Annotated in this window: 223 protein-coding genes, 1 other RNA gene, 6 pseudogenes and 1 riboswitch (1 of these 231 cut by a window edge); of the genes and pseudogenes, 123 read left to right on the top strand and 107 right to left on the bottom strand. The window is 63.1% G+C overall.

The window, feature by feature from the left end; all coding sequences use genetic code 11:
- Positions 1-511, bottom strand: the 5' portion of a protein-coding gene (locus tag AC1D1L_RS10730) for a mechanosensitive ion channel family protein (protein WP_477341087.1). The gene continues 344 nt to the left of window position 1, outside the view; the window shows 511 of its 855 coding nt (coding positions 1-511); it begins with the start codon at positions 509-511; the stop codon falls past the left edge of the window.
- A gap of 241 nt (positions 512-752) precedes the next feature.
- Here AC1D1L_RS10730 and rsfS point away from each other — a divergent pair, with 241 nt between their 5' ends.
- From rsfS to AC1D1L_RS10690, 8 genes are all read left to right on the top strand, one after another.
- Complete coding sequence (rsfS, locus tag AC1D1L_RS10725; RefSeq protein WP_112559829.1) at positions 753-1,130, top strand: ribosome silencing factor; 378 nt, start codon at positions 753-755, stop codon at positions 1,128-1,130.
- A gap of 27 nt (positions 1,131-1,157) precedes the next feature.
- On the top strand, positions 1,158-1,640 hold the full coding sequence (gene rlmH / locus AC1D1L_RS10720) for a 23S rRNA (pseudouridine(1915)-N(3))-methyltransferase RlmH (protein ID WP_352592670.1): 483 nt from the start codon (positions 1,158-1,160) through the stop codon (positions 1,638-1,640).
- A gap of 123 nt (positions 1,641-1,763) precedes the next feature.
- Positions 1,764-3,107 carry a murein hydrolase activator EnvC family protein gene (locus AC1D1L_RS10715; RefSeq protein ID WP_477341085.1) on the top strand — a complete coding sequence of 448 codons (1,344 nt, stop codon included), beginning with the start codon at positions 1,764-1,766 and terminating at the stop codon, positions 3,105-3,107.
- A 1-nt stretch (position 3,108) separates the two neighbouring features.
- Complete coding sequence (locus tag AC1D1L_RS10710; protein WP_162712000.1) at positions 3,109-4,434, top strand: S41 family peptidase; 1,326 nt, start codon at positions 3,109-3,111, stop codon at positions 4,432-4,434.
- 188 nt (positions 4,435-4,622) lie between these two features.
- Complete coding sequence (locus tag AC1D1L_RS10705) at positions 4,623-5,801, top strand: divergent polysaccharide deacetylase family protein (protein WP_477341083.1); 1,179 nt, start codon at positions 4,623-4,625, stop codon at positions 5,799-5,801.
- A gap of 31 nt (positions 5,802-5,832) precedes the next feature.
- Positions 5,833-6,345 carry an RNA pyrophosphohydrolase gene (locus AC1D1L_RS10700; protein ID WP_352592661.1) on the top strand — a complete coding sequence of 171 codons (513 nt, stop codon included), beginning with the start codon at positions 5,833-5,835 and terminating at the stop codon, positions 6,343-6,345.
- Positions 6,346-6,656: 311 nt separating this feature from the next.
- A complete protein-coding gene (alr, locus tag AC1D1L_RS10695) occupies positions 6,657-7,766 on the top strand; it encodes an alanine racemase (RefSeq protein ID WP_477341080.1) in 1,110 nt (369 codons plus the stop codon).
- Between the two features lie 99 nt (positions 7,767-7,865).
- Complete coding sequence (locus AC1D1L_RS10690; protein WP_477341078.1) at positions 7,866-9,122, top strand: D-amino acid dehydrogenase; 1,257 nt, start codon at positions 7,866-7,868, stop codon at positions 9,120-9,122.
- Between the two features lie 3 nt (positions 9,123-9,125).
- Here AC1D1L_RS10690 and AC1D1L_RS10685 read toward each other — a convergent pair whose 3' ends face one another.
- The 3 genes from AC1D1L_RS10685 to AC1D1L_RS10675 form a co-directional block, all read right to left on the bottom strand.
- Complete coding sequence (locus AC1D1L_RS10685; RefSeq protein WP_477341076.1) at positions 9,126-11,279, bottom strand: phospholipase D-like domain-containing protein; 2,154 nt, start codon at positions 11,277-11,279, stop codon at positions 9,126-9,128.
- Positions 11,276-11,716, bottom strand: coding sequence for a hypothetical protein (locus AC1D1L_RS10680; protein ID WP_477341074.1), 441 nt, complete (start codon positions 11,714-11,716; stop codon positions 11,276-11,278). Before AC1D1L_RS10680 ends, AC1D1L_RS10685 begins: the two co-directional genes overlap by 4 nt.
- Before the next feature lie 137 nt (positions 11,717-11,853).
- Positions 11,854-12,735 carry a LysR family transcriptional regulator gene (locus AC1D1L_RS10675; protein ID WP_192252482.1) on the bottom strand — a complete coding sequence of 294 codons (882 nt, stop codon included), beginning with the start codon at positions 12,733-12,735 and terminating at the stop codon, positions 11,854-11,856.
- Positions 12,736-13,111: 376 nt separating this feature from the next.
- Here AC1D1L_RS10675 and AC1D1L_RS10670 point away from each other — a divergent pair, with 376 nt between their 5' ends.
- Positions 13,112-14,608 carry a CoA-acylating methylmalonate-semialdehyde dehydrogenase gene (locus tag AC1D1L_RS10670; RefSeq protein WP_477341072.1) on the top strand — a complete coding sequence of 499 codons (1,497 nt, stop codon included), beginning with the start codon at positions 13,112-13,114 and terminating at the stop codon, positions 14,606-14,608.
- Between the two features lie 64 nt (positions 14,609-14,672).
- On the opposite strand, the gene AC1D1L_RS10665 is transcribed toward AC1D1L_RS10670, so the two are convergent.
- The gene (locus AC1D1L_RS10665; RefSeq protein ID WP_477341070.1) at positions 14,673-15,473 is read right to left on the bottom strand and encodes an SDR family oxidoreductase; all 801 of its coding nucleotides are present in this window, start codon (positions 15,471-15,473) and stop codon (positions 14,673-14,675) included.
- On the bottom strand, positions 15,470-15,799 hold the full coding sequence (locus tag AC1D1L_RS10660) for a nuclear transport factor 2 family protein (protein ID WP_477341068.1): 330 nt from the start codon (positions 15,797-15,799) through the stop codon (positions 15,470-15,472). The genes AC1D1L_RS10665 and AC1D1L_RS10660 overlap by 4 nt, the downstream gene beginning before the upstream one ends.
- Before the next feature lie 158 nt (positions 15,800-15,957).
- Between AC1D1L_RS10660 and AC1D1L_RS10655 the strand changes: the two genes are divergently transcribed.
- Both AC1D1L_RS10655 and AC1D1L_RS10650 read left to right on the top strand, forming a co-directional pair.
- Positions 15,958-16,281, top strand: coding sequence for a winged helix-turn-helix transcriptional regulator (locus AC1D1L_RS10655; RefSeq protein ID WP_477341464.1), 324 nt, complete (start codon positions 15,958-15,960; stop codon positions 16,279-16,281).
- Positions 16,282-16,549: 268 nt separating this feature from the next.
- Complete coding sequence (locus AC1D1L_RS10650) at positions 16,550-16,822, top strand: hypothetical protein (protein WP_477341066.1); 273 nt, start codon at positions 16,550-16,552, stop codon at positions 16,820-16,822.
- Positions 16,823-16,830: 8 nt separating this feature from the next.
- Here the strand turns inward: AC1D1L_RS10650 and AC1D1L_RS10645 are convergent, their stop codons facing one another.
- Complete coding sequence (locus AC1D1L_RS10645) at positions 16,831-17,520, bottom strand: GntR family transcriptional regulator (RefSeq protein WP_477341064.1); 690 nt, start codon at positions 17,518-17,520, stop codon at positions 16,831-16,833.
- Positions 17,521-17,589: 69 nt separating this feature from the next.
- Between AC1D1L_RS10645 and AC1D1L_RS10640 the strand changes: the two genes are divergently transcribed.
- From AC1D1L_RS10640 to AC1D1L_RS10630, 3 genes are read left to right on the top strand one after another with little or no spacing between them, the layout of a single operon-like run.
- Positions 17,590-18,483 (top strand): dihydrodipicolinate synthase family protein, encoded by an 894-nt coding sequence (locus AC1D1L_RS10640; RefSeq protein WP_477341061.1) that lies wholly within the window; start codon positions 17,590-17,592, stop codon positions 18,481-18,483.
- A 45-nt stretch (positions 18,484-18,528) separates the two neighbouring features.
- The gene (locus tag AC1D1L_RS10635; RefSeq protein ID WP_477341059.1) at positions 18,529-19,947 is read left to right on the top strand and encodes an NAD(P)/FAD-dependent oxidoreductase; all 1,419 of its coding nucleotides are present in this window, start codon (positions 18,529-18,531) and stop codon (positions 19,945-19,947) included.
- Positions 19,948-19,960: 13 nt separating this feature from the next.
- Positions 19,961-20,962, top strand: a complete 1,002-nt coding sequence (locus tag AC1D1L_RS10630; RefSeq protein ID WP_477341057.1) for a 4-hydroxyproline epimerase — start codon at positions 19,961-19,963, stop codon at positions 20,960-20,962.
- Here AC1D1L_RS10630 and AC1D1L_RS10625 read toward each other — a convergent pair.
- Positions 20,955-21,854: a LysR substrate-binding domain-containing protein gene (locus AC1D1L_RS10625; RefSeq protein ID WP_477341055.1), complete on the bottom strand. Its 900-nt coding sequence runs from the start codon at positions 21,852-21,854 to the stop codon at positions 20,955-20,957. The genes AC1D1L_RS10630 and AC1D1L_RS10625 overlap by 8 nt on opposite strands.
- Before the next feature lie 133 nt (positions 21,855-21,987).
- Between AC1D1L_RS10625 and AC1D1L_RS10620 the strand changes: the two genes are divergently transcribed.
- From AC1D1L_RS10620 to AC1D1L_RS10575, 10 genes and pseudogenes are all read left to right on the top strand, one after another.
- Positions 21,988-22,374 carry an ectoine synthase gene (locus AC1D1L_RS10620; RefSeq protein WP_477341053.1) on the top strand — a complete coding sequence of 129 codons (387 nt, stop codon included), beginning with the start codon at positions 21,988-21,990 and terminating at the stop codon, positions 22,372-22,374.
- 447 nt (positions 22,375-22,821) lie between these two features.
- Positions 22,822-23,724 carry a branched-chain amino acid ABC transporter permease gene (locus tag AC1D1L_RS10615; protein ID WP_112559711.1) on the top strand — a complete coding sequence of 301 codons (903 nt, stop codon included), beginning with the start codon at positions 22,822-22,824 and terminating at the stop codon, positions 23,722-23,724.
- Between the two features lie 4 nt (positions 23,725-23,728).
- The gene (gene livM / locus AC1D1L_RS10610) at positions 23,729-25,324 is read left to right on the top strand and encodes a high-affinity branched-chain amino acid ABC transporter permease LivM (RefSeq protein WP_477341050.1); all 1,596 of its coding nucleotides are present in this window, start codon (positions 23,729-23,731) and stop codon (positions 25,322-25,324) included.
- A pseudogene (locus tag AC1D1L_RS10605) lies at positions 25,324-26,430 on the top strand (ABC transporter ATP-binding protein); the annotation flags it as partial. The gene livM and the pseudogene AC1D1L_RS10605, both read left to right, overlap by 1 nt.
- Positions 26,431-26,441: 11 nt before the next feature.
- Positions 26,442-27,170, top strand: a complete 729-nt coding sequence (locus AC1D1L_RS10600; protein WP_352592623.1) for an ABC transporter ATP-binding protein — start codon at positions 26,442-26,444, stop codon at positions 27,168-27,170.
- Positions 27,171-27,282: 112 nt separating this feature from the next.
- A complete protein-coding gene (locus AC1D1L_RS10595; RefSeq protein ID WP_477341048.1) occupies positions 27,283-27,630 on the top strand; it encodes a DUF6867 family protein in 348 nt (115 codons plus the stop codon).
- 137 nt (positions 27,631-27,767) lie between these two features.
- Positions 27,768-28,889: a branched-chain amino acid ABC transporter substrate-binding protein gene (locus tag AC1D1L_RS10590; protein WP_477341046.1), complete on the top strand. Its 1,122-nt coding sequence runs from the start codon at positions 27,768-27,770 to the stop codon at positions 28,887-28,889.
- A 299-nt stretch (positions 28,890-29,188) separates the two neighbouring features.
- Positions 29,189-32,647 carry a pyruvate carboxylase gene (gene pyc, locus AC1D1L_RS10585; protein WP_477341044.1) on the top strand — a complete coding sequence of 1,153 codons (3,459 nt, stop codon included), beginning with the start codon at positions 29,189-29,191 and terminating at the stop codon, positions 32,645-32,647.
- Between the two features lie 267 nt (positions 32,648-32,914).
- Positions 32,915-33,175, top strand: coding sequence for a DUF2312 domain-containing protein (locus AC1D1L_RS10580; RefSeq protein WP_023719653.1), 261 nt, complete (start codon positions 32,915-32,917; stop codon positions 33,173-33,175).
- Between the two features lie 52 nt (positions 33,176-33,227).
- Entirely contained in the window at positions 33,228-33,683 is a 456-nt protein-coding gene (locus tag AC1D1L_RS10575; protein WP_477341042.1) for a hypothetical protein, read from the top strand.
- Positions 33,684-33,804: 121 nt separating this feature from the next.
- On the opposite strand, the gene AC1D1L_RS10570 is transcribed toward AC1D1L_RS10575, so the two are convergent.
- Positions 33,805-34,314, bottom strand: coding sequence for an arsenate reductase ArsC (locus tag AC1D1L_RS10570; RefSeq protein ID WP_477341040.1), 510 nt, complete (start codon positions 34,312-34,314; stop codon positions 33,805-33,807).
- Between the two features lie 207 nt (positions 34,315-34,521).
- Between AC1D1L_RS10570 and AC1D1L_RS10565 the strand changes: the two genes are divergently transcribed.
- Complete coding sequence (locus AC1D1L_RS10565) at positions 34,522-34,860, top strand: hypothetical protein (protein WP_477341038.1); 339 nt, start codon at positions 34,522-34,524, stop codon at positions 34,858-34,860.
- 69 nt (positions 34,861-34,929) lie between these two features.
- On the opposite strand, the gene msrB is transcribed toward AC1D1L_RS10565, so the two are convergent.
- From msrB to AC1D1L_RS10545, 4 genes are all read right to left on the bottom strand, one after another.
- Complete coding sequence (msrB, locus tag AC1D1L_RS10560; RefSeq protein WP_027042054.1) at positions 34,930-35,334, bottom strand: peptide-methionine (R)-S-oxide reductase MsrB; 405 nt, start codon at positions 35,332-35,334, stop codon at positions 34,930-34,932.
- A 103-nt stretch (positions 35,335-35,437) separates the two neighbouring features.
- Positions 35,438-36,628, bottom strand: coding sequence for a vWA domain-containing protein (locus AC1D1L_RS10555; protein ID WP_477341035.1), 1,191 nt, complete (start codon positions 36,626-36,628; stop codon positions 35,438-35,440).
- 3 nt (positions 36,629-36,631) lie between these two features.
- Positions 36,632-37,078 (bottom strand): N-acetyltransferase family protein, encoded by a 447-nt coding sequence (locus tag AC1D1L_RS10550; protein ID WP_477341033.1) that lies wholly within the window; start codon positions 37,076-37,078, stop codon positions 36,632-36,634.
- 90 nt (positions 37,079-37,168) lie between these two features.
- Positions 37,169-38,008, bottom strand: coding sequence for an AAA family ATPase (locus AC1D1L_RS10545; protein WP_203280533.1), 840 nt, complete (start codon positions 38,006-38,008; stop codon positions 37,169-37,171).
- Between the two features lie 151 nt (positions 38,009-38,159).
- On the opposite strand from AC1D1L_RS10545, the gene ssrS reads away from it, so the two are divergent.
- The 7 genes from ssrS to AC1D1L_RS10510 all read left to right on the top strand — a co-directional run bounded on the left by ssrS (position 38,160) and on the right by AC1D1L_RS10510 (position 42,644).
- A non-coding RNA gene (gene ssrS / locus AC1D1L_RS10540) (6S RNA) lies at positions 38,160-38,315 on the top strand.
- Between the two features lie 95 nt (positions 38,316-38,410).
- Positions 38,411-38,989 carry a 5-formyltetrahydrofolate cyclo-ligase gene (locus AC1D1L_RS10535; protein WP_477341031.1) on the top strand — a complete coding sequence of 193 codons (579 nt, stop codon included), beginning with the start codon at positions 38,411-38,413 and terminating at the stop codon, positions 38,987-38,989.
- A 24-nt stretch (positions 38,990-39,013) separates the two neighbouring features.
- Positions 39,014-39,646 (top strand): hypothetical protein, encoded by a 633-nt coding sequence (locus tag AC1D1L_RS10530; protein ID WP_477341029.1) that lies wholly within the window; start codon positions 39,014-39,016, stop codon positions 39,644-39,646.
- A 56-nt stretch (positions 39,647-39,702) separates the two neighbouring features.
- The gene (locus AC1D1L_RS10525) at positions 39,703-40,527 is read left to right on the top strand and encodes a TIGR00282 family metallophosphoesterase (protein WP_477341027.1); all 825 of its coding nucleotides are present in this window, start codon (positions 39,703-39,705) and stop codon (positions 40,525-40,527) included.
- A gap of 70 nt (positions 40,528-40,597) precedes the next feature.
- Positions 40,598-41,359, top strand: a complete 762-nt coding sequence (locus AC1D1L_RS10520; protein ID WP_477341025.1) for a TerC family protein — start codon at positions 40,598-40,600, stop codon at positions 41,357-41,359.
- A 201-nt stretch (positions 41,360-41,560) separates the two neighbouring features.
- Positions 41,561-42,310, top strand: a complete 750-nt coding sequence (locus tag AC1D1L_RS10515; RefSeq protein WP_477341023.1) for a YebC/PmpR family DNA-binding transcriptional regulator — start codon at positions 41,561-41,563, stop codon at positions 42,308-42,310.
- A gap of 13 nt (positions 42,311-42,323) precedes the next feature.
- Entirely contained in the window at positions 42,324-42,644 is a 321-nt protein-coding gene (locus AC1D1L_RS10510; RefSeq protein WP_352592584.1) for an Rdx family protein, read from the top strand.
- Positions 42,645-42,676: 32 nt separating this feature from the next.
- Here the strand turns inward: AC1D1L_RS10510 and AC1D1L_RS10505 are convergent, their stop codons facing one another.
- Together AC1D1L_RS10505 and AC1D1L_RS10500 are read right to left on the bottom strand one after the other, a co-directional pair.
- Positions 42,677-43,153, bottom strand: coding sequence for an anthrone oxygenase family protein (locus AC1D1L_RS10505; protein WP_192258733.1), 477 nt, complete (start codon positions 43,151-43,153; stop codon positions 42,677-42,679).
- A 1-nt stretch (position 43,154) separates the two neighbouring features.
- Entirely contained in the window at positions 43,155-43,982 is an 828-nt protein-coding gene (locus tag AC1D1L_RS10500) for an NAD(P)H-binding protein (RefSeq protein WP_477341021.1), read from the bottom strand.
- Positions 43,983-44,099: 117 nt separating this feature from the next.
- Between AC1D1L_RS10500 and AC1D1L_RS10495 the strand changes: the two genes are divergently transcribed.
- A complete protein-coding gene (locus AC1D1L_RS10495; RefSeq protein WP_477341019.1) occupies positions 44,100-44,744 on the top strand; it encodes a TetR/AcrR family transcriptional regulator in 645 nt (214 codons plus the stop codon).
- A gap of 326 nt (positions 44,745-45,070) precedes the next feature.
- Here the strand turns inward: AC1D1L_RS10495 and rpmE are convergent, their stop codons facing one another.
- Positions 45,071-45,292 (bottom strand): 50S ribosomal protein L31, encoded by a 222-nt coding sequence (rpmE, locus tag AC1D1L_RS10490; protein WP_112559687.1) that lies wholly within the window; start codon positions 45,290-45,292, stop codon positions 45,071-45,073.
- A 205-nt stretch (positions 45,293-45,497) separates the two neighbouring features.
- Between rpmE and AC1D1L_RS10485 the strand changes: the two genes are divergently transcribed.
- Entirely contained in the window at positions 45,498-47,300 is a 1,803-nt protein-coding gene (locus AC1D1L_RS10485; protein ID WP_477341017.1) for an ABC transporter transmembrane domain-containing protein, read from the top strand.
- Between the two features lie 214 nt (positions 47,301-47,514).
- Here the strand turns inward: AC1D1L_RS10485 and AC1D1L_RS10480 are convergent, their stop codons facing one another.
- Positions 47,515-47,985 (bottom strand): ankyrin repeat domain-containing protein, encoded by a 471-nt coding sequence (locus AC1D1L_RS10480; RefSeq protein WP_477341462.1) that lies wholly within the window; start codon positions 47,983-47,985, stop codon positions 47,515-47,517.
- A gap of 386 nt (positions 47,986-48,371) precedes the next feature.
- Entirely contained in the window at positions 48,372-49,856 is a 1,485-nt protein-coding gene (locus tag AC1D1L_RS10475; protein WP_477341015.1) for a carboxypeptidase M32, read from the bottom strand.
- 165 nt (positions 49,857-50,021) lie between these two features.
- On the opposite strand from AC1D1L_RS10475, the gene AC1D1L_RS10470 reads away from it, so the two are divergent.
- Positions 50,022-50,375, top strand: a complete 354-nt coding sequence (locus AC1D1L_RS10470) for a DUF1304 domain-containing protein (protein ID WP_477341013.1) — start codon at positions 50,022-50,024, stop codon at positions 50,373-50,375.
- Positions 50,376-50,459: 84 nt separating this feature from the next.
- Here AC1D1L_RS10470 and AC1D1L_RS10465 read toward each other — a convergent pair whose 3' ends face one another.
- The 7 genes from AC1D1L_RS10465 to AC1D1L_RS10435 form a co-directional block, all read right to left on the bottom strand.
- Positions 50,460-50,888, bottom strand: a complete 429-nt coding sequence (locus AC1D1L_RS10465) for a hypothetical protein (RefSeq protein ID WP_477341011.1) — start codon at positions 50,886-50,888, stop codon at positions 50,460-50,462.
- Between the two features lie 240 nt (positions 50,889-51,128).
- A complete protein-coding gene (locus tag AC1D1L_RS10460; protein ID WP_112559682.1) occupies positions 51,129-52,160 on the bottom strand; it encodes a peptidoglycan -binding protein in 1,032 nt (343 codons plus the stop codon).
- A 1-nt stretch (position 52,161) separates the two neighbouring features.
- On the bottom strand, positions 52,162-53,187 hold the full coding sequence (locus AC1D1L_RS10455; protein ID WP_477341009.1) for a MotA/TolQ/ExbB proton channel family protein: 1,026 nt from the start codon (positions 53,185-53,187) through the stop codon (positions 52,162-52,164).
- A gap of 182 nt (positions 53,188-53,369) precedes the next feature.
- Positions 53,370-54,065, bottom strand: coding sequence for a PAQR family membrane homeostasis protein TrhA (gene trhA / locus AC1D1L_RS10450; protein WP_477341007.1), 696 nt, complete (start codon positions 54,063-54,065; stop codon positions 53,370-53,372).
- An 87-nt stretch (positions 54,066-54,152) separates the two neighbouring features.
- On the bottom strand, positions 54,153-54,953 hold the full coding sequence (locus tag AC1D1L_RS10445; protein WP_477341005.1) for an inositol monophosphatase family protein: 801 nt from the start codon (positions 54,951-54,953) through the stop codon (positions 54,153-54,155).
- 29 nt (positions 54,954-54,982) lie between these two features.
- A complete protein-coding gene (gene efp / locus AC1D1L_RS10440; RefSeq protein WP_112559678.1) occupies positions 54,983-55,549 on the bottom strand; it encodes an elongation factor P in 567 nt (188 codons plus the stop codon).
- A gap of 162 nt (positions 55,550-55,711) precedes the next feature.
- Positions 55,712-56,572 (bottom strand): LysR family transcriptional regulator, encoded by an 861-nt coding sequence (locus AC1D1L_RS10435; RefSeq protein ID WP_477341003.1) that lies wholly within the window; start codon positions 56,570-56,572, stop codon positions 55,712-55,714.
- A gap of 101 nt (positions 56,573-56,673) precedes the next feature.
- Here AC1D1L_RS10435 and AC1D1L_RS10430 point away from each other — a divergent pair, with 101 nt between their 5' ends.
- A complete protein-coding gene (locus AC1D1L_RS10430; RefSeq protein ID WP_477341001.1) occupies positions 56,674-57,690 on the top strand; it encodes a zinc-dependent alcohol dehydrogenase family protein in 1,017 nt (338 codons plus the stop codon).
- A gap of 9 nt (positions 57,691-57,699) precedes the next feature.
- Here the strand turns inward: AC1D1L_RS10430 and AC1D1L_RS10425 are convergent, their stop codons facing one another.
- The 3 genes from AC1D1L_RS10425 to AC1D1L_RS10415 all read right to left on the bottom strand — a co-directional run bounded on the left by AC1D1L_RS10425 (position 57,700) and on the right by AC1D1L_RS10415 (position 60,527).
- Positions 57,700-58,764 carry a tetratricopeptide repeat protein gene (locus AC1D1L_RS10425; protein WP_477340999.1) on the bottom strand — a complete coding sequence of 355 codons (1,065 nt, stop codon included), beginning with the start codon at positions 58,762-58,764 and terminating at the stop codon, positions 57,700-57,702.
- 61 nt (positions 58,765-58,825) lie between these two features.
- Complete coding sequence (locus AC1D1L_RS10420) at positions 58,826-59,473, bottom strand: thiamine phosphate synthase (protein WP_477340997.1); 648 nt, start codon at positions 59,471-59,473, stop codon at positions 58,826-58,828.
- 142 nt (positions 59,474-59,615) lie between these two features.
- Complete coding sequence (locus AC1D1L_RS10415; protein WP_477340995.1) at positions 59,616-60,527, bottom strand: DMT family transporter; 912 nt, start codon at positions 60,525-60,527, stop codon at positions 59,616-59,618.
- 133 nt (positions 60,528-60,660) lie between these two features.
- On the opposite strand from AC1D1L_RS10415, the gene AC1D1L_RS10410 reads away from it, so the two are divergent.
- Positions 60,661-61,104: an Lrp/AsnC family transcriptional regulator gene (locus AC1D1L_RS10410; RefSeq protein ID WP_112559821.1), complete on the top strand. Its 444-nt coding sequence runs from the start codon at positions 60,661-60,663 to the stop codon at positions 61,102-61,104.
- On the opposite strand, the gene AC1D1L_RS10405 is transcribed toward AC1D1L_RS10410, so the two are convergent.
- A complete protein-coding gene (locus AC1D1L_RS10405; RefSeq protein WP_477340993.1) occupies positions 61,101-61,559 on the bottom strand; it encodes an N-acetyltransferase family protein in 459 nt (152 codons plus the stop codon). The genes AC1D1L_RS10410 and AC1D1L_RS10405 overlap by 4 nt on opposite strands.
- Positions 61,560-61,731: 172 nt before the next feature.
- Here AC1D1L_RS10405 and AC1D1L_RS10400 point away from each other — a divergent pair, with 172 nt between their 5' ends.
- A complete protein-coding gene (locus AC1D1L_RS10400; protein ID WP_023668765.1) occupies positions 61,732-62,502 on the top strand; it encodes a sulfite exporter TauE/SafE family protein in 771 nt (256 codons plus the stop codon).
- Between the two features lie 43 nt (positions 62,503-62,545).
- Here the strand turns inward: AC1D1L_RS10400 and AC1D1L_RS10395 are convergent, their stop codons facing one another.
- The gene (locus AC1D1L_RS10395; RefSeq protein WP_477340991.1) at positions 62,546-63,097 is read right to left on the bottom strand and encodes a DUF2269 family protein; all 552 of its coding nucleotides are present in this window, start codon (positions 63,095-63,097) and stop codon (positions 62,546-62,548) included.
- Between the two features lie 306 nt (positions 63,098-63,403).
- On the opposite strand from AC1D1L_RS10395, the pseudogene AC1D1L_RS10390 reads away from it, so the two are divergent.
- The 6 genes and pseudogenes from AC1D1L_RS10390 to AC1D1L_RS10365 all read left to right on the top strand — a co-directional run.
- Positions 63,404-63,701: pseudogene (locus AC1D1L_RS10390) on the top strand (hypothetical protein); the annotation flags it as partial.
- 378 nt (positions 63,702-64,079) lie between these two features.
- Positions 64,080-64,610, top strand: coding sequence for a protease adaptor protein RcdA (gene rcdA, locus AC1D1L_RS10385; protein ID WP_181062223.1), 531 nt, complete (start codon positions 64,080-64,082; stop codon positions 64,608-64,610).
- Positions 64,611-64,678: 68 nt separating this feature from the next.
- On the top strand, positions 64,679-65,191 hold the full coding sequence (gene ruvC / locus AC1D1L_RS10380; RefSeq protein ID WP_112559670.1) for a crossover junction endodeoxyribonuclease RuvC: 513 nt from the start codon (positions 64,679-64,681) through the stop codon (positions 65,189-65,191).
- A 13-nt stretch (positions 65,192-65,204) separates the two neighbouring features.
- Complete coding sequence (ruvA, locus tag AC1D1L_RS10375; protein WP_203280180.1) at positions 65,205-65,825, top strand: Holliday junction branch migration protein RuvA; 621 nt, start codon at positions 65,205-65,207, stop codon at positions 65,823-65,825.
- Positions 65,826-65,868: 43 nt separating this feature from the next.
- The gene (gene ruvB, locus AC1D1L_RS10370; RefSeq protein WP_477340989.1) at positions 65,869-66,906 is read left to right on the top strand and encodes a Holliday junction branch migration DNA helicase RuvB; all 1,038 of its coding nucleotides are present in this window, start codon (positions 65,869-65,871) and stop codon (positions 66,904-66,906) included.
- A gap of 136 nt (positions 66,907-67,042) precedes the next feature.
- Complete coding sequence (locus AC1D1L_RS10365) at positions 67,043-67,945, top strand: metallophosphoesterase (RefSeq protein WP_477340987.1); 903 nt, start codon at positions 67,043-67,045, stop codon at positions 67,943-67,945.
- Between the two features lie 3 nt (positions 67,946-67,948).
- Here AC1D1L_RS10365 and AC1D1L_RS10360 read toward each other — a convergent pair whose 3' ends face one another.
- Positions 67,949-69,199, bottom strand: coding sequence for a glycoside hydrolase family 5 protein (locus AC1D1L_RS10360; protein WP_477340985.1), 1,251 nt, complete (start codon positions 69,197-69,199; stop codon positions 67,949-67,951).
- Positions 69,200-69,263: 64 nt separating this feature from the next.
- Between AC1D1L_RS10360 and ybgC the strand changes: the two genes are divergently transcribed.
- The 9 genes from ybgC to ftsH all read left to right on the top strand — a co-directional run bounded on the left by ybgC (position 69,264) and on the right by ftsH (position 79,279).
- A complete protein-coding gene (gene ybgC, locus AC1D1L_RS10355; protein ID WP_352590048.1) occupies positions 69,264-69,734 on the top strand; it encodes a tol-pal system-associated acyl-CoA thioesterase in 471 nt (156 codons plus the stop codon).
- Positions 69,735-70,047: 313 nt separating this feature from the next.
- Complete coding sequence (gene tolQ / locus AC1D1L_RS10350; protein ID WP_142869706.1) at positions 70,048-70,758, top strand: protein TolQ; 711 nt, start codon at positions 70,048-70,050, stop codon at positions 70,756-70,758.
- Positions 70,759-70,769: 11 nt separating this feature from the next.
- On the top strand, positions 70,770-71,222 hold the full coding sequence (tolR, locus tag AC1D1L_RS10345) for a protein TolR (RefSeq protein WP_181057782.1): 453 nt from the start codon (positions 70,770-70,772) through the stop codon (positions 71,220-71,222).
- A 7-nt stretch (positions 71,223-71,229) separates the two neighbouring features.
- Entirely contained in the window at positions 71,230-72,387 is a 1,158-nt protein-coding gene (locus AC1D1L_RS10340) for an energy transducer TonB family protein (protein WP_477340983.1), read from the top strand.
- A gap of 40 nt (positions 72,388-72,427) precedes the next feature.
- Positions 72,428-73,732: a Tol-Pal system beta propeller repeat protein TolB gene (gene tolB, locus AC1D1L_RS10335; protein ID WP_112559662.1), complete on the top strand. Its 1,305-nt coding sequence runs from the start codon at positions 72,428-72,430 to the stop codon at positions 73,730-73,732.
- Positions 73,733-73,996: 264 nt separating this feature from the next.
- Positions 73,997-74,503 (top strand): peptidoglycan-associated lipoprotein Pal, encoded by a 507-nt coding sequence (gene pal, locus AC1D1L_RS10330; protein ID WP_112559660.1) that lies wholly within the window; start codon positions 73,997-73,999, stop codon positions 74,501-74,503.
- A 211-nt stretch (positions 74,504-74,714) separates the two neighbouring features.
- The gene (gene ybgF / locus AC1D1L_RS10325; RefSeq protein WP_477340981.1) at positions 74,715-75,797 is read left to right on the top strand and encodes a tol-pal system protein YbgF; all 1,083 of its coding nucleotides are present in this window, start codon (positions 74,715-74,717) and stop codon (positions 75,795-75,797) included.
- Positions 75,798-75,849: 52 nt separating this feature from the next.
- Positions 75,850-77,232 (top strand): tRNA lysidine(34) synthetase TilS, encoded by a 1,383-nt coding sequence (gene tilS / locus AC1D1L_RS10320; RefSeq protein ID WP_477340980.1) that lies wholly within the window; start codon positions 75,850-75,852, stop codon positions 77,230-77,232.
- Between the two features lie 121 nt (positions 77,233-77,353).
- Positions 77,354-79,279, top strand: coding sequence for an ATP-dependent zinc metalloprotease FtsH (gene ftsH, locus AC1D1L_RS10315; protein ID WP_112559657.1), 1,926 nt, complete (start codon positions 77,354-77,356; stop codon positions 79,277-79,279).
- A 67-nt stretch (positions 79,280-79,346) separates the two neighbouring features.
- Here the strand turns inward: ftsH and AC1D1L_RS10310 are convergent, their stop codons facing one another.
- On the bottom strand, positions 79,347-79,715 hold the full coding sequence (locus AC1D1L_RS10310) for a winged helix-turn-helix transcriptional regulator (protein WP_112559656.1): 369 nt from the start codon (positions 79,713-79,715) through the stop codon (positions 79,347-79,349).
- 185 nt (positions 79,716-79,900) lie between these two features.
- On the opposite strand from AC1D1L_RS10310, the gene AC1D1L_RS10305 reads away from it, so the two are divergent.
- Together AC1D1L_RS10305 and AC1D1L_RS10300 are read left to right on the top strand one after the other, a co-directional pair.
- Complete coding sequence (locus tag AC1D1L_RS10305; protein ID WP_477340977.1) at positions 79,901-80,665, top strand: SDR family oxidoreductase; 765 nt, start codon at positions 79,901-79,903, stop codon at positions 80,663-80,665.
- Between the two features lie 19 nt (positions 80,666-80,684).
- Positions 80,685-81,569 (top strand): annotated as a pseudogene (locus AC1D1L_RS10300) (NAD(P)-dependent oxidoreductase); the annotation flags it as partial.
- Positions 81,570-81,645: 76 nt separating this feature from the next.
- Here the strand turns inward: AC1D1L_RS10300 and AC1D1L_RS10295 are convergent.
- On the bottom strand, positions 81,646-82,164 hold the full coding sequence (locus tag AC1D1L_RS10295; protein WP_477340975.1) for a hypothetical protein: 519 nt from the start codon (positions 82,162-82,164) through the stop codon (positions 81,646-81,648).
- Between the two features lie 176 nt (positions 82,165-82,340).
- Positions 82,341-82,997 carry a hypothetical protein gene (locus AC1D1L_RS10290; protein WP_477341460.1) on the bottom strand — a complete coding sequence of 219 codons (657 nt, stop codon included), beginning with the start codon at positions 82,995-82,997 and terminating at the stop codon, positions 82,341-82,343.
- Positions 82,998-83,711: 714 nt separating this feature from the next.
- On the opposite strand from AC1D1L_RS10290, the gene glmM reads away from it, so the two are divergent.
- The 5 genes from glmM (at position 83,712) to serA (ending at position 90,179) form a co-directional block, all read left to right on the top strand.
- The gene (glmM, locus tag AC1D1L_RS10285; RefSeq protein ID WP_477340973.1) at positions 83,712-85,064 is read left to right on the top strand and encodes a phosphoglucosamine mutase; all 1,353 of its coding nucleotides are present in this window, start codon (positions 83,712-83,714) and stop codon (positions 85,062-85,064) included.
- 252 nt (positions 85,065-85,316) lie between these two features.
- Positions 85,317-86,132 carry an outer membrane protein gene (locus tag AC1D1L_RS10280; protein WP_352590033.1) on the top strand — a complete coding sequence of 272 codons (816 nt, stop codon included), beginning with the start codon at positions 85,317-85,319 and terminating at the stop codon, positions 86,130-86,132.
- 228 nt (positions 86,133-86,360) lie between these two features.
- The gene (locus AC1D1L_RS10275; protein ID WP_477340971.1) at positions 86,361-87,134 is read left to right on the top strand and encodes an outer membrane protein; all 774 of its coding nucleotides are present in this window, start codon (positions 86,361-86,363) and stop codon (positions 87,132-87,134) included.
- Between the two features lie 201 nt (positions 87,135-87,335).
- Entirely contained in the window at positions 87,336-88,511 is a 1,176-nt protein-coding gene (locus AC1D1L_RS10270) for a phosphoserine transaminase (protein WP_352590028.1), read from the top strand.
- A 66-nt stretch (positions 88,512-88,577) separates the two neighbouring features.
- Positions 88,578-90,179 carry a phosphoglycerate dehydrogenase gene (serA, locus tag AC1D1L_RS10265; protein WP_112559818.1) on the top strand — a complete coding sequence of 534 codons (1,602 nt, stop codon included), beginning with the start codon at positions 88,578-88,580 and terminating at the stop codon, positions 90,177-90,179.
- A gap of 110 nt (positions 90,180-90,289) precedes the next feature.
- Here serA and AC1D1L_RS10260 read toward each other — a convergent pair whose 3' ends face one another.
- Positions 90,290-91,213, bottom strand: a complete 924-nt coding sequence (locus AC1D1L_RS10260) for a DMT family transporter (protein WP_477340968.1) — start codon at positions 91,211-91,213, stop codon at positions 90,290-90,292.
- A 212-nt stretch (positions 91,214-91,425) separates the two neighbouring features.
- Between AC1D1L_RS10260 and AC1D1L_RS10255 the strand changes: the two genes are divergently transcribed.
- Positions 91,426-92,724, top strand: a complete 1,299-nt coding sequence (locus AC1D1L_RS10255; RefSeq protein WP_023684197.1) for an adenylosuccinate synthase — start codon at positions 91,426-91,428, stop codon at positions 92,722-92,724.
- 76 nt (positions 92,725-92,800) lie between these two features.
- Positions 92,801-94,504, top strand: coding sequence for a hypothetical protein (locus tag AC1D1L_RS10250; protein ID WP_477340966.1), 1,704 nt, complete (start codon positions 92,801-92,803; stop codon positions 94,502-94,504).
- A gap of 53 nt (positions 94,505-94,557) precedes the next feature.
- Here AC1D1L_RS10250 and AC1D1L_RS10245 read toward each other — a convergent pair whose 3' ends face one another.
- The 3 genes from AC1D1L_RS10245 to AC1D1L_RS10235 all read right to left on the bottom strand — a co-directional run bounded on the left by AC1D1L_RS10245 (position 94,558) and on the right by AC1D1L_RS10235 (position 97,338).
- Positions 94,558-94,794, bottom strand: a complete 237-nt coding sequence (locus AC1D1L_RS10245; RefSeq protein WP_477340964.1) for a type II toxin-antitoxin system CcdA family antitoxin — start codon at positions 94,792-94,794, stop codon at positions 94,558-94,560.
- A gap of 62 nt (positions 94,795-94,856) precedes the next feature.
- On the bottom strand, positions 94,857-96,677 hold the full coding sequence (locus AC1D1L_RS10240; RefSeq protein ID WP_477340962.1) for an ABC-F family ATP-binding cassette domain-containing protein: 1,821 nt from the start codon (positions 96,675-96,677) through the stop codon (positions 94,857-94,859).
- Between the two features lies 1 nt (position 96,678).
- Positions 96,679-97,338 carry a thiamine diphosphokinase gene (locus AC1D1L_RS10235; protein ID WP_477340960.1) on the bottom strand — a complete coding sequence of 220 codons (660 nt, stop codon included), beginning with the start codon at positions 97,336-97,338 and terminating at the stop codon, positions 96,679-96,681.
- A 182-nt stretch (positions 97,339-97,520) separates the two neighbouring features.
- Positions 97,521-97,637, top strand: a riboswitch (TPP riboswitch).
- Between the two features lie 44 nt (positions 97,638-97,681).
- Between AC1D1L_RS10235 and thiB the strand changes: the two genes are divergently transcribed.
- The 4 genes from thiB to AC1D1L_RS10215 all read left to right on the top strand — a co-directional run bounded on the left by thiB (position 97,682) and on the right by AC1D1L_RS10215 (position 103,024).
- Positions 97,682-98,689 carry a thiamine ABC transporter substrate binding subunit gene (gene thiB, locus AC1D1L_RS10230; protein ID WP_477340958.1) on the top strand — a complete coding sequence of 336 codons (1,008 nt, stop codon included), beginning with the start codon at positions 97,682-97,684 and terminating at the stop codon, positions 98,687-98,689.
- 232 nt (positions 98,690-98,921) lie between these two features.
- Positions 98,922-100,520 (top strand): thiamine/thiamine pyrophosphate ABC transporter permease, encoded by a 1,599-nt coding sequence (thiP, locus tag AC1D1L_RS10225; protein ID WP_477340957.1) that lies wholly within the window; start codon positions 98,922-98,924, stop codon positions 100,518-100,520.
- Positions 100,521-100,528: 8 nt separating this feature from the next.
- Complete coding sequence (thiQ, locus tag AC1D1L_RS10220; protein WP_477341458.1) at positions 100,529-101,281, top strand: thiamine ABC transporter ATP-binding protein; 753 nt, start codon at positions 100,529-100,531, stop codon at positions 101,279-101,281.
- A 336-nt stretch (positions 101,282-101,617) separates the two neighbouring features.
- Positions 101,618-103,024, top strand: a complete 1,407-nt coding sequence (locus tag AC1D1L_RS10215) for a M48 family metalloprotease (RefSeq protein WP_246750080.1) — start codon at positions 101,618-101,620, stop codon at positions 103,022-103,024.
- Between the two features lie 60 nt (positions 103,025-103,084).
- On the opposite strand, the gene AC1D1L_RS10210 is transcribed toward AC1D1L_RS10215, so the two are convergent.
- A complete protein-coding gene (locus AC1D1L_RS10210; RefSeq protein ID WP_477340955.1) occupies positions 103,085-105,451 on the bottom strand; it encodes a caspase family protein in 2,367 nt (788 codons plus the stop codon).
- A gap of 166 nt (positions 105,452-105,617) precedes the next feature.
- Complete coding sequence (locus AC1D1L_RS10205) at positions 105,618-106,481, bottom strand: RNA polymerase factor sigma-32 (RefSeq protein ID WP_352589996.1); 864 nt, start codon at positions 106,479-106,481, stop codon at positions 105,618-105,620.
- A gap of 400 nt (positions 106,482-106,881) precedes the next feature.
- On the opposite strand from AC1D1L_RS10205, the gene AC1D1L_RS10200 reads away from it, so the two are divergent.
- From AC1D1L_RS10200 to AC1D1L_RS10190, 3 genes are all read left to right on the top strand, one after another.
- On the top strand, positions 106,882-107,655 hold the full coding sequence (locus tag AC1D1L_RS10200; protein WP_112559637.1) for an amino acid ABC transporter substrate-binding protein: 774 nt from the start codon (positions 106,882-106,884) through the stop codon (positions 107,653-107,655).
- A 145-nt stretch (positions 107,656-107,800) separates the two neighbouring features.
- Positions 107,801-108,481 (top strand): amino acid ABC transporter permease, encoded by a 681-nt coding sequence (locus AC1D1L_RS10195; RefSeq protein ID WP_477340952.1) that lies wholly within the window; start codon positions 107,801-107,803, stop codon positions 108,479-108,481.
- Positions 108,478-109,236 carry an amino acid ABC transporter ATP-binding protein gene (locus AC1D1L_RS10190; RefSeq protein ID WP_477340950.1) on the top strand — a complete coding sequence of 253 codons (759 nt, stop codon included), beginning with the start codon at positions 108,478-108,480 and terminating at the stop codon, positions 109,234-109,236. The genes AC1D1L_RS10195 and AC1D1L_RS10190 overlap by 4 nt, the downstream gene beginning before the upstream one ends.
- An 84-nt stretch (positions 109,237-109,320) precedes the next feature.
- Here AC1D1L_RS10190 and AC1D1L_RS10185 read toward each other — a convergent pair whose 3' ends face one another.
- From AC1D1L_RS10185 to AC1D1L_RS10160, 6 genes are all read right to left on the bottom strand, one after another.
- Positions 109,321-109,902 (bottom strand): CarD family transcriptional regulator, encoded by a 582-nt coding sequence (locus tag AC1D1L_RS10185; protein ID WP_112559634.1) that lies wholly within the window; start codon positions 109,900-109,902, stop codon positions 109,321-109,323.
- Between the two features lie 367 nt (positions 109,903-110,269).
- Positions 110,270-110,608: a ferredoxin FdxA gene (gene fdxA / locus AC1D1L_RS10180; RefSeq protein WP_027031582.1), complete on the bottom strand. Its 339-nt coding sequence runs from the start codon at positions 110,606-110,608 to the stop codon at positions 110,270-110,272.
- Between the two features lie 149 nt (positions 110,609-110,757).
- Positions 110,758-111,144, bottom strand: a complete 387-nt coding sequence (locus AC1D1L_RS10175) for an RNA-binding S4 domain-containing protein (protein WP_477340948.1) — start codon at positions 111,142-111,144, stop codon at positions 110,758-110,760.
- A 15-nt stretch (positions 111,145-111,159) separates the two neighbouring features.
- Positions 111,160-114,597, bottom strand: a complete 3,438-nt coding sequence (locus AC1D1L_RS10170; RefSeq protein ID WP_477340946.1) for a helicase-related protein — start codon at positions 114,595-114,597, stop codon at positions 111,160-111,162.
- Positions 114,598-115,305: 708 nt separating this feature from the next.
- Positions 115,306-116,031 carry an acetoacetyl-CoA reductase gene (gene phbB / locus AC1D1L_RS10165; RefSeq protein WP_203280765.1) on the bottom strand — a complete coding sequence of 242 codons (726 nt, stop codon included), beginning with the start codon at positions 116,029-116,031 and terminating at the stop codon, positions 115,306-115,308.
- A 126-nt stretch (positions 116,032-116,157) separates the two neighbouring features.
- Positions 116,158-117,342, bottom strand: a complete 1,185-nt coding sequence (locus AC1D1L_RS10160; RefSeq protein WP_477340944.1) for an acetyl-CoA C-acetyltransferase — start codon at positions 117,340-117,342, stop codon at positions 116,158-116,160.
- A 299-nt stretch (positions 117,343-117,641) separates the two neighbouring features.
- Between AC1D1L_RS10160 and phaR the strand changes: the two genes are divergently transcribed.
- Positions 117,642-118,256 (top strand): polyhydroxyalkanoate synthesis repressor PhaR, encoded by a 615-nt coding sequence (gene phaR, locus AC1D1L_RS10155; RefSeq protein WP_477340942.1) that lies wholly within the window; start codon positions 117,642-117,644, stop codon positions 118,254-118,256.
- Between the two features lie 162 nt (positions 118,257-118,418).
- Here the strand turns inward: phaR and AC1D1L_RS10150 are convergent.
- Positions 118,419-118,706, bottom strand: a pseudogene (locus tag AC1D1L_RS10150) (GNAT family N-acetyltransferase); the annotation flags it as partial.
- Positions 118,707-118,944: 238 nt separating this feature from the next.
- Entirely contained in the window at positions 118,945-119,364 is a 420-nt protein-coding gene (locus tag AC1D1L_RS10145; RefSeq protein WP_477340940.1) for a rhodanese-like domain-containing protein, read from the bottom strand.
- A gap of 88 nt (positions 119,365-119,452) precedes the next feature.
- On the opposite strand from AC1D1L_RS10145, the gene ftrA reads away from it, so the two are divergent.
- A complete protein-coding gene (gene ftrA, locus AC1D1L_RS10140; RefSeq protein WP_477340938.1) occupies positions 119,453-120,451 on the top strand; it encodes a transcriptional regulator FtrA in 999 nt (332 codons plus the stop codon).
- Between the two features lie 59 nt (positions 120,452-120,510).
- On the opposite strand, the gene AC1D1L_RS10135 is transcribed toward ftrA, so the two are convergent.
- Positions 120,511-121,650, bottom strand: coding sequence for a citrate synthase (locus tag AC1D1L_RS10135; RefSeq protein WP_477340936.1), 1,140 nt, complete (start codon positions 121,648-121,650; stop codon positions 120,511-120,513).
- Positions 121,651-121,742: 92 nt separating this feature from the next.
- On the opposite strand from AC1D1L_RS10135, the gene AC1D1L_RS10130 reads away from it, so the two are divergent.
- Together AC1D1L_RS10130 and AC1D1L_RS10125 are read left to right on the top strand one after the other, a co-directional pair.
- Positions 121,743-122,831 (top strand): citrate synthase/methylcitrate synthase, encoded by a 1,089-nt coding sequence (locus AC1D1L_RS10130; RefSeq protein ID WP_477340934.1) that lies wholly within the window; start codon positions 121,743-121,745, stop codon positions 122,829-122,831.
- Between the two features lie 217 nt (positions 122,832-123,048).
- Complete coding sequence (locus AC1D1L_RS10125; RefSeq protein ID WP_477340933.1) at positions 123,049-124,179, top strand: patatin-like phospholipase family protein; 1,131 nt, start codon at positions 123,049-123,051, stop codon at positions 124,177-124,179.
- Here the strand turns inward: AC1D1L_RS10125 and AC1D1L_RS10120 are convergent.
- Complete coding sequence (locus tag AC1D1L_RS10120; RefSeq protein WP_477340931.1) at positions 124,170-124,766, bottom strand: TetR/AcrR family transcriptional regulator; 597 nt, start codon at positions 124,764-124,766, stop codon at positions 124,170-124,172. The genes AC1D1L_RS10125 and AC1D1L_RS10120 overlap by 10 nt on opposite strands.
- A gap of 118 nt (positions 124,767-124,884) precedes the next feature.
- Between AC1D1L_RS10120 and AC1D1L_RS10115 the strand changes: the two genes are divergently transcribed.
- The 7 genes from AC1D1L_RS10115 (at position 124,885) to AC1D1L_RS10085 (ending at position 133,678) form a co-directional block, all read left to right on the top strand.
- Positions 124,885-125,346: a (2Fe-2S)-binding protein gene (locus AC1D1L_RS10115; RefSeq protein WP_477340929.1), complete on the top strand. Its 462-nt coding sequence runs from the start codon at positions 124,885-124,887 to the stop codon at positions 125,344-125,346.
- 2 nt (positions 125,347-125,348) lie between these two features.
- Positions 125,349-127,622, top strand: a complete 2,274-nt coding sequence (locus tag AC1D1L_RS10110; protein WP_477340927.1) for a xanthine dehydrogenase family protein molybdopterin-binding subunit — start codon at positions 125,349-125,351, stop codon at positions 127,620-127,622.
- Positions 127,619-128,218 (top strand): hypothetical protein, encoded by a 600-nt coding sequence (locus AC1D1L_RS10105; RefSeq protein ID WP_477340925.1) that lies wholly within the window; start codon positions 127,619-127,621, stop codon positions 128,216-128,218. Before AC1D1L_RS10110 ends, AC1D1L_RS10105 begins: the two co-directional genes overlap by 4 nt.
- A gap of 201 nt (positions 128,219-128,419) precedes the next feature.
- Positions 128,420-129,604: an efflux RND transporter periplasmic adaptor subunit gene (locus tag AC1D1L_RS10100; protein ID WP_477340923.1), complete on the top strand. Its 1,185-nt coding sequence runs from the start codon at positions 128,420-128,422 to the stop codon at positions 129,602-129,604.
- Positions 129,605-129,678: 74 nt separating this feature from the next.
- A complete protein-coding gene (locus AC1D1L_RS10095) occupies positions 129,679-132,849 on the top strand; it encodes an efflux RND transporter permease subunit (RefSeq protein WP_477340922.1) in 3,171 nt (1,056 codons plus the stop codon).
- A gap of 97 nt (positions 132,850-132,946) precedes the next feature.
- Entirely contained in the window at positions 132,947-133,105 is a 159-nt protein-coding gene (locus AC1D1L_RS10090) for a DUF3309 family protein (protein ID WP_477340920.1), read from the top strand.
- 150 nt (positions 133,106-133,255) lie between these two features.
- Positions 133,256-133,678, top strand: coding sequence for a DOPA 4,5-dioxygenase family protein (locus AC1D1L_RS10085; RefSeq protein WP_352589946.1), 423 nt, complete (start codon positions 133,256-133,258; stop codon positions 133,676-133,678).
- A 69-nt stretch (positions 133,679-133,747) separates the two neighbouring features.
- Here AC1D1L_RS10085 and AC1D1L_RS10080 read toward each other — a convergent pair whose 3' ends face one another.
- Positions 133,748-134,815, bottom strand: coding sequence for a cyclic nucleotide-gated potassium channel (locus AC1D1L_RS10080; RefSeq protein ID WP_477340918.1), 1,068 nt, complete (start codon positions 134,813-134,815; stop codon positions 133,748-133,750).
- Between the two features lie 179 nt (positions 134,816-134,994).
- On the opposite strand from AC1D1L_RS10080, the gene AC1D1L_RS10075 reads away from it, so the two are divergent.
- The 6 genes from AC1D1L_RS10075 to AC1D1L_RS10050 all read left to right on the top strand — a co-directional run bounded on the left by AC1D1L_RS10075 (position 134,995) and on the right by AC1D1L_RS10050 (position 141,981).
- Positions 134,995-135,876: a metal-dependent phosphohydrolase gene (locus AC1D1L_RS10075; protein ID WP_477340916.1), complete on the top strand. Its 882-nt coding sequence runs from the start codon at positions 134,995-134,997 to the stop codon at positions 135,874-135,876.
- A 396-nt stretch (positions 135,877-136,272) separates the two neighbouring features.
- The gene (locus tag AC1D1L_RS10070) at positions 136,273-137,199 is read left to right on the top strand and encodes an ArsR/SmtB family transcription factor (protein ID WP_477340914.1); all 927 of its coding nucleotides are present in this window, start codon (positions 136,273-136,275) and stop codon (positions 137,197-137,199) included.
- 104 nt (positions 137,200-137,303) lie between these two features.
- On the top strand, positions 137,304-138,809 hold the full coding sequence (gene arfA / locus AC1D1L_RS10065; RefSeq protein WP_477340912.1) for an arabinosylfuranosidase ArfA: 1,506 nt from the start codon (positions 137,304-137,306) through the stop codon (positions 138,807-138,809).
- Positions 138,810-138,923: 114 nt separating this feature from the next.
- Positions 138,924-140,198: an extracellular solute-binding protein gene (locus AC1D1L_RS10060; RefSeq protein WP_477340910.1), complete on the top strand. Its 1,275-nt coding sequence runs from the start codon at positions 138,924-138,926 to the stop codon at positions 140,196-140,198.
- A 59-nt stretch (positions 140,199-140,257) separates the two neighbouring features.
- Positions 140,258-141,142 (top strand): carbohydrate ABC transporter permease, encoded by an 885-nt coding sequence (locus AC1D1L_RS10055; RefSeq protein ID WP_477340908.1) that lies wholly within the window; start codon positions 140,258-140,260, stop codon positions 141,140-141,142.
- Complete coding sequence (locus tag AC1D1L_RS10050; RefSeq protein WP_477340906.1) at positions 141,139-141,981, top strand: carbohydrate ABC transporter permease; 843 nt, start codon at positions 141,139-141,141, stop codon at positions 141,979-141,981. Before AC1D1L_RS10055 ends, AC1D1L_RS10050 begins: the two co-directional genes overlap by 4 nt.
- A gap of 64 nt (positions 141,982-142,045) precedes the next feature.
- On the opposite strand, the gene AC1D1L_RS10045 is transcribed toward AC1D1L_RS10050, so the two are convergent.
- Together AC1D1L_RS10045 and AC1D1L_RS10040 are read right to left on the bottom strand one after the other, a co-directional pair.
- Positions 142,046-143,119, bottom strand: a complete 1,074-nt coding sequence (locus AC1D1L_RS10045; RefSeq protein WP_477340904.1) for an ABC transporter ATP-binding protein — start codon at positions 143,117-143,119, stop codon at positions 142,046-142,048.
- A 594-nt stretch (positions 143,120-143,713) separates the two neighbouring features.
- Positions 143,714-144,388, bottom strand: coding sequence for a peroxiredoxin-like family protein (locus AC1D1L_RS10040; RefSeq protein WP_477340902.1), 675 nt, complete (start codon positions 144,386-144,388; stop codon positions 143,714-143,716).
- A 650-nt stretch (positions 144,389-145,038) separates the two neighbouring features.
- Between AC1D1L_RS10040 and AC1D1L_RS10035 the strand changes: the two genes are divergently transcribed.
- Together AC1D1L_RS10035 and AC1D1L_RS10030 are read left to right on the top strand one after the other, a co-directional pair.
- Entirely contained in the window at positions 145,039-145,596 is a 558-nt protein-coding gene (locus AC1D1L_RS10035) for an OsmC family protein (protein ID WP_006201396.1), read from the top strand.
- A 56-nt stretch (positions 145,597-145,652) separates the two neighbouring features.
- The gene (locus AC1D1L_RS10030; RefSeq protein WP_477340900.1) at positions 145,653-146,882 is read left to right on the top strand and encodes an NAD(P)-binding domain-containing protein; all 1,230 of its coding nucleotides are present in this window, start codon (positions 145,653-145,655) and stop codon (positions 146,880-146,882) included.
- Positions 146,883-146,955: 73 nt separating this feature from the next.
- On the opposite strand, the gene AC1D1L_RS10025 is transcribed toward AC1D1L_RS10030, so the two are convergent.
- The 3 genes from AC1D1L_RS10025 to AC1D1L_RS10015 are packed head-to-tail and all read right to left on the bottom strand — an operon-like array spanning position 146,956 to position 149,134.
- Positions 146,956-147,405 (bottom strand): CoA-binding protein, encoded by a 450-nt coding sequence (locus AC1D1L_RS10025; RefSeq protein ID WP_352590102.1) that lies wholly within the window; start codon positions 147,403-147,405, stop codon positions 146,956-146,958.
- Positions 147,406-147,410: 5 nt separating this feature from the next.
- Complete coding sequence (locus AC1D1L_RS10020; protein ID WP_111543472.1) at positions 147,411-147,782, bottom strand: 2Fe-2S iron-sulfur cluster-binding protein; 372 nt, start codon at positions 147,780-147,782, stop codon at positions 147,411-147,413.
- Complete coding sequence (locus tag AC1D1L_RS10015) at positions 147,779-149,134, bottom strand: selenium-binding family protein (RefSeq protein ID WP_477340898.1); 1,356 nt, start codon at positions 149,132-149,134, stop codon at positions 147,779-147,781. The genes AC1D1L_RS10020 and AC1D1L_RS10015 overlap by 4 nt, the downstream gene beginning before the upstream one ends.
- Before the next feature lie 435 nt (positions 149,135-149,569).
- Here AC1D1L_RS10015 and AC1D1L_RS10010 point away from each other — a divergent pair, with 435 nt between their 5' ends.
- The gene (locus AC1D1L_RS10010) at positions 149,570-149,857 is read left to right on the top strand and encodes a hypothetical protein (protein WP_477340896.1); all 288 of its coding nucleotides are present in this window, start codon (positions 149,570-149,572) and stop codon (positions 149,855-149,857) included.
- A gap of 506 nt (positions 149,858-150,363) precedes the next feature.
- On the opposite strand, the gene AC1D1L_RS10005 is transcribed toward AC1D1L_RS10010, so the two are convergent.
- From AC1D1L_RS10005 to AC1D1L_RS09975, 7 genes and pseudogenes are all read right to left on the bottom strand, one after another.
- On the bottom strand, positions 150,364-151,977 hold the full coding sequence (locus AC1D1L_RS10005) for an LGFP repeat-containing protein (protein WP_477340894.1): 1,614 nt from the start codon (positions 151,975-151,977) through the stop codon (positions 150,364-150,366).
- Between the two features lie 369 nt (positions 151,978-152,346).
- Positions 152,347-152,569: pseudogene (locus tag AC1D1L_RS10000) on the bottom strand (IS630 family transposase); the annotation flags it as partial.
- A gap of 356 nt (positions 152,570-152,925) precedes the next feature.
- Positions 152,926-153,171 (bottom strand): MoaD/ThiS family protein, encoded by a 246-nt coding sequence (locus AC1D1L_RS09995; protein ID WP_023828363.1) that lies wholly within the window; start codon positions 153,169-153,171, stop codon positions 152,926-152,928.
- A gap of 14 nt (positions 153,172-153,185) precedes the next feature.
- Complete coding sequence (locus AC1D1L_RS09990; protein WP_477340892.1) at positions 153,186-155,450, bottom strand: xanthine dehydrogenase family protein molybdopterin-binding subunit; 2,265 nt, start codon at positions 155,448-155,450, stop codon at positions 153,186-153,188.
- Between the two features lie 3 nt (positions 155,451-155,453).
- Positions 155,454-155,930, bottom strand: a complete 477-nt coding sequence (locus tag AC1D1L_RS09985; RefSeq protein ID WP_477340890.1) for a (2Fe-2S)-binding protein — start codon at positions 155,928-155,930, stop codon at positions 155,454-155,456.
- Complete coding sequence (locus tag AC1D1L_RS09980) at positions 155,930-156,790, bottom strand: FAD binding domain-containing protein (protein WP_477340888.1); 861 nt, start codon at positions 156,788-156,790, stop codon at positions 155,930-155,932. The genes AC1D1L_RS09985 and AC1D1L_RS09980 overlap by 1 nt, the downstream gene beginning before the upstream one ends.
- A 140-nt stretch (positions 156,791-156,930) precedes the next feature.
- Positions 156,931-157,887: an SDR family oxidoreductase gene (locus AC1D1L_RS09975; RefSeq protein WP_477340886.1), complete on the bottom strand. Its 957-nt coding sequence runs from the start codon at positions 157,885-157,887 to the stop codon at positions 156,931-156,933.
- Positions 157,888-157,982: 95 nt separating this feature from the next.
- Here AC1D1L_RS09975 and AC1D1L_RS09970 point away from each other — a divergent pair, with 95 nt between their 5' ends.
- Positions 157,983-158,891, top strand: a complete 909-nt coding sequence (locus AC1D1L_RS09970; RefSeq protein ID WP_477340884.1) for a LysR family transcriptional regulator — start codon at positions 157,983-157,985, stop codon at positions 158,889-158,891.
- On the opposite strand, the gene AC1D1L_RS09965 is transcribed toward AC1D1L_RS09970, so the two are convergent.
- From AC1D1L_RS09965 to AC1D1L_RS09955, 3 genes are all read right to left on the bottom strand, one after another.
- Positions 158,855-160,030, bottom strand: coding sequence for an MFS transporter (locus AC1D1L_RS09965; RefSeq protein WP_477340882.1), 1,176 nt, complete (start codon positions 160,028-160,030; stop codon positions 158,855-158,857). The two genes, AC1D1L_RS09970 and AC1D1L_RS09965, sit on opposite strands and share 37 nt — an antisense overlap.
- A 435-nt stretch (positions 160,031-160,465) precedes the next feature.
- Positions 160,466-160,774: a DUF1244 domain-containing protein gene (locus AC1D1L_RS09960; RefSeq protein ID WP_142869311.1), complete on the bottom strand. Its 309-nt coding sequence runs from the start codon at positions 160,772-160,774 to the stop codon at positions 160,466-160,468.
- A 10-nt stretch (positions 160,775-160,784) separates the two neighbouring features.
- Positions 160,785-161,582, bottom strand: a complete 798-nt coding sequence (locus AC1D1L_RS09955; protein ID WP_477340880.1) for an N-formylglutamate amidohydrolase — start codon at positions 161,580-161,582, stop codon at positions 160,785-160,787.
- Between the two features lie 245 nt (positions 161,583-161,827).
- On the opposite strand from AC1D1L_RS09955, the gene AC1D1L_RS09950 reads away from it, so the two are divergent.
- Both AC1D1L_RS09950 and pyk read left to right on the top strand, forming a co-directional pair.
- On the top strand, positions 161,828-162,316 hold the full coding sequence (locus AC1D1L_RS09950; protein WP_112559583.1) for a DUF1036 domain-containing protein: 489 nt from the start codon (positions 161,828-161,830) through the stop codon (positions 162,314-162,316).
- On the top strand, positions 162,313-163,758 hold the full coding sequence (gene pyk, locus AC1D1L_RS09945) for a pyruvate kinase (RefSeq protein WP_112559582.1): 1,446 nt from the start codon (positions 162,313-162,315) through the stop codon (positions 163,756-163,758). Before AC1D1L_RS09950 ends, pyk begins: the two co-directional genes overlap by 4 nt.
- 8 nt (positions 163,759-163,766) lie before the next feature.
- On the opposite strand, the gene AC1D1L_RS09940 is transcribed toward pyk, so the two are convergent.
- From AC1D1L_RS09940 to ykgO, 4 genes are all read right to left on the bottom strand, one after another.
- Entirely contained in the window at positions 163,767-164,231 is a 465-nt protein-coding gene (locus tag AC1D1L_RS09940; protein WP_477340878.1) for a hypothetical protein, read from the bottom strand.
- A gap of 7 nt (positions 164,232-164,238) precedes the next feature.
- Positions 164,239-165,306 (bottom strand): alpha/beta fold hydrolase, encoded by a 1,068-nt coding sequence (locus AC1D1L_RS09935; RefSeq protein WP_477340876.1) that lies wholly within the window; start codon positions 165,304-165,306, stop codon positions 164,239-164,241.
- Positions 165,307-165,410: 104 nt separating this feature from the next.
- Positions 165,411-165,998: a tetratricopeptide repeat protein gene (locus tag AC1D1L_RS09930; protein ID WP_477340874.1), complete on the bottom strand. Its 588-nt coding sequence runs from the start codon at positions 165,996-165,998 to the stop codon at positions 165,411-165,413.
- A gap of 113 nt (positions 165,999-166,111) precedes the next feature.
- Positions 166,112-166,237 carry a type B 50S ribosomal protein L36 gene (gene ykgO / locus AC1D1L_RS09925; protein WP_006327841.1) on the bottom strand — a complete coding sequence of 42 codons (126 nt, stop codon included), beginning with the start codon at positions 166,235-166,237 and terminating at the stop codon, positions 166,112-166,114.
- Positions 166,238-166,477: 240 nt separating this feature from the next.
- Here ykgO and AC1D1L_RS09920 point away from each other — a divergent pair, with 240 nt between their 5' ends.
- Complete coding sequence (locus tag AC1D1L_RS09920) at positions 166,478-166,906, top strand: lysozyme inhibitor LprI family protein (RefSeq protein WP_477340872.1); 429 nt, start codon at positions 166,478-166,480, stop codon at positions 166,904-166,906.
- 45 nt (positions 166,907-166,951) lie between these two features.
- Here the strand turns inward: AC1D1L_RS09920 and AC1D1L_RS09915 are convergent, their stop codons facing one another.
- The 14 genes from AC1D1L_RS09915 to AC1D1L_RS09850 form a co-directional block, all read right to left on the bottom strand.
- Positions 166,952-168,028 (bottom strand): 5-(carboxyamino)imidazole ribonucleotide synthase, encoded by a 1,077-nt coding sequence (locus AC1D1L_RS09915; protein ID WP_477340870.1) that lies wholly within the window; start codon positions 168,026-168,028, stop codon positions 166,952-166,954.
- Positions 168,025-168,522, bottom strand: a complete 498-nt coding sequence (purE, locus tag AC1D1L_RS09910; protein WP_477340868.1) for a 5-(carboxyamino)imidazole ribonucleotide mutase — start codon at positions 168,520-168,522, stop codon at positions 168,025-168,027. Before purE ends, AC1D1L_RS09915 begins: the two co-directional genes overlap by 4 nt.
- A 100-nt stretch (positions 168,523-168,622) precedes the next feature.
- A complete protein-coding gene (locus AC1D1L_RS09905; RefSeq protein ID WP_477340866.1) occupies positions 168,623-169,516 on the bottom strand; it encodes a ribokinase in 894 nt (297 codons plus the stop codon).
- Complete coding sequence (locus AC1D1L_RS09900) at positions 169,513-170,388, bottom strand: MurR/RpiR family transcriptional regulator (RefSeq protein ID WP_477340864.1); 876 nt, start codon at positions 170,386-170,388, stop codon at positions 169,513-169,515. Before AC1D1L_RS09900 ends, AC1D1L_RS09905 begins: the two co-directional genes overlap by 4 nt.
- Positions 170,385-171,374 (bottom strand): TIM barrel protein, encoded by a 990-nt coding sequence (locus tag AC1D1L_RS09895; RefSeq protein ID WP_477340862.1) that lies wholly within the window; start codon positions 171,372-171,374, stop codon positions 170,385-170,387. Before AC1D1L_RS09895 ends, AC1D1L_RS09900 begins: the two co-directional genes overlap by 4 nt.
- Before the next feature lie 65 nt (positions 171,375-171,439).
- Positions 171,440-172,324, bottom strand: a complete 885-nt coding sequence (locus tag AC1D1L_RS09890; RefSeq protein WP_477340860.1) for an anti-sigma factor family protein — start codon at positions 172,322-172,324, stop codon at positions 171,440-171,442.
- Complete coding sequence (locus AC1D1L_RS09885) at positions 172,321-172,860, bottom strand: sigma-70 family RNA polymerase sigma factor (RefSeq protein ID WP_477340858.1); 540 nt, start codon at positions 172,858-172,860, stop codon at positions 172,321-172,323. Before AC1D1L_RS09885 ends, AC1D1L_RS09890 begins: the two co-directional genes overlap by 4 nt.
- A gap of 46 nt (positions 172,861-172,906) precedes the next feature.
- Positions 172,907-173,107, bottom strand: a complete 201-nt coding sequence (locus tag AC1D1L_RS09880) for a hypothetical protein (protein ID WP_477340856.1) — start codon at positions 173,105-173,107, stop codon at positions 172,907-172,909.
- A gap of 141 nt (positions 173,108-173,248) precedes the next feature.
- On the bottom strand, positions 173,249-174,454 hold the full coding sequence (locus tag AC1D1L_RS09875) for an aminotransferase class V-fold PLP-dependent enzyme (protein WP_477340854.1): 1,206 nt from the start codon (positions 174,452-174,454) through the stop codon (positions 173,249-173,251).
- Positions 174,455-174,475: 21 nt separating this feature from the next.
- Positions 174,476-174,937 carry a RidA family protein gene (locus AC1D1L_RS09870; protein ID WP_436261724.1) on the bottom strand — a complete coding sequence of 154 codons (462 nt, stop codon included), beginning with the start codon at positions 174,935-174,937 and terminating at the stop codon, positions 174,476-174,478.
- A 37-nt stretch (positions 174,938-174,974) separates the two neighbouring features.
- Positions 174,975-175,769, bottom strand: coding sequence for an amino acid ABC transporter ATP-binding protein (locus tag AC1D1L_RS09865; RefSeq protein WP_477340852.1), 795 nt, complete (start codon positions 175,767-175,769; stop codon positions 174,975-174,977).
- A 4-nt stretch (positions 175,770-175,773) separates the two neighbouring features.
- Positions 175,774-176,424 carry an amino acid ABC transporter permease gene (locus tag AC1D1L_RS09860; protein ID WP_477340850.1) on the bottom strand — a complete coding sequence of 217 codons (651 nt, stop codon included), beginning with the start codon at positions 176,422-176,424 and terminating at the stop codon, positions 175,774-175,776.
- A 1-nt stretch (position 176,425) separates the two neighbouring features.
- The gene (locus AC1D1L_RS09855) at positions 176,426-177,091 is read right to left on the bottom strand and encodes an amino acid ABC transporter permease (protein WP_436261721.1); all 666 of its coding nucleotides are present in this window, start codon (positions 177,089-177,091) and stop codon (positions 176,426-176,428) included.
- 71 nt (positions 177,092-177,162) lie between these two features.
- Positions 177,163-178,044, bottom strand: coding sequence for a transporter substrate-binding domain-containing protein (locus tag AC1D1L_RS09850; RefSeq protein WP_477340848.1), 882 nt, complete (start codon positions 178,042-178,044; stop codon positions 177,163-177,165).
- Positions 178,045-178,162: 118 nt separating this feature from the next.
- On the opposite strand from AC1D1L_RS09850, the gene AC1D1L_RS09845 reads away from it, so the two are divergent.
- Entirely contained in the window at positions 178,163-178,966 is an 804-nt protein-coding gene (locus tag AC1D1L_RS09845) for an IclR family transcriptional regulator (RefSeq protein WP_477340846.1), read from the top strand.
- 24 nt (positions 178,967-178,990) lie between these two features.
- Here AC1D1L_RS09845 and AC1D1L_RS09840 read toward each other — a convergent pair whose 3' ends face one another.
- A complete protein-coding gene (locus AC1D1L_RS09840; protein ID WP_112559568.1) occupies positions 178,991-179,194 on the bottom strand; it encodes a YdcH family protein in 204 nt (67 codons plus the stop codon).
- Positions 179,195-179,433: 239 nt separating this feature from the next.
- Between AC1D1L_RS09840 and AC1D1L_RS09835 the strand changes: the two genes are divergently transcribed.
- The 6 genes from AC1D1L_RS09835 to AC1D1L_RS09810 all read left to right on the top strand — a co-directional run bounded on the left by AC1D1L_RS09835 (position 179,434) and on the right by AC1D1L_RS09810 (position 184,133).
- Positions 179,434-179,613, top strand: coding sequence for a YdcH family protein (locus AC1D1L_RS09835; RefSeq protein ID WP_095487303.1), 180 nt, complete (start codon positions 179,434-179,436; stop codon positions 179,611-179,613).
- A 297-nt stretch (positions 179,614-179,910) separates the two neighbouring features.
- A complete protein-coding gene (ispG, locus tag AC1D1L_RS09830; protein ID WP_477340844.1) occupies positions 179,911-181,164 on the top strand; it encodes a flavodoxin-dependent (E)-4-hydroxy-3-methylbut-2-enyl-diphosphate synthase in 1,254 nt (417 codons plus the stop codon).
- A 4-nt stretch (positions 181,165-181,168) separates the two neighbouring features.
- A complete protein-coding gene (locus AC1D1L_RS09825) occupies positions 181,169-182,029 on the top strand; it encodes a transglycosylase SLT domain-containing protein (protein WP_477340842.1) in 861 nt (286 codons plus the stop codon).
- 15 nt (positions 182,030-182,044) lie between these two features.
- Complete coding sequence (locus tag AC1D1L_RS09820; protein WP_477340840.1) at positions 182,045-182,596, top strand: chloramphenicol phosphotransferase CPT family protein; 552 nt, start codon at positions 182,045-182,047, stop codon at positions 182,594-182,596.
- 56 nt (positions 182,597-182,652) lie between these two features.
- Positions 182,653-183,396, top strand: a complete 744-nt coding sequence (locus AC1D1L_RS09815) for a Stf0 family sulfotransferase (protein WP_477340838.1) — start codon at positions 182,653-182,655, stop codon at positions 183,394-183,396.
- Positions 183,393-184,133 (top strand): class I SAM-dependent methyltransferase, encoded by a 741-nt coding sequence (locus AC1D1L_RS09810; RefSeq protein ID WP_477340836.1) that lies wholly within the window; start codon positions 183,393-183,395, stop codon positions 184,131-184,133. Before AC1D1L_RS09815 ends, AC1D1L_RS09810 begins: the two co-directional genes overlap by 4 nt.
- Positions 184,134-184,137: 4 nt before the next feature.
- Here AC1D1L_RS09810 and AC1D1L_RS09805 read toward each other — a convergent pair whose 3' ends face one another.
- Together AC1D1L_RS09805 and AC1D1L_RS09800 are read right to left on the bottom strand one after the other, a co-directional pair.
- Positions 184,138-186,480 carry a response regulator gene (locus AC1D1L_RS09805; RefSeq protein ID WP_477340834.1) on the bottom strand — a complete coding sequence of 781 codons (2,343 nt, stop codon included), beginning with the start codon at positions 186,478-186,480 and terminating at the stop codon, positions 184,138-184,140.
- 128 nt (positions 186,481-186,608) lie between these two features.
- The gene (locus AC1D1L_RS09800; protein ID WP_112559562.1) at positions 186,609-186,824 is read right to left on the bottom strand and encodes a tautomerase family protein; all 216 of its coding nucleotides are present in this window, start codon (positions 186,822-186,824) and stop codon (positions 186,609-186,611) included.
- A 110-nt stretch (positions 186,825-186,934) separates the two neighbouring features.
- On the opposite strand from AC1D1L_RS09800, the gene AC1D1L_RS09795 reads away from it, so the two are divergent.
- From AC1D1L_RS09795 to AC1D1L_RS09780, 4 genes are all read left to right on the top strand, one after another.
- Positions 186,935-187,828 (top strand): LysR family transcriptional regulator, encoded by an 894-nt coding sequence (locus AC1D1L_RS09795; protein WP_477340832.1) that lies wholly within the window; start codon positions 186,935-186,937, stop codon positions 187,826-187,828.
- 122 nt (positions 187,829-187,950) lie between these two features.
- On the top strand, positions 187,951-188,427 hold the full coding sequence (locus tag AC1D1L_RS09790) for a carboxymuconolactone decarboxylase family protein (RefSeq protein WP_436261713.1): 477 nt from the start codon (positions 187,951-187,953) through the stop codon (positions 188,425-188,427).
- Complete coding sequence (locus AC1D1L_RS09785; protein ID WP_477340830.1) at positions 188,427-189,284, top strand: sigma-70 family RNA polymerase sigma factor; 858 nt, start codon at positions 188,427-188,429, stop codon at positions 189,282-189,284. The genes AC1D1L_RS09790 and AC1D1L_RS09785 overlap by 1 nt, the downstream gene beginning before the upstream one ends.
- Positions 189,285-189,445: 161 nt before the next feature.
- Positions 189,446-190,339 (top strand): aminoglycoside phosphotransferase family protein, encoded by an 894-nt coding sequence (locus AC1D1L_RS09780; RefSeq protein ID WP_477340828.1) that lies wholly within the window; start codon positions 189,446-189,448, stop codon positions 190,337-190,339.
- 107 nt (positions 190,340-190,446) lie between these two features.
- Here AC1D1L_RS09780 and AC1D1L_RS09775 read toward each other — a convergent pair whose 3' ends face one another.
- A complete protein-coding gene (locus AC1D1L_RS09775; protein WP_352591358.1) occupies positions 190,447-191,031 on the bottom strand; it encodes a TetR/AcrR family transcriptional regulator in 585 nt (194 codons plus the stop codon).
- 103 nt (positions 191,032-191,134) lie between these two features.
- Between AC1D1L_RS09775 and AC1D1L_RS09770 the strand changes: the two genes are divergently transcribed.
- Together AC1D1L_RS09770 and AC1D1L_RS09765 are read left to right on the top strand one after the other, a co-directional pair.
- The gene (locus AC1D1L_RS09770; RefSeq protein WP_477340826.1) at positions 191,135-191,950 is read left to right on the top strand and encodes an oxidoreductase; all 816 of its coding nucleotides are present in this window, start codon (positions 191,135-191,137) and stop codon (positions 191,948-191,950) included.
- A 68-nt stretch (positions 191,951-192,018) separates the two neighbouring features.
- Positions 192,019-193,020 carry an NADP-dependent oxidoreductase gene (locus AC1D1L_RS09765; RefSeq protein ID WP_477340824.1) on the top strand — a complete coding sequence of 334 codons (1,002 nt, stop codon included), beginning with the start codon at positions 192,019-192,021 and terminating at the stop codon, positions 193,018-193,020.
- Positions 193,021-193,059: 39 nt separating this feature from the next.
- On the opposite strand, the gene AC1D1L_RS09760 is transcribed toward AC1D1L_RS09765, so the two are convergent.
- A complete protein-coding gene (locus tag AC1D1L_RS09760; RefSeq protein ID WP_477340822.1) occupies positions 193,060-193,977 on the bottom strand; it encodes a polyprenyl synthetase family protein in 918 nt (305 codons plus the stop codon).
- 79 nt (positions 193,978-194,056) lie between these two features.
- On the opposite strand from AC1D1L_RS09760, the gene AC1D1L_RS09755 reads away from it, so the two are divergent.
- From AC1D1L_RS09755 to AC1D1L_RS09740, 4 genes are all read left to right on the top strand, one after another.
- A complete protein-coding gene (locus tag AC1D1L_RS09755) occupies positions 194,057-194,815 on the top strand; it encodes a biosynthetic peptidoglycan transglycosylase (protein ID WP_477340820.1) in 759 nt (252 codons plus the stop codon).
- 198 nt (positions 194,816-195,013) lie between these two features.
- On the top strand, positions 195,014-195,196 hold the full coding sequence (gene rpmF / locus AC1D1L_RS09750; RefSeq protein WP_008834724.1) for a 50S ribosomal protein L32: 183 nt from the start codon (positions 195,014-195,016) through the stop codon (positions 195,194-195,196).
- A gap of 217 nt (positions 195,197-195,413) precedes the next feature.
- The gene (locus AC1D1L_RS09745) at positions 195,414-196,361 is read left to right on the top strand and encodes an agmatinase (RefSeq protein WP_477340818.1); all 948 of its coding nucleotides are present in this window, start codon (positions 195,414-195,416) and stop codon (positions 196,359-196,361) included.
- Positions 196,362-196,523: 162 nt separating this feature from the next.
- Positions 196,524-196,925 (top strand): hypothetical protein, encoded by a 402-nt coding sequence (locus AC1D1L_RS09740; RefSeq protein ID WP_142869343.1) that lies wholly within the window; start codon positions 196,524-196,526, stop codon positions 196,923-196,925.
- A gap of 159 nt (positions 196,926-197,084) precedes the next feature.
- Here the strand turns inward: AC1D1L_RS09740 and AC1D1L_RS09735 are convergent, their stop codons facing one another.
- The 3 genes from AC1D1L_RS09735 to AC1D1L_RS09725 form a co-directional block, all read right to left on the bottom strand.
- Positions 197,085-197,516 (bottom strand): GlcG/HbpS family heme-binding protein, encoded by a 432-nt coding sequence (locus tag AC1D1L_RS09735; protein ID WP_192259297.1) that lies wholly within the window; start codon positions 197,514-197,516, stop codon positions 197,085-197,087.
- Between the two features lie 160 nt (positions 197,517-197,676).
- A complete protein-coding gene (locus AC1D1L_RS09730; RefSeq protein WP_352556605.1) occupies positions 197,677-197,916 on the bottom strand; it encodes a hypothetical protein in 240 nt (79 codons plus the stop codon).
- A 79-nt stretch (positions 197,917-197,995) separates the two neighbouring features.
- Complete coding sequence (locus AC1D1L_RS09725) at positions 197,996-198,523, bottom strand: winged helix-turn-helix transcriptional regulator (RefSeq protein WP_477340816.1); 528 nt, start codon at positions 198,521-198,523, stop codon at positions 197,996-197,998.
- A gap of 102 nt (positions 198,524-198,625) precedes the next feature.
- On the opposite strand from AC1D1L_RS09725, the gene AC1D1L_RS09720 reads away from it, so the two are divergent.
- From AC1D1L_RS09720 to AC1D1L_RS09705, 4 genes are all read left to right on the top strand, one after another.
- Positions 198,626-199,459 (top strand): alpha/beta fold hydrolase, encoded by an 834-nt coding sequence (locus tag AC1D1L_RS09720; RefSeq protein ID WP_477340814.1) that lies wholly within the window; start codon positions 198,626-198,628, stop codon positions 199,457-199,459.
- A 116-nt stretch (positions 199,460-199,575) separates the two neighbouring features.
- On the top strand, positions 199,576-200,232 hold the full coding sequence (locus AC1D1L_RS09715; protein WP_477340812.1) for a glutathione S-transferase family protein: 657 nt from the start codon (positions 199,576-199,578) through the stop codon (positions 200,230-200,232).
- 6 nt (positions 200,233-200,238) lie between these two features.
- On the top strand, positions 200,239-200,577 hold the full coding sequence (locus AC1D1L_RS09710; protein WP_477340810.1) for an ArsR/SmtB family transcription factor: 339 nt from the start codon (positions 200,239-200,241) through the stop codon (positions 200,575-200,577).
- A gap of 11 nt (positions 200,578-200,588) precedes the next feature.
- Positions 200,589-201,053, top strand: a complete 465-nt coding sequence (locus AC1D1L_RS09705) for an SRPBCC family protein (RefSeq protein WP_477340808.1) — start codon at positions 200,589-200,591, stop codon at positions 201,051-201,053.
- A gap of 15 nt (positions 201,054-201,068) precedes the next feature.
- Here AC1D1L_RS09705 and AC1D1L_RS09700 read toward each other — a convergent pair whose 3' ends face one another.
- From AC1D1L_RS09700 to AC1D1L_RS09685, 4 genes are all read right to left on the bottom strand, one after another.
- Complete coding sequence (locus AC1D1L_RS09700) at positions 201,069-201,458, bottom strand: hypothetical protein (RefSeq protein ID WP_477340806.1); 390 nt, start codon at positions 201,456-201,458, stop codon at positions 201,069-201,071.
- A gap of 64 nt (positions 201,459-201,522) precedes the next feature.
- Entirely contained in the window at positions 201,523-201,786 is a 264-nt protein-coding gene (locus tag AC1D1L_RS09695; protein ID WP_023706277.1) for an ArsR/SmtB family transcription factor, read from the bottom strand.
- Between the two features lie 32 nt (positions 201,787-201,818).
- Positions 201,819-203,162: an MFS transporter gene (locus AC1D1L_RS09690; RefSeq protein ID WP_477340804.1), complete on the bottom strand. Its 1,344-nt coding sequence runs from the start codon at positions 203,160-203,162 to the stop codon at positions 201,819-201,821.
- Positions 203,163-203,170: 8 nt separating this feature from the next.
- Entirely contained in the window at positions 203,171-203,365 is a 195-nt protein-coding gene (locus AC1D1L_RS09685; protein WP_477305955.1) for a DUF1192 domain-containing protein, read from the bottom strand.
- Between the two features lie 112 nt (positions 203,366-203,477).
- On the opposite strand from AC1D1L_RS09685, the gene AC1D1L_RS09680 reads away from it, so the two are divergent.
- The 3 genes from AC1D1L_RS09680 to AC1D1L_RS09670 all read left to right on the top strand — a co-directional run bounded on the left by AC1D1L_RS09680 (position 203,478) and on the right by AC1D1L_RS09670 (position 205,941).
- Positions 203,478-204,488, top strand: a complete 1,011-nt coding sequence (locus tag AC1D1L_RS09680) for an NAD(P)H-quinone oxidoreductase (protein WP_477340802.1) — start codon at positions 203,478-203,480, stop codon at positions 204,486-204,488.
- 297 nt (positions 204,489-204,785) lie between these two features.
- The gene (locus AC1D1L_RS09675; protein WP_023670143.1) at positions 204,786-204,926 is read left to right on the top strand and encodes a DUF1127 domain-containing protein; all 141 of its coding nucleotides are present in this window, start codon (positions 204,786-204,788) and stop codon (positions 204,924-204,926) included.
- 322 nt (positions 204,927-205,248) lie between these two features.
- The gene (locus AC1D1L_RS09670; protein ID WP_032931999.1) at positions 205,249-205,941 is read left to right on the top strand and encodes a DUF1013 domain-containing protein; all 693 of its coding nucleotides are present in this window, start codon (positions 205,249-205,251) and stop codon (positions 205,939-205,941) included.
- Between the two features lie 59 nt (positions 205,942-206,000).
- Here the strand turns inward: AC1D1L_RS09670 and AC1D1L_RS09665 are convergent, their stop codons facing one another.
- The 3 genes from AC1D1L_RS09665 to AC1D1L_RS09655 form a co-directional block, all read right to left on the bottom strand.
- Positions 206,001-206,720, bottom strand: coding sequence for a helix-turn-helix transcriptional regulator (locus AC1D1L_RS09665; protein ID WP_477340800.1), 720 nt, complete (start codon positions 206,718-206,720; stop codon positions 206,001-206,003).
- Positions 206,721-206,786: 66 nt separating this feature from the next.
- On the bottom strand, positions 206,787-207,197 hold the full coding sequence (locus tag AC1D1L_RS09660) for a hypothetical protein (protein WP_477340798.1): 411 nt from the start codon (positions 207,195-207,197) through the stop codon (positions 206,787-206,789).
- Positions 207,198-207,379: 182 nt separating this feature from the next.
- Positions 207,380-207,550: a hypothetical protein gene (locus AC1D1L_RS09655; protein ID WP_112559800.1), complete on the bottom strand. Its 171-nt coding sequence runs from the start codon at positions 207,548-207,550 to the stop codon at positions 207,380-207,382.
- 185 nt (positions 207,551-207,735) lie between these two features.
- On the opposite strand from AC1D1L_RS09655, the gene AC1D1L_RS09650 reads away from it, so the two are divergent.
- Positions 207,736-207,915 carry a hypothetical protein gene (locus AC1D1L_RS09650; protein ID WP_477341484.1) on the top strand — a complete coding sequence of 60 codons (180 nt, stop codon included), beginning with the start codon at positions 207,736-207,738 and terminating at the stop codon, positions 207,913-207,915.
- A gap of 31 nt (positions 207,916-207,946) precedes the next feature.
- On the opposite strand, the gene AC1D1L_RS09645 is transcribed toward AC1D1L_RS09650, so the two are convergent.
- The 8 genes from AC1D1L_RS09645 to tkt all read right to left on the bottom strand — a co-directional run bounded on the left by AC1D1L_RS09645 (position 207,947) and on the right by tkt (position 219,186).
- Positions 207,947-209,458, bottom strand: coding sequence for a Dyp-type peroxidase (locus tag AC1D1L_RS09645; protein ID WP_477340796.1), 1,512 nt, complete (start codon positions 209,456-209,458; stop codon positions 207,947-207,949).
- 110 nt (positions 209,459-209,568) lie between these two features.
- A complete protein-coding gene (locus AC1D1L_RS09640) occupies positions 209,569-210,282 on the bottom strand; it encodes an SGNH/GDSL hydrolase family protein (RefSeq protein WP_477340795.1) in 714 nt (237 codons plus the stop codon).
- Between the two features lie 57 nt (positions 210,283-210,339).
- A complete protein-coding gene (locus tag AC1D1L_RS09635; RefSeq protein WP_477340794.1) occupies positions 210,340-211,083 on the bottom strand; it encodes a DUF899 domain-containing protein in 744 nt (247 codons plus the stop codon).
- A 174-nt stretch (positions 211,084-211,257) separates the two neighbouring features.
- A complete protein-coding gene (locus AC1D1L_RS09630) occupies positions 211,258-212,283 on the bottom strand; it encodes a class I fructose-bisphosphate aldolase (protein WP_477340792.1) in 1,026 nt (341 codons plus the stop codon).
- Positions 212,284-212,403: 120 nt separating this feature from the next.
- Entirely contained in the window at positions 212,404-213,606 is a 1,203-nt protein-coding gene (locus tag AC1D1L_RS09625; RefSeq protein ID WP_477340791.1) for a phosphoglycerate kinase, read from the bottom strand.
- A gap of 337 nt (positions 213,607-213,943) precedes the next feature.
- The gene (locus AC1D1L_RS09620; protein WP_477340789.1) at positions 213,944-215,821 is read right to left on the bottom strand and encodes a potassium/proton antiporter; all 1,878 of its coding nucleotides are present in this window, start codon (positions 215,819-215,821) and stop codon (positions 213,944-213,946) included.
- A gap of 206 nt (positions 215,822-216,027) precedes the next feature.
- Positions 216,028-217,038 carry a type I glyceraldehyde-3-phosphate dehydrogenase gene (gap, locus tag AC1D1L_RS09615; protein ID WP_192259316.1) on the bottom strand — a complete coding sequence of 337 codons (1,011 nt, stop codon included), beginning with the start codon at positions 217,036-217,038 and terminating at the stop codon, positions 216,028-216,030.
- A 156-nt stretch (positions 217,039-217,194) separates the two neighbouring features.
- Positions 217,195-219,186: a transketolase gene (gene tkt / locus AC1D1L_RS09610; RefSeq protein ID WP_477340786.1), complete on the bottom strand. Its 1,992-nt coding sequence runs from the start codon at positions 219,184-219,186 to the stop codon at positions 217,195-217,197.
- Positions 219,187-219,447: 261 nt separating this feature from the next.
- Here tkt and AC1D1L_RS09605 point away from each other — a divergent pair, with 261 nt between their 5' ends.
- The 5 genes and pseudogenes from AC1D1L_RS09605 to AC1D1L_RS09585 all read left to right on the top strand — a co-directional run.
- Positions 219,448-219,720 carry a DUF4164 domain-containing protein gene (locus AC1D1L_RS09605; RefSeq protein WP_023670128.1) on the top strand — a complete coding sequence of 91 codons (273 nt, stop codon included), beginning with the start codon at positions 219,448-219,450 and terminating at the stop codon, positions 219,718-219,720.
- Positions 219,721-219,732: 12 nt separating this feature from the next.
- The gene (locus AC1D1L_RS09600) at positions 219,733-220,098 is read left to right on the top strand and encodes a cell division protein ZapA (RefSeq protein WP_023670127.1); all 366 of its coding nucleotides are present in this window, start codon (positions 219,733-219,735) and stop codon (positions 220,096-220,098) included.
- A 198-nt stretch (positions 220,099-220,296) separates the two neighbouring features.
- Positions 220,297-220,956, top strand: coding sequence for a peroxiredoxin (locus AC1D1L_RS09595; RefSeq protein ID WP_112559528.1), 660 nt, complete (start codon positions 220,297-220,299; stop codon positions 220,954-220,956).
- A gap of 144 nt (positions 220,957-221,100) precedes the next feature.
- Positions 221,101-221,973: an MBL fold metallo-hydrolase gene (locus AC1D1L_RS09590; RefSeq protein WP_477340784.1), complete on the top strand. Its 873-nt coding sequence runs from the start codon at positions 221,101-221,103 to the stop codon at positions 221,971-221,973.
- A gap of 129 nt (positions 221,974-222,102) precedes the next feature.
- Positions 222,103-222,238, top strand: a pseudogene (locus AC1D1L_RS09585) (integrase); the annotation flags it as partial.

Here is a 222,238-nt window from a genome sequence, read left to right as displayed (position 1 = left end):
ACAGCGTCGAATTGGGCGCCAGAACGTAGACGCCGTCCGTCGTGCGCAGCTTGGTGGCGAACAGGCCGATTTCCTCGATGGTGCCGGCAATGGCGCCGACCTCGGCATATTCGCCGATGCGGAATGGCCTGAGCGCCAGAAGCATGATGCCGGCGGCGATGTTCTGCAGCGTGCCTTGCAGCGCAAGACCAATCGCCAGGCCGATGGCGCCGATGGCGGCGATGATCGAGGCCGTCTGCACGCCGAACTGGCCGAGCACCATGATGACGACCAGGATCAGGATGGCGTATCGGACGATCTTCGAGAAGAAATGGCGCAGCGTCGCGTCGAAGCCATGGATATGGCCGAGCCCGGCTGAGATCGAGCGTTCGGCGAGACCGGCAACGAGGTAGCCGACAACCAGCAGGATGACGGCGCCGATGGCGGAGAAGGAATAGGAAACGATCAGGGTGCTCAGTTGCGCAAGGCCGGCCTGCACGGTGAGAAGCGTGTTTTGGGGGTCGATGGGCATCAGAGAATTCCGGTTGGGGGGTGCGTCGATAACCCCTGTGGACGCCATGGGTTCCGATTTTTTTGAAGCCCGGCGGAACCGCAAGGTGGGCGCCACGTTCGCGCCGGCAGAGCCTGCGTCTTGAAACTGCAACGGAACTCTGCCTATCTATGGGGTGTCACCTGATTTCATGGGTGATTTGGTTGTTCTTGCTGCGAAAGGAAATACACTGAGAACAGCACTGCGGAAGAAGGCCGACATCGTGCCTTCGCCGGCCAGGATCAGCGTAGATGACGCCGTATCCCGTGCCATCAAGACAGTCCTTGCCAGTCTGGAAGACTCCAAGGCCGAAAATATCGTCTCAATCGACATTCAGGGGAAATCGAGCCTCGGCGACTACATGGTTGTCGCATCGGGTCGATCGCACCGTCATGTCTCGGCTGTTGCCGACCATCTCCTCAAGGCGCTCAAGGATGCCGGGCTCGGCATGGCGCGCGTCGAGGGGCTGTCCGGCGCCGACTGGGTTCTGATCGATTCTGGTGATATCATCGTCCATGTCTTCCGCCCCGAAGTCCGCGAATTCTACAATCTTGAAAAGATGTGGCAGGCGCCGGATCTCGAGGAAGAGACCCTCCACTAAGCCGCTCGCGCGGCTTATAGAGGCGGGATGAAAGTATTCGTTCATGCCGTGGGCCGGATGAAGACCGGCCCCGAGAGAGAACTCGCCGACCGCTATTTCGAGCGTTTCGCCAAGAGCGGCCCGGCGATCGGGCTCGAATTCTCCGGTGTCGCCGAGATTGCCGAGGGACGCGCGCAGAACGCCAATGAGCGCCGCCGCGAGGAAAGCCAGAAGCTGCAGGCGCAGCTGCAGCCAGGCACGGCGCTATTCCTGCTCGACGAACGCGGCAAAAACCTGTCCTCAGACGATTTCGCCGGCCGCATCGGCCAGCTGCGCGATGGGGGCCGCAAGGCGCTGGTGATCGCCATTGGCGGTGCCGACGGACACGACCAGCCGCTGCGCGACCAGGCCGATCTGGTGCTGTCGTTCGGCGCGGCAACCTGGCCGCACCAGCTGGTGCGCGTCATGCTGGGCGAGCAGCTTTATCGCGCGGCGACAATTCTCTCGGGCCATCCGTACCATCGGTCGTAAACCGGTGGACGCAATCACCGTCATACCGATTTCCGCCCCAATGCGCGGCTGTCTTATGCTAGGCTTCGGTTTCGATCATGGTTGATGGTTCGTTAACGAAGCCACGCATAGAGTCGGGCTTCAATGGCTGACAACGGGAAATCAGGAACGGGCTTCTGGCACGCACGCTGCGGCATCGCTGCAGCCGTGGTTTTGCTGTCGCTCGGCCTTGCGCGGGCCGAAAACACGCTCGACGTGGCGCCCGATCCGGACCAGAGCCGGGCCGAATATGAGAAGGTGTCGGCCGAGATCACGCTGTCGTCCGAACGGCTGGCCAAGCTTGCCGCCGACATTGCGGCGGTCAAGAAGGACCATGCTTCGATCACCGCGGCGCTGATCCAGTCGGCGATGACCGAGCAGAAGCTCGGCCAGGACATCGAGGATATCGGCGCCAGGCTGGAAGGGCTGAAGGGCGAGGAACAGAAGATCCGCGTCTCGCTGGCGGCGCGGCGCGACGTGCTGGCCGAGGTGCTGGGAGCGTTGCAGCGCATGGGGCTCAATCCGCCGCCGGCGATCCTGGTCAAGCCGGAAGACGCGCTGTCGTCGGTGCGCAGCGCCATCCTGCTCGGCGCGGTGGTGCCGGAACTGCGCCAGCAGACCGACAAATTGCTGGCCGACCTCAAGGAACAGACGCGGGTAACGGCCTCGATCGAGGCCGAGCGGACCCGGCTGACGGCGGCGGTCGGCGAGCAGACGGCGGAAAAGAAACGCCTCTCCATGCTGCTCGAAGCCAAGCAGAAGCTCGAGGCGGACACCTGGACCGCAATGGTGGCGGAAAAGCAGCGCTCCCAGGCGCTTGCGGCCAAGGCCGGCAGCCTGAAGGAACTGATCGCTTCGCTCGAGGCCGACAAGAGCCGCAAGGCGGCGGATGCAGTCAAGGCAGGCGAGCAGAAGGCGGCTGACGGGGACAAGCCGGACGCGGATACCACCGCGTCGACGGAACTCGCCTCGCTGCCAGTGCCGGAACGCAATCGCCTCACCGCCTCGGCGCCGTTTTCGGCGCTTCAGGGCCAGGTCGCGCTGCCGGTCACCGGCAAGATCAAGCGCCGTTTCGGGGCCGATGACGGTAACGGCGCGGTGATGCTTGGCGACATGGTTGCGACACAATCGGGAGCCATCGTGACGGCACCGGCGGACGGAAATGTGCTTTATGCGGGGCCTTTTCGCTCCTATGGTCAACTCTTGATCCTCAATGCGGGAGACGGCTATCATGTCGTCCTGGCGGGGATGAGCAGAATCAGCGTCGCGTCTGGCCAGTCGGTGCTCGCAGGAGAGCCGGTCGGCGCGATGGGAGAGGCCCGGGTGGCAAGCACCTCGGCCTCGAAGAATGGAAATGCCACGCCGGAACTCTACGTCGAGTTCCGCAAGGATGGAAAACCCGTCGATCCGACCCCATGGTGGGCGGACCGCTTCTCTGGAAGGACGTGAAATGATGCGGAAACTGTCGCTTCTTATTGCCGGTGCGCTGATGGGCGCGTCAGCGATGAGCCTGGTCTATGGCGCGCCCGGCTCGACGGCGAACGCTGCAGGCTCCGAAACCTACAAGCAACTAGCGATCTTCGGCGACATCTTCGAGCGCGTGCGGGCGCAGTATGTGACGCCGCCGGACGACAAGTCGCTGGTCGAAAACGCCATCAACGGCATGCTCGCTTCTCTCGATCCGCACTCGTCCTACATGAATGCCGAGCAGGCGCAGGACATGCGCGTGCAGACCAAGGGTGAGTTCGGCGGCCTCGGCATCGAGGTCACCATGGAGAACGACCTGGTCAAGGTGATCACGCCGATCGACGACACACCGGCCGCCAAGGCAGGCGTGCTGGCCGGCGACTATATCGCCAAGATCGACGGCGAAGAGGTTCGCGGCCTGACGCTGAACGACGCGGTCGAAAAGATGCGCGGCCTGGTCAACACGCCGATCAAGCTCACCATCCTGCGCCAGGGCGCCGACAAGCCGATCGAGCTGACGGTTGTGCGCGACATCATCAAGGTCAAGGCGGTCAAGTTCCGGGTCGAGAACGACATCGGCTACATGAAGATCACCTCCTTCACCGAAAAGACCTATGACGACCTCGAGAACGCTATCGACACCATCAAGAAGCAGGTGCCGAACGACAAGCTCAAGGGCTATGTGCTCGATCTGCGCCTCAACCCGGGCGGCCTGCTCGACCAGGCGGTGAGCGTGTCCGACGCCTTCCTCGACCGTGGCGAGATTGTCTCGACCCGCGGCCGCGACCCGAAGGATGTCACCCGCTTCGACGCCAAGGCAGGCGACGACATCGGCGCCAAGCCGCTGATCGTGCTGGTCAATGGCGGTTCGGCCAGTGCTTCGGAAATCGTTGCCGGCGCGCTGCAGGACCTGCGCCGCGCCACCGTGGTCGGCACGCAGTCCTTCGGCAAGGGCTCGGTGCAGACCATCATCCCGCTTGGCGAGAACGGCGCGCTGCGTCTGACGACGGCGCTTTATTACACGCCGTCCGGCAAGTCGATCCAGGGCAAAGGCATTACGCCCGACATCAAGGTCGACCAGCCGCTGCCGCCCGAACTGCAGGGCAGGGACCTGACGCGTGGCGAATCGGACCTCAAGGGCCACATCAAGGGCGCCGACGAGGGTGAGACCGGTTCGGGCTCGGCAGCCTATGTGCCGCCGGATCCGAAGGACGATCTGCAACTGATCTACGCCGAGCAGTTGCTGCGCGGCCAGAAGACCGATCCGGCGTTCCCGCCGAATCCGGAGAAGGCCGTGCTCAACCAGTAAGTCGACCGGCAGCACTGGCTGCCTGATCGAAGCAATGCAATGCTGCCGGGACCGCAAGGTTCCGGCAGTTTGATTCGGAGGCAGTGGCTGGAGAGCGGTGCCTCAAAAAGGCGCGCCGAGGACGCGCCGTCAGTTTTGGATCTGCGCATGGCGAAAAGGTTCGCTGATCATGCGCCCGGGGATACGGCTTGGCTGACATCGGCAAGGACATAGAACGCCCGCTCGGACAGACCGTCCGGCCGCGCGCTGCGTCGCGCGGGTTGAGCACCGGTACTGTCGCGACGACGCTGGTCGTCCTGGCCGCGCTCGGCATCTCCGGCGCGATCGCGCTTCGCGAAAAGCCGTTCCGCAAGCCCGAACAGGCGGCGGTCTCGACGCCGAAGGTGACGGCGGCTGCGGAGCCTGCCGCGGCGGCACCGACTGCCGAGCCCGCCGCGCCGAAGGCGGAAACGCCGCCCAAGACAGCCGGGCCGCAGATCATCCATGTGCAGACCCCGGAGGGCGACGGTCCAGCGAATGCGGCCATCGTCATCCATGACCCGTCGACGATCGGTCAGAATCTGAAGATCGCGCATATTCCTGACAAGGCGCTGATCGAGGCCAGCGACACCGGCCCGCTGCCGGTACGCGCCGCCGACGGCAGGCGGCCGTTCGACGTCTATGCGCGGCCGTGGTCCGGGTCGCGCGGCGCCCGCGTGGCGATTGTCATCGGTGGGCTTGCCGTGTCGCAGACCGGAACCCAGGCAGCAATCGCCAAGCTTCCGGCGGAAGTGACGCTAGCCTTTGCGCCGCAAGGCAACAGCATCGGCCGCTGGATGCAGGCGGCACGGCAGAGCGGGCATGAGGTCGTCATGCAGGTGCCCCTCGAACCGTTCGACTACCCCAACGTCAATCCCGGCCGCAACACGCTGACGGTGGCGGCGAGCCCGGACGAGAACCTGAAGAGCCTGCGCTGGGCTCTGTCGCGGACCACCAATTATACCGGCGTCATGAACTATATGGGCGCGCGCTTTTCCGCCGACCCGACGGCGATGGGACCGTTCATGGCCGAGCTAGGCAAACGCGGCCTTGCCTATATCGACGACGGCTCGTCCGCGCGGAGCCTGGCGCCCGATCTCGCCTTGAAGGACGGCGTGCCGTTTGTCGCCGGCGATATGGCGATCGATGCCGTGCAGGACCGTGGCGCCATCCTGAAAAAGCTCGACGCGCTGGAAGCGACCGCACGCGCCAAAGGCTCCGCCGTCGGCATCGGCTCGGCCTTCGACCTCACCGTCGACACGGTTGCGGCGTGGGTGCTCGAGGCGAAAAAGCGCGGCATCGAGATCGTGCCGATCTCGGCGGTGGCCATCGACCCGGAAAAAAATTAGCGCGAACTCCCGAAACGGCTGGACCTGACTGATGGCTAAAAAGATCGATCCCGAGACGCTGCCCTACCGCCCCTGCGTCGGACTGATGATCCTCAATGGCGATGGGATGGTCTGGGTCGGCCATCGCATCGCCGAGCCGGACAGCGAATTTGCCGGCACGAAGCAGCTCTGGCAGATGCCGCAAGGCGGCATCGACAAGGGCGAAGAGCCGCTGCAGGCGGCCGGGCGCGAGCTCTATGAGGAGACCGGCATGCGCTCGGTCACGCTGCTGGCCGAGGCGCCGCACTGGATCAACTACGATCTGCCGGCCGATCTGGTCGGCATCGCCTTCAAGGGCCGCTATCGTGGCCAGACGCAGAAATGGTTCGCCTACCGCTTTCATGGCGAGACCAGCGAAATCCAGATCAATCCGCCGCCCGGCGGCCATACCGCCGAATTCGATGAATGGGCCTGGCGGCCGATGCAGGACCTGCCCGGCCTGATCGTGCCATTCAAACGCAAGGTCTATGAGGACGTGGTGGCGGCGTTCCGGCATCTCGCGTAGGCGGATGTGACGGTTCGCAAGGTGCCGGATACGTGCTTTATTGATCGGGATACCCCGCAGCTACGAGACACATATGAACGACGCCGGGCAATGGCCTCCTATCGCAGCGTTTGTGCTGTCCCTCACCTGCCTGCCGGCATCCTCTCCCCGTATAGGGACGGGGAGAGGGGCGCTGTCATCGCCGATTTCGCCAAGCGCCTACGCTGCAACAACTGCGCTGAGGGAGAGGCCAGCCCTTTCTCCCCGTCACTATACGGGGAGAAATGTCCGGCAGGACAATGAGGGGCAGCGCCGACTTCAGCGGATCTGCGATGTGTAAAGCCAAAGATACGATCAGCGAAGCGGCGGCCGGCGCGATCCTGACCATCGATCTCGGCGCTGTCCGAGAGAATTACCGGCGGCTGAAGGCGAAGCTCGGCGGCGTGCGCTGCGCCGGCGTCGTCAAGGCCGACGGTTACGGGCTCGGCGCGCGGCAAGTGGCGGCGGCACTGGTTGCAGAGGGCTGCGACATCTTCTTTGTCGCGCATCTCACTGAGGGTGTCGCGCTGCGCGAGGCACTCGGGCCGCAGCCAGCGATCCATGTGCTGAACGGGCTGCCGCCGGGCTCCGAGCCGGAAGCGATAGCGGCGGATCTTGTGCCCGTCATCAACAGCGCCGGGCAACTGAAGGCATGGAGCGAGGCCGGCCGAAAGGCCGGCCGCAAGCTCAAGGCGGCCATCCAGGTCGATAGCGGCATGTCACGGCTGGGGATGGCGCCTGCGGAGGTCGAGGCGCTTGCGGCCGATGCCTTCACCGGCGTCGACGTTGTCCTGGTCATGAGCCATCTGGCCCGGGCCGACGAACCCACCAATGCGGCCAATGATGCGCAACTCGGGGAATTCGAACGGTTGCGCAAAATGCTCCCCAAGGCGCCGGCGTCGCTCGACAATTCCTCCGGCATCTTTCTTGGGCCGCGCTATCGGTACGACCTCGCCCGCCCAGGTGCTGCGCTCTACGGCATCAACCCGACGCCGGACGAGGCGAACCCGATGCTGCCGGTGGTACGGCTCGAGGCAAAGATCATCCAGACGCGCAGCATTGAAAAGGGCGTGGGCGTCGGCTACGGCCATGCCTTTCTAGCCAGCCGTCCCTTGCGCGCAGCGACAATCTCGCTCGGTTATGCCGATGGCTGGCACCGGCGCGCCGCATCGGCCGCCTGGTTCGAAGGTGTCAGGCTGCCCTTTGTCGGACGCGTGTCGATGGATTCGATCATCCTCGACATCTCGGCGCTGCCGGCCGGCCGCTTGCGCGAGGGGGACCTTGTCGAGCTGCTGGGTCCCTCGCAGAGCGTCGACGATGCGGCCGGCCACGCCGGCACCATCGGCTATGAAATCCTGACCAGCCTCGGCCCGCGCTTTCATCGCTGCTACATCAACGAATAGAGGCGCGACACGCCGCCCCTTGGCGGACGCGGCAAAATCCGGCAGACAGGAGGCGACGGCTTCAGGCTCGGATAAGATGTCGTCGTGGAGAGTGATGCGATGAAGATCTTCGTGTTGGGCGGCGGCGTTATCGGGGTCACCACAGCCTATTATCTCGCCGAGGCCGGCCACGAGGTCACGGTGTTCGACCGCCAGAAAGGGCCGGCGCTGGAAACCAGCTTCGCCAATGCCGGCGAGGTGTCGCCCGGCTACGCCTCGCCCTGGGCCGGTCCCGGCATTCCGCTGAAAGCGATCAAATGGCTGTTGATGAAGCATGGCCCGCTGGTCGTGCGACCGGCCTTCGATCCTTACATGTGGACGTGGCTGCTCAAGATGCTGCGCAACTGCACTGCCGATCGCTACGCCATCAACAAGGCGCGCATGGTGCCGCTCGCCGAATACAGCCGCGACACGCTGAAGGCGCTGCGCGAGGCGACCGGCATCGCTTATGACGAGCGGACCAAGGGCACGCTGCAGCTGTTTCGCACGCAAAAGCAGCTCGACGGTACCGGCGGCGATGTCGAGGTGCTGAAGAAATATGGCGTGCCCTACGAGCTGCTCGATCCCAATGGCTGCATCGCCGCCGAGCCGGCTCTGGCCGGCGTGAGGGAAAAATTCGTCGGTGGGCTGAGATTGCCCGGCGACGAAACCGGCGACTGCAAGATGTTCACCGACCGGCTGGCCGAGCTCTGCGTGGCGCGTGGCGTCACCTTCGAATACGGCACGCAGATCAGGCGCTTCACCAAGAACCGCAATCGCATCGTCAGCTTCGGAACGGATCAGCGCTCGCGCGCAGCCGACGCCTATGTGCTGGCCTTGGGCAGCTATTCGGCACGCTTCATGCGACTGCTCAGGCGTCCGATCCCGGTCTATCCGGTCAAGGGTTACTCGATCACCGTGCCGATCAAGGATGCGGCGGCTGCACCGGTATCGACGGTGATGGACGAAACCTACAAGGTGGCGATCACCAGGCTAGGCGACCGCATCCGCGTCGGCGGCACGGCGGAGATTTCCGGCTTCGACCTTAGGCTGCACGAATCGCGTCGGCGCACGCTCGAACATTCGGTCGGCGACCTGTTCCCGGATGGCGGCGACCTCAAGGCCGCGTCGTTCTGGTGCGGACTGCGGCCGATGACGCCGGATGGGCCGCCGCTGATCGGCCGCACCGAGTTCTCCAACCTCTATCTCAACACGGGCCACGGCACGCTTGGCTGGACGATGGCCTGCGGCTCGGCCAAGGTGCTGTCCGACATCATCTCCAGCAAGGTGCCGGATATCGATGTGCGAGAGTTGGGGCCGGAGCGGTATTTGCGGTAGGGATCAGAACGCCTCCTTCACCCAGCCCTTCGAGAACAGCCATCGGTAGGCCCACGGGATCGTCACCTTGGTCGATACCGGGTTCGAATGGGCGACATAGTCGTCATAGACCGGCTGCATTCTGGCGTAGAAGGCGGGGTCGAGCACCATCATGCCGTTCTCCAGGTCGTGGAAGAAGCTGCGGTTGTTGAGGTTGACCGACGAGATCGTCACCAGCCTTTCGTCGATCATCATGATCTTGGAATGCAGCACGACATCGGGCGCCTTGAATTCGCGGATGTTGATGCGGTCGCCATGTTTCTCGACGAACAGCTTGTTGAGCGCGGTCAGCAACTTGCCGCCAATGTCGCCCTTGAGGTCGATGCGGCCGATAATGTCGATCCTGACGCCACGCGCCAGTGCCCGCTCGATGGCCAGGCTGAGCTTCGGTGTCAGATTGAGGTAGGGATTGACGATCTCGATATGGTGCTCTGCGGTGTCGATCAGCTCGACGAAATAGGTCTCCAGCGCGTGGTTGTCCTCATAAGGCACCGAGATGAAATGGCGCACCGTGCCTGGGGGGCGCCGGCCGTCGGTGCGCACCGGAATGGAAAAAGGCCTGATAATGTTGGTGTCGGCGTCGCGCAACCACAAGGTCGAGAGGTGCGCAGCCAATATCTCGACCGTTGCCGGGTCGGCGAACTCGATGTCGAAATCGCTCCAGTTCGAATAGTAGTTCAGCGAGAAGCCGTCTGTCTTGCCGTATTGCTCCAGGTTGGGATAGCGCGACAGGTCGATCGGCTTATGGAACAGGAAGCCATCATGGATGTTGCGGCCGCCGATGATGACGCGCGAGCGGGCGGGATTTTCGGCCAGCGTCGCCAGCATCTTGACGTGGTGGGTCTTGTGCAGTTGCGACAGCTGCTCGCCGATCGGCGCCCCTTGGTCGGCTCGCCAGCGGTATTCCTGCAACTCGACATTGGGGTAGTCGGCCGCCAGGCGGTGCAGTAGGGCGTCGTCCTTGTCGCGCTCCAGCACGTCGGTCACCATGATGCGCACCTTGGTGCCGAGGGCGGCGTGGTGGCGGATCAGCCGCTCGAGGACGCGGCCGGAAAAGTCAGCCTTGAATTCCAGTGACGACAGATAGACCAGCTTGAGTTTCGGCGCGCGCGAGAAGTCGAGCGGCAGTTCGGGATCGGCCTTGTCGAAGGCGCTGTCGGGTAGCGGCACGCCGAGCAGCGCCTCGACCTTGGCGTTGAAGCCGTCGCGCGACTTGCGGAGCAGGCGCGGTGACCCCAGCGGCAGTGAGCAGGTCTGCGACAGCCAGCGACCGGCATAGAAGACACGGTCGAGCTCCTCCAGCCCGGAGGGATCGGGCACCGGACAGCGCTCATAGCGGCTGTCGAGCGCGGCAATTGCCGGGTACGCGACCTCTTCGCGCAGGATGGTGAGTGGCGTCCCCGCCGGGGCCAGACTGGAACTGACCTTGAGACTGCAGCGGTTAAGACCATCGCTCGGGAACAGGCTGGCGGTTTGCCCGGCCGACAGGCGGAGCCGGAGTGCGGCGCCGCTCGCCACGGTGCGCGGACCGCCGACGGCGCGGATGGCCAGCGCGCCGTCGCAGGCGCCGGATATGTCGACAGGCAGCTTTCCCGACTGGCGCAGCAAGATCTCAACCGAGCGCGCCTGCAGGCCGGAGAAGCTGAACGTCTTGGGCGCGGAGGGCCGGGCAGCGGCGTCGATATAGAGCGTCTGCCGCGACACCCGCCAGCGGCCGCCAAAATGGCCTTCGCCAGCCGTGCCGCTCGCCGCTGGCATCTGCCCCGCGCCGACCGGCTTCGCCAGTCGTTCCAGCGTCAGGTAGGTGGCCTGGAAATCACGGTTGGCGATGGCATGGCGGTCATGGCCGAACGGACCGGTGCCGTTCGCCCTGTCCATGGCACCGATCTGGTTGTGGGCGAGCAGCGCCAGAAACTGCCTTTCGTAGTCGCTGGTGCCGGCATCGCCGAAAAACTGCGTGGCAGCGACTTGCGGTCCTGGCGCGTCGGCCGACAGCGAGGGCCGCGCGCAGTCCTCGTTACCAGGGAAGAAGTCGCAGCTATGTTTAAGCGGACCAGCGCATGCGGCCAGCGCCATAAGCGCCAGCCCGGCCAGGACCAGGCAAGTGGCGCGGTTCATCCCGCCGCCCCGTTCATGGTTTTCAGCTCGGCCGGGTCGCGGGGTGGCAGGAAGCCTTGCGGAAAGACCTTGCAGACGGGAAGCGCAAAGGTGGCGATCAAAAGCTCGGCCCCGCCGCGCATCTTTTTCGGCGCCGTCCTGTCGTCGCGGATTGCCTTTGCCGAGGCGACCAAAGCGCCGTCGCAGGCGCAATGGTTGCGCCGCGCGATGTAGCAGGCGTCATGGATCTGGCAGGCGCTGTCGAGACGGTCGACCGGCCGGGCCGAGAGGTCGCCGGTGCGGGTGCCCGGGCCGCAATAATTGCCGAAGACGAAAGGCGAGGGGCGAGCCATCGCGATGCGGATCGGCTTGGGCAGTTCGGCTTCCGGAACCTTGGTCCATGGGTTGGCGCAGGCCGAAAGCCAGGCCAGCAGGAGGATGGCAAGAACGGCTCGCATTGTTATTCGCGCCAGCTTTCCGAAAAATGTGCCACCCGGCGCTCCACCGTACCAGCGGCAAAATCCTGCGCCTGATGCCTCACTCACTGATTCCGTGGCAAGGGAAGGGGATTTTATGGCAAGGGAAAGGCGATAGCCTACACGAACAGCCCGCGCTCCCTCTCCACCGCCTTGGTGATGAAGTTGGCGACGATCTGCACGCGGCGGAGAGGGCGAACCGATTCATGATAGACCAGCCAGTAGGCGCGGCGGATCGGCGCGACGATGTCGACGGGGATCAGCTCCGGCATCGAGCGGGCGACGAAGGTGTGCAGGATGCCAATGCCGGCGCCGGAGCGCACCGCCTCGGCCTGGCCGAGGGCCGAGGAAATGGCAAAGCTGGTGCGCCAGTCCGGGCTGAATTCGGCCGCATAGTCGAGCGATGGGCTGACGATGAGGTCCGGCACATAGCCGATCAATGTATGCTGGCTAAGTTCCGCTGATGTCCGCGGCAGGCCATGTGCCTCAACATAGGCGCGCGAGGCAAACAGGCCGAGCGTGTAGTCGACCAGCTTTCCCGCCACCAGCCTGCCTTCGCTCGGCCGCTCGACGGTGATGGCGATGTCGGCCTCGCGCCGTGACAGCGAGAAGGAACGCGGCACCGGCACCAGCTGGATGGTCAGTTCGCGGTGCAGCGCCGTCAGCGCACCGAGACGCGTGGCGAGGAAGGCGACGCCGAACCCGTCGGGCGCGCCGATGCGCACCGTGCCGGAAATATCGTCGCCTTCGCCCGACACGGTTGAGCGCGCAGCGATCATGTCGCCCTCCATTCGCTCGGCAATGTCGAGAAAGCGCTCGCCGGCCGGCGTCAGCTCGCTGCCGGTGGTGAGCCGGCGAAAGAGTTTTGTGCGCAGCGCATCCTCGAGCGCCGCGATGCGGCGTGAGACGGTGGCGTGGTTGAGCTCGAGGCGCTTGGCGGCACCGAGGATCTGGCCAGCGCGGGCCACGGCGAGGAAGATGCGGACGTCATCCCAGTTCATGCGGATGGTCCGATTTAGTGGCGAGCGCCGCGTTCCCGCCCACCCCTCTCTGGCCTGCCGGCCATCTCCCCCGCAAGGGGGGAGATTGGATGTCACTCCGGCTTTCGCCAATCTTGACCGCTGAAAGAAAGGCACCGTCGCTGACGCTGCTGATCTCCCCCCTTGCGGGGGAGATGGCCGGCAGGCCAGAGGGGGGTGTGAAGGATCGCAACTCTCTATCCTTGCTGCCAATCAACAGAACATCGCTATTTGCGGCATTTAATGCACACTCATCGGCTGTTGTCTATTTGCCGCACAACGGTTGCGTTCTCCCTCGCGTTGCCTTCGCGCCTGCAAAGGCGTTGAATGCACCATCACAAACTCAGGGAGAGAAACCATGATCGAATACGGTCATTTCATCGGCGGCAAGCATGTCGCCGGGACCAGCGGGCGCAAGCAGGATGTCATGCAGCCGATGGACGGCACGGTGCGCGGCACGGTGGCGCTGGCTTCGCCGGCGGAACTGCGCGCGGCGGTCGAGAATGCCAAGGAGGCGCAGCCGAAATGGGCCGCCACCAACCCGCAGCGCCGCGTGCGCGTCTTGATGAAATTCCTCGAACTGGTCGCCCGCGACTATGACGAACTGGCCGACATACTGGCGCGCGAGCATGGCAAGACCATCGCCGACGCCAAGGGCGACATCCAGCGCGGCCTCGAAGTGGTTGAAGTCTGCATCGGCGCACCGCACATGATGAAGGGCGAATTCACCGACGGCGCCGGCCCCGGCATCGACGTCTATTCGATGCGCCAGCCGCTCGGCGTCGTCGCCGGCATCACGCCGTTCAATTTCCCGGCGATGATCCCGCTGTGGAAGATCGCGCCGGCAATCGCTTGCGGCAACGCGTTCATCCTGAAGCCTTCGGAGCGCGACCCGGGCGTTCCGATGCGCATCGCCGAACTGTTCATCGAGGCCGGCCTGCCGGCCGGCATCCTCAACGTCGTCAATGGCGACAAGGATGTCGTCGACGCCATTCTCGACGATGCCGATATCAAGGCCATCGGCTTTGTCGGCTCGACGCCGATCGCCCACTACATCTATTCGCGCGGCACGGCCGCCGGCAAACGTGTGCAGTGCTTCGGTGGCGCCAAGAACCACATGATCATCATGCCCGACGCCGACATGGACCAGACGGTCGATGCGTTGATCGGCGCCGGCTACGGCTCGGCCGGCGAGCGCTGCATGGCGATCTCGGTGGCGGTTCCGGTCGGTAACGACACCGCCAACCGGCTGATGGAAAAACTGGTCCCGCGTGTCGAAAGCCTAAAGGTTGGCCCATCGACCGATTCCTCCGCTGATTTCGGCCCGCTGGTGACGCGCCAAGCTCTGGAGCGGGTCAAGGGCTATGTCGACATCGGCGTCAAGGAAGGCGCCAAGCTGGTCGTCGACGGCCGCGGCTTCTCCATGCAGGGCTACGAGGACGGCTACTATATCGGCGGCTGCCTGTTCGACAACGTCACCGCCGACATGCGCATCTACAAGGAAGAGATTTTTGGGCCGGTGCTGTCGGTGGTGCGCGCGCCGACCTATGAGAACGCCATCAAGCTCGCCAACGACCACGAAATGGGCAATGGCGTCGCCATCTTCACCCGCGACGGCGATGCCGCGCGTGACTTTGCTTCCCGAGTTCAAGTCGGCATGGTCGGCGTCAACGTGCCGATCCCGGTTCCGATCGCCTATTACACGTTCGGTGGCTGGAAGGCGTCGTCCTTTGGCGACCTCAACCAGCACGGCCCGGACGCATTCCGCTTCTACACCAAGACCAAGACGGTGACGTCGCGCTGGCCGTCCGGCATCAAGGATGGCGCGGAATTCGTCATCCCGACGATGAACTGACGTCTGGTACTTGTTCCACGATCAGGGGCGCAACCTTGTTGCGCCCCTGATTTTTTGCATGACGTCACACCGTCGGAATCGTGCCGCCATCGATGACGTATTCGGCGCCGTGGATCGCCGAGGCGCGGTCGGAAACAAGGAAAGCCACCAGTTCCGCAACCTCTTGCGGCCATGCCGGCCGGCCGATCGGGATGCCGCCCAGCGCATCCATGATGCCCTGGCGGGCGGTTGCCTCGTCCGAACCCGAGTGGGATGCCAGCCGCCTCACCATGGCTTCTGAAGCCGGGGTGTGGACCCAGCCCGGCGCCACAGTGTTGACGCGAATCCCTTTCGGCCCGAGCTCCTTGGACAGCGCCTTGCTGTAGGTCGATAGGGCCGCCTTGGCTGCCGCATAGGCGATGGTGGATTCGTGTAGCGGCAGGCGGCGCTGGATCGACGATATATGGACGATGGCGCCGGAGCCTTGCTCGATCATATGCGGGACAAGCAGGCGATCGAGCCGCACCGCCGCCAGCAGGTTGAGGTTTAGTTCATCTTGCCAGGCCTGCTCCGACAGTCCGGCAAATCCTCCCCCTGGGCTCTTCGAACCGCCGACGCTGTGAACGATGATGTCGACGCCACCAAGCTGTTCCATGACATTTGCGGCCACTTTTTCGGTCCCTGCCAGAGTGCTGACGTCGGCCTGCACGAACAGCTTCGGCGATGATGCTTCGGTTGCCGAACGAGCGATGGTGACAACCAGCGCGCCCGCCGCCGAAAGCCTGGCAACGATGGCCTCGCCGGCACCCTTGGTGCCGCCGGTGACCAGAACGCGACTGCCGGCAAATTCCTGGGCGTCGACCGCAAATTTCTGGACGATGGTCATGCGCCGATCTCCAGCCGCGCGATCCGGTCGCCCGCCAGCGTGAAGTTGTAATGGAGCGTCGCAGGGCTGCCGGGGAAATTACCTGAGACGAGGCCGGCGACCCGCCATGCCTGACCATTGGCCGTCGCGTCGGCGACCTCGACAGTCACCCGGTATTTGCGTGTGGTTGCATCCATCCAGTCGCGGATGGCGTCCGACCCCTGATGGATTTCGCCTTCGTCGCGAACCGTCGCATCCGGTGCGAAGGGGGTGAGCATGGCGTCGATGTCGTGCCGGTTCTTGGCAGCAAAATAATCCGCCAGCAACTGGGGAAGTTTTACGGTCATGATCTCGTCTCCGGTTCCGGTTGTCGCTCCGCCGGCTTGACGTCGGCGGTGCTTGTCCGGCCCCTAAAGTGAGGTATGCTGCGGAAATGACAAGAACCGACGAAAAGGTAAGGTACTTACCCGAAAGTAAGGTTGAGCCTGAGAGCAAGGTCGAGCCGCTGACGCCCTCATCTGCTGCAAGCGGCGTAGAGAATGTGCTGCGAATCCTCGAAGGCCGCTGGAAACTGGTGATCCTGTTCCACCTGTTCGGCGGCAAGGTGCTACGCTTCTCCGATCTCGAACGGGCGATCCCGGCGATCTCGCAGAAGATGCTGATCCAGCAGCTGCGGCAGATGGAGTCCCATGGCATCGTTCGCCGTATCGTGCATCACCAGGTGCCGCCGAAGGTCGAGTATTGTCTGACCGACTGGGGTCAGGCCCTGTGCCCGGCGCTCGATGCCTTGCTGAAATGGGCAGCACTTCGCGAACCGGCGGAAGTCTGACGCCGATCGTTGTCCTGCAACGCGCCGCAGGCCTCGAAATGGTGCTTGTTTTCGGATCGGGGCCTCACCATATCGATTCAAGGGAATGATAAAATTCCCTGACGACAGACCGGAAAACCAGAAGGAGTGACGTGATGAAGACGTCGGAACCGGCCTGGAACGCTCCGGCATATTGAGGCTGCCCCATGTGCCTCCCTTTGCCGGAACGCCAAGGCGAAGGAGGTGCCCAATGGCACACAAATTTTCGTTTCGATGGACCAGGATAGCCGTGATCGGCACCGCGCTGGCGCTGTCGACGCTATCGGGGCAGGCGCAATTTATCTGCGGTGGCCACAGCGACCTCGTCGCGGGGCTGGCGCAGGCCTTTCAACAAAAGCAGATCGGCTACGGTGTGGTCGGCGAGGCCGCCATTGTCGAGATCTATGTTGCGGCAAATGGGACCTGGTCGATGCTGGTGACCGACGTGAAGGGCCGAAGCTGCATCTTCGCGACCGGTGACGGATGGGAGAATACCGCCATCGCCACCGCGCAAGGGATCTGATCGCCCGTTCAGCGCGTCGCCGCCGTCTCGGCATGGCCACGCAGCAGCGCCATCAGGCGCTTGGCGTCCTTGGCGGCGGCTTCCTCATCGCCGTCCAGGATCGAGCGGATCAGCGCGACATGGTGCTCGGCGGATTCGGCGAGCCCCGTATCGGCCTTGTAGCGAAACCAGAAGCGGCGGCTGTGGGTCTGCAAGGGCGCGGCCAGCCGCGCCGCGAACGGGTTGTCGGCGGCCAGCGCCAGCGCCTCGTCGAGCGCCTTGTCGGCCTGGATGAAGGCCAGCACGTTGCCCGAGATGACCGCCTTCTGCATGGCAAGTGCTGCGTCATGAAACATGTCGGCGGCCTCGCGGGTGACGAAACGGGCGGCTGAGCGTGCCAGCACCACCTCGACGCCGCGGCGCGCGTCAAGCACGCGCAGCCAGTCGCCGGGGTGCAGCGGGGCAATGGCGATGCCGGCGCGTGGCCTTATGTCGAGCAAGCCTTCCCAGGCCAGGCGCTGGATCGCCTCGCGCACTGGCGTGCGGCCGAGGCCGAGCCTTTCGATTAGGGCGCCCTCGGTGACAAAGCTCGCCGGCGCCAGTGCCAGCGTCACGATCATATGTTCGAGCGCGCGATAGGCCTTGGTGGCAGCCGGCTCTGGGGATGCAGTGTCGGTGGATATCAAAGGTTCGCTCCTGATATATTTTAGATATATCATAGCAGATTCCGCATTGACAGTGGATTTCTTAGCAGATATACGGCTGATATATCAGATGGAGAGACAGCTATGTGGACCGGAGTTTTCCCCGCCGTCACGACCAAATTCACTGCTGACGACCGCCTCGACCATGCCGAGATGGAGCGCTGCTTTGCCTTGCAGATGGAGGCCGGCTGCGACGGCATCATCGTCTGCGGCTCGCTCGGCGAAGGCCCGATGCTGTCGCATGACGAAAAGATCGAGGTGCTGAAGACGGCACAGAAAGTCGCCGGGAACAAGCCGGTGCTGCTGACGGTCAACGAGGCCGGCACCCGCGAGGCGGCAAGCATCGCCAAGCGCGCGAGCCGGGAAGGCGCCAACGGACTGATGGTGGTGCCGAGCCCGATCTATCACACCAACCCGGAAGAGACGGTCGCCGCCTTGCGCGCCGTCGCCCAGGCCGGCGACCTGCCGGTGATGATCTACTCCAACCGGCTCGCCTACCGCGTCGACGTCGCCGTCGACCAGATGGAGGAGCTGGCCGCCGACAAGCGCTTCGTCGCCATCAAGGAATCGTCCGACGATATCAGGCGTTCGACCGAGATCATCAACCGCTTCGGCGACCGCTACGACCTCTTCACCGGCGTCGACAATCTCGCTTTCGAGGCGCTGTCGGTCGGCGCCATCGGCTGGGTAGCGGGTCTGGTCACGGCCTTCCCGCGCGAGACGGTGGCCATCTTCCAGTTGATGAAGCGGGGCCGCCGCGAGGAGGCGCTTTCGATCTACCGCTGGTTCCGGCCGCTGCTCGATCTCGACGTGTCGACCTATCTGGTACAAAACATCAAGCTTGCCGAAGTGTTCGCCATCCAGACCAACGACCGCGTGCGCATGCCGCGCCAGCCGCTGTCAGGCGAGCGCCGCAAGACAGTCGAGAAGATTGTCAAGGACGCATTGGCGGCACGGCCGAAGCTGCCGACGTTGTGAAAGCTTTCTTCTCCCCGTTCACGGGGAGAAGATGGCGGCAGCCAGATGAGGGGCAGCGCCAGCGTGCAAGGAAATTCCAAATCGGCAGAGGCGGGGCGCCGCCCCTCATCCGCCCTTCGGGCACCGCAGCCCTTCGCTGGCGCTCCGGGCGTTCGTCGTTCGGAAAGCCAAGCAATTGGCTTTTCGTCCGCTGCGCGGACCACTCCTCACCCCCGTGAGCGGGGAGAAGGGGAAGACATCGCCATTGTCGGTGGCGGCATTGTCGGTATCTGCGCCGCAGCCCTGCTGGCTGAGGCCGGGCGCAGCGTCACCATCTTCGACCGGACTGGCATTTGCGAGGAAACCAGCTCCGGCAATGCCGCCGCCTTCGCCTTCTCCGATGTGCTACCGATGGCGCATAAGGGCATGATGCGGCAATTGCCGAAATGGCTTGCCGATCCGCTCGGACCGCTCAGCATCCCACCGGCCTATCTGCCGAAGCTCCTGCCATGGCTGTTCCGCTTCTGGCGCGCTGGCGCGCCGCGGCATTATGAGGCGAGCCTTGTGGCACAGGCGGGCATGATGAGGCTCGCCGAGGCCGAATGGATAGGGTTGCTCGAGCGGTCCCGCACGGGGCCGATGCTGCACGAGGATGGTTCGCTGGAACTTTACGAAAGCGAGGCAGAGTTCCAGGCCGGACTGTCCGGCTGGGTGGCGCGAGAGCGCTTCGGCATCGGCTTTCGCCATGTCGAAGGCGAGGAACTGGCGCGGCTGCAGCCTGGGTTGTCGCCGCGCTTCATCAAGGGCACGTTCGTGCCGGGATGGAAGACCGTCGCCGACCCGAAACTACTCGGCAAGGCGGTCTGGGCCTATGCCGAAGGTTTGGGCGCGCGTTTCGAAAAAGCACGCATCGAGCGCGTCGCGACCAATGATGGCGGCGCGATGCTGACACTGGCCGACGGTACGACCAGGCAGGCGAGGCACCTCGTCGTCGCGGCCGGGGCATGGTCGCATCTGCTGGCCAAGAACCTCGGCGACATTATCCCGCTGGAGACCGAGCGCGGCTACAACACGACATTGCCGAAGACCGCCTTCGCCGTGCAGCGGATGCTGATCTTCTCCGGCCACGGTTTCGTCATCACGCCGCTCGACACTGGCTTGCGCGTCGGCGGCGCCGTCGAGTTGGGCGGACTTGACCGGCCGCCGAATTTTGCACGCTCGAAGGCGATGCTGGAAAAAGCCCGACAATTCCTTCCGGGGCTGGACCCGTCAGGCGGCCGCGAATGGATGGGCTATCGTCCGTCGCTGCCGGATTCGCTGCCGGTCATCGGCACGGCGCGCACTGCGCCCAACGTTGTCTACGCCTTTGGCCATGGCCATCTCGGCCTGACCCAGGCGGCGGCCAGCGGCCGCTTGATCCGCGATCTCGTTCTCGGGCAGACTTCGCCGATCGATCTTACCCCCTTCAGCCCGCAACGGTTTTGAGTTCGAGGAAATCATGGCCAAAAAATCCTTCTTCTGCATCGACGGCCATACTTGCGGCAATCCGGTGCGGCTGGTCGCTGGCGGCGGACCCTTGCTCGAGGGGTCGACGATGATGGAACGGCGAGCGCATTTCCTGGCGGAGTATGACTGGATCCGCACCGGGCTGATGTTCGAGCCGCGCGGCCATGACGTGATGTCGGGCTCGATCCTTTATCCGCCGACGCGCGAGGATTGCGACATCGCCATCCTGTTCATCGAGACATCGGGCTGCCTGCCGATGTGCGGCCACGGCACGATCGGCACGGTGACGATGGCCATCGAACATGGGCTGATCAAGCCGAAAACGCCTGGTGTGCTCAGGCTCGACACGCCGGCCGGGCTGGTCATCGCCGAGTACAAACAGGTTGGTGATTATGTCGAAGAGGTGCGTATCACCAATGTGCCGTCCTTCCTTTATGCGGAAGGGCTGACGGTGGAGTGTCCGCAGCTTGGCGAGATTACCGTCGATGTCGCTTATGGCGGCAATTTCTACGCCATCGTCGAACCGCAGGCGAATTACCATGACATGGCTGACTATTCCGCCGGCGATTTCATCGCCTGGAGCCCGGTGGTGCGGCAGCGGCTCAACGAGAAGTATTCGTTCGTGCATCCGGAAAATCCTGAGATCAACCGGCTGTCGCACATGCTGTGGACGGGCAAGCCGACGGTGGCGGGCGCCGATGCGCGCAATGCCGTCTTCTATGGCGACAAGGCGATCGACCGCTCGCCCTGCGGCACAGGCACTTCGGCACGCATGGCGCAGCTTCACGCCAAGGGCAAGCTCAAGGCCGGCGACAGCTTCGTCCATGAATCGATCATCGGTTCGCTGTTCAAGGGTAAGGTCGAAAAGGACGTCACCGTTGCCGGTAAGCCGGCCATCATCCCTTCGATCGGCGGCTGGGCGCGGATGACCGGTCTGAACACTATCTTCATCGACGACCGCGATCCGTTCGCGCATGGGTTCGTCGTCAAGTAGCGGGCTGGTTGCCCTCGGCATCGACCGAGACTTCCCGACGAAACCAGTCGGCGAAGGTGAGTGCGGCGGGGGAGGCATTCGCCGCCATGGTCAGGAAATAAGCCTTGTCGCGGTTCGTCGATATGTCGGACAGGACCACCAGGTCGCCGCGCTTCAGTTCGTCGCGAAAGACATCGACCGGGCATAGCGCCACGCCATGCCCGGCGATGACCGCGGTGGCAAGGATGTTGAAGTCGGCAAAGACCGGCCCGTTGCCGACATCGACCTTGGCCAGTCCGGCCTCGGCAAACCAATCGCTCCAGCCCTGGCGGTTCTCGTCGTGCAGCAGGTCGGCGCCGGCGATCCCGGCAGGTGTCCTGAGATGCTCCCTGCCGGCCAGATAGTAGGGGCTGCACACTGGGCGGTTGAGGCGCGAAAACAGTTTCAGGCTGGTGACGCCGGGCGTCGGATCGGCGCCGAGCGTGATCAGCACATCATTGTCGCCATCGCCAAGCCTGTCCTCGGCTTTGGCATAGGCGACGCGCATGCCGATGTCGGGGTGACTGGCGGTGAAGGCTGGCAGGCGGGGCACAAGCCAGCGGCTGGCGATGGACGGGATGCAGCCGACAGAAATCGTCGCCGCCGCGGCATTGCGCCGGATGCGCCGGCAGGTGGCGCCGAGTTCGGCAAGGGCTGCGCTCGCTGACGCCTGCAGGATCACGCCGGCATCGGTCAGCCTTACCTTGCGCGCGTCGCGGTGGAACAGAGGCACGCCCAGCCACTCCTCCAGGCGCCTTATCTGGTGACTGATCGCCGGATGGGTCACATGCAACTCTTCGGCGGCAGCGGAAAAGCTCAAGCGGCGGGAGGCAGCCTCAAAGGCCCGGATGGCATTCAGCGGAATGTAGTCCATCTGTAAGATTTACTAACATGACCGGTGAGAAGCAATCATTTGAAAGTCCGCCCGGCATGCAGCATCTCTGCCGTGGATCACCAATCCATCCGCAACTTCCCGGTCCTTGGCCGGCATCCGCAGGGAAATCGTCATGTTCACCAGACAATTGGATGATGTAGAAAAATCTGACTTCTTCGTGAATTGGGGCAATGGCACCAGCCACCGGTTGCTGACCCAGCAGGACGGCATGGGCTTCACCGTCTGCCACACTGTCGTGCGCGCAGGCAGCGAATCGCGCCTCCACTATGTCAGGCATTTCGAGGCCTGTTATTGCATCGCCGGCGCCGGCGAGGTCGAGGACATGTCCGGCGCGGTGCATCGTATAGAGCCGGGTACGATCTATGTCCTCAATGAGCATGACGAGCATTATCTGCGGGCCGACGCCGCAGGCGACATGATCCTGGTCAGCGTTTTCAATCCGCCCTTGAAGGGCACGGAGCGGCATGCGCTGAGCGACGACGGTGGATCCGCCTACTGATCACAGACACGTAGTCGCTTCCGTGCCCGGCGGGCGGGCCTGGAAGCCCGGTTTCTTACACTGTCTTCTATCGACCATCACGATCCACTTGCGCACAGCCAAGGCCAAGCGGCAAGAATCTTGCCCCTAAGGAAAGGAATGTGGCTAAAAAACGAAGCATGCCGGCAACGCAACGAATCGTCTCATCACCTAATTTTGACGGCGATTTCTTCGAAATGAGGTGCATGGTCCGGCTGAATCGTCAAAGACATTGCGTTATGCCAATGATAGGGTCCGCGATAGTCCAGGGGTCGGGAGCAAAAAAACGGGCAAACGGAAGGCGTGCCGGCAAAACACGCACGACGTTTGAAAAATCACGTTGCAATCCGGGCTCGAAACTTTACGACTAGGGGAAATACGAAAAGGAATGCGTCTGCATGGGCGACATTCCAGGGGAGCCATGTACACATGCAGTACTTTGTCCAGCAGCTTATCAATGGGCTGACGCTGGGATCGATCTATGGGCTGATCGCAATCGGCTACACGATGGTCTACGGCATCATCGGCATGATCAACTTCGCCCACGGCGACATTTTCATGGTCGGGGCATTCGCCGCCCTCGTCGTCTTCCTCATCCTCGGCTCCTTGTTCTATTCGGTGCCGATCGTCCTGGCGCTGCTGATCATGATGATCGTGGCGATGCTGCTCACCAGCCTCTACAACTGGACGATCGAGAAGGTGGCCTACCGGCCGCTGCGCGGGTCGTTCCGGCTGGCGCCGCTGATCACCGCCATCGGCATGTCGATCGCGCTGTCGAACTTCATCCAGGTGACGCAGGGTCCGCGCAACAAGCCGATCCCGCCGATGGTCAGCCAGGTCTACAACATCAATGGCATCAGCGTGTCGCTGAAGCAGATCATTATCGTCATCGTCACCGCGCTGCTGCTGGCGCTGTTCTGGTACCTGGTCAACAGGACCTCGCTTGGCCGCGCCCAGCGCGCCTGCGAACAGGATCGCAAGATGGCCGCGCTGCTCGGCGTCGACGTCGACCGTACGATCTCGATCACCTTCATCATGGGCGCAGCGCTTGCGGCCGTCGCCGGCACGCTGTTCCTGATGTATTACGGCGTTATCGCCTTCTCCGACGGCTTCGTGCCGGGGGTCAAGGCCTTCACCGCGGCCGTTCTCGGCGGCATCGGGTCTCTGCCGGGCGCCGTGCTTGGCGGGCTGCTGATCGGCTTCATCGAAAGCATGTGGTCGGCCTATTTCTCGATCGACTACAAGGACGTCGCGGCGTTCTCCATCCTGGCGATCGTGCTGATCTTCCTGCCTTCCGGCATTTTGGGCCGGCCAGAAGTCGAAAAGGTCTGAGACAATGGCGGTTACCGTATCCTCGGAGCGCGACACCGTCGCCTCCCCCGTGCAGCGCGCATTTCGTGAGGCGCTCTATGCCGGTGCCATCTCGCTGGGCCTGTTCGTTCTGTTCATCGGCCTGAAGACCGACCAGAACATCAGCAACCAGTTGATCCTAGTGACGCGCTGGTGGCTGCTCATCACCGTGGTCGTGCTGACCATGCTTGGCCGCTTCTTCTACATTGCCTATGGCCAGCCCTTCATGGCCAATCAGAAGATCGCCAATGTCGCCACCGGTCTGTTGCCGGCCAGCGTGGCGTCGCGCTTCTTCCTGCTTCCGGCCTTCATCGTGGCCATCGTGCTGGCAGCGATACTGTTTGTGTTCGGCGGCGCCTTGCCGGGCCTGGTAGGCGATGGTCTGGCCGGCTATCTGCAGTTCCTGCGCGCGCTGGCCGTCATCTATGCGCTGGCCTGTGTGATCTTCTACTTCCGCGCCTACATCCATGACAATTTCACCAAGCTCGGGATCACCGCATTGGTGCTCTATCCGATCCTGGTCGTCGGCGTGTTGTCGCTGATGTCGTGGTCGTTCGTCGGCGGGCTGCAGGGCTCGCTGAAGTGGATCGACAATTTCGGCATACAGATCCTGATCTATGTGATGCTGGCCTGGGGGCTGAACATCGTCGTCGGCCTCGCCGGCCTGCTCGATCTCGGCTACGTCGCCTTCTACGCGGTCGGCGCCTACGCCTATGCGCTGCTCGGCTCTCACTACGGCCTGTCGTTCTGGATCCTGCTGCCGGCAGCCGGCGCCATGGCCGCCTTCTGGGGCGTGATGCTCGGCTTTCCTGTGCTCCGGCTGCGTGGCGACTACCTGGCGATCGTCACTCTGGCCTTCGGCGAGATCATCCGCCTGGTGCTGATCAACTGGCGTGAAGTCACCAACGGCTCGGCCGGCATCTCCGGTATCCCGAAGGTCACGTTCTTCGGCCTGATGACGTTCAATTCGACGGACCCGAACTATATCGGCAAGGTGCTGCACATCGCCCAGTCGAGCGCCTACTACAAGATCTTCCTCTACTATCTGATCCTGGCGCTGGCGCTGCTGACCGCGTTCGTCACGATCCGGCTCAGGCGCATGCCTGTCGGCCGCGCCTGGGAGGCACTGCGCGAGGACGAGATCGCCTGCCGCTCGCTCGGCATCAACACCACCACCACCAAGCTCACCGCCTTTGCCACCGGCGCCATGTTCGGCGGTTTTGCCGGCGCCTTCTTCTCCGCACGGCAGGGCTTCGTCAGCCCTGAATCCTTCGTCTTCCTGGAATCGGCGATCATCCTGGCCATCGTTGTGCTCGGTGGCATGGGCTCGCTGGTCGGTATCGCGGTCGCCGCAATGGTGATGATCGGCGGCACCGAGGCACTGCGGGAACTCGACTTTCTCAAGCAGGTCTTCGGCAAGGATTTCACGCCGGAGCTTTACCGCATGCTTCTGTTCGGCATGGCCATGGTCATCGTCATGCTGTGGAAGCCGCGCGGCTTCGTCGGTAGTCGTGAACCGACAGCCTTCCTCAAGGAGCGAAGAGCGGTCTCCAGTTCCTTCACCAAGGAAGGACACGGCTGATGAATGCGAGTTCGATTCAGAAGGCCAATCCGGGTATGAAAGACGCCATTCTCCAGGTCGAGCATCTGTCGATGAAGTTCGGCGGCCTGGTCGCCATCGGCGACCTGTCCTTCCAGGCCAAGCGCGGCGAGATCACCGCGCTGATCGGACCCAACGGCGCCGGCAAGACCACCGTGTTCAACTGCATCACCGGCTTCTACAAGCCGTCGGAAGGCATGATCACGCTCAACGGTGCCGACGGCTCGAGCTTCCTGCTCGAACGGCTGCCCAATCACGAGATCCCGGCGCGCGCCAAGGTGGCGCGCACCTTCCAGAACATCCGCCTGTTCTCGGGCATGACGCTGTTGGAGAACCTCTTGGTTGCCCAGCACAACAAGCTGATGAAGGCATCGGGCTATACGATCCTGGGCCTGTTCGGGATCGGCGGCTACCGCAGGGCCTCGGCCGAATCGGTTGAGCTTGCCAAGCACTGGCTGGAGAAGGCCGATCTTGTCGATCGCGCCGACGATCCGGCCGGCGATTTGCCCTATGGCGCGCAGCGGCGCCTCGAGATCGCGCGCGCCATGTGCACGGGGCCCGAGCTTCTGTGCCTCGACGAGCCGGCGGCCGGTCTCAATCCGAAGGAATCGGCCGCGCTCAATTCGCTGCTGATGGACATCAAGAGCAGCACCTCGATCCTGCTGATCGAGCACGACATGTCGGTGGTCATGCAGATTTCCGACCATGTCGTGGTGCTCGAATATGGCCGCAAGATTTCCGACGGCAGCCCGCAATCGGTGCGCACCGACCCACGCGTCATCGCCGCCTATCTCGGCGTCGACGACGAGGAGGTCGAGACGGTGCTGACCGAGGTCGGCGATGAAGACGTCATCGAGCAGTTGGACATAGGGCCTGACACAGCGCACGGACCAGGCACGTCGTCGTCTTATCTCGCCGGCCCGGTGAGCGACACGATCGGCCACAGCGAGGGCGAGCGGGTCACGGTGTCGAAGGGCGCCTCGAAGGCAGCTCAATTCGATGCAAAGGCCAACGTCGCGCCGAGAAAACCGACCGAGCGGGCCACGGCCAAGCCCGCCGGGAAATCCCCGACATCCAAGCCGCGCGGAGGGCGTAAGTGATGGCCGAGACAACGTTGCTCGACATCAAGGGCGTCGAGACCTACTACGGCAACATCAAGGCGCTGAACGGCGTCAATGTCCACGTCAACCAGGGCGAGATCGTCGCGCTGATCGGCGCCAACGGCGCCGGCAAGTCGACGCTGATGATGACCATCTTCGGGGCGCCGCGGGCCCGTTCCGGCACCATCACTTTCGCCGGCACCGACATCACCCAGATGCCGACGCACGAGATCGCGCGCATGCGCATCGCGCAGTCGCCGGAAGGCAGGCGCATTTTCCCGCGCATGACGGTGATGGAAAACCTGCAGATGGGCGCCGGTCTCGACAACCTCAAGCACTATGACGAGGATGCCGAGAAGGTGTTCACACTGTTCCCGCGCCTCAAGGAGCGCATTGCCCAGCGTGGCGGGACGCTGTCGGGCGGCGAGCAGCAGATGCTGTCGATCGGACGCGCGCTGATGGCGCGGCCGAAGCTGCTCCTGCTCGACGAGCCGTCGCTTGGCCTAGCGCCGCTGATCGTCAAGCAGATCTTCGACGCCATCCGCGAGCTGAACCGCACGCAAGGGCTGACTGTGTTCCTGGTCGAGCAGAACGCCTTCGGCGCGCTCAAGCTCGCCACGCGCGGCTATGTCATGGTCAACGGCAACGTGACCATGAGCGGCACCGGCAAGGAATTGCTCGCCAATCCGGAAGTGCGCGCGGCCTATCTCGAAGGCGGCCATCACTGAGTTTGGAGTGGAATGTATGCATACAGTACTCCGCTCCAGGTTGTTTGTTTGTCGCATGACCTTTGTCCGAAAAGTCTGCAACTTTTCGGGGTCATGTTAGGGAGTCTTCACCATGCAAGGCATTCTCTACGAGGAATCGTCAATCTGGCAGTTCTTCTTCGTCACTTGCCTGCTCGGCGGTTGGGCGGCATGGATGACCGGCAAGGCAAGCGCCCAGACATGGCGCAGCCTGCCGGCGCTGTTCGCCTACCTGCTGGGGCTCGGCATCGGCATAAGGTTCATTCATCATGCCCTGTTCGGCGGCACGATGTTTTCGCTGCAATACTATGTCGTGGACACAATCGTGCTCATGATATTGGGATTTGTCGGCTATCAATACACGCGCACCAACCAGATGGTGACGCAGTATAATTGGCTTTACGAACGTGCTTCGATCTTAAGCTGGAAGCCGAAAGGTTGACGTTCACCATTAACGCCGTTTCGGGGATGAATCGGCGTGACAAGGGCCTGAAAATCGGCAAAGTACGCTTTCTGCGATAAGGGTGGGCATCGCATGAAAGTATCATCCACGCCCACCTCGTAAATGGGAGCGTTTAAATGAAGAAATCACTTTTGTCCGCCGTTGCCCTGACCGCGCTTGTCGCGTTCGGCGGTAACGCATGGGCTGATGTCCTCGTCGGCGTCGCCGGTCCGATCACCGGCCCGAATGCGGCCTTCGGTGCGCAGCTGCAGAAGGGTGCGGAAGCGGCTGTCGCCGATATCAACGCAGCAGGCGGCATGAATGGCGAGCAGATCAAGCTTGAAGTCGGCGACGACGTCTCCGATCCGAAGCAAGGCATCTCGGTCGCCAACAAGTTCGTCGGCGACGGCGTCAAGTTCGTGGTTGGCCACTTCAACTCGGGCGTCTCGATTCCGGTGTCGCAGGAAGTCTATGTCGACAACAATATCGTCGAAGTGACCCCAGCGGCGACCAACCCGAAATTCACCGAGCGCGGCCTGTGGAACGTGTTCCGCACCTGCGGACGCGACGACCAGCAGGGCGGCATCGCCGGCGCCTATATTGCGGCCAACTTCAAGGACGCCAAGGTTGCCGTCATCCACGACAAGACCCCCTACGGTCAGGGCCTTGCCGACGAAACCAAGAAGGCGATGAACGCAGCCGGCCTGACGGAAGTCATGTACGAAGGCGTCAATGTCGGCGACAAGGACTTCTCGGCACTGATCGCCAAGATGAAGGACGCCGGCGTCACCCTGATCTATTGGGGCGGCCTGCACACCGAAGCCGGCCTGATCATCCGCCAGTCGGCTGACCAGGGCCTCAAGGCTACCTTGATGTCGGGCGACGGCATCGTCACCGACGAGCTGGCTGCGATCGCCGGCGACGCGGTTATCGGCACGCTGAATACCTTCGGCCCAGATCCGCGCCTTATCCCCGAGAACAAGGCACTGGTCGAGAAGTTCCGCGCCCAGGGCTTTGAGCCGGAAGCCTACACGCTCTACTCCTACGCTGCCATGCAAGTGATCGCGGAGGCCGCTGCCGTGGCCAAGTCGAACGATCCGGTGGAAGTGGCGAAGGCGATGCATGAGAAGGGTCCGTTCAAGACCGTTCTGGGCGACCTCGCCTATGACGAGAAGGGCGATCCGAAGCTCCCGGGCTACATCATGTACGAGTGGAAGAAGGGTCCGGACGGCAAGATCACCTGGCTGCCGAAGGGCTGATCCATTAGCTCAACCCCTACGAAATGCCCGGCGCTTGCGCCGGGCATTTTTCTTTTGATCAGTCAGAGCAGGGATGGAGCGATTGCATTGGCTAAAAAAAGAACCATTAGCCGGGGAGCGGATTGTGCGCGGGATGACAATTCGCGTCACTTGGCGACGCCATTCGCACGCAGTCTTTCGCTCCGCAGTGCTAGAATCCATTTAAATCGGTTTAATCGCCACCCGATTTTGGTTGCACTGCAGCATTTTCGCGTTAATCATTTGCTGAGCCCCATCCCTCCTGCCCGGAGCCTTCTTCCTTGGCCATCACGAAGATCCTCGTCGCCAACCGGTCCGAAATTGCCATCCGCGTCTTTCGCGCGGCCAACGAGCTCGGCCTCAAAACCGTGGCGATCTGGGCCGAGGAGGACAAATATTCGCTGCATCGGTTCAAGGCCGATGAAAGCTACCAGGTCGGGCGCGGGCCGCATCTGGCCAAGGACATGGGGCCGATCGAAAGCTATCTGTCGATCGAGGAAGTGATCCGCGTCGCCAGGCTGTCCGGCGCCGACGCCATCCATCCGGGCTATGGCCTTTTGTCGGAAAGCCCTGAATTCGCAGATGCCTGCGCCGAGGCCGGCATCACCTTTATCGGCCCTAAGCCAGACACGATGCGCCGGCTCGGCAACAAGGTCGCCGCGCGCAATCTCGCCATCGAGGTCGGCGTGCCGGTGATTCCGGCAACCGACCCGCTGCCGGACGACATGGACACGGTCAAGAAATTGGCCGAGGAAATCGGCTATCCGGTGATGCTCAAGGCATCGTGGGGCGGTGGCGGGCGTGGCATGCGCGCCATCCGCGCCGAGGCTGATCTGGTCCGCGAAGTCACCGAAGGCAAACGTGAGGCCAAGGCCGCGTTCGGCAAGGACGAGGTCTATCTCGAAAAGCTGATCGAGCGCGCCCGCCATGTCGAGGTCCAGGTGCTTGGCGACACGCACGGCAATGCCGTGCATCTGTTCGAGCGCGACTGTTCGATCCAGCGCCGCAACCAGAAGGTCGTCGAGCGGGCGCCGGCGCCCTACCTCAGCGAGGCATTGCGCCAGGAGCTTTGCGGCTATGCGCTCAAGATCGCGCGCGAGACGAGCTATATCGGCGCCGGCACGGTGGAATTCCTGCAGGACGCCGACACCGGCAAATTCTACTTCATCGAGGTCAATCCGCGCATCCAGGTCGAGCACACCGTCACCGAGCAGGTGACCGGCATCGACATCGTCAAGGCGCAGATCCACATATTGGACGGCTTTGCCATCGGCACGAAAGAGTCGGGCGTGCCGGCGCAGGCCGACATCAGGCTGAACGGCCACGCCCTGCAGTGCCGCATCACCACCGAGGATCCAGAGCATAGTTTCATTCCGGATTACGGCCGGATCACCGCCTATCGCGAAGCCGCCGGTTTCGGCATTCGCCTCGACGGCGGCACCGCCTATTCGGGCGCGGTCATCACCCGCTTCTACGATCCGCTGCTGGAGAAGGTGACGGCCTGGGCGCCGACACCGGCCGAGGCGATCGCCCGCATGAACCGGGCCTTGCGCGAGTTCCGTATCCGCGGCGTGGCGACCAACCTCACCTTCCTCGAGGCGATCATCAATCACCCGCGCTTCGCCGACAATTCCTACACGACCAGGTTCATCGACACGACGCCGGAGCTATTCGCGCAGGTCAAGCGCCAGGACCGCGCCACCAAGCTGCTCAACTATCTGGCCGACGTCAGCGTCAACGGCCATCCCGAAACCCGCGGCCGTCCGATGCCGAAGGCCGATGCGGCAGCGCCCGTCGTGCCCTATCTCAACGGCAATGTGCCGGGCGGCAGCAAGCAGAAGCTCGACGCGCTGGGGCCGGAGAAATTCGCCGCCTGGATGCGTGAGCAAAAAGAGGTGCTGGTCACCGACACGACGATGCGCGACGGCCACCAGTCGCTGCTCGCCACCCGCATGCGCACGCATGACATTGCCGGGATTGCCGGCACCTATGCGCGGGCACTGCCGCGGCTCCTGTCGCTGGAATGCTGGGGCGGCGCCACTTTCGACGTCGCCATGCGCTTCCTCACCGAGGATCCGTGGGAGCGGCTGAGCAAAGTGCGCGAGGCCGCCCCCAACCTTTTGCTGCAGATGCTTCTGCGCGGCGCCAACGGCGTCGGCTACACCAACTATCCCGACAATGTCGTGCAGCATTTCGTCAAACAGGCAGCGGCTGGCGGCGTCGACCTGTTCCGCGTCTTCGACTGCCTGAACTGGGTCGAGAATATGCGTGTCGCCATGGACGCGGTGGGCGCGGAGGGCAAGCTGGTCGAAGCGGCGATCTGCTACACCGGCGACATCCTCGATCCGGCGCGCGCCAAATACGACCTCAGATACTATGTCGGGCTGGCGAAGGAATTGCAGGCCGCTGGCGCCCACATCATCGCCGTCAAGGATATGGCGGGGCTGTTGAAGCCGGCCGCCGCACGCGTGCTGTTCAAGGCGCTGCGCGAGGCGACCGATTTGCCGATCCACTTCCACACCCACGACACGTCAGGCCTGTCGGCGGCGACGGTGCTGGCGGGCGTGGAAAGCGGCGTCGACGCCATCGATGCGGCGATGGATTCCTTCTCCGGCAACACCTCGCAGCCTTGCCTCGGCTCGATCGTCGAGGCGCTGAAGGGAACCGAGCGCGATCCCGGCCTCGATCCGCAATGGATCCGCAACATCTCGTTCTACTGGGAAGCGGTGCGCAACCAGTACGCCGCCTTCGAAAGCGACCTCAAGGGGCCGGCCTCGGAGGTCTATTTGCACGAAATGCCGGGCGGCCAGTTCACCAACCTCAAGGAACAGGCGCGCTCGCTCGGGCTGGAGACGCGCTGGCACGAGGTGGCCCAGGCCTATCACGACGTCAATCTGATGTTCGGGGACATCGTCAAGGTGACGCCGTCATCCAAGGTGGTCGGCGACATGGCGCTGATGATGGTGAGCCAGGACCTCACCGTCGCCGACGTCGAAAACCCGGCCAAGGACATCGCCTTCCCCGACTCGGTCGTCTCGATGCTGCGCGGCGATCTCGGCCAGTCGCCCGGCGGCTGGCCTGCGAAGCTGCAGAAGAAGGCGCTGAAGGACAACAAGCCGATCACCGTGCGGCCGGGCTCGCTGCTCAAGCCGGCAGACCTCAAGGCCAGCCGCAAGGAAATCGAGGAGAAGCTGGAGCGCAAGCTCTCGGAGTACGAATTCGCGTCCTGGCTGATGTATCCGAAGGTGTTCACCGACTTTGCCGCCGCGCAGGAGACCTACGGGCCGGTCAGCGTGTTGCCAACGCCGACCTATTTCTACGGCATGAAGTCCGAGGACGAGATCTTCCTGGACATCGAGAAAGGCAAGACGCTTGTGGTGCGCTGCCTTGCTATCGGCGATGTCGATGAGAAGGGCATGGTCACCGTGTTTTTCGAGCTCAACGGCCAGCCACGCCGCGTCCGGGTGCCGGACAGGGCGCATGGCGCCTCGGCGGCCAAGGCACGGCGCAAGGCCGAGCCCGGCAACGAGGCGCATGTCGGCGCGCCGATGCCGGGCGTGGTCTCCGCGCTTGCGGTTGCCGCCGGCCAGGCGGTCAAGGCTGGTGACGTGCTGCTCTCCATCGAAGCCATGAAGATGGAGACGGCGCTGCATGCCGAACGCGACGGCACGATCGCCGAAGTGCTGGTCAAGGCCGGCGATCAGATCGACGCCAAGGATCTGCTGATCGCCTTTGGCTAAGGCGTACTGATATTCAGGTCAGGCCGAGCCGAAAATGGCGGCTTCCTGCGCTTCCGGTGCTCACGTACTTTGAGTACGCTCCGCACCGGTTCTCGGAAGCCACCATTTTCGGCTCGGCCTGACCTGAATCTCAATACGCCTTAAGGCGTGCGCAACTCTTCATTCCGCATCGATAATAGCTTGACCCGCCGCGCCCGCTCGGGCATCGAACCCGCTCCAATTTTGCCGCGCCAGAATCGCGGCGCCTAAAAAGAAGCGGAGAAAAACATGGCCGACGACATCACCGAGACCAGCCAGACTGTTGCCGCCGGCCAGTTGCGCGCCTTCATCGAGCGCATCGAGCGGCTCGAGGAAGAAAAGAAGACCATCGCCGACGACATCAAGGAAGTGTTCGCCGAAGCCAAGGGCACCGGCTTCGACACCAAGGCGATGCGCTCGATCATCCGGCTGCGCAAGAAGGACCAGGCCGAGCGCCAAGAGGAAGAATCCATCCTCGATCTGTACAAGGCCGCGCTCGGCATGGTGTAAGGCCGGGGCAGCCTCCGGGCGTCGATAGCGGCGCCTTTCGACGGGTTGAACCATGAGCGAATTCGACTTTGGCGCCCGCCGCGCCTCTGAATTCCGCCAACGCAACTTCTGGGCGCTGTTCGCCGAACGGCATCCGGAGGAACGCGCATCCATGGCGCGGCGCGGCCCCTGGTTCTGGCAGCGTGGGCTGCCGGACTTCGCCCTGGTCCTGTCCATGTATGTCGCGCCGGCGCAAAACCATGTCGGCGTTTTCTTCGGCCGTAACGAGAAGTTCGGCGCCACTGAAGCCTGGTCGCGGCTGAGGCCTTTCCAGCCGGCGATCGAAGGCAGGCTGAAGCTCAGGCCGGAGCAGAGCTGCGAGGGTCTCGGCATTAATTCGATGTGGCAGGTGAACTGCTATGCAGAGGACAACTGGCCGGCCATGGCCGACTGGCTGGTGACGGAATGCTCGCGCTTCGAGCGCGCGGTCACCGACGTTCTGGGGCAAGCCGAGGCCACCTGGCGCTAGAGCGTTTCACCGTTTAACGGAAACGGCGAGACGCTCTATCTCTTTGTTTTGACGCAATTCCCAAGGGAAAGCGCTACGCGCTTTTCCCGGGAAAACCGCTCACACTTTTCCTGGAATTGCACTAATTCGGCTTCGGCGCGTCGCGGCCGATCTCATCCAGATGCTGCTGCAACGCCATGTGGTCCAGCGCGTCCATCGGCAGGTTGGTGAACAGCGATATGCGGTTGTTGAGCATGCGATAGGCATCGGCGAAGGCCAGATGCATTTCGGCGTCGGTGCCTTGTGCCTTGGCCGGATCCGGTATCGCCCACAGTGCGGTCATCGGGTGACCGGGCCAGACCGGGCAGGTCTCGTTGGCGGTGCTATCGCAGACGGTGAAGACGAAATCCATTTCCGGCGTGTCGGGCTTTGCAAACTCGTCCCAGCCCTTTGAGCGGGCGAAGCCGGTGTCGTAGTTGAGGCTCTCGAGCAGCTGCAGCGCGTAGGGATTGACGGTGCCCTTCGGCTGCGACCCGGCGGAGAAGGCCTTGAATTTCTCGGCGCCAACCCGGTTGAGGATGGCTTCGCCCATGATCGAGCGCGCCGCATTGGCGTTGCACAGGAACAGCACATTGTAGCTTTTGTCGCTCATCAAAGACCTCCCTGGCAGGCGACCGGGATGAAGGAACGGCACGTGGTGCAAGGTAGCTTCGCGGCGGATGCCGGCAAGGGGCCATCCGGAAAGATTTCGCGATTGTTTGACGGCGATAGCCAGGCCATATGCGTCTATGATCATCGTGCAGCGTTGACACCGCGCTCGGATCGTTGTGGCGGGTAGGGAATGGAGAGAGCCGAGCCGATGCAGGGGCCAGCAGGCAGCGAGAATGGCGAGACGCGGCCAGGGGCCGGCTTCTTCCGCTCCCGCTGGCACGGTGCCGTGTCGCTCGATCGTCTGTTCTGGCGCGACCTGGTCGTTGTCGGCACCGCGATCAACGTCGCGTCGTCGGTGGTCGCGCTCGTCCTGCTCGGGCTGAAGCTGCCGCTGGCCGTGGTGCTGGCCGTGCATTTCGCGCCGGTGCCCTACAACATATTCCTGACCCTGGCCGTCTGGCGAGTCGCGGAAAAGGCCGGCGGCGCCAAGGCCTCGCTGATGATGCTCGGTTCCGCGCTATGGTTGATCCTGGTGGTCGTTGTTTGAGACGCCGGCAGGGCACGAAAAAGGGCGGCCGGAGCCGCCCTTTCCAAGAGATTATGACCGCGCTGCGGTTTAAGCCGCCGGCTCGAATTTCAGCGCCACGCCGTTGATGCAATAGCGCAGGCCGGTCGGCGGCGGGCCGTCCTCGAAGACATGGCCGAGATGGCTGCCGCAGCGGGCGCAGTGGCATTCGGTGCGGACCATGCCGTAGCTGCGGTCGACGGTGTTTTCGACCGAACCCGGCACCGGGTCGTTGAAGCTCGGCCAGCCGGTGCCGCTCTCGAACTTCAGCTTGGATTCGAACAGCGGCTGGTCGCAGCCGACGCAGGAAAAGGTGCCGGCGCGCTTTTCGTAGAGCAGGGCGCAGCTTCCGGGCCGTTCGGTGCCGTGGCCGCGCATGACGGCATACTGCTCCGGCGTCAGCCGGGCACGCCATTCGGCGTCAGTGTGGGTAACGGGGTAGGTGTGGGTATCCATCCAATCTCCTCAGCCTTGGCGGCTTGTTGTTGGTTGCAGCCAGTATTCGCACCAACATAAGCATTTGTTACACGCCTGCCCAGCGCAGAGGCGTGCTTGGGGCTCAATGCTTGCGTGAGAGCTGCTTGGTCGCGGCTTCGAGCCCGGCAAGCGTCAGCGGGAACATGCGGCCGCCGAAGATATCGCGGATCATCGCGATCGAGTGGGTGAAGCCCCAGTTCTTCTGGTTTTCGGGGTTCAGCCAGACCGCGTTCGGCCATTGTTGCAGCAGGCGGCCGAGCCAGACGGCGCCGGCTTCCGGGTTCCAGTGCTCGACCGAGCCGCCGGGATGCGCAATCTCATAAGGGCTCATCGAAGCGTCCCCGACGACGATCACCTTGTAGTCTGGACCGTATTTGTGAAGCAGGTCGAAGGTGGGGATGGTCTCGGCGTGCCTGCGGCGGTTGTCTCTCCACACGCCCTCGTAGAGGCAATTGTGGAAGTAAAAATATTCGAGCTGGCGGAACTCGGCGCGGGCTGCCGAAAACAGCTCCTCGACGCTTTTGATGTGGTCGTCCATCGAGCCGCCGACATCGAAGAACATCAGAAGCTTCACAGCATTGCGCCGTTCGGGGCGCGTCTGCACGTCGAGATAGCCGTGCTCGGCGGTGGCATGGATGGTGCCGGGCAGGTCGAACTCTTCCTCCGCGCCCTCGCGCACCCAGCGTCGCAGCCGCTTCAGCGCCACCTTGATGTTGCGGGTGCCGAGCTCGACGGCGTCGTCGAAATTCCTGAACTCGCGCTTGTCCCACACCTTCACCGCACGGCGGTTACGGCTTTCGTGCTGGCCGATGCGCACGCCTTCGGGATTGTAGCCATAGGCGCCGAACGGTGAGGTGCCGCCGGTGCCGATCCATTTCGAGCCGCCCTGGTGGCGGCCCTTCTGTTCCTCCAGCCGTTGCTTCAAGGTCTCCATCAGCTTGTCGAAACCGCCGAGCGCTTCGACCAGTTTTTTCTCTTCCTCGGTCAGATGCTTTTCGGCGAGGCGGCGCAGCCATTCTTCCGGAATGTTGGCGACATCGATGGCGTCCGGCCCGGCGAGCGCTTCAATGCCCTTGAAGACATGCGCAAACACCTGATCGAAGCGGTCGATATGACGCTCGTCCTTCACCAAAGCGGTGCGGGCGAGGTAATAAAAACCCTCGACGTCATAATCGACCAGACCGGCTTCCAGCCCCTCCAGCAGCGACAGATATTCCCTGAGCGAAACGGGTACCCGCGCGGCCTTCAGTTCGAGGAAGAAGGGGATGAACATGGTCTACATCAAATCATATTCGATGAAGCCCGTCCGCCGTGCGACGCGGTCGTACAGCTTGCGCGCCGTGGCATTGGTTTCGTGCGTCATCCAGTAGACGTTCTTGACGCCGATCTTGGCCGCTTCCTGCTTGACCGCTTCGATGAGCGCCGCGCCGATGCCTTTGCCGCGCACGTCGGGGTCGGCGAACAGGTCCTGCAGATAGCAGTTGTTTTTCTCCGACCAGCCGGACCGGTGGTAGAGATAGTGGGTGAGACCAACCGCCTTGCCGTCGAGCGTGGCGATAAAACCTTTCGGCTCGAACTCACCTTCCGTGAACAGCCGCTTCCACGTGATGGCGTAGACCTCTTGCGGCAGCTTCGTCTCGTAGAAGGTAAGGTATGCGGTCCACAGCCGCTGCCAGTCGGCGTGGTCGGACTGTGCCAACGGGCGGATGGTGATCTCGGCCATTTTGTTTCCTCCAATGCTTTTGACCGAAGCTGCGCCGGCGATCGCTTGCCGGCAACGGTCCACAGCCCGGGAAGTGCTATTGCTGCCGGCCTAACCCTGCCTTCGCGCCATAAAGGCCAGGCGTTCGAACAGATGCACATCCTGCTCGTTCTTCAGCAGTGCGCCATGCAGCTTGGGCAGCGCGTTCTTGGGATCGGCGCGCAGATCTTCCGGTGCGATGTCGTCGGCGACCAGCAGGCGGATCCAGTCGAGTGCCTCGGAGGTCGACGGCTTCTTCTTCAGCCCTGGCACATCACGGATCTCGTAGAACTGGGTCAGTGCCGCGCGCACCAGATTCTGCTTGATGCCGGGATAGTGGACATCGACGATTTTGTGCAGCGTGTCGACGTCGGGGAAGCGGATGTAGTGGAAGAAGCAGCGGCGCAGGAAGGCGTCGGGCAGTTCCTTCTCGTTGTTGGAGGTGATGATGACGATCGGCCGGACCGCGGCGCGAATGGTCTCGCCGGTCTCGTAGACGAAGAACTCCATCCGGTCGAGTTCCTGCAGCAGATCGTTGGGAAACTCGATGTCAGCCTTATCGATCTCGTCGATCAGCAGCACGACCTTCTTGCCGGCCGCGAACGCCTCCCACAGCTTGCCGCGCTTGATGTAGTTCCTGATGTCGTTGAAGCGCTCGTCGCCGAGCTGGCTGTCGCGCAGCCGCGAGACCGCGTCATATTCATAGAGCCCTTGCTGCGCGCGCGTCGTCGACTTGACGTGCCATTCGATCAGGTCGAGGCCGAGTGCCGCCGCCACTTGCCTGGCAAGTTCGGTCTTGCCGGTGCCGGGCTCGCCCTTGACCAGCAAGGGCCGCTCCAGCGCGATCGCCGCATTGACCGCCACCATCAGATCCTTGTCGGCGACATAGGCCGCCGTGCCTTCAAAACGCATGCTTGCTCCTCGGTTGGTCATCGCGACCGTAAGGACGCCGCCCGGCCTGTGCAAGGGCGAGCCGGTCGCGACGAAAAAGGGCGTGCATCCGAAATGGAAACATCGGCTCGTGTCACTGGCGCTGGACCGACCAGCGGCCTATATTGGGGGGGACGGTCTGTGCTTCCCGGCAGGAGAACATTTTCCCCGGGGCCTTAACGATCCTTAGGGAGCTGTCCCTGGGAAGACCCGTGGGTTTTCTCATACGGCGCCCACCTACTTTGTAGGTTCCCGGGATCGCTCTCTCCACCGGTTGTGTGGATCGTCACTTCTTGCCTGCATCCACGCATTTGGTGGATGATGCGGTAGAAAACGTCGCTCCTAACACGCCGCCAGAAACCGACCTTTTCTATCGTTCAGCGCATGACATCCTTAAAAGACCTGAAGAAACAACTGCGCCGCGAAGCTCTCGGACGCCGCGATGCGCTCGATCCGATGTGGCGGGTGGAGATAGCGCTTGAGATGGCCGAGACGGCGCGCGATCACCTCGCTATCGAGGCTGGCCAGATCGTTTCAGCCTTCTGGCCGATGCGGTCGGAAGTCGACGTCAGGCCGCTGATGTTTGCCTTGCGCGAGAAGGGAGCCAGGCTTTGCCTGCCGGCCATTCTCGACAAGACCACAATCGTCTTTCGCGAACTGGTGCGCGGCGCGCCGATGGTCGAGATGGGATTCGGCACCGTGGGACCCCATGCGGAGGCCGAGGTGCTCGACCCCGTGGTGATGCTGGTGCCGCTCGCCGCCTTCGACAACCGTGGCCATCGCATCGGCTACGGCGCCGGCTACTACGACCGCGCCATCGCCAAGCTGGTCGACAAGGGCCAGCCGCCACGGCTGATCGGCATCGCCTTCGATTGCCAGGAGGTGGCGCTGGTGCCGGACGAGCCACATGATGTCATCATCCAGGAAATATTGACCGAGAGCGGGCTGCGCCGTTTCGCTTAAAAGTTCGCGATCTTAGTTTGATGCATGTCGTTGTTCAAAATCGAGGCCACTTTTGAACGACATGCATTAACGCGTTTCCAAGACATGCCGGATAGTATTTTCGCACTACAATCCGAGCCAATGGCGGTCGTCATGTTTGTCTTAGCACGCTACCTGCTGATGCCGTTCGTCCTCATCGCGGTGACGCTGTTCGCGATGGGCTTGCACATTGCCGGAACGGCCCTGCACCACCAGCTCGCCTGGCATCAGACGGTTGCCACCGTGACGGATGTCAGTCCCTACAGCGAAACCCAGGGCAACGGCCTCACCACGAAAGGCATCAATGTCGCCGTCACCTATGTGGCGAACGATGCGCCGATGAGCTGGTTCGGCAAGGGAAAAGACATCGGCCTCTACACGGCGTCCAAAGGCGACGCGGTAGAGTTGTATTACAACCCTGCCAATCCATCGACCCTCGATACCGCCGCGATGAAGGGCTGGCGCGGCGGGCTGTTGCTCCTGGCAGCTACCGGTGGGTTCACCGTGTTCTACGTCTGGTTCTTCTGGCTGCGCGGCCGCACCCCACCGCCGGCGTCGCCGATAGCGTCGCCTGTTCGCGTTGCGGGTGCGAATGCAAAGCCGCTCCACCAGCAGCGTGATACTTTCGGCCGGCGTTAGCGCCAATCGCCCGGGTAGCGCTTGCCTAGCGTCCTCGCCTCTGGATAGAAGTGGGCATGAGACTTCTCTTCCTCGGCGACATGGTGGGCAAATCGGGACGTACGGCAGTGTGGGAACAACTGCCCGGCCTGATCTCGGATTTCAAACTCGACTTCGTCATCGTCAATGGTGAGAACGCCGCCGGCGGTTTCGGCATCACCGAAGACATTTTTCGCGACACGATCGCTGCCGGCGCCGATGTCGTCACCACCGGCAACCACGTCTGGGACCAGCGTGACGCGCTGATCTTCGCGCCGCGCGAGGAGCGTTTTCTTCGCCCGTCCAATTTCCCCAAGGGCACGCCGGGGCGCGGTTCCGGCGTCTACATCGCCAGGAACGGCGCGCGCGTGCTGGTCGCCAACATTATGGGGCGGGTGTTCATGCATCCCGAGCTCGACGATCCGTTCCAGGCCGGCGAGCGCGAGCTGGCGGCGTGTCCGCTGGGTGAGCAGGCCGATGCGGTGGTCATCGACTTCCACGCCGAAGCGACCTCGGAGAAAATGTGCTTCGCGCATTTCGTCGACGGGCGCGCCAGTCTCGTCATCGGCACCCACACGCACCAGCCCACCGCCGATTATCAGATCCTAAATGGCGGTACCGGCTACATGTCCGACGCCGGCATGTGCGGCGACTATGATTCCTCGCTCGGCATGGACAAGGAAGAACCGCTCAACCGGTTCCTGTCGAAAGTGCCGAAAGGCCGCTTCGAGGCGGCGACCGGACCAGCGACATTGTGTGGCATCGGCGTCACTATTTCCGACCGCACCGGCCTGACCGAGAAGATCGCGCCGTTTCGTCGCGGGCCGCGGCTTGAAGAAACCGCACCATCCTTCTGGTCATGACATTGATATGCTGGACTATAGTACCTAACTGGCGACGAAACTGCTCTAGATCGTAGAGGGGACGACCTCCATGCAGCTCGTTGAATTCCTGGCACCACATTTTCAATTTGTCTCTGACCCCACCGCCTGGGTCGCGTTGCTGACGCTAATCGTGCTCGAGGTCGTGCTCGGCATCGACAATTTGATCTTCATCTCGATCCTGACCAACAAATTACCGGAAGCGCAGCGCGCCCGCGCCCGCCGTCTCGGCATCTCGGCGGCGCTGGTCATGCGGCTGGTGCTGCTTGCCACCATTTCCATCATCGTCCAGCTGACGACGCCGGTGTTCACCGCTTTCGGCCACGGCTTTTCCTTGCGCGACCTGATCCTGATCGCTGGCGGCCTGTTCCTGGTGTGGAAGGCGACCAAGGAAATTCATCACACGGTCGACCCGGAAGACCACAAGGACACGATGATGGGCGAGACACTGCAGATCTCGCTTGCCGGCGCCATCTTCCAGATACTGCTGCTCGACCTCGTCTTCTCGATCGATTCGATCATCACCGCCGTCGGCATGACCGACGAGATCGCCATCATGTATATCGCCGTGATCGTGGCGGTGAGCGTGATGATGCTGGCGGCCGGGCCGCTGGCCAATTTCATCGCCAAGAACCCGAGCATTGTCATGCTGGCGCTGGGCTTCCTGCTGATGATCGGCATGACGCTGATCGCCGACGGCATGGGCTACCATGTGCCCAAGGGCTATATTTACGCCGCGATGGGTTTTTCGGCGTTGGTCGAAGGACTCAACATGCTGGCGCGGCGGCGCAGGAAATCAGGTGGCGGGCATTGAAGCTGCTCGCCGGGGCGCTGTGAACGCCGTGTCTGGACGAATTGAGCCGATTTATCTATAAGCCGGCCATTCCGACAGAGAACGCCGTATGCCTTCGCAGGCATGCGAGAGACGTTCTGAATTTAAATTCGAGCATTTGCGGGAAGACCGGGTATCGTCGCCTCGCTTCGCGATGCTCTAGCCGAAGACGACAGGGGTGCCATGGCTGGCCATTCACAGTTCAAGAACATCATGCACCGCAAGGGCCGCCAAGACGCGGTGCGGTCGAAAATGTTTTCCAAGCTGGCGCGCGAAATCACTGTCGCTGCCAAGAGCGGGACGCCCGATCCGTCGATGAACCCGCGCCTGCGCCTGGCCATCCAGAACGCCAAGGCGGTGTCGATGCCGAAGGACAACATCCAGCGCGCCATCAACAAGGCGTCGATGGGCGATGCCGAGAATTACGAAGCGGTGCGCTACGAAGGCTATGGGCCGGGCGGCGTGGCGCTGATCGTCGAGGCGCTGACCGACAACCGCAACCGTTCGGCCTCGAACGTACGTGCCGCCTTCACCAAGGCCGGCGGGGCGCTCGGCGAAACCGGCTCGGTGTCCTTCATGTGGAACCGCGCCGGCGAGATCTACTATCCGGCCTCCGCCGGCAGCGCCGACAAGGTGATGGACGTGGCGATCGAGGCCGGCGCCGATGATGTCGAGTCCGACGAGGAAGGCCACACCATCTATTGCGCCTTCGAGAGCATGGGCGAAGTGTCGAAGGCGCTGGAAGCCTCGCTCGGCGAGGCCGAATCGGTGAAGCCGATCTGGCAGCCGCAGAACAATGTTCCGGTCGACGAAGAACGCGCCCAGTCGCTGATGAAGCTGGTCGCGACGCTCGAAGACGATGACGACGTGCAGAGCGTCTACGCCAATTTCGAGGTCGACGACGAGACGATGGCCAAGCTCAGCGCGGCGTGATCGAAACTCGGACATGAGCCAGCTGCCCACCATCCGCATCACCTATTGCACGCAGTGCCAGTGGCTGTTGCGCGCCGGCTGGATGGCGCAGGAACTGCTCTCGACCTTCGGCACGGATCTGGGCGAAGTAACGCTGGTGCCGGGCACCGGCGGCATCTTCACCATTTCCTGCAACGATCAGCTGGTCTGGGATCGCAAGCGCGACGGGGGTTTCCCGGAAGCAGCAAAACTCAAGCAACTGGTTCGCGATGTGATCGATCCGGACCGCGATCTCGGCCACTCCGATCGCAAGGGTCACACCTCAAAGGACCCCACGCAAAAAGACCCCGCCTGAGCGAGGTCTTTTGCATTTGCAAAGTGCCATCTTCACAGCAATGCGAAGATGAAGCAGGCCATCGACACGATGGCGGTGATGGTGCGGACGTGGTTCCACATCACCCATTGGTTCAGATGGTTCGCCCACACGGCGGCGCCATTGGCGCTGGCTGGGTCGACGGCGGCAAGCGCATCGTTGAGCGGCACATTGAAGACCATGGTCACGATCGGGTTGCCGATCAGATAGATCACCGCGCCGGCAAGCAACCAGTACGAGCCGGACTGGCTCCAGCCCATGATGGCGGCGGCGATAAGCACCAGGCAGAGCAGGCCGGTGCCGAACAGCGCCGTCATGAAGGTCGGGGTGATCACCGTGATGTTGATCGAATTCATCGCCGCAATGCCTTGAGGGACGGGCAGCCGGGCAAGCGCCGCCATGACGAAGTTGGAAAAGGCGAAGAACACGCCGCCGACGACGCCCGAACCGATTGCGGCAATGATGGTGAGGGTGGGAAGAAGCTTGATCATCTCAGTTGCTCCACACGCCGGTTGCGGCGGTTTCATGTGCGTAGGCGGAAAAGTCTTTCGCCGAGCGGCCGAGCACACGCTGGACGCCATCGGTCAGCGTCTCGTTGCGGCCGTCGAGCACTTCGGTGAACAGCTCGTTGAGCAGCCAGGCGAATTCGGGCGGCAAGTCATGCGCCGCGACAGATGCGGTGAACTCGTCATGCGAGACCTTGATATAGCGGGTGTCGCGACCGGCCGCCTTGGCGATCTCGGCGACCGCGTCGGCGAAGCTCAGCAGCCGCGGCCCGGACAGCTCATAGAGCTGGCCGACATGGCCCGGCTCGGTCAGCGCAACGAAGGCGGCATCGGCGATGTCGTCGGCATCGATGAAGGGCTCACCGACAGTACCGACAGGCAGGGCAACTTCGCCCGCGAGCAAAGACTCGATGAGAAAGCCTTCGCTGAAGTTCTGCGAAAACCAGGCGCAGCGCAGGATCGTCCAGTCGGCGCCCGAGGCTTTGACCATCTCTTCGGCGCGCTGGGCCTCCGTCTCGCCGCGGCCGGAGAGCAGCACCAGGCGTGTGATGCCATTGGCCACTGCAAGCCTGGCGAAGGCGCCGACGGTATCTGCGGCGCCCGGCACGGCGATGTCGGGATAGTAGCTGATGTAGACGGCGCTCACGCCTTGCATGGCCGGGCCCCAGGTCGCCGGAACCTCCCAGTCGAAGCGTGGGCTGCCCGAGCGCGAGCCTATGCGCACGGGAACGCCCTGTGCGGTCAGCCGCTCGGCGACGCGACGGCCGGTCTTGCCGGTGCCGCCGAGGATCAGGATTGGCTTGGTCTCAGTCATTGTGGTTTTCCTCTGTTTAAAAATATGAGCAATCCTCACATTTGCAAAACGTGATAAACCCTCGTATTTTGCGAGTCAAGCCGTTTGTTGGCAATTTTCTCGAGACCGGAGACAGTTATGGAAGACACAGCAGCGCCCGCATCTGCCCAGGAGCAGGTCGCATCGCCGCGGCGGGCGCCGACGCAGCAACGCAGCCGCGAGCGGGTCGAACGGATGCTGGCCGCAGCCTCTGCGTTGATCGCCCAACAAGGCAGCGACGCCATGCGCATGGGCGAGGTGGCGGAACGGGCCGGGGTGTCGATCGGTTCGCTCTATCAGTTCTTTCCCGACAAGCGGGCGATCGTCTGGGCGCTGGCTGAGCGTTACACCGCCGAAAGCCAGGCCTGCATCTCCTCGGCACTCAAGGATGTCACCGACGCCGAAGGCCTGCGGCAGGCGTTTTCGGAGCTGGTCGATATCTACTACCGGCTGTTCCTGGCCGAGCCGGTGATGCGCGACATATGGTCGGGTACCCAGGCCGACAAGGCGCTGCGCCAGCTCGAACTCGCCGACAGCCGCGCCAATGCCGAATTCCTGACCGCGGTCCTTAAGCGGCTGCAACCCGGCGCCGATCCGGTCGCACTGGAGACGACGGCGTTTCTGGTCTGGCAGATGGGCGAGGCCGCGGTGCGGCTGGCGATCTCGGTCGACCGGCAGGAGGGCGACAGGCTGGTGGCCGCCTACAAGCGCATGGCGCTACGGGAGTTATTGGAAGGGCGGTGACGACCCGAGCTTGGGCATGTACGGCAGCGCTGGTGATTGGCGAAACCATAGGCGAGAGCGCCCCTCTCCCCGTCACTAGACGGGGAGAGGATGCCGGCAGGCAGGTGAGGGGCAGCGCTGACCTGTGATTTGACGTCGCTTCGTCGCACACCGTCACCGAATTTCTCAGGCCGGCTCTTTTGCTGATGATCAAACTTGCCAATGCTGGCACTGCCCCTCATCCGCCTGCCGGCACCTTCTCCCCGTAGTGACGGGGAGAAGGGGGCTGTGGCCAACAAAAAACCCGCCACAAGGGCGGGTTTTTGATCTGCGAAAGCCGATACGGCTTAGAGGCCGAAACCTTCGAAGCGTTTCTTGAACTTCGACAGGCGGCCGCCGCGGTCGAGCAGGGTCTGCTGGCCGCCGGTCCAGGCCGGGTGCGTGGTCGGATCGATATCGAGGTTCATCGTATCGCCTTCCTTGCCCCAGGTCGAACGGGTCATGTATTCAGTGCCATCGGTCATGACAACCTTGATGGTGTGGTAATCGGGATGGATGTCGGCCTTCATTGTCGTGCTTCCTGGCTTGTGGCGCTGCCGACGGGCCCGTGGCCTGCGTCGATGCGCCCCTTTTTAAAACTCGAAGCCGCAGCTATTGAAAAGCCACGGCTTCTAAAACGGTCGGCGAGCCTATACATCAGCCGGAATTGAATCACAAGGCCGCGGCGGGCGCATATTGACAGCGCCCACCTCGAAGCGGCCAGAGGAAACGGTCATGGCGGATATCAGCGGCGGACAGGACGAGCGCAGACGCTCGCTCGGACCGCTCAGGCGCCTCTATCCCTATATCGCCCGCTACCGCAAATTGGTCATCGGCGCCGTCATCTCGCTGGCCATCGCGGCGGCGACGACGCTCACCCTGCCGCTCGCCGTGCGGCGCATGATTGACCACGGTTTCAGCGCGTCCAGCACCACCTTCATCGCCGAATATTTCGCGGCCCTGGTGGCGATGGCCGCCCTTTTGGCGGCGGCATCGGCCGGCCGCTACTATTTCGTCATCACGCTCGGTGAACGGGTCGTTGCCGACATCCGCAGCGATGTGTTTTCGCATGTCACGACGCTGTCGCCATCCTTTTTCGACACCGCGCAGTCGGGTGAGATCGTCTCGCGGCTCGCGGCCGATACGACGCAGGTGAAATCCGCCGTCGGCGCCACCGCCTCGGTGGCGCTGCGCAATGTCATCCTCGGCCTCGGCGCGGTGGCGATGATGGTCGTCACCAGCCCGAAACTGTCCGGCCTGGTCATCGCGGCCATTCCAGTGATCGTGCTGCCGCTGGTCGCCTTCGGCCGTTCGGTCCGGCGCCGGTCGCGGCAGGCGCAGGACACGCTGGCGCAAGCCACCGCCTATGCCAGCGAGCAGATCGGCGCGGTGCGCACGCTGCAGGCCTTCACCAACGAGAGGCTGGTCACCGGGCGGTTCTCGGCCGCGGTGGAAGCCGCGTTCCAGGCGGCGCGCTCGTCGATTTTCGCCCGCTCTTTCCTCACCTTCTTTGCCATCTTCATGATCTTTTCCTCGGTCGTGGCCGTGCTGTGGTTCGGTTCGCGCGACGTGCTCGCCGGCACGATGTCGCCCGGCACGCTCGGACAGTTCCTGCTTTATTCTGTGTTTGCCGCCGGCGCGCTCGGCGCGCTGTCGGAAGTCTGGGGCGAGCTCTCCCAGGCGGCAGGTGCGGCCGAACGGCTGACCGAGATCCTGGACGAGACGCCGGCGATCCTGGCGCCTGCCAAGCCCTTGCCGCTGCCGGCCAAGGCGAAAGGCGCGATCGGTTTCGACGACGTCTCCTTCTCCTATCCGGCGCGGCCCGACCGCGCCGCCGTCCACGGCTTGAGCTTCCAGGTGAAGCCGGGTGAGACGGTGGCGATCGTCGGCCCCTCGGGCGCCGGAAAAAGCACGGTCTTTTCGCTGATCCTGCGTTTTTACGACCCCGAGGCCGGCCGCATCGCCATCGACGGCGTCGACGTGCGCGAGGCCGATCCGGCTGCTGTCCGCGAGCGGATCGCCATCGTACCGCAGGATGTCACCATTTTTGCGGCGAGTGCGCGCGACAATATCGGCTTTGGCCGGCCGGGCGCCACGAATGCCGAGATCGAGACGGCCGCCAGGGACGCGCTGGCCGACGAATTCATCCTCAAGCTCGACAAAGGCTATGACAGTCAGGTCGGCGAGCGCGGCGTTACCCTGTCCGGCGGCCAGCGCCAGCGCGTGGCGATCGCCCGCGCCATCCTGCGCGACGCGCCGATCCTGTTGCTCGACGAGGCGACCTCGGCGCTCGATGCCGAAAGCGAAACACTGGTGCAGACGGCCCTTGAACGGTTGATGCAGGGCCGCACCACTATCGTCATCGCCCACCGTCTTGCAACGGTGCTGAAGGCCGACCGCATCCTGGTCATGGATGGCGGCCGCATCGTCGAGGAAGGCACGCATCAGAGCCTGGTTGCCAAGGGCGGTATCTACGCGCGGCTGGCCAAGCTGCAGTTCGAAACCGGAGCCAGCGCGTTCAGGGGTGCCGCGGAGTAGGCATTTTTTGGCCCCAGCCTCGGGCTCGCTGTAGGCGAAGTTGTAGCTCCAGCCGGAATTGTCGCTCATCTTCTTTCGCGACCGGAGATAGGCGCCAGTATTCTTGGCGGGAACCCGATCGCCGATCGTCTTGACCTGACACTCGCTCGACGTGCTCGACCAGCGCGCCTTGAAGGCGACATGGGGCGTGATCACTCTGGGACGAAGCGTTGCGCTATGGCGTCGCGCCGTAACGCTCAAGTAGCCGGATAATCTCCGCCTGTTGCGCCTTTGCCTCAGGCGAACCGCTGCCGCCACGGCCGGTCTGCCGCGTTGCAAGCATCATTGGCGTCGAATCATTCCCGTTCTTACGCAAGGGGTCCGCGCCGCCGTCCAGCAGCGCGCTCGCCGCCGCCGCGCACCGAGTTCTGACGGCGCGATGCAAAGGTGTCACGCTGTTCTTGTCGATGGCGTTGGGATCGGCCCCTGACGCGATCAGGCAGGCGACGGTAGCGGATTGGGCGACCGGATTCCACCTGGGCGACCCCGGAATCCCATCGGTGGCATAGTGGAGCGGTGTCGCGCCCAGCCGGTTTCTCGCGGCGACGTCTGCCCCAAGGCTGATCAGCTTGCCCACGATCTCAGGCCGATGGGCCGCCGCCGCGACGTGAAGCGCCGTGTCGCCGGTATAAACATGGTGCTTGATCTCGGTGAAAGAGTTGCCTGCCGCCGTCCGCGTCGCCCCTCTTTCAGGGTCGCCCCGGCGAGAGCGGGAGAGGCGGTCAGCAAGTCGAGCACGGCTGCGTCGTCAGCCGATGCGATCGCCTTCATCAGGCGCTGGAGTTCAGCGTCATCGCTCATGGTCTGCTGCAAACCCCTTTTGTTCGGGAATTCACCGACGAAGTGTATGTCCGACAACGGCAGCTCGCCACCCCGACTGAAGTTTGGAATGTCCGCTCAGTGGAACTGGATGCGTCGCCAGTGTGATGTGACCGCTTCGGGCGGCTTTCTGCATACCCTGATCCGCAAGGCCTCATCGCCTGCCGCGCCCATAGGCCATGAACAATTGCAGGAGCGGAAACACATCTGTGTTCAGCCCCCATACCGCTTGCGCAGATGATCGGTGAAATGCGCGGCGTCGAGCTTCTCGCCGGTGGCGCGTTCGAGCAGTTCGGGCGTCGACCAGTGTGAGCCCTGCGACCAGATCTTGTCGCGGCGCCAGCCGTTGATGGCCTCGAAGTTTCCCTTCGCAAGGTCGTCGTCGGCGGAAGGATGCTTGCTGGTCAGGGCCGCCCACTGCTGCGCTGCCATCATGGCGCCCAGCGTATAGGACGGGAAATAGCCGAAGGCCGCACCTGGCCAATGCACGTCCTGCATCGGTCCGTCGGCCGGGTTGTCGATGGTCGACAGGCCAAGATACTCCCGCATCTTGGCGTCCCACGCCTCGGGCAGGTCGGCAGCCTGCAGCCGCCCCGAGACAAGCTCCTGCTCCAACTCGTAGCGCAGGATGACATGCAGCGGGTAGGTGACCTCGTCGGCGTCGACGCGGATCAGGCCGCGCTCGACCCGGTGTACATGGGGCAGGATGTCGTCGAGCGACCAGGCTTCGCCGAGATGCTTTTCGACCACGGGCAGCGCCCAGCGCCAGAATTCGGGGTTGCGGCCGATCTGCTTCTCGACGAACAGGCTCTGGCTTTCATGCACCGCCATGCCGCGCGCCTTGCCCAGCGGCCAGTGCGCCCAGGCCTTCGGCAGGTTCTGTTCGTAGAGCGCATGGCCGGTCTCGTGCAGCACGCCCATCAATGCCGACAGGAAATCCGAGGTCTTGTAGCGGGTGGTGATGCGCACGTCGCTCGGCACGCCGCCGCAGAAAGGATGATGCGACACCGACAGCGAGCCATGGGTGAGGTCGAAGCCAACCGCCGCCATCATGGCGAGGCCAAGCTCGCGCTGCCGGTCTATCGCATAGCTGCCCGAGAGTGGCTTAAGCGGATGGCTGGCCAGCCGCGCTTCCTGAACGGCCAGCGCCTCAGGCACGAAGCCTTTCAGGAACGTCTTCAACTCAGTGAAGACCGGCGTAATGTCGGCGGCGCGGTTGCCGGGATCGTATTGCTCCATCAGCGCGTCGTAGGGATCAAGGCCGAGCGCATCGGCGCGCAGTGCGGCCTCCTCGCGGACCAGCGCGATGACACCTTCGAGTGCCGGCAGGAAGCCGGCCCAGTCGTTCTTGGCGCGAAGGTCACGCCAGAGCTGCTCGGAGCGCATGCGCGCCACCGTCTGGCGCTCCACTAACTCGACCGGCAGGCAGGTCAGGTTGGTGTATTGCCGGCGCAATTCCCGGACTGCCGCCTGCTGCTCCTCGTTCAGCACCTCCTGTTCGGCGGCAGCGAGCCAGTCGGCGATTTCCGGCGCCGTTGCCCGGGCATGCAGCATGCCGGCCAGGGAAGACATGGCTTCGGCGCGCTTCTCACCGCCACCGACGGCCATGTGGGTCGCCTCGTCGGCGCCGAGGATGGCGAGCGCATGTTCCAGCGCTTCAAGCTTGTGGCCGAGATCATCGAGTTTCTGAAAGGACATGGCAGGTTCCGCGTTTTGGACGGCGGGAAAAGATACCAATGCGCCAGGCTTGGCAACCCTGCACAAGTGTCGGTTAATGGGGGCAAGGCGGCGCAAGCTTGCACGCCGTGGCGGGCGTGCTCAATATGGCCCGACGGCGTGATGCCGCCCTGGGGGGAGAACGACATGATCGCCAACATACTGGTCGGGCTGGTGGCGCTGATCCACTGCTACATCGTCTATCTGGAGATGGTGGCGTGGGACACGCCACGTGGCCACAAGGCGTTCAACCTCAAGCCGGACTTCGCCAGTGCCTCGAAAGTGCTTGCCGCCAATCAGGGGCTCTACAACGGCTTCCTTGCCGCCGGGCTGATCTGGGGCCTTTATCTCGGCGCGGACGGATTCCGGATCAAGGTGTTCTTCCTGCTTTGCGTCGCCACCGCCGGGCTCTATGGCGCGGCGACCGCCAGCAGGAAGATCCTGTATATCCAGACCGTGCCAGCGGTGGTTGCGCTCGTCGCGCTCTGGCTCGGCTGGTAAAAAGACGCCCCCGGACCAGATCCCGCGGGCGTCAGACTGTCCTGTCCTCATTCTTTGGATATCCGAGGATATCGCAGCGGGTTCTCAGCCGTTCGGATAATTGCCGCCGTCGGAACCGTCACCGATCATGAAGCCACTACCGGTATCGGACATCAGAGCTTGATCGACATTGTCGAGCCGGCGCAGCAGGTCGTGATATTGCGCGGCCGGGATCCGGCCATGATCCGAGCCAGCGACCCGTTCGGCGGCCTGGCTGATATGCGCCGCGCGCAGATGCAGCCGATGCGCTTCGGCCGACGTGATCGCGTTGGCCTGCCTGGCATCAGTGATGCCCTGGTCGACGCCCTGTATCTGCTCGATCAGGCCGGTCACGCGCGGACCGGTCATGTCGGTCGGGTCGCTGGCGTCGAGGGCGCCCTTGTGATGATGTCCGGCGGCATAGGCGCCGGCGAGCGGAACGGCGATCAGAAGTGTGGTGAGGGCTGCAGTCCTGAGAGTCTTCAAAGAACGCATGATGTGCGTCTCCTCCTGCTTTGGAAGGGGTAAGCGCTTTCGCTCCGCCTTCCCGACGCGGGCCGTCGGGTTCCGTCGCGTCGCGATGGGAGGCATCGCCGGCGGTTCTCGGCCCTGCTCGGCAAATTAGGAGCCCGGAAACGTGAAGTGTAATTAAAAAAAGATAATGTTTTCAGGCCTTGCCGAGGTCGACCTGCGCCCTAGAGTTGAGACGTCGGAACAAATTCGCGTGACCAACAATCACCGTTCGGTGAGCTTCAGTTCAATGCGGCGGTTCTTGTTGCGGGCCTCTTCGGTGTCGGCGGGGTCGAGCGGCTGAAATTCGCCGAAGCCGGCGGCGACCAGCCGATTGGCGGGCACGCCATTCTCGATCAGGAACTTGACCACCGACGTCGAGCGCGCCGTCGACAGCTCCCAATTGTCGCGATAGCGGCCGGTGCCGGACAGCGGCTTGTTGTCGGTGTGGCCGTCGACGCGCAGCACCCAGTTGATCTCCGGCGGAATTTCCTTTTGCAGTTCGATGATGGCGTCGGCGAGCTTCTTCATCTCAACCTTGCCGGCATCGTTGATCACTTCGGAGCCGGTCGGAAACAGCACTTCCGACTGGAAGACGAAGCGGTCACCGACGATGCGGATGTTCTCGCGGTCGGCGAGGATTTCGCGCAACCGGCCGAAGAAGTCGGAGCGGTAGCGGTTCAGCTCCTGCACGCGCTGCGCCAGCGCGACGTTCAGCCGACGGCCGAGATCGGCGATCTTGGTGTTGGAATCGCGGTCGCGGGTTTCAGAGACGTTGAGGGCGTCCTCGAGCGCGCCGATCTGCTTGCGCAACGCCGCGATCTGCTGGTTGAGGATCTCGACCTGGCTCAGCGCCTGCTGGCTGATCTGGCGCTGGTTGTCGAGTTCGCCGCCCAGTTGAGCCGCACGCTGGTTGGCGGCGTCGCCGGCACCCGCACCTTGCGCCAGCAATTGCTCCAGCCGGCTCTTCTCGGCTTCCGCCGCCGACAGCGAGGCTTGCAGATTGGCCAGCGAATCATCCTTGTCCTGCGCCGTCGATCGCTCCAGCGCCAGCAACTGCGTCAGTTCGTTGATCTGCGAGTTGAGGCGCGAGAGCACGGTGTCCTTGCCGGAGAGTTCGCGGCCGAGCAGGAACTGCGCCAGCACGAAGACGGTGAGCAGGAACATGATGGCGAGCAACAGCGTCGACAGTGCGTCGACGAAGCCCGGCCAATAATCGATGCGGCGGTCGGTGCGCCGGCCCCTGGCGAGCGCCATGCTAGTGCACCCCGGGCTTCTTCAGGGCGTCGGCGATCTTTTCCAGCGTGTTGCGCATCGCCTTCTGCTCGTCCGACTGGGCTTCGACCCAGTCGCGCATGATCTGCTGCTCGGAGCGCATGTTCTTGACCAGGCCGGAAATGCCGTCGGCGAGATTGGCCATGGCGGTGGCGACGCGCGGATTGGAGCCGCCGCCGTTTTCCTGCATGCTGCGCAGCCGCTCCGACAAAAGGCGGATCTCGTCGGAAGGCTCGTTCTTGGCCGGATCGGCAACGACGATGTCGGAGGAGAGATCGGTGACCGAGGACAGCCAGTTTTCAAGCTCGGTGTAGAAGCGGGTCTGGGCGCGGCCGGCCTGCAGGTCGAGGAAGCCGAGCACCAGCGAACCGGAAAGGCCGAACAGCGAGGACGAGAAGGCCGTGCCCATGCCGGCCAGCGGCGCCGACAGGCCCTGTTTCAACGATTCGAGCACGGCGGCGGCGTCGCCGGTGCCGGGATCGAGCGATTCGATGGTCTCGCGGATCGAGCCGATGGTGTTCAAAAGACCCCAGAAGGTGCCGAGCAGGCCGAGGAACACCAGCAGGCCGACGAGGTAGCGCGAGGTGTCGCGGCTTTCGTCGAGGCGGGTGGCGATCGAATCCAGCATGGTGCGCATCGAGGAGGTCGAGAAGGCGATCGTCGAGGAACGGCCGATCATCGCCTTCATCGGCGCCAGCAGCACCGGTTCGGTGGTTTCGGAGCCGGCGCGGAAGGAATTGACCCAGCGCACTTCGCGAAACAGCCGTCCGACCTGGGCGAAGGCCAGCAGGATGCCGACCGCCAGCACACCGATGATAAGGCCGTTGAGGCCCGGATTGGTGGTGAAGGCGCTGGAGATCTGGCGGGTGAGGATGGCGGCGATGAAGGCGACGATGACCAGGAAGATGACCATGGTCAGGAGGAAGACCTGTGGGCTCGACAGCTTGTGCGGATCGTACATCAGGACATCAGAGCGCCTGCCCACGCCGAAAGATCTGAGAAAAGCCATCCGTGCCCCGTTTCCGATGCTCTTTATTTGCCTTGACGCAATTCCGAACGGGAAACCGCTCACACTTTCCCGGACTTACTCCAGTGCCGCCGATCACGTAATTCGCGACTCTAAACGGAATTGTGACCAAATTGAATGGCGCTTGGCAATATTGCCCGACAGATCGGGCCGCGCTCCGCCTTTCAGAGGCGGTTGATAACCAGGCAGTCGACCATGGCGGCAAGATGCAGTCCGGCACCGGTGATGACGAAGCCATGCCAGACGGCATTGTGGAAGCGCAGCCCCTTCCAGGCGAAGAAGATGACGCCGCAGGAATAGACGATGCCGCCGGCGACGATCAGCGCGATCGACGTTGTCGGCAATGTCGCGACCAGGGGCTTGACCAGAACGATGCCGCTCCAGCCGATGGCGAGATAGAAGACTATGGCCAGGTGGTCGAAGCGGCCGGGCAGAAATACTTTTATGGCGATACCGGTCACAGCTGCGGTCCAGACCAGGACAATCATCGGCAGCGCCAACGGCGAGCCGTCGAGCTGGGCCAGAAAGGGCGTGTAGGTAGCGGCGATCAGAAGGTAGATCGCTGCATGGTCGAAGCGCCGCAAGATCCATTTTGCCGGCGATGTCACCGGCCACAGATTGTAGGTGAGCGACACCGACAGCACGGTCAGCAGCGATACCACATAGAAGGCGACGGCGATATATTCGCCCGGACCGGCATGGAAAGCGGCTAGCGCCAGCAAGGTCGAGCCCGCCGCTATCGCCAGCACAATGCCGACGGCATGGACGATGCCGTCGGCGATCATCTCCGCACGCGAATACTGCCAGCGCCCGACAAAGGGGATATCGATTGGCGTTTCTGGCGGGGATAGTGGCGGCATGCGCGAAGGTCCTTCGTCCCCCCCTTTATCTGGGCGGTCGCCGGGCAGTATTTCAAGCTTTGGTTGCGGTTTTGCGACTGCGGCGCTTCAGCGCGCCGAGATCGGCTTCTTCACCGCCTTGAGCAGCGCGCGCTGGATCACTTCGTTGCCGGCAACGACCGAGCCGGCGTTGAGCATGTCCTGGCCGCCATCCATGTCGGAGACGAAGCCGCCGGCTTCGCGGACCAGCAACAGGCCGGCGGCAATGTCCCAGGCCGACAGGCCGGTTTCCCAGAAGCCGTCCATGCGGCCAGCGGCGACATAGGCGAGATCGAGCGCGGCCGAACCCAGGCGGCGCACGCCGGAGACCTCGGCCATCACATTGCGCAGCTCGACCAGGAAATTGCCGTGCTGGCCGCGGCCGAGATGCGGGATGCCGCAGCCGATCACGCAGTCGGTGAGCTTGATACGGCCGGCAACGCGCAGCCGGCGATCGTTCATGAAAGCGCCGCCGCCGCGCTCGGCGGTGTAGAGCTCGTCCATCGCCGGATTGTAGATGACGGCGGCGACGAGCTGACCCTGGCGCTCCAGCGCGATCGAGATGGAAAAGATCGGAATGCCATGCAGGAAATTGGTGGTGCCGTCGAGCGGGTCGACGATCCAGCGGTGCTGGTCGTCGTCGCCTTCGACCGCGCCGCGCTCTTCCATCAGGAAGGCATAGCCCGGCCGCGCCTTCGACAGTTCGGCAAACAGGATGTCCTCGGCCTTGCGGTCGGCCTGGCTGACATAGTCGCCTGGCCCCTTCATCGACACCTGCAGGTTCTGCACCTCGCCGAAGTCGCGCGACAGCGAGCGGCCTGCCTTCATGGCGGCCTGGACCATGACGTTGAGAAGTGCTGAGCGTGCCATAGTGTTTTTTCCTGCTGCTGCGCCTTAGGTCAGTCTGCGCGGCGCATGTAGGTGAGTTCGTTGGTGTCGACGACGATGCGTTCGCCGGCGCCGATGAATGGCGGCACCAGCACGCGAATGCCGTTTTCCAGCACCGCCGGCTTATAGGAAGACGCCGCCGTCTGGCCCTTCACCACCGGATCGGCTTCGGTGATGGTCAGCGTCACCTGGTCGGGCAGCGAAATGCCGATCGGCCTGTCCTCATAAAGCTGGACGGTCACCATCATGCCGTCCTGCAGGAAAGCGGCGCGATCGCCGACGAAATCCTTCGCCAGTTCGAGCTGCTCGTAGCTCTGGGTGTCCATGAACACCAGCGCGTCGTCCTGTGCGTAGAGGAAGGAAAAATCCTTCAGGTCGAGCCGGATCTGCTCGACGGTCTCAGCCGAACGGAAGCGTTCGTTGAGCTTGGTGCCGTTGATCAGGTTCTTCAGTTCGACCTGGTTGTAGGCGCCGCCCTTGCCGGGCTTGACGGTGTTGGTCTTGACCGCCACCCAGAGGCCGCCATCGTGCTCGATGACATAGCCGGGACGGATTTCGTTGCCATTGATCTTGGCCATGATGATGTTGATCCGGGAATGAGATGGTCGCTGGACAAGCGATTTCGGGCTCCCAAGACCACAAATCACCCGAAGAGGCAAGGGAGCGGGCAGGTCGGCGCCAACCGGAAGCCATCGATATCAGCAAGTCGAGCACTGGATGCGGCGCCGACGCAGGCACCATCAGCTGTGCTGATTGACAACCGAACCGACCGCGTCGGCGATGGCCTCGGCGACCTTCGTCAGCCGATGGATATGCGGCGAGCGCAGGGCGACAACTTGCATGGACAGGTGGAGGCGCTTCGTCTCGACAAGTGTCACGCCCTGCGGAAGCTGCTTGCCGAAAAGGCGCATTGGCATCAGGCCAACACCATGGCCGCGGCGCACCCATTCCAGCTGCATGGTCGGGTCCTGGATTTCGGCGGCAATGGATAGTCTGCGGCCGTCATCGCCAAGAGCGGCAAGCAAAAGCTGGCGCGCATCGCACGGCGCCGGGCTCAAGATCCAGGCAGCATTTTTGAGGTCGGGTATCTGCCGCGCCTGCTCGTTCGTCACGATGCCGAGACGTTCGATGCCGATGCAGGCATCGCCGTCATCGTTGCCGCCTGCGCGCAGCACGATGGCGAGGTCGATCTGCCCGCGATCGAACTGATCGACAAGTTCGGCGCTCCAGCCGGTCTTGAGCCGCAACGACACTTTAGGGAACGCCGCTGCGGCATTGGCGATAGCCTCCGCCACGTCACGGTCGGAGAGGCCATGGGCGAGACCAAGGCGAAGCAGGCCTTCCGGCTCTGCCTTCCCGGCAAAGGATTTCAGCGCCTCTACGGAAGCGAGAATGTCGCGGCCGCGCGCCAGCACTTCTTCCCCCGCCGGCGTCAGTCGAGGAGGCTTTTGCCGGCGGTCGAGCAGCGTCGTGCCAAGCATGTCCTCCAACCGCTGGATCTGCCTTGTCACGGCCGGCTGCGTCAGCGGCAGGCGTCGGGCGACCTTCTGGATCGAACCCTCCTCGGCAAATAGGGAAAGCGTGCGCAGTTCCTCAAGCATCGCCGCAATCATGTTCTGTGAGCATAATTATGCTAAACATTATGAATTTGAAATCCATGGCCTTGCAAGCGATTTTCCTTTCAAAGCAAAGGACGACGGCAATGAAGGCAATCGAACTGCAGAACCCAGGCGGCATCGCCTATCTCAAGATGGTCGAACGGCCAATGCCCGAACCCGGCCGTCAGGAGATGATCATCAGGGTTAAGGCCACTGCGCTCAACTACCGCGATGTCGAGATCGCGCGCGGCAGCTACCACACGACATTCCCCTTGCCGCTGATGCCGCTTTCCGACGGCGTCGGCGAGGTCGTTGCCGTTGGCTCCGAGGTCAGCCGCTTCAAGGTCGGCGATCGTGTCTGTGGCACCTTCTGGCAACGCTGGGTCGGCGGCAGCTTCGCCATGGCCGAACCTTCTTACCAGCGCGGCGGTCCGATCGACGGTTTGCTTGGCGAATTCGCCCGGCTGGACGAACAGGCGGCTGTCATGGTCCCGGCGCATCTCTGCGATGTCGAGGCGGCGACATTGCCTTGCGCCGCCGTCACCGCCTGGCATGCGCTGTTCACCGAAGGCCATCTCAAGCCGGGCGAAACCGTGCTCAGCCTCGGCACCGGCGGCGTGTCGCTGTTTGCCCTGCAGTTCGCGAGAGCCGCCGGCGCACGCGTTATCGTTACGTCGAGTAGCGATGAGAAACTTGCCCGCGCGAAAGAGCTCGGCGCGCATGACGGCGTCAACTACCGCGACAATCCGGACTGGTCGTCAGCCGTGCTGGCGCTGACCGATGGCCGTGGCGTCGATCACATCATCGAAGTCGGCGGTCCGCAAAGTTTCGCGCAGTCGCTGAAGGCGTCGGCGCGCGGCGCCCAGATCAATGTCATCGGTTATCTCGGCGGCAGCGAAGGGGCAATCAATCCGCTCGACATCTTCCGCCGTCAGGTAAAGGCACGCGGCATACCGGTCGGCTCACGCGAGTCCTTCGAAGCGATGAACCGGGCGCTTGCCGTCAACCGGCTGCGGCCGGTGATCGACCGGGTCTTTGCCTGGACAGAGGCAAAGGAAGCTTTTCGGCATCTCGAACATGGCTCGCCCTTCGGCAAGGTCGTGCTCGATCATCTCAGGTGATGTCGCCCGTCAGGGCAGGCGGTTGGCCTTCTGCAAGGCCTGCTTGGTCTGGTCGTCGGTCAGCCCTTGCAGGAAATCGTCCATCTCCGGATCGATAAGGCCGGCGCGGCGGGCGACCACATACCAGGCCCCGGCCAGGATCAGGTCGGGATCGGTGCCGATACCGCCCATGTAAAGCTTTGCCAGACGGTTCTGGGCGGCGACGTTGCCGCCTTCCGCTGCCTGCTTCATCCAGTTGAAGCCGGATTTCAGGTCGCGAACACCACCGCGGCCTTCGATCATCCAGGCGGCAAGATCGATCTGCGCGGTGTCGTAGTTCTGCCTTGCGGCCTGCGCCAGCAGGCGGCGCGCCTGGGCATCGTCGTGCGGCTTGCCGCCGACGCCATTGGCATAGACCTGCGCCATCGCATACTGGGCGTCGGCAAGGCCGGTCGCCGCGGCCCGCTCATAATAGGGCACGGCCCTGGCGATGCCGGCATCGCCAGGATCCTGCTGCACAAGCAGCTGCGCGAAGTTGAACTGCGCCAGGCGATTGCCGGCTTCGGCGGCGGCCTGCATCAGGGCGTAGGCTCCCTTCTCGTCCTTCTTGACGTAGCGGCCGTCGAGCAGCATCAGCGCGTACTGGAACTGCGATTCCGGGATGCCCTGTTCGGCGGCCTGCGCATACCATTTGGCGGCCTCCGCCGGGTTGAGCGGCACACCCAGCCCGCGCGACAGGATCTCGGCCACCAGCGTTTGTGCCGCCGGGTCGCCATTCTGGGCCCGCACCAGCGCCAGATTGTAGGCGGTCTTGTAGAGGCCGCGCTGGAAAGCGCCATAGGCCGGGTCCGCCGGCTTGGCGCCGAAACGCTCGGGATTGATGGCGTCGGCCGAGGGCAGCGGTGCGGTCGTCGCGGGCTGCGGCAGCGGGGTGTCGATCGGCTTGTCGACATGAACGCCAGAACCCGTGGCGCCGGTGTTTGGGGCGCCGGCCTTTGCGGCAGCCGCATCGGGGGCCTTCGCATCCGGTGCGCTGATGTCGGGTGCGCTGGTATCGGGCCTGGGCTGCGGCAGCGGAATGGGTTCCGCCGCCATCGCCGCCCCGCTCATCAAGGCCGCAACGAAAACCGCGATAGCAAGTCCTGGTCGGCGCACGTCAGTCCTCGAAGCGCGGCGCGGTTTCGTCGAGCAGCGCATTGGCGGCAGCAATCGCCGCTTTCGGATCGGCGGCGTCGGCGAAGACAGCGCTGGACAACGCCACGAATTCGGCGCCGGTGTCCGCCACTGCCTCAACCGAGGCCAGGTCCGACCCGGCCATGACGACGCAAGGGATCTGGATCATGTCGGCCCACCAGCGGCCGAGTGACAGATTGCGCGGATGCGGTTCCGGCTTGTTGTCGTAGCCGAAGCGGCCGAAGAAGATGTAATCGGGCCTGGTTTCGCCGAGCTCCAGCGCGTCGTCGCGGGTCTTGGCGCCGCCGGCGCCGACCATCATCTTGCCCTCGAAGTGCTCGATGGTCTCGGCGAGTGCGTCCTTGGAGACCTCGACATGAATGCCGTCGGCCTGAACGCGGCCGGCAATGCGGGTGTCGCCAGCGATGATGACGGCGATACCGGCCGCCTGCGCCACAGGCACGATCTGTTCGGCAAAGGCCTGGAAGGCAGCCTCGTCCATGCCATTTTCAGGCAGGATCAGCGAAGCGACGTCGCCGCCCTCAAAGGCCGCCGCAATGCGCTCGGCCGGCACGTCCTTGGGCGCGATCAGCACGATGCGGCAGCGGTTGGGGGGTGTTGCGTCGTTCATTGGCTTTCGATCCGGGATTTCGCCTATGCCGGGCGAAGATGGTTGCAATGCGGCATAGAGCAAAGCGCCCGCCTTGAACAGGCGGGCGAGGATCGATGCGATGGCTTGGTTTACGATCGCCGGCGAGCGGCCGGTCTGCGTCTCATTTGACGGCTTGCGGGCTTTCGACCGGCGGTTTGGCTTTCCACAATGTCCAGCCGAGGTTCATGCCGGCTGCCGCGATCAGGATGGCGGCGGCGCCGACGAGTTGGGCCGGATGCAGCCGGTGGCCGAACGCAATGACATCGACCAGGATCGCCACGACAGGATAGATGAAGGACAGCGATCCCTGCAGGTGTGTCGGCAGTTTCTGGATGGCGCCATACATCAATATGTACACCAGGCCGGTGTGGACGACGCCAAGCGTCACCAGCATGGCCCAGCTCCACGTGTCGGCGGGCAAATGGGAGAGGTTGGCAAAGGGCGCCAGCATGACGACGCCGACGCAGACCTGGATCAGCGCGATAAGATGCGGTGGGGTCCCCTTCAGCTTTTTGGCGACGATGGCCGCGACGGCCCAGAAGAAGGCCGCGCCAAGCGCCATGACGATGCCGGTGACATAATCGGTGCCGACGATGCCGGAACCGGCATCGGGCCCTGTCTGCACGATCAATAGCATGCCGGCGAAGGCGATGCCGAGCCAGGTCAGCTTGGTCAGGGTCAGCCGCTCGCCGAAGAACAGCGCGCCGAAACCGACCAGCATGAACGGCTGGGTGTTGTAGACCGCCGTGGCGATCGAGATCGAGGCGCGGGAAAACGCGCTGAACAGCAACAGCCAATTGATGACGATGGCCGCCCCGCCGATAGCGGCGATGGCAAGAATGCGCAATGTCAGCCTGCCGCGCAGCAGCCCAAGTGCTGCACAGGTGATGAGCAGCGCCACCGCACCGAAGGCGCAGCGCCAGAACACCACGTCCATGACGGGCTGGCCCGACATGACGACGAACCAGCCGATCGTGCCGATGATTGTCATCGCCGCCGTCATCTCGATCGTGCCGCGCATCGTGCTGTCCATGACAATACCTCTGATATCTGTTTGAGGCTGGATAATCTCATGCGGTCCTGAGGGTTTATATGCCTTATGAAAGGTGATATGCGGGCATGGCCTAATTTAATAAGGCGATCTTCGCCTTTTGCGAGGGAATGAAATGCTGGACGATCTGGACAGAAAGCTTCTCGACATCCTGGTCAAGGATTCCAGGACTTCATTGAAGGAACTGGCGCAGCAGGTCGGGCTGTCGTCCCCCAGCGTGTCCGAGCGGCTGCGGCGGCTCGAGGAGCGCGGGGTCATCCGCGCCTTCACTGTCGAGATCGACCCGGAGGCGCTGGGCTATCCGCTGCAGGCGATCGTGCGTATCCGGCCATTGCCGGGCAAGTTGCATATCGTGCAGCAGCTGATCGAGGAGATCCCCGAGTTCGGCGAATGCGACAAGGTCACCGGCGACGATTGTTTCGTGGCGCGACTTTATGTGCGTTCGATGAGCGAGCTCGACAAACTGCTCGACCGCATCGCCGACAAGGCCGAAACCAGTACCGCCATCATCAAGGCGCAGCCGATCCGGCGCCGCCCGCCGCCGATGGGGAATGCTTAGAGTTCCAGCTTGTAGCCGATGTGGCTGGCCTTGAAGCCGAGCCGGTCATAGAAGCGGTGCGCGTCGTGGCGGCTCTTGTTGGTGGTCAGCTGGACAATTTTGCAGCCGCGTGCGCGGCATTGTTCGACCGCCCATTCCAGCAGGCGCTGTCCCAGCCTTTCACCGCGCCGGTCGGCGGCGACGCGAACAGCCTCGATCTGGCCGCGCCAGGCGCCCTGCAGCGACAGGCCGGCAAGATAGCTGATCTGCAGCGTGCCGATGACGCGGCCGCCGTCCGTCATAACGGCCAGAAACAGGTTGGGGTCGGCGTTCACAGACGCAAAGGCGTCGCGATAGGCTTTGGCCAGCGGTTCGCTTGCGTCTTCGCGGCTGCGGCCGAGCGGATCGTCCGCAAGCATGGCGACGATGGCCGGCAGGTCAATTTCCTCGGCGCGGCGGATCTGGACTTCGCTCATTCTAGAAACCTCATGCGGGGACGGTGCCTTATGCATCGACGGCAATCGTGCCGCAAATCCGACGCTGGTGCCTTACGGACAATTGATCGCCACAGCCGGCATTTTCATGGTCGCGGTGCACGGGTTTCTGGGCTATTGCAGGGCCAGTCTTCCCTCCAGCCTCCCTCACTTCATGTCAGGTCTGCTCGCCGATCCGTGGTTCTATGCCGCCGCCATTCCGGCGGTCATCCTTGTCGGCCTGTCGAAAGGCGGCTTCGGCGGCGCCGTCGGCTTTGTCGGCGTGCCGCTGATGGCACTGGCCATGCCACCGGTGCAGGCGGCCGCCATCCTGCTGCCGATCCTGTGCCTGATGGACATCGTTTCAGTGTGGACATGGTGGGGCGTCTATGACCGCAAGATGCTGGTCGACATGATGCCGGGCGCAGTGATCGGCATCGGGCTGGGCTGGCTGACGGCAGCGCTCGTCACCGAAGAGATGGTGCGGCTGATCGTTGGTGCCGTCGCGCTCATCTTCGTGCTGCGCTGGCTCTATCTGCAGTTCCGCCATGGTTCCGACCATGCGGCGGCGCCCAACCGCATCGCCGCCGCCTTCTGGGGCACCGTCGCCGGTTTCACCAGCTTCGTCGCCCATGTCGGCGGCCCGCCCTTCCAGGTCTATGCGCTGCCGATCCGCCTCGACCCGAAGGTGCTGTCGGGGACATCGGCCATTTTCTTTGCGGCCACGAACGCGCTGAAGCTGATCCCTTATTTCGCGCTCGGCCAGTTCGACACCGCCAATCTGACGGCGTCCGCCGTGCTGATGCCGCTGGCACCGCTGGCCACCATAGCCGGCGCCTGGCTGGTACGGCGCATGCGGCCGGAGATCTTTTATCCCTTCACCTACGCGACCGTGGCCGTGGTCGCGGTCAAGCTGCTGTGGGACGGGATCGCCGGCCTGCTCTAAAGCAGCGCGAGGCGGCCGTACGGTCGCCTACATATTCGTGGTGTTAGACAGCGCTCGGCACGAGACGGCGACTGCCGCCAAAGGCCAGTGCGGCGCCGGCGATGACGACCAAAATCATGCCGGTGAGAATGCCGATGTCGTGCTCGGTCGGTTTGAGCACCATGTCCGCGACCACGACCAGCATCACTGCATAGTCGAAGCGTGCCACGCTCATCATGCGCTGGCCCATGGCAAGGACAGCAGGTGACATGCCCTCCTTAGCGACCACCGCTCCCATGCGCTCGCCGATTGGTTTGAAGACGAACATGCCGATCGAAAAGGTCGTGGCATAGCCGACGAGACCGATGACAATCCACAAATCTGCGAATCCCACCCAGAAGCTGCACATGATCAGGCCGAAGATCAGCGTCAGCATCGACATCGGTGCGAAAAACCTGCCGCCCAGTTGTCCGCTGGCACGGATCGCCTGCAGCTTTTCCTCGATGTTGCCGGCGCGCTCGGCAAGCATGCCGAGCAGGAACAGCACGAACCCACCTCCGACCCACAAAATGGCTGTGGCGACGTGGAGGAATTTGACGATCGAATACCAGTCCATAGGTTGCTCCTGGGCAGTTCCGGTGGGTTGCGGCGGCACGGATTTGTGCGCGACGGTGTGAGGAGCGGGCGTTTAGCGCAACGCGTGTTTCGGAACGATGTCGCGTCGGCGCGCCAGTCTGTTACCGCGGTTTGATCATTCATTTTGGTCGCAAGCCGCGGCGACGGGCGGCTGTCATGGCAAAAGAGGACAGGTTCTGCGGCATGATCCTGAAACGTCCCGAGATTAAGCCGCTCGCGACCGACGTTCCATTCTGGCCGCGCGCGATCGGACCAAGTCTGCGGCAATCAACGAGGGCATCCCAATGACCATGAGCAGATGCCGACCCACGCACACACCATGGTGGCGGGCTGGCTGATGTCGGCGGTGTTCGCTTTCTTCTATCATTTGTTCCCGGCCATCGGGCAAAAGACGATTGCCGTCATCCATTTCTGGCTGACGGCAGTCAGCGGCATCGCTGATGATCGGGCTCTATTTTGAACTCGCGGGCCATCCGGAGATCGAGCCGGTACTGGCCTCTTCCTCGATCGGTTTTTATGCGGGAATGCTGTTGTTCGCCTTCATTTCCTTGCCGGCGACCTGGAAGAAGGCTGGAGCAAGCTGACGATCAGGTTCGGAGGGCCGTTGTGCTGATACGGCACAGAACGGCAGCGGTCGATCAAGAAATATCCGCTCCGTTAAGGGTTCATTAAGCTTTACAGGTGTTTACTATGTCCATCCAGTTATCTGGATTCTTACCGAGTGGTTGGAGCCACTTCGTTTGACGCCTCCCTGTTAAACTCCTGAGAGCCGCCTTATCCGCGGCTCTTTTTTTGTCCGCATTTTGGGCTGCCTCGCGCCCATCCGCCGGCGTTAACCGTTTGTTAAACATGTGCTTGCCTTCAACGGCGGCGAAGCGCATTTTCAAGCTTCAGTCATCTAGGGTGCCGGCGTGACGGCGAAGAAGCCGAATCAGCCGACGGGGTAGTGCAGGGGCGTATCGATGAACGAGCCTTCGAAGGGCATCGCGAAAACCATCAAATTGGCGGAACGCCGGGTTTTCTCCCAATCCTTCAAACCGCTTTACCAGGAAGGCATGGGCCTGGTTGAGCAAGCAGCCGAATATCTCGACGGCAAGGGCCGGGCCGAGGCCAAAAAGTTGTCCAGGCTGGCGGCGACGCTCTATGCGGCCGAATCGATGCGGCTGACCACCAGGCTGATGCAGGTTGCCTCCTGGCTGCTTTTGCAGCGGGCGGCAAACTCCGGCGAGATGACCCGCGACCAGGTTGCTTCGGAAAAATCCAAGGTTCGCCTCGACACCGCGTCGGCGCATGACGAGGCGGTCGGCTGGAACGAACTGCCGAAGGATTTTCTCGATCTCGTCACACGCTCGCTGCGCCTCCAGGCTCTGGTGCGCCGCATGGACGAGGAGATCTATGGCGGCGCGTTTACCGAGACGCCGTCCGCCGTCCGCCGCGTCAATCCGGTTTCCGACCAGATCACGCTGCTCAACACGGCTTTCGCCCGGGGTTAAAACGCCTCCCGTTTCCGGTTTGTTCACATTTCGCTGGCATCGCTGTCCGCCGGAGGTAAGCTTGGCGGATGGGGGAAGCGATTCGCATCATCGGTATCGACCCGGGGCTGAGGCGCACCGGCTGGGGCATCGTCGAAAGCCTCGGCAATTCGCTGCGCTTCGTCGGCTCCGGCACCGTGCGCTCCGACGACAAGGCGGCGCTTGCGACACGGCTTTGTCAGTTGCATGACGGGCTGGCCGAGATCCTGCACGCTGCCATGCCGCAGGAGGCGGCCGTCGAGCAAACCTTCGTCAACAAGGATGCAGTGGCGACGCTTAAGCTCGGTCAGGCGCGCGGCATCGCCATGCTGGTGCCGGCGCGCGCTGGCCTTGTCGTCGCCGAATATGCCCCCAATGCCGTCAAAAAGGCGGTGATCGGCGTTGGCCATGGCGACAAGAAGCAGATCCACATGATGGTGAAGGTGCTGTTGCCGAAAGCCACTTTCGACACCGAACATGCCGCCGACGCACTGGCCATCGCCATCTGCCACGCGCATCACCGGCAAAGCGTCGCCTACAGGATGGCGGCGTTGGCATCATGAAAGGCTATTGAGCATGATAGGCAAGCTCAAGGGCACACTCGACGAGATCGACGAGGATTTCTGCCTCGTCGACGTGCATGGCGTCGGCTATGTCGCTTATTGCTCGGCGCGCACTCTGGCCTCGCTGCCTTCGCCGGGCGAAGCGGTGGTGCTGTTCATCGAGACCTATGTGCGCGAGGACATGATCCGGCTTTACGGCTTTCAGTCGGTGCTGGAGCGCGAATGGTTCCGGCTCTTGATGACCAATGTGCAGGGCGTCGGCGCCAAGGTGGCGCTGGCGATCCTGTCGACATTGGCGCCGGCCGACCTCGCCAACGCGATCGCACTGCGCGACATCGCCATGGTCAGCCGCGCGCCCGGCGTTGGCAAGAAGGTGGCCGAGCGCATCGTCACCGAATTGAAGAACAAGGCGCCGGCCTATGCCGGAACCGCCTCCGGCACGATCGGCCTGAAGCAGGAACTCGGCGAGGGTGTCGCGCCGGCGCCGATCACCGACGCCGTCTCGGCGCTGGTCAATCTCGGCTATTCCCGCGACACCGCCGCCAATGCAGTGGCGGCGGCGCTGAAGACGGCGGGCGAGGATGCGGATGCCTCGAAGCTCATCCGCTTCGGGCTGAAGGAACTGGCACGGTGAGCGGTTGCTTGCCCCCTCCTTTACCCTGTGCGAGGAAGGCGGCATGAGCCTTTCCCCTCGCCTCATTGCCCCGGAAAAGCGCGGAGAGGATGCCGAGCAGACTTTGCGGCCGCAGACGCTTGTCGATTTCGTCGGCCAGGCGGCGGTACGGGCCAATCTCAAAGTCTTCATCGAGGCCGCCAAGGGCCGCAGCGAGGCGCTCGACCATGTGCTGTTCGTCGGCCCGCCGGGGCTTGGCAAGACGACGCTGGCGCAGATCATGGCGCGCGAGCTCGGCGTCAATTTCCGTTCGACCTCGGGCCCGGTGATCGCTAAGGCCGGTGACCTCGCGGCGCTGCTCACCAATCTCGAAGACCGCGATGTGCTGTTCATCGACGAGATCCACCGGCTGAACCCGGCCGTTGAGGAAATTCTCTATCCGGCGATGGAGGATTTCCAGCTCGACCTGATCATTGGCGAGGGGCCGGCGGCGCGCTCGGTCAAGATCGATCTCGCCCGCTTCACCCTGGTCGCCGCCACGACGCGGCTTGGGCTTTTGACCAATCCGCTGCGAGACCGTTTCGGCATTCCGGTCCGGCTCAATTTCTATTCCGTCGAGGAACTGGAGCAGATCGTGCGCCGCGGCGCCCGCATACTGCAAATGCCGCTCGGCGACGACGGTGCGCTGGAGATCGCGCGCCGCGCCCGCGGCACGCCGCGCATCGCCGGCCGGCTGCTGCGCCGGGTGCGCGATTTTGCCTCCGTTGCCGGTGACGGCCATGTCGACAGGCAAATTGCCGATGAAGCCCTCACCCGCCTTGAGGTCGACGCGCTCGGCCTCGACGCGCTCGACCGCCGCTATCTCTCGATGATCGCCCGCAATTTCGGCGGCGGGCCGGTCGGTATCGAGACCATCGCCGCCGGCCTGTCCGAGCCGCGCGATGCTATCGAGGACATTATCGAGCCCTATCTGATCCAGCAGGGTTTCATCCAGCGCACGCCGCGTGGCCGCGTGCTGACCGCCAATGCCTGGCGCCATCTCGGCCTCGACGCGCCGAAGGACCTGGCGCAGCAGCAGATCAACCTGTTCCAGGAAGAGTAACGGAGATTTGTCCTCCGGAACGGATTGTCTGCGCAGAATCTCCTCAAGCCTGCCAGCGTGAAGGCGCATTCCTGGATTTTATCGTGCGTCTTAATGTCGGCGCGGAACCGCTCCGATCAGGGTCGGAGCCAGGAAAGTGATCACCAGACGCGGGTTCCTGAAATTCGTCGGCGGTTCGTTCCTCTCGCTGGCTTCGCTCAGTGCCTATGCGGTTGGCATCGAGCCGATGCTGTTGACGCATGTGAAGCGCTATCAGCTGACGCCGCCGCATTGGCCTGCGGGTTTGAAGCTGCGCGTCGCGGTGCTTTCCGACATCCACGCCTGCCGCCCCTGGATGACGCCGGAGCGGATCGCGTCGCTTGCCGCCGAGGCGAATGCGCTCAAGCCGGATGTGATCCTCATGCTTGGCGATTATCCGGCCGGCACGCGCATGGTGACGGGCTGGGTGGATGCGTCGGAATGGGCGCCGGCACTTTCCGGCCTCAAGGCGCCGCTCGGCGTCTGGTCGATCCTCGGCAACCATGATTGGTGGGAAGATCGTACCGCCCAAAGGGCCGGCGCCGGACCGACGATTTCGCGCAAGGCGCTGGAGGCCGTCGGCATTCCGGTGCTGGAAAACGATGTCGTGCGCCTGGAAAAGGACGGGCACGGCTTCTGGCTCGCCGGTCTTGCCGATCAGTTGGCATTGCTCCCCGGCCAGGCCTGGGGCCGGAGCCGTGGCAAGGGTCTGGACGATCTCGACGGCACGCTGGCCAAGGTCAGCGACCAGGCGCCCATCATCTTGCTCGCCCACGAGCCGGACATTTTCCCGAAAGTGCCGTGGCGGGTTTCGCTTACGCTGTCGGGCCACACACATGGCGGACAGGTCCGGCTGTTCGGCTATTCGCCGGTGGTGCCGTCCCGCTTCGGCAACCGTTTCGCCTATGGCCATGTCGTCGAGAATGACCGCAACCTGATTGTCTCAGGCGGGCTCGGCTTCAGCATCGCACCGGTACGGTTCGGTATGCGCCCGGAAATCCTGCAGATAGACCTCGGCTAGCTGCTAATGGAGCGACCGGATCGCATCCATCACAGCAGGTTCGGCCTTTTCGCCGTTGAAAGCGTCGACGATGCCGAAGGCGCCACCAAAACTCCACACCGACCATGAGAAGCCATGCGCCTCGGCGCGCGCGATCATGTCCTTGACGTAAGCCGCGCGGTATTGCGGCGGCATGACATAGGGGTTGCCATACTCCTGGCGGATCATGCCGAACTCGCCCAGCGTGATGTTTTCCGGCTTGATGCTGTTGGCCTTGGCCCAGGCCTCGACTTTTTCGAACGGCGCATCCATGACGCCGAGCAGCTTCTCGTCTGTGTCCATGCTGGCCACCTGCTCATCGAGATAGGGGAGCAAGCCGTTCCGTCTGGTCCACGGCGCCTCGGCCCTGATCTTGGCGCGGATAGCATCCAGCGTCGCATCGAGCTCGGCGCGCGGCACCGCGGTCAGCGGGTAGGGCAGGCCGGTGACATAGGGAATGAAATCGCCGGCCCAGGTCGCGCCCTGATGGGTGAGCAGGAAAGGGTCGTAGGAGTGGAAGGTCCAGATGATGTTGTCGTCAGGGATCGTCTTCGGGTCTATCCTGACCAGCGAGGCCGCATTGGAATAGCAGGCGCCGGTGAGGATCAGCGTCAGCCTGGTGGCGGAAGCGCGCGCGGCCGCGAACAATTTCTGCTGGCGCTCCGGCCAGAGGCTGGTGCCATCGCTGTCGCAGTCGACGATCGGCTCGTTCATCGGCTCAAAGGCGACCTGCGTCGGGTCCTCAGTGGCAAGCGAGCGCGCCATCTTGCGGATGACCTCGACATAGGCGTCGAAGATGGCGGGATCGTCCATCACCTGGCCCATGCCGATCTCGCGGCCGCCGCCGGCGGGGATGAGGTGCATGTCGACGATCACTTTCAGGCCGACGCGGTTGATCATGCGGGCCGAGTCCCGCACGCTGGCATAAAGGTCGTCGCGCAGTGCCAGCGTCTGGTCCGACATAAACGGCGAGGGGTCGACCGGCATGCGCAGGAAGTCGAAGCCGGCGGCCTTCAGCGCCTTGAGGTCTTCCTCGTTGAGGAACTTGCGCCATTCCGGATAGGGCAGGATGGCTTGTCGGTCGTTCCACTTGTCTTCCCCGACCCAGGTCGTCCACTGGTCGAGGTTGAGGCCGCGCTTCATCGAAAAGCTCGCGGCGTGGCCGGGCAGCGCAGACGCAGCCAGCACCAGCAGCGCCGCCATCAAGGTCTTGATCATCGCCGTCAACAGTGCCATCCGGTTTGCTGCGCTGTGATTTTGGCAGGACAGGTGCCCCGCTTGGGGCAAAAAGGAAAGCGCGATGGACGATCATGGTGAATCGGCGGCACTCACTGCCGGGCTTTCCGGCGCGCTGACGGAATTCGGTCATCGGCTGATGGCGCGGGTCTATTATGCCGACACCGATTTCTCCGGCGTCGTCTATCATGCGCGCTATCTCGAATTCTTCGAGCGCGGCCGCTCGGACTATCTAAGGCTCGCCGGCGTCCATCACACCGAACTTCACCAAGGCAAGCATGGCGAACGCATCGTCTGGGTGGTGCGGCGCATGGAGATCGATTTTCGTTCGCCCGCCCGCATGGACGATATCCTGACCATCGACACTCGCACCGAAGACATTTCCGGTGCCCGCATCGTCATGGCACAGCAATTGAAGCGCCGCGCCGAGGTGTTAGTCGAGGCGAAGGTCCAGGCGGCGATCATCGGTGAGAACGGCCGGCCGAAACGCTTTCCCAAGGAATGGATCGCGGCCTTCATACCGAGAGCAAGCTGATATCCGGGCATTCCGGCCTGCAATGAGCGGGCTGATCGGCAGCGTGTTCCATCGCTATGAACAGCCTGCCGACGTGCCGGGGCGCGGCAATGCGCCGCGCCACATTTCCTAACCCATCCTTAACCATAACGGTTCATGAAGAGATTGGTGAAGATTGGGAGAATCCGCGCGCCTTCCTTTCACCAATATTTGCCCTGAAAAGGCCGCTAACGGTGCATTTTGGGGTAATCCGCAAGCCTAGCGCGAACGGACCACAAGGGATGCCCATGGGCCAGCCGCCAGCGATGCCCGGAAAATCTTAAGGACTTGAACGATGGAAAATATCGCACTCGCCGACCCGGCAGCGCATTTGTCGATTTGGGCGCTGTTCATGCAGGCCGGCTGGGTGGTCAAGCTGGTGATGATCGGGCTGCTCTGCGCTTCGATCTGGACCTGGGCGATCATCGTCGACAAGCTGGTCAGCTATGCCCGCATGCGGCTGTCGCTCAACCGCTTCGAACAGGTGTTCTGGTCGGGACAGTCGCTGGAGGAGCTTTACCGCACGCTCGCGGACCGCAAGACCACTGGCATGGGCGCGATTTTTGTTGCCGCCATGCGCGAATGGAAGAAGAGCTTCGAGAAGGGCGCCAAATCGCCGCTCGGCCTGCAGACCCGTATCGACAAGGCGATGGATTTGGCGCTGACGCGCGAGATGGAGCGGCTGGAGGGACGGCTTGGCTTCCTCGCCACCACCGGTTCGGCGGCACCCTTCATCGGCCTGTTCGGCACCGTCATCGGCATCATGACGTCTTTCCAAGCCATTGCCGCTTCCAAGAACACCAGTCTTTCGGTGGTGGCGCCCGGCATCGCCGAGGCGCTGCTGGCAACGGCCATCGGCCTGCTCGCCGCCATCCCGGCTGTCATCGCCTACAACAAGCTGTCATCGGACGCGAACAAGATCGCGGTGCGCATGGAAGGGTTCTCGGACGAGTTCTCCGCCATACTCTCGCGCCAAATCGATGAAAAAGTCGCACCGAAGGCCTGAGGAGCAGCAAGATGGGTATGTCCGTAGGCATCTCGGGACGCGGCGGGCGCGGCCACAGGCGGCGCGGCCGTCATCACGCGCTGATATCGGAGATCAACGTCACGCCGATGGTCGACGTGATGCTGGTGCTGCTGATCATCTTCATGGTCGCGGCACCCTTGCTGACGGTCGGCGTGCCGATCGACCTGCCGGACACGCAGGCCAAGGCGATGAATGCCGACACGCAGCCGATCACCGTCTCGATCAATGCCGCCGGCCAGATCTATCTGCAGGAAACCGAAATCCCGATCGAGGAACTGGTGGCCAAGCTGCAGGCGATTTCCAAGACCGGCTATGAGGAACGCATCTTCATCCGCGGCGACAAGTCGACCGACTATGGCACCGCCATGAAGGTGATGGCCCGCATTTCGGCCGCTGGTTACAAGAACATCGGCCTGGTTTCACTGCAGGAACAGGAACAGTAGCACCAAGATGCGGACCGGCCTCACCACATCGGTGATCTTGCACACGGTAGCGTTGGCCTTCGGGCTGTTCACGCTGTCGTCGCCGCCTGCCATGCCCGCGTCCGATGCTGAATCGGTCTCGGTGGCTATCGTGCCGATCGAGGCCGTCGCGCAGACGCTGCAGGGCGACAAGAAAGCGGTGATGCGCGAAAAGCCGGCGCCCACCCCGACCAAGCGCCCCGATATCGTGCCAGAGGCACAGAAGATTGGTGAGAACAGCGTCGATACCGACAAGCCGGTGATGGACGAGGCCAAGCCGAAGCCGGTGGAACTGGCGTCGGCCCCGCCGCCGGCTCCGACACCGAAAGAGAAGCCTAAGACCGAGGACGCGCCGAAGCCGAAGGAAGAGCCGAAGCCGACTCCAGCGACGGAAGTGGCGCCGGTGCCGCAGCCGAAGGAAGAGGTCAAGCCCGAGCCGGTCAAGCAGACGGAACCGAAGCCCACGCCGGCCAAGGAGCCGGCGCCAGCGCCACAACCGGACACGACCGCCGCCATCGAGCCGAAGCCTGAGGTCAAGCCCGACGCGGTAGCCGAGGCCATATCGGAACAGCAGCCTCCGGAGGAGGCGCAGCTGCCGAATTCCGCACCCGCGCCCGAAGCGCGGCCGAAGCCGCAGCCGGCGCAGGCTGAAAGCGCCAAAGCGCCGGATCGCAAGGATGCCGACAAGCCGGTCAAGGAAGCCTCGTCCAAGCCGAAGTCCGAGGACAAGCAGTTCAACGCTGACGAGATTTCAGCTCTCCTCGACAAGCAGAAGCCATCCGGCGGCGGCGCCAAGCGCTCGACCCAGCAGGCGTCGCTCGGCGCCGACAAGACCCAGGGCCAGAAGCTGTCGCAAAGCGAAATGGGCGCTTTGTCGGATCAGCTCGGCGGTTGCTGGACCCTTCCCGTGGGGCTCGAGGGTTCGGAAAACTTCGTCGCCGTGGTCCTGTTCAACCTCGACGCCTCCGGCAAGCTCGATGGCCGGCCGACCGTCGAGAAATCGAGCGGAAACCAGCAATTCGACGAGAGTGCGGTGCGTGCCGTCCAGAAATGCAACATGGCCGGCCTGCAGGTTCCTGCCGGCAAGCAGGATATCTGGGCCCAGGTTCGGGTCACTTTCGATCCCAGAGAGATGCTTGGGCTTTAAGTCTGGCGTCCACAAAATCAGTTAAGAGAAGCGAGACGACATGAAATCTATCCTCAAGCCGCTCCTGACGATTGCAGCCATGGCGCTGGGCATGACTGCCGTTGCCACCTTGCCGGCGCGAGCACTCGTCGAGATCAACGTCAACAAGGGCAATGTCGAGCCATTGCCGATCGCAATCACCGATTTTCAAGGTGAGATTGGCGCCCAGATCTCCGATATCGTCAGCGCCGATCTGAAACGCTCCGGTCTGTTCGCACCGATAGACAAGAGCGCCTTCATCGAGAAGATCGCCAATCCGGATGCGCAGCCGCGCTTCGACGACTGGAAGGTGATCAACGCGCAGGCGCTGGTAACCGGCAGCGTCGGCAAGGAGGCGGACGGCCGCATCCGCGCCCAGTACCGGTTGTGGGACACTTTTGCCGGCCAGCAGATGTCCGGCGAGCAGTTCTTCGCCAACGACGCCAACACCAGGCGCGTCGCCCACATAATCGCCGACGCGATCTATGAGAGGCTGACCGGAGAGAAAGGCTATTTCGATACCCGCGTCGTCTTCATCGACGAATCCGGCGCCAAGAATGCGCGCAAGAAGCGGCTCGCCATCATGGACCAGGACGGCGCCAACGTCCGCTATCTCTCGGACGGCAAATCGATCGTGCTGACACCGCGTTTCTCGCCGAATCGGCAGGAAATCACTTACATGTCGTACGAAAGCGGTCAGCCGCGGGTCTATCTGCTGCAGATCGAGACCGGGCAGCGCGAACTGGTCGGCAACTTTCCCGGCATGACCTTTGCGCCGCGCTTTTCGCCTGATGGCCAGAAGGTGATCATGAGCCTGCTGCGCGATGACGGCAATTCCAACATCTTCGCCATGGACCTGCGCAGCCGCTCGACGACGCGGCTGACCAACTCGACCGCCATCGATACCTCGCCGTCTTATTCACCGGACGGCAGCAAGGTGGTGTTCACGTCCGACCGCGGCGGCCGCGCGCAGATCTATGTGATGGGCGCCGACGGTTCGGGCCAGACCCGCATCTCCTTCGGCGACGGCGTCTATTCGACGCCGGTGTGGTCGCCGCGCGGCGACCTCGTCGCCTTCACCAAGCAGACGGGCGGCGAATTCCAGATCGGCGTCATGAAGACCGACGGCTCTGGCGAGCGCATCCTGTCGTCCGGCTTCCAGCAGGAAGGGCCGACCTGGGCGCCCAACGGCCGCGTGCTGATGTTCTTCCGTGACTCTGCCGGTGGTCCAAAACTGGTTTCCGTCGATCTCACCGGCCGCAACGAACAGTCGATCCCGACGGCGAACTTCGCTTCCGATCCGGCCTGGTCGCCGCTGCTCGAATAAACCAAGTTTTGGCCCAGCCTTCGCTTGCCACGTTGCAACTTGGCAACAGTGCCCTAAAAGCCCCGTTTTGGGGCTTTTTTCACGCCGAAGTCGCCTTTTGGCCGCATTTCCGCCTACGGTCCGCGACCATTGTGGCATCAGGTTATTTCGGCTGCGGACGGGCGGCTGAAACCAAATTTTAACCGTGTTTCTTGAATGCCGGTTAACCCAAACGTGGTTACTGGGTGATCAACGAAATCACTCGAAATACGAAGGAGAGGCGGCATGGGCCGTATCGCAGCACTTACCAGAAACCCGGCGATGATTGCGCTGATCGCGATGCTCGCCATCACCGGTTGCGCCTCGAAGAAGACCCCGAACAGCGCCGCCGACCTCGGTCTCAATGGCGCGGGTGCCGCAACGCCCGGCTCGGCGCAGGACTTCACGGTCAACATTGGCGACCGCATCTTCTTCGATACGGATTCGTCCTCGATCCGCGCCGATGCACAGACGACGCTATCGCGCCAGGCGCAGTGGCTCAACCAGTACAAGCAGTATGCCATCGTCGTCGAAGGCCACGCCGATGAGCGCGGCACGCGCGAATACAATCTGGCGCTTGGCGCCCGCCGCGCCGCCGCCACCCGCGACTTCCTGGTCGCCAGGGGTGTTTCGGCAAGCCGCCTGAAGACGATTTCCTACGGCAAGGAACGTCCGGTCGCGGTTTGCGACGACATCTCCTGCTGGTCGCAGAATCGCCGCGCCGTCACCACGCTCTCCGGCGCCGGCTCCTGATAGGCAAGATGGCGACGCTCTAGTCGCATAATTGCAACACCTTCATGCGAAAGGCGGCCATTGGCCGCCTTTTTCAGTTCCAGTCCCGGAAACAAAATTGGGAAACAAAATTTGGCCGAAGTCTCGCCTCCTGCTAAGAGCCGAGGGCGTCTGGCTGGTTCCTGTGATTGGAAGGCGCGAACAGGCTCACGAATTACACGGCGAGAGGCACATGCATTTCAGATCGATTTTGAGCGGCACGCTTGCGCTGCTGCTCGTATCAGGCTTCGCCGCTGCGGCAAGCGGCACCGGACAACCCGCGGATAGCGGCTTTTCCTTCCATCTGCCGACGCTCGGCATTTTCGGCAAGAAGGAGAAGCCGGAGCAGCAACAGATCGCGCAGCAGCAGGACGGCACCACCGCCGCCAGCCTCGAGGAACAGCTGCGGCAGATGAACGGGAAGATCGAGGAACTCAATTTCCAGGTCCTGCAGATGCAGGAGCAGATGCGCAAGCAGCAGGAAGACAACGAGTTCCGCTTCCAGCAGTTGGAAGGCGGCTCCAGCGGGCAGCCGCCGGCGCAGAAGAAATCGGAGGCGGCGCCGCAGGATGGCGATACCGGCAATAGCGTCGCCGAGGCCCCGGCAAGCCAAGCGCCGGCCGATTCGGGTGCACAATCGGATGGCGGCCAGAGCGTCGGCGAAGTAATCGTCGAATCGCAGACCGGCGATCCCGGCAAGGTGATCACCGGCACTCCGCCAAAGACGTTCGGCACCATCACTGTCGACAAGAACGGCAACGTGGTCGATGCCGGCGGCAACACGCAGGCGACCGCGCCGGCGGAAGGTGCGGCTCCCGCCGCCGAAGCGCCGGCGACCGGTCCCAAGACCGGCAAATCCGACGGCACGGTGGTGGCGGCGCTGCCTGCCACGAACAACCCGGAGGAGATCTACCGCAACTCCTACCAGTTCATCCTGTCGGGCGATTACAGCACCGCCGAACAGGGTTTTCGCGACCATATCGCCCGCTTCCCCAAGGACGCCAAGGCGGCGGACGCGCATTACTGGCTGGGCGAGTCCCTGCTTGGCCAGCAGAAATACCACGACGCGGCCGAGGTTTTCCTCTCCGCCAGCAAGGACTATCCGAAGGCCAAGAAGGCGCCCGACATGCTTTTGAAACTCGGCGTGTCGCTGGTCGGCCTCAAGCAGAAGGATGTCGCCTGCGCCACCTTCGGCGAGATCGGCAAGCGTTATCCCGATATTTCGGCCGCGCTCAAGGAACGCGTAAAACAGGAAAGGGCGCTGGCGGCGTGCTAGTCTTCCCCTCGCATGTCGGTGTCCGGGGACCACTTTTGGGCGACATGCATTGATGCTCGATACCGAGCCTGATCTTTCGGATTTTTCAACGATCGACTTTTCCAACGGCGCTGTTGCGGCCGTGTCCGGTGGCAGCGACTCGACTGCCCTCCTTCTTCTCCTCAAAGCTCACCTCGACCGCAGCGCCCCGACAGCCAGGCTGCTGGCGGTGACGATCGACCACGGCCTGCGTCCGGAAGCGGCGGCGGAAGCACGCGCCGTTGCCAAGCTCTGTGCCGAGCGCGGTATCGCGCACCGCATACTTAGCTGGTCCGGCGACAAGCCGTCGACCGGCCTGCCCGCGGCGGCGCGCGAGGCACGCTACCGACTGCTGGCCGAGGCCGCGCAGGCGCAGGGCATCGGTGTGATCGCGACCGGCCACACCGCGGACGACCAGGCCGAGACCGTGCTGATGCGAGCCGCGCGGAATGATGGCCACGAGCTTGGTGAAACGGCAGGCCGCGGGCTCGCCGGCATGGCGCCGACCACCCTCTATGACTGGCGGATCTGGATCATGCGGCCGCTGCTCGGCGTACGGCGCGCGGCATTGCGGGCCTTCCTGCGGCGCGAAAATGTCGGCTGGACGGAGGACCCGACCAACACGGATGCGCATTTCGAACGGCCGCGCATTCGCGCCGTGCTCGGCGAAGACCGGGGCGGGCAGCGTTTTGCCGAGGCGATCGGCCTAGCCAGGCGTGCCGCTGCCGAGCGCGAGCAACTCGGCCGCCGCACCGCCGCGTTGATCGGTGAATTTGCCAGCCGGCCGGCAAAGGGTCTCATCCGTCTCGATCCCGGTTTTGTCAAAGCCGACGACAAGCGGGCAGCGGTCTATGGTCTGCGTGTCCTGCTGGCGGCGACGGGCGGTGTCGCCCTGTTGCCGGACCAGGCGCGTAGTGGAGCGCTGTTCGAGCAAATGCAGGCCGGGCCGCTTTGCGCCACATTGTCGCGGACGGTCGTCGATACCAGGCGCACCGGCATCTTCCTGTACCGTGAATCGCGCGACCTGCCTGCTGCCGCACCGTTGGCGGTCGGACTCTGGGATGGTCGCAGGCGGGTCACCGAAGCAGAGGCGATCACATTGGGCGACAGTTCTGGTGCATTGTTGATCGCGCCGCTCGGCGCAGCTGCCGCGGCCAAACGGAGTGCCGGGAATGGCGCGCCAGCAAGCCTTGTCCGCGCCGCTTTGGCTGCGGAACCAGCGCTGTGGCACGGTGGCGAATGCCTTGGCTTTGCAGGGGATGTAACGACGGCGCCGGCAATCGCCCTCAGCCCGGCCGTCGCGCCTTTTGCACGCTTCCTGCCCAGCTTCGATCTGGCGCTGGCCGGGGCCGTCGCCGAACTGACCGGCGCGCCGCCGGTCCCGACCTTGCCTTCCAGCCGCCACAGTGCCGGTTGATGGTGGCGCGAAAGCTTAACCCAGACGTGCTGTTATGCTTGGCAAGGGGAGGCGCTCTCCCTATGTTAGGCCCAAGCTTCCTCTCATACGCGTGCCCCACAGGGTACCCACGGGACAATTGATGAATCCGAATTATCGCAACCTCGCGCTCTGGGCGATCATAGCGGTCCTGCTTATCGCTCTCTTCAATCTGTTCCAGACGCCGCAGACGCGCGGAGCCTCGCAAGACGTTCCCTACTCGCAATTCCTGCAAGAGGTTGCGGCCGGCCGGGTCAAGACGGTGACCATCGCCGGCGACCGCATCATGGGCACCTACACTGACAACGCGAATGGCTTTCAGACCTATTCGCCCGGCGATCCGCAGCTGGTCTCGCGGCTTCAGGACAAGAACGTCGTCATCAATGCGCGTCCTGAATCGGACGGTTCCACCTCGCTGTTCAGCTATCTCATCTCCTACCTGCCGATGATCCTGATCCTCGGTGTGTGGATATTCTTCATGCGCCAGATGCAGTCCGGCTCCGGGCGCGCCATGGGCTTCGGCAAGTCGAAGGCCAAGCTTCTGACCGAGGCGCATGGCCGTGTCACCTTCCAGGATGTCGCCGGCGTCGACGAGGCAAAGGAAGATCTGGAAGAGATCGTCGAGTTCCTGCGCGATCCGCAGAAGTTCCAGCGCCTTGGCGGCAAGATTCCGCGCGGCGTGCTGCTCGTCGGTCCTCCCGGCACCGGCAAGACGCTGCTCGCCCGTTCGGTTGCCGGTGAAGCCAATGTGCCCTTCTTCACCATTTCGGGTTCGGACTTCGTCGAGATGTTCGTCGGCGTGGGCGCGTCCCGTGTCCGCGATATGTTCGACCAGGCCAAGAAGAACGCGCCCTGCATCATCTTCATCGACGAAATCGACGCCGTCGGCCGCCATCGCGGCGCCGGCCTTGGCGGCGGCAATGACGAGCGCGAGCAGACGCTGAACCAGCTGCTGGTCGAGATGGACGGTTTCGAGTCCAACGAGAGCATCATCCTGATCGCCGCCACCAACAGGCCTGACGTGCTCGATCCGGCGCTGTTGCGTCCGGGCCGCTTCGACCGCCAGGTGGTGGTGCCGAACCCCGACATCGTCGGCCGCGAGAAGATCCTCAAGGTGCATGTGCGCAACGTGCCGCTGGCGCCCAATGTCGACCTCAAGGTGGTCGCGCGTGGCACGCCGGGCTTTTCCGGCGCCGATCTGATGAACCTGGTCAACGAATCCGCTCTGATGGCGGCGCGCCGCAACAAGCGCCTCGTCACCATGGCCGAATTCGAGGACGCCAAGGACAAGATCATGATGGGCGCCGAGCGCCGCTCGTCGGCCATGACCCAGGCCGAGAAGGAGCTCACCGCTTACCACGAGGCCGGCCACGCCATCTTGGCGCTCAACGTTCCGTCCGCCGATCCGCTGCACAAGGCGACCATCATCCCGCGCGGCCGTGCGCTCGGCATGGTCATGCAGCTGCCGGAAGGCGACCGCTATTCGATGAGCTACAAGTACATGGTCTCGCGGCTTGCCATTATGATGGGTGGCCGCGTCGCCGAGGAGTTCAAGTTCGGCAAGGAGAACATCACTTCGGGCGCTTCCTCCGACATCGAGCAGGCGACCAAGCTGGCGCGCGCCATGGTTACGCGCTGGGGCTTCTCGGACAAGCTCGGCCATGTCGCCTATGGCGACAACCAGGAAGAGGTTTTCCTCGGCCATTCGGTAGCGCGCACGCAGAATATCTCGGAAGAGACCGCGCAGATCATCGACGCCGAAGTGCGCCGGCTGATCGACGAGGCCTATGTCTCGGCCAAGTCCATCCTGACCAAGAAGAAGAAGGAATGGATTGCTCTGGCACAGGGCCTGCTCGAATACGAGACGCTTTCGGGCGAGGAGATCAAGCAGTTGATCGCCGGGCAGAAGCCCGCGCGCGACCTCGGCGACGACACACCGCCAAGCCGTGGTTCAGCGGTGCCGAAGTCCGGCCGCCGCAAGAAGGGCCCAGAGCCCGAAGGCGGCATGGAGCCTCAGCCGTCGAGCTGAGCTGAAATCACTCGATTCAAGAAAACGCCGCGGCTTCAATCCGCGGCGTTTTGCTATTCAGGGTTGATCAAAGAACGTGTGGTGCGATTGCACTGGCTCTGCCGGGGCGCACACCGTCAGACCGGCCAGCATGTTGCTTGCCCCATCTGGCCAGCGGGATCAGGGCATTGTCCAGCTCGATGCCGAATTCGGTGATCGAGTATTCGACCCGGGGCGGCACTTCGGGGAAGACTTCGCGGTGAACGATGCCGTCAGCCTCCATCTCGCGCAGCTGTTGGATCAGCATCTTTTCGCTGATGTCAGGCACCAGCCGCTTCAACTCACCGAATCGGGCCGGCGCCTTGTGAATCTGCCAGAGCAGTAACGCCTTCCATTTGCCGCTGATGACCTCCAGCGCCGGCCCCAATCCGCAACTATCTGGCTGTTTCTTTCCCATGTTTCATCCAATTCTGAGCAATCGGTGGGTAGCTTACATTTCTGTCGGTACTTGAGAAAAACCAAGCCGGTCCATAGCTTCAAACCAGCTCGCCGGCATCGGCGAACACCACAACATCATATCGGTACCTCGCTTCGGCCTGCAAAGGCCGTCGGCGGCCGGATTTTGTCAAAAAAGGATGGATCATGACACGATACGCAAACAAGAAGGCCGTTGTCATCGGCGGGACGCACGGCATGGGGCTCGCCGTCGCCGAAGCTCTGATCGAAGGCGGCGCCGAGGTCCTGGTCACCGGCCGCGACCAGCGCAACATCGAGGCCGCCCGCAGAGAGCTGTTTTCGCGAGCTCATGTCGTGCGGTCCGATATCAGTGACATGGCCGATATCGTCACGCTCGGTGCCGAAGTGGGGCAGAAGCTGGGCCAGATCGACTTCCTTCACATCAATGCCGGGGTGGCCAATCTCGAACCCGTGGAGCGGGTCACCGAGGACAGCTACGACCGCGCCTTCAACATCAATACCAAGGGCGCCTTTTTCACCGTGCAGCGCCTGCTGCCGCTCATCAGGGGTGGCGGCGCCATCGTCTTCACCTCGTCGATCGCTGACGAATCCGGCACTGGCGGCATGAGCGTCTATTCCGGTTCGAAGGCGGCACTTCGCGCCTTCGCCAAGGTGCTCGCCGCGGAGCTCCTGCCGCGCCTGATCCGGGTGAATGTCGTCAGTCCCGGTTTCATCGATACGCCGACCATGGGAGTGGCCGGCGCATCCGCGGAAGAACGGGCAGCCTTCATGAGCATAGGCGATGCGGTCACCCCCATGAAGCGTCATGGCACGGTCGAGGAGGTGGCGCGTGCAGTACTGTTCCTGGCGTTCGACGCGACCTTCACCACGGGCGCGCGGCTGACCGTCGACGGTGGCCTCGGCCAGGACCTGAGCCCGATGCCGGCGTAACCGCGCAACCAAACGAAGGAGCAGCAAAATGAGCGAAATAACTGTAATCGGCCTTGGCGCCATGGGTACGGCGCTTGCCGAAGCCTTTCTGAACCAGGGTTATTCGGTGACGGTGTGGAACCGTTCTCCGGCAAAGGCTGAGGCTTTGGCAGCCAAGGGTGCCATCGTGGCCATGAGTGTCGAGGAAGCCGTCAGGTCGAGTCCGCTGATCGTGACGTGCCTGCTTGTCTATGACACTGTTCGTGAGGCGCTCGGCCCCGTAGCGGCTGCTTTGTCGGGTCGCACAGTGGTCAACCTCACCAACGGCACGCCCGAGCAGGCGCGCGAGATGTCCGACTGGGCGGTAAGCCACGGCGCCGACTATATCGATGGCGGCATCATGGCGGTGCCGCCGATGATCGGCGGGCCGCACGCCTTGATCCTCTACAGCGGCTCGAGCCAGGCGTTCGACGCCTGTTCAGGGCAGCTCGGAGCGCTCGGCACCAGCAAATATCTCGGTGAGGATGCTGGCCTCGCGCCGCTCTACGATATCTCGCTTCTGACCGGCATGTACGGAATGTTCGCGGGCACTTTGCAAGCGTTGGCATTGACGGGCGCGGCCGGGATCCCTGCCGGCGCGTTCATGCCACTGCTGGCCTCCTGGCTCCAGGCGATGCAAGGCCTGCTGCCGAAATGGGCGGAACAGATCGACAGTGGCGATCACACCAGCGATGTCGTTTCTAATCTGGGCATGCAGGCTGATGCCTATGTCAATCTGATCGACGCCAGCAGGTCCGCTGATGTCAGCACGGAACTCGTCCTGCCGATGCAAAGCCTGATGAAGCGCGGGGTGGCTGCCGGCCAGGCCAATGCCGATCTTTCAAGTCTGGTCGCGCTCCTGCGGCTCTCGAAACAAGGCGCTTGAGGCTGGCAAGACCTCAACAAAAGCCCGCCAACCATGAGGTTGGCGGGCTTTTCGATCTTCAAACGCTGCTGGCCGATCAGCTCTTCAGCTTGGCATTGCAGAGGCTGTAATAGCCGCCGCCCTTCTGGATCCAGCGAAGGCCGTTCAACGTACCTGCGTCCTTGTTGCCGTGGTAACCCTGCAGGCAGGTCTTCATCCTCGCCTTCGCGGGCTTTTCGGTCTTGAACTCGGCGGCGAGGGTGGTCGGGAATGTCACGCCCGCCGGCGCTACAGCGGGGGCGACCGCCGCGCTGGTTTCCGTCTTCGGCTGCGGCTCGGTTTTGACCGTATCCGCGCTGGCACTCTCCGCAGCCGACGTCGCGCACTTCTCCGTGCGGAAAGCGGTCCAATCCATGCCGTTCAGAGTGCCGCCTTCCTTGGCTGTGCGATAGGCCTCGCCGCATTCCTTCATCGTCAGTGCGCTTGCAGGGGCGACGCACCAAGCAACCCATGCCGTCACAGCCAATGCCGCCAATTTCAATCTGGACATAAGACCCTCCTGGTTGATAGAAAGTTCAATGTCCTTTTGTATACTGTTTGTTCCGGATATGTTCAATTGGAATCTTTGCGTACCACCGATAAGTCTGGCGGTGGGCAGTGGGGGCGAATAGATGATGCCGACAGCTTCCGCGATATGTAGACGCGAACAAAGCCGGGCGTCTTCGAGCGCAACAAAAAGGCCCGCGCATGCTGCGATGCGCGGGCCTTTGTCTGGAGAATATGGCTACGCGATCAGCTCTTCAGCTTGGCATTGCAGAGGCTGTAGAAGCCGCCGCCCTTCTGGATCCAGCGCAGGCCATTCAGCGTGTTGGCATCCTTGTTGGCGTAGTAGAGCTCGAGGCAGGTATGCATGCGGCCCTTGGCCGGCGTCTCGCTGGCGTATTTCTTCGAGATCGCGGTCGGGAACTTCACGCCCTTGGGAGCGGTGACCGAGGGCTTCTCGGGCTCGCTGGTATAAGTCGCCTCGCTCGGAGCCGGGACGGTGTCGTCGTCATCGGCGCCGGCGCCGCATTCGGCCTTGCGGAAGTCGTTCCACTTCTTGCCGCCCAGCGTGTTGGCAGACTTGGCCGCCTGATACTTGGCGCTGCAATCGGCCATGCTCAGGCCCTTGCCGCTGTTGTCGGCAGCTGCCTTGGTCGTGGCCTTGGCCGGTGCTGCCGCAGCGCTGACGCCGGCGGCGCATTCGGTCTTGCGGAAGTCGTTCCACTTCATGCCATTGAGCGTGCCAGCGGCCTTTGCCGCCTGGTATTTGGCGCTGCATTCCTTGGCCGTCAGGCCCTTGGCGCCATCGTCGGCTGCGGTTGCAGCCTTGGTCGTGGCCTTGGCGGGTTCTGCCGTGGCGCTGGCGCCGGCGGCGCATTCGGTCTTGCGGAAATCGTTCCACTTCACGCCGTTGAGCGTGCCGGCAGCCTTCGCAGCCTGGTATTTGGCGCTGCATTCCTTGGCCGTCAGGCCCGTGGCGCCGTCGTCGGCGGCAGCAGCGGCCTTGGTCGTGTCCGCCTTGGCCGCGGCCGCCTTCTTGGCCGGCTTGGCGGTCTCGGTGGTGGCGGCCGCGTCGGTGCCGCATTCGGCCTTACGGAACTGGTTCCAGGTCTGTCCGTTCAGCGTGCCGCCGTCTTTGGCGGTATTATACTTGGTACTGCACTCGGCCATGGTAAGCGCGTTGGCGGGCGCCGCCATGAACAAGGTTGCGACGGCAAGACCCGTCAAAGTTGCAAGTCGATGGATGAGCATGGCGTTTCTCCCGTTGCTGCGCCGATGGTGTCCCTTTGGTGAATCAATAGCTCTCAACGCTAGGCTGCGCCAGATGCTAGCTCAGGCCGATACCCTCGCAAAGCGCGTCCTCCCGACAAGGTGATGAAATCATTGCGATCTGTGGCCTCGAAAAGAAGCGTTGCCGGACAACCTGCGCCGAGCGGCTTAGTGTGACTGCTATATTGCGGCAAGACCGTGTCACCGTTTTAGGTTGTGGAAACACTTGAACAGATCGCTACAATGATTTTCTAAGGATTGGTAACATACGATCATACATTGTGATGATTTGTGGTGCCCAATTTTGTGGCATTACGGGCAGCTGAAAAACCGACGGGGATTCTGGCTAGCATGGCAGGGCACTATTTCGGCACCGACGGCATTCGCGGGCGCGCCAACAAATTTCCGATGACGGCTGAGATCGCGATGCGGGTCGGCATGGCCGCCGGCCTGTCGTTCCAGCGCGGCAGCCACCGCCACCGCGTCGTGCTCGGCAAGGACACGCGGCTGTCCGGCTACATGATCGAGAATGCGATGGTGGCCGGCCTTTGTGCCGCCGGCATGGATGTCTTCCTGCTCGGCCCGATTCCGACGCCGGCTGTGGCCATGCTGGTGCGCTCGCTGCGCGCCGATATCGGCGTCATGATCTCGGCCTCGCACAATCCCTACTTCGATAACGGCATCAAGCTGTTTGGGCCTGATGGCTACAAGCTCTCCGACGAGATCGAGGAGCGGATCGAGAGCATGCTCGACAAGGACATCGAGCTGGCGCTCGCCGATTCCGACGGGCTCGGGCGCGCCAAGCGCGTCGACGGCGTGCATGACCGCTACATCGAATTCGCCAAGCGCACGCTGCCGCGCTCGATGTCGCTGTCGGGTCTCAGGATCGTCGTCGACTGCGCCAATGGCGCCGCCTACAAGGTGGCGCCGGCCGCCCTTTGGGAATTGGGCGCCGAGGTCATTGCCATCAATGTCGAGCCGAACGGCTTCAACATCAACAAGGAATGCGGCTCGACCCATCCGGCCGGCCTGCAGAAGAAGGTGCATGAAGTGCGCGCCGACATCGGCATCGCGCTCGACGGCGATGCCGACCGCGTCGTCATCGTCGACGAAAACGGCACGATCGTCGACGGCGACCAGATCATGGCGCTGATTGCCGAGTCCTGGCACCAGAGCGGGCGGCTCGCCGGCGGCGGCGTCGTCTCGACGGTAATGTCCAATCTCGGCCTTGAACGCTTTCTCGGCGACATGAAGCTCCAGTTGCACCGCACCAAGGTCGGCGACCGCTATGTCGTCGAACATATGCGCGCGCATGGGTTGAATGTCGGCGGCGAGCAATCGGGCCACATCGTGCTGTCCGATTTCTCGACTACCGGCGACGGGCTCGTCTCGGCGCTGCAGGTTCTCGCCTGCATCAAGCGGCAGAACCGCCCGGTGAGTGAATTGTCGAAGAAGTTCGAGCCGGTGCCGCAGCTGTTGAAGAATGTCCGCATCGCCGGCGGCAAGCCGCTCGAGGAAGCCCCGGTCAAGGCGGCGATCGAAGATGCGCGCAACCGTCTCGGCAAGGCCGGGCGACTGGTCATCCGGCCTTCGGGCACCGAGCCGCTGATCCGCGTCATGGCCGAGGGCGACGACCCGCAACTGGTCGAAGCCGTGGTCAACGACATTGTCGACATCATCTCGGAAACGCGCAGCGCCGCCTGATCGCGCCGCCTCCAGCGGCAGGCGCGAACTGCCGGCTCGAAGACCTCAAGGCCCGCCTCCAGGCGGGCTTTTTGTTTCGGGCAGGGTGGCCCCAGCATGATGCCGGCAGAAACTGTTTGCTAAAATATCGAGAATTCGTGGTTAATCGACAGGGTTAAACGCGTTTTAACTTTTGCAATTCATTATCCACAACTGAGGTCAATCATATTCGGGCGGGTTGGATTTTCCCGACGGTTCTCAGGGGTGACAAGCATGTTCAATACAGCAAAAATGGCTCTCCTTGCCGCGCTGTTCGCAGGCGTGGCCGGGCCGGTTTTCGCCGCCGATCTGGCGGAACCGCCGGTGGTCGAGGAAGCGCCTCCGCCGGTTGCCTATGAGCCGCCGGCCGATTTCGGTGGCTGGTACATCCGCGGCGACATCGACTATCATAAGTCGGATTTGCGCGGCATCGACTATATCACCTACGGACCGCCTCCCGGCAGCAATGTTTTCGATTCCGGCGAGCTTAAGGGCGGCTTCTCACTCGGCGCCGGCATTGGCTACAAGATCAACGATCATTTCCGTACCGACCTGACAGCCGACTATTGGTTCGCTTCGGACTTCAACGGATCAACCAACGATGGCGTTACGACATCGGTCGAAGTGTCGAAAATGAGCGCATTGCTGCTCTTGGCCAACGCCTATTACGATATCGGCACCTGGCACGGCATCACGCCGTATGTTGGCGCTGGCATCGGCGGCGCGCACGTCAAATGGGATACCGTTCACGACCCGAACACAACCGAGACCAACCCCGGGTCGAAGAATTGGCGCTTTGCCTACGCGCTCATGGCCGGCGCGTCCTATTGCCTTACCGACAGGGTGATCCTGGATGCCGGCTATCGCTACTCTCACATTGAGGGAGGCCGCATGTTCGACTTCGACGTGAGCAGTTCCGGGCCCGGCTTCGACCATGGCATCAACACACATGAGGTACGCGGCGGTCTGCGCTATCAGTTCGGCGGCAATAATGGTTGCACATCGCCGGAACCCTACGTTCCCGAGCCGGAGCCGATCTACACCAAGTAGTCGCTTCGAAATCCTGGAATTCGCGAACCGCCCGGTTATGCCGGGCGGTTTTCGTTTGGCGATTGCGGTGCATTTCCATCGGCCGCCTGCGCTGAAGAAAGCCTGCCGAAATCAATTCGGTAACGCCGCGTTATCCTTAACCCGCACTTAACCACTATGGTTAACAATGCCTATTGAAACGGCGCTTGCAATCAAATGACGCGCGCCAATTTCAGGAGCCGGGGACCCATGAATTTCAAATCGCTGACAGTGCCGGCGCTCGCCGCACTCGTGCTTGCTCCGCTGACGCCCGCGCAGGCCGCCGACTACGATCCGCCGGTCTATGTCGATCAGGCGCCGGACTATCAACCGGTCGAGGTCGGCTCGGGCTGGTACCTGCGCGGCGACGTCTCCTATCTGGCGCAGAAGAGCTACCAGGATCAGGATTTCACCTTCGCGCCGGCGAGCTTCAGCGAAAAGCAGGATCCCGCCTTTGCCAGCATCGGCTTCGGTTATCATTTCAACGACTATCTGCGCGCCGATATCAATCTCGGCTATCTGCCGGGCAACAAGGTTGGCATCCACTATGACGACACCGCGACCGTGATACCGCCGGCCACTGCAACGGTGGCGTCGGCGTCCCTGGAGAATTATTCTCTGTCGGGGATGGTCAATGGCTATGTCGATCTTGGCACCTATGTCGGGATCACACCCTATTTGGGTGCCGGCATCGGGCTGGTCCGGAGCAAATACAAGCTGTCGGCGAGTTACTTCACCGACAATCTCGACCCTACCGATGATTTCGTCAGGAGCGACAACAAGACCCAGTATGCCTTGGCCTATACGCTGGATGCAGGCTTGGCCTATCAGATCACCAAGAATGTCTCCGTCGATCTCGGCTATCAGTATTTTTCGGCGCCGGATGCCGAATATGTCACGGCCGCGAGCCTGACGTCGTATCCGATCCGAAAGGGCATCAGCAATCATCAGGTCAAACTCGGGCTGCGCTACGACCTCTGGTAGGCTAGCTGTAGACACGAAGCCTGACGGCGGATCTTTTCGATCCGCCGTTTGCCTTTGGGCTCACGACATCCTGATCGCGGATTGCTTGTATCTTGTCCGCGACAAAAACTTTCCTCTTGACGCCTGATGGCTGAACGCATATCGCCGTCCGTGGGCCACCCCTCCCCAACGAGGGGCCACTATCTGGAAGGATAGACCACGATGACGACGCATACGAAGCCCGGACTCCGTCCGGCAAACCCCAATTTCTCCTCAGGTCCCTGCGCAAAACGCCCCGGCTGGTCGGTCGAGGCGCTGAAGAACGCTGCGCTCGGCCGTTCCCACCGCGCCAAGATCGGCAAGACCAAGCTCGAACAGGCGATTGAGCTGACGCGGGAAATTCTCCAGGTCCCAGCGGACTACCGCATCGGCATCGTGCCGGCGTCGGACACAGGTGCCGTCGAGATGGCGCTGTGGTCGCTGCTTGGCGAGCGCGGCGTCGACATGGTCGCCTGGGAAAGCTTTGGCTCCGGCTGGGTGACCGATGTCGTCAAGCAGCTGAAGCTCGCCGATACCAGAAAGATCGAAGCGGGTTATGGCGAGCTGCCTGATCTGGCGAAGATCGATTTCGACCGCGACGTGGTCTTCACCTGGAACGGCACGACCTCAGGCGTTCGGGTGCCGAACGGCGATTTCATTCCCGCCGACCGCAAAGGGTTGACGATCTGCGACGCGACCTCGGCCGCCTTCGCCCAGAGGCTCGATTTCCAGAAGCTGGATGTCGTCACCTTCTCCTGGCAGAAAGTGTTGGGCGGCGAGGGCGCGCACGGCATGCTGATCCTCAGCCCGCGCGCCGTCGAGCGGCTGGAAACCTACAAGCCGGCGTGGCCGCTGCCAAAGATCTTCCGCCTGACGTCGGGCGGCAAGCTGATCGAAGGCATCTTCAAAGGCGAGACCATCAACACGCCGTCGATGCTGTGCGTCGAGGATTATCTCGACGCGCTCAATTGGGCGAAGTCGATCGGCGGTCTCGACGCGTTGATTGCCAGAGCGGATGCCAACGCCGCTGTGCTCGACGGCTTTGTCGACAGATCCTCATGGCTCGGCCATCTCGCAGTCGATGCGGCGACAAGGTCCAACACTTCCGTGTGTCTGTCCTTCACCGACGCTCAAGTCGCGGCACTCGATGCCGACGGACAGGCGGCTTTCGCCAAGGGGCTCGTGTCGGTGCTCGACAAGGAAGGCGTTGCCTATGACATCGGCGCCTATCGCGACGCACCGCCCGGCCTGCGCATCTGGTGTGGCGCGACGGTCGAGACAGCCGACCTCGAAGCGCTGCTGCCCTGGCTCGACTGGGCCTTTGCCGCGCAGAAGGCGTCGCTGAAAGCGGCGGCCTGAGATTTCTTGCGGCGGCCTTCGGGCCGCCCATTCCCACGGATCAAGTTCCATTTGAAGGAGGTCGCCATGGCGCCCCGCGTTCTCGTCTCAGACAAACTCTCCACCACCGCCGTGCAGATATTCAAAGACCGCGGCATCGAGGTCGACTACCTGCCCGATCTCGGCAAGGACAAGGAAAAACTGCTTGAAGTCATCGACCAATATGACGGTCTTGCCATCCGCTCGGCGACCAAGGTCACCGAAAAGCTGATCAATGCCGCCACCAGGCTGAAGGTCGTGGGCCGTGCCGGCATCGGCGTCGACAATGTCGACATCCCGGCGGCGAGCCGCAAGGGCATCATCGTGATGAACACGCCCTTCGGCAATTCGATCACCACCGCCGAGCATGCGGTGGCGATGATCTTCGCGCTGGCCCGCCAGATTCCGGAGGCCAACGCCTCCACCCATGCCGGCAAATGGGAAAAGAACCGCTTCATGGGCATCGAGATCACCGGCAAGACGCTGGGTGTCATCGGCTGCGGTAACATCGGGTCGATCGTCGCCACGCGCGGCGTCGGGCTGAAGATGCATGTCATTGCTTTCGACCCGTTCCTGTCGGACAGCCGCGCCGAGGAGCTCGGCGTCGAAAAAGTAGAGCTCGACGAGCTGTTCGCCCGCGCCGACTTCATCACCTTGCATACGCCGCTGACCGACAAGACGCGCAACATTATCGACGCCGCCGCGATCGCCAAGATGAAGACCGGCGTGCGCATCATCAATTGTGCGCGTGGCGGGCTGATCGTCGAGGCCGATCTGGTCGCGGCGCTGAAGAGCGGCAAGGTGGCAGGCGCCGGCATCGACGTGTTCGAGGTCGAACCGGCGGAGAACCACGAATTGTTCGGTATGGAGAATGTCGTGGCAACGCCGCATCTCGGCGCTTCGACCACCGAAGCGCAGGAGAATGTCGCGCTGCATGTCGCCGAGCAGATGTCGGACTACCTGATCAAGGGTGCCATTTCCAACGCCATCAACATGCCGTCGATCACCGCCGAGGAAGCGCCGCGGCTGAAGCCTTTCGTCAAGCTGGCCGAAGTGCTCGGCGCCTTCGTCGGCCAGGTCACCGAGGATCCGATCAAGGAGGTCGAGATCCTGTTCGACGGCTCGACCGCGACGATGAACACACGCGCGCTGATCAGCGCCACGCTTGCCGGCCTGATCCGGCCGCAGGTCTCCGACGTCAACATGGTGTCGGCGCCGATCATGGTGAAGGAACGCGGCATCATCGTTGCCGAGGTCAAGCGCGACAAGTCGGGCGTGTTCGACGGCTACATCAAGCTGACGGTCAAGACCGAGCACATGACGCGCTCGATCGCCGGCACCTGCTTCTCCGACGGCAAGCCGCGGTTCATCCAGATCAAAGGCATCAATCTCGACGCCGAGGTCGGCCAGCACATGCTCTACACAACCAATGCCGATGCGCCCGGCATTATCGGCCTGCTGGGCACGGTGTGCGGCGAGAACGGCGTCAACATCGCCAATTTCCAGCTGGGACGTAACCGGCCAGGCGGCGACGCGATTGCGCTGCTCTATCTCGATGCGCCGTTCCCGGAGAATGTGCTGGAACAGGTCAAGGCGCACAAGTCGATCGACTCGGCCAAACGGCTGCAGTTCGACGTCAACGCGATGTGATCCTGACGTAGCGACGGTATCGAAGGCGCGGGCTTTGTTGGGCGCAATCCCTAGGGAAAGCGCTGCGCGCCTTTCCCGGGAAAACCGGTTCCCGCTTTCCTGGGATTGCTCTAGTCGGCGCCTTCTTCGTTTAAGACCAGCGGCAGGTCCGCCATCTTGCGCCCACTATATTCGGCGAGCGAGATGCCGCCCAGCACCAGGACGAGCGCCAGCGCCTGGTAGGGCTGGAATGTCTCGCCCACGATCAGCACCGACAGCAGCGTGCCGAAGATCGGCACCAGGTTGATGAACAGCCCGGCCCGGTTGGCGCCGATCAGTTCGTTGCCCCTGATGTAGAGGATCTGCGAAATGACCGAGGCGCCGACCGCTGTGTAGACAATGATAAGCCAGCCGCTGATATCGGGGACGATGACCTTGCCAGCCGCGGCTTCCCACAGGACAAAAGGCAGCGAGGTGATCAACGCTGCGATCGACAGCGCCAGCATCAGGCTTTGCCAGCGCATCTCCGGTTTCAGCCGCAGCCCGACCGAGTAGCCGCTGTAGAGGATGACGGCGATCAGCATGATGGCGTCGCCGAAATTGAGTTCCAGCGTCAGCAGCCGGCGCGGGTCGCCGTGGCAGGCGGTCAGCACCACGCCCGCAATGGTCAGCACGACGCCGGCGACCTGCGCCCAGTTCACCCGCAAGCGGAAAAAGATGAAATTGGCGACGATGATCAGGATCGGCATCGCCGCCTGTTCGATCGAGACGTTGATCGCTGTCGTATAGTTGAGCGCCGTGTAGAAGATGGTGTTGAACAAGGTGAAGCCGCAGGCGCCAAGCACGCCGAGCAGCAGCCAGTGTTTGCCCACCACCGGCCAGTCTTCACGGATCGTGCGCCAGCCGATCGGCAACATGATCGCCACCGCCAGAAGCCAGCGCAGGAAGACCAGCATCATCGGCGAGACATGATCGATCGCCAGCTTGCCGGCGACGGAATTGCCGCCCCACAGCAAGGTGGTGATCAGCAGGAACAGGTAGGCGCGTCGATGCATTGCGGGATTCCGGTCGCCGCAGGAGCTGCGGCGTTTGCCGGCCTATTGCCCCCGCCAGGCCAAGTAAATGATGTCAAAGCCGAAATTTGTTGTGCCTCAGGGCATTTTCGGCGGCAAAGAAAGGTCGCACTCGCGAGGTCTTGACGCTATAGAGGCCTGTCGTTTCGAACCATATCCAGGCCGCCAGGGCGGCATCTCAAGGGAAAAGAAACATGGCCAATGTGGTGGTCGTCGGCTCGCAATGGGGCGACGAAGGCAAGGGCAAGATCGTCGACTGGTTGTCGGAGCGCGCCGACGTGGTCGTGCGCTTCCAGGGCGGCCACAATGCCGGCCATACGCTGGTCGTCGACGGCAAGGTCTACAAACTGTCGCTGCTGCCGTCGGGCGTGGTGCGGCAAGGCAAGCTGTCGATCATCGGCAATGGCGTCGTCTTCGACCCGCACGCCTTTGTCGCTGAAGTGGCAAAACTCAAGGCGCAAGGCGTCGAGGTGACGCCGGACCGCCTGAAAATAGCCGAAAACACCGCGCTCATCCTGTCTCTGCACCGGGAACTGGACGGATTCCGCGAGGACGCCGCGTCCAATTCCGGCACAAAGATTGGCACGACCCGTCGTGGCATCGGCCCCGCCTATGAGGACAAGGTGGGCCGGCGCGCGGTTCGGGTGATGGATCTGGCGGATTTGGAAACGCTGCCCCTCAAGGTCGACAGGCTGCTGACGCATCACAATGCGCTGCGTCGCGGGCTTGGCCATGGCGAAGTCACCCATGAGGCGATCATGACCGAGCTGACCTCGGTCGCCGATGAGATCCTGCCCTATATGGACCGCGTCTGGAAAATCCTCGACGACAAGCGCCGCGCCGGCGAGCGCATCCTGTTCGAGGGCGCGCAAGGCACGTTGCTCGACATCGACCACGGCACCTACCCGTTCGTCACCTCGTCCAACACCGTCGCCGGCCAGGCTGCCGCCGGCTCAGGCGTCGGCCCGGGCGCCATCGGCTATGTCCTCGGCATCACCAAGGCCTATACGACGCGTGTCGGCGAAGGCCCGTTCCCGACCGAACAGAAGAACGAGATCGGCGAATTCCTCGGCACGCGCGGCCACGAATTTGGCGTCGTCACCGGCCGCAAGCGCCGCTGCGGCTGGTTCGACGCCGTGCTGGTGCGCCAGGCCGTCGCCGTCAACGGCATCAAAGGCATCGCGCTGACCAAGCTCGACGTGCTCGACGGGCTGGACGAGATCAAGGTCTGCACGGGTTACCGGCTCGACGGCGAGACCATCGACTATCTGCCGGCCAGTCAGGGCGCGCAGGCGCGCGTCGAACCGGTCTACGAGACGCTGGAAGGCTGGAAAGGCACCACTGCCGGCGCGCGCAGCTGGAACGATCTTCCGGCCCAGGCCGTCAAATATGTCCGGTACATCGAAGAGCTGATCGGCGCACCGGTCGCGCTTCTTTCCACCAGCCCGGAACGGGACGACACGATACTTGTGACCGATCCGTTTCAAGACTAGTTTTCTGAAGCCTTTCCGGACATCGCGGCCGATTTGCGGGGGCCGGCGCGGAAACAAACTACAGGTCGACTGAAGCATGGCAGATTTCGTTGCTGTTCTGAAAAAGGCGCTCGACAAATATGGCGAGCCGGCGCTCGACGTGCGCACGCGGACCTACGACGGCGCCCGTGCGGCGCTGGTCAAGAAGCTTGCGGATTTCTCGCCGCCGCTGTCCGCCGACGTCATCGCCAAGCAGAAACGCTCCCTGGAAGACGCCATCTCAAGTGTCGAGCGAGACTACGCCAAGGCGACGCCGGCTTCCGATCCGCTGGCCGAGCTTGAGCACATCTTCTCCTCCATCGACCGCAACAAGAACCAGCCCAGCCATGTCAAGCCGCTCGCTGCGCCTGCACCTGCCTGGCAGCCGGCGAAACCCGTGCAGCCGGCGCCGGCTGCCCGGACGGAGCCGAGCTGGCAGCGGCCCGCGCCGACACCGCCGCCGCCTGCGGCGCGCGCAGAAACAATCAACGAGCAAGCCGCGGAGCTGGACGCCGACGACGATAGCGCCGATGTGTTTGCCAATGGCGAGCAGCCGGCCGCGGACACGTTCCAGCGGCTGCGCCCGGCCGAGCGCAAGCGCAGCTATGGCGGGCTGATCGCCGCTGTCGTCGCGCTGCTGGTGGTCGCCGGCGGCGGCTACGGCATCTGGCTGAACAAGGATGCGTTTGGCTCGATGTTCGGTGTCGGCGACACCAAGACAGTCTCGACCGAACCGCTGGTCAAGCCGGCGCCGGCCAAGCCCGCGGCCGAGGCGCTCGCACCGGCTGCTGCCGGCGAAGGAACGAAATTCACGCAGCGCCTTACGCCCGAAGGCGGCGAGACCGACCCCGGTCCCGCGGCCGGTCAAAGCGGCATTGGCGAGGGCGAATCCGTCGCCGCGCTGACCACGCCACCGCCTCCGACTCCGGCACCTGCGACTCCGGCACCTGCGACTCCGGCCCCTGCGGCTCCGGCCCCTGCGGCGCCAGCGCCGGCGACCCCAGCGCCCGGCGATACCGCAGCCACGGTGGCGCCCGCCACGCCGGCGCCTGACGCTTCCGCCACGCCACCGGCAACGCCGCCAACCGATGGCGCCGCGCCGCCGGCCAATGGGGCAGCACCGGCTGATACCGCGGCCACGCCGCCAGCGCCCGCAACCGGCACGCCGCCCGCGGCACCGACGGCCGCCGCTCCGGAGCCAACCGTTGCGGTCGGCCAGAAGGCGATCTTCTATGAGGAACGCACCTCGACCGCGCAGGGCTCGGCCGAGCCCGGCAGCATCGTCTGGTCGCTGGTGCAGGAATCGCCCGGCGGGGACCTGCCGCCGGAACCGGCGATTCGCGCCGAAGCGAGCATTCCCGGCAAGGACATCCAACTTCGCATGACCATCCGCCGCAACACCGACCAGACGTTGCCGGCCAGCCACATCATCGAGATGATCTTCCTGACACCCGAGGGCTTTGACGGCGGCGGCGTCGACAACATCCTGCGCGTTGCGATGAAGAGCTCGGAGCAGGATGCCGGCAGCCCGCTGATCGGCATTCCGGCCAAGATCGCCGACGGCTTCTTCCTGGTGGCGCTCAACGACACCAAGGCCGACGAGGACGCCAATCTGACCTTGCTTCGCGGCCAGGACTGGATCGACGTGCCGGTGGTCTACAAGACCGGACGCCGGGCGCTGCTGACCATGGAAAAAGGCATCCCCGGCGAGAAGGTGTTCGACGAGGCGCTGAAGGCCTGGCAGGCGAAGACTGCGGGCTGATGGGGCAGCGTTAAAGCTGCCTGCTCTTTCCCCGAGCGGCGAGCGGGCCTAGCTCAAAACGGGCGATGCTTGGCTAGCGGCAGCCCGTTTCGCCTGACGTAGTCGTTCCAGCTTTCGATGGCATCCTTGTTTTCTTCTTGCCATCGGCGTGTCTTTTCCGCAGCGATCGCCTTTGCAAGGCCGGTCTCGGCGGCGCTACCGATGTCGATCCCCAAGGCCCTCGCTTCTTCGATCAATCGGAGGTCAATGGAAAATTTGAGCGGTTTTCGCGACGACTGAGCATCAGCCATTTGAACAGCCCTATCCATACCTACGGACAAGAGCATGGCAGCGCGCTTGAAAGACTGCAAGCTCAGCCTTCCATCTCCTCGCGCAGCATTTCCAGTTCCAGCCACTCTTCCTCGAGTGCTGCCAGCGTGGCGCGTTCCTTGTCGAGGGCGGCGATGGTTTTCTGGAATGAGGCGGGGTCGCGCTCGTAATAGGCGGGATCGGCGATGTTGTTCTCCAGCCGCGAGATCGAGGCCGTCACTGCCTCGATTTTCTTGGGCAACGTTTCCAGCGCGAATTTCTGCTTGAACGACAGTTTCTTCGCGGGGCCTTTCGGTGCTGCCGCCTCGCTTTTGGCTGATGTCGGCGCTTCGCCAACCTCAGCCTTTGGCCTAGCCTTGCGGTCGTCGAGCCGGGTGCCGCCGCGCTGCGCCAGCATGTCGGAATAGCCGCCAGCATATTCGATCCAGCGGCCGCCACCATCCGGCGCGATGATGCTGGTGACGGTGCGGTCGAGGAAGTCGCGGTCGTGGCTGACCAGGATGACTGTGCCGGCAAAACCGGCGACCAGTTCCTGCAACAGTTCCAGCGTCTCCATGTCGAGATCGTTGGTCGGCTCATCAAGCACCAGAAGGTTCGCCGGCCGCGCCAAAACGCGCGCCAAGAGCAGACGCGCCCGCTCGCCGCCGGACAGCTCGCGCACCGGCGTCCGCGCCTGTTCCGGCTTGAACAGGAAATCCTTCATGTAGGAAACGACATGGCGCTGCTCGCCATTGATGACGAGGTTTTCGCCGCGCCCGTCGGTGAGATATTGCGCCAGCGTCTCGGCCGGATCGACCGACTCGCGCTTCTGGTCGAGCGTGGCGATTTCAAGATTGGTGCCGAGCCGCACCGAGCCGGCATCGGGCTTCATCTCGCCGGTCAGCATCTTCAGCAGCGTCGTCTTGCCGGCGCCGTTCGGTCCGACCAGGCCGACGCGATCGCCGCGCTGGATGCGGGTCGAGAAACCCTTGACCACCGTGAGGTCGCCAAAGCTCTTCTCGACGTTCTTCGCCTCAATCACCAGTTTGCCGGATTCGGCGGCGTCGCTGGCCACCATGGTGGCCGAGCCTTCGGCGCCGCGATGGCCGCGAAAGCGCTGACGCATGGTCTGTAATTCGCCGAGCCGGCGCATGTTGCGCTTGCGCCGCGCCGTCACGCCATAGCGTAGCCAGTGCTCCTCGCGCACGATCTGCCGGCCAAGCTTGTGCTGCTCGCGCTCTTCCTCTTCCAACACAAGGTCGCGCCATTCCTCGAAATGGCTAAAGCCCTTGTCGAGGCGGCGGGTCTGGCCGCGGTCGAGCCAGACGGTAGCGCGCGAGACGCGTTCGAGGAAGCGACGGTCGTGCGAGATGACGATCAGCGCCGACGAGGTGCGGACAAGCTCCTCTTCCAGCCATTCGATGACAGACAGATCGAGATGGTTGGTCGGCTCATCAAGCAGCAGAATATCAGGCTCCGGCGCCATCACACGAGCAAGTGCTGCGCGACGCGCCTCGCCGCCGGAGAGATCGTTGGGGTTCTCCGTACCGGCGAGACCGAGATGCTCCATCAGATAGGTGGCGCGGTAGGGATCGTCGGCCGGCCCAAGCCCGGCCTCGACATAGGCGCGCACATTGGCAAAGCCATCCATGTCGGGCATTTGCGGGAGATAGCGCACCGTTGCCGAAGGCTGGCGGAAGACTTCGCCGTCCTGCGGCTCGATCAACCCGGCGGCAATCTTCAGCAGCGTCGACTTGCCGGAGCCATTGCGGCCGACGAGCGCAATCTTGTCGCCGGCGGACGCGGTGAGTTCAGCGCCGTCGAGCAGCGGCGTGCCGCCGAAGGTCAGTCTTATCCCGTCGAGGTTGAGAAGGGGCGGGGCCATGTCAGCTTTCAGGCAAGGGATAGGGATGAGCGAGCAGCAGCGCGCGGCCATGGCCGAGCGCGATTTCGAGCCGGCCCCCGGTCTTCTCTGACTTGACCTCGTTGGAGATGGTGAGCGACGAGCCGAAGGCAACCTCGACATGGTCGAGCGGCCATTTGGCGCCGGACACGGTGAGGCCCGAAAGATCGGAAAAGCCGAGCACGGAAAACAACGTGCCGTCGGCGTAGTCGAAGCCGGCCTTGCCCGGCAGCAAGGGCACCCCCTCCTGCGCGCCGCTGGTCAACAGCACTTTCGTGCCGGTCTCGGCCAGCCGCAGGCTGAGCGCCAGATGAAGGTACGCATGGTCGGCGCGCTTGCCACCGAAAGCGCCGGCCAGCACCAGGTTGGTGGCGCCGCGCTCCAGTGCGGCGGCGATGGCCAGCTCCCCGTCGGTCTTATCCTTTTCGGGCGGAAATACCTGGCGCGGCACGGCGGCGAGATCGGCGGGAAGGTCCGCGGGCACGGAATCGAAGTCGCCCACCCAAAGCTCCGGCATCAGGCCGAGCATCCGGGCATGGCCGATGCCGGCGTCGGCGGCGATGACGCGCGTGCCTTCGACCTGGCGGTCGAGCCGCGGCGTGCGGATGAGATCGCCGCCAAGCAGGATGGTGAATGTGCTCATATCCGGTGGCCCTTACCAGCCCCGCCGGCGAAACGGAAGGCCGAGCCTTGGCTAGCTTTTTGTTGGAGCATGATCTCAGGACAAAACGGTTCCCGTTCGTCCGAGAAACCGGTTCCCACTTTTCGGATCATGCTCTGGCAAAGTTCCGCTTGCGTGGCACCTTGGCCGGCCCTATGTGTCGAAACGCTCTAACGGGGTGCCGAACGCGATGTTTTCGCGGGTCGGCTGAGAGGCAGTCTCGCCAACCCGCTGAACCTGATCCGGTTTGTACCGGCGGAGGGATTAGACGCTTCGGACAGACCGACGCCTCAATTCCTTTCAAACACGAATGAAGGAGGTGCCGATGCGCATGTTTTTGTCCCGTCTTGTCCCAGCCCTGGGTCTTGCTTTTTTGCTTCTCGCCGTGCCTGCGTCCGCGCAGGAAAAACTCACCGTCTACACCTATGAGAGTTTCACTGCCGATTGGGGCCCGGGTCCTGCGGTGAAGAAGGAATTCGAGGCCGAATGCGGCTGCAGCGTCGACTTCGTCTCGGTCGCCGACGGCGTTGCGCTGCTCAATCGCGTCAAGCTCGAAGGGGCCTCGACCAAGGCCGATATCGTGCTTGGTCTCGACACCAACCTCACCGCCGAGGCCAAGGCCTCCGGCCTGTTTGTCCCGCATGGCGCGGTGGCTGAAAACAGCGTGCCGGGCGGCTGGAGAGACGATGTTTTCGTCCCCTTCGACTATGGCTATTTCGCCGTCGTCTACGACACTGAGAAGCTGAAGACCCCGCCGAAGAGCCTGAAGGAATTGGTCGAAGGCGCTGCCGCCGACAAGATCGTCATCCAGGATCCGCGCACGTCGACGCCGGGTCTTGGCCTGCTGCTGTGGGTCAAGTCGGTCTATGGCGACAAGGCGCCAGAGGCCTGGGCGAAGCTCAAGCCTAAGGTACTGACGGTGACGCCCGGCTGGAGCGAGGCCTATGGCCTGTTCACCAAGGGCGAGGCGCCCATGGTGCTGTCCTACACGACGTCGCCGGCCTACCACATGGTGGCCGAGAACACCGAGCGCTATCAGGCGGCGTCCTTCGAGGAAGGCGAATATCTGCAGATCGAGGTCGCCGGCATTACCACCACGGGCGCGAAAAACCCGCTGGCGGCAAAGTTCCTGGCCTTCATGACCGGGCCGAAATTCCAGGACGTAATTCCCGAGACCAACTGGATGTTCCCGGCAGGCAAGACCGACAAGCCGCTCAATCCGGCCTTCGACAAACTGGTCAAGCCGGCGAAGACGCTGCTGTTCAGCCCGGAAGAGGTTGCGGCCAACCGCAAGGCTTGGGTGGATGAGTGGCTGGCGGTGATGAGCAAGTAGCTTTGGCTGGATAATCGGAAGATGACCGCTCTACGACGCCCCCCTCTGTCCTGCCGGACATCTCCCCCACGAGGGGGGAGATTGGGTGTCGCCTCGGCTTTCGCCAACCTCCAACGTTTTGAGCGGAGCGCGGAAACTGCTGATCTCCCCCCTCGTGGGGGAGATGTCCGGCAGGACAGAGGGGGGCGCGAAGAAACGCGACGCCCGCTAAAGATCTTTTGGGCGGTCCGGCGTGCAACGCTCTGACCCCCGCATCGCCGCCGGCATCGTTGCGCTCGGCGCAATAGCGCTGCTGATCGGCGGCGCCTTTGCCGGCCTCATCCTCGAAGGCGCGCACGACCTCCGCGGTGCTGCGTCCGCCTTCGATCTCTATCTCCTGCGCGTCGTCCGCTTCACGCTCTGGCAAGCAGTGCTTTCGACGCTGCTTTCCGTCGTACCGGCGCTCTTCGTCGCCCGTGCTCTGTCGCGGCATCCGCGCTTCTTTGGCCGCGGTTTCATCCTGCAACTGTTCACCGTGCCGCTGGCACTGCCGGCCATTGTCGCGGCACTGGGCATACTGGCGCTCTATGGCCGGGCCGGCTACTTCGCCGGGGTCGCCGGCCAAAGCTGGCCCGATATCTATGGCCTCTCGGGCATCCTCGTCGCTCATGTCTTCTTCAATCTGCCGCTGGCAACACGGCTGTTCCTTGAGGCACTGGGCACGGTGCCTGCTGATCAATGGCGGCTGGCAAGCCAGCTCGGCATGGGGGCGAGACCAGCCTTCCGGCTGATCGAATGGCCGGTGCTGCGATCGGCTTTGCCGGGCGTCGCCGGCCTTGTCTTCATGCTTTGCATCACCTCCTTCACCATCGTGCTCATCCTCGGCGGCGGGCCGGCGGCGACGACGCTGGAGGTCGCCATCTACCAAGCGCTGCGCTTCGATTTCGATCCCGCGCGGGCAGTTACACTGACAGTGCTGCAAATTGCCCTGACCTTTGCCGTCGTGCTGGCGCTGACGCGGCTTGGCGCCAATGTGACCGGGGATGCGAACCTGCCTGTGGCGCCGCGCCGCTATCTCTCGGCCGGCCCGGTCGAAACGGCGCTCAACGCGGCCCTGATCGTGCTCGCCTTGCTGTTCGTCGCCGGGCCGATGGCGGCAACCGTCGCATCCGGCCTTGGCGCCGATCTCAGCCGGCTGGCTGGCGAGAGCGCGGTGCGCCAGGCGACGCTGACCAGCGCCATTCTCGGCCTGCTGGCGGCGTTGCTTTCGGTGGTGCTGTCGCTGTCGCTGATCATGGCGCGCCGGGCGCTGTCCCTGCACCGCCGTGGCAGCGCTCGCCCGCTTCTCGAGCACGCCACGGACACCGGCGCCGGTTTTGTCCTCGTCGTGCCGCCCATCGTCATCGGCGCCGGCTGGTTCCTTTTGTTGCGGACGGTCAGCGACGTCTTTGCCATCGCGCCCGTCATGGTCGTCACCGTCAACGGAGTGATGGCGATGCCCTTTGCCATCCGCGCCATGCGCCCCACCTATGACGCGGCGAGCGAGCGCCACGAAAAGCTGTGCGCGCAGCTCGGCATTTCGGGCTGGAGCCGGCTGTGGCTGATCGACTGGCCGTCGCTGCGACGGCCGCTGGCCACCGGCTTTGCCTTCGCCATGGCGCTGTCGCTCGGCGATCTTGGTGTCATCGCGCTGTTCGGCAGCGATTCGGTGCAGACCTTGCCCTATCTCCTCTTGGCGCGCATGGGCAGCTACCGCACAGCCGACGCCGCCGGGCTGGCTTTGCTGCTCGGGGCGGTCTGCCTGGCTCTGGTGGTCGCCGCGGATTGGTTGGGACGAGGAGAAAAATCGTGACTTCCGCCATGGAAAAAGGCGCGGTCGTGCGGCTGGACAAGGTCTCGTTCAGCTATGGCGAGGCGCCGTTCCTGTTCGATGTCGAGTTCACTGCCTCGAAAATCACCGCCATCATGGGGGCGAGCGGTTCGGGAAAGTCGACCCTGCTCAACCTTGTGGCCGGCTTCGAGACGCCGCAATCCGGCAGCGTGCTGATCGGCGGCGCCGATGTTGGCGCTTCCGCGCCTTCGGCGCGCCCGGTCTCGATGGTGTTCCAGGAGAACAACCTCTTTGCCCATCTCTCGGTGGAAAAGAACGTCGGGCTCGGCCGCTCGCCCTCGCTTAGCCTGACGCAAACCGATCGCGCGGCCATCGCGGAGGCGCTCGCGCGTGTCGGCCTTGCCGGCAAGGAAAAGCGGCTGCCGCGCGAGCTCTCCGGCGGTGAAAGACAGCGGGTGGCGCTCGCCCGCGTGCTGGTGCGCGACCGGCCGGTCCTGTTGCTCGACGAGCCGTTCGCTTCGCTCGGACCCGCGCTGCGCGACGACATGCTCGACCTCGTGGCCGGCGTCCATGCCGAGCGGGCTATGACGGTGTTGTTCGTCACGCATCAGCCGGAAGACGCGCGCCGCATCGGAGAGCAGATGGTTTTTCTGGACAATGGCAGCGTTGCCTCAACGGGATCTGCCGCCGATTTTTTCGACGGCACTGGTCCTGAAGCGTTTCGGCGCTATATCGGCGCAAGTTCGGGCGGATCACGCGATATTGCCCGGAAGCGGACATAATTTACGACCAAACCGGCTACAGGTGATGTGGCGCTTGCTTGCCATGGTCCAACTGATGTGGCTAGGTCCGCCTAAGTATTGGTCCGGCACGAGCCGTGATTTGCCCCCTACAGCGCCGCATCCATCCGGGTGTGTAAAACGCTGTAGGTTTTTTGATTTGTGCAGGATTGCCACCGAAAAATTCGATTTTCGCTGGCGCGGACTCCTGGGTCCAGGTCATGCGCCGAGAACTGAAGGGACGCCGTGCTGTCGACCGGCACTGACACTTTGAGACGCAGACCGCTGGCGCGCTTCCTGGCGCTGGCCGGCCTTGCCGTGGCGCTGGCCAGTTGCCAGATGTTCACGCCTCCGGAAGTGCAGGAATCCGGCTTCCAGCCTTCCGACAAGCCGATCACGGTCGACAATGTCGCCGCCAACAGCAAGCTCGCCGAACTGGCGAAGGCGCAGCACCCGCGCATCCTTGCCACCTATGGCGGCGAATATTCCGATCCCAAGCTCGAGCGCATGGTGGCCAAGGTCGTCGGCAGCCTGACCGTGGTGTCGGCCAATCCGACCCAGACCTATCGCATCACCATCCTCAATTCGCCCAACGTCAACGCCTTCGCGCTGCCGGGCGGCTATCTTTACGTCACTCGCGGCCTGCTGGCGCTGGCCAATGATTCGGCCGAGCTCGCCGCCGTCATCGCGCATGAGATGGGCCACGTCACCGCCAACCATGGCCTGCAGCGCCAGCAGCTCGAGGCCGAGGAAGGCCTGGCGACCAAGGTGGTCTCCGATGTGCTCGGCGACAGCCCGACCGCCAAGGCGGCCTTGATCCGCGGCAAGCTCAGGCTGGCGCAGTTCTCGCGCAACCAGGAGCTGGAGGCCGACGCCATCGGCATCAAGTCGATCGGCGAAGCCGGCTACGATCCCTATGCCGCCGGCCGCTTCCTGCAGTCGATGTCGGCCTATACCGATTTCCGCTCGATCAGCGGCGCCACCGATGCCAGCCTCGACTTCCTGGCCACGCACCCCAACACGCCGCAGCGTATCGATCTGGCGCAGCGCCACGCCCGCCAGTTCGGTGCGCCGGGCGTCGGCACGCGCGACCGCGATTCCTTCCTGGCTGGCATTGACGGCCTGCTCTACGGCGACACGCCGGAAGAAGGCTATGTGCGCGGCCAGACCTTCCTGCATCCGGGGCTCGGCGTATCGTTCACCGTGCCGGACGGTTTCATCATCGACAATACGGCCGCAGCGGTGACGGCGACCGGGCCGGGCGACATGGCGATCCGCTTCGACGGCGTGTCGATCGACAAGGATCGTGCGCTGACCGACTATATCAGAAGCGGCTGGGTGGCCGGTCTCGACGAGACCAGCGTGCGCCAGGAGACGATCAACGGCAATGAGGCGGCGACCGCGCATGCCGGCGCCGACGGCTGGCAGTTCGACATTGCGGTGATCCGCGCCGGCGGCCAGGTCTACCGGCTGTTGACGGCGGCGCCCTCGGCAAGCACCACGCTCGATCCGGTGGCGCGTTCGGTCAGCGGCTCGTTCCGTATCCTGAGTGCTGCCGAGAAGGCGGCGCTGAAGCCACTGCACATCCGTGTCGTTACCGTTCAGGCTGGCCAGACCATGGGATCGCTGTCGGCGCAGATGGTCGGCGTCGACCGCAAGCTCGATCTGTTCAGGGTGCTCAACGCGATGTCGCCGGGCGCCTCGGTTTCGGCCGGCGACAAGGTCAAGATCGTTACGGACAAGTAGCAGCGCAGCCGGTTCGATAGTGTCTGCGCGTGCGATGTAGAGTTGAGATCACTGCCACTCTCAGAGATTGCTGTCGGTGTCAGTGTTAGTATCGGTACCGCTGTCGCCATCGGTGCCTTCGCTACTGGTGTTCTCGCCATCACCGGAATGTGCAGAACGGTGCTCGGAACCATCACCGTTGTTGCCGCTCCAGGCCATTCGGCCGGTTTGCAGCACGGGTTTGGCCGGGGTTGCCGCGGCTGTCCGCTTGCCTGGTTTTGGGGCCTTCGGTCTTGGCGCGGGTATGGGAACCACCTTTATTTTCGTGATGATTTTCGGGGGCCGGACCTTGCACGCCGGAATCGCCAAGGCGACCCGCTTCGGAGTGCTGAGAACACCCAGGGAATAGATCTCTTGCCGCTCCATCCCGGCTCTGAAGAATGCGAGCGCGCGGTCCGGATCAGCCGGAACACCATTGCGACCTTCCATGAAGATCGATGCGAGATCGTTCATGGCATCGATATGCCCCATCGCCGCAGATTTGAGCAGAAAGTCCAATCCCTTGGCGGTATCGCGCTGGACGCCTCGGCCATTGAACAGGGTGCGTCCCCACGCGGCCATGGCGTAGGGGTCACCTTTTTCGGATGCTTCTGAGTAGAGGCGGTTGGCCTGTTCGGGATCCACTGCCGTCCCTATTCCCGACGAGACGATGGAGCCGAGCGCGAAAGCCGCGCGAACATATCCCTTGTCGGCGGCCTGCTGGATTGCCTGCCTGGCCTCATTGACCTTGCCCGAGGCCAGCAACGCCCGTCCGAGTTGGTAACGGAAGCGGGCAATGTCCGGATAGGCCTTCACCGAGGCCTGGCAGAGTTCAACCGCGTCGTCGCCAATCTCGTTCGCCAGCCGGCCCGGAACAACGCCTTGCAGGTCGAGAGGCTCGCCCGCCGCTCGATCGCAGGGATCGACGCTTGGTGACAGCTTCAGCATCGCCTGCTTGGATGCGTTGTCGGCACGGATCTGAAAGCCGATCTCGACCGGCGTCGCGGAGCCGATCTGCGCCTCGTAGCGCAACTTGTCGACATCGTCGGCCATCAGGCTCGATTGAGGCGACAGGATGCGGTCCGGCAGGGACAGCGTCCCGGTTGCCGGATAGCTTGCAAGCTCCAGGCTGATCGATGGATCCTTGGTCGGGAAATCCAGCTTGAGCGGGATCGGGCCGACGCCGACGGGAATTTCGATGTCGTGGTTTTCGATCGCCTCGGCGGCGTCAGCGACACGAATGCCGCGCTCAACCACCTGCTGCTTGTGCTCGGCCGCGAGCGAGGCCACGAGCTGCTCGCCCTCGGCGCCCGCGCCGTTTCTGATCCGCAACAGCAGAACGCCCTGGGATTCGCCGCCCCACTCGTTGTGCGTGGTGTAGGCCAGCGTTTCCACCTGTTCCTGCCCACCCGCCAATGCGGGGGCGTCCATGCGCAGACGCGGCAGGTCGGTGCCCTCGATCCTTTCGCCCATGGCCAAGAGCTTGCCATCAAGCGTCAGCCGTCCGAGTGCCGGCAGGCTTTCGATGCTGACGCTGATCGCGCCACCATCGACGTCTACTGGCGCCGGCAGATCCAGCGCGACTGGCCCGATGCCGGACGGCACGATTTTCTCCAGCACCGGCGGCAGCGCCGGGCGGTTGGCGCGGGGCATCAGAAAGACATCGTCGAGAAGCGAGGAATTTTCCCATGGAACCTGCTTGCCACCGGTTGCCTTGACCACATCGCGGCGCACGGCGGCCATGACAGCCCTGATCTCCTGGTTCGGCGCCAACGCGCGACGGGAGAAGGCGGAGGAAAACGGGCTGAGATTGCCGCTCCCGTCATAGGCAACGGCTCCCGGCTCGGTGGCAAAGGCGATCAGCGCGTTCTCTGAACCCTTCACCTGCGCCAACCCGCTACCGCTGGCGACGATCAGCTGGTCGCGAAGCCAATAGTTCTTACGCGGAAAAGGATTGTTGCGGCAGGCGTCGAGGATGATCACCTGGATTTTCGATTTCGAGCGCAACTGCTGCAACATGTCGTCGAGCTTGATTGCCTGGACTTCCACGTCGGCCGCATCCTTAAGCGTGGCGTCGACCGGGATGAGAAAGTTCTCGCCGCCGATCTGGAAGCCGTGACCCGAATAATAGACCACGGCGAGATCAGCGCCGTCGGCCGCCGCGAGATAGGTGCGGAAACGCATCTCGAACTGAAGCCTGGTCAAATCCTTGGCGACGAAAACGTCGAAGCCGGCCGTCCGGAACGTGCTTGCGATGTCTCCGGCGTCCTTGTCCGGGTTCTTGAGCGCCGGAAGCTCCCGGTATTCGGAATTGCCGATCACAAAAGCAACCTTTCGATCGGCACTAGCCTCGAAAGTCGTCAGGGTCACAAGGATCAAAGCTGCAAGAAACACGCAGAGTCGCGACATGGCAAAATCCTCATCCGCTATGATCTGGTGAACCCCAACAGACACCCTGCAGCTCAGCAGGTCTGTTAAAGAATTCACAATCTGCGAATGAGAGGCGAGGAAATCTGATGTGCTGGCCTTATGTGCTGATCGGAAAATATCTTAATACTGCTGCCAACCGGGAATTTCAGGCTGCCTGCGTCTGAAATTCCGGGTTCTGCTTGACCAGCGCGACCTTCAGCTTTTCCATGGCGCGGGCCTCGATCTGGCGGACACGCTCCTTGGAAATGCCGAGCGTCTCGCCGAGCGCTTCCAGCGTAGCGCCCTCGTCGGTCAGCCGGCGTTCCTCGATGATCCTGAGTTCGCGGGCATTGAGCGCGCCAAGCGCTGCTCTCAGCCAGAGCAGGCGGCGTTCGAAATCGATGGTGTCGCTGGCGACTTCGTCCGGCAGCGGATCGTCCGAAATCAGGAAGTCCATGCGCTCGGTGGTGCCGCTGTCGTCGGCGAGCGGCGCGTTGAGCGAGGAGTCAGGCGCGGAGAGCCTGGAATCCATCATCGCCACGTCGGCCTCGGAGACGCCGAGCGCTACCGAGACTTCGCGATAGAGCGTGGCGTTGGAGATCGGCTCGGCGCCATTGGCCAGCCGGGCGCGCAAGCGCCGCAGATTGAAGAACAGCGCCTTTTGTGCCGAAGAGGTGCCGCCGCGCACGATCGACCAGTTGCGCAGGATGTAGTCCTGCATCGAGGCGCGGATCCACCAGGTCGCATAGGTCGAGAAGCGCACCTCGCGCTCCGGCTCGAAGCGCGCCGCCGCTTCCAGCAGCCCGACATGGCCTTCCTGGACCAGATCGCCGAGCGGCAGTCCGTAGTGGCGGAATTTCGAAGCCATGGAGATGACCAGCCGCATATGCGCGACGGTGATCTGGTGCAGGGCCTGCTGGTCCTGGTCTTCCTTCCAGCGTAAGGCGAGAACATGTTCCTCGTCGCGCTCGAGATAGGGGGCCTTCATCGCCGCGCGGACCATGGTCCGTCCTGCCGTGTCTTCGATCATGCCGCGCTCCTGCTCCCGGACATTTTCGGACGGCCTGGCGGCCGCTGGCTCTATCTTGACGCAATCCCGGACGGAAAACCGGTTTCCCACTTTTCCTGGGAATTGCTTTGGGTCTGGCGCAGCTAGGGTTCTTGAAATGGAAACGCAGCGCCCTACAACAGGGCATGAACGTGCCACACCGGGGATTGGTTCCGCCGCCGATGGTGGTTGTTTATGCTATCCGACAGCGCGCGCCGACAGCACAAAACGGGGCGATCGGCACCAATCTGAGTTACTTTGAGAATCTGATTTCTGGATCGCCATTTTTTTGAAATCTGGTTCCTTATTTTGCTGCTCTCTATCTGTCAGTTTCCGGCTCTCACAAGCGCCGGACACCGGCCAAGGACGGGATCACAGAAAAATGAAATGGCTCAATTCGCTCATCGTCGCCGGGACGCTGCAGGTTCTGGCTGTCACAGCCGGCCATGCCGGCGCCAACCTCGACCAGATCAAGCAGGCCGGCACCATCAAGGTTGGCACCGAAGGCACCTACGCACCCTTCACCTACCATAATGATGCCGGCGCGCTGGTCGGCTTCGACGTCGAGATCGCCAAGGCGATCGGCGACAAGCTTGGCGTGAAAGTCGAGTTCCTCGAAGGCAAATGGGACGGGCTGATCGCCGGTCTCGACGCCAACCGCTACGACGCCGTCATCAACGAGGTCGGCATCACCGACGCGCGCAAGGCCAAGTACGACTTCTCCGATCCGTACATCGCTTCCAAGGCGGTGCTGATCGTGCGCGGCGACGACACCGCCATCAAGACCTTCGCCGATCTCAAGGGCAAGAAGGCGGCGCAGTCGCTGACCTCGAATTTCGGCAAGCTCGCCGAGACCAACGGCGCCGAACTTGTCGGCACCGACGGCTTCGACCAGTCGATCCAGCTTTTGCTCACCGGCCGAGCCGACGCCACCATCAATGACAGCCTGTCCTTCCTCGACTTCAAGAAGCACAAGCCGGACGCCAATGTGAAGATCGCCGCGCAGGAAGAAAACGCCGACTATTCCGGCGTCATCGTGCGCAAGGGCGATCCGGAACTGGTGGCCGCGATCAACAAGGCGCTGGCCGACATCAAGGCCGACGGCACCTACAAGAAGATCGCCGACACCTATTTCGGCCAGGACGTTTCGCAGTAACGAAGGCCTCCCGGCGATCGCCGGCAATGACACAATATAGCGGCGGGCCGTCTTTGATGGCTCGCCGTTTTTCGCATGGTATGACAACCGCACAATTGCACTGCCGGACCGGTCTAGACGGCATTTGCAAGGAGAGGAGCCGCTCGTGCCGCACTGGCTGCAACTGATGCTGGACTCGTTGCCGACGCTGTTGTGGGCGGCGCTGATCTTCACCGTGCCGCTGACTCTGCTGTCGTTTGCGCTCGGCCTGTTCGTCGGCCTGGTTGTCGCCCTGGTGCGGCTATTCGGGCCGAAGCCGCTGGTCGCCGCGGTGCGCTTCTATGTCTGGATCTTTCGCGGCACGCCGCTTCTGGTGCAGCTGTTCCTGATCTTCTACGGCCTGCCCTCGGTCGGCATATTGCTCGATGCCTTTCCGGCGGCGCTGATCGGTTTCACCCTCAACATCGGCGCCTACAGTTCGGAAATCATTCGCGCGGTGATCGGCTCGGTGCCGAAGGGCCAGTGGGAGGCAGCCTATTCGATCGGGATGACCTGGAGCCAGGCGATGCGGCGCACCATTCTGCCGCAAGCCGGCCGGGTCGCGGTGCCACCGCTGTCCAACACCTTCATCTCGCTGGTCAAGGATACGTCGCTGGCTGCGGCCATCACCGTGCCGGAAATGTTCCAGGCGGCGCAGCGCATCGTCGCCACCACCTATGAGCCGCTGATCCTCTATGTCGAGGCGGCGATCCTCTATCTGGCAATGAGCTCGGTGCTGTCTGCCCTGCAGACGCGGCTGGAGGAACGGCTCAACCGTTACGGCGGCTTCCTGGAGGCGCGCTCTTGATCGGCCTCACCGACATCGAAAAGCGCTTCGGCGACAATCTCGTGCTGAAGGGCGTAACGGTCACCATTGCCGAAGGCAGCGTCACCGCGCTGGTCGGTCCGTCCGGCGGGGGAAAGAGCACGCTGCTGCGCTGCATCAACCTCCTGGAGTTCCCGACCTCGGGCATGGTGCGCATCGGCGACGAGACGCTGGAATTCCGTCCCGGCATCAAGATCCCCAGTCGGGACATCCAGCGCCTGCGGCTGCAGACCGGCATGGTGTTCCAGAATTTCCAGCTGTTCCCGCACCGCACCGCCATCGAGAACGTCATGGAAGGGCTGGTGACGGTGCTGAAATGGCCAACGGCAAAGGCGCGTGAGCGGGCGCTGGCGCTGCTCGAGAAGGTCGGCATGGCGCACAAGGCCGATGCATGGCCGGTGACTCTGTCGGGCGGCCAACAGCAGCGCGTGGCGATTGCCCGCGCGCTGGCGCCGTCGCCCAAGGTGCTGCTCTGCGACGAGCCGACCTCGGCGCTCGATCCGGAACTGGCGCAGGAAGTGGTCGACGTGCTCGGCAAGCTTGCCAGCGAGGGCACGACCATGGTGATGGCAACGCACGATCTCAGGCTCGCCTCCAAGATTGCGCAGGAAGTGGTCTTTCTCGATGCTGGCGTCGTGGTCGAAAAAGGTCCGGCTGCGGTGCTGTTCGGCAATCCGGAACGCGAGCGGACCAAACGTTTCATTGCGACGCTGAAGCAGGAGGCAGGCGAGGCGTAGGCGCGTGACTCGCTTCAGCCCTTCCCAGAAACAAAAAAACCCGGCGCGAGGCCGGGTTTTTCATGAATTGCAAGACGAAAGCGATCAGGCAGCTTCTTCCTGTTCGGATTCCTCATTGTCGGCCTTGGCGCCGCGCTTAGGGCCCTTGTTGAGGTTGACCTCGATCAGGCGCACGGCTTCGGTTTCAGACATGCGGTTGACCGCGGCGATCTCACGGGCCATGCGGTCGAGTGCCGCCTCATAGAGCTGACGCTCGGAATAGGACTGCTCGGGCTGGTTGTCGGCGCGGTAGAGGTCGCGCACGACTTCCGAGATCGAGATCAGATCGCCCGAATTGATCTTGGCATCATATTCCTGGGCGCGGCGCGACCACATGGTGCGCTTGACCCGGGCGCGACCCTGCACGACCTTCAGCGCGCGCTCGACATAATCCTCTTCCGACAGCTTGCGCATGCCGATGGAGGTCGCCTTGGCGACCGGCACTTTCAGCCGCATCTTGTCCTTCTGGAAGTCGATGACGAACAGTTCCAGCTTGTGGCCCGCAACTTCCTGCTCATCGATCGAGACGATCTGGCCGACGCCGTGCGCCGGATAGACGATGTACTCGCCGGTCTTGAAACCGTGACGTGCCGCGGTGGACTTCTTCTGCGGGGTGATCGTAGCCATTACGCCCTGAACTCCTTGTTGTGGCACCGGCGGCCTGCCGGTCCGAACGCGTGCGATCGGGGACGCCGATCGTTAGCCGCACAACAGATGAACCCATCGGAAAAAGCCGGGACCGGCAAACCGCATAGCGACTGCCTGGCCCAGATCGCTCTGGTCCGATTGGGGATTTCACCTTTCAGTGATTTGGGGCGCTTGCGCCATAAATCGACGTTGTGTCACCGGCATGTTTCAGCAGATGTAGCACAAAAAGTAGGAAGAATCAAGGTTTTGCTGCAAACGCGAAGGTCGAGCGACATCACCGCCTGTCAGGGCCGTTGATGTATGATGCGCGTTACGCTGCGTTATGACGGCCAAGTCGGCCGTAGCATCAGTCGCCTTCGCCTGGCTCAGCGGAGAAATATTTCTCGAACTTGCCGGCCTCGCCGTCGAAGGTCTTGGCGTCTGCCGGAGGCTCCTTCTTGGCGGTGATGTTGGGCCACTTCTCGGCGTATTCGGTGTTGACCTGCAGCCATTTGTCGAGACCCGGCTCGGTGTCGGGCTTGATTGCATCGGCCGGGCATTCCGGTTCACAGACGCCGCAATCGATGCACTCGTCGGGATGTATGACGAGCATGTTCTCGCCTTCATAGAAGCAGTCGACCGGACAGACCTCGATGCAGTCCATGTACTTGCATTTAATGCAGTTGTCGGTCACGACATAGGTCATTGGTCGGCTCCGGGACGTCCCGTTTTTGTTAGGCTTTTTTGGTGAGGTAACCCCTTTGCCTGCCGCTTGCAAGGGCGGCTGTGCCTGGCGCGACCGGCGCTTCCGAAATGGGATTGCAGATCACCGGCATGGCAAACACCGACAAAGCTTCAGTCTTCACCGAACAGACGGTCAGTTTGCCTGCGCTCTTTCTTGGTCGGACGGCCGCTGCCTGCCTCGCGCAGCGCGGGAATGGCATCGGCAACAGCCTCGCCTTTCGGCGCCGGCGGCGGTGACATGTCCTCGTAGAGCGTGCGGGCTTCCTCGGCCGGGCCGCGCCGCGTCCCGGTGCCAAGCACCTTCCAGACGAAGATGCGGCGCTCGTGCGTGATGGTCAAAACATCGCCGGGCTTGACCAGATCCGACGCCTGCGCTGCTTTGTCGCTGTTAACGCGGACGCGCCCGGCGACCACCAGCTTGGCGGCCAGCGAGCGCGATTTCACCGCACGCGAGAAGAACAGCCATTTGTCGATGCGCTGGCGACCCTCAGCAACCATCGAACCGTGCCGTGCCTACTTCTTCAGCTGGTCGCGCAAGGCGGCGAGCTTGGCGAAGGGTGAGTCCGGATCGAAGCGCACCGGCCGTTCCTCGCGCGGCTTGGCCTGAAAGGCCGGCTTGCCGCCTTGCGGACCGCCTTTGCCTTCCGGCCTGCCGCCTTTCCAGTCGGGGCGGCCTTCGCGCGGACGCTCGCCTTGCGGCTTGCCGTCGCGGCGTTGTTCGCCTTCGGCCTGCGGCGTGGGCTTGAACTTCGAGCGGTCGAAGCGCGGCTTGGCGGCACCGTCGCGCTGGTCGCGCCGGCCCTGATGGGCTGGACGCTCGCCCTGTGCCGGCTGTCCCGCGGCATCGGCAGGCGCACCGGTGCGGGCAGCCTGGCCGTTGCGCGGGCGATTGTCCCTGCGGTTTTCGTGGCGATGACGCGGGCGCTGCTCGAAACGGCCCTGCCGCCACAACAGGACTGGTTTTGGTTCTTCAGCCTCTGGCGCGGCTTCGCCAGTTCCACCCTCCCCCTCGTGGGGAGGGTCGGCGCGAAGCGCCGGGGTGGGGGCAGCGCCGGCGTCGTCAGTTGCATCTTCAGCGTCGGCGGCGTCAGCACGACCTGCTTCGTCAGCGCCGTCACCCCCACCCGCGTCGCTTCGCACCGCGACTCCCCCCATCGAGGGGGAGGTAAGGGCGTCGGCGCCTTCGGTGACAGTGACGTCGGCGAAAGCTTCTGTAACGGGCGGGACTTCTTCCGCGATTTCCGCGGGAGCTTCGATTTGCTCTTCAGAACCAGCCTCCGCTGCCGGTTGGGCGACGGACTCTGCGGTATCCTCTGACGTAACTTCTGCGGCGGTAGCTTCAACAGCCGCATCCGGCTCCGCACCCTCGGCCGGTGCTTCGGTGACAGCATCCGCTGCGGCGGCTTCCGCCGCAGCCGCTTCCGCCAGCTTTGCCGCAGCCGCTTCCCGCGCCGCATTGTCCTGCGCTTCGAGCCGCGCCTTCACCTCTGCAGGCGGCTTCGGCTCGGCGCGGTAGCCGAGACCCTTCAGGATCTCTTCCATGTCGTCGGCGGTGGCGCCGAGGATCGACATCATCGGCGGCGTCACCATGAAGGACTGGCCGTCATAGGCGCCATCCGGGCGCTGGCCAAGGCCGGGCTTCCAGTTGGTCGCGGGGCGGATCAGGTCGGCCAGCCGTTCCAGAATGTCGATGCGCACAGCGCGGCGGCCGAGATTGCGGTAGCCGGCGAGCTTGTAGAAGGTCTTGTCGAAAGCCGGGTCGATGACCACCGAGGTGCGGCCGGAGGCCAGCGCGTGCACCACGTCGCCGAAGCCGGGCTTGTCCTTGCCGTCATTCTTCAGCGCCCACAAAAGCGTAATCAGGCCGGCGGGTGCGGGCTTGATCAGCGCCGGCACGAAGACGTGGTAGGCGCCAAAACGCACACCGAGCCGGCGCAGGGCAGCGCGTCCCTCCTGGTCGAGCGACTTCATCTCTTCGGCGATGTCGCGGCGGTTGATGAGGCCGAAATGCTCGACGAGCTGGAAGGCGATGCCACGGCCGATGCCGGTGATCTGCTCGGCATTCTTCAAGTCGACCAGCGGCTTCAGCAGCGACTCGATCTGGAAATTGACGAAACGCTCGGCGCGCGCAGCAACCTTGTCGCGGGCGGGGCCGGTCAGCTGCTCGTCGGCCAAAAGCACCAGGCGCGGCTTCAGCGCGTCCTCGCCGGCAACCAGCGTGCCGATCGGCGCGCCGATCCAGCGCAGCGTGCCGTCGGAGCCGAGCGCCAGGTCGCCATTGGCGCAGGCGCCGAAGCGTTCGGCGCGCGCCTCGAACTCAGCGGCAAGCGCCTTTTGCGCTGCCGTGCGCACGGCCTTGGCGTCTTCGCCGCCGGCGCTCTGGTCGGCGGTGAAGCGGAACCCTTGCAACTCGCCGACATGATGGCCTTCGACAAGGACGGTTCCGGTAGGACTGATTTCGGCTTCAGGCATTGTATTTTCTCTAAGGCGCCGCATGAGGACGGAAGTCCTGCGGTCTACAAACCGTTTCGTCAACCGCTCATGCAGCGCATCCGACAATCTGTCTTCGATTTCGCGCGTCTTTTCCTGCCAGTGTGCCTGATCGGCCAGCCAGCCGGGCCGGTTGGACACGAATGTCCAGGTGCGGATCTGGGCAATGCGGTGCGACAGCGTATCGATATCGCCTTCGGTTGTGTCAGCCCGGCGCACCTGCTCGGCCATGTAGTTCTCGTCTACATGGCCGTGTTTGGCGAGGTCCGTGTAGATCGAGGCGATGAGGTCGGAGTGCTGGGCCGGCGCGATCTTGCGGTAGTCGGGGAGCGCGCAGGCTTCCCACAGCAGCGCCACGCGCTTGGCGTTGGTGGCGAGCGCGCGGATGTCCTCGTCGCGGGAGAGATGCTCGAGCGCCTGCGCATCGACCGCCGGCAGCGCCCGCGTCAACCCTTCGACCGGGGCGTTGGTCTCGATCGAACGCTTCAGTGCGTCGAGGCTGGCGAAATCGAAATGCGCGGTGCGCCATTGCAGCACCTTCACCGGGTCGAACTCATGACCCTCGATGCGCTTGACCAGTTCCTCGTCCAGCGGATCGACCTGGCCGGTGACGCCGAATGTGCCGTCACGCAAATGTCGGCCGGCGCGGCCGGCAATCTGGCCGAGCTCAGCCGCCGTCAGATTGCGGTACTGGTAGCCGTCGAATTTGCGGTTCTGGGCAAAGGCGACATGGTCGAGATCGAGGTTGAGACCCATGCCGATGGCGTCGGTGGCAACGAGATAATCGACGTCGCCCGCCTGGAACATTGCCACCTGGGCGTTGCGGGTGCGTGGGCTGAGGGCGCCGAGCACGACGGCAGCGCCGCCCTGCTGGCGGCGGATCAGTTCGCCGATGGCGTAGACCTCGTCGGCGGAGAAGGCGACGATGGCGGTGCGACGCGGCAGGCGGGTCAATTTCTTCGAGCCGGCATAGGCGAGGTGCGACAGCCGCGGCCGCGTCACCACCGAAACGCCCTTCAGCAGGCGCTGCAGAATGCCATGCATGGTGGCGGCACCAAGCAGCAGCGTTTCCTGGCGGCCGCGCAGATGCAGGATGCGATCGGTGAAGATGTGGCCGCGTTCGAGGTCGCCGGCAAGTTGCACCTCGTCGATGGCGACGAAGGCGGCGTCGGTCTCGCGCGGCATGGCCTCGACGGTGCAGACCGAATATTTCGCGCCGGGCGGCTGGATTTTTTCCTCGCCGGTGATCAGCGCCACCTTGTGGGCGCCGACCTTTTCACAGACGCGGGCGTAGACTTCTCGCGCCAGCAGCCGCTGCGGCAGGCCGATGATGCCACTCTCATGCGCGACCATGCGCTCGATGGCGAGATGGGTCTTGCCGGTGTTGGTCGGACCCAGCACGGCGGTCACGTCGCGGCCCGACAGGATCAGCGGCTGGGTGTGTTTCGGCTGGATGTTCATCGGCCCGGAAATGAGGCTTTCTGCATCGTGTTGTCGGGAGCGCGCCTCGCATGGCGCGTATGACACGCGACACATAGGGATTTCGGGCGCGAAGCGAAAGCGGAATGTTCCGGCCGTCAGTTCGCGAGTCTCGTTCGAGGTCCGGATTCGCTCCCGATTAACAGTTGGAACGAGTCTGGAACGAATCGGCTACGAATCAGTGACTCCAGCAGATTCAGCTTTTGTTCACGGCTACATGTGGATTTTGCGACCGGGAGTCTCACCACATGCTGAATCCATTGAACTGGCCCGATTCATGCAGGGCGGGCCTTGCCATTAACCTTCGCCAGCGAAGAATGGCCACTGCTCAGCGGTCATTGGCCAAGGTTATGAAATTATTGTCTTTTCTTAACCCAGCTTTAACCATTTGGCAGAGCTTTTCGGCCTTCGCCACTAACGTTTCGGTCAAAGCCGGAACGAATCGGAGACGAATCAGCGATGGGCGGGTTTTCCCGATTTGTTCACCCCAATATGTTGTGTTATCCACAGCTTGCCCACCGAGAATTCACAGCTTGTGAAGCGAGTTTCGCACAGCCTGAGCCGGCGCCGTTAATCTTTGCGTGCCGGAACGGGGCAGTGCCGACATGGAAGCCTGAGAGCGTTGCCTGTCGACGACGAAAAAACGGGCGCGAGCCGGCCCGTTTTTTCTCTCAGGCGAAATGCTGTCGCTCAGGCGAAGTACTGGCCGCCATTGGCGGTGATGGTCGAGCCGGTGATGAAGCCGGCGTCCTCGGAGGCGAGGAAGACGACGCAGCGCGCGATCTCTTCCGGTTCGCCGAGGCGGCCGACCGGGATCTGCGGCAGGATGCGCTCGTTGAGCACCTTCTCGTCGATCGCTTTGACCATCTCGGTGGCGATGTAGCCGGGGCAGATGACGTTGACGGTGATGCCCGCGCGAGCGCCTTCCTGGGCAAGCGCCTTGGAGAAGCCGATGTCGCCGGCCTTGGCGGCGGAATAGTTGACCTGGCCGGCCTGGCCCTTCTGGCCGTTGATCGAGGAGATGGTGATGACGCGGCCGAACTTGCGGTCGCGCATGCCGCCCCACAGCGGATGCGTCATGTTGAAGACGCCGGAGAGGTTGGTGTCGATGACTTCTTTCCACTGCTCGCGCGTTAGTTTGTGGAACATGGCGTCGCGGGTGATGCCGGCATTGTTGACCAGCACCGAGACCGGGCCGAGATCGGCCTCGACCTGTTTGATCCCGGCGGCGCAGGCATCGTAGTCGGCGACCGACCATTTGTAGGTCTTGATGCCTGTTTCCCCGCTGAACTTCCCCGCAGCCTCGTCATTGCCGGCATAGTTGGCAGCAACCGTGTAACCCGCATTCTTAAGGCCGATCGAAATGGCGGCGCCGATGCCTCGCGATCCACCGGTGACGAGCGCTACTTTGGTCATGAAGTTCCTCCTCCCTAAAGTTTTTGGTGAATGGTCAATTTGGTGAATGGTCAATAGTGAATGGTGAATGGCGAGCGATGTGCCGCCTTCGACCATTCACCATTGCCTATTCACCATTCACTCTTTTCACAGCGCTTCCACGCACAAGGCGACGCCCATGCCGCCGCCGATGCAGAGCGTGGCGAGGCCCTTCTTAGCGCCGCGGCGGCGCATCTCGAAAACCAGCGTGTTGAAGACGCGCGCGCCGGAGGCGCCGATCGGATGGCCGATGGCGATGGCGCCACCATTGACGTTGACGATCGACGTATCCCAGCCCATGCCCTTGTTGACGGCACAGGCCTGTGCGGCGAAGGCTTCATTGGCCTCGACAAGGTCGAGGTCCTTGACCGACCAGCCGGCCTTCTCCAGCGCTCGCTTCGAAGCGGGAATAGGTCCGGTGCCCATGATCGCCGGATCGACGCCGGCGGTCGCCCATGACGCGATGCGCACCAGCGGGGTGATGCCGCGCCTTGTGGCTTCGGCCTCGGTCATCAGCAGCGCGCCGGCAGCGCCGTCATTGATGCCGGACGCGTTGGCGGCGGTCACCGTGCCGTCCTTGTCGAAGGCCGGCTTCAGCTTGGTCATGGCGTCGATGGTGGCGCCGTGGCGGATGTATTCGTCCTGGTCGACAATGGTGTCGCCCTTCCTGCCCTTGATGGTGACGGCGACGATCTCGTCCTTGAATTTGCCGGCCTTCTGTGCGGCCTCGGCCTTGTTCTGCGAGGCCAGCGCGAACTGGTCCTGATCGTCACGGGTGATCTGGAACTGGCGGGCGACGTTCTCGGCGGTGTTGCCCATGTGGTAGCCATTGAAGGCGTCCCACAGGCCGTCCTTGATCATGGTGTCGATCATCTTATAGTCGCCCATCTTGACGCCGGCGCGCAGATGCTCGGCGTGCGGCGACAGCGACATCGATTCCTGGCCGCCGGCGATGATTACCGTGGCGTCGCCGGTGGCGATCTGCTGCATGCCGAGCGCGATGGCGCGCAGGCCGGAGCCGCAAACCTGGTTGAGGCCCCAGGCGGTGGTCTCCTTGGGCAGGCCGGCATTGATCGACGCCTGGCGGGCTGGGTTCTGGCCTTGGGCTGCCGTCAGCACCTGGCCGAGAATGACCTCGTCGACTTCGCTCGGCTCGACGCCGGCGCGCGACAAAAGCTCCTTGATGACGACGGCGCCAAGCTCATGCGCCGGGGTGGCGGCGAAGGCGCCGTTGAAGGAGCCGACAGCGGTGCGCGCGGCGCTGGCGACAACGATTGAATTGGCAGCGGACATGTTTCTCTCCAGACTTCGAGGTCGTATTCTCTAGTGTTGTTGGGACTTTTCTTGCCCGTTCCACACCCCAAGTCAAACCGGAAATGGGCATGCCGGCCACGCGCCGCAAGCGGGGCACGAGCGGCCAGCGCGGTCGCCGGGCCTTTGCTGCGCAGCATATTTAGCCTGCCATGCAGCATTAAATGATGCCGCACTGCACAAACCGCTTGGAATTATGGAGCTTTTGCGGATATCCTTAAAAATGGCGCAATCGTTACCGGCGGCTTACTCAGGCACGCCGGTGTCCCGGGAGGATGCTGATGGCCGCGAAAGACGACCCAATCATTATCAAGAAATATGCCAACCGCCGTCTCTACAACACCGGCACCAGCACCTATGTGACGCTCGAGGACCTGGCCGAAATGGTCAAGAAGGGCGAGGAGTTCACGGTGCAGGACGCCAAGACCGGCGACGACATCACTCATCCGGTGCTGACCCAGATCATCTTCGAGCTGGAGAACAAGGACGGGCAGAACATGCTACCGATCCCGTTCCTGCGCCAGCTCATCGCGTTCTACGGCGACCAGATGCAGATGATCGTGCCGAGCTTCCTCGAACAGTCGATGATCGCCTTCTCCAAGGAGCAGGAGCGCTTTCGCGAGCAGATGAAGGGCGCGATCGGCAAGTCGCCGCTGGATGTGATGAAGATCGCCACGCCGATCAAGGCGCTGGAAGAGCAGACGCGGCGCAACATGGAAATGTTCCAGAACGCCATGCGCCTGTTCACGCCGTTCCCGCCAGCCGCCTCGAATGGCACTGCCGCGGCTGCGCCCGAGCCGGCCCGCAAGGAAGTGCTGGAAAAGAGCGGCGACGACCTTCAGGAGTTGAAGGAACAGATCGCCGCCATGCAGCGCAAGCTCGACACGATGTCGTAAGCGATCCCCGCAGGGTCGACCGCCTCGATTGGTTGAGGCGGTCTTGCCTTCACGGGTCGATTTTCGCTGCCACGATTCCCAGATCTCGTCGGGCTGCCCGCTGAGTGAGCGGTAGAAGGCCTTCGCCGGCATGTTGGATTTCAGCACCGTCCATTTGATGGCGGACGCGCCAATGCCGGCGGCGTATTGGCGAAGCTGTTCAACAAGCGCATGGCCGACCGCCATGCCGCGCGCTTCCTCGGCGACGTAGAGTTCCTTAAGCCAGACAACCGGCTTCAGGTCGTAGGTCCACGGGATGATGTAGTGGACGGCGATGCCGACGATCACGTTCTCTCGCTCTGCCACGAGCACGCCGAACCGGGGCGATGGCCCCAGCCCGTGTTCGACAAGGTCCGCTTCGGTGAGGCGGAACTTGTCGTCATAGCCCTCGAAGATGGCCAGCGCCCGCATAAGCGCGAGCACCGCGCCAACATCCTGCCGTCCGAACGGACGGACCATAATCGCCGCCATCTGCCTGCTTTCGCTTGTCTGCAAGGTCGACCATATCGCTTACACGCTCCCGCGCCAGCCTAGAGCATGATCCCGAAAAGTGGAATCCGGTTTTAGGAAAAGATCATGCTCAAACAAAGAGATAGAGTGGTTCGGCGTTTCCGTGAAACGATGAACCGCTCTAGTGCTGAACCAAGGCTCAGGCGTGCAAGACGCCTGGCTCCTTGCCGGAAGTGAAGGGGAGTTCCTCGTCCTGCCAACCGGTTATGCCGCCGATCATGATCTTCACGGGACGACCGAGGCCGGCCAGCTTGAAGGCGGCCCGATCCGCGCCATTGCAATGCGGTCCCGCGCAATAGACGACGAACAGCGTCTCTACCGGCCACTCTGCCATCCGTTCGGCCGATATTTCGCGGTGTGGCAGACGCAGCGCGCCCGGCACGTGCCGGCGTTCATAGGCTTCCGGCGAACCGACCACATGCAAAAGGACAAAATCTTGATCGCCGCTGCGCAGCGCCGCGGCGACGTCGGAACAGTCGGTCTCGACGGAAAGCCGGCGCAGGAAATGGTCCCGGGTGATTTCCGGCGATGCCGCCGGAATGTCTGTCACGCAGCTCATCGATGATCTCCATTGCTGATGCGACGGAGAGATAAAGCACCAGGTACAGCGATTGCAGCTGGCAGCTTTGCCATATATCGTCAAGATCATGCCAAATATGCCTTCCGCCAATCCGCGCCCTGCGAACCCTCTCGTCGTTGCCATTGCCTATGACGGTCTGTGCACGTTCGAGTTTGGCGTGGCGGTTGAGATCTTCGCCTTGCCCAGGCCGGAAATGGGAACGGATTGGTACCGTTTTGCCGTTGCCGGGATCGATGCCGGCGAAATGCGCGCGCTGGGCGGTGTGCGCATCGTTGCCGATGGCGGGGCTGATCTGATCGGCCAGGCCGACACGGTGATCGTGCCTGGCTGGCGCGGATCGGAGGCGCCGGTGCCGCCGGCGCTGATCGAGGCGCTTCGCAAGGCGAACGAGCGCGGCGCCCGCATTCTTTCGATCTGCTCGGGCGTGTTCGTGCTTGCCGCCGCGGGCCTGCTTGCCGGCAAAAGGGCGACAACGCATTGGCGCTATAGCGATAAGCTGACGGAGATGTACCCAGACATCACCGTGGTTCCAGATGTTTTGTACATCGATGAGGGAAATGTCCTGACATCGGCCGGGAGTGCCGCGGGCATCGACCTTTGCCTGCATCTGGTGCGGCGCGACTTCGGCACCAAAGCGGCAAACATGGTGGCGCGTCGTCTGGTGGTGCCGCCGCACCGTGACGGCGGCCAGGCGCAGTATGTCGAGAGTTCCGTTCCCGAGCCGCACGAGCGCAGCCGGCTCGGGCCTTTGATCGACAGAATGCGCGCCAATATTTCGGCCAACTATCCCGTCGCCGTCCTGGCCGAACTAGCCGGGATGAGCGAGCGGACATTTCTGCGCCGGTTCGCGGCCGCAACCGGCGTTACGCCGGCGCGCTGGCTGCTCTCGGAACGGCTTTCGCGGGCGCGCACGCTGCTGGAAGACACCGCCATGCCGATCGAGCGGATTGCCGAGACCGCCGGCTTCGGCGCGGCAGGCACGTTGCGGCATCATTTTCGTCAGCAGTTCGCCACGACGCCCGTCGCGTACCGTGCGCGGTTCGGGAGCACTTCCAGGTCGGGCTGAGGGGGTTCTATTTTACGCAATTCCGGACGGAAACCGCTTCACACTTTTCCTGGAATTGCTCAGGTCAAAGACCCTTCATAGCGGCCACGCGGCCTGATGATGCTGCCGCTCGTCACCTGCTCGACCGTATGCGCGGCCCAGCCGACGCTGCGCCCAAGCGCAAACAGCTGGAATGGCGCATCGCGCGGCAGGCCAAAACTGCGCGTCAGCGCGGCCAGGGCAAAGTCGATGTTCGGGTGCGTGCCGGTCGCGGCGATAGCGGCCTTTTCCAACTGTTGCAGCGTCTCGTCGACGGGGATGACTGCCAAAAGTGCGGTGGCACGTGGATCGCCGTCGGGATAGAGCGGATGGCCGAATGCCGGCAAGGGCCGGTCGTGGCCGAGCCAGCGCCGGATCGCCGCCTCGGCGCCGTGCCGAGCCGCATCCTCCGCCAGCTGCATCACCGCTTCGCCGGCGCCGCCGTGGCGCGGGCCGGTTAGCGTCGCCAGGCCCGCCAGCAGGCATGCGGTGGGCGAGGCCCCGGTCGAGGCCGCGACGCGGGCAGTGAAGGTCGATGCGTTGAGTTCATGATCGGCAAGCAGGACAAGGGCGCAGCGGATCGCCTCCGCGCCGGCTTCATCCACCGACCAGCCCTGCGCAAGACGCCGATGGACAGGTGCCGTGCCGCCCGCGGCTGCTAGCGATTGCGCCAGCGCCCCTATTGTGTGCGCGGCCTCGGTACACAGCGAGGCGGCGCTGCGTCCAAGCGACGGCCGCCCCTGGCTGGCAAGCATGGCAAGCTGCGCAAAAGCCGAAGCGCGACCGGCTGGATGAGGCGCCTCAGACGATGGTGTTTTGAAAGCCACCGGTTCGGGCAGGGCCCAGAGCAGAGCGGCGGTTTCCTCCAGCGTGGCGGATTTGGACAGCGCGACGGCATCCTGCCCCCGGTAGATGAGGCGACCGTGCACAACGGTCGAAATCGCCGTTGCGATCGACGGCTCGCCCCAGGCGATCGCGCTCTCGGCGATGGCCGAGGGACTGCGGCCGCGCGCCCGCCGGGTGGCAAGTGCGGCGATGTCGTCAAGGCGATACTGGCTGCGGCGCGGGTCGGTCTCATCGGGCCGCATGCCGATGCGGCCACGGCTGACATAGGCGTAGAGCGTCTGCGGCCGGACCTTGAGCCTTTCCAGCGCATCTTCCCGCGACAGCCATTCGGACATTTTGACCCCTGATATTGATTATATTGATCAAGATTGATGAGCGCGTGGTCAACCTTTATATTTCGGCGAGCAAAGCTGCAAGGAGATGAGACATGGCAAACGGGCTCGATGATGTGGTGGCCGCGGAGACGGTGCTCTCCGATGTCGATGGCCTCGGCGGCCATCTGACGATAAGGGGCCATGCCTTGCCGGAATTGGCCGGCCGCTGGCGCTACGCGCAGGTGGTTCGCCTGCTGCTAGACGGTTTCTTCGACGATCTGCCCAGCGATGCGGAACTGGCGGCAAGACTGGGCGAAGCTCGCGTCGAGGTGTTCGAGCGGCTCAAACCTTCGCTGCCGCTTCTGGCGCCGCTTGACGTCTACAGCGCCATGCGCGCCGGCATGGCGCTGCTGCCGGACGGCGAGACGCTGGCGGACGCCCTGCGGGTGATCGCGGCGCCCACGGTGCTGACGCCGGCCCTGCTGCGCTTCAAGCGCGGCGAGCAGCCGATCGCACCGGACGCCAAGGCCGATCATGCAGCCGACATGTTGCGAATGCTCAAGGGGGCGGTCCCGTCGCCGGCTTTGGCAAAAGCGCTCGACACTTATCTGGTGACCGTCTGCGACCACGGCCTCAATGCCTCGACTTTTGCTACCCGCGTCGTCGCTTCGACGCAGGCCGGGCTGACATCTTCTATTTTGGCCGGGCTAGGCGCGCTCAAGGGGCCGCTGCATGGCGGCGCCCCCGGCCCGGTGATCGAGATGCTGGATGCCATCCAGGTGCATGGCGATGCCGCCACCTGGCTGCGCGACGAAGTTCAGCATGGCGAGCGCATTATGGGCTTCGGCCATCGCATCTACCGCGTGCGCGATCCGCGCGCCGATGTGCTGAAAGCGGTGGTGCGGCAACTTGGCGGTGAAGGCGATACCGGCCGCCGGCTGGCCTTTGCCGAAAAGGTCGAGCAGACCGCGCTCGAGGTGCTTCGCATCGCCAAGCCGCAGCGCTCGCTGCAGACCAATGTCGAGTTCTACACCGCGCTGGTGCTGGAGGCGGCGGGCTTTCCGCCAGAGGCGTTCAGCAATGTCTTTGCCGCCGGGCGCGTCGCCGGCTGGATCGCGCATGCGCGCGAACAGCAGACCACGGGCCGGCTGATCCGGCCGCAGTCGCGCTATGTCGGGCCGGTGCCGAAGCTTGTTGCCTGAGGCTCCAGGCCTATTTCGGAAGAACATGGCCTCTCCGCCTCACGGCGGAGAGGCTTTTCTTTTATGACCAAAATTTCATGTGATCACGCGACCGTGTTCGTGTTCTTGCCTCGGTCATCACTTATATGCTGCACTGCAACATAAGTCCGCTGCGGTTGAACCCGCCCGATTCACGGGCGGGATAAGGCAGCAGCTACCAAACCGATACAGGAACGCCATGACGAAAAACGGCAAGGCGGAGGAAACGAAAAAGATCAACATTGCGCTGCAGGGCGGCGGCTCGCACGGGGCTTTTTCCTGGGGCGTGCTCGACAGGCTGCTGGAGGATGGCAGGCTGGAGATCGCCGCGGTGTCAGGCACCAGCGCCGGCGCCATGAATGCGGTGGCGTTGGCCGACGGCTTCGTGCGCGGCGGCGTCGACGGTGCGCGGCAAAAGCTCGACGATTTCTGGCGCGCGGTGGCGGCGAAAGGCCGCTTCAGCCCGGTGCAGCGCATGCCGTGGGACGTCGCCTGGGGCAACTGGTCGATCGAAAACACGCCCGGCTATTTCTTCTTCGACACCATGTCGCGGGTGTTTTCGCCCTATGTCGCCAATCCGCTCGGGCTCAACCCGCTGCGCGACGTGGTCGAACAGGAGATCGATTTTGCCAATGTCCACGCCTGCAAGTCGATGGAACTGTTCATTTCGGCGACCAATGTCGAGACCGGACAGCTGCGGGTCTTCTCGGACGGCGAGATCGACCTCGACACGGTGATGGCCTCGGCCTGCCTGCCGCAACTGTTCCAGGCCGTCGAGATCAAGGGCGTGCCCTATTGGGATGGCGGCTATGGCGGCAATCCGGCGCTTTATCCGTTCTTCAAGACGGCGGCGACCGAGGACGTGCTTCTCGTGCAGATCAATCCGGTGGTGCGCGAAGGGACGCCTAAGAGCGCCAACGAAATCCAGAATCGCATCGACGAGATCACCTTCAATGCCGGGCTTTTGCGTGAATTCCGCTCGATTGCCTTCGTCAAGGAACTGATCGCCGCCGGCCGCCTGCCGCGTGGCGAATACCGCGACATCCGCATGCATCGCATCGATGCCGACGAGGCGTTCAAGGATCTGTCGGCGTCGTCGAAGGTCAATGCCGAATGGGCCTTCCTGACCTATCTGCGCGATCTTGGCCGCATAGCGGCGAGCGACTGGCTGGAAGAGAACTACGACGCTGTCGGCAAGCGCCCGACGCTCGATCTTTCCGGCGAGCTCGACGACGGCTTCAAGCCGGTGCGCGGGCCGGCGCCGGGTCGGCGGGTCAAGGAATTCCTCGCCGCGCGCAAGAAGCCCGAGGCAGAGCGCCGTCAGGCCTGAAGGGCGAGGTCGATCACCTTGACCAGCGCGGCCACGGCCGTGCGCTGTTCGTCCGGGTCGCTGATGCGCGCCTTCATGCCTTCCAGCCCGTCAAGCAGCATGTCGGAGAGCAGCCGCGCCGACAGGCCCTTGGTCGCCAGGTCGGTGCCGTTGCGCCTGGCCTCGTTCTCGATCGCCGTGCCGATATGCGCGCCAAGGCCGTCGCGCCAGCAGCCGACGAGATCGGCAAGGCTCGACTTCATGTCAAGCAGTTCGGCGCCGTGCGGCGAGGCAATGACGGTGCGCATCATCGAGATCAGCGCTTCGTCGATCGCTTGCGTCGCCCGCTCGGCGAAGGTGCCATCGCGGGCCAGCGCCATTTTTGCCGCCTCGACCGAGCGCGACAAAATCATCATCGCTATGGCGCGAAAAATGTCGGTCTTGTTCTTGAACAACAGATAGAGCGCGGGCCGCGACATGTCGGCGGCACGCGCAATGTCGTCCATGGTGGTGCGCGAAAAACCATAGGCCAGGAACACCTTCAAGGCGCCGTCCAGGATGCGGACGCGCCTGGGGTCTGTGGTGGTGATGTCTTCGATCTGATTCACGGCTGCGACACTATCTGCGGAACCTCTATTGACAAAATTACGAAATTTGTCAACTTGTAAGGGCGAGATGGCAGTCGACCATTTCGTCCGGCTATGGACGACAACGAAGGGTATCCCCATGCGCCTCACAGTCGACGGCCAATCGTTCGACATCGATGCCGATCCCGAAATGCCGCTGCTGTGGGCGCTGCGCGATCTCATCGGCAAGACCGGGCCGAAATTCGGCTGCGGCATCGCCGCCTGTGGCGCCTGCACGGTGCATGTCGACGGCCAGCCGGTGCGTTCCTGCTCACTGCCGGTCGGCCAGGCGACAGGCGCCATCACCACCATCGAGGGCATCGGCACGCCCGGCAAGCTGCATCCGGTGCAGCAGGCCTGGCTGGAGGAGCAGGTCGCGCAATGCGGCTATTGCCAGGCCGGCCAGATCATCAGCGCGGTGGCGTTGCTCGACGAAGTCGCCGATCCGACCGACGCCGACATCGACAATGCCATGGGCGGCAATCTCTGCCGCTGCGGCACCTATCCGAAGATTCGCGCCGCCATCAAAAAGGCGGCCGTCCTCAAGACGGCGAGGCTCTGATCATGGCCAGTGTCGGAAAGATCGCGCGGCGCAGCTTTCTCATCGGCGCGGCCGCCATCGCCGGAGGTGTCGCCGTCGGCTATTACTACTACCGCAAGCCCTATCCGAACCCGCTGCAGGGCGATCTCGCCGCTGGCGAGGCGACTTTCAATCCCTATGTGAAAATCGGCGCCGACAACACGATCACCATCGTCGCGCCGCGCGCCGAGATGGGACAAGGCATCTCGACGACGCTTGCCGTCATGGTCGCCGAAGAGCTCGATGTCGGTCTCGACCAGGTCAAGGTCGAACACGGCCCGGCCTCCTACGCCTATTACAATGCGGCGATCCTGGAAGAGGGCGGCCCGTTCGCTTTCTTCGACGAGAGCATGACCGCGGAGGCGGTGCGTTCTGGTCTCGGCGTGGTCGGCAAATTCCTCGCTTTGCAAGGCACCGGCGGCTCGGCCTCGACGCGCGATGGTTTCAACAAGATGCGGCAGGCGGGCGCTGCCGCGCGGCAGATGCTGATCGCGGCGGCGGCGCAGAAGCTTGGCGTCGCTGCTGCCGATCTGGAAACGGCCAACCGTTCAATCCTGCACAATGCCTCAGGCAAGTCGTTGACCTATGGCGAAGTGGCCGTCAGTGCTGCCGCGATGGCGCCACCGGCCGAAGTCCGGCTCAAGGACAAAGCCGATTGGAAACTGCTGGGCAAGCCGCAAAAGCGGATCGACATGCTTGCCAAGGTCACCGGCGCGCCGATCTTCGGCATCGACGTCAGCCTGCCGGACATGGTCTACGGCACGGTGAAGATGAGCCCGCGCTTTTGGTCGAAGCCGGTCAGCGCTGACCTCGCCAAGGCCGAAAAGATGCCCGGCGTGATCAAGATCGTGCCGCTCGAAACCAACTATGGCCATGGCTTCGGCATCATCGCTGAAAATACCTGGGCAGCGTTCAAGGCGGCCGACGCAATCGACGTCAAATGGGCCGATGCCGAATATCCGCCGGACAGCGCAGCGATTGCCGGGGTGCTGAAGCAGGCGCTTGGCGCCGAGGGCTCGGCGATGCGCGACAATGGTGATGTCGCCAAGGCCTTTGCCGGCGCACCGCCCGAAAAAATCATCGAGGCCGACTATGCCGTGCCCTATCTGGCGCATGCAACGATGGAGCCGATGAATGCGACGGCGCGGCTGAAAGACGGCGTGCTCGACATCTGGTGCGGCAACCAGGCGCCAACCTTGGTGCGCCAGCTCTGCGCCAATATCCTCGGCATCGAGCAGGACAAGGTGACGGTTCACACCACCTTCATGGGCGGCGGCTTCGGCCGCCGAGTCGAGATGGACTATGCATTGTGCGCGGCGCTGATGGCGAAAGCGGCCGAGGGACGGCCGGTCAAGGTGACGTGGACGCGCGAAGAGGACATGCGCCACGACGCCTATCGGCCGGCGACTGTCGGCAAGTTCCGGGCGCGGCTCGGCGATGACGGCCTGCCGGTCGCCGTCGACATGACGATCGCCTCGCCATCGGTGATCGCTGGCACCTTGCGCCGGCTGTTCCCTTCGATATCGCCGATCGGGCCAGACAAGACCATCGTCGATGGCGCCTACGACCAGCCCTACACCATCCCGAATTACCGGGTGAGCGCCATTGCCGCCCCGGTCACCATCCCTGTCGGCTCGTGGCGCTCGGTCGGCAGTTCGATCAACTGCTTCTTCCACGAAGGATTTCTGGACGAAATCGCGGTGGCCGGAAAGACCGATCCGGTCGCGTTGCGCAAAACACTGATGGCCGCCTATCCGGCGGCGGTGGCGGTGGTCGAGAAAGTCGCCGCGATGGCGAAGTGGGATGAGGCGCTGCCGCCCGGCAAGGCCAAAGGCATGGCGTTCTCGCTGTCCTTCGGCAGTTGGGTCGGCGAGATCGTCCAGGTCGCCGACACGCCCGCCGGCATCCGCATCGAGAAGATGTGGATCGCCGCCGATGTCGGTACCGCGCTCGACCCAGGCATCATCGAGGCGCAGCTTATCTCGGCCGCCATTTACGGGCTGTCGGCGGCCATGGGTCAGGAAATCACCTTCGCCGACGGCATGGTCGAACAGTCGAATTTTCACGACTTCGATGCCATGCGCATTTTTCAGTGCCCGGCCTTCGAAGTCGCGATATTGGAGAATTTCCACAAGATGGGCGGCGTCGGCGAGATCGGCACACCGCCGGCGGCGCCTGCACTGGCCAACGCCATTTTCGCGCTTACCGGCAAACGCATCCGGACGCTGCCGCTGTCGAAGGCGGTGGCCTTCGCATGAAAAAGCTCCTCATCATCCTGACGTCTGTTGCCACCCTGTTGTCAGCGGCGCTCGTTGCAACCGCACAAGAAAGCCAGACACCGGCGCCGATGGCGGTCGACACCGCCAAAGGCTTGCCCGAATGGGACAAGATCTACGCCGTGTTCTCGCATCCGCGCTGCGCCGACTGTCATGTCGCCGACGACCGGCCGCGCTGGTCCGGCGCTCATTATGGCGGCACGCGCGTTCATGCCTTCAACGTCCAGCGTGGCGCCGACGGCTCCGGCTTCGGCAATCCGGGCCTGCGCTGCACCACATGTCATTTCGCCAGCAATTCCAGTGCATTGCACGGACCGCCCGGTGCCGAGAACTGGCATCTGGCGCCTGCCGAGATGGTCTGGTTTGGCAAATCCTCGGCGGAAATCTGCGCCCAGATCAAGGATCGCAATCGCAATGGCGACCGCAGCCTGGAGGATGTTGCGCTGCATGTGCGCGACGACAAACTGGTCGCCTGGGGCTGGGCGCCAGGTGCCGATCGTGAGCCGGCGCCCGGCTCGGCCGAAGCGACCTATCAAGCAATCGAGAACTGGATGGCGGCAGGCGCGCCGTGTCCCTGACGCAATGATCGCGCAACTTTTGTGACTATATTGCGCTGCAACTTTGATGTAGAAGCGCGGGTCGCCGTTCACGGCAAATTGAACACGGCCCAGCGCGCACCCATATCGGCGACGCGCCCGAGTTGAAAGACGCGGAAGCTCCTACAAGACGGCCCTCTGTTAGAAAACGATTTGGCCGAACCCCGCAGTGGAAAAACAATGATGCCGAAAATCAGGTTTCACAAGCTTGCCGCTATTGTTGTGCTGATCGGTTTCGCCGCCTGGATGGGCACAGGCGCGTTCTCGTCCGTCGGCAGCGCCGCCGTCGAAGGCGCGGCCAAGAGAGGCGATCAGGCGAAGCCAGGCAAGCAGGCCAAGGCGCCGGATGCAGCCAAGGCCAAGGCCGCAGAGGCCGAGCCCAAGGCACCGCTGCGCACCGTCGCGGTGGTGACGCCGCCGCGCAAGACCTATTCCCGCGCCATCCGCATTTCCGGACTGACCGAGGCTGACAAGCGGGCGGTGCTGGGGACGCGCGTTGCCGGTGTCATCGACAAGTTGCCAGTCAAGCAGGGCCAGCACGTCAAGACCGGCGATCTGGTGCTGATGCTTGCCGCCGAGGAAAAGATCTCGATGGTCGACAACGCCAAGCAATTGGTCGTGCAGCGCCAGGCCGAGTTGGACGCAGCTCTGCGACTGATGAAGTCAGGCAATTTGCCGAAGCTGCAGCTTGACACCGCGCGCTCGAACCTGACCTCCGCGCAGTCGCTGCTGGAAACGGCACAGGCCCTACTCGAGCGCAATGAGGTGAGGGCGCCTTTCGACGGCGTCATCGACCGGGTGCCGGTGGAACTTGGCAGCTCCATCATGGAGGGCGGCGAGGTGGCGACCATCCTCAAGCTCGATCCGGTGATTGCGCGCGGCGAAATCAGCGAACGCGACCTTGGCTACCTCAAGCTCGGCGACAAGGCCACTGTCCGGCTGGTCCGTGGCCAGACCGTTGAAGGCACCGTGCGCTACATCAGCCGCGACGCTTCGTCGGCAACCCGCACCTTCCGCATCGAGATTGCCGTTCCCAATGCCGACGGCGCGGTGCCGGCCGGCATGACGGCCGAGATTTCACTCCGCGCGCAGCCGACCGACGCCGTCATGCTGCCGCGCTCGGTGGTGACGCTCGGCGACAAGGGCGACCTCGGCATCCGCGCCGTCGACAAGGATAACAAGGTGGTGTTCTTCCCGATCGACCTGGTCGACGATTCACCTGGAGGCCTCGTGCTTGGCGGCATTCCCGCCGATGCCCGCGTCATCGTCGCCGGCCAGGAGCTGGTCAAGGAAGGCGACGTCGTCAAGCCGGTCGAGGCCGACCAGGCGACCATCCAGAAACTGTTGGGCGAAGCGACAACGCAGTAGCGCCGGGATTTGCCCCGGGAGGGGACAACCGGCTGCAAACGCGGCTCCTGAAATCTTGAGAACAGGCGTTAGCCATGGATATCGTCAAACTCGCGATCAACAATGCCCGGCTGACCATTTCGGTCCTGGTGTTCCTGCTGCTGGCGGGCTGGGTCGCCTATGAGTCGACGCCGAAGGAAGCGGAACCCGACGTTCCGATTCCGATGATGTATGTCAGCCTGATCTATCAGGGCATTTCGCCGGAGGATTCCGAGCGCCTTCTGCTGCGGCCGATGGAAAGCAAGCTGAAGAGCCTGAAGGGCCTCAAGGAAATGCGTTCGGCCGCCTTCCAGGGCGGCGGCTATGTGCTGGTCGAGTTCCAGCCGCAGACCAATCTGGCAACCGCGCTGCAGGACACGCGCTCCAAGGTGCAAGACGGCAAGGCCGACCTGCCGCAGGCCGCCGAAGAGCCTGTCGTCACCGAGGTCAACATTTCCGAATTCCCGGTGCTGGTGGTGACGTTGTCGGGCGAATTGCCCGAGCGCGTGCTGACGGCCGCCGCGCGCGAATTGCGCGACCGCATCGAGGAAGTGCCGGGCGTTCTCGAAGGCTCTCTGCAAGGTTCGCGCGACGACCTCGTCGAAGTCGTCATCGATCCGATGAAGCTGTCGTCCTATGGCCTGCAACTCGACCAGCTGATCGGCGCGGTCGGCGCCTCCAACAGCCTGGTCGCGGCCGGCAACATCGAGGGCTCGGAAGGCAAATACGCGGTCAAGGTGCCGTCGCTGATCGAGACGCCCGAGGATGTCGCGTCGCTGCCGGTGGTCGCCGGACCCAATGCCGTTGTCCAGGCCAAGGACATCGCCACGGTGCGTTCGACCTTCGCCGATGCCGAGACGATCACCCGCCTCAACGGCAAGCCGGCCATCGCCATCGAAGTCAAGAAGCGCATCGGCGCCAATCTGATCGACACGCTGGCCAGGGTGCGGGAAGTGTCCGACGCCTACGTCAAGACCATGCCGGAAGGCATGAATATCACTTACACGCAGGACAAGTCGGTCTTCGTCAACCAGTTGCTGGGCGACCTGCAGAACCATGTGATGATCGCCGTCATCCTGGTGTTCATCGTCATCCTCTATGCGTTGTCGGGCCGCGCCTCGTTGCTGATCGGCCTTGCCATTCCGTCATCCTTCCTGATCGGCATCCTGCTGCTTGCGATGATGGGCTACACGATCAACATGATCGTGCTGTTCAGCCTCATCCTGGCGGTCGGCATGCTGGTCGACGACGCCATCATCGTCACCGAATTCGCCGAACGGCGCATGGGCGAAGGCATGCCGAAGGCCGAAGCCTTCGCGCTCGCCGCCAAGCGCATGGCCGGTCCGGTCATCGCCGCGACGATGACGCGCATCGCGGCGTTTTCGCCGCTGCTGTTCTGGCCCGGCATCATCGGCGACTTCATGAAATACATGCCGATCACGCTGATCGTGACGCTGTCGGCCTCGATGCTCTACGCGCTGGTGTTCGCGCCGACGCTTGGCGCGATCTTCGCCAAGGCGCCCGAACATCACGAGGGCGACAATCGCGACGGCTGGTACATGGCGCTGGTCAAGCAGGCGGTGCGCTTCCCCATCACCGTGCTGGTGCTCACCGCCGTGCTTTTGACCGGCGTCGGCTTCGCCTATTCGAAATATGGCGCCGGCGTCGAGTTCTTCCCCAGCGTCGAGCCTGATTACGGCCTGCTCTATGTGCATGCCCGCGGCAATCTTTCGTTGACCGAAATGGATACGGCAACCAAGATCGCCGAAAACCGGCTGCTCGGCTGGCCCGGCGTGAAATCGGTCTACACCCGCGTCGGCAAGACGCAAGGCGGCGGCCAGGATGTTCCGGAAGATGTCGTCGGCGTCATCCAGTATGAGTTCATCGACTGGCGCGAGCGCAAATCGGCGAACCAGATCCTGGACGAGTTGCGCGCCGTCATGGCCGGCATTCCCGGCGTTGATGTCGAGGTGCGGGTTCCGGAAGCCGGTCCGCCCACCGGCAAGGCGATCCAGCTCCGGCTTTCGGCCATCGATCCCAAGGGGCTCGACGACCAGGCCCGCGCCGTTGCGGCGCGCATCGCCAAGGTGCCCGGCGTCATCGACATTTCCGACGGTCTGCCGCCGCCCGGCGTCGACTGGGCGCTCGAGGTCGACCGCGCCAAGGCGGCGCAGTATGGCATCAGCCCGACCTCGGTCGGCACCGTGGTGCAGTTGGTGACCAACGGCTTGAAGCTGTCGGAATACCGGCCGGCCGGCGCCGACGACGCCGTCGACATCAGGCTGCGCCTGCCCGAAGATCGGCGCACGCTGTCGACGCTCGACGAGCTCAGGGTGCAGACCTCGCAAGGCTCGGTGCCGATCTCGAACTTCGTCGTTCGCAAGCCGGAGCCGACGGTCGGCATCCTCAACCGCATCGACGGCGCCCGCACCGTGGTGGTGCAGGCCAACGTCGCCGCCGGCACGCAGGTTGCGGCGGTGCAGGCAGAGGTGGCCAAGGCGGTCACCGACATGAAGCTCGACAGCGGCATACGCTGGAAGCTCGCCGGCTCGAACGAGGACAGCGCCGAAGCCAGCGCCTTCCTCGGCAAGGCCTTTGGCGCGGCGATCTTCCTGATCTTCCTGGTGCTCTTGATGCAGTTCAACAAGTTCACCAGCGTGCTTCTGGTGCTCTCCTGCGTGGTCATGGCGACGATCGGCGTGTTCCTGGGGCTGCTCCTGACCGGCGAGGCATTCGGCATCGTCATGTCAGGCATCGGCGTCATCGCGCTGGCCGGTGTGGTGGTGAACAACAACATCGTCTTGATCGACACCTATGACCGGCTGCGTGAGGAAGGCTGGGACAAGATGGAGGCGGTGCTGCAGACCTGCCGCGAGCGCGCCCGCCCGGTCGTGCTGACGGCGGTGTCGGCCATTCTCGGCGTGCTGCCGATCGCCTTCGGCCTTGGGCTCGAAATCTTCCACCACGAGACGACGATCAACGCGCCGTCGACGCAATGGTGGATATCGCTGTCCTCGGCGATCGTCTTCGGCCTGTCCTTCGCTACTTTGCTGACGCTGGTGGTGACGCCATCCATGCTGATGATCTTCACTCGCAGCAAGAACAGCCGCTTCCATGCGTTCTTCCGCAGGATATCCGGCCGCAACAAGAAACCCGATGCCCCCTCGAGTCCGAAACCGGGCCCGCTCGACGAGCCGGCAATCGCCTTCCCGAAAGCCGCCGAATAGGCCGGCTTCGGTCAGTCAGACAAAAGGCCGTCCGGAACAACCGGGCGGTCTTTTGCATTGTCCCATCATATCCGCATTTCGCGGCGAGGGATTCTTAATGACCGTCAGCACCATCCTCATCATTGTTTTGATCCTGATCCTGATCGGCGCCGTGCCGGCCTGGCCGCACTCGCGCTCCTGGGGTTATGGCCCCTCGGGCGTCGCCGGCATCGTCCTAGTGGTGCTGCTGATCCTGGTGCTGATGGGCAGGATTTGATTGGAGGCAATCGCGGTAGCGGGTCTCTATGAGCTAAGCTGGAGGCAGCATGGTTCGCTGCAGACGACAAGCACGCGCTACGCCCCCTTGGCTGGGTTGCTGCCTTGTGTATACGCTGTCCGCAGGACAATCATCGAGGGAGCCATCGAGGTGAACGCAGACGCCGCCAGCCCGCCAAGGCCTCTCGCCGAGATCGCCAGCTATCACGCCCATATCTACTATGACGGGCCGGCCGAGCGGCAGCATGCCGAATGGCTGCGCCTGCGCATCGGCGAACGTTTCCGCGTGCGGCTGGGAAATTGGCGCGACGAGCCGGTCGGCCCGCACGAGCAGGCCATGTACCAGGTCTCCTTCGCCACCGAGATTTTCGCTACGCTGGTTCCATGGCTGATGCTGAACCACGGTGGTCTCAGCATCCTCATCCATCCAAACACGACAAACCCCAAGCGCGACCACCTGGTCGACCCCATCTGGATCGGCCGCCCGCTGGGGGTCCATGGCGAGGTGCTGGGCGAGGAGGATGAGGCCGAAGAGGCGCTGGAGGTGAATACCGAGCCGACGCTGGGGGCTTAGGGGGTGGATGCTGACTGTCATTCACGCCGTGCCCATATTGGCGGCGCTCGCTCCGGGACTGCAGTACGGTCAAGCCGTCGGTGCCACGCCGCGCCGCTCGACCGCGGTCTTGCGGATGATTTCTGCGATCTCCGGGCTGCTGCTGCACAGCATCTGGAAATCCACCGCGTGCAGCGACAGGAGGGAGACTGCGGTTGCGGCGCTGACGGTCGCCATACGCGGTTCGCCGCTGATCAGCGCCATCTCGCCGAAGAAGGCGCCAGGGCCAAGCTCCACCGGCTTCGGCGTCGCGACGGTGACGCGACCCTCCACGACGAAGAACATTCGATCACCGGGCTCGCCAACGCGGCAGATCACGGCGCCCGCCGGCACCGTGCGAGGTCTTAACGCGGCCACGATCTCGACCAGCACGGCCGGGCCGAGCTTCTGAAACAACGGCACGCCGGCGACCAATTGCCAATTGCGGACGAATTCCCCGCGACGAACTTCCTGATAGAAGCCCGTGGCAAGAATGCCGGCCCAGAGCGCGAAGATGCCGATGCCGCTCATCATGACCGCGCCGGCTAGGACGCGGCCGGCGAAGCTTTGCGGAATTTCGTCGCCATAGCCGGTGGTGGACAGCGTGACCACCGCCCACCACATTGACTGGGGGATGCTGCCGAACTTTTCCGGTTGGATGCCGCGCTCGATGACATAGCCCGCGAGCGCGACACCGAACAGAACGACGCCGAACAGCGTGGTGACACCGATCAGGTTGCGCGCTTCGTTGGCCAGCACCCTGCCCAGCACCGGGAAGAAGGTCGAGTCGCGCAGCGGTTTCAGCAGCCAGACAGCACAGTAGAGGCTCCAGTCGGGCGCGCCGACGAGCACAAATGCCGCGAGTGGAACCAGGACCGCGAGCACATCGATGGCGATTTCGGCCGTGCTGTCCTGAAGGTCTCCCGCCCGGCGCTTGAGCAGCGTCGCGGCCATCTGCACGAGATAGGCGCCCCAAATGACAGCGAGCAGGGCAACCAGAGCCAGCCTGGTTCGTCCCGAAATGTTCGGTAACGTGAGCGCAGCCACCGCCAGCAGCCCGGGCGCAGCCAGCGCCGCGTTCAGCGGCGCGTAAATTCTCAGGAAAGGCAGTACCGACATTTTATGCCCACAAGCGGCGACTACCCTGCAGAATAGGATGGCTTCAAGGCAAGCGCAAAGGTGCCTGCTTCGACTGCGATGCGCATCACCAACGCTGTGATAAAATCCACGCCGGAACCGTGCTAGGATGCCTGCCGCACGCGACTTGGCGTGCTTCACATTGGCCAGGAACGATTGTCATGCTCAATCCGATTTCCATCATGGCCGACCGGCTCGGCGACCATCTGTCGGAACTCTATCTGCAGTATTTCTCGCATCGCAATTCGGAGTATGCGGCCTACATAGGCGGCGCGGCCCGCCTTGTCCTGGAGCGCATCGGCAATTCGAACGCCCTCTATCACAACATCGAGCACACGCTGATGGTGACGCTCGCCGGCCAGCAGATCATCCGCGGCCGGCTGCTTTCGGAATCCCTGACCCCCGATGACTGGCTGCATTACACCTGCGCGCTGCTGGTCCACGACATCGGCATGGTGCACGGCATATGCCCGGGCGACAGCGACGACAGCTTCGTCATCAACGAGGCCGGCGAGCGCCATACGCCACCGCGCGGCGCTTCCGACGCGGTGCTCGCGCCCTATCATATCGAGCGCGCCAAGATCTATGCGCGCCAACGCTTTGGCTCCTCGAAGTTCATCGACGAGGAGCGCATTGTCGCGGCGATCGAGATGACGCGCTTTCCGGTACCAAGCGATCCGGCCTACCAGGCCACCAACACCGAGCCGGCGCTGGTCAGAGCCGCGGATCTGATCGGCCAACTCGCTGATCCCTTCTACCACCGCAAGCTGCCGGCCCTGTTTGCCGAGTTCTCCGAGACCGGGATGGTGGAAAAGCTCGGCTGCAAGACCGCCGCCGATCTCAGCGCCATCTTCAGCGATTTCTTCACGCTGAAGGTCGAGCCCTATATTGGCGACGCGATCCGCTATCTGGAGCTGACGACCGAAGGCAAGCAGTGGGTCGCCAACCTCCACAGCAACCTCTTCCAATCCGGGCATCGTCCGGCCAGGATCGGGCCGTTCCCCGGCGTGTTGCAGCCGGCGAGCCTTTCAGTGGTGACTTAAGCGCCGGGGTTGTTTCCTTTCCGCCGGTTCCGGCTGGCAGAACGCCGGCGCCGAGGTGCCTTACTGCCGATTCCCGGCGCCCAACTGGCACGACAAACAGGTCGGCCCCGCATGAGCAGGCCATGGGCCAGGTCTCCTTCGCGACCATTGCGGATTGTTATACTGGTTCCCAGAAGCAGACGTCATAATTCCTTCGAATTGTCCGAGAGCCTCGGGCAGAGGCGCTTGATAAACGTCAGACTCGTTTCTCCCACGTGATGATCTATGTTGGTGCCGGGGTGTGGGCCGATGCAACGCCGGAAAGCGGTGCTTCCACGCGGTTCAATTCAGAACTGTCACCGGCTTTATCTGTATCTGATCTGCTGATACATAACCCGTGTGACGAGTGCGGGCCATATGTCGAATGAAATCATGGTTGTCGATCCGCTTGAGCGGCTCGACTTGTTGAAGAGCCTTGCGAGCGAGGTCCGGGTCCGGATTCTCGATCTGCTGCACCGCAAGGGGCCGAAAAACGTCAATCAGGTGGCCGAAGAACTGGGTCTTCCGCAATCGACAATTTCCGCAAACATCCAGGTTCTTGTCGATGTCGGTTTGATCGAGACGAAATCACAGAAGGCGCGCAAGGGAAGCCAGAAGGTCTGCTATTCGACCTTCTCCGAGTTGGTTGTCGTCTTTAAGGACCGCACCCCGGCGCAGGATCTCGGCGTCATAGAAGTGGCGATGCCGCTTGGACTCTACACAAGATGCGAAGTTTCCGCCCCCTGCGGCCTGTGTTCAAAGGACGGCGTCATCGGACTTCTCGATGTGCCCGACACCTTCCTCGATCCTGACCGTATGCGGGCTGGGCTGCTGTGGTTCACGCGCGGCTTCGTCGAATACCAGTTTCCCAACAATGCGACGCTTGCCAATGCCAAAGTCGGCGGGTTGGAGCTGGCGATGGAGCTTTCGTCCGAGGTGCCAGGCACCTCGAAGGATTGGCCATCGGACATCACGGTGGCGATTAACGGACACGAGATAGATACCTGGACGGCGCCGGCCGACTATGGCGACAAGCGCGGCAAGCATACGCCCGGCTGGTGGAAGCTAGCCGGATCGCAGTATGGCGACCTCGTACACTGGCGCGTCGCGAATAACGGCACCTATCGCGGCGATGCCAAGGTTTCCAAATGCTCGCTGGCTGATCTGGAACTCGAGCGGCACCGCTCGATCCGGATACGAATCGGCGTGAAGGAAGATGCGCGTCACCCAGGCGGCATAAACATCTTCGGCAGCGGCTTCGGCAATTACAGCAACGACATCGTTCTGCGCCTGCTCAAGGCTTGAGAGCATACTGGACTCTTGACGGGCGGATGAACTCCGCCCTTAACTGACCCACGACCCGGATACAAACCGGAAAGTCGGATTGATAGTCCGCAGTGGGAGGGATCATGAAAGCCAGAGTCACGGCGAACGCGGCCTACGCCGTCGCGGATATCGACAAACGTCTTTACGGTTCGTTTCTCGAGCATCTTGGCCGGGCGGTCTATACGGGCATCTATGAGCCCGGACATCCGCAAGCCGACGCAGAGGGGATGCGCAAGGACGTGATCGAGTTGGTGCGTGCGCTCGACACTCCGATCTGCCGTTACCCGGGTGGCAACTTCGTGTCCGCCTACAATTGGGAAGACGGCATAGGACCAAAGGAGAACCGCCCGCGGCGCCTCGATCTTGCGTGGCGCACCACGGAGCCGAACCTGGTTGGAATCCACGAATTCGCCGACTGGGCCGAAAAAGCCGGCACCGAGATGATGCTTGCGGTCAATCTCGGTTCCCGCGGCCTCGACGAGGCGCGGGCCTTCGTTGAATATGTCAACCACCCGCGCGGCAGCTACTGGTCCGACCTGAGGGCCAAGAATGGACGCACGCAGCCCTGGAACTGCCGCCTCTGGTGTCTCGGCAATGAAATGGATGGTCCCTGGCAGGTCGGCCACAAGTCGGCGAGCGAATACGGCCATCTCGCCAACGAGACCGCCAAGGCGCTGCGCGGCCTCGACCCGACAGTGGAACTGGTCGTCTGCGGCTCGTCGCATTCCAATATGCCGACCTATCCGCAGTGGGAAGCAACAGTGTTGGAGGCGACCTACGAGCAGGTCGATTACATCTCTCTCCACATGTATTTCGAGAATTACGAGAAGAATACCGCCGAATATTTGGCTCTTCCAGCCAAGCTCGACCGCTACATTGGCACGGTCGCGGGCATCATCGACTACGTGAAGGCCAAGACCCGCTCGAAGCGGGACGTGAAAATCTCCTTCGACGAGTGGAACGTCTGGTACCATCAGCGCAAGCTGGACGCCGAGCGTATGCGCGCCTGGGACTGGCCGGAAGCGCCCAGGCTTTTGGAAGACATCTACAATTTCGAGGACGTGCTGCAGGTCGGCTGCATCATCAACACCTTCATCCGACGGTCGGATATTGTTCGCATCGCCTGCATTGCGCAGCTGGTGAACGTTATCGCGCCGATCATGACCGATCCCGGCGGCGGCGCCTGGCGGCAGACGATCTACTGGCCTTTCATGCTGGCCTCCAAGCATGGCCGCGGCACCGCGCTGCAGCTCGCGGTCGAGGTGCCTACCTATGACGCGGCCGCGGCCGACAAGGTGCCATGGCTCGACATTGCAGGCGTGCATGATTCGAACGCCGGCACGCTGACCTTCTTCGCAATCAACCGGCATGGGTCCGAGACGATAGAGGCCGACGTCGCCCTCGAGCGGTTCGTCGCCAAGTCCATCGAGCATACGATCATCCGTCATGACGATCTCGAGGCCTGTAACACCAAGGACGCGCCGGACAACGTGTCACCAGTCCAAGGCAACGGGGCAGCGCTCAGCAGCAAGGGAATGACGTTGAACTTGCCGCCGCACTCTTACTCGATGGTGCGTGTGACACTTTGAGTTAATATCCGACTATCAGATATATACCGTAAAATCCGTTGCAGGGGGTTTGGTTTGGTGTAGCATTGAAACGTTCAAGGCGGATCAAACCGCCGTACTCGGGAGGAAGCTGAGATGAACTTTCGCAGGATAATGGCCATAGCGGTGGTTGTGGCCGGAGGATTTTGGGCCGTCGCGGCCCAGGCCGAAGAAACCGTCATATGGTGGGATTTCCTCGGCGGCGGTGACGGTGTGCGCATGAAGCAGATGATCACCGACTTCAACACCGCCCACGCTGGCAAGATCAAGATCGACGCCACGACGCTGGAGTGGGGCACGCCCTTCTACGCGAAGGTGCAGACCTCGGCCGCAGTCGGAGAGGCGCCAGACGTCATGACCTATCATGCCAGCCGCATCCCCTTGGCGGTGAGCCAGGATATTCTCGAAGAAATCACCGCCGACGACATGAGCAAGATGGGCCTCTCGGCCTCGGACTTTGCCCAGACGACGATGGGCGCCGTGACGGTCGACGGCAAGCAGTACGCAGTGCCGCTCGATACCCATCCAATCGTCCTGTACTACAATCGCGCCCTCCTGAAGAAGGCAGGCGTGCTCGGCGACGACGGTCGTCCCGTGGGCATGGGCAACAAGGAGGAATTCACCGCGACACTGCAGAAGTTGAAGGACGCCGGCGTCGAGTTCCCGCTGGGCAGCGTCACCGCCGACGGCAACTTCATGTACCGCACCATTTACTCGCTGGTGTGCCAGCAAGGTGGCGAGCTTCTGACGGGCAACGAGTTCCTCGCCGGCGACAACGCTGAAAAGCTGGCGAAAGCGTTAGCGGTTCTGCAAGGGTGGACGAAAGCTGGGCTGCAGTCGACCTATACGGACTATCCCGCAACCGTCGCCCTATTCACCTCGGGCAAGGCCGCAATGATGATCAACGGCGTCTGGGAAGTTCCTACGATGACCGACCTCGCCAAGCAAGGCAAGCTGTTCGACTGGGGCGCCGTCGAGATCCCGGTGATCTTCGACAAGCCATGCACCTATGCGGACAGCCACTCGTTCGCGATCCCGAAGAACAAGGGCAAGGAGATCACCCCTGAAAAGCGTGCCATCGTTCTCGAGGTGATCTCATGGATGGACAAGCACTCGCTTTTCTGGGCCACGGCAGGCCACATCCCGGCCTACAGGCCGGTCACCGAGACGGCGGAATACAAGGCAATGGAGCCCAATGCGACCTACTCGACGCTGACGGCCAACATGATCTTCGATCCGAAGTCGCCCAAGGCTGGTGTCGCCGGGCCGATCTTCGACATCATGTCCAATTATTTCGTGCCGACCCTCAATGGAGAGATGGACCCGGGCGAGGCGGTGAAATCCATCAAGGAAGAGCTGAACAGCATGTAGGGCTCAAAGGCTGGGACCGCCCCGCCCAGGACGGTCCCAGCCATATTTGAGGAAGAGCCATGCTTCGCAACTCCCGAACTGAATGTCTTGTCGCGCTGGTGCTGGTCGCTCCCTTCCTTGCGATCTACTTGCTGGCGTTCGTCTATCCGACGGTTCAGATGTTTCGCATCTCCTTCACCGATGCGCCGCTGATCGGCGAGGGTCGGTGGGTTGGTCTCGACAACTACCTGCGGCTCGACAACGACCCGATGTTTCGGCGCGCGGTCTGGAACACCGCTTACTTCGTGCTGATGACGGTCGTCCCGGGAACACTCATCGCCCTGTTGATCGCGCTTGGCGTGTCACGCCTCAAGGGCCGGTTCCAGGCGACCGTGCTGGCGCTGTTCTTCCTGCCCTACATCCTGCCGGTGTCTGTGGTCTATTTGATCTGGGACTGGACGCTGAATTTCCAGTTCGGGATTGCGATGCATGTGCTGGACTGGCTGGGAATCCCGCGCGTACCGGTGTTTAAGTCGCACGCCTGGTTCCTGCCGGCGGTGGCCGGGGTGACGATCTGGTGGACCGCAGGTTTCTCGATCCTCCTCTTCCTCGCCGGACTACGGTCCATACCAGTGGAGATCTACGAAGCCGCGGCGCTCGACAACTCGACGCGATGGACCACGTTCCGGCGTATCACCTGGCCACTGCTTTGGCCGATCACCTCGCTGGTATTGACCATCCAACTCATCCTGCAGCTCAAGATCTTCGATCAGGTCTATCTGTTCTCGATCGGCGGCCGGCCGAACGACAATATGGTGCTCGTCTACTACGTCTTCCAGAAGGCCTTCCAGCAGAACCAGGGAGGCAGGGCTGCGGCTGTCGCCGTCACCCTCTTCATGCTTGTGGTCGTCGTCTCGGTCCTGCAATTCCAACTGCTCCGGCTCGCCGAAAGGCGGCGCCGATGAACGCCATGGCTGCGCAGCGCTGGAACTTTTGGGGCGGGATAATCACGGCACTGACGCTCGTCTGGGCCATCCTATGGGCATTCCCGCTTTATTGGGGTGTGATCTCATCGCTCAAACCGGACGACGAAGTCGTCCGGCCTTACATCGAACTCTGGCCGGAGACGCCGACGCTGGAGAACTATATTTCCGCCGTGACCACCACACAGATCGGCACCTGGTACGTCAATTCGGTGGCGGTCGCGGTCGGCGTAACGGTCATCACCATCTTCATCTCGATGCTATGCGGCTACGCGATCTCCCAGTTGCGGTTCCCGGGGCGGATCGCGCTATGGTGGCTGATCCTCGCCTCCTTCATGGTGCCAATTTCGGCGCTGATCATCAATCATTTCGTGCTGGTCGCCAACCTTGGCCTGCTCAACAGCTGGGCTGGAATCATGTTGCCGCAGCTCATCCATCCCGTCATCATCATCGTGTACAAGCAATTCTTCGATCAGGTCCCGAAGGACTTCCGTGAGGCCGCGGTCATGGACAATGCGTCTGAATTCGGGATCCTCTTCAAAATCTACGTGCCGATGAACTGGGGGGTAACGACGGCGCTGTCGATCGTCTGCTTCATCTGGACGTGGAACGCGTTCTTGTGGCCGTTCCTCTCTGTGACCCGCACCGAGATGATGACGATCACCGTCGGCATCACGCAGGTCAATGACGCCTTCGGCGTCTACTACGCGCGCCAGCTGTCGGCAGCTGTACTGGCCGGCCTTCCCGTGGCACTGGCCTACCTCTTCTTCCAACGCCGAGTAACCGAAGCGATAACGCTCTCGGCAGGCATCAAAGGCTAGCCTCGGCCCGCAAGCGAAGCGCAACCCCAGGGGGCACGACCCCGGTCGGCGGATTCAGGCCCGGTCAGCGCGCGTGCCAGGTCGATCCGTCCGCGGCGAAAAGGTGGAGGGCGGCGGTGTCGAACTTCAGCCGAACAGCGTCGCCCGGTTTGACGCTCGAGAGCCCGCGATCCTGTGCTGTAACCTGCGTCCCATCAGCGAGCCGCGCATAGACGAGCGTTCGCTCGCCAAGGCGCTCGACAACCGTGGCTGTGGCGGATGCATCACTGCCCTCGGAGACGACAGTCAGCGATTCCGGCCGCACGCCGAGTTCGCGCCAATCCATGTTGACCGGCGCGCCGGGAAGGTCGACGAGCGATCCATCCGTCAAGCGCGCCTTGAGCCTGTCGCCTGAGCCTGAAACCGTAACAGGTAGAATATTCATCGCTGGAGACCCGACGAAGGTCGCGACGAATCGCGATGCCGGACGTGCATAGACCTCGTCGGGTCTTCCCATCTGCTCTATCCGGCAATCGTTGAGGATCACAATACGGTCGGCGAGGGTCATCGCTTCCACCTGGTCGTGGGTGACGTAGATCATCGTCGACTTCAAACGCTGATGCAGTTCGGCAAGCTCGACGCGTGTACGAGCTCGAAGCGCCGCGTCCAGATTGGAGAGTGGCTCGTCGAACAGGAATGCCTTGGGCTCCTTGACGATCGCACGCCCGATGGCCACGCGCTGGCGCTGCCCGCCGGAGAGTTGCGACGGCCGCCGGTGGAGCAACGCTTCGATCTCCAGGATACGCGCAGCCTCAGCGATCCGTTGGCGTATAACATCCGGCGCGACCCGAATGTTCCTCAGCCCAAAGGCCATGTTCTCTGCGACTGTCATATGTGGGTAAAGCGCATAGTTCTGGAAGACCATCGCAACGTTGCGCCTGCCCGGCGCCAGATTCTCCGAGCGCACCCCGTCGATCGTCAGCGTGCCCTCGTCAATGCTTTCGAGACCGGCGATCATCCGGAGCAGCGTCGTTTTGCCAGAACCGGACGGGCCGAGAAACACGACCAGCTCTCCTGGCTCAATGTCCAGGCTAACCTCGCGGATCACTTCGACTGCGCCAAAATGCTTTGATACGCCCGACAGCGCGATTCCCGTCATGCCTGCGATCCTTCTTTCCTCCATAATTTCGGATAAATACCCGATGTCAAGGAACGTGGGCAGCAACGGCACAAGGTTTCCAAGCTATCTTGCCAAAAGCCGACGTCTGCAGTCGGTCCCATTCACGACATTTCGAGACCTTGATGCGAGGCTATGGTGGCCCCGACATTACCCCCAGAAAGCTGATGCGTCCGAACGACAGGACGGCGGCATTCCCTGGTTCGAAATGAAGAAGTGCTCGTTCTCGGAGGAACGCCGCCGGAGGTATTGCGACGAGCACCAGGCAATCCTGGATTGTCTGGTTCGCCGCGCTCCGGAATGTGCGAAAAATGCGATGCTGGCGCAGCTGAAAACCGTTGAACGAAATCTACTGGGGCGGTAAGCCGGCGCATCGCCGCAGACCTGCAGCAAGAGGCCGCTGAGCCCGCAGCGCGGACGCCGCTCGGCTCGCGCTGGTAGTAGGGCGGCTGGACGACCGCGCCCCCGCCCCCCGGGTTCATGGCAGGCGAGTGCGGTGCCAATTGTAGGGCACCATCAGGCGACGGCGGCCAACTTCGCCTAACCCTGCGCCTAGCCCCCTACCGAAGCTGCTCCTTACCTTCCGATTTGCGACGCGACCGACATCATCGCCTCGGAGTTCGGGTGGGCGCCCAAGCCGCCATCGAAAACCTCGGAGAACGTCCAGCGAACGACGCCGTTGCGGTCGAGCAGGAACTGGCCCATGAGCTGGCCCACGCCGGTCGCCATCATTTGCTCGTCCGCTTCAGTGATATCGTAGTTGTCTTTTTTGTTCAGATATTCGAGCGTGGCAAACGGATCCATCGGCTCTGGCATTTCGCCCGGCACGTTGAGCCGCATCGCCTTCACATCGCTCATTGAGGCCTTGTGCGGCCATGCGCTCTCGCCCTCGGTGATCTGCATATTGGGGAGCCCAAAAGCGCGGTGTGAAGCCCGCTCAGGATCAGACGCCGCGAGCAGAGCCGGCATCGGATGATAACGGAGATAAAGGCGTGCCCGTTCGATGGGCGTGTTCACCACCGTCAGGGTTTCGATGCCCTTTGCTTTAAGGGCTGGTGTGAGCAGCGAAACCGTCGCGATATGACGCCTGCAAAAAGGACAATGGAGACCTCGATACAATCCGACCAGCACTGGCTTCTCGCCGCGGAAATCGTCGATAGCTATCTTGCCCTCGCGAGTAATCGCGTCGAGCACGAAATTGGGCGCCGTTTCGCCAAGTTGCAGCGGGCCTATGTCGAGACGTTCTGACATGCTGATCCCTCCTCGCGGGCCAATCGACAACAGATGTGCGGGCGGGTGGCTTGAGCCCATGTTGCGGCACATACGTCCTTGGGCATGCTGAAATGGCGGTCGGCCTAGGACGGCGTCGACAATCCATTCATAGCACGGAGGGCACCGCTTTTACACTAGATGGCGCCCCACGAACGCTGCACCTTCTCGGGCAGACGATCCCACAGCCAACTGCTGGGCCTCGTCACTCCATAACTCATTTCAAGTGCGCACCCGGCCGATATCCATTCTCACGGCCGCTCTCGCCCCAAAACCCAAATCGCTCCGAAAGGCAAAGTTCGACGACAACGATGACCTCATTGTCCGCATCGCGAATGGCAGCAAACGGTACTAGAGGGCCTGTCAGCTTTGCGCCGCATCTCGGCCGTTGAGGCGAACTTTGCCTCCGCCCCGGAAGTAGACGCTGCAATTGACCACGCTGAAGGTATCGTGGTCGCGCCAGAGCCTGCAAAGGCGCAACTCGGTACACGAGGGCGACCAAGCCCCAACGGAAACAACTTGTCGAAACGCTTCGCGACCCATAGCATACCGCGTCATGGTGAAATCTGATCAGGAGGTCAGTGGAATCGGTCGGGTTTTTGAGCCAGTGCAAGGTAGGGAGGATAATAATTATGGCTTCCGAAGTACAGGCAAACAATGGCGTTAACGTAGAGGCGCTGCTCGCCGCAAAAGAAGCGCTTACCAATGCCCCGGAGGCGGCGCAGTTCAAGTGGCGCGCGGCCTGCGAATGGAAGGACGGCACCCACAGCCACTCGACGGTCGAGAGTTTTTACGGTCTAGGCCAGGACCAGCATCGCAAGACCACCTTCGCATTCGATGCCGACCATCCGGAGGTCTTCGCTTCCCTGGATCAGGGCGCCACGCCGGTCGAATACGTGCTGGTCGGGCTGGCCAGTTGCCTGACCGCCGGCATCGCCGCGGTTGCCCAGAACCGGAACATCCAGTTGAAGTCGGTGAAGGCGACCATCGAAGGCGACATGGATCTCGCCGGCATACTCGGCATCGACAGCGACGTGCGCAACGGCTTCAGCGGCATCACGGTGAAATACAACATCGACGCCGACGCCAAGCAAGAAGACATCGAGGCTCTCGTCGCTCAGTCGCAAAAGCGATCGGCGGTCTATGACATTGTTACCAATCCGACGAACGTCACGGTCGTGGTGAACTGAAAGGCGCTTCGAGCCGTAGACTCTCCTGAGAGGGCGCGATTAGTTCCGTCACCACAGTGATCGTCGGTGCAGGGCACGCGGGGCTCGCGATGAGCCGCTGCCTCGCGGAGCGCTCTATTGACCATGTGCTGCTGGAGCGCGGCGAGATCGCCCATACCTGGCGCACCGAGCGATGGGATTCGCTGCGGCTGCTCACCCCGAACTGGCAGAGCCGGCTGCCGGGCTTCCGCTATGACGGCGACGACCCCGACGGCTACCGGACGATGCCTGAGGTGATCGACTTCCTCGGGAACTATGCCAAGGCGATCTCGGCTCCGGTCAGAACACACACGACCGTTACCTCGGTTCGCAGCGACGGGGCGGGATATCTCGTGCGCACGGACCGCGGCGAGTGGCGATGCCCGACTGTGGTGCTGGCGTCGGGCGCGTGCAACGTCGCGCGCCTGCCCGATTTCGCCGCCCGTGTGCCGCCGTCGGTCGCCATGCTGACGGCGCAGTCCTATCGCAATCCGGGTCAGGTCGCCGACGGTGGTGTGCTGGTGGCGGGCGCGTCGGCCAGCGGCACCCAGATCGCACAGGAGTTGCAGCGTTCGGGGCGTCAAGTGACCCTGTCGGTGGGCGAGCACATAAGGGCGCCGCGCGTCTATCGCGGCAAGGACCTGGAATGGTGGATGGACGCCGCCGGCGTGCTCGACGAGCGCTACGACGAGGTAGACGACATCAGGCGGGCGCGACGGGTTCCCTCGCTGCAGCTTGCCGGCACGCCCGACCGCACCACCCTCGACCTCAATGCGCTGGTCGACATCGGCGTCCGGCTCGTCGGTCGCCTCGCCGGCATCACCGAAGACGGCAAGGCCCAGTTTGCGGGGTCGTTGCGCAACATGTGCGCGCTTTCCGATCTCAAGATGGCCCGGCTGCTCGACCTCATCGACGAATGGGCGCGCGCCAACGGCCTGGACGCGACCGTCGGGCCGCCGGATCGCCTGCCGCCGACCCGTGTCGAGGACAGCCCGCCGCTCGGCCTCGATCTTGCCGGAGGCGCTATCAGGACGATTATCTGGGCCACCGGCTACCGGCCGGACTACTCCTGGCTGGAACTGCCGGTCCTCGACCGCAAGGGCCACGTCCGTCACGACGGCGGTGTAGTGGAACATCCGGGCCTGTACCTGATGGGGACGCAATTTCTGCGCCGCCGCAAGTCTGCTCTGATCGACGGCGCTGGCGACGACGCGCGTGATCTCAGCGATCATCTGGCATCGTACCTCGCGCAAAATTCAGTCTGCTAGCAGAATCAACGTCTGAGACCCCAGAGGGAACAGGTTGGTTGCCGTGACAACCCCGAATTCTGCGCCCCTGCAGTCATATTCCCAAATGCAGCTTTGGCTTCCAGAAGGGGCGGAACAACTCAATCTTGGGACAGCGGTTCATAACCACTTTCAAGCCCGCTTCCTCCGCCAATTGGGCGGCAGCGTCATCGCGCACCCCAATCTGACCCCACAGAACCTTGGCATTGATTGCGATGGCCTCTTGTGCAACTTCCAACAGGTCTTCGGAGCGGCGAAAAACCTCAACCATGTCCACAGGCCGGTCGATGGCCGCTAGTGACGCGTACACCTTAAGCCCTCGAATCTCATCCAGACCGGGACTGGGGTTGACCGGGATCATGTCGTAGCCGACTTCGTGCAGCACCCTGAGTACCCCATAGGAAAATTTGGTTTTATCGGGGCTGGCCCCCACCATCGCGATGGTTTTGACCGATTTCAGAATGTCTTGCAGATAAGCCTCCGAATAGGGCTCATCATGATTCATATGGGTCATTTCTTTGCTTCCAACGGGGTCGCAATATCGGCTTTCAATTCATGAGCGGCCAGCGGGTCAAGGAAGGGGTTGCGATAGAGCTTGTCGTGGCTCTCAACGCCGACCTCCAGCGTGCAGTCGCTCATAGGGCGGGCGACGCAGAGGATTATATAGCCATTGTTAATCTGGCGGTTGTTCAGCGCTCGCTGCGCTTTTTGATCGACTTTGCCGCTGATTATCTTGGCTGCACAGGTTATGCAGCCGCCATACTTGCACCCATACGGCAGATCCACGCCCTGCTCGCGCAAGCTTTGCAAGAGGGGCTTGCGGTGATCGACGTCAAAGGCCGCACCGCCTTGATTGGCGAGAGTGATGGTGAAGCTGGTCATACCCAGATGTCGCTCGTGCAATCACCGCCGGGATAACGGGTTTCGTGGCAGCGGCTTGGTCCATTTGGTTCCTTACCAAAATCAACAACGAATAGCGGATCGATTTCCATGCCGCCGTTTTCCGTATCGCAATTGACCATTAGCATGCATCCGCCATTGGTGCGGATTTCCGGATAGAACTGATTGTCCCAGGTCGAGAAGAGTGAGGTCGTCACATAGAGGCGCTTGCCGTCGAGGCTGAGCTGTATCATCTGAGGCCCGCCAGTCACTTTCACGCCATTGACCTCAGGCGCACGGCCGAGAAGTCCGCCCATCCACACTTGTCCGGTAAGCTTGGCGTTGTGAGGGTCCGAGATGTCGTACTGACGAATGTCGCCATGCAACCAGTTGCACAGATAGAGGTATCTATCGTCCATGCTGAGCAGAATGACCGAGATCACGCCCGGTATCGGGATCGGCCATTCGGGATGCGGCTCATTGCCGACATCGACAATTTTTTCCCATTGCCAGTCACCCGCCGCGTCCTTCCACCAATGGATGATATTTGCAGAAAGGGCCGCTCCAACAAAGCCGTGACTGCTGTCGGGGTTATGATGGAATCGCACTTCCAGTGGGATCAAGCCATCTTCACCGAGATAGAATGTTTGCTTTGGCTCCTTCTTTTCAAAATCCCAGAAATGGATCTCTCGGCCATATTTCAGATGACCAACCTCTTCCAGGTCAAAGCCAGGCATGAAGGTATTGGGCGCGGCCCATTCCGAGCTGACCATCACGTTGTGTCGCGGCTGGTACCAGAAATCATAACCAAACTTGATACTGCCCATGGAGTTTTCCCAGCGGCCGACAACCTCGAACTCCTTGCTGAGTTGCAAATAGCCGCCGGGGGCATTGCCCTGGGCGTCACCAAGCATGGAAACGATGATGTCCGAGCCGAGGCAATGTACCGTATGTGGCGCCGACAGATTGGTCCTAGTTTTGATTTCAGCGCCATCTATCACCTTGAACAGTGTCGGGCTGCGCGGATCGGTACCGCAATCGACAATATGCAGATTTGACGAGCGCACACCTGGCACGATCAGATATTTCCGCTCCATGCTCGCATCGCCATGGCACGACGAACAGGCATTCCAGCCCGAGTGATGAAGCTCATCGCCAATGCCCGGCATTTGCAAACGCGAAATCACCTGGCTGTAGGTCGAACTCTCCGGGTCGACATCGATGGTGCACAGATAGTCCGGCTTCTGAATGCCCGTGCCGGTGTAGATGGCAATCGTATAGAGCAGCTTTTCGCGAGGTGCCGTCATCGCATCGGCTGGAGAAGCATAGCCCGGTCCACAGCAATGATTGGTCATGGGTACTTCCCTTTGAACAGATCACTGGCCAGCCCCAACGGGGTCGAGCTGGAATATTAGTGCATGCTTGGCATTGGCGCTATGGCCGGGGTGGCTTGTGAAGTGCGCACGTGACGTACAACTTGGCGACAGAGCCCCCTTCGGACGCCACGTATGACCGCCCGCGGGGTTATTGAGAACCCTTGCAGCGGCCCGGCGCTTGGAGGTCCGCTTCTGGCCTTCCGAGCCTCGAAGCCGCCGGAAGAGTCTAACACCTGGGTCCCAGGCCAATTTCCGCCTGCTGCGCTCCACGTTATTGCAAGACGTTCAAATTTGAGCTTCCGCACTCATGCTTTGTCGAGAGAATCTCCTGTACTCTTTTAAGGCTTCTGCGTCGTAATTTTTAGCCGTTCTGAATCGCCGCAGGCGACGATGACGACGGAATAGGAGAACGCAATGACTCGCAATCACGTTGAACGTCTTGAAGAGTTTAGGGAAATCCTGGTCGCGACTCGACGCGAAGGAGTCCGTAACGTGCACCATACTCGCGACGCAATGCGGGCAAGTGGCTTTCAGATCGGGGACAGCGATGGCTCCAGTTACGGAGGCGAGCTGAAGGCGCTCCAAGAGGAAATCGAGGCAGTAGATCGCGCCATCGAAGAAGAGAAGCGGTTGGCCTTGGCCCTCGAGAGCGCGGCTCAATCCCGCCGACCGACTAAACCGAGAATTGTGAAGCGAGCATAGGTCAGGTACGGCCCTTTGGCGCCTGTCGCTTCGATCGCCTTCGGTCTGGTGTCGGGCTTCCCGCCGCCGTGGCGGTGCAGGCGACGGTGACGGTAGAGACCACCGCGATCACGGCTGAGAATGCCAAGCAACTGATGGGGAAGTGAGGGGCGGAACCGCTCTACGGCAGCGTTTGATACGGCAAGGCCCGCGAGGGGCCTTGTTGCGTTCCGGCAAGTTACGGTGAATGGCCGCTTCGCGCCCAATGCCAGTCGTTCGATCTGGCCTCTCAGGCAGCCGTAAGCTGACGCTGCGTAAACCCCTATTGAGTGGGAACAGGCGGTGTTTCCTGCGTTTCCGTAGATCACGACGTTGACCACGCCCTATCGCTGGCACAGGTATGGCAATATCGAGATGGCCGGCTGGCTCGAGAAGGTCCGTGCATCGTTACAGGCGGGACAACCACTCGACTTCAAGGATCCTGCCTGCAACGGTCGAATGGGCTTGGCTGCTCGACCAGCCTGGCATCAGTTGGGGCATTGCTCTCCCTGCGGAACCGAATCGAAGGTGTAGCTGGGCTCGTATCGCCCCGTTTGGCCGTTCCACTCCTTGGTAATCCGAGGCGGACAGTTCTTACCCGTGGCGGTCCCGATCGCTACGATGACGACGACCGCAACCGCGAAGGCGGTGCCGATGATCTGGACGACTTCGCCGAAGGTTGTGTCAACGTCCATGTGCGTCCGCATTCCGGCGAAACGAATGTGTTCCCAGTTGTCGCGGATGAAGGAATCTTGAATCCCCACCTGGTTCCAGTCGTCGCTGCGATCGTTACCGAACGACGTGGTCCCGTCGAGATGCCGTTCGACGTTGAACACCATAATGTTTCCGGCCGCATCCTGGAAATTGAGCGTCGAGGCGACGGTTACATTGAAGCCGAAAAAGCCGCTGTCACGCATGTCGCCCTTGTAGTTCCAGTCCCCCGCACTGTTCATCCAGAGCTCGACGTTGCAATGAACGCCGCTCGTGGCGAGGCTCGCCTTTAGCACCACGCTTGAATTGGATACCAGTAGCCGTCCGTCGGACCGGATCGCGATATTGCCCGCCTGGAAATATGAGACCTTCCCGCCGGCCGCTCCGGTCGTCGGATCAATCCAGACTTCTTCGTCAGACACCGGGAAACCCAGATGACCGCGCTCGCCATCGAGCTGCCACCAGTTGTCGCGTATAGCGCCGCCGATCGCATGGGCACCAAGCTCAGGCGTCCAGTAGATCGATCCGCCTTGGAAGTGGTTGAATCGCCCGGTATTAAAGGTCGTGCTCTGTTCGTCCGTCTGCGGATATCCGAGGAACCCCCCGACGCCGCCAAGTTCGATATATTTTCGGTAGATGTCGCCATGGACTTCGTGGATCGACCCATTTGGCGCAAGGTAGATCGCACCGCCCTCGTAATTGCGAAAGTAGCTGTCCTTGGGGCCAAAATCCATCTGGCCGATGGGACCGCCGAGCAGGCCGTTCAGCGAATTGAATTTGGCATCGATTGCCTTGCGCGCGGCCGCGATCTCTTTCAGCAGATCGGATAGCGTGGGCAACACGCGGCTGTCAAAATAAGTATGGTCGCGGTTGAGATCCGCCACACGCGTCGTCGGCGTTAGGATGATCGTTTCGTTCAGAAAGGGCGCTACTTGGCGAAGGTACCGGTCCGATGCCCGAGTCGTCAGCTGCACCCCGTCGGTCATGGCCACCTGTCTTGTCAGCAATCCGTGAACGAGCAGGCTACGCACCGAAGCATGATCGACGGTGTCCTGGGGGATCGGACTGTCTGTGCCGATGACATCGGGCGTGCTGAACACCAGAACTGGCGCGGCGCGCTCCTTTGTCGCGCCATTTTCTACTGGAACTGTCGCTTGCCCCGGTGTCATCGCTCCGTTACGAGCAGGGACATCACGTCGCGACCGCTTGGCCTGCTTGATGGATTTCTCGGCCGGGCTTTCCAGTTGCATCTGATCGACCTTTCCTAGCCAAGTCGGAGCGCTCGTCATCGGTTCACCGGCTCTCCAAGAAAACAATTTTCTGGCCAATTGTTCATGTTGAAAATGAAGCTCGCGCGCTCGAATATCGGGAATATCAACGAGTCTCGACATCGGGCACTCTGCTCTTCGAATCCGAGTTCATCAAGTCGCTTATAACGCGCAATCAATCACAGTTAACTTTGAATTTAGGTGCTTCTCATACGTAGTAGAAGATTAACCATCATTTCATCAGTTCGGTCTGCGGTTTTTCTTCAAATGTGAGGGTTCGGGGCCGCTCAGCGCTCGATCGCATCTTACTCCAAGCTTCCCGCCTCAAACCGTATCTGCCAGACGGGGTGCAAGGCTCGCGGTCGGACGAACACTTCGCCAAGCGTCAGCTCCTGGTGGTGGCCGGTCAGGGCGTTGACGAAGGCGAAGCGACACTGGTCCCCAACCCGACGCACTCAAACGGCAAGGCGGCCCGACTAGTCGTTCGATTAATTAAATCGCATGGTAAAGATGCCTGAGTTTGACACGTGCGTCTTTGGTTGCGAACTGCCAATCGGCTTTGGCGTGGTTGGCATTTCGGGCCAAGCTGCGATTTCATCGATCAGGGTTGTTTGTCCGGGATGCGACGATCGAGATACTGGGACGATAGGACCCCAAGTTCGGACTCGGCCATATCGAGCCAGCTGGCGTGTTTGGGTGTATAGCGCCATTCGAAAGCCGCGCTGGGTCTCTTCTCTCAGGCCGCGCATGGCCATGTCTTCGAGCATGCGCTGCCGCAACGGCCGGCTGGGTGGACATCGGATCTTCCTCTCGAGCTTAAGGGTGGCCCTTCATGATCGGTGAACAACCCTGTCCCGCTCAAGCTCTCACCGCCGCCTGTTGGCGCTCGACACCTCAACACGGGCGCCAATCCCGCGCGAGCGGGTTCATGCTTGGGTCGACTTCGGTCAGACGGCAGTAAATTCGGCGAACGGCAGCTTCCTTGGCGTTGCTACCTGAACCAGTCAGTCAGCAGTCGGCCCAACCACGACGTTCGAGGCCTTGATGCTAGCCGATGGCGGGGCGGTCCCGTCACCCCCCAGCCAACCGCGGCAACAGAAATATCTCCGCGCCCTTTGGCAGTTCCTTCGACCAGGTATCGCGATAGATCGTCCCGTCGATGGCGACGGCGATGCCCTTCTCGATCCAGGGCTCGATGCCGGGATACTGTTCAGCCAGTTTTCTGAACAGCTCCCTGATGTCCTTGGCCTCGACCTCGACCTTGCTCTGGCCGCCGGCGAGCTGGCCGAGGGCGCCCCAGAGGGTGACTTCGACCATTGCCAGACCTCGCTCTAACCTTGCCGTTCCGCCTCGATCGCGGCGAGGACGCGGGGCGGTGACATCGGGATGTGGGTCATGCGCACGCCGGCGGCATTCGACATCGCATTGGCGATGGCCGCCAGCGGCGGCACGATCGAGGTTTCGCCGACGCCGCGCACGCCATAGGGGTGGTTGGGGTTGGGTATCTCGAGGATCTGCGTGTCGATCATCGGCAGGTCCGAGCACACCGGGATGCGGTAGTCGAGGAAGCCGGCGTTCTGCAGGCGGCCATCCTTGCCGTAAATATACTCCTCGTTGAGCGCCCAGCCGATGCCTTGTGCGGCACCGCCCTGGTACTGGCCCTCGACATAGGTCGGGTGCACCGCCTTGCCGGCATCCTGGATCACCGTGTAGCGGATCACGCGCGCGGCACCCGTCTCGGGGTCGACCTCGATGTCACAGATATGGGTGGCGAAGGAGACGCCGGCGCCGTCGGCGACGAGCTCGCTGTGGCCAGCGATCGGCCCGCCCGTCTTGCCGGAAGCGGCAGCGATCTCCTTCAGCGACAATGCTGCGAGGTTGCCGTATTTCTCGCCCTTGGCGATGGCGTGGCCGTTTTCCCAGACCACGTCGTCGACCGGGATGTCCCACATCTGCGCGGCGCGGTCGCGCAGGATTTTGATGGCATTGCGGGCGGCCGAGATCGTCGCCATCGAGGACGAGAAGGTGCCGCGGCTGCCGTCCGTCATGTCGTTGTAGCCGAGGGAAGACGTGTCGGCGACAACCGCCTTGACCTGCTCATAGGCAATGCCGAGCTCTTCCGCCGCCACCAGCGACAGCGACGCGCGCGAGCCGCCGACGTCGACGGTGCCGACGGCCAGCGAGACCGAGCCGTCCATGCCGATGTTGAGGTCGGTGCAGGTCTGGCCGCCGAAGTTGAACCAGAAGCCGCAGGCCATGCCTCGGCCCTGGTTTTTGGCCAACGGCGCCTTCATGTGCGGGTGGGTCTTCGCCGCCTCCAGCGTCGGGCCGATACCGATCGGGCCATAGACCGGGCCGTAGGACGACCTCGTGCCTTCCTGCGCGGCGTTCTTTATGCGGAACTCGACCGGATCCATGCCGAGCTCCTTGGCCAGCTCGTCGACGGCGCTTTCCACGGCGAACGCCGCCATCGGAGCCGAGGGTGCGCGATAGGCCGCCGTCTTCGGCCGGTTGACCAGCACTTCGAAGCCCACGGTCTTGACGTTATCGAGCTTGTAGCAGGCAAACGCCGTCATGGCGCCGATCTCGGCCCAGGTGCCGGCATAAGGTCCGCTGGAATAGCGCAGTGTCGCCTCTGCCGCGGTGATGGTGCCGTCCTTGCGGGCGCCGATCTTCACGTCGATCGAGGTCGCGCTGGTCGGACCCGAGGCGCGGAACACTTCATCGCGGGTCATGACGAGCTTGACCGGCCGGCCTGCCTTGCGCGACAGCGCCAGCGCCACCGGTTCTGCCCAGACATGGGTCTTGCCACCAAAGCCGCCGCCGATCTCCGACGAGGTGACGCGCAGCTTCGAGGCTTCCAACCCGAGCAGCTGGGCGCAGTGCTGGCGGTAGACGAAATGTCCTTGCGTGCAGACCCAGAGGTCCGCGGTGCCGTCGGACGAGACGTTCGCCACGCAGGCATGCGGCTCGATATAGCCCTGATGTGTCTGCTCGGTCTTGAAGGAGCGCTCGACGATGAAATCGGCATGTCCGAAACCCTGATGGACATCGCCATGGCCGAACTGGCTGCGCTTGGTGACGTTGGACGGTTTTTTCGGCTTTTCCTCGAGGCCCTCGGTGAAGATCGTGTCATTGATCAAGGGGGCTGTGTGCTTCATCGCCTCGTCGACATCGGTGACATGCGGCAAAAGCTCGTAGTCGACCTCGATGAGCTTCAGCGCCTGCCGCGCCGTGCGGGCATCGACAGCCGCGACCGCGGCCACGGCGTGGCCGTCATAGAGCGCCTTGCTGCGCGCCATGCAATTGTCGAGGACGTCATACATGGCGGCATCACCATCGGTAAGGTCCGGCAGGTCGGCGGCGGTGATCACCGCTTTCACGCCGGCCAGCGTTTCCGCCTTCGAGGTGTCGATCTTCAGGATCTTTGCGTGGGCATGCGGGCTTCTGAGGACACGCCCGACCAGCTGTCCCGCCATGTTGAAGTCGGCGCCGTAGCGGGCGCGGCCCGTCACCTTGTCGATGCCGTCAGGGCGGATGGGGCGGGTGCCGACGGATGCGAATTTGCGGCCTGAAAAACGCGGATCGAAATTCATGGCTTACGCTCCCTTCATCACATTAGCCGCGTCCTGGACGGCGCGCACGATCTTGTCGTAGCCGGTGCAGCGGCAGAGATTGCCGGCGAGGCCGAAGCGGATTTCTTCCTCGGACGGATCGGGGTTTTTCGCCAGCAGGTCCTTCGCCGCGATCAAAAAACCCGGCGTGCAGATGCCGCATTGCAGGGCGGCATGTTCGAGGAATTTCTGCTGCAGCGTGTGCAGCTTCTCGCCATGCGCCATGCCCTCGACGGTCTCGACAATTCGGCCCTCGGCCTCGGCGCCGAGCACCAGGCACGAGCAGACCAGCCGGTTGTCGAGGATGATGCTGCAGGCGCCGCAGTCGCCGGTGCCGCAGCCTTCCTTGGCGCCGGTCAGTCCGAGCCGGTCGCGCAGGACGTCGAGCAACGTCTCGTCGGGTTGGCAAAGGTACTCGACGTGATCGCCGTTGATTGTCGTTGAAACTGCTACACCGGTCATCATTTACCTCCTGCACGTGCATAGGCGGTCGTCGCGGCTCTCGTAGCCAGCACGCCCGCAACTTTCCGTCTGAACTCGATGGTGCCGCGCTTGTCGTCGATGGGCCGGCAGGCCCCCGCGCAGACCTTGGCCAGCCGCTCAAGCGCTGCTTCGTCGAGCTTCCGGCCGATAAGGGCCTCGGCTGCCTCTTCGACCAGAAGCACGGTCGGGGCCGCGGCACCAAGCGCCACGCGGGCGGCTGTGATGACGCCGTGCTCGTCGAGCGTCAGGTTCACGCCGGCGCTGACCACCGCAATGTCCATCTCGGTGCGCGGAATGAACCGGAGATAGGCATCGCCCGAACGCGGCGCTTGGCTGTCGAGCAGGATCGCCTCGATGATCTCGCCCTTGGCGAGCGAGGTCTTGCCGGGCCCGATCGGCACGGCCTCAACGGCAATGGTGCGCTTGCCGGAAGGACCGGCGACCACTGCCTTGGCGCCGGCGGCCACCAAAGCCGGGACGCTGTCGGCGGCCGGCGAAGCGTTGCACAGATTGCCAACGATGGTGCAGCGTCCCTGCACCTGCTTCGAGCCGATCAGCTTCGCCGCTTCGACGACGCCGGGCCATGCCTTCTTCAGAGCTGAGTTCTCGCCCAGCACGGCGCAAGGAACAGCCGCGCCGATGCTGAAGCCGTCGGCGGTTTCCCGGATATCGCTCAGGCCAGCGATCGCCTTGATGTCGACGATCAGGTCGGGCTCGACAAAACCGCCCTTCATCCTCACCAGAAGGTCGCTGCCTCCCGCCAGAATGGCTGATGTGCCGGAAGAGCCGGCCAGCAGGCCAACGGCATCTTCGATTGAAAGCGGACGTATGTAACGCATCGTCTCCCCTTGGTGTCAGTGTCTCGCCGACCGTTATAAACAGTCTCCTCACAATGACCATCCGGTTGCTGATTTCCGCGATTGGGCCAGGTGCGAGTTGGGTTCCATGCCAAGCGTGGCTGATGCCCTACACTGTATGCCTACGCTGCATCTTTTGCACGAGGGGTGGTGACGCCGATGTCCTTCAACGCCTCAGCCACGGCCTGATCCAGCGGGGTGTGCGGGACTTCGCCGATGATGCCTTCCAGCCGGTCGGACACGAGCCGGTGCGGTTCGAAGCGGAGATAGGACATCGAGACGATCTCGCGCCACATCGCCACGAACGGGCTGCCGGCGCGCAGCACCCACCAGGGCATGAAGGTCAGTTTCAGCGGACGTCCCAGCGCCTTCTCGGCGGCTTCCTTGATGTCCATGTCGGTGACGGCATGACCGGGGAAGTTGAGCGCTTCGTAGAAACCGAGCTTGCCCTGGTTGCGCGCCAGCCCGACGAAGGCCACCGCGAAGTCCGGCAGATAGGCCCATTCATGCACGAGGTTGGCCGGGCCGGGCGCGGTATAGACGCCCTTGTTCATCTTGGCGGCGACGACGAGGTCGAACCACGATCCGCTGCCGGTGCCGCCGAAGAAATCGCCGGCCCGCAAAATGATGGTGCGGACCCGGCCGGCGTCGGCCTCGCGGCCAAACAGCGCTTCCATGGCGCAGCGGATGCGGCCCTTCTCGGTGGTCGGGCGGAACGGCGTATCTTCTGTCGCCACCTGAGGCATCGGTGAGCCGTAGTTGTAGACGGTGCCGGGGAAGAGATGCAGCGCGCCGTTGGCATGGCAGGCGGCCATGACGTTTTCGGCCATCGGCAGGCATTTGCCCCAGTCGGTGTAGATCGGGTTGAGGCCGTTGAATACGATGTCGACGCCCTCGGTCGCACGGATCAGCGACTGGCGGTCCATGGCGTCGCCCGCGACGGCCGTCGCGCCGCTCAGTTCGGCTGGCACCCTGCCGGTGCGGGTGACGGCGCGGACGTCGAAGCCGGCGTCGATGAAGGCCTTGCCAACCACGCGGCCGAGCCGGCCATTGGCGCCCAGAATTGCGATCTTGGTCATTTTTCGTCTCCGTGTTTGTGTTTGCACACCGAATATGATGCATTCATATTCGGATGAAAATTGACTGAGATTGGCGTTCTGATATTCATAAATGAATGACAGAGATCGACTGGAACCTGATCAAGAGCTTCGTCACCGTGGCGGAAACCGGCAGCCTGTCGGCTGCGGCGCGAAAGCTGTCGGCCAGCCAGCCGACGCTCGGGCGCCACATCGGTGAGCTCGAACAGGCGCTCGGCGTCACCCTGTTCCGGCGCGGGCGGCGCGGCTATGCGCTGACGGAAGCCGGAGCCACGCTGTTCGAGCGCGGCAAGGTGGTGAGCGAGCAGGCGAGCGCTTTTTCGCTATTGGCGCTGGGCTCGGTCGAGGCGATCGAAGGCACGGTGCGCATCGCCGCCAGCGAGGTGGTGGCTGCCTATGTGCTGCCGAAGATGACGGCGCGGCTCGGCATCGAGGAGCCCGGCATCGAGGTCGAGATCGTTGCCTCGAACCAGGTCGAGAACCTGCTGCGCCGGGATGCCGACATCGCCATCCGCATGGTCAAGCCGGCACAAAACGAGCTGACGGCGCGCAAGGTCTGCGATATTGCGCTGTGCTGTTGCGCGGCCAAATCCTATCTCGACCGGCACGGCCGCCCGCTTGTGCCCGCCGCCCTTGTCGACCATCCGCTGATCGGCTTCGACCGCAGCGACGAAATGATCCGCGGCTTTACCCAGTTAGGCATCCCGGTCACCCGTGGCAATTTTCGTTTCAGGACCGACAACCAGATCGTCCTGTGGGAGGCGCTGCGGGCGGGAAACGGTATCGGTCTTGGCCAGGAACCGCTGGCCGACAGCGACCCGTTGCTGGAAAAACTGCTGCCGGGCATGCCGTTGCCCAGCCTGCCGGTGTGGCTGGCCATGCATCGCGACGTGCGCACCAGTGTGCGCATCCGCCGCGTCGCCGATTTCCTCTACGAGGAGCTGAAGCGTTATTCGGCGGGTGCGGGCGCGAATTCGGCGCGGTGAGCGAGCCCGGCCATCAAAAGCACGACGATCAATAGCCCCGACATGGCGACGAAGATCGGCCCAAAGCTCAAATGCTCGGCGACGAAGCCGATCGCCGACGGCGCCACCAATATGCCGGAATAGCCCATGGTAGTGACGACGCTCATGCCGGTGCCCGACGACATGCCTTCCTGGTTGCCGCCGGCCGAGAAGATGATCGGCACCATGTTGGCGATGCCGAAGCCGCAGAGAGCAAAGGCCGCGATGGCGATCCAGGGCGAAGGCGACAGGCCGGCGACCAGCATGCCGGCGGCGGCGACAATGGCCGAGCCGCGCAGCGTCGCCACGGCGCCGAAGCGGTTGCGCACGCCGTCGCCGAAAAAGCGCATGATCGCCATGACACCGGAGAAGGCGGCGTAGGCAAGACCGGCAATGGCAAGGTCGGCGCCAAGCTCTTGGCGGAGATAAAGCGCTGCCCAGTCGAGCACGGCGCCTTCGGAGATCATGGTCAGCAGCGCCATCAGCCCGACCAAATAGACCAGCGGATTGGACGGCAGCGCAAATTTATGATGATCGGCGGCCTGCGGCTTGTCCTCTGCGATGAGGTAGCCGACCGCCACGGCTATGACGGCAAAAGCGATGACCGTGACGGCAGCCGCATGGGCGAGATGGCCATAGGTCTGGATGGCGTAACCGCCCAGGCCGCCACCGGCGAAACCGCCAAGGCTCCAGAAGCCATGCGACGACGACATGATGGCGCGGGACAGCCTTCTTTCCACCACCACCGCATTGGCGTTCATGGCGACATCCATGCCGCCGATCGAGCCGCCGAAGATGACCATGGCGATCGCCGCCAGCGGCACGTTGGGCGCCAGCGCCACGACCAGCAGGCCGAGGCTGCCGCACAGGCCGAACCAGCGCAGCACCGTGCGCGAGCCATGTTTCGAGATCAGATGGCCGCACCAGCTCATGGCCGCGACCGCGCCGACGCCGAACAGCAGGATCAGCAGGCCGAGCGTGAATTTTGTGATGTCGAGCCGGGTCAGGAACACCGGAATCTGCGGCGCCCAGCTGCCAGTCAGGAAGCCGTTGGCGAGGAAGATGCTTGCTACGGCCCATCGCCCGCGAATGGCGCCCTGCATGGTGTTTTGCGCATCCATGGGTTCGAATCCGGTCAAAAATCGCTTTGCGCTGCAAATTAGATCGATTCAATTTGCAGTCAAGCGCTGTGGTTGAGGAAATGCTTGGACCAAAGGGCCAATGGAGTCGGTACCGTTCGGTGGACCATCAGACGTTGGAGATTGGCGAAAACGCCCCATCCCTTCGTCATCCACGGGCGGAGCAAGGAGCGTAGCGACGCGGCGCAGACCCGAGGATCCATTCCGTGCCGTCTGTGCGATGCTACGGCGCAGAATCACGCCTGGTGAGCGCAACCATCATTCTGAGCCGCTGTGTCCGTGCCGGCCCTCGCGGCATGGATCCTAGGGTTTCCGCGACGTCGCTGCGCGACTGCTCCACCCTAGGATGACGAAGTCGCGTAGGGCTCCGCCAATCGCGGGCGCGTAGACGCGCCTATAAGCGTTGCCCGCCGGGCGCTAATGATCCCTCGGCCGCCTCGCCTCGAACTCCGCCTTCTTGGCGTCCGAAGCCTCGGTCTGGTTGAGCGCCTGCCATTGCGCATAGGGCATGCCGTAGACGATTTCGCGCGACTGATCCTTGCCAAGGTCGACGCCCTCGGCATTGGCGGCCTCGCGGTACCAGTTCGACAGGCAGTTGCGGCAGAAGCCGGCGAGGTTCATCAGGTCGATGTTCTGGACGTCGCTGCGCTCGCGCAGATGGTCGACCAGCCGGCGGAAGGCGGCGGCCTCGAAATCGCGTTTCTGTTCGTCGCTGAGTTCGGTCATGTCTTGATCCTCACAGCGGCCCGGTGCGCGAGCCGAACATTTTCACGTCATGTATATCGGGACGACGATCGATGGCGTCAACGATCGGCGCCAGCCGTTCAGCCCACGCGATCGCACCCTTCTGATCAGCGATCAGGTCCTGACGGATCTCGATCAGCGCATGGGGAAAGCCGTTGACGATGGCGTGCTTGAACATGGTGTCGCCGCGCAGCGCGCCATCATAGGGTTCGTTGCCGCCGACGACGAGGTTTCTGTCCTGCGCCAGCATGTCGATCAGCGGCCGCGCCACGCGGTCGTCGAGGTCCCAAAGGATGCCGACATGCCAGGGCCTCGCAATGCCTTGCATGGCCGGGGTGAAGGAATGCACCGAGAAGATGAAAGGCGCTTTGCCTGAAGCCTGCGCCACCGAGGCGATCATGGCGCCGACCGCGTCGTGATAGGGCCGATAGAAGCCGTCGATCCGCCTTTCGCGTTCTTCCGGTGCCATCGGGTAGTTTCCCGGCACCACGGTGCCGTCATAGAGCTGGCGGATCAGCGTCGGGTCATCCTCACCGCGATTGGGGTCGATCAGCAGGCGCGAAAAATTGGCGATCACCGCCGGCGCGTCGAGCAATGCCGCCAGTTCGCGCGTCACCGTCTCGACGCCGATGTCGTAGGCGATGTGGCGCTCGAGTTCCGCCGCCGGCAGGCCGAGGCTGCCATACTCCTCCGGCAGGTCGCGCCGGGCATGGTCGGCGACAAGCACGATGCCTCGCTTGCGGTCGCCCTCGACAAGATCGAAAGGCGCGAAAACTGTGGATCGGGTCATTGGCTGAAAAGGTCTGTTCGCTGGCTTCCGGGGAGGGTGGTATCGTCATTCCACGAAGAGGACGCTGGCGCAATGCCGTTGTTTGGCCACGGTTTCTGCGAAAATCCGGTCACGCGCGGCAGATTGCGTGTCGGGGGCCTTTCTAAATCGATTGGAATTGGACAGAACGGCGCGTTGACATGCGCCCGGACTTTACCGAAAAGGGGCGTTGAGAGATGCAGATGACGTTGTTGAGGGGTTTCGGGATGGGTTCCGCCGGCAGGCCGCGTGCGCGCAGCGCCTTTGCCGTGCCGCTCCTGACCTTGACCGTGGGGCTTACCGCGCTGGTCGCGGCCTCGCCCGCCCGGGCCGATTTCCGCGTCTGCAACGCCACGCAGAACCTGGTCGGCGTCGGCATCGGCTACCGCGCCAAGGCCGGCTGGATCACCGAGGGCTGGTGGCACATCGAAGGATCGAGCTGCAAGACGCTGATCGAAGGGCCGCTGTCATCAAGGTTTTACTATCTTTATGCAGAAGACGCCGAGCGTGGCGGGCGTTGGGATGGCCCGATCAACATGTGCGTGGCCGAAAAAGAGTTTAAGATCGCCGGCGTTACCGATTGCGTCGCCCGGGGCTTCCAGCGCGCCGGATTCCAGGAATATGACACGGGCGAGCAGGCAAGCTGGATGGTCCAGCTGACCGATGAGTCCACAACGGGAGGCGCACCAGCCGCCCCGGGAACAAACAGTCAATGAGACGTAGCCGCAAGGTCAAGATCCTCGCCACCATCGGTCCGGCCTCCTCGTCCGAGGAGATGCTGCAGAAGCTGTTCGAAGCCGGCGCCGATGTCTTCCGCATCAATATGAGCCACACCGACCATGAGCTGATGCGCACGCTGGTCGGTCGCATACGCGCCGTCGAGGAAAAGGTCGGCCGTCCGATCGGCATCCTGGCCGATTTGCAGGGGCCGAAGCTGCGCGTCGGCAAGTTCGCCAACGGCAAGGAGGTGCTGACGGCTGGCCAGACCTTCACGCTCGACAACAATCCCGAGCCCGGCAATTCGACCAGGGTCTACCTGCCGCATCCCGAAATCCTGAGCTCGGTCGAGGCCGGCCACCGTCTGTTGATCGACGACGGCAAGCTGGAACTGAAGGCTCTGAAGAGCGACGGCAAGTCGATCACCTGCACGGTGGTCGCCGGCACGACGATTTCCGACAAGAAGGGCGTCAGCCTGCCCGACACCGACCTGCCGGTCGGTGCGCTGACCGAGAAGGACCGCAAGGACCTCGATGCTGTGCTGGCGGCAAGCGTCGACTGGGTGGCGCTGTCCTTCGTGCAGCGGCCTGAAGATCTGGCCGAAGCTCGCAAGATCGCGCGCGGCCGGGCGCTGATCATGGCCAAGATCGAAAAGCCGCAGGCCGTCGCCCGGCTGGCCGAAATCATCGAATTGTCTGACGCGCTGATGGTCGCGCGCGGCGATCTCGGCGTGGAAATGCCGCTCGAAGCCGTGCCCGGCATCCAGAAGCAGATCACGCGCGCGGCGCGCCGCGCCGGCAAGCCGGTGGTCGTCGCCACGCAGATGCTGGAATCGATGATCACCGCACCGGTGCCGACCCGTGCCGAAGTGTCCGACGTATCGATTGCCGTGTTCGAGGGCGCCGACGCCATCATGCTTTCGGCCGAGTCGGCGGCCGGCGCCTATCCGGTCGAGGCGGTGGCGATGATGAACCGCATCGCCACCAAGGTAGAAACCGACCCGACCTATGCCGGCATCATCAACGCGCAGCGCTCGGAGCCGGAAGCGACCGGCGCCGACGCTATTTCGCTCGCCGCGCGCGAGATCGCCGAGACGCTGAAACTGTCGGCGATCATTACCTATACGGCGTCGGGCACCACCGGCCTTCGCGCCGCGCGCGAGCGGCCGCAAGTGCCGATCATCGCGCTGTCGCCGATCCTCAACACGGCGCGGCGGCTGTCGCTGCTGTGGGGCACGCATTGCGTCGTCTCGCCCGATGCCGTTGATCTCGACGACATGGTCGACCGCGCCTGCCGCATCGCTTTCGAAGAGGGGTTCGGCCAGCCGGGCGACAGGGTCATCATCACGGCCGGCGTGCCGCTGAGGACGCCGGGCTCGACCAACATGCTGCGCATCGCCTATGTCGGATCGGACGCGCAGGTCAGCCGCAACATAGGCTGAGAGAGGCTTCAACGCGTCGCAGTTCGCAGCGCTCTTGCCGCGGCTTCGGCGTGATCGATGCGCCGAAGGAATCGGCGAGCCCGGGGAACGGGGTCGTGCAGGTACTGGTCCGGACCCAGTATCCTTCGCCGGTTGAGTTCGGCCGTGTCGAGCAGATCGAAATCGACCCTGGTGATCACGCAGTGCCATCCGGCGCTGCGTGAAGCCCAGCCTCTTCCATGGTGTTCCAGCAGCCGCTCACGAGCGGAATAGCCGTGGTAGTCGAACGCGACAACGCCGTTGGTCACATAGATATGGTTCCCGGAAAAGCCCTCGCCTGGAAGGATACGTTCGCCGTAAAATCCTTCCAGAGGAGGGTGCTCGAGAAAGGCGCCTGCGAGAATGGCGCACGCGCCGTGACCGAAGAAGACGCGGTCCGGCAATGCCCATCGCTTCTCCGGGTTCTTCTTGATGCCGTGCTTCAGGACATACATGAGGCGATCAGGTCGGTGCGAGTTCCGCGTCGGGCACCGTGATGTCGGGGCATTGTCCCTCATTGTAGGCGTCGCCGGTGATCCGCGCCTCCACGGTTTTTGCCAGTGCCTGCAGGTCGACATCCTTGCCGGCGACTTTCTCGATGGCGCCGACGACGAGGTCTGGTGCGATCCAGTCCGGCTTGTGGCCGAGATTGTGGACCCAGATCAGCTCGGCGCCCGGAATGTCCCTGACAAGGCCGACCGAATGGATCGAGGCATAGACCACCTTGTCACGATCGCCCGAGATGATGATCGTCGGCGCCTTGATGTCGCGGTAATGCGGCGCGGCCCTGAGCGCATAGTCGTAGAGGCCGGCGACATCGATGGCATTGGCGCGAAAAGCGCCGGGACGCAGCACCAGCGGGATCGAGGCGTTGCCGACATAGAAGTCCGGCACCTTGTTGGGCGAAAACACGCAAGCCGTGGCGCCGTTCATCTGCAGTGTGCCGGCCGGATAGGCCAATGTCTCCGAGAACAGCCAGCCAATGATGGGGGTGGCGGTCAGCTTGTAGTACCAGGCGGTCGCGCCGCCCGGCCAGGGGTGGCTGACCGGCGACAGGAAGACCAGGCCGAGCGTCTTGTCGGGGTGCTCGCGACCAAAGGCGGCGGTGACCACGCCGCCGAAGGAATGGCCGACGACGATCGCCTTGTGGATGCCGAGACGGTCCATCAGTTCGGCGATGGTGTTGGCCTGCGCCGACGGGCTCTCATTGTTGCCGGGACCTCGCCCCGACCAGCCGAAACCCGGCCGGTCGAGGAACACCATTTCGGCGCGGCCCTCGAGCAAAGGCCGGATCGGCAGCATTTGATCCCTAAGGTTGGCGCTGGCGCCATGGATGAAGACGATCGCCGGCAGCTCGGCATTTCGTGGCGCCGGCACGTGGACATAGTGGATTCGGGCGTCGTCAATGTCGGCAAATTCGCCGGCAGGCGGATTGCGCCACTCGATCAGCCATGCGCCGGCGCGGGTGACACCGGCAAGGGCAAAGACGAGCGCGAGGAGAAAGGCACAGGTGGCGTAGATGAGGTTCATGAGGAGAGGTACGGGGGTGGAGGAGGATAAGTTTTGGGCAGTAGGCAGTAGTGTGGGTTCAACCGCATACCCTACTGCCTACGCCCTATTCCCTACTGCCTAGATTAAATTCCTTCGCCGGCAAGCTCTTCCGAAAGGGTTGCGACCTGGTCCTGGGCGCTCCGCATCATCGGGTAGATGGCCAGCACCTTCTGCCAGGCTTCGAGCGCCGATTGCTTGTGGCCGGTGGCGGCCATGATCTGCGCCAGGCCAGAAAGTGCGCCGAAATGTCGTGGTTCCAGCTGCAGCGTCTGGTCGATGTCGGACATCGATTTCCCGAAATTTCTCATCATGTAGTGCACGGTGGCGCGCCGGTTCCAGCCCTCGGCATATTTGGGCTGCAGGGTGACGACCTGGTCGAGGAAGTCGAGGGCGACGTCGAACTTCTGGTCATCCATCGCCTTTTGCGACCATTGCATCATCAGGTCGATCGAGGCGCTGCCTGACTGGAACCATTCGCCCCATATGCGCCCGGCGATGCGCTCGGCAGCCTTTTCGTTGCGCTCGCGCTTCAGGTCGGCAAACAGCTGGTCGAGCCGGGCTTCCTTGGTCACGGCAACTGGTGGCGTCGTGGCGGCCGGTGGATCATCCGCTCGCGCCGCTGTGGCGCTGAACAGGAAAAAGGCCGAGAAAAATGCAAAAACAATCCGCATCGTCCGAATCTAACCCCGGACGGCGGATCGTCAAACTGAAATTAGCGTGAAAGTGCCGGATCTCCGGCAAATAACATCACAGGGACGGAGGCAACGAGCCTCCGGCCGAAAACTCAGCCCTGGCGCGCCTTGTAGCGCGGAGCGGTCTTGTTGATGATGTAAACGCGGCCCTTGCGGCGAACCAGCTGGTTGTCGCGGTGACGCGCCTTCAACGCCTTGAGCGAATTCTTGATCTTCATGGTCTTGCCCGTCGGTCTGGGCCCTGTCCGGGCCGAATTATTAAGGCGCGCCAGAAGACGCGCCTTTGAACTTGCGTGGCTCATAAACGAGGAGCCTTGCCCGTGTCAACCGCAAGCGTGGCGCATAGAGGCTGAGAACGGCTTTGGCCATCAAATATCCGCCATCTCCGCTCCCGGCCATTGCGCCGCCCAAGGCGGGCTGGAATGGTGCGGCGCCCGCTAGCTGATTTGGAGAGGTCCATGCGCCTGTTGTTTGTGTCCGCCTGCCTTGCCGTTCTGGCGGCGGCCTCTAGTGCACAGGCGCAGGAATGCGACCGCAACGACGACAGCCAGCAGATGATGAACATCTGTGCCGGCGAGGACTATCAGGCGGCTGACGCCAAGCTAAACCAGGCCTACAAGGATCTGATCGGCCGCAACGACGACATGAGCAGGAAGCTGCTGCAGGTCGCGCAGCGCGCCTGGATCGCCTTCCGCGACGCCGAATGCGCCTATACCACGACAGACAGCGAAGGCGGCTCCATCCATCCGATGGAGGTTTCGCAATGCCTGACCGAACTGACGGAACAGCGCACCAAGCAGCTGACGTCCAGCGCCAATTGCCAGGAAGGCGACGCGAGTTGCGCCAGCCCCGACGAAGACGGAGATCTGAACGACGAGTTGCAATAGGGTCCACGCCCCTCAGGCAAAGCGGGCGCGCTTTCCTGGAATTGCTCAGCTACGCCGGCTGATGCGCGTGAAATGGCCCATCTTGCGGCCCGGGCGAGCTTCCGCCTTGCCGTAGAGATGCAGCATCAAATCGGGCTCGGCGAGCAGAGCGGGCACGCGCAGGACGTCGTCGCCGATCAAATTCTCCATGACGCAGTTGGAATGCCGGCCGGGGTTGCCCAGCGGCAGGCCGGCAATGGCGCGGATATGCTGCTCGAACTGCGAAACGATGCAGGCAGCTTCCGTCCAATGGCCGGAATTGTGTACGCGCGGCGCCATTTCGTTGGCCAGCAGCGAGCCATCAGCGAGGGCGAAGAACTCGACGCCGATGACGCCGACATAATCGAGGGCCGACAGGATCTTTGCCGCAGCAGCCTGTGCCGCCGCCGCCGTTTCCGGCCTGATCTGGGCCGGCAAAGTGGAAATGTGCAGGATGCCGTCGCGGTGAATATTCTCGGCCGGATCGTAGGCGGCTACCGCGCCGTCCAGCCCGCGCGCGGCGATCACTGAAATCTCTCGCTCGAAAGCGATGAAGGATTCCAGGATCAGCGGCACATTGCCCATGGCCTCGCAGGTGCCGGCAAAGCCGCCCGTCTCCATGTTGCGGAAGACGCGCTGGCCCTTGCCGTCATAGCCCATGCGGCGGGTCTTCAAGATGCCGCTGCCCGAGAACTCTCTCAGCGCCGCCGTCAGCTCGTCGTCATTGTCGACGGCGCGGAAATCGGCGGTCTTGATGCCGATGCCGTTGAGAAATTGCTTCTCCACCACCCGGTCCTGCGCCACTTCCAGCGCACGCGGCGGCGGATAGACCGGTACCTTGGCGGCAAGCGCGCTGGCAGCCGCCACCGGTACGTTCTCGAATTCATATGTGACGACGGCGCTGACTGCTGCAAGTTCGGCAAGAGCGTCCGCATCGTCATAGGCGGCGGTGATCTGGCGGTTCGCGACCTGAGCCGCCGGGCAATCGGCCTGCGGTTCGAGGATAATTGTGCGGTTGCCGAGGCGCGCCGCGGCAACAGCCAGCATGCGGCCGAGCTGGCCGCCGCCGATGATCCCGATGGTCGATCCCGCGGGCAGGCTCACGGCGTGTCCGTTGGTTCAGCGGCGACCTTGGCGGTCTGGGCGGCGCGCCAGGCGTCGAGACGGGCGGCAAGCTTGTCGTCGTTGAGTGCCAGCACGGCGGCTGCCAGAAGGGCGGCGTTGGCCGCACCCGCCTTGCCGATGGCCAGCGTGCCGACCGGAATGCCGGCTGGCATCTGGACGATGGAGAGCAGCGAATCCTGGCCGGACAGCGCCTTGGATTCGACCGGCACGCCGAACACCGGCAGCGGTGTCATCGCCGCCGTCATGCCGGGCAGGTGCGCGGCACCGCCGGCGCCGGCAATGATCACCTTGTAGCCGGCCGCCTTGGCGCCCTTGGCGAAATCATAGAGCCGGTCGGGGGTACGGTGGGCGGAGACGATCAGCCGTTTGTGAGGGATGCCCAGCGCTTCCAGTGTTTCGGCGGCGTGGCGCATCGTCGCCCAGTCGGACTGGCTGCCCATGATGATGGCGACGTCGGCGCGGTGGTCGGTCAAGCGCATGCTCCCGGCGGCAAAGGCGCGCCTTAGCGGAATTCGGCATCGACGGCAAGGATGCGCGGCGCCTGGTGTCTTTTGATGATATCAAAACCGGCCTCTAGATACCGGAACGTTCGGCCTCCGGTGTCGAGACCAGCATGGCCGAAGCGGCGTTGGCGGCGGCGAGGGCCGGCCGCATGGCCTCTCCCCTGGCAAGAGCTGCGGCCAGCGCGCCGACGAATTCGTCGCCAGCGCCATGCGTGCTGACAACCTTGACCGGAATGGCAGGGAGCGCGAAGGCCTCGCCGCTCCGGTCACAACAGGCGACACCTTCGCCGCCCGCCGTGACAATTGCCATGGGGCAGAGATCGACAAGGCGTCGCGCAGCCTGCGCCGCACCGTCGAGCGTTTCGACCACCGCCATGCCGGCCAGGAATTCGGCCTCGATGGCGTTGACGATGAGGATGTCGACCAACGCGATCAGATCATCGGAGAGTTTGCGAGCCGGAGCCGCGTTAAGCACGACCCGGCCGCCCCTCGTTTTCACCGCGCGCGCGGCGGCGATGTTGGCGGCCTCAGGCACTTCGTTCTGCAGCAGCAGCACCGCCGTTTGGGCCACCACTTCGGGAGCCGAGGCAATGTCGGCCTCACCCAAAGTGAGGTTGCTGCCCGAGACGATCACTGCGCCGTAGTCGCCTTCTGCGTCGAAGATCGCGACGCTCATGCCGGAGCCTGTATTTCGCGCCACACGCACACAGCTGTGATTGACGCCGGCGCGCGTGAGATTGGCCAGCAGAGCCGAACCGAAATCATCGTCGCCGACTGCTCCTATCATCGCCGCGCGAACACCAGCGCGTGCCGCCGAGATCGCTTGATTGCCGCCCTTGCCGCCGCATTTCGGGTGCCAGGCGTGACCGGTTACCGTCTCGCCCTTGCGTGGCCGGTCAGGCGCATCGACCATGATGTCGTAGTGCAAGCTGCCAAACACGGTGACCAGGGGCGGATTGCTCATGAGCCGCGTTCTTTTCGTTTTGATTTCACCGCCGACATGGTGCGGCTAAGATTGCGCTCCGCCGCCTGGTAATCGCGCTGCGCCACCGCTACGAACAGCGCGTCGAGAATATTGAGCTGTGCAATGCGTGCCGCCGCGTTTTCTCCCATCAACGGCGAGCCCTGTGCGGTCGAACACAGCACGATGTCGGCTAGCCCAGCGAGTGGGGACTTGTCGTAGTTGGTGATGGCCAGAGTGCGCGCGCCATTCTTGCGGGCCAACTGGATGGCGTCGATCACGGCCGACGTGTTGCCGGAATGCGAGAACCCGACGGCGATGTCGTCGGCGCCGAGCAGCGAGGCCGACATCAGCATCATGTGCGAATCGTCATAGACCGACGCGCGGATGCCGATCCGCAGGAATTTGTGCGAAACGTCGCGTGCGATCTGCGCCGAACCGCCGACGCCGTAGAAGTCGCGGTTCCTTGCCCTGTAGAGCAAATCAGCAGCGCGATCGAACTCTGCGATATCAAGGATCGCCAGCGTCTCTTCCAGAGCCTGAATTGAGGTGCGGAACACTTTTTGCACGATTTCCGCGGGCCCGTCATCGGACGATAGCTCCCGGTGCATCTCCGCCGTCGGCAGGCGGCTGTATTCATAGACGGCGGTGCGGAACTCGCGATAACCGGAGAAGCCGAGCTTTTTGGCGATCTTGACCACCATCGCCTCGGACACGCCGGACTCCCCGGCGATCTCCTTCAGGGGAATGCTCTCGTCGAAGCGGCGCCGACCGAAGACGGTCTCGACCACCTTCGCTTCCAGCGGAGTGAGGTTCGGCATCATCATGCGGATGCGCGGACCTACCGCTTTCAGGTCCAGCCCACTCAGGCTCATATGTCCGGTCCGAGCATGATTTCCTGGACGATGGCCTGCGATGTCACCGCGTCCTGGCTGCTTATCGCGGCGGACAGACGGTTGTCGCGGTCAATCCGGTCGACGATGTGCAGCATGCGTTTGACGGTGGCGATGTTGACTTCGCATTCGTGAACCGGATCGAGCCCCGTCATGTCGGGGAACGTGTCGAAATAGATTGCGCCGACGTAGCCGTCCCGGCGGATCTGCCTCAGCAGTTCGATGGTCTGCAGCGTATGCACGGCGCCAACCATCAGCCCATCGTCGCGCTTGGCGTAGCCGTCATTGAGATGCACGCCGAGCAGCTTGCTATGACGCGCCACCAGAGCGGCGGCAAAGGCTGGCTGCTCGTCGGCATAGAGCACATGGGCGAAATCGAGCGTGACGCCGAGATTGGGAAGGCCGACATCGCGGATCGCCAGCAATGTCGTCGCCGCATCCGGCATCAGGCTGTAGGAGCGGGGTTCATTGGGTTTGTATTCCAGGCTGATCTGGCAATCCGGATCATGCGCGGCGACTTCACGAATTCCTTCAATCTCGTGTTCCCACATCACCGCATAATCCGCCTGGAAGGCGTAGTCGAAACCATCCTGGCCAAGCCACAGTGTCATCAGGTTGGCGCCGGCCTCGCGCGCAGCATCGATGCCGGCTTTGGTCATGTCGATGGCCTCGCGGCGCACCGCCGGATCAGGATTGGTGAAGGCGCCAAGCTTGAAAGCAGGATTGGAATAGTAGCGCATGGCAAAACCATTGATGCCAAGGCCGAGATCACGAAGCTGACGGGCGATTTCGGCAGGCTTTTCGCCGACATGGTCGGGAAAATTCAGATCGACGTCGGTCAACCCGTCAACCTTCGCGGCGCGCGAGGCCATCTGCATCAGCGACGGCTTCCCGGTGAGATCGGGCCACTCGGCCTGTGGGCGCGAGGCAAAGGAATTCAGGCGCGTGGCGAAACGATTGGCTGTCACGGTCGACCCTTTCGGTGACCACGACTTCACACGAATGAAGAATTTTGTAAAGTTTCAATTTGGCGTCACACCACTGCCTTGCGGAAGCGGGCGACGAAATCGTCGAGCTCGGGGCGCTCCATGTCGGAGATCGCCCAGTAGGAGAAGGCGCCGTCGGTCCAGTGCACCATGGAGAAGCCGCCCGAGGAAACGTCCTTCGGTTCGGTGACGCGACCGCCTTGCTGCGGCTCGGCCACCAGCGTGATCAGGTGCTCGCGGTGGCGGTAGACCAGCGCCGGCACGGGACGGCCCGAGACCACCTCGACCCGGCCGCCGATCAGCGCGAAGCCATCCGTGGCAAGATCGGGCGCCGGCGGCGACACGCCGATGCGGGCATCGAGCCATGGTTTCACCGTGTGGCGGTCGGACGAGACGATGTCGATCGGGCTAGCGGAGAGCAGGCTGCGGCGATGGTCGCCGGCGATCTCTGCTGCGACGCTGTCCGATGCGGCATTGAACATCACCCATTGCGTGGCGCCGCTGGCCAGCACTGCGGTCATGACGATCGACGCCGCCATGGCGCGCCAGTCGAACGAGCCGATGCGGCGCACCCTTGGCGATGGCCTCGCCTGGGAAGGCCGCGCATCGGTCGCTCGCCGTTGCTGGGCTGCACCGGCGATCAATCCCGGCAGCGCCGACTGTGCCTCGTCCTGCGGCCGTTGTGCCGATGCCGGACCGATCGCAGCGATGCGGGCCCGAAAGGCATCGCTGACATCGGGACGCGGCAAGCGGCCGACCGCGCCTTGCAAGGCAAGGATGCGGGCATGCTCGGCGGCAAGCGCCGGATCGGCGGCGATGCGGCGTTCCACGGCAAGTGCGGCGGCCGCATCGAGTTCGCCATCAACCAGAGCGTGGATCATCAGCATGATGCCTTCGGGATCGTTGGGCAGTCCGTCATCATGGGCGGTCATGGCGCTCTCCCCAGTTCGGACGCAAGCAGGCCGCGGGCCCGCGCCAGCCGTGACATCACCGTGCCGATCGGCACGCTGAGCATCGTCCCTATATCGCGGTAGCTGAGACCATTGACGTCGCGCAGCACCAGCGTCTCGCGGAACGGCTGCGGCAGCGCGGCGATCGCGGATTCCAGCGCCGCCGTATTGGCCTTGGCGATCAGGCTCGCCTCTGGACCTTCCTCGTCCGGCATACTCGTGCCGTGTGCCGCCGCCATCTCGTCGAGATCGCCGAGGTCGCCAACGGCCATCATGGCGCGTGGCCGGTTGCGTGACATCCAGGTGTAGGCGGTGTTGCGCACGATGGTCAGCAGCCAGGCGCGCGGGTTGCCGCCGGCATAGCCTGACATGCCGGCATGCGCCTTGATGCAGGCGTCCTGCACGACATCTTCGGCGTCGGCGGCATTGCCGGTCAGCCAACGCGCCAGCGCAAGCGCGTCGCCGAGATGCGGCAGCACCACTTCGTTGAAGCGTTCGGCCAAGGCCCTCTCGCTCAAGGCAGCACCATGATCGGACACTCCAGGACGAACAGGCCGTGCACTCTCAGCCGGCGCCGGTCTCGCCCTGCTTGTGCGGGCGAACCCCGCAGAAACAGGCAAAGCCGCCTGCAGTAGCGAAAGTGAATTCATCTGCGTCACCGGTGTCAAGCGCCATGGAAAGGAGACTGGTGACGCTCATGCGGTCCAGCGCATGACGACGGCTGGTGCCGTGGCCATGATCGCGATCCCAGTAATGATGCGGCATATCCGTCTCCTCAACGCCAGCGATGGCGTATGCCGAGAAGACCTGCTTTGACGGCGGTTTATTCCCGCAGTGTGCAAATCCGGCTGTTCACAGTCGCGTGATCAGCCGGAGTGCATGAGCTTAATTTGGCCTCGTTGGCGATCAATCCGGCCAGCGCAGAGCGCCGGACGAATCCTTTCGCGGCTGTTTCATTGCATCCGCCGGCCGCTCGGCCGCCGTCAGCACGGCGCGCAGGCGCTCGGCGACGATCTCGGCCTCGTCGGGGTGCAGATTGCACGGGTCGAGGAAGAAATGGCCGCGCTCGACCTCGTGGTTGCGCACGATGATCGGCGGCGAGCCTACGGCAAGTGCCGAGGCAAGGCCGGCGGCGGTGAAGCGGCTTTCGGGCGAGACGAAGATCTGCAGCCGGTCAAGTGGATTGGCGGTCGGGTCGGGAATGATGTGGGCGGCTATGCCCGGTATCCCTTGCAGCGCACCCTTCCAGAGATTGAGCGCCGCTTCCTCGCGCCGCCGGATGCCGGCATGGTCGCGCTTTTCCCAGGCTTCCAGTGCCGCCATTGTGCCGGCGATGCTTTCCTTGCCGACCTTCATGGCGCGGGCGACGCCGCGGTTCTGCAGATAGGCGGCGCGGACAAGATCCTTGCGGCCGGTGACGATGCCGCTGGTCGGCCCTGAGAGGAATTTATGGCCGCTGTAGACGACGATGTCGGCGCCGCGCGCCAGGAAACTGCGCAGATCATATTCGGAAGCCGCGTCGACGATTACCGGCACAGCCCTGGCGTGGCAGATCTCACAGAACTCCTCGAGGGACAGCATGCCGTATTGCACGGTGTGGTGCGCCACGACGTAGAGCGCTGCCGCCGTGCGCTCGTTGATCGCCTCGCGCACGTGATAATCCTGGGTGACGCTGACCGTGCCCGCCGGAATGACCTTGGCGCCGGCCACGCGGATCGACTGGTCGATCGGCGCGCCGTAGTTGACGATATGGCCAAGCTGGATGACGACTTCCGACTTCAGCCCTTCGGTGTCATCGGGCAGCCGTTCGATCGCCAGCAAATTGGTGCCGGTCATCGCCCCGGCGATCGCCATGGTGATGCCTGAGGCGCAGCAGGCGGTGATGAAGCCGGCCTCGCCGCCGGTCAGGCGGGCGGTGATCACGCTTGCGGCCCGCTGCAGATCGTCCATCTCTACCCATTGCGAGGCGATCTCGGCCATGGCGCTGATCGCTTCGGGAACGATGATCGAGGCGCCTAGCGTCGTCATCGTGCCGGAGACGTTGATGATCGGCCTCAGTCCCAGCCGTTCGCGGATCGTGGTGTTGGAGCCGGTGTCGGAATAGGTTTTCATGTTGAGCAAATCCCTTGACTGTCAGGCAGCGATCTCGACCACCGCTTCGATTTCGACGGTGATGTTTCCAGGCAGCGAGCCGACGCCGATCGCCGAGCGGGCATGGCCGCCGATCTTGTCGAAGACGTTGGCGAACAGATCCGAGCAGCCATTGACGACTTTCGGGTGGTCGCTGAAGGTCGGCGTGGCGTTGACGAAGCCGAGCAATTTGACGACGCGCACGATGCGGCCGAGATCGCCGGCGGCGGCATGCATGACGGCCAGCAGGTTGAGGCCCGTGAGTTGGGCATGCTCATAGGCTTGCTCGACTGTGACGTCGTCGCCGACCTTGCCGGTGCACAGCGTGCCGTCGGCGCGCAGCGGTCCCTGACCTGAAAGAAAGATCAGCCGGCCGCTTTCGGCATGGGTGACGAAATTGGCGATCGGTGTCGGCGGCTCGGGCAGCGTCAGGCCGAGTTCGGCGAGCCGGATGTAAGGCGTCATGGAAGAATTCTCCTTGGGGCGGCTTCAGCCGCCCACGTCAGAACTGCGAGGCGCGGAACCGCGCCAGGAAAGTGCGCAGGCGCTCGTTGGTGGTCTCTTGGGCGAGGATCTCCTTCGGCGGGCCGACGGCGCTGACACCGCCATCGGCCATGAAGACGATGCGGCTCGAAGCGTCGCGGGCAAAGGCCATTTCGTGGGTGACCATCACCATGGTCATGCCGTCTTCGGCGAGGCTGCGCACAACGGCCAGCACTTCGCCGACTAGTTCGGGGTCGAGTGCCGAGGTGATCTCGTCAAGCAGCAGGATTTTTGGTTCCATCGCCACCGCACGGGCAATGCCGACGCGCTGCTGCTGGCCTCCGGAGAGTTCCGCCGGCAGGCTGTCGGCTTTGTGGGCCAGGCCGACGCGGCCCAGCCAATGCTCGGCGATCTGGCGCGCCTCGGCCTTGCTCTTGCCGCGCACCTTGATGAGGCCGAGCATGATGTTGCCGGCGGCGGTGAGGTGCGGAAACAGGTTGAAGCTCTGGAACACCATGCCGGTCTCGGCGCGCATGGCGGCCAGATCGCGCTCGCTGCGCCGCTGGCGGGCGCCGGCTTCGCGAAAACCGACCTCCTTGCCGTCGATACGGATCGAGCCTGAGTCATAGCTTTCGAGGAAGTTGACGCAGCGCAAAAGGGTCGTCTTGCCGCTGCCCGAAGGCCCGATGACGGTGACCACCTCGCCCTTCTCAACCTTGAGGCTGACCGAGCGCAGCACCTCGACCGAACCGAAGGCTTTCGAGACCCCGGCAATATCTAGAAGCGCTGCAGTGTCGTTCGAGCTTGTGGCCATCGTGCTAGTCCCGGATGAAGGCGAAGCGCCGTTCCAGCCGCCGGCTGGCGTAGGAAAGCGCATAGTTGACGGCGAAGTAGATCAAGGCGCCGAGGATATAGAGCGGCATCGCCTCATAGGTGCGGCCGATCACCTGGTTGATCGCCTGCATCAGGTCGGTGATGCCGAGCAGCGAAACCAGCGCGCTGCCCTTGACCGCATCGGTGACGCCGTTGATCCACGGCGGCAGGAAGCGGCGGAATGCCTGCGGAAAGATGACGGAGGTGAGCCGTTGGTGAAAGGTCAGGCCGATCGCCATCGCCGCCTCGGACTGGCCTTTGGGGATGGAGCCGACGGCGCCGCGCACATATTCGACGACCTGCGCCGTCTTGAACAAGGTCAGCGCCAGCACCGCTGCCCAGAAGGATTGCAGATGCAGACCGGCCGCGGGCAGGCCGTAATAGACGAAGAACATCAGCACCAGGATCGGGATGCCGCGGATGGTGTCCGAGAAGATGCGCACCGCCCAGCGCAGCGGCGCCGGGCCGTAGACCAGGCCGACGCCGAGCGCGACGCCGGCAATCAGCGACAGCACCACGACCAGCAGCGATACCCACAGGGTCACGGCGAAACCCTGGGCGAGGAACGGCAATGCGTAGAGGATCTGGCTGAGCATGTCAGCGCGCCGTCCTGAACCGTCGCTCGACCAGCCGCAGCCCGAAGAGCAGCGCGTAGCCGGTCACCAGATACATCGCCGTCGTCACCAGATAGACCTCGACGATGCGGAAGGTGTTGAAGTTGATCCACTGGGCGCCATAAGTCAGTTCGGGCACGGAGATGACCGAGGCGATGGACGTGTCCTTGAACAGCGAGATGAAGGTGTTGGACAGCGCCGGCAAGGTGATGCGCAGCATCGTCGGCAGGCGCACGTGAACCAGCCGCTGCCAGGGCGTGAGCCCGATCGCCTTGCCGGCATCGAGCTGCCCGCGTGGCACAGCTTCGAGGCCGGAGCGGAACACCTCGACCAGATAGGCGCCGCTGTAGACCGACAGCGTCAGCACGAACGAGGTCGGCGCGTCGTAGGCGAGATCCACCACGGTCGGCACGCCGTAGAAGACGAGATAGACCAGCAGGATCAGCGGCACGTTGCGGATGAACTCGACATAAGCCGCGATGATGGCGCGCACCACGCGTCCGGCCGAGACGTACCAGACCGCCAGCACCAGGCCGATGACGATGCCGATGGCGATCGAGATGACGGCGAGCTCAAGGCTGAGCAGCAGGCCGCCCCATAGCTTGTCGAAATGCCGCCAGATCAGGTTGAAGTTGAGCGTGTAGCCCATGCGTCTCCCGCAATGCCGAGGAACGTCAAAGAAGAGGTGGAAGGGTGCCGGGCACCCTTCCACAGGCTGCGTCAGATGACCGGGAAACCAGGATGCCGCGCCGGCGGCTCCAACCCGAAATAGTCCTTGAATGCCGCGTCGTAGAGCGCCGTTTCATGACCGAACATTGCGGTCGCGAAGGTCGTGTTGACGAAGGTCAGCCAGTCGAGATCGCCTTGCCGGAGTGCGGCGCCGTAAAGCATCGAGAACCAGCTCTTGCCGGCATCGAAATACTTGTCGGGATTGCGCGAGGCGAGCCAGCGGACCGTCGAGAGATCGACGGCGGCCGCGTCGACGCGCTTCGATTCCAGCGCCTGGAGCACATTGGCCTGGGTGTCGATCTGCATCACCTGCGACTGCGGCAGGACGAGATGGACATTCTGCTCGGCATCAACGTTCTGCAGGATGGAAATCCGTGTCGCCGAACCGCCGGCGAGCAGCTTGTCGAATGTCTTGTTCTCGGCTGTCGGAAGCGTCAGCAGCGCGACACCCTCGACGTAGTACGGCCTGGAGAAATTGATCAACTGCGAGCGCTGGGCAGTCATGGTCATGAACTGAATGGTGATGTCGACCTTGTTGGTTGTGACATTGGGGATGCGCTGCGCCGGGTCTTGCATGACGAACTCGACCTTGGTCGGGTCGTCGAAAAGACCCTTGGCCAGGATATGGCCCATGGTGATGTCCATGCCGACGAGTTCGCCGGCATCGTTCTCGAAATGCCAGGGTGCGTTGGTGCTGCCGGTGCCGACGATCAGCTTGCCACGCTCCAGAACGGTGCGCAGCAGGCTGTCCGGTGCGGCCTGCGCCGCCGCCTTCTGAACGTCGACCGAGGCGGATGCGCCTATGACTCCGGCCGTGGCGAGCCCGGCCATTCCTAATTTCAGAAAATCACGTCTCTTGGATGTGTCGTTCACTGCGACCTCCTTTTCGTGTGTACCCCTTTTTCAGGTCCATGCTCTTTTTTTGCAATTTGTCTCTTACAAAAGACACATGTACCTTGTACAAGACAGATACTAACATCAGGAATCAGTAATGCAAGACGACATTGGCGTTAAAGATCGGCCCGACGTCAGCCCGACCGAGGACAAGACCCCCGGCTCTCGCGAAAAGGGTCTCAACCGGGTGCTCGAGATATTTGAGTTCCTGCACACCACGCAGCGTGCGATCGGCATTGGCGATCTCGCCAAGGGCGTCAACGCGCCGCGTTCGACGACCTATACGCTGGTGCGCTTGCTGGTCGATGCGGGTCTTCTGGAGATGGAGGGCGACGGCAACAGGGTCTACTTCGGCAAGAAGCTCTACCTCTACGGAATGGACTATGTCAGGGGCAACGACCTGCTCCGCAGGGGCCGGCAGGAGGTCGACAATCTGTCGCGCGAGACCGGCGAGACGTCCGAATTGTGCATGCTGCAAAGCGGCCGCTACACCATCGTCCATTCCAGCCCAGGCACCAGGCCGTTCCGCATCAGCTCCGCCACCGGCCTGCAGATCCCGCTGCCATGGACGGCATCAGGGCGGCTGCTTCTGGCCGGGTTGGAAAGGGACGCCGTCCAGGACATGGTGTCGGACGACGACCTTTTGCTGCCCGATGGGCGCAGGCTGCAGCTCGACGACTTCATCGCCGATATCGCGACGGCCAGGACGACCGGCTATTGCATTACTTCAGGGCTGGTCGACGCCTATACCAAATGCCTGGCTGCCCCAGTGTTTTCCGTCACAGGCAAGGTTGAGGCAACGATGTGCCTGGTGGTTCCGATCGACACCGCGAAGGAAAAAACCGACGAGCTTGTTGCGCTATTACGTGAACGCGCCGCAAGGCTTTCGATCCCGGGGTAAGGGGTCAGGCTCTGAGGCTATTGCTCAGGCGATGATGTCCGGAATGATCTTGTCTTCCAGCGCCATCAGCCGGTCCTTGAGGAACAGTTTTTTCTTCTTCATGCGTTGGATCTGCAAGGGATCACAACCCATGGCGATCATCGCATTGATGGCCGCGTCGAAATCGGCATGCTCTTGTTTCAGCCGAGAAAATTCGAGGCGGATATCAGCCTGTTCCTGTTCGGACATTATCTACCGTCTGCACGTCTGCGGCGCCCAATGATGGGCCTGATTGGGCGGGACCGGTGGGGTTTTGTAGCCGGCGCGCAGCCAATACCACATTTCACATTGTCGTGGAATGCTACCACGCAGCATTCGACATCGCCGCTGGATGGTGGCAGAGTGTCATGGTGCCGTCACAGAACGACCTGCGGTGGACGTGCCTTTGACGGCTGCAATCGAGGAAACCATGAAAGGGAGAACCAATCATGTCTCTTGCATCCCATCTTGATGAGTTGCAGCGGAAACACGGTGATATCGAACGCGAAATCGACGATGCAATGAACCATCCATCGGTCGACGACCTCGAAATCGTGAATCTCAAGCGACGCAAGCTGGCACTCAAGGACGAGATTGAAAAACTGAAGGCGAAACCGACGACACATTGACGCCCTTCCTGGATTAGACGCGCCGTTCAGGCGCGTATCCATCGCTCCGGTGGCGACACGCCGCCGGAGGCTTGTTCTTGTTACTGATTCCCACACTGTTGGCCGGTCGACACCGTCTGTGACGGGTCGCCGCGCCACCGTGATTTGTCGACTCTGCCCGCCTGTCGCCATTGACAAGCCATCTTTGCTCCTCCACCTCATGCCCGAACCTCAGCGCAATGCGCTGATAACTGTTTGAGCGTAGGTTTGCGCGTCAACGCGAACGCAGGCCGCTCAGGAGCTCAAGAGGCTGCCGGCATGACCGGATATTTTTCCTCCCCCTTTCCGCGCCGCACCTCGGTCGGCGTCGATGTCGGCGGTGTGACCGTCGGCGGCGGCGCGCCGGTCGTCGTGCAGTCGATGACCAACACCGACACGGCCGATATCGATCAGACGGTCGCCCAGGTCGCGGCGCTGCACCGCGCCGGCTCCGAGATCGTGCGTATCACCGTCGATCGCGACGAGAGCGCCGCCGCTGTGCCGCGCATTCGCGAGCGGCTCGAACGGCTCGGCATCAATGTGCCGCTGGTCGGCGATTTCCATTATATCGGCCACAAGCTGCTTTCCGATCATCCGGCCTGTGCCGAAGCGCTGGCCAAATACCGCATCAATCCGGGCAATGTCGGCTTCAAGGACAAGAAGGACCGCCAGTTCGCGGCGATCGTCGAAATGGCGATCAAGCACGACAAGCCGGTGCGCATCGGCGTCAATTGGGGGTCGCTCGACCAGGAGCTGCTCACCCGGCTGATGGACGAAAACCAGCGCCAAGGTTTTCCGCTGACGGCGCAGGAGGTCACCCGCGAGGCGATCGTGCAGTCGGCGATCCTGTCGGCCGAAATGGCGGAAGAGATCGGGCTTGCCCGCGAAAAGATCATCCTGTCGGCCAAGGTCAGCGGCGTGCAGGATTTGATAGCCGTCTATACCGAGCTTGCAACGCGCTCCAACCATGCGCTGCATCTCGGCCTCACCGAAGCCGGCATGGGCTCCAAGGGCATTGTCGCCTCGTCGGCCGCCATGGGCATCCTTTTGCAGCAAGGCATTGGCGACACCATTCGCATCTCGCTGACGCCGGAGCCGAATGGCGACCGCACGCGCGAGGTGCAGGTGTCGCAGGAGCTCTTGCAGACCATGGGCTTTCGCCAGTTCGTGCCGATCGTCGCCGCTTGCCCCGGCTGCGGCCGCACCACATCCACCGTGTTCCAGGAGTTGGCGCAGAACATCCAGGCAGACCTGCGCAAGAACATGCCGGTGTGGCGCGAAAAATATCCCGGCGTCGAGAATCTCAAGGTCGCGGTGATGGGCTGCATCGTCAACGGCCCCGGCGAGTCCAAGCATGCCGACATCGGCATATCGCTGCCCGGCACCGGCGAGACGCCGACGGCGCCCGTCTTCGTCGACGGCAAGAAGGCGGCTACGCTGCGTGGCCCATCGATCGCCGCGGATTTCGAGAAAATGGTCGCGGACTATATCGAGCAGCGGTTTGGACAGCACGGCAAGGCCGCGGCCGAATAGGCCGATGCGCGCGTTACTCAAAGCCGGTGTGATCCTGCTCTGTGGGCTGGGTTGCGCCGGACAGGCACTCGCCGATCCACCACAATCGCGCTCGGCGGCGAAACGGTTGATTGGCCGCGTTTGCGACCTGATCGAGACGCATGCCGAGCAGAACGGCCTGCCCAAGGATTACTTCGCCCGGCTGATCTGGAAGGAAAGCCGGTTTGATCCCAATGCGGTGAGCCCGGTCGGCGCTGAAGGCATCGCCCAGTTCATGCCGGGTACGGCCAAGATGCGTGGCCTTGCCGATCCCTTCGACATCGACCAGGCGATCCCGGCCTCGGCGAAGTATCTCGGCGAGATGAAGGTCAGCTACGGCAATCTCGGCCTCGCGGCTGCCGCATACAATGCGGGCGAGAACCGTGTATCGCGTTGGCTCGGCTCCGGCGGCTTCTTGCCGATGGAAACCGAAAGCTATGTCTTCGACGTTATGGGCGAGCCGGTCGACAAATTCTCCGACAGCGCCTACGCCGGAACGGTCGCGCCGCTCGATGCCAAGACCAGCTTTGCCGTCGCCTGCCGCAAGCTGCCGGTGATCATGTCCAGAACCGTGGCGATGGCTTCGATCAATGTGAAGCCATGGGGCGTGCAGGTGGCAGGCAATTTCCGCCGCGGTGCTGCGATCAATCAATGGCTGCGAGTACGGAGCCGGTTTCCGGCGCTGCTTTTCGGGCATGATCCGGTGGTCAGCCGGGTGCGCACGCCGATCGGCCGGCGCGGCATCTATGCCGTCAGGATCGGTGTCGACGACCGAGCCGCCGCCAATGTTATCTGCCAAAAACTGCAGAGCGTCGGCGGTGCCTGTATCGTCGTGCGCAACCGGTAGGCGCGAGGGGGCGACATGACGGCCAAAATCGTCCTGCTCAACGGCGTCGGCAGTGCCGGCAAGAGTTCAATCGCGAGAGCCCTGCAGACAATCACCGCCGAACCCTTTCTGCATGTCCAGATGGACGCCTTCCTCGATATGTTGCCGGAAGCGCTGCAGAACCATGCCGACGGGTTTTCCTTTGAGACGGTGCTGGACGACGGCAAGCCATCGGTGGTGATCAGGAGCGGGCCGGTCGGTGTTCGCACCATGCACGGCATGCGCCACGCCATCGCCGCCATGGCCGGGCAAGGCAACAATCTCATCGTCGATGACGTGGTCTTCAATGACGAGATGGCGCAATATCGCGAGTTGCTGTCGGGCTTCGATCTGCATCTGGTCGGCGTGATGGCGCCGCTGGCGGTGCTGGAAGCGCGGGAGGCCACGCGCGGCGACAGGCTGCCCGGCCTGGCGCGCTGGCAGTATCACCGCGTCCACAAGGGTATCGACTATGACTTCGAAGTCGACACCAGCCAACTCACGCCACTCGAATGTGCCCGTCGCATCCAGGAGGAATTTCAGCTATAGGCCGGCGCTGAAGTGGCCGAGCTTGCCTTGGCTCTGGTGAGCGACAACGGTAGTTCATGTTAGACGGCTACATAATCTGCGGCACGCCCAGAACCGGAAGCACTTTGCTGTGCGGCCTGCTGGCATCGACCAAGACGGCAGGCGATCCGCACTCGTTCTACCGGCGGCAGGACGTAGCGGAATGGGCCGAAGAGTGGCATTTGCCGCATCCCGAAACGATGAGCGCGCATGACTTCGATGTCGCCTATATCCAGGCGGCAATCAGGGCCGGGAAGGGTGGCACAGGCGTCTTCGGCCTGCGCCTGATGCGGGAAAATCTGGATGAGCTTTCGGCGATCCTCGACGGGATTTTCCCGGATCTGCCGTCGGACAAAGCGCGCTTTGAAAAGGCCTTCGGCCGTGTCCTCTACATCCATCTTTCGCGCGAGAACAAGCTCGCGCAGGCGGTCTCGCTGATCAAGGCGGAGCAGACCGGGCTTTGGCATATCGCGCCTGACGGAACAGAGATCGAAAGGGTCGCGCCACCGCAGGAACCCCGCTACGATTTCGAGCGGATCCAGCATGAGCTCGCCAAACTCGAAGCCTATGACGCGGCCTGGAACACATGGTTTGCGGAGCAGGGGATAATGCCGCTGCAGATTGGCTATGAGCGGCTTTCAAGCGATCCGGCGGCTACGTTGATGGCCATCTGTGCAGCGCTCGGCATTCAGGCGCCGCGGCCGTCTGAAGCGAATGCCATCGTCGACGGGGGTGCGCCTGTCGCACGAGGTGACGATTTTCAAGTACAGGCGGCGGTATGACCGATCCCATCTACACCGATCCCGACTTCGTCCAGTTCTATGACATCGAGAATCAGGATCACCGTGCCGATTTTGACTGCTGCATCCGCCTTGCCGAAGATGCGGGCTCGGTCCTCGATCTCGGTTGCGGCACCGGTCAACTGGCCGCCGAAATGGCCAGGGGACGCAGCGTTACTGGCGTCGATCCGGCGTCGGCCATGCTCGACGTTGCGCGCCGCAGGATCGGCGGCGACAAGGTCGACTGGATCGAGGCAGACGCGCGAACGGTGCGGCTCGGGCGACGCTTCGACCTGGTGCTGCTAACCGGTCACGTGTTCCAGGTTTTTCTGACAGAAGAGGACCAGCGGGCGGTGCTGCGCACCATCGCCGAACATCTCGCTCCGGGCGGGCGCTTCGTTTTCGACACCCGCAACTCCGCCGCGAAGGCGTGGCTTGAATGGACGCCGCAGCGCTCCGAGCGGATGGTAGCGCATCCCGCTCTCGGTACCGTCAAGGCCTGGTATGATGCCGCATACGATGCCGCCACCGGCGTCGTGACCTATTCGACCTTCTATGAAATTCCAGGCGGCAGACCCGCTCTGAGTGCCGCATCGAGAATCGCATTTCCGAAGAAGGAAGATCTCGCCGGGATGCTGGACGAAGCCGGCCTGCTGGTGGAGCAATGGCTCGGCGGCTGGCAGGGCGAACCCTATGTCGACGCCTCGTCGGAAATCATCCCCATCGGCCGGTTACGCTGACGGATCAAGCCGTCTTCGCCGCCACCGTCTCGCTGAGCCATGTGCCGATCTTGCTGCCGAGGCGGTCGGGCGAGACGGGCTTGGGCAGATAGTCGTCCATGCCGGCCTCGATGCATTTGTCGCGGTCACCCTTCAGCGCGTGCGCGGTCACGCCGATGATCGGCGTATGGTTGCCTGTCGCCGCCTCCGCCGCCCGGATGGCGCGGGTCGCTTCGTAGCCGTTCATCTCCGGCATGGAGACATCCATCAGGATCAGCTTCGGCCGCAGCGCCCGGTACATCTCGACGGCGGTGCGGCCATTGCCGGCGATGCGGTAGCTGAGGCCAAGCCCGTTGAGGATCTGGCCGAACACAAGCTGGTTCACGTCATTGTCCTCGGCAATGAGGATATCGATCGGGCCGTTCGGCGTGGTCATCGATTCGGGCACTGTGGCGGCAGGCATCACCGGGCCGCGAATGACGGTGAAGGCCGGCGGCGCCACGGGCGCTGCCTGCGCGACCACGGGCTCGCGAACGAAGTGGGCCTTGCCGATCTGGGCTCGCGCCTTCTGGATGACCGAGATGACGGTGCCGAGCAGGATGGCCGAGCGCGCCGGCTTGGTCAGATGCGCGGCGATACCGAAATCGATGACCATCTTGCCGAAATCGACCTGGTCGACCGAAGTCAACAGCACCATCGGGATGGCGGAGAGACGGCTGTCTGCGGCAATCGCCTTGGCGACGTCGGCGCCGTTCATGCCGGGCATCTGGTAGTCGAGGATAATGCAGTCGACCGCGGCACCCAGCTGGCTGGCCCGATCGAGGAAGGCGAGGCCGACCGCGCCGCTTTCGGCAGCCGCGCAGTCGAAGCTCCAGCTTCTGAGCTGTTCCAGCAGGATCTCGCGGTTGACCGGGTTGTCGTCGATGACCAGCACGCGGGCGCCGGTGACGTCGACCGGCACGATCTCGTCGCGGGTGTCCTGCTGATGCGCCGGCAGCGGCACAGCGAACCAGAACACCGAGCCGCGGCCGATCTCGCTTTCGACGCCGATCTTGCCGCCCATCAGGTCGACGAGGCGGGCGGCAATGGCAAGGCCGAGGCCCGTGCCTTCATGGCGGCGCGTCGACGAGCCGTCGACCTGGGCGAATTTCTCGAACACGTTCTCCAGCTTCTCGGCCGGAATGCCGATGCCGGTGTCCTCGACGCGGACCTTGAGCTGGACCAGACCGTCGACCACCTCGCCGCCGACATCGATCAGCACATGGCCCTTTTCGGTGAACTTCACCGCGTTGCCAAGCAGATTGGTGACGATCTGGCGGAAGCGTCCGGCATCGCCGACGACGTGGGCCGGCAGGCGAGGGTCGACACGCACGATCAGCTCGAGGTTCTTTTCAGCGACGCGCGCCGACACCAGCGTCGCCACGTCCTCGACCGCTTCGGCAAGCCGGAAGGGCGCCGGATCGAGCGTCAGCTGGCCGGCATTGATCTTGGAGAAATCGAGGATGTCGTTGATGATGGTGAGCAGCGCATTGCCGGATTTGACGATGACGTCGGTGAAGGTTTTCTGGCGTGCGGTGAGGTCGGTTTTGGCGAGCAGCTCGGCCATGCCCAGCACGCCGTTCATCGGCGTGCGGATCTCGTGGCTCATATTGGCCAGGAATTCCGATTTGGCGCGGTCGGCCGCTTCGGCCTTGAACAAGGATGCGGCGGATTCAGTGAAGGCGCGGCGGATCGCCTTTTCCATCGGCCGGAAGATCCACAAGGCGGCAATGGCAAGAACCGCGAACAAAAGGCCGCTTGCCCACAAAAGCAGCCGGTCGCTGGAGGCGTCGGCCAGATGGCGCTCACTGTCCATGGCGGTGCGCACCCGCACCAGCATCGGCTGGACGAACAGATCGTTCTGGTTGAGGATTTCGCGCGAACTCCATTCGTCGGTCTTTTGCGCCGCCGACATCAGGTTGAAGTTGCGCACCATGTCGCGCGACGACCAGAACAGGTCGCCGTTGACGGAAGCGGAGGAGAGTTCGTTGAGGGTCCTGGCCGACAGGCTCGGCTTGATCGCGGCAAGCTGGGCCGAGAGCGTTTCGATCTCTTCGGTCAGGCGTTGCGAATGGCCTCGCGCGGCGGCAGCAAGGCCGTCACGGGTTTCCGTGCGCCAGGCGGTGCTGGCGGTTTCGGCAAAACTGGAGGCGTTGCGTAGATCGCGGGTGAAGACAACGAGAGTGCTGCTCAGCGCGTCGACGTCGTGACGAAAGGAATTGACGCGATTGAGCGCAAACATCACGGCGGCGGAGGCCAGCGCGAAGATCAGCAATCCCGAGATATAGCGGATCCGGATCGAACGGATGAAGGAAGAGTATTCCGGCATGCGCAACCCCAACACATACGCATCATTTTAATGGTCGGGATTACGCTTGATTTACATTAAAATTTCGTTCGCGCCGGATCCGTTGCATTCCTATGTGCCAAGCACGGACTGGATGCGATATCCCGAACTCAGGCGTCCTTAGCCCGGTAGGCATCCGGAATGACGAAGACTTCGTCAGCGCGACCGTAGCCTCCGTCGGCGACTTCCTCGATCAGCACCATTGTGTAGGGGCGAACGCCTTCGCCGAAATACTCGACGAACATTTGCGTGGTCCTGTGAACGAGTTCTTCCTTCTGTGTCTTCGTCAGAGCGGCCTGCGGTGTCTTGAAGTTGGCAAACGGCATTTTCAGTTTCCTTCAGGTTGAATGCTGCAGGAATGGATATAGCCTGCCACGTTATCCGAATAATCGGCGGCCTCTTGACAGCAGTATTCGGGCAAAGCGAACAATAGGCTATGGATCGACTCGACAGGATGCGGCTGTTCGTTCGCGTGGTGGAACGGCGCAATTTCACGGCGGCGGCGGCCGATCTCGGCTTGCCGCGTTCAACCGTGACCGAAGCAATCAAACACCTGGAGGATCATCTCGGGACGAGGCTGTTGGACAGGACCACGCGCCACGTGGCCACGACGCTTGATGGACAGGCCTATTACGAGCGCTGCCTCTCGATCCTGGGTGAAGTGGAGGATGCCGAGGCGGGATTCCGCAGCGCCGAACCGCGCGGCCTGTTGCGCATCGACGCGCATCCGCTGCTCACGCAGAGGTTCCTGTTGCCGGAGTTGCCTGCGTTCCTCGAACGCTATCCCCAGATCGATCTTCATATCGGCCAGGGCGACCGGCTGGTCGATCTGGTACGCGAAGGGGTCGATTGCGTCATCCGTGCGGGCGAACCACAAGACAGCGGCATGATCATGCGACGGCTGGCGATGATCGGCGAAATCACCTGCGCCAGCCCGATCTATCTGAAGCGCCAGGGGATGCCCGCATCGCCTGACGCCCTGGAAGGCCACCAGGCCATCGGTTTCGTCTCCTCGCGCACAGGCGAAGTCCTGCCGCTGGAGTTCACGATCGGCACGAGGGTGCATCGGGTCACGCTGCCGGGCCGGGTGAAGGTCAACAATTCGGACACCGCGGCCGCGCTGGCGCGCCTGGGCTTCGGGCTTCTGCAAGCACCACGCTATCGGCTCGAAAAAGATCTGGCGGACGGGACACTGGTCGAGGTGCTGCAGGATTTTCCGCCGACGCCGACGCCATTATCGGCGCTCTATCCGCAGAACCGGCAGCTTGCTCCCCGGCTACGCGCTTTTCTGGAATGGGCGTCCCGCATCTTCGCCGAGGCGACACTGTGAAGCTCGGATCGGCGTCATCCCCTGCGCCAATCTCAGCTGTTGCGCAAAAAAATCTGGCCTGATGTCACACCAGCCGATCCTGTCTCGTCATGAGAGTGTACCCAACAACAAGGACTGCAATCATGACCGCCAAACTGGACCTCTTCGCCGCTGCACCTGCGCTAATTAAGCAGTGGCAGCGCGCATCGACCGAGCTCTCTGTCGCCGCCGGGCTCGAGCACAGCCTCAACGAGCTGGTCAAGCTTCGGGCGTCGCAGATCAATGGCTGCGCCAACTGCATCAATCTGCATGCGACCGAAGCACGCGAGAATGGCGAGACCGAGCAGCGCATCTACCTGCTGCCGGCCTGGCGCGAGGCGCCCTGCTACAGCGACCGCGAACGTGCCGCGCTCGGCTGGACCGATGCGCTCACGCGCCTCTCGGAAGGACAGGACCGCGAACGCGCCTATGATGATCTGAAGGCGCATTTCACTGACGAGGAGCAGGTGAAGCTCACCGTGTTGATCAATATCATCAATGGCTGGAACCGCATCGCCGTCGGCTTCGGGCTTTACACTGATGCAGCAGCGATACGCTCCAGCGCCAAGGCGGCGGCCTGATGACGGAGGCCGCTCCTGAAGATACGGCAGCGGGCTTCGGCCCGCTGCGGCCGAAGCTGATGCGGGTCGCATACCGCATGCTCGGTTCGGTGACCGACGCCGAGGATGTCGTGCAGGAGGCCTTCATTCGCTGGATGGGAACCGACCGGTCGCAGGTGCGCGAGCCCGAAGCGTTCCTGCGCCGTACCGTGACGCGGCTTTGCCTCGACCAGCTCAAATCCGCGCGGCGCCAGCGCGAGACCTATATCGGTCCCTGGCTGCCCGAGCCTATCGTGGAAGAGGACGACCTGGAAGACGTCACCTTGCCGCTGATGCTGATACTGGAGCGGCTTTCGCCGCTGGAGCGGGCGGCCTTTCTGCTGCACGATGTGTTCGGGCTGGAATTCGAGGAGGTCGCGACCGCTATCGAGCGCGACGCAGCCGCTTGTCGCCAGCTTGCTGCGCGTGCCCGCGCCCATGTCCGCCAGGCCCGGCCCCGCTTCAAGGTGGAGAAGCAGCGTGGCCTCGAGATCGCCGAGGCTTTCTTCGCGGCCTCGCGCAGCGGCGACATGCAGGCGCTCGGCGCGCTGTTGACGGAAGATGTCAGCGCCCATGCCGATGGCGGTGGCAAGCGTCCGGCAGCCATGCAGCCATTGCTCGGCTTCGATGCCGTCATGAAGCAGTACGAGCAAGTCGCGGTCTGGCTGCGCGAGAACGGCTCGACGCTGGTTCGCGTCGGCTTCATCAACGGATTGCCAGGGTTCATCACGCTGGAAGCCGATGGCGAATTGCAGACGACCGCGCTCGACATTGAGGACGGCAAGATCGCGGCCATCTATGTCATGCGCAATCCAGACAAGCTCCGGCATCTGCACTAGCTTGTAGACTCATAGGCCCTGAATCAGAATCCGGCGCAATGTGAAAGCAGCCAGTCGGCAAACGGCCTCATTCCGGCTATTGGTCATCCGTGCCAACAGGGCAACCAGAGGACAGACAGTCACTGCACATGTGGTCAAACCACTCGGGAGAGCGGCAACTCATGCATAGCGACCAGGTGCGCATCGAAATCGACCTTGCACGAGACCTGATCCGCGATCAGTTCCCTCAGTACGAAGATCAGAAGATCGTGCCGCTCGCAACAGCAGGTACCGTCAACGCAATTTTCCGCATCGGCTCGAAATACGCCGCACGCTTCCCCTTGCGAATGATGGACCAAACCCAATGCACCATCCTGCTGAGGGCGGAAGCGGCTGCGATGAACGAACTGAAGGAATATTGCCCGTTTCCAACTCCTCAACCGATTGGGCTAGGCAGGCCGAGCCCAGCCTACCCCATGCCCTGGCTCGTACAGAGTTGGATAGAGGGCGAAACGGCGACGCCCAACGGGCTGAGCGGCTCAACAGCCTTCTCACTCGATCTTGCCCGTCTCGTGACCTCGCTTCGCAGGGGAGATGTGAATGGGCGACGTTTCGATGGGCGAGGGCGAGGCGGGAACCTCTCAGATCATGACGATTGGATGGAGGTCTGCTTCTCCAATAGTGAAGACCTTCTCGACGTCGCGCGTCTTCGGCACCTATGGGCTGTCCTACGCGAACTGCCTCCTGCAGGTTCCGAGGTAATGAGCCATAAGGACCTCATCCCGGCAAACCTCTTGGTACAAGGGGAAAGTCTGGTCGGAGTTCTTGACGGTGGCAGCTTCGGCCCAGCCGATCCGGCGCTCGATCTCGTCGTTGCATGGCATCTACTCGACCGTGCCCGTCGGGCAGCCTTTCGCGAAGCTATTCAGGCCGGTGAATTGGAATGGAGGCGCGGCGCCGCATGGGCTTTCCAGCAGGCGATGGGTCTCGTTTGGTACTATCGGGTGACCAATCCGACCATGAGTGCTCTGGGGCGAAGCACGATCTCGCGTCTGCTTGAGGATCTCGCGGTCTAGTCCGCGAAATTCGGTTTCAGTAGCCGCATCTGGCCGGTTCGCTCGCCAGCTGACCGACCGCTCCCCACCAATCTCAGTTGTTCGCGTTTATGGGTTCACGGCCTAGTCTAGGATGCCTTCCCACCCTCAGGTGCCTGGATCAGCCTCCGCGCCGCATCTGTTCCTGCGGCAAGGATGCGATCCGACAATTCCGTCCCTGCCACCGCGCGGGCCAGCTGAAGCGTGCCGATGAGGGTCGCAAAGACACCCATGGCGGCGCCTTCCGGATCCCTGGTCTGCGGAAGCGCTGCAGACAACTGGCGCACCAAAACCAGCAAGCGTTCGGTGTAGACTTCGCGCGTTTCGAGCGGCTGACGCGCGAGTTCCGGCAGCAGCGCGGCGGACGCGCAGCCCGTTCCCGGATTATCCCGGTGCTCAGCCGACAGATACGCCGCTATGCCCATCTCCGGACCACCGGCGGCCAATACCTCGTGCAGCTGCTGCGACTGGGTCTCCATGGCCGCAACCAGGCTTTCGCGCACAAGCTCCGCCTTGGATTGGAAATGCGGATAGAAGGCTCCGTTCGTCAGCCCGGCGTCGCCCATGATGGTTGCCAGTCCCGACGCGGCGATGCCGTCACCCCGAAACCGCTGGGCGGCGACCTCCACGATCCGATCGCGGGATGCGTCCTTTCGGCCCTTTTCGTAGCGCATGGCGGCTTTTCCTCTCTGCTATTGCATTATGCTCGTAATGTGATATTATGATCGTAATTCAACCAACGGCAAAAAGCTAGCCCTCATGTCTCCGGAGTATCAAATGAGTACCCTTTCGGGAAGAACCGCGATCGTGACCGGAGCCTCCTCGGGCATCGGCCGCGCCAGCGCCGAGGCCTTGGCGCGGGCAGGATTTACAGTCTTCGGAACAAGTCGCAGCAAGGCCGGCAACGGCCCGAAGCAGGTGTCCATGCTGACATGCGACGTGACCGATGGTGACTCCGTCGGCGCCCTCGTTTCAACCGTGCTGGCGCAGACCGGCCGGATCGACCTGCTGGTCAACAATGCCGGTGTCGGCCTGCTTGGCGGCGCCGAGGAATCCTCGGTCGCACAGGTGCAGGCCCTGTTCGACGTCAATCTGTTCGGTGTCATCCGCATGACCAATGCTGTGCTGCCGTCGATGCGGCGGCGCGGCGAAGGTCGCATCATCAACATCGGCTCGATTCTGGGATTGGTACCTGCGCCATACGCAGCTCATTATTCGGCAGTCAAGCACGCCCTCGAGGGCTATTCGGAATCGCTCGACCACGAGGTTCGCGTCTTCAACATTCGCGTCTCGGTCATCGAACCGGCATACGTGCGTACCGTCTTCGACCAGAACGGGATTGAGCCGGATTCCGTATTGAAAGAATACGATCAGGCCCGAGCCGGGGTCGACGCGCTGCTTCGCGACGTGATGCCCAAAGCCGATCGGCCGGAAGTGGTGGCGGATGTGGTCGTCAAGGCGGCGACCGATGCCCATCCGCGACGGCGCTACACCGCTGGCAAGGCCGCGCGGCAGGTCAGCCTCCTGCGCCGCTTTGCCCCTGCGGGGATATTCGACAAGAGCCTGCGCAAGCAGTTCCGTCTGCCGGTCTAAACAACGGTAAGACGGAGAATTTCGCGCACAAACGGTACACCAACAGACATTTTCAGAAAGTCACTGCCATGAAGGCATTCGTTGTCGATAAATATAACAAGAAAGGCATTCTGCGGCTGGCCGAGATGCCGGAGCCGGAGCTCGGGGACAATGATGTCCTGGTCGAGATCCATGCCGCAGGGGTGAACCTGCTGGATTCCAAAATCAGAACCGGCGAATTCAAGCTCATCCTGCCCTATCGCCGGCCCTTCATCCTCGGCCACGACGTGGCTGGGAGGGTTGTCAGGGTGGGCTCGAAAGTCCGCAAATTCAAACCCGGCGACGCTGTCTATGCGCGGCCGCGCGACGGTCGGATCGGGACATTTGCCGAATTCATCGCGATCGATGAAGCCGATGTGGCCCTGAAGCCCGCAAACCTCAGCATGGAAGAAGCGGCTTCAATCCCTCTGGTGGGTCTGACCGCCTGGCAAGCTCTCATCGAGAGGGCAGGGCTGAAGAAGGGCCAGAAGATCTTCGTCCAGGCTGGCTCCGGCGGTGTGGGGACATTCGCCATCCAACTGGCAAAGCATCTCGGCGCGACCGTTGCGACAACGGCGAGCGCGGCGAGTGCCGACCTGGTCAAGGGTCTCGGCGCCGACGTCGTCGTCGACTACAAGAAAGACGACTTCGAGAACGTCTTGTCGGGTTACGACGTCGTCCTGAACAGCCAGGACGCCAAGACGCTTGAAAAATCCCTGAATGTGCTGAAGCCGGGCGGCAAGCTCATCTCCATATCCGGTCCGCCGGATCCCGAATTTGCCAGGAAGCAGGGACTGAACGTGGTGCTAAGGCTCCTGCTGCGCCTGCTGAGCCGCGGTATCCGGACCAAAGCCAAGCGCCGAGGCGTGGGATTTTCGTTCCTCTTCATGTGGGCGCAAGGTGATCAGCTGAGCAAAATCACGTCCCTCATCGAAGATGGGGCGATCCGCCCGGTTGTCGACAGGGTCTTTCCCTTTGAAGCGACCAATGAGGCGCTGGCTTACGTCGAAACAGGACGTGCCAAGGGCAAAGTCGTCGTCAAGGTCAGATAGCGAGCCCACGGAAGCGCCCATCTGCCAATAGCCAAAACCTCAGTTGTTGCGGATTGCCACGAAACTTGCCGCAGCCTTCAGCAGGGCGGCCTGTTCGCCGTAAGGCTCAAGCAATTCATGCGCCTGCTTGACCAGGCCATTGAGCTGGCTGCGAGCCCAATTCGTGCCGTGCAGCGCAACCAGCGTCGCCTTGCCGGCAGCGGCGTCCTTGCCGGTCGCCTTGCCCATCTGGCTGGCGTCGGCAGTCAGGTCGAGCAGATCGTCGGCAAGCTGGAAGGCAAGCCCGACCGCCGAGCCGAATTCGGCCAGCCGGTCACGGTCCTGCGGGGCGGCGCCGGCAATGATGGCGCCGGCTTCGCAGGCGAAGCGGATCAGCGCGCCGGTCTTCATCGCCTGCAGCCGGATGATGCCGGCTTCGTCCGGCCTGTTGCGCTCGGCTTCGAGGTCGAGCGTCTGGCCGCCGACCATGCCGCCGGCGCCGGCGGCACGGGCCAGCGCCAGCACAAGGGCTGCCCTGCGCTCCGCCGGCAAGGCCGTCGCCTCATCGGCGAGGATATCGAAGGCAAGCGTCAACAGTGCGTCGCCGGCCAGGATGGCGGTGGCGTCGTCGAAGGCCTTGTGCACGGTCGGCTGGCCGCGGCGCAGATCGTCATCGTCCATAGCAGGCAGATCGTCATGGATCAGCGAATAGCAATGCACGCATTCGAGTGCCGCCGCCACGCGGAGTGCCGCCTCGCCATCGGCGCCAAAAAGAGCGGCACTTTCCATGACCAGGAAGGGGCGCAGCCGCTTGCCGCCGTTCAGCACGCCATGCCGCATGGCCGCCATCAGGCGCTCCGGCCGGGCGATCTCGCCGGCAAGCGTGCGGCCGTCAAGCAACAGCCTGAGCTCGGTCTCGATCGCCGCCGCCCGCACCAAAAGTGCGGCTTCAAAGGCCATTTGCTCGTCTTTCGTCATGGCCGGGAGCGGTAGCCGACACTCAGACGTTGCGCAAGAAGCCTCGCGCCATTATGCCGGAGGCGGGAGAGTGGCGCGGGTGGGCGGCTTGACGGAACCGATCGTCGATCATGAAACCGAAGGGCTGGACATGGCGCGACCGAGGCGCGTGAACCGCGCCGGTCTGAAGCGCATGGCTCGGCGCTGCCTGGTCGTCGTCGCCGTGCTGGCGGCGATACCCATTGTGCTCACGTTCCTTTACCTGCCGTCCTTCGTGCATCCGATATCGACCTTGATGGTGAAGGACCTGGCGACGTTTTCCGGCTACGACCGGCGCTGGGTGTCGATCGACGATGTTTCGCCGGTGCTGGCCAATTCGGTGATCATGTCGGAGGACGGGCAGTTCTGCTTCCATCGCGGCGTCGACGTCGGCGAATTGCGCGGCGTCGTCGACGATGCGCTGGCCGGCGAGGCAACGCGCGGCGCCTCGACCATCACCATGCAGACGGTGAAGAACCTTTTCCTGTGGTCACGGCCGCTGGGCTCGGTGCGCAAGGTGGTCGAACTGCCGCTGGCCGTCTATTTCGACGCGGTGATGTCGAAACGGCGGATCATGGAGATCTATCTCAACATCGCCGAGTGGGGACCGGGCATTTACGGCATCGAGGCGGCGGCGCAGCATCATTTCGGCGTTTCGGCAAAACGGCTGTCGCGGCGGCAGGCAGCATTGCTCGCGGTCTCGCTGCCCAACCCGATCGCCCGCAATCCGGCCAAGCCGGGTCCCGGGCTGCGGCGGCTGGCGTCGCTGATCGAACGCCGTGCCGGGCGCTCCGGCGCCTATGTCGGGTGTTTGGACTAAGCTGCGCCGATATTCAGACGAGGCCGGCTTGGCCTCAAATCCCGGCACAACTTGTGGTGCCGGCAAAAAAATTTGCCGCAGTGCTGGCCAAAACGGCGCAGGGCGTGTATAGGCACCCGACTTTCTCAGATTATGGCCCTGACGCGGCCCTTTCACGAGGGCTATCGGGGCATTTTGACCATGTAGTGGAGCATATCCATGGCCGTTCCGAAACGAAAAACCTCTCCGTCCAAGCGCGGCATGCGCCGCTCGGCCGACGCTCTCAAGGCCCCGACCTATGTCGAGGACAAGAATTCCGGCGAAATGCGCCGCCCGCACCACATCGACCTGAAGACCGGCATGTATCGCGGCCGCCAGGTTTTGACGCCCAAGGAAAGCTGAGACCAGCTTTTCGAAGGTTGAATACCCAAAAGACCGGCCATTGGCCGGTCTTTTTGCGTTTGATGGCCGCCTGGCTGCTTCGCGCCGTTCTCTATGCCAAAGGCCGAACGGTCGCTGGCGATACACGCAGCCGTCGCGGTGCTGTATTGCGTTGCGTCGCCGCGATTGCGGCTGAAGCACGTGCCTGCACCGTTGGTGGGGCGACAGAGGAAACCGCATGACCAAGCTCACCACAGCGCCGCGCGATGTGTTTCAGACCTTCATGAATTTCCCGCTGGTCGAGGATCTCGATGCGCTGAAGGCCGATGTCGCCATCATCGGCATGCCTTACGGCAGTCCCTACACGATCGACGAGCTGATCAACGACCAGACCAACGCGCCGACCGCGGTTCGGCGCGCCTCGCAGCGCATCAGTCTCGGGCTCGACCGTTATGATTTCGACATTGGCGGGACCCTGTTCGACGGACAGGACGTCAAGGTGGTCGATGTCGGCGATGTCCCCGGCGATGCCGCTGGTGGCCACTACCGGCGGGCAGAAGCGGCGATCCGCAAGATCCGCGCAGCCGGCGCCTTGCCGATTACCATCGGCGGCGATCACGGCATTCCGATCCCGATCTTCCGGGCGTTTGATGGCGAAGGGCCGATCACCCTGGTGCAGATCGATGCCCATCTCGACTGGCGCGACAACGTCAACGGCGTCAGGGAAGGCTATTCCAGTCCCATCCGCCGCGCTTCCGAGATGGCGCATATCGCCGAGATTTTCCAGCTCGGCATCCGCGGACAGGGCAGCGCCCGGCTTGAGGAGGTCGAGGCGGCCCGCGCCTACGGCTCCAACATCGTCACCGCCGATGAATGGCAGGATATCGGAACGGCGGCGCTGCTCAAGCGCATCCCGGATGGCGGCCGCTACTACCTGACCATCGACGCCGACGGTCTCGACCCCGCTGTCATGCCGGCGGTCGAAGGGCCGGCGCCTGGCGGCATCAGCTACCGGCAGACGATCGAGTTGATCAAAGGGCTGTTCGCCAAGGGGCGCGTCGTCGGCATGGACATCGTCGAGATCGCGCCGGCGCGCGACGTCAACGAGATCACATCGATGACCGCCGGCACTATCATCCTCAGCGCCATCGGCGCTGCGGTGCGCACCGGGCAGTTCAGGCGCTGAGCCGGGTGACACGGTTGTTGCACCCGGTCTTCGACCGTGTTCACGGCTGTTAGCGAAAAATCTTGACGGCGTGCTTGCGGGGCATTCTACAGAAGGTGCCCCCATTGTTTACGCAATTCCGGACCGCTCACACTTTCCTGGAATTGCTAGAGGAGACGCCTGATGTTCGGTGCTATCCCGCTGCTGATCGTTCCCTTCGTGGCCTACAATCTCGGACTCCTCGGAATATTCGGCAGTGGCGACGATCCGTGGGCCACCGAAATCTTCTCATTCCGCATGATGTCTGGCGGGGTGTTTTCGATGACGCTCGGCGACCTGATGGTGGTGATCGGGCTGATCTTCCTGTTTCTCGAAATGGTGAAATCGGTGCGCACCACGAACGCCTCGATCATGGACCATCTGTTGTCGACGCTAGTCTTCGTGGCGTTCCTGGTCGAGTTCCTGCTGGTGAAGGGCGCGGCGCACTCCGTCTTCTTCACGCTGATGGTGATCGCGCTGTTCGACGTGCTGGCCGGTTTCTCGGTCTCGATGCGGTCTGCGAGCCGGGATATTAATCTGAACTAAGGATGCGCTGATATTCAGGTGAGGCCGGCCTGCAAATGCCGGCTTCCTGCGCTTCCGGTGCTCACGTACTTCAAGTACGCTCCGCTCCGGTTCTCGGAAGCCACCATTTTCGACTCGGCCTGACCTGAATCTCAACACATCCTACATATCGCCGACGCTTCAGCCCGGGTCGGCGGTGAAGCCGGCGGCCTCGATGCCGGCAATGGCGGCGGCTTCGTCATTGTCCGACGTATCGCCCGATATGCCGACGGCGCCGATGACGGCGCCTGACTTGTCGCGGATCAGCACGCCGCCGACCACCGGCAGGACGCGCCCGCCCGAGACATCGGAAATGCCGGCGACGAGATGCGGCCGCTCCTTGGCGAAGGCCTCGACACGGCGCGAACCCATGCCGATGGCGAGCGCGCCATAGGCCTTGCCGGCCGACATTTGCGGGCGCAGGAACGAGGCGCCGTCCTGACGCTGGAAGGCGACGAGGTGAGCGCCGGCATCGAGCACGGAGACGCCGAGCGGCTTCAGCTTCAGCTCGGCGCCCTTGGCGAAAGCGGCGTCGATTATGTGCTTGGCCTTTTCGAGGGTCAGTGCGGTCATGGCTGTCTCCTGTTCAAAACGCGTCAATCATCGGCCTGACACGCGAGATGCGAAATCCCGGTTGCGGTTGAAATTGCTTCGCGTGGGAAAGCGGAATGGCAGGCGGGGGCGTGGCCGATATGCTCAGCCGCTTCCAGTCTGCCATCGACCATGGGAATCGTCAGGCGATTTTTTTCTTGGCCCGCGCCGGCTTCTTGACCGGGGCGGCAGGTGCGTTGGCGAGATCTTCGGCTTCCTTGGCAAGGCGCAATGCCCGGAGCTTGTTGGTCTTGGCCTGGCGGGCGTCGGCCTCGGCGACATACTCCGCCATCGCCTTTTGCCGCACCGTGGCTGCATCTTCCTGCTTCTTGAAACGCATATCTGCCCGGGCGCGGGCAGTATCCTTAGAGTTCTCAACCAAGAGCGTTATCCAATCCCATAAATTATGTTTTTCAGCCCCTTGATAGCAGAGCCGCCCCATAAATGGGAAAATAAGTTGGTCAGAAGGCGGCGGCTTGGCCGGCGCTCGACGCCTTGCGAGCGACCACCGCCTCGTATCCGGCCTGCAATGTGGCGCGGACGGAAGGCCGCCCCGCCGCTGCAACTGGCGTCCCCAGATGGTCGTGGCGCAACTCGTCCATGAACTGCTCCCACATTGGCGGACCGCCCTTCTCCAGCAGTTCGGCGCGGATCGACAACTCCTCGCTGACTGGCAGCCAGACGCGGCCCCAGGCACCGAGATGCGCCATGATCGGCACCAGCGTGATGGCCATCTCGGTCAGGCTGTAGATCGCCTTCTGCTTGTGCGAGGGATCGTCAGCCTTGGTCAGCATGCCGAGTTCCATCAGCCGCTTCAGCCGGTCAGCCAGGATGTTGGAAGCGATGCCCTCGATCGAGCCGTTGAGCAGCTCGCGAAAGTGGCGTTTGCCGCCAAAAATCATGTCGCGCAGGATGATCAGGCTCCAGCGGTCGCCGAATACTTCCAGCGACAGATTGATCGGGCATCCCGAGCGGTGTTCGGTTTTCATCCGACTCTCCCCAAAAAACCAGTTGCATTATCGTATCAGTTTTATTATCGTGCAATCGATTGCAAAATGCAATCAGTTTGAAGCTTAAGCGAGGAGATTCCCATGACAAAGGCCGCAGCACCCGAAATCGTCTCCCAGACGTTTGGCGATCCCGGCGATCCGGCCATGCTGCTGATCATGGGCGCCATGGCCTCGATGCTGTGGTGGCCGGAGTCGCTTTGCAAAAAACTCGCCGGCGAAGGCCGTTTCGTGATCCGCTACGACAACCGCGACACCGGCCTGTCGACCAAATATGCGCCGGGCGAGCCGCCGTATACATTCGATGACATGGCGGACGATGCCGTGCGCGTCCTCGACAGCCACGGCATCGGGAAGGCGCATGTGGTGGGGATGTCGATGGGCGGCATGATCGCGCAACGGCTGGCGCTGAGACACCCCTCGCGTGTCATCACATTGACGGTGATCAGCAGTTCGCCGGTGGGGATCGATACATCGCATCTGCCGGGGACGACCGAGGCCTATATGGAGCACTCGGCGGACGGCGCCAAGGTCGACTGGTCGAACCGCGAGCAGGTGGTCGGCTTCGTCGTCAAGGACGCCCACGCCATCGCAAGCACCGCGCATCCGTTCGACGAGAAGGCGATGCGGGCATTCATCGAACAGGACTATGACCGATCCGGCGGCTTTTTGAGCGCGACCAACCATTTCATACTGAAAGGCGGCGAGGATGTGAAAGGGCGCCTGCACGAGATCGAGGCGCCGCTGCTCGTCATTCATGGGACATCGGATCCGATCTTTCCGGTCGAGCATGGCGCTGCCCTTGCCGACGCTGTTGCCGGCGCACGGCTTGTCCGCATCGAAGGCGGTGGCCACGAACTGCATCCTCAGGATTGGCCGATCATTGTCGCCGCCCTCGTCGCGCATACCAAACCCTGACGGGCGGGCCGGAACCTTGACACAGTCGCCTCACGGCAATAGTTAAGTAAATGCTTCAGTGTTGCGCTGACTGGCATCGCTCCAGCAGCGACGAACCACAAACAGACGAGCAAAAAATGTCCCTGACGTTGCATTTTCATCCGCTGGCATCGTTCTGCTGGAAACCGCTGATTGCGTTTTACGAGAACGCCACGCCGTTCACGCCGGTCATCGTCGATCTCGGCGACGAGCAGTCGCGCGCGGCGTTCCTGAAGGTGTCGCCGACCGGCAAGATGCCGGCGCTGCGCGACGACGCGCGCAACCGCACGGTGCTGGAATCCACCATCGTCATCGAATATCTGGCCGCGCATTATCCAGGGCCGGTCGAGCTCATCCCGGCCGAGGCTGACCTCGCTCTCCAAGTCCGCCAGGCCGACCGTTTCTACGATTTCTATATGCAGGCGCCGATGCAGAAGATCGTCGGCGACAGGTTGCGGCCGCAGGACAAGACCGATCCGTTCGGGGTCGAGGAGGCGCACGCGCAACTGCGCAACGCCTACGCGATCGTCGAGGAGGAGATGCGCTCGAAAATCTGGGCGGCCGGCCGCACCTTCACCATGGCCGACTGTGCGGCCTCGCCGGCGCTCTTCTATGCCAACAAGGTCGAGCCGTTCGGCGACAACTATCCGGCGGTGAAACGCTACCACGACCGCCTGCTCAAGCGGCCGTCCTTCTCCAGGGTGATCGAGGAGGCGCAGCCCTACTTTAAGTTCTTCCCCTACAACAACGGCTAACCTGCCATGCTGCACGATCCCGCCCAGCTCGACCTGATGTTCCAGGCGCTTGCCGATCCGGCGCGGCGCAGCATGGTCGAACGGCTGTCGCGCGGGCCGGCTTCGGTCAGCCAGCTGGCCGAACCGCTGGCGATGTCGCTGTCGGCCGTCGTCCAGCATCTGAACGTGCTCGAGGCAAGCGGGCTGGTGCGCTCGGAAAAGCTCGGCCGCGTGCGCACTTGCCAGATCGCGCCGCAGGCGCTGCGCAGCGCTGAACACTGGATCAACGAACGGCGGCTGACATGGGAACGCCGGCTCGACCGGCTGGGCGCTTTTCTCGCCGAGACCGAAGACTCAGAAAACTGAAGGAGGCCATTTTGACCGAACGATCCGTCGTCCACTCCACCTTCGTGCTTGAGCGCGTCTATCCGGCGGCGCCGGCGAAAGTCTATTTCGCGCTGAGCGATGCGGCCGCCAAGCGGCGCTGGTTTGCCGATCCGGACAGCCCACGACCCAGCCGCTACGAGATGGATTTCCGCATCGGCGGCAAGGAGATCAATGTCGGCGGGCCCAAGGAGGGACCGCTCTATACCTTCGCCGCCACCTATCTGGACATCGTGCCCAATGAGCGCATCGTCTACAGCTATGACATGCTGGCCGGCGATGTCAGAATCTCGGTTTCGCTGGCGACAATGGAGCTCCGCCCGGAAGGCACAGGCACGCGGCTGGTGCTGACCGAGCAGGGCGCGTTTCTTGATGGCCACGACACGTCTTCGTCGCGCGAGCATGGAACCGGGTTTCTGCTCGATGCGCTGGGCAAGGCGCTTGCCGCGGACGTCTGAAGCGCAAATTGCGGCCTATGGCGCAATCACCTTCTCCCGGCCCTCTGGTTCCACCATCTTGAGCCGGGTTTTAGGCCCGTCAGCCTCCAGGATGACATAGCTGACATCGTCGCCGCCAACGAAGCTCAGCCCGGCGCTGGCGGTCGAGGCAGCGATCTTGACCGAGGGCTGGCCGTTTTCGGGGATCAGCCGGAACAACACGGTCCCGGCCTCGCCTGCAGTCGCCGGCAGGATCGAAATGCTGGAGCGCAGCCGGCCTTCGCTGTCGACGATTTCAAGACCGCTGCCCCGCAGGATGCCTGCGCTGTCCTGCGCTTTGGCCGGGAGAATCTGCATCAAAGCGAGGGCGACGAACAAAACCAGATTAACCGCAGTCACGGCACCAAGAAGCGTTTCGCGTCGCATCGGTGGTCCTCCTGTCGTAAGGCAAGGGGCAAGGACCGGCTGTATTTTCCGCGTCGCGCCCGGCCTATGCTTCCCAGAACTGGTCTAGCCAAATATTGAGCTTGAGGAAGCCGGCACTGCTGACCGTATAGACCCGCCTCGTGCCTTCGGCCTTGGCCTGAACCAGACCGGCGTCCAGCAATACTTTCAAATGCTGAGACACGGCCGGGCGAGAGACTGGCAGGCCCGAAGCCAGTTCGTTGACGGTTTTCGGACCGCGCCGGAGCTCTTCCAAGAGATAGCGCCGGTTGGGATCGGCAATCGCCATGAAGGCGTCAGAAAAGATCATGCCTATACTTGTGGGGCAAAGTTTTTCAAATCTCAACCGTCAGCTTCCGCTTTTCTGAGCCGCAATGCTTCAGGGGTGACCGAGCGGTCGGCCGGCTGGGTCTTGAAGGCATCGCGGTCTTCGATCGGCACCGGCGCGCGGCGGCTGATGCGCAGCAGCGTGTAGGCGGCGAGGCTGAGATGCGCCAGAGCGGTGGCCAGGAACAGGCCTTCGGGGCGGAACCAGCCCATCAAAGCGGCGGCAAGCAAGGGCCCGATCATGGTGCCGAACCCGTACAAAAGCAGCAGGCCGCCCGAGACCTTGACGAAATCCTCGGCGCGCGCGTGGTCGTTGGCATGCGCCACCGCGATCGAATAGAGCGTGTAGGCAAAGGCGCCATAGGCGGCGGTGAGCACAATGACGAGAACCGAGGAGTGCGGTTCGAACAGGAAGATCAGGATGGCGAACAGTGCGGCGCCGAAAGCGGCGCCCGCCAGCACGAAACGACGGTCGGTCTTGTCGGAGAGGCGCCCGGCCGGAAGCTGCATGGCGGCACCGGCAACAACCACAAGGCTCATCATCAGCGCGATCTCGGCCGTGGAAATGCCGATGCGGGCGCCATAGACGGCGCCCAGCGTGCCCCAGGCGCCGTTGGCGATGCCGACCAACAGGCAGGCGACCGCCGACACCGGTGAGTTGGCATAAAGCCCTTTGACGTCGAGCTTGACGTCCTGCAACGGCTTGGGAGACGAGGCCGATGACACCGCAGTCGGGATCAGCGACAGGCAGAACAATATGCCGGTGATCATGAACAGCGATGCCGATTTGACGTCGCCGCCGGCAACGATCATCTGGCCGCCCATGATCGAGGCATAGGTGACCATCATGTAGAGGCCGAAGACGGTGCCGCGGTTCTCATTGGTGGCCTTTTCGTTCAGCCAGCTTTCGATGACCATGAAGGCGCCGGCCATGGTGAAACCGGTGAAGGCGCGAAGCAGGATCCAGACATATTCGTCGATGATCAGGCCGGTGAGCAGGGCGACGATAGCGCCCGACGCGGCAAAGGCGCCGAACGCCCTGACATGGCCCGCGCGGCGCACCAGGCGCGGTGCGAAGAAGCAGCCGGTGACGAAGCCGCCGGCCCAGGCGGTGCCCATCAGGCCGAGCGATGCGGTGGAAAACCCTTCGATCTGGCCGCGCAACGGCAGCAGCAGGCCGTGCAATCCCGAAGCCGCGAGCAGGAAAGCAGTGCCGCGAAGCAGCGAGAGGATCGGTCTGTAACTTGCAAACATTGTTTGATCCGGCTGGAGGGGCTTGTCAGTTCTGAAAGCGGGGGCGACTCTGAAGACAGGCGCATTCGGGCTTTTCGGCGGCGAATGCTTCGGCGCTGAAACCAACGCCAAAACTAGCCGCGGCGAAACAGGGCTTCGGCAGCCGATTTGGTACTGTCCTTGGTCTGGAGTTCGGCTTCCAGCCGGGCGATCTCGTCGCGCAATATGCCGATCCGCTCGGTCAGGTCACCGACCGAAAGCAGCGACAGATCCTGCCCGATCTCATGCGGCCGGGCTTTCTTTTTTGGTTCGTCGTCGAAGATCGCCATCGTCGCTCCTCGCTCATTCAGCATTTGCCTGATCTGGCAATCAGCATACATAGGGCAGGGGCGCTGATGCAAACAGCCGGCGGCAAGCCGGCGCGGCAAGACGGGAAATTTCATGGCAAGCGGACAGAAAATTCCAGCCAGGATGACGGCCATTGCAATTTCGCAGCCCGGCGGGCCGCGGGTGCTGAAACCGGAAACGCGCGATGTGCCGGTGCCCGGTCCCGGCGAAATCCTGATCCGGGTGTGCGCGGCCGGCGTCAACCGGCCCGACGTGCAGCAGCGCAAGGGCGCCTATCCGCCGCCGCCCGGCGCCTCGGACCTGCCCGGCCTCGAGGCATCGGGCGAAGTGGCAGCCCTTGGTGACGAGATTTCGCGCTGGCGCATCGGCGACCGGGTCTGCGCGCTGACGCCTGGCGGTGGTTATGCCGAATATGTCAAGGTTCATGCCGGCAGCGTGCTGCCGCTGCCTGCCGGCTTCACCCATACCGAAGCGGCCGCGGTGCCGGAAAACTATTTCACCGTCTGGCACAATGTGTTCGAGCGCGGCGGCCTGAAGAAAGGCGAGACATTGCTCGTGCATGGCGGCTCGTCGGGCATCGGCACCACGGCGATCCAGTTGGCGTCGGCCTTCGGCGCCTATGTCGTCACCACTGCCGGCAGCAAGGAGAAGTGCGACGCCTGCCTGAAGCTCGGCGCCGACCGGGCGATCAACTACCGCGAGGAGGATTTCGTCACCGCGGTCAAGGATGCCACCGGCGGCAAGGGCGCCGACGTCATTCTCGACATGGTCGGCGGCGACTATGTCGCGCGCAACTATGAGGCGGCGGCGGTCGAGGGCCGGATCGTCCAGATCGCCGTCCAGGCCGGCGCGGTGGCGAGCGCCGATTTTTCAAAAATCATGGTCAAGCGGCTGACCCATACCGGCTCGACGCTGCGGCCCCGCACGGTCGAGTTCAAGGCAGCGATCGCTGCGGCGCTCGAAGCGCAGGTGTGGCCGCTGCTCGGCACACGCAAAGTGTCGCCGGTCATGGACATGATCTTCCCGCTGGCCGACGCCTGGCGCGCGCATGAGCGCATGGAAGAGGGCGAGCATATAGGCAAGATCGTTCTCGACGTCGGCTAGGGCATATCGATGTTCAGGTGAGGCCGGTCTGCAAATGATGGCGTCCTGCGCTTCCGGTGCTCACGTACAAAAAGTACGCTCCGCTCCGGTTCTCGGACGCCACCATTTTCGACTCGGCCTGACCTGAATCTCGACACGCCCTGGGCGTGTGTCCGCTGCTAGCAAGATGAACAGAACCTTAATGGTGCAATGCAGCATTTGCATTGCGGCTATGCAAAGACGTCTGTTCAATTCGTGGGCAGCACTGCCTATCTAAGCGTCATCGAAACGATTTGATCCAACAACTGGAGGAATACCATGAACCCGATCCGCGCTTTCCGTAACTGGCGTATGTACAACGAAACCGTGCGCGAGCTGAACAAGCTCAACGCCCGTCAGCTCAGCGACCTCGGCATCAGCCGCGGCGACATCGAGCGGATTGCCCGCAAGGCCATCTAATTCGGAGCATGGCCGGCCGTAAGGCCTGGCCATGTGCTGGAAGCAAGAGCCGCAGCAGACGTTTACCGTCGCCGGTTCCGAGCCCGCTGGACCCTGTCCGGCGGGTTTTGTCGTTTTGGACCCTCTTTTTATGACTCGGCATCAACGATCGCCGAGGCCGAGGCTTTTCCGACCTCCACGCAGTCTGCGTCCGGCGGGCACCCTGCGCCAAAAACATTGCGAAACGGCGGCGGAGCGGTTATACAGGCCGCGAATTTCCCATTTTGGTGGCTCTAAACCACCGCCCGCGCGGGAACGCGGGCGAACGAGAAGGATTTTTGAAATGGCCAATACGCTGCTGATGCCCAAGGCGACCGCCGTCTGGCTGGTCGACAACACCGCGCTCTCCTTCGAGCAGATCGCGCAGTTCTGCGGACTGCATCCGCTCGAGGTCAAGGCGATCGCCGACGGCGAATCGGCGCAAGGCATCAAGGGCATGGACCCGATCATGACGGGGCAACTGACCCGCGACGAGATCGCGCGCGCCGAGAAGGATCCGAACCAGCGCCTGAAACTGTCCGACCCCAAGGTGCGGGTGCCGGAATCCAAGCGCAAGGGGCCGCGCTACACGCCCCTGTCGAAGCGCCAGGACCGACCCAATGCCATCCTGTGGCTGGTGCGCAACCACCCGGAATTGAAGGACGCGCAGATTTCGCGCCTGGTTGGCACCACCAAGTCGACGATCGAACAGATCCGCGAGCGCAAGCACTGGAACTCGGCCAATCTGCAGCCGATGGATCCGGTGACGCTGGGTCTCGCCTCGCAGATCGACCTCGACATGGAAGTCAACCGCGCCTCGCGCGGCCGCGAACAGGCGCAGCCTGTCGGTGACACGCTGCTGCCGGCAGCCTTGACCGAGCGGCTGGTGCCGGCGCCGGAGAAGCCGAAGGACGAGGATGCTGAGCTCGACGCCAACGCCGTGTTCGCCAAGCTCTCGGCGCTCAAGTCCAAGAACGAAGATACCGACGACGAGTAGGCTTCGCCACATCAACAAAAAAGCCCGCTTCGTGCGGGCTTTTTTGTTGGAGGTAGGTCTCAGCTGCGGGCTGCCCGGTCCGGCGTAATGCCGTAATCCTCTGAGCGTTCGACCGCGCGGTAGAAATCGGCGAGCTGTTTGCCGCGCTCCGGCTTGAAGATGCGGCCGGCGATGACCACCGAGGCGATGCGGTCGATGCGGAAGGCGCGGAAATCTTCGCGCATCTCGCACCAGGCGATCAACGTCCACACCTTGCCCCAGAACCACAGGCCGAGCGGGCGGATATCGCGCCCGGTGCTGCGGCCGGCCTCGTCGCGATAGTCGATGGTCAGCACCTGACGCTTCTCGACGGCGCGCTCGATCAGGTCGATCGCCTCGCGGGCAGCGTCGCTCACCACCCACATCGGCGTATGGATCTCGGTGCGGGCGATGCGGTCCTTTTCGGCGTCGGGCAGCACCGCGCCGATCTTGACCAGCGCCTCGTCGGCGGCGCGCGCCATGGCAGCGCCGCCAAAGGCGCGCACCATGCGAGCGCCGGCGACCAGGGCCACGATCTCGTCACGCGTGAACATCAGCGGCGGAAGGTCGAAACCCTCCCTCATCATGTAGCCAACGCCCGCCTCGCCATCGATCGGCACCCCGGTCGACTGCAAATCGGCAATATCGCGGTAGATGGTTCGTTCGGAAACCTCGAGCCAGGTGCCGAGCTTCTGGGCGGTGACCAATCTGCCACCGCGCAGATGCTGCACGATCTGGAAGAGCCTGTCGGCACGGCGCATCGTATGGTCCCTCGGCTGCGTTTCTATGAATGTCGTGGTCCCTGAATCGGGTCCGGGCGACATCCACTATGGTTTCAATCCTTCGCGCTTACGCTGCGCGGCGACGAATTCCGCGCCGAAGGACAGTTTCCTCGTCGTCGGCGCGTTGGTGTCGAGCACGCGCCAGAACGGCGCAATCGCTGATAATTCCATGCCGCGCTCGAGATCCTCGTTGGCGGCCTCTGCAACAGTGCGCAGATGATAGCCGATGGTGACCGGACATGTCACTTGCGCCCCGTGCTCGATGGCGAGCGCGGTGCGCAAGGCGCGGACGTCCATCTCGACGCCGTTGGGTATGGAGCGGATGAAATCATCGACCTGGCGGGCCGTCGGCACCAGCATCGGCTGACCCTCGACGACGTCACCTATCGTGCGCGGCGTCGGTTTCACGCCATTGATGCCCGGCGTGTTCAGCCTCTCGTTCCAGCTTTTCACCATTCATGTCTCCTGACACGTTTATGGCATGGCGCTCCTGACAGCATTCTGTCAGGAGCCTTCGGCATCGTCGGTAGCGAGCACAAAAAAGGTTTGCGCCAGCCCGGGGCATCGCTGGCCGAGTTTCATGTCAATGATCTGGGCGTTGCAGGGGCCGCATCCAAGCATTGTCATGAAAAAAAGCCTCAGACCTCGCGAATGCGGCTGCGACCCTCATACATATCGGGCCAGCCAATGTCCTTGCGGATGTCCGCCGGCAGGGAGTTCAAGAAGCGCTGGGTACGGACTTCATTGCGCATCGTGCGGATCTTGCCGACATAGTGCTGTACGCTGTTCAAAATACCAAAGCTGTTCATGACCGTCTCCTCTTCTCTAATGGAGACACTATCGCACACCCCTCCTGACAGCAGTCTGTCAGGAGCCTGTCAGGTCGCTGAAGAAAGCTGCGAGGTGCGTTGCGAGTGGCTCGGAAACGAGCCTTTTGTCAGGAATGGCCGGATTGGCAAAGACCATGCAAGAAGCGCTTTGACAGCCGTCCGCGATGCTGGTCAAAGGCGGCATGTCGAAACTGCTCGCCCTTGTCATCATCGGCATGATGGCCATCCAGCTGATCAAGCCGCTCGGCTGGCCTGGCTTGAGGCGGCGCGGCGATTTCTGGAAGCTGGCTCTGCTCGCGATGGCGGCTATCGCGCTGGCCGGTGTGCTGGGACACTGGACATAGCACCGCCCTTGCCGGAGCGGGCAGGCCTGTGTCAGGTCGGATCGACCGTTCCCATGGCGATCATGCGAATTGCGGTGAGGCTGGGGACGAAGAAGTAATCGCCACCGCGCGTCGTCACGAATTCAGGCAGATTCGCCGCGATGAAGGGCGTGGCGTTGGCCGGTCCAGCCGGAATGACGTGCTTGCTGGATTCGGCCCGGTTGCCGGTCAGCGGGCAGGTGTCATTGCCGGCTTCGAAATCCAGGCCGTAGCTCATCCATTGCTGCTGGATGAATTCGAACTGCCGGAAAATGCTTGAACAGATCGCCATCATGATCACGCCCTGTTCGCCGTCGGGATCGGCATAGGGCAGCCCGCGCCGCAGGATGCGGCGGCGGTTGGTGAGCGTGCTTGCCCCATGCGTCTCGCTCAGCAGCGGATCGAGCATGTCGCGCGGATTGGCGCGGCGTATATGGGCGCCGAACGGGCATTTGGCGCCGTCTGGATCATCGCCGTAACGGAAGCCGGTGAGCAGCCGGGCAAAGGCGGCGAGCCGCTCCTGGTGTTTGACGTCGTCGCGCGGCTTGCGCAGCGCGGGGTCGATGCAATCAGCCCATTCGGCCATCAGGCGCTGGTGATCGGCCCAGTTCGGCGCGGCCAGCAGCGAAATGCCGGACCGCCAGCGGCCGACCAGCTTAGCCGAGACGGTCTCATAGGCCTCCATGTCGTCGGCGATGCCGGTAACCTGCTTCCACAGGGCCGCCTGCCGCCGCATCTCGGCCTTGAACCCCGGCACGTCCTGGCGCAGCTTGCGCCAGACCATGAAGGTGCCGTTGCGGGCAAAGCCGGGCGGCTGCGTGGCGACCGGAAATTCCTGGCCCTCGTCGACCTGACCGAGGATGAACTCGCCGGTCTCGAGTGCTTTCCAACTGGTCTTGGGATCGTAGGGGCCTTCAGCGATCTTGCCAGCGCCGATGACGGCGCGCGCCTCTGCGTCGGCCTGGAATTGGCCGCGAAAGACCGGATCGCTGATGCCGTCGGTGAAGCCGAAGGGCTCCTTCGGCTGCGGGACCATCGTGCCGTCAGGGCCGGGTTCCATCAGCGCGGCGGAATCCTGCCAAAGGCCTTGTCCGTCAGCTCCGTGCCCAGAGAGAAGGGCAACGCCACCATTGGATTTTGCCGCAAGCTCCTGCAGCCATGCGGTCCATAGCCCGAGTTCAGGCAGCGGCGTGCCGTCGGGATTGGCGCCGACATTGAGCGACACCCAGACATGAACCGGGCGAACGCTGCCGTCGAGATGCGCGTGCCACACCGGGTCCCAATGCCTTGGCGCGCTGCCTTCGACATCGCCGAGGATGTCGGCGCGGCAGCCCATGCCGTCGATGAACTCGTCGGGCAACAGTCGCAGCGTGCGGGTCGGCAGATCGAGTGCGCGCAGGCCCAGATAGGTGAAGCCGATGTTGAGCGTGATCGGCGGCTTGCGCAGCAGTGTGGGTCCGGCGCCGCCAGCCTCGGACTTTCCCCATGGCTCGGCGGTGGTTATACGCGGCCGGATGCCTTGCACGAACAGCCGGCCGGCGGCAGCATCGGTGATGGTCCCGAAATCAACAGTATTTCGAAAATAATCGATCCAGTTCTCCGAAACCGGCTAGCCCGAACCCGTGCCCGATCTGGTCAATCGGCGAGGACCTGCCCAACCAGGTGTTCGGCCCAGGCCCGATACCCGGCTTCCGAGGCATGAAAACCGTCGGAGGCGAAACCCTCTTCGGGATTGGTGATCGGTAGGCGCGGCGCGGGCACGGCGCCGCGCTCGAAACACAGGCGCTTGCCCATGCGGTTCATTGCGGTGGCGCGGATCTCGAGGATCTTGCCGAGCAGTGGTGGCATGGCCGGTGCGCGGGTGAACTCCAGCACCGGCGACCAGACGACACGCGCCTCCGGCCATTTGGCGCGCAGCGCGTAGAGCAGGCCGCCGAATTCTTTCTTGAAGCGCGGCACGGAGTGGAAATTCTTGGTGTCGTTGGTGCCGATGGCGAGCACGACATGCGTCCATGGATCGGCCGACAGATTGGGCAGCACATGGTCGCGAATCTGCCCCGACGTTGCCGAGTTGAAGCCGGCGGCGCGCCAGCGCACGGCATTGCCGGTACGCTGCGCGATCATGACGGCGAGTTGCGCCGCCAGCCCGTCCTCGGAATTGCCGATGCCGACCGAGGCAGCCGAGGAATCGCCCAGCACCAGCAGCGAGATCGCCGGCGCCCTGCCGGATATCTCATGCATCACCGGCCCTTGCGCCGGCAGCATGCGGGTGGTGCGGCGACGCACGCCGAGCCCCTGCCAGACATAGACGGGGTAGGCGAGCCAGGTGAGGAGGGCCGGGAAGCGCATGGCGATACCGTTATCTGGCGGCAGGCCTAGCGCATGTTCGGGCTGAGGTGAACGCCTTCAATCGTCGCAGCAGTTCGGCTTGTCCGCGTGCCTGTCCTGATATTCGTCATGCAGCCGCACCCAGTCCATCAGGTTTTGATAGGGGCCATTTTCGTCGCGGCCTTTGGGCGTCATGTCGAGATAATCGTAAGTGCCGATCTGAGCCTCGCCGCCACGGGCGCGCGACGTGAAGGTGAGGAAGATGTCGCCGTTCTCGTCCTTGCAGAAAACGCTGGTGCCGGGAAGATCCTTCGATGTCCGTGGACGTGTCTCGAAATTGTAGGTGGTGTCGCCGGCCGCGATCTGCTTGTCGGTGAACGAGACCTGCATGTCGAAGTTGAAATCCGACGCGTAGGACGACACCCAATCGAATTTCCAGCCCATGCGCTGCTTGTAAGGCAACAGCTCCGCCAGTGGGGCCCGCGCAACCACGACCAGAGACACGTCGTGATGCCTCAGATGCTGGTTGGCGCCGTCTATATGGTCGGCAAGGAACGAACAGCCTTCGCAGCGATGATCCGACCCTGGCGTCATCATGAAGTGATAGACGATGAGCTGGCTGCGGTTGGCGAACAGCTCCGCCAGGTTCTTCGGGCCTTGCTCTGTCTCGAAGACGTAATCTTTCCGGATCTTCAGCCAAGGCAATTCACGCCGCTCGGCGGCGATGCGCTCGCGAAACCGCGTCAGTTCCTTCTCGCGCGCCAGATGCGCCTTGTGCGCCTGGAACCAGTCTTCGCGCGAAAACACCTTGTTGCTAGGCATGAACTTCTCCCTGTCTGTCATCCCAAGGACGTTCGGAATGGGCAGGAACCGACATCGCCGTCAGCTTTTGCCGAAGGGGAGATAAGGACGGACAAGCTCCATCCCAAGCCCGCTCGCCATAAACAAAAACCCGGGCGCATCGGCCCGGGTTTGAATAAGACGGAAGGATCGCGCTCAGGCAGCTTGTTCGAGGGCAGGCTTCCATTTTCCCAGCGCCGCCAGATGGTTCATGTGGGCGCGATGGGTGAAAGCGGCCTGGCCGGCGGCGACGTTCGATGCCTTGCCGCTCCAGGCCTTTTGCGGGGCGGCCTGCAGGGCGCGGCCATAGGAGAAGGTCAGCTTCCACGGATGAGGGCCGATGGCGTTGATGGCGTTGAGGTTGGCCGTCGCTTCCTCGTCGGACTGTCCGCCCGAGAGGAAGGCGATGCCCGGCACTGCTGACGGTACCGTCTCGCGGAACAGCTTTATGGTCTTTTCAGCGATTTCCTCGGGGCTGTTGGTCTTGCCGGATTTCTTGCCTGCAATGACCATGTTGGGCTTCAGGATCGAGCCTTCCAGCACCACGCGGGCCGCATGAAGCTCGTCATAGAGCTTGATCAGCGTCGCCTTCGAGACCGCGTAGCAGGTGTCGATGTCGTGGGCGCCGTCCATCAGCACTTCCGGTTCGACGATCGGCACGATGCCGGCTTCCTGGCAAAGAGCGGCATAACGGGCCAGCGCATGGGCATTGGAGGCGATCGAATTGGCCGAAGGCACGCCCTTGCCGGTGTCGATGTCGATCACTGCGCGCCATTTGGCGAAGCGAGCGCCGAGCTTGTAATAATCGGCAAGGCGTTCGCGCAGGCCGTCGAGGCCTTCGGTGATGGTATCGCCCGGGAAGCCGGCCAGCGGCTTGGCGCCGGCGTCGACCTTGATGCCGGGAATGGCGCCCGATGCCTTGATGATTTCGACCAGCGGCGTGCCGTCGGCGGCCTTCTGGCGGATGGTTTCGTCATAGAGGATGGCGCCGGAAATGTATTTGGTCATCGCGTCCTTGGCGCGAAACATCATCTCGCGGTAGTCGCGGCGGCTGTCGGCGGTCGATTCGACGCCGATGACGTCGAAGCGCTTCTTGATGGTGCCGGAGCTTTCATCGGCGGCCAGCAGGCCCTTGCCACCGCCCACGATCGCGGCGGCAATGTCTTCGAGACGTTCGCTCATTTTGCTTCTCCTGAAGGGGTCTGTTCCGCGCTTAACGGAAGTCTACCGCCAAAGGAATGGCATCGGGAAGCTCGAATCGATTGAAAGTTCCCGGCGCGTCATTTGGCGCCGTCGTTCCGGTCAGGCCGGCTTTTTCAGCACATCCACGCCGGGAAGTGGCTTGCCTTCCATCCATTCCAGGAAGGCACCGCCGGCGGTCGAGACATAGGTGAAGTCGTCGGCGACGCCGGCATGGTTGAGTGCGGCCACCGTATCGCCGCCACCGGCGACCGAGACCAGCTTGCCGGCCGCGGTGCGGGCCGCCGCATGCTTTGCCGCTGCCACCGTCGCATGGTCGAAAGGTTCGATCTCAAAGGCGCCGAGCGGGCCGTTCCAGACCAGCGTCGCGGCGCGGTCGATCCATTCGCCGATCGCCTTCACGGTCTTTTCGCCGACATCGAGGATCATGCCGTCGGCCGGCACGTCCGAGATGGCGACGGTCTCGCAGGCCGCGCCCGCCTTGAATTCCTTGGCGACGACGCCGTCGACCGGCAGGATGATGGCGCAGCCGGCTTCGGCAGCCTCAATCATGATCTGCTTGGCGGTCGGGGCAAGGTCGTGCTCGCACAGCGACTTGCCGACAGCGGTGCCGCGCGCGGCAAGGAAGGTGTTGGCCATGCCGCCGCCGATCACCAACGCGTCGACCTTCTTCACCAGGTTCATCAACAGGTCGATCTTGGTCGACACCTTGGCGCCGCCGACAATGGCAACGACAGGGCGGACCGGATTGCCCAGACCTTTCTCCAGTGCCTCGAGTTCGGCCTGCATGGTGCGGCCGGCATAGGCAGGCAACAGCCGCGCCAGGCCTTCGGTCGAGGAGTGCGCCCGGTGCGCGGCCGAAAAGGCGTCGTTGACGAAAATGTCGCCATTGGCGGCAAGCCTTTCGGTGAAGGCCGGGTCGTTCTTTTCCTCGGTCTTGTAGAAGCGAGTGTTTTCGAGCAGCAGCACGTCGCCCTTGTTCATGGCGGCGACTGCACTTCCCGCCGTGTCGCCAACGCAATCCGAGGCAAAGCCAACGGGACGGCCGAGCACCTCGGCTGTGGCCTTGGCGATCGGCTCCAGCGAGAATTCGGGCGAGGGACCGTCCTTCGGCCGGCCGAAATGGGCGAGCAGGATGACCTTGGCGCCCTTGCCGGACAGCTCGGCGATGGTCGGCGCAATGCGTTCGATGCGGGTGGCGTCGGTGACCTTGCCGTCGGCGACGGGCACATTGAGGTCGACCCGCACCAGCACGCGCTTGCCGCTGATATTGCCGATATCGTCGAGTGTCTTGAAGGCGGCCATGCTGGTTCCTTTCCGTGAAAATCGCCGGGACCATACCTCGCATCAATGACGATGCAAGGCTTGAGCTTGGGCGGGAAACAAATTTTGAGGCGACGGCATTAGTACGGCATTAGTAAAGATGGGACGAACTTTCGTTCGGTCAGCGCCGCCCCTCATTGCCCTGCCGGGCATTTCTCCCCGTATAGTGACGGGGAGAAAGGTCGCTGTCATCGATGGTTTTGCCAATCGCCTGCATTGCAGAGTGGGCGCCAAGCCTGCGGCTTGTTCCCTTCTCCCCGTCACTATACGGGGAGAAGGTGCCGGCAGGGGATGAGGGGCGGCGCGGACGGTTGCCTTGTCAGCTCTCCGTCGTTGCCTTTTCCGGCTCCGGTGCCGGCTTCTCGTCAGCCCGCGCCTCTGCCGTTTCCGTCGGCTTGCGCCAGTTGCGGATGAAGGCGGAGACGCGGTCGCCGATCTCGCCGGCGCTGAGGAACACCGGCACCCGCGCCACCGGCGCGGTCGGCTCGAAGGACAGTCCGAGGCCTGTGATCTTACCCTTGTCGTCGACGTCGCGGACGATCAGCTCGATCGGCCCGATCAGCACCCGGTCGGCATATTCGGCGTGGCCGCCGAGCCTTGCCGTCACCAGCGCGCCGACGGTGAGCTTCTGCTCGGCTTCGGTCAGGCCCGGCGTGTAGGCTGCTTCCAACTCGGCGGCGGAGCGCGCCGGATCGACGGCGAAGGCGCCGAAGAAATCGGCATCCTCAGGGTCGACCACGGCGCGGCTGGCGAACAGCTTGTCGAGCAGGCGCGGATAGCGGTCAGGCACGAAGATATAGACCTGGTCGCCGGCGGCGAGCCGGCCCATGTCCTGGAAGCGCATCGAGCGGCCGTCGCGCAGCACCAGGGAGGGCCTGGCCCAGCGCGGGATGCGCTCGCCGCGCGCCACCGGGCTGCCGGGCGCGACGCGGTAGGCGAGAAGCTCGTGATGGGCCGAGCCCGGCAGTTCGAGCTCGACCTTGTCCAGCGGACCGAGCCTCGCCGGCACGATCAGGCCGAGGCGGCGTGCCAGCGGCCCGACCGTCCAGCCCTGCACCACCAGCGAGACCAGCACGATGATGAAGGCGGTGTTGAAGATGACGCGGCCGTTCTCAAGCCCGCCGAGCAGCGGGGTGATGGCGAGCAGGATGGACACTGCGCCGCGCAGGCCGACCCAGGACACGAAGGCGACCTCGGGGCGCGGCAGGCGGAACGGGATCAGGCAGAGCCAGACTGCGACCGGGCGGGCGACAAACATCAGGAACAGGCCAAGCGCGATCGCCGGCAGCATGATGGCCGGGAACTGGGAGGGCGTCGCGAACAGGCCGAGGATCAGGAACATGATGATCTGCGCCAGCCACGACATGCCGTCCTGGAAGCGCTTGAGGATGGTGACGGCGCGGATGTCGGAATTGCCGGCAATCAGACCGGCGAGATAGACCGCCAGGAAGCCGGAGCCGCCGATGGCGCCGGCCGCGGCGAACACCATCAGCGATAAGGTCAGCACGAAGATCGGCAGCAGGCCGTGGTCGAGATTGAGCCGGTCGACGAGGCGTACGATGGCAAGGCCGCCAAGCACACCGACAATGGCGCCGAGGCCCATATTGAGCACGAAGCCGAGGAACAGATCGGTGACCAGCACATGGGTCTCGGGATTGGCGTGGGCGGCGATGACCTCGACCAGGGTGATGGTCAGGAAGATGGCGATCGGGTCGTTGGTGCCGGATTCGACTTCCAGCGTGGCGCGTACGCGCTCGCGTAAATTGATTTCGCCAGCGCGCAGCAGGAAAAACACCGCGGCCGCGTCGGTCGAGGCGACAGCGGCACCGAGCAGGAAGGATTCCAGCCAACTGAGGTCGAGCAGATAATAGGCGGCAGCGCCGAACAGGCCGGTGGTGATAAGCACGCCGAAGGTCGCCAGCGACAGTGCCGGCCCGGCGGCCTGGCGAAGCGCATTGAGCGGGGTGCCGAAACCGGAATCGAACAGGATGACGGCCAGCGCCAGTGAGCCGGCAAAATAAGCCACGCGCGCATTGTCGAATTCGATGCCGAGACCATCAGTGCCGGTGGCAAGACCGATGCAGAGGAACAGAAGCAGCAGAGGGGCGCCGAAGCGGAAGGCGATCAGGCTCGAAAACGCGGCGGCGACGACGAGCGCTGTGCCGACCAGCGTGACGAGATAGATCGCATGCTCCATCCGTGACTTGCCCCTCGAATTCCTCTTTCTCCCGATTTACGGGAGAGTGGGGCGAAGGCATGGCCAGTGCAAGGCGGGAGGGTGGTTTTTTGCCCTATGCCGCTGATTTTCGTGCATTTTGGCCGGTCGGGCCGACTAGCCACGCGCTCCGACGAAAAACGCCCGGACAAAGCCGGGCGTTCAAAGCTGTGAGACGATGTTTGTGTTCAGGCGATGGTCTTGCCGAAGGCGACAGAGGTGTCGGCCATGCGGTTGGAGAAGCCCCACTCATTGTCGTACCAGGACAGCACCGAAACGAAGTTGCCGTCCATGACCTTGGTCTGGTCGAGCGCCATGATCGAGGAACGCGGATCGTGGTTGAAGTCGATCGACACATTCGGGTGATGGGTGACGCCCAAAATGCCCTTGAGCTTGCCGTTGGAAGCAGCGATCACCGCTTCGTTGATTTCCTGCACGGTGGTGGCGCGCTTGGCGATGAACTTGAAGTCGACGACCGAGACGTTCGGGGTCGGCACGCGGATCGAGATGCCGTCGAGCTTGCCCTTGAGGTCGGGCAGCACCAGACCGATCGCCTTGGCCGCACCGGTCGAGGTCGGGATCTGCGACAGTGCGGCGGCGCGAGCGCGGTAGAGGTCCTTGTGCATGGTGTCCAGCGTCGGCTGGTCGCCTGTGTAGGAGTGGATCGTCGTCATCATGCCCTTTTCGATGCCGACGGCCTCGTGCAGGACGGCTGCCAGCGGCGCGAGGCAATTGGTGGTGCAGGACGCGTTCGAGATGACGATGTGGTCCTTGGTCAGCTTGTCGTGATTGATGCCGTAGACCACGGTGAGGTCAGCACCTTCGGCCGGCGCCGAGACGACGACGCGCTTGGCGCCGGCGGTCAGATGCGCCGCGGCTTTGTCGCGGGCGGTGAAGATGCCGGTGCATTCGAGTGCGATGTCGACGCCTAGATCCTTCCACGGCAACTGCGCCGGGTCCTTGATTGCGGTGACCTTGAATTTTTCCTTGCCGACGGTGATCTGGTCGCCATCGACGCTCACTTCGTGCGGGAAGCGACCATGGACGCTGTCATAGCGCAGCAGATGGGCGTTGGTCTCGACCGGGCCGAGATCGTTGACGGCGACGACGTCGATATCCTTGCGGCCGGATTCATGGATGGCACGCAGGATGTTGCGGCCGATGCGGCCAAATCCGTTGATGGCAACTCTGACGGTCATTTTACTCTCCCTGGGAGCTCGAAAGGCGGCAGATGGGTCCGCAGCTTCATAGCGGCGGATGGCACAAGAATCCAGCCGCAGAAGGCCGAATTTAAATCGATTAGGTTGGTCCAGCCCCACGAAACCGCCTTAGTGGCTCGTGGGACCGATCCTTTACTACTTGGCGTGCAGGCGGGCTTCCGCCGCCTTGGCCGCAGCTTCGGCGGTGATGCCGAAATGCGGGTAGAGCTGTTCGATGGTGCCGGAGGCGCCGAAGCCGTGCATGCCGACGAAGATGCCGTCGGACCCGATCAGGTGATCCCAGCCCTGGCGGATGCCGGCCTCGATCGCCATCTTGATCGGCGCGTCGCCGATGGTCTTCTTGCGGTAGGCGTCGCTCTGCTGGTCGAACAGTTCGAAGCAAGGCACCGAGACGACGCGGGTCGGATGGCCGTGCTTTTCAAGCAGGTCGCGGGCGCCAAGAGCGACCTCGACCTCGGAGCCGGTGGCGAAGATCGTCACCGCGGCGTCACCACTGGCCGCGGCCAGTTCATAGGCGCCCTGGCTGCTCAGGTTCTTGGCCGAGTATTCGGTGCGCACCGTCGGCAGGTTCTGGCGGGTCAGGGCCAGGGTCGACGGCGTCTTTTCCGTCTCAATGGCAATCTGCCAGCATTCGGCTGTTTCCACCGCGTCGGCCGGACGGAAGACATTGTGGTTGGGGATGGCGCGCAGCGCCGCCAGATGCTCGACCGGCTGGTGGGTCGGGCCGTCTTCGCCGAGACCAATGGAATCATGGGTCATGACGAAGATCGAGCGGATGCCCATCAGCGACGCCAGCCGCATCGACGGGCGGGCGTAGTCGGAGAAGCACATGAAGGTGCCGCCATAGGCGATGAGGCCGCCATGCAGCGTCAGGCCGTTTAGCGCGGCGGCCATGCCATGTTCGCGGATGCCGTAGTGGACATAACGCTGGCCGTAGTCGTCCGGCGTGATGTTCTTGGTCTGGCTGGTCTTGGTGTTGTTGGAGCCGGTTAGGTCGGCGGAGCCGCCGATGGTTTCGGGCACGGCGCCGTTGATGACTTCCAGCGCCATCTCGGACGATTTGCGGGTGGCGACCTTCGGCTTGTCGACCGACAGCTTCTTCTTGTAGTCGGCGATGACGGCGTCGAAGTTCGACGGCAGCTTGCCGGCGAGGCGGCGCTCGAACTCGGCCTTCAGCTCGGGCTTGGCCTTGGCAAGGCGGCCTTCCCAGTCGGTGCGCGGCTTGGCGCCGGCTTTGCCTGCGGTGCGCCAGGCGTCGAGGATGTCGGCCGGAATCTCGAAGGGCGGCGAGTCCCAGTTGAAGAATTTGCGCGCACCGGCGATTTCGTCGGCGCCGAGCGGTGAGCCGTGCGCCTTGTTGGTGCCGGCCTTGGTCGGGGCGCCGAAGCCGATGGTCGTCTTGCAGGCGATCATCGTCGGCTTGTCGGAATGGCGGGCGGTTTCGATGGCATAGGCGATCGCTTCCGGGTCGGTGCCGTCAATGTGGCTGGCGTTCCAGCCCGAAGCCTGGAAGCGAGCGACCTGGTCGGTGTTGTCGGCGAGCGAGACCGGGCCGTCGATCGAGATGTTGTTGTTGTCCCAGAAGACGATCAGCTTGTTGAGCTTGAGGTGGCCGGCAAGCGCGATGGCTTCCTGCGAAACGCCTTCCATCAGGCAGCCGTCACCAGCCAGAACGTAGGTGTAGTGGTCGACGAGGTCGTTGCCGAAAGCGGCGTTCATGATGCGCTCACCGAGCGCGAAGCCGACCGAATTGGCGAGGCCCTGGCCGAGCGGGCCGGTCGTCGTCTCGATGCCGGTGGCGTGGCCGTATTCGGGATGGCCGGCGGTCTTCGAGCCGAGCTGGCGGAAATGCTTAATCTGGTCGATCGTCATGTCCTCGTAGCCCGTCAGGTGCAGCAGCGAATAGAGCAGCATCGAACCGTGGCCGGCCGACAGGATGAAGCGGTCGCGGTCGGGCCAATGGGGGTTCTTCGGATCGTATTTCAGGAACTTCGTGAACAGCACCGTGGCGATGTCGGCGCAACCCATGGGTAAGCCTGGATGGCCGGACTGGGCCTTTTCGACAGCGTCCATGGCGAGAAAACGGATCGCATTGGCCATCCGGTCATGTTGTTCACGCGACGTCATGGTACCTCCGGGGTGGGGATTTGTGGGCTTGGCAGAGCCCTGGAAAGGGTGCGCGACACATAGCAGGCGCGGGCTTTTAGTCAACAAATCGGCTGCACATTTGCCGGTCTTGTGATGCCGGCGGCAGGCCCACATTAGCGTTAGCAGGGGACAGTCGCGAGAGCTTTGTTGACGTTGCCTTCACCCGGTGCCTAATGTTTCCGAGATAACGCGTTCTGAACGCGAGCGATTCGGTGATGGGCAGGGCACAGGACGAAGGCCATGACCGGGGAAACCACACTCAAGGAAGTCATCCACAGGCTGGGCAAGGCCATCGAGGGGCTGGAAAACGCCGTCGCGGCCAAGCTCGAGCACGAGCGCGACTATTCCGAAGCCGAGGCTGAAGTGCAGCGCATGAACGCCGACCGTTCCCGGCTGGCGCAGGAACTCGACAATTCCGAAGCCCGCGCCGAAAGGCTGGAAGATGCCAACAAGGAAGTGTCGCGCCGCCTGGTGACCGCCATGGAAACCATCCGCGCGGTGCTGGACAGATAGGAGCTGCAGGCCATGGCACAGGTCACGGTTTCCATCGACGGCAAGCAGTACCGCATGGCTTGCGACGAGGGTCAGGAAGAGCATCTGATCGACCTGGCCGAACGCTTCGACCGTTATGTCTCGCATCTCAAGGATTCGTTCGGCGAAATCGGCGACCAGCGGCTGACCGTGATGGCCGGCATCATGGTGATGGACGAGCTGTCGGAGCTGCAGAAGCGTGTCAAGGGCATGGAGACCGAGGTGCAGACGCTGCGCAAGACGCGCGACGAGGCGCTGACCAAGGCCGACAAGAACGACACCGTGCTGACCAGCGCGCTTGGCGCGCTCGCCCAGCGCATGGAAGACCTGGCCACGTCGCTGGCGGTCAACAAGGCCTGAGCGCACCCTTTTCTCGCAGAAACGAAAGATTGTCGGGCCTAACGTTGGGTCCGTAGCACGAAAGTGCTCGTTCCGCCGCCGACAAGAGTTTCCTATTATCTCACAGCCGCAATTTATGCGCTAAGATGCGGCAATGCCGGAGCGTGGACGCCGCCTTGGTGCCGCTCCTAACGAAATCTGTTGCAGGGGAAATGTGCCATGAGCCTTCGTATCAACGACATCGCGCCCGACTTCACCGCCGAAACAACACAAGGGACGATCAATTTCCATGACTGGATCGGCGACGGCTGGGCGATCCTGTTCAGCCACCCGAAGAACTTCACCCCGGTCTGCACGACCGAGCTCGGCACGATGGCCGGGCTTGAGGGCGAGTTCAAAAAGCGCAACGTCAAAGTTATCGGCATTTCTGTCGATCCCGTTGCGAGCCACGACAAGTGGCAGGCCGACATCAAGACGGCGACCGGCCAGACGGTGAACTACCCGCTGATCGGCGACAAGGACCTCAAAGTAGCCAAGCTCTATGACATGCTGCCGGCGGGCGCCGGCGAGACGTCGGAAGGCCGCACGCCGGCCGACAACGCCACGGTGCGCTCGGTCTACGTCATCGGACCGGACAAGAAGATCAAGCTGGTGCTGACCTATCCGATGACCACCGGCCGCAACTTCGACGAGATCCTGCGCGCCGTCGATTCCATGCAACTGACCGCCAAGCACCAGGTGGCGACGCCAGCGAACTGGAAGCAGGGCGAGGACGTCATCATCACAGCTGCCGTCTCCAACGAGGATGCGATCAAGCGCTTCGGTGCTTTTGACACGATCCTGCCCTATCTCAGGAAGACTAAGCAGCCGTCCGCCTAGGTTTTCTCGACCCGGGCGTTATCGATTTTTGTCCTGTTGTGGCAGGGTGTGCTTGACGGGTGCGCCTTGCTGGATGACCATGCTCCTGGTTCATTCCGGCAGAGAAAATCATTCCTGCCGGAGCGAGGGGCAGGGGGCCGGAAATTGGACGCAGCTTTGGCCAAGCCGCTGGTCAGCGGCTTCTACGACAAGCCGACCGGAGCCATACAGTATGTCGTCGCCGATCCGGCGACGAAGCGCTGCGCCATCATCGACCCGATCCTCGATTTCGACGAAAGGTCCGGCGCGACGGCGACGAAAAGCGCCGATGCCTTGCTGGATTTCATCCGGGCAAACGGACTGGAACTCGAATGGATCCTGGATACCCATCCGCATGCCGATCATTTCTCGGCGGCACGTTATCTTCATGAGAAGACCGGAGCGCCGACGGCGATCGGCGACAGGATCGTCGAGGTCCAGAAACTGTGGAAGGCGATCTACAACTGGCCCGATTTTCCCGCCGACGGGTCGCAGTGGGACCGGCTGTTTGGGGAAGGCGAAACGTTCCTGATCGGCAGCCTTCCGGTCAAGGTGCTGCTCTCGCCGGGACATACGCTCGCCTCAATCACCTATGTCATAGGTGACGCCGCCTTCATCCACGATACGCTGTTCATGCCGGATAGCGGCTCGGCAAGGGCAGACTTTCCTGGTGGCAGCGCGGCGCGGCTGTGGCGATCGATCCAGGATATCCTGGCACTGCCGGACGAAACGCGCGTGTTCGTCGGCCACGACTACCAGGAGGGTGGCCGCGAGCCGCGTTGGGAAAGCACGGTGGCGGAGCAGAGGGAGAAGAATATCCACCTGGTTGCGGCGCACACCGAGGCCGAATTCGTCGCCTTGCGTGAGGGACGCGACAAGACATTGCCGATGCCGCGGCTGATCCTGCATGCGCTGCAGATCAACATGAACGGCGGACGGCTGCCCGAGCCGGAAGCCAATGGAAGGCGGTATCTGAAGTTCCCGCTGGATGGGCTTTGATAGCACGGTTAGTCCCTTCTCCCCGTATAGTGACGGGGAGAAAAAGGCTGTGTCCGAACCGGATAGATAGGTAACAGAATGGACCGATAGCATGGGTGACAGTTTTCTTGTCCGCCGGAGGAACCGGCGATGGTTTGGCGAGAGACTGGCATCATGGACGAGCGGCTTCGGTTTGTTGTGGAGTGTCTTTCTGGAGATGAGACGATGGTGGCGCTTTGTGCGGCCCACGAGATCTCACGCAAGACCGGCTACAAATGGCTTGGAC

Source organism: Mesorhizobium sp. P2_D6, from assembly GCF_056404315.1.
Note: the sequence above shows the minus strand (reverse complement) of the source record. Positions and strands in the feature narration are given on the sequence as shown.

Excerpts from the sequence above, each read along its gene's own strand:
- AC1D1L_RS10110 (WP_477340927.1), top strand. The coding sequence starts at position 125,349 with ATGGCCAGTGTCGGAAAGATCGCGCGGCGCAGCTTTCTCATCGGCGCG.
- ybgF (WP_477340981.1), top strand. The coding sequence starts at position 74,715 with ATGCATTTCAGATCGATTTTGAGCGGCACGCTTGCGCTGCTGCTCGTA.
- glmM (WP_477340973.1), top strand. The coding sequence starts at position 83,712 with ATGGCAGGGCACTATTTCGGCACCGACGGCATTCGCGGGCGCGCCAAC.
- AC1D1L_RS10410 (WP_112559821.1), top strand. The coding sequence starts at position 60,661 with ATGCTGGACGATCTGGACAGAAAGCTTCTCGACATCCTGGTCAAGGAT.
- AC1D1L_RS10125 (WP_477340933.1), top strand. The coding sequence starts at position 123,049 with ATGACGAAAAACGGCAAGGCGGAGGAAACGAAAAAGATCAACATTGCG.
- pyk (WP_112559582.1), top strand. The coding sequence starts at position 162,313 with ATGAGACGTAGCCGCAAGGTCAAGATCCTCGCCACCATCGGTCCGGCC.
- AC1D1L_RS09785 (WP_477340830.1), top strand. The coding sequence starts at position 188,427 with ATGACGGAGGCCGCTCCTGAAGATACGGCAGCGGGCTTCGGCCCGCTG.
- tkt (WP_477340786.1), bottom strand. The coding sequence starts at position 219,186 with ATGACGTCGCGTGAACAACATGACCGGATGGCCAATGCGATCCGTTTT.
- AC1D1L_RS10570 (WP_477341040.1), bottom strand. The coding sequence starts at position 34,314 with ATGAGCGACAAAAGCTACAATGTGCTGTTCCTGTGCAACGCCAATGCG.
- AC1D1L_RS09840 (WP_112559568.1), bottom strand. The coding sequence starts at position 179,194 with ATGTCCGAACAGGAACAGGCTGATATCCGCCTCGAATTTTCTCGGCTG.
- AC1D1L_RS09920 (WP_477340872.1), top strand. The coding sequence starts at position 166,478 with ATGCGCCTGTTGTTTGTGTCCGCCTGCCTTGCCGTTCTGGCGGCGGCC.
- AC1D1L_RS10580 (WP_023719653.1), top strand. The coding sequence starts at position 32,915 with ATGGCCGACGACATCACCGAGACCAGCCAGACTGTTGCCGCCGGCCAG.
- AC1D1L_RS09900 (WP_477340864.1), bottom strand. The coding sequence starts at position 170,388 with ATGAGCCTGAGTGGGCTGGACCTGAAAGCGGTAGGTCCGCGCATCCGC.
- AC1D1L_RS09890 (WP_477340860.1), bottom strand. The coding sequence starts at position 172,324 with ATGACCGCCCATGATGACGGACTGCCCAACGATCCCGAAGGCATCATG.
- AC1D1L_RS09630 (WP_477340792.1), bottom strand. The coding sequence starts at position 212,283 with ATGAGCGAACGTCTCGAAGACATTGCCGCCGCGATCGTGGGCGGTGGC.
- AC1D1L_RS10250 (WP_477340966.1), top strand. The coding sequence starts at position 92,801 with ATGGCAGATTTCGTTGCTGTTCTGAAAAAGGCGCTCGACAAATATGGC.
- AC1D1L_RS10535 (WP_477341031.1), top strand. The coding sequence starts at position 38,411 with ATGACATCCTTAAAAGACCTGAAGAAACAACTGCGCCGCGAAGCTCTC.
- AC1D1L_RS09790 (WP_436261713.1), top strand. The coding sequence starts at position 187,951 with ATGACCGCCAAACTGGACCTCTTCGCCGCTGCACCTGCGCTAATTAAG.
- AC1D1L_RS10235 (WP_477340960.1), bottom strand. The coding sequence starts at position 97,338 with ATGAGCACATTCACCATCCTGCTTGGCGGCGATCTCATCCGCACGCCG.
- AC1D1L_RS10465 (WP_477341011.1), bottom strand. The coding sequence starts at position 50,888 with ATGCGTTCTTTGAAGACTCTCAGGACTGCAGCCCTCACCACACTTCTG.
- AC1D1L_RS09980 (WP_477340888.1), bottom strand. The coding sequence starts at position 156,790 with ATGCGTTACATACGTCCGCTTTCAATCGAAGATGCCGTTGGCCTGCTG.
- AC1D1L_RS10075 (WP_477340916.1), top strand. The coding sequence starts at position 134,995 with ATGCTCAATCCGATTTCCATCATGGCCGACCGGCTCGGCGACCATCTG.
- AC1D1L_RS10500 (WP_477341021.1), bottom strand. The coding sequence starts at position 43,982 with ATGACTGAGACCAAGCCAATCCTGATCCTCGGCGGCACCGGCAAGACC.
- AC1D1L_RS09860 (WP_477340850.1), bottom strand. The coding sequence starts at position 176,424 with ATGCTCAGCCAGATCCTCTACGCATTGCCGTTCCTCGCCCAGGGTTTC.
- AC1D1L_RS10095 (WP_477340922.1), top strand. The coding sequence starts at position 129,679 with ATGGATATCGTCAAACTCGCGATCAACAATGCCCGGCTGACCATTTCG.
- AC1D1L_RS10080 (WP_477340918.1), bottom strand. The coding sequence starts at position 134,815 with ATGTCGGTACTGCCTTTCCTGAGAATTTACGCGCCGCTGAACGCGGCG.
- AC1D1L_RS10160 (WP_477340944.1), bottom strand. The coding sequence starts at position 117,342 with ATGTCCGCTGCCAATTCAATCGTTGTCGCCAGCGCCGCGCGCACCGCT.
- AC1D1L_RS10555 (WP_477341035.1), bottom strand. The coding sequence starts at position 36,628 with ATGTTCATCCCCTTCTTCCTCGAACTGAAGGCCGCGCGGGTACCCGTT.
- AC1D1L_RS09845 (WP_477340846.1), top strand. The coding sequence starts at position 178,163 with ATGCAAGACGACATTGGCGTTAAAGATCGGCCCGACGTCAGCCCGACC.
- AC1D1L_RS09875 (WP_477340854.1), bottom strand. The coding sequence starts at position 174,454 with ATGAAAACCTATTCCGACACCGGCTCCAACACCACGATCCGCGAACGG.
- pal (WP_112559660.1), top strand. The coding sequence starts at position 73,997 with ATGGGCCGTATCGCAGCACTTACCAGAAACCCGGCGATGATTGCGCTG.
- AC1D1L_RS09800 (WP_112559562.1), bottom strand. The coding sequence starts at position 186,824 with ATGCCGTTTGCCAACTTCAAGACACCGCAGGCCGCTCTGACGAAGACA.
- tolQ (WP_142869706.1), top strand. The coding sequence starts at position 70,048 with ATGGAAAATATCGCACTCGCCGACCCGGCAGCGCATTTGTCGATTTGG.
- AC1D1L_RS09740 (WP_142869343.1), top strand. The coding sequence starts at position 196,524 with ATGTTCGGTGCTATCCCGCTGCTGATCGTTCCCTTCGTGGCCTACAAT.
- AC1D1L_RS10395 (WP_477340991.1), bottom strand. The coding sequence starts at position 63,097 with ATGGACTGGTATTCGATCGTCAAATTCCTCCACGTCGCCACAGCCATT.
- ruvC (WP_112559670.1), top strand. The coding sequence starts at position 64,679 with ATGGGGGAAGCGATTCGCATCATCGGTATCGACCCGGGGCTGAGGCGC.
- AC1D1L_RS10530 (WP_477341029.1), top strand. The coding sequence starts at position 39,014 with ATGTCGTTGTTCAAAATCGAGGCCACTTTTGAACGACATGCATTAACG.
- AC1D1L_RS10470 (WP_477341013.1), top strand. The coding sequence starts at position 50,022 with ATGATCGCCAACATACTGGTCGGGCTGGTGGCGCTGATCCACTGCTAC.
- AC1D1L_RS09880 (WP_477340856.1), bottom strand. The coding sequence starts at position 173,107 with ATGCCGCATCATTACTGGGATCGCGATCATGGCCACGGCACCAGCCGT.
- AC1D1L_RS10405 (WP_477340993.1), bottom strand. The coding sequence starts at position 61,559 with ATGAGCGAAGTCCAGATCCGCCGCGCCGAGGAAATTGACCTGCCGGCC.
- AC1D1L_RS09935 (WP_477340876.1), bottom strand. The coding sequence starts at position 165,306 with ATGAACCTCATCTACGCCACCTGTGCCTTTCTCCTCGCGCTCGTCTTT.
- AC1D1L_RS10070 (WP_477340914.1), top strand. The coding sequence starts at position 136,273 with ATGTCGAATGAAATCATGGTTGTCGATCCGCTTGAGCGGCTCGACTTG.
- AC1D1L_RS09960 (WP_142869311.1), bottom strand. The coding sequence starts at position 160,774 with ATGACCGAACTCAGCGACGAACAGAAACGCGATTTCGAGGCCGCCGCC.
- AC1D1L_RS09710 (WP_477340810.1), top strand. The coding sequence starts at position 200,239 with ATGCTGCACGATCCCGCCCAGCTCGACCTGATGTTCCAGGCGCTTGCC.
- AC1D1L_RS10420 (WP_477340997.1), bottom strand. The coding sequence starts at position 59,473 with ATGAACGACGCAACACCCCCCAACCGCTGCCGCATCGTGCTGATCGCG.
- AC1D1L_RS10715 (WP_477341085.1), top strand. The coding sequence starts at position 1,764 with ATGGCTGACAACGGGAAATCAGGAACGGGCTTCTGGCACGCACGCTGC.
- AC1D1L_RS09855 (WP_436261721.1), bottom strand. The coding sequence starts at position 177,091 with ATGGGCTACACGCTCAACTTCAACCTGATCTGGCGGCATTTCGACAAG.
- AC1D1L_RS09725 (WP_477340816.1), bottom strand. The coding sequence starts at position 198,523 with ATGAAAACCGAACACCGCTCGGGATGCCCGATCAATCTGTCGCTGGAA.
- tolB (WP_112559662.1), top strand. The coding sequence starts at position 72,428 with ATGAAATCTATCCTCAAGCCGCTCCTGACGATTGCAGCCATGGCGCTG.
- AC1D1L_RS10680 (WP_477341074.1), bottom strand. The coding sequence starts at position 11,716 with ATGCGAGCCGTTCTTGCCATCCTCCTGCTGGCCTGGCTTTCGGCCTGC.
- AC1D1L_RS09650 (WP_477341484.1), top strand. The coding sequence starts at position 207,736 with ATGCTGGTCAAAGGCGGCATGTCGAAACTGCTCGCCCTTGTCATCATC.
- thiB (WP_477340958.1), top strand. The coding sequence starts at position 97,682 with ATGCGCATGTTTTTGTCCCGTCTTGTCCCAGCCCTGGGTCTTGCTTTT.
- AC1D1L_RS10060 (WP_477340910.1), top strand. The coding sequence starts at position 138,924 with ATGAACTTTCGCAGGATAATGGCCATAGCGGTGGTTGTGGCCGGAGGA.
- AC1D1L_RS10215 (WP_246750080.1), top strand. The coding sequence starts at position 101,618 with ATGTTCACGCCTCCGGAAGTGCAGGAATCCGGCTTCCAGCCTTCCGAC.
- AC1D1L_RS10520 (WP_477341025.1), top strand. The coding sequence starts at position 40,598 with ATGCAGCTCGTTGAATTCCTGGCACCACATTTTCAATTTGTCTCTGAC.
- AC1D1L_RS09635 (WP_477340794.1), bottom strand. The coding sequence starts at position 211,083 with ATGCCTAGCAACAAGGTGTTTTCGCGCGAAGACTGGTTCCAGGCGCAC.
- AC1D1L_RS09825 (WP_477340842.1), top strand. The coding sequence starts at position 181,169 with ATGCGCGCGTTACTCAAAGCCGGTGTGATCCTGCTCTGTGGGCTGGGT.
- AC1D1L_RS10310 (WP_112559656.1), bottom strand. The coding sequence starts at position 79,715 with ATGGGAAAGAAACAGCCAGATAGTTGCGGATTGGGGCCGGCGCTGGAG.
- AC1D1L_RS09815 (WP_477340838.1), top strand. The coding sequence starts at position 182,653 with ATGTTAGACGGCTACATAATCTGCGGCACGCCCAGAACCGGAAGCACT.
- fdxA (WP_027031582.1), bottom strand. The coding sequence starts at position 110,608 with ATGACCTATGTCGTGACCGACAACTGCATTAAATGCAAGTACATGGAC.
- AC1D1L_RS10510 (WP_352592584.1), top strand. The coding sequence starts at position 42,324 with ATGAGCCAGCTGCCCACCATCCGCATCACCTATTGCACGCAGTGCCAG.
- ispG (WP_477340844.1), top strand. The coding sequence starts at position 179,911 with ATGACCGGATATTTTTCCTCCCCCTTTCCGCGCCGCACCTCGGTCGGC.
- AC1D1L_RS09950 (WP_112559583.1), top strand. The coding sequence starts at position 161,828 with ATGGGTTCCGCCGGCAGGCCGCGTGCGCGCAGCGCCTTTGCCGTGCCG.
- AC1D1L_RS10135 (WP_477340936.1), bottom strand. The coding sequence starts at position 121,650 with ATGTCCGAATGGCTGTCGCGGGAAGATGCGCTGGAAAGGCTCAAGGTC.
- ykgO (WP_006327841.1), bottom strand. The coding sequence starts at position 166,237 with ATGAAGATCAAGAATTCGCTCAAGGCGTTGAAGGCGCGTCACCGCGAC.
- AC1D1L_RS10260 (WP_477340968.1), bottom strand. The coding sequence starts at position 91,213 with ATGCATCGACGCGCCTACCTGTTCCTGCTGATCACCACCTTGCTGTGG.
- msrB (WP_027042054.1), bottom strand. The coding sequence starts at position 35,334 with ATGGATACCCACACCTACCCCGTTACCCACACTGACGCCGAATGGCGT.
- AC1D1L_RS09985 (WP_477340890.1), bottom strand. The coding sequence starts at position 155,930 with ATGACCGGTGTAGCAGTTTCAACGACAATCAACGGCGATCACGTCGAG.
- AC1D1L_RS10240 (WP_477340962.1), bottom strand. The coding sequence starts at position 96,677 with ATGGCCCCGCCCCTTCTCAACCTCGACGGGATAAGACTGACCTTCGGC.
- AC1D1L_RS09760 (WP_477340822.1), bottom strand. The coding sequence starts at position 193,977 with ATGACGAAAGACGAGCAAATGGCCTTTGAAGCCGCACTTTTGGTGCGG.
- AC1D1L_RS10185 (WP_112559634.1), bottom strand. The coding sequence starts at position 109,902 with ATGGCTACGATCACCCCGCAGAAGAAGTCCACCGCGGCACGTCACGGT.
- AC1D1L_RS10565 (WP_477341038.1), top strand. The coding sequence starts at position 34,522 with ATGCAGGGGCCAGCAGGCAGCGAGAATGGCGAGACGCGGCCAGGGGCC.
- AC1D1L_RS10455 (WP_477341009.1), bottom strand. The coding sequence starts at position 53,187 with ATGGCTTTTCTCAGATCTTTCGGCGTGGGCAGGCGCTCTGATGTCCTG.
- AC1D1L_RS09735 (WP_192259297.1), bottom strand. The coding sequence starts at position 197,516 with ATGACCGCACTGACCCTCGAAAAGGCCAAGCACATAATCGACGCCGCT.
- AC1D1L_RS10690 (WP_477341078.1), top strand. The coding sequence starts at position 7,866 with ATGAAGATCTTCGTGTTGGGCGGCGGCGTTATCGGGGTCACCACAGCC.
- AC1D1L_RS10675 (WP_192252482.1), bottom strand. The coding sequence starts at position 12,735 with ATGAACTGGGATGACGTCCGCATCTTCCTCGCCGTGGCCCGCGCTGGC.
- AC1D1L_RS10205 (WP_352589996.1), bottom strand. The coding sequence starts at position 106,481 with ATGATCGAAGACACGGCAGGACGGACCATGGTCCGCGCGGCGATGAAG.
- ftsH (WP_112559657.1), top strand. The coding sequence starts at position 77,354 with ATGAATCCGAATTATCGCAACCTCGCGCTCTGGGCGATCATAGCGGTC.
- AC1D1L_RS10015 (WP_477340898.1), bottom strand. The coding sequence starts at position 149,134 with ATGACCAATCATTGCTGTGGACCGGGCTATGCTTCTCCAGCCGATGCG.
- AC1D1L_RS09700 (WP_477340806.1), bottom strand. The coding sequence starts at position 201,458 with ATGCGACGCGAAACGCTTCTTGGTGCCGTGACTGCGGTTAATCTGGTT.
- AC1D1L_RS10270 (WP_352590028.1), top strand. The coding sequence starts at position 87,336 with ATGACGACGCATACGAAGCCCGGACTCCGTCCGGCAAACCCCAATTTC.
- AC1D1L_RS10495 (WP_477341019.1), top strand. The coding sequence starts at position 44,100 with ATGGAAGACACAGCAGCGCCCGCATCTGCCCAGGAGCAGGTCGCATCG.
- AC1D1L_RS10360 (WP_477340985.1), bottom strand. The coding sequence starts at position 69,199 with ATGGCACTGTTGACGGCGATGATCAAGACCTTGATGGCGGCGCTGCTG.
- AC1D1L_RS09595 (WP_112559528.1), top strand. The coding sequence starts at position 220,297 with ATGAGCCTTCGTATCAACGACATCGCGCCCGACTTCACCGCCGAAACA.
- AC1D1L_RS10665 (WP_477341070.1), bottom strand. The coding sequence starts at position 15,473 with ATGACCATCGTCCAGAAATTTGCGGTCGACGCCCAGGAATTTGCCGGC.
- AC1D1L_RS09835 (WP_095487303.1), top strand. The coding sequence starts at position 179,434 with ATGTCTCTTGCATCCCATCTTGATGAGTTGCAGCGGAAACACGGTGAT.
- ruvA (WP_203280180.1), top strand. The coding sequence starts at position 65,205 with ATGATAGGCAAGCTCAAGGGCACACTCGACGAGATCGACGAGGATTTC.
- AC1D1L_RS10445 (WP_477341005.1), bottom strand. The coding sequence starts at position 54,953 with ATGGCACGCTCAGCACTTCTCAACGTCATGGTCCAGGCCGCCATGAAG.
- thiQ (WP_477341458.1), top strand. The coding sequence starts at position 100,529 with ATGGAAAAAGGCGCGGTCGTGCGGCTGGACAAGGTCTCGTTCAGCTAT.
- AC1D1L_RS09990 (WP_477340892.1), bottom strand. The coding sequence starts at position 155,450 with ATGAATTTCGATCCGCGTTTTTCAGGCCGCAAATTCGCATCCGTCGGC.
- AC1D1L_RS10305 (WP_477340977.1), top strand. The coding sequence starts at position 79,901 with ATGACACGATACGCAAACAAGAAGGCCGTTGTCATCGGCGGGACGCAC.
- AC1D1L_RS09640 (WP_477340795.1), bottom strand. The coding sequence starts at position 210,282 with ATGCGCTTCCCGGCCCTCCTCACCTGGCTCGCCTACCCCGTCTATGTC.
- rlmH (WP_352592670.1), top strand. The coding sequence starts at position 1,158 with ATGAAAGTATTCGTTCATGCCGTGGGCCGGATGAAGACCGGCCCCGAG.
- AC1D1L_RS10245 (WP_477340964.1), bottom strand. The coding sequence starts at position 94,794 with ATGGCTGATGCTCAGTCGTCGCGAAAACCGCTCAAATTTTCCATTGAC.
- AC1D1L_RS09745 (WP_477340818.1), top strand. The coding sequence starts at position 195,414 with ATGACCAAGCTCACCACAGCGCCGCGCGATGTGTTTCAGACCTTCATG.
- gap (WP_192259316.1), bottom strand. The coding sequence starts at position 217,038 with ATGACCGTCAGAGTTGCCATCAACGGATTTGGCCGCATCGGCCGCAAC.
- AC1D1L_RS09660 (WP_477340798.1), bottom strand. The coding sequence starts at position 207,197 with ATGGTGAAAAGCTGGAACGAGAGGCTGAACACGCCGGGCATCAATGGC.
- AC1D1L_RS10005 (WP_477340894.1), bottom strand. The coding sequence starts at position 151,977 with ATGTCGAGACTCGTTGATATTCCCGATATTCGAGCGCGCGAGCTTCAT.
- phaR (WP_477340942.1), top strand. The coding sequence starts at position 117,642 with ATGGCCGCGAAAGACGACCCAATCATTATCAAGAAATATGCCAACCGC.
- AC1D1L_RS09865 (WP_477340852.1), bottom strand. The coding sequence starts at position 175,769 with ATGGCCACAAGCTCGAACGACACTGCAGCGCTTCTAGATATTGCCGGG.
- AC1D1L_RS10545 (WP_203280533.1), bottom strand. The coding sequence starts at position 38,008 with ATGCGTTTTGAAGGCACGGCGGCCTATGTCGCCGACAAGGATCTGATG.
- AC1D1L_RS10340 (WP_477340983.1), top strand. The coding sequence starts at position 71,230 with ATGCGGACCGGCCTCACCACATCGGTGATCTTGCACACGGTAGCGTTG.
- AC1D1L_RS09695 (WP_023706277.1), bottom strand. The coding sequence starts at position 201,786 with ATGATCTTTTCTGACGCCTTCATGGCGATTGCCGATCCCAACCGGCGC.
- AC1D1L_RS09775 (WP_352591358.1), bottom strand. The coding sequence starts at position 191,031 with ATGCGCTACGAAAAGGGCCGAAAGGACGCATCCCGCGATCGGATCGTG.
- AC1D1L_RS10630 (WP_477341057.1), top strand. The coding sequence starts at position 19,961 with ATGGCCAAAAAATCCTTCTTCTGCATCGACGGCCATACTTGCGGCAAT.
- AC1D1L_RS09905 (WP_477340866.1), bottom strand. The coding sequence starts at position 169,516 with ATGAGCAATCCGCCCCTGGTCACCGTGTTTGGCAGCTTGCACTACGAC.
- AC1D1L_RS10115 (WP_477340929.1), top strand. The coding sequence starts at position 124,885 with ATGCGCCTCACAGTCGACGGCCAATCGTTCGACATCGATGCCGATCCC.
- AC1D1L_RS10255 (WP_023684197.1), top strand. The coding sequence starts at position 91,426 with ATGGCCAATGTGGTGGTCGTCGGCTCGCAATGGGGCGACGAAGGCAAG.
- AC1D1L_RS09805 (WP_477340834.1), bottom strand. The coding sequence starts at position 186,480 with ATGCCGGAATACTCTTCCTTCATCCGTTCGATCCGGATCCGCTATATC.
- AC1D1L_RS10600 (WP_352592623.1), top strand. The coding sequence starts at position 26,442 with ATGGCCGAGACAACGTTGCTCGACATCAAGGGCGTCGAGACCTACTAC.
- AC1D1L_RS10710 (WP_162712000.1), top strand. The coding sequence starts at position 3,109 with ATGATGCGGAAACTGTCGCTTCTTATTGCCGGTGCGCTGATGGGCGCG.
- AC1D1L_RS09605 (WP_023670128.1), top strand. The coding sequence starts at position 219,448 with ATGACCGGGGAAACCACACTCAAGGAAGTCATCCACAGGCTGGGCAAG.
- AC1D1L_RS10625 (WP_477341055.1), bottom strand. The coding sequence starts at position 21,854 with ATGGACTACATTCCGCTGAATGCCATCCGGGCCTTTGAGGCTGCCTCC.
- AC1D1L_RS10425 (WP_477340999.1), bottom strand. The coding sequence starts at position 58,764 with ATGGCGGCGGAACCCATTCCGCTGCCGCAGCCCAGGCCCGATACCAGC.
- AC1D1L_RS10670 (WP_477341072.1), top strand. The coding sequence starts at position 13,112 with ATGATCGAATACGGTCATTTCATCGGCGGCAAGCATGTCGCCGGGACC.
- AC1D1L_RS09655 (WP_112559800.1), bottom strand. The coding sequence starts at position 207,550 with ATGAACAGCTTTGGTATTTTGAACAGCGTACAGCACTATGTCGGCAAG.
- AC1D1L_RS09810 (WP_477340836.1), top strand. The coding sequence starts at position 183,393 with ATGACCGATCCCATCTACACCGATCCCGACTTCGTCCAGTTCTATGAC.
- AC1D1L_RS10460 (WP_112559682.1), bottom strand. The coding sequence starts at position 52,160 with ATGGCGCTCGCCAGGGGCCGGCGCACCGACCGCCGCATCGATTATTGG.
- AC1D1L_RS10275 (WP_477340971.1), top strand. The coding sequence starts at position 86,361 with ATGAATTTCAAATCGCTGACAGTGCCGGCGCTCGCCGCACTCGTGCTT.
- AC1D1L_RS10400 (WP_023668765.1), top strand. The coding sequence starts at position 61,732 with ATGTCAGGTCTGCTCGCCGATCCGTGGTTCTATGCCGCCGCCATTCCG.
- AC1D1L_RS10055 (WP_477340908.1), top strand. The coding sequence starts at position 140,258 with ATGCTTCGCAACTCCCGAACTGAATGTCTTGTCGCGCTGGTGCTGGTC.
- tolR (WP_181057782.1), top strand. The coding sequence starts at position 70,770 with ATGGGTATGTCCGTAGGCATCTCGGGACGCGGCGGGCGCGGCCACAGG.
- AC1D1L_RS09685 (WP_477305955.1), bottom strand. The coding sequence starts at position 203,365 with ATGGCGATCTTCGACGACGAACCAAAAAAGAAAGCCCGGCCGCATGAG.
- AC1D1L_RS10635 (WP_477341059.1), top strand. The coding sequence starts at position 18,529 with ATGAGGGGCAGCGCCAGCGTGCAAGGAAATTCCAAATCGGCAGAGGCG.
- AC1D1L_RS09955 (WP_477340880.1), bottom strand. The coding sequence starts at position 161,582 with ATGACCCGATCCACAGTTTTCGCGCCTTTCGATCTTGTCGAGGGCGAC.
- AC1D1L_RS09870 (WP_436261724.1), bottom strand. The coding sequence starts at position 174,937 with ATGACGCCTTACATCCGGCTCGCCGAACTCGGCCTGACGCTGCCCGAG.
- AC1D1L_RS09975 (WP_477340886.1), bottom strand. The coding sequence starts at position 157,887 with ATGACCAAGATCGCAATTCTGGGCGCCAATGGCCGGCTCGGCCGCGTG.
- livM (WP_477341050.1), top strand. The coding sequence starts at position 23,729 with ATGGCGGTTACCGTATCCTCGGAGCGCGACACCGTCGCCTCCCCCGTG.
- trhA (WP_477341007.1), bottom strand. The coding sequence starts at position 54,065 with ATGCCGCCACTATCCCCGCCAGAAACGCCAATCGATATCCCCTTTGTC.
- ybgC (WP_352590048.1), top strand. The coding sequence starts at position 69,264 with ATGGACGATCATGGTGAATCGGCGGCACTCACTGCCGGGCTTTCCGGC.
- AC1D1L_RS10100 (WP_477340923.1), top strand. The coding sequence starts at position 128,420 with ATGCCGAAAATCAGGTTTCACAAGCTTGCCGCTATTGTTGTGCTGATC.
- AC1D1L_RS09680 (WP_477340802.1), top strand. The coding sequence starts at position 203,478 with ATGGCAAGCGGACAGAAAATTCCAGCCAGGATGACGGCCATTGCAATT.
- phbB (WP_203280765.1), bottom strand. The coding sequence starts at position 116,031 with ATGACCAAAGTAGCGCTCGTCACCGGTGGATCGCGAGGCATCGGCGCC.
- tilS (WP_477340980.1), top strand. The coding sequence starts at position 75,850 with ATGCTCGATACCGAGCCTGATCTTTCGGATTTTTCAACGATCGACTTT.
- ftrA (WP_477340938.1), top strand. The coding sequence starts at position 119,453 with ATGCCAAATATGCCTTCCGCCAATCCGCGCCCTGCGAACCCTCTCGTC.
- AC1D1L_RS09940 (WP_477340878.1), bottom strand. The coding sequence starts at position 164,231 with ATGTATGTCCTGAAGCACGGCATCAAGAAGAACCCGGAGAAGCGATGG.
- AC1D1L_RS09795 (WP_477340832.1), top strand. The coding sequence starts at position 186,935 with ATGGATCGACTCGACAGGATGCGGCTGTTCGTTCGCGTGGTGGAACGG.
- AC1D1L_RS10685 (WP_477341076.1), bottom strand. The coding sequence starts at position 11,279 with ATGAACCGCGCCACTTGCCTGGTCCTGGCCGGGCTGGCGCTTATGGCG.
- ruvB (WP_477340989.1), top strand. The coding sequence starts at position 65,869 with ATGAGCCTTTCCCCTCGCCTCATTGCCCCGGAAAAGCGCGGAGAGGAT.
- AC1D1L_RS10575 (WP_477341042.1), top strand. The coding sequence starts at position 33,228 with ATGAGCGAATTCGACTTTGGCGCCCGCCGCGCCTCTGAATTCCGCCAA.
- AC1D1L_RS10550 (WP_477341033.1), bottom strand. The coding sequence starts at position 37,078 with ATGGCCGAGATCACCATCCGCCCGTTGGCACAGTCCGACCACGCCGAC.
- serA (WP_112559818.1), top strand. The coding sequence starts at position 88,578 with ATGGCGCCCCGCGTTCTCGTCTCAGACAAACTCTCCACCACCGCCGTG.
- AC1D1L_RS10430 (WP_477341001.1), top strand. The coding sequence starts at position 56,674 with ATGAAGGCAATCGAACTGCAGAACCCAGGCGGCATCGCCTATCTCAAG.
- AC1D1L_RS09665 (WP_477340800.1), bottom strand. The coding sequence starts at position 206,720 with ATGCGCCGTGCCGACAGGCTCTTCCAGATCGTGCAGCATCTGCGCGGT.
- AC1D1L_RS10145 (WP_477340940.1), bottom strand. The coding sequence starts at position 119,364 with ATGAGCTGCGTGACAGACATTCCGGCGGCATCGCCGGAAATCACCCGG.
- AC1D1L_RS10010 (WP_477340896.1), top strand. The coding sequence starts at position 149,570 with ATGACTCGCAATCACGTTGAACGTCTTGAAGAGTTTAGGGAAATCCTG.
- AC1D1L_RS10105 (WP_477340925.1), top strand. The coding sequence starts at position 127,619 with ATGAAAAAGCTCCTCATCATCCTGACGTCTGTTGCCACCCTGTTGTCA.
- AC1D1L_RS10280 (WP_352590033.1), top strand. The coding sequence starts at position 85,317 with ATGTTCAATACAGCAAAAATGGCTCTCCTTGCCGCGCTGTTCGCAGGC.
- AC1D1L_RS09600 (WP_023670127.1), top strand. The coding sequence starts at position 219,733 with ATGGCACAGGTCACGGTTTCCATCGACGGCAAGCAGTACCGCATGGCT.
- AC1D1L_RS09675 (WP_023670143.1), top strand. The coding sequence starts at position 204,786 with ATGAACCCGATCCGCGCTTTCCGTAACTGGCGTATGTACAACGAAACC.
- AC1D1L_RS09770 (WP_477340826.1), top strand. The coding sequence starts at position 191,135 with ATGAGTACCCTTTCGGGAAGAACCGCGATCGTGACCGGAGCCTCCTCG.
- rpmE (WP_112559687.1), bottom strand. The coding sequence starts at position 45,292 with ATGAAGGCCGACATCCATCCCGATTACCACACCATCAAGGTTGTCATG.
- AC1D1L_RS10435 (WP_477341003.1), bottom strand. The coding sequence starts at position 56,572 with ATGCTTGAGGAACTGCGCACGCTTTCCCTATTTGCCGAGGAGGGTTCG.
- AC1D1L_RS09930 (WP_477340874.1), bottom strand. The coding sequence starts at position 165,998 with ATGCGGATTGTTTTTGCATTTTTCTCGGCCTTTTTCCTGTTCAGCGCC.
- AC1D1L_RS09720 (WP_477340814.1), top strand. The coding sequence starts at position 198,626 with ATGACAAAGGCCGCAGCACCCGAAATCGTCTCCCAGACGTTTGGCGAT.
- AC1D1L_RS10485 (WP_477341017.1), top strand. The coding sequence starts at position 45,498 with ATGGCGGATATCAGCGGCGGACAGGACGAGCGCAGACGCTCGCTCGGA.
- AC1D1L_RS10025 (WP_352590102.1), bottom strand. The coding sequence starts at position 147,405 with ATGAATCATGATGAGCCCTATTCGGAGGCTTATCTGCAAGACATTCTG.
- AC1D1L_RS10200 (WP_112559637.1), top strand. The coding sequence starts at position 106,882 with ATGAAATGGCTCAATTCGCTCATCGTCGCCGGGACGCTGCAGGTTCTG.
- rcdA (WP_181062223.1), top strand. The coding sequence starts at position 64,080 with ATGAACGAGCCTTCGAAGGGCATCGCGAAAACCATCAAATTGGCGGAA.
- rpmF (WP_008834724.1), top strand. The coding sequence starts at position 195,014 with ATGGCCGTTCCGAAACGAAAAACCTCTCCGTCCAAGCGCGGCATGCGC.
- AC1D1L_RS10505 (WP_192258733.1), bottom strand. The coding sequence starts at position 43,153 with ATGATCAAGCTTCTTCCCACCCTCACCATCATTGCCGCAATCGGTTCG.
- AC1D1L_RS10035 (WP_006201396.1), top strand. The coding sequence starts at position 145,039 with ATGGCTTCCGAAGTACAGGCAAACAATGGCGTTAACGTAGAGGCGCTG.
- AC1D1L_RS09965 (WP_477340882.1), bottom strand. The coding sequence starts at position 160,030 with ATGGATGCGCAAAACACCATGCAGGGCGCCATTCGCGGGCGATGGGCC.
- AC1D1L_RS10170 (WP_477340946.1), bottom strand. The coding sequence starts at position 114,597 with ATGAACATCCAGCCGAAACACACCCAGCCGCTGATCCTGTCGGGCCGC.
- AC1D1L_RS10590 (WP_477341046.1), top strand. The coding sequence starts at position 27,768 with ATGAAGAAATCACTTTTGTCCGCCGTTGCCCTGACCGCGCTTGTCGCG.
- AC1D1L_RS10050 (WP_477340906.1), top strand. The coding sequence starts at position 141,139 with ATGAACGCCATGGCTGCGCAGCGCTGGAACTTTTGGGGCGGGATAATC.
- AC1D1L_RS10020 (WP_111543472.1), bottom strand. The coding sequence starts at position 147,782 with ATGACCAGCTTCACCATCACTCTCGCCAATCAAGGCGGTGCGGCCTTT.
- AC1D1L_RS10475 (WP_477341015.1), bottom strand. The coding sequence starts at position 49,856 with ATGTCCTTTCAGAAACTCGATGATCTCGGCCACAAGCTTGAAGCGCTG.
- AC1D1L_RS10660 (WP_477341068.1), bottom strand. The coding sequence starts at position 15,799 with ATGACCGTAAAACTTCCCCAGTTGCTGGCGGATTATTTTGCTGCCAAG.
- AC1D1L_RS09995 (WP_023828363.1), bottom strand. The coding sequence starts at position 153,171 with ATGGTCGAAGTCACCCTCTGGGGCGCCCTCGGCCAGCTCGCCGGCGGC.
- AC1D1L_RS10645 (WP_477341064.1), bottom strand. The coding sequence starts at position 17,520 with ATGATATATCTAAAATATATCAGGAGCGAACCTTTGATATCCACCGAC.
- AC1D1L_RS10515 (WP_477341023.1), top strand. The coding sequence starts at position 41,561 with ATGGCTGGCCATTCACAGTTCAAGAACATCATGCACCGCAAGGGCCGC.
- alr (WP_477341080.1), top strand. The coding sequence starts at position 6,657 with ATGTGTAAAGCCAAAGATACGATCAGCGAAGCGGCGGCCGGCGCGATC.
- AC1D1L_RS10700 (WP_352592661.1), top strand. The coding sequence starts at position 5,833 with ATGGCTAAAAAGATCGATCCCGAGACGCTGCCCTACCGCCCCTGCGTC.
- AC1D1L_RS10640 (WP_477341061.1), top strand. The coding sequence starts at position 17,590 with ATGTGGACCGGAGTTTTCCCCGCCGTCACGACCAAATTCACTGCTGAC.
- AC1D1L_RS09670 (WP_032931999.1), top strand. The coding sequence starts at position 205,249 with ATGGCCAATACGCTGCTGATGCCCAAGGCGACCGCCGTCTGGCTGGTC.
- AC1D1L_RS09820 (WP_477340840.1), top strand. The coding sequence starts at position 182,045 with ATGACGGCCAAAATCGTCCTGCTCAACGGCGTCGGCAGTGCCGGCAAG.
- AC1D1L_RS10595 (WP_477341048.1), top strand. The coding sequence starts at position 27,283 with ATGCAAGGCATTCTCTACGAGGAATCGTCAATCTGGCAGTTCTTCTTC.
- AC1D1L_RS10210 (WP_477340955.1), bottom strand. The coding sequence starts at position 105,451 with ATGTCGCGACTCTGCGTGTTTCTTGCAGCTTTGATCCTTGTGACCCTG.
- AC1D1L_RS10615 (WP_112559711.1), top strand. The coding sequence starts at position 22,822 with ATGCAGTACTTTGTCCAGCAGCTTATCAATGGGCTGACGCTGGGATCG.
- AC1D1L_RS10040 (WP_477340902.1), bottom strand. The coding sequence starts at position 144,388 with ATGTCAGAACGTCTCGACATAGGCCCGCTGCAACTTGGCGAAACGGCG.
- AC1D1L_RS09970 (WP_477340884.1), top strand. The coding sequence starts at position 157,983 with ATGACAGAGATCGACTGGAACCTGATCAAGAGCTTCGTCACCGTGGCG.
- AC1D1L_RS09625 (WP_477340791.1), bottom strand. The coding sequence starts at position 213,606 with ATGGCCGCCTTCAAGACACTCGACGATATCGGCAATATCAGCGGCAAG.
- AC1D1L_RS10130 (WP_477340934.1), top strand. The coding sequence starts at position 121,743 with ATGGCAAACGGGCTCGATGATGTGGTGGCCGCGGAGACGGTGCTCTCC.
- efp (WP_112559678.1), bottom strand. The coding sequence starts at position 55,549 with ATGGCCAAGATCAATGGCAACGAAATCCGTCCCGGCTATGTCATCGAG.
- AC1D1L_RS09715 (WP_477340812.1), top strand. The coding sequence starts at position 199,576 with ATGTCCCTGACGTTGCATTTTCATCCGCTGGCATCGTTCTGCTGGAAA.
- AC1D1L_RS10090 (WP_477340920.1), top strand. The coding sequence starts at position 132,947 with ATGACCGTCAGCACCATCCTCATCATTGTTTTGATCCTGATCCTGATC.
- AC1D1L_RS10175 (WP_477340948.1), bottom strand. The coding sequence starts at position 111,144 with ATGGTTGCTGAGGGTCGCCAGCGCATCGACAAATGGCTGTTCTTCTCG.
- arfA (WP_477340912.1), top strand. The coding sequence starts at position 137,304 with ATGAAAGCCAGAGTCACGGCGAACGCGGCCTACGCCGTCGCGGATATC.
- AC1D1L_RS09765 (WP_477340824.1), top strand. The coding sequence starts at position 192,019 with ATGAAGGCATTCGTTGTCGATAAATATAACAAGAAAGGCATTCTGCGG.
- AC1D1L_RS10045 (WP_477340904.1), bottom strand. The coding sequence starts at position 143,119 with ATGACGGGAATCGCGCTGTCGGGCGTATCAAAGCATTTTGGCGCAGTC.
- AC1D1L_RS10620 (WP_477341053.1), top strand. The coding sequence starts at position 21,988 with ATGTTCACCAGACAATTGGATGATGTAGAAAAATCTGACTTCTTCGTG.
- AC1D1L_RS10525 (WP_477341027.1), top strand. The coding sequence starts at position 39,703 with ATGAGACTTCTCTTCCTCGGCGACATGGTGGGCAAATCGGGACGTACG.
- AC1D1L_RS10415 (WP_477340995.1), bottom strand. The coding sequence starts at position 60,527 with ATGGACAGCACGATGCGCGGCACGATCGAGATGACGGCGGCGATGACA.
- AC1D1L_RS09620 (WP_477340789.1), bottom strand. The coding sequence starts at position 215,821 with ATGGAGCATGCGATCTATCTCGTCACGCTGGTCGGCACAGCGCTCGTC.
- AC1D1L_RS09780 (WP_477340828.1), top strand. The coding sequence starts at position 189,446 with ATGCATAGCGACCAGGTGCGCATCGAAATCGACCTTGCACGAGACCTG.